This is a genomic window from Shewanella eurypsychrophilus (assembly GCF_007004545.3).
In the GTDB taxonomy this organism is placed as follows: domain Bacteria; phylum Pseudomonadota; class Gammaproteobacteria; order Enterobacterales; family Shewanellaceae; genus Shewanella; species Shewanella eurypsychrophilus.
The window spans coordinates 1,957,304-2,187,989 of record NZ_CP045503.2; the positions used below are offsets into that span (position 1 = coordinate 1,957,304).

Genomic DNA, 230,686 nt, shown 5'->3' on the forward strand with positions numbered 1-230,686 from the left:
TCATTTTTCCGAGTTGGTCATGTCTACAGAATCTGCAGCGCTAAGAAGTATTTTCTTTGCAACAACAGAGATGAAGAAAGAAACTGGTGCGGGCGATGTAAAGCCTCGAAAGGTCAGCAAGGCGATGATTCTTGGTGGCGGATTGATGGGAGGCGGTATAGCGTCGGTGACAACCACCAAAGCGAAGATCCCGGCTCGAGTCAAAGATATCAGTGAGCAAGGGCTGAGTAATGCACTCTCTTATGCTTACAAGTTACTGGATAAAGGCGTTAAACGCCGTCATATGACGCCAGCTGCTAGAGACAGTTTGATGTCACTTATGACAACAACGACAGAATATAAAGGCATTAAAGATGCCGATATAGTCGTTGAAGCCGTATTTGAAGACCTTAATTTGAAACACCAGATGGTCAAAGATGTTGAACGTGAATGTGGTGAACACACCATTTTTGCTTCTAATACCTCATCTTTACCTATCTCACAGATCGCTGAGGCAGCATCCCGTCCCGAGAACGTGATTGGCCTGCACTACTTTTCACCAGTAGAAAAGATGCCACTGGTTGAAGTTATCGCTCATGAGAAAACCTCTGCTGAGACCATTGCTACAACAGTTGCCTTTGCCCGTAAGCAAGGTAAAACCCCCATTGTTGTTCAAGATGGTGCGGGTTTCTATGTGAATCGAATACTTGCACTTTATATGAATGAAGCAGCACAGCTCTTGTTAGAAGGGCAAAGTGTGGAGCATTTAGATAAGTCACTGGTTAAGTTCGGTTTCCCTGTTGGCCCTATGACCTTGCTTGATGAAGTGGGCATCGATGTTGGTGCTAAGATCTCACCAATATTGGAAGCGGAGTTGGGCGATCGTTTTAAGGCGCCAGAAGCCTTTGATAAGTTGCTTAAGGATGATAGAAAAGGCCGTAAGAATGGCAAAGGTTTCTATCTTTATGGCGGTAAAGCTAACAAGAAAGCTAAGCAAGTCGATGAGAGTGTTTACAAGGTGCTTGGGTTAACGCCAGGTACTGATGGCGAACAATCTGAGGTTGCACAGCGCTGTGTCGTACAGATGTTGAATGAAGCGGTGCGTTGTTTAGAAGAGGGAATTATAGCTTCTCCAAGAGATGGCGATATCGGTGCTATCTTTGGTATTGGATTCCCACCTTTCCTTGGCGGACCATTCCATTATATCGATTCGTTAGGTGCGGGGGCTTTAGTTGAGAAACTCGAGAAGTATCAGTCACGTTTTGGTGATAGATTTGTGCCGTGCAGCAAGCTAAAAGAGATGGCTGAAAATAATCAGCGCTTCTTCGACTAATTGAGAGTTTGGGCTCAAGCCTATCTTAAGCTGTTTTAATTGGCTTTTGATTTAACAATGCGGCAACATAATGCCGCATTTTTATTGCCTGCAGGATAATCAATGCCTGATCTTTGTTCACTTCTAAAGGTGTCTTTTGTATAATGCGGTCGATTTTTGTTTCATTTTTATTTTTATCAGCTATCTATGCTGGTGGGATAATGAAAGTGAATAAACAATAACTCATGAGTTATCAAGTGATGTGATCAAGAGACGCAATGTGCATCTGATTTTTTGGTATGAAGTCGTTGATATGAGGTTGTAGGCAAGTGCAAGTATTTGATTCTTTGACCAGTATAGTATGTGTTATCTCTATTCTAATTATTTCTGGCGTGATAATGGGGCATATGGCGTTCACTGCTGGACTGGGTGTTAAGCGCTGGGCTTTTCTCGGCTTCTTGATTGGTCCTGTCGCATACCCTCTACTTAATACTCACAAGCGTTATGCTTGGCGTCGTAGTGTAGGGCAATCAATTTACACAATTAGATTTTAGATTTGGTTTTTAGCACAAATAAATTTCAAAACTGAAAAAGGAGCCATTGGCTCCTTTTCTGTTTATACGATCTCAACACTGGTTCGTCTAAAAAATCACAGTGAAATCGGAAGGGGGACTACTTCCACCAACCTTTCGCTGAAATAACTTCCAAGTGGTTCAGCCCTTCAGGTAACTTAACCTTGATACGCTCTGGCTTGTGAGTAAGGCCTAGTGCTTTCTTAATTGAATCAAACATAATAATTCTCCTTAGACCTTAAGCAATTTCTTGATTGATGAATTTAACGTGAGGGGCACCAGCAAGTTCAATCGGCTTGAATTTAACGTGAGGGGCACCAGCAAGTTCAATCGGCTTGAATTTAACGTGAGGGGCACCAGCAAGTTCAATCGGCTTGAATTTAACGTGAGGGGCACCAGCAAGTTCAATCGGCTTGAATTTAACGTGAGGGGCACCAGCAAGTTCAACCGGCTTGAATTTAACGTGAGGGGCACCAGCAAGTTCAATCGGCTTGAATTTAACGTGAGGGGCACCAGCAAGTTCAATCGGCTTGAATTTAACGTGAGGGGCACCAGCAAGTTCAATTGGCTTGAATTTAACGTGAGGGCACCAGCAAGTTCAATCGGCGAATTTAACGTGAGGGGCACCAGCAAGTTCAATCGGCTTGAATTTAACGTGAGGGGCACCAGCAAGTTCAACCGGCTTGAATTTAACGTGAGGGGCACCAGCAAGTTCAATTGGCTTGAATTTAACGTGAGGGGCACCAGCAAGTTCAATTGGCTTGAATTTAACGTGAGGGGCACCAGAAAGTAGGAGTTGATTAGAGTCTATTGCAGGAATTTCAAAGGCCATTGTTGAAGTTGATAGGGCAAGGGCGATAGTCGTTGCTAGTACTTTAATCATTATATTCTTCTCTCAAGTTTTGATACTTCAAAGGTTGAGGTATCTGGTCAGTAGGTATGTCATATTTGTTGACACTTGAGAGAATAGTTGCAGTTGTTATGCCATCTTTTTCCTTTGTTTAAATAAAAGCAGTTATTTTGTAGACTTTATATTGCTTTATTCTGTTTTTGAACTAAGCCAGGTTGGATAAAATCTTGGCGTAATAGCTCGGTGAACTGAGCTTCTGTTACTGCCTTACTGAATATAAATCCTTGGATTTCCTCGCAATTTAGCGCTTTTAATATGCTTAGCTGAGATGCATCTTCCACACCTTCACCGACAACGGATAGCCCCATGTTATGAGCTATAGTAATTATTGAGTCGACCATTTTAAGATCACGATCTGATTTATCTATGTCGTCAACAAACGCTTTATCAATTTTCAAGGTATGAATTGGGAAGCGCTTCAGATAAGAGAGTGATGAGTAACCTGTACCAAAATCATCTAAAGCCAGGCTGACGCCCATTTTTGCTAGCTGTTGCATCACCTTAATGGCCTTTTCTGGTTCTTTAATGACGGTGCCTTCGGTGATTTCGAGCTCCAAGTTAGCTGCTGGCAGCTGAGTTAGACGTAAAATTGACTCTATACGCTGCTGAAGATCGGGTAAAGCGAACTGGTATGAAGATAAATTGACGGCTACCCGTCCATCGAAAATTCCTTGACTGCGCCATTTTTGTGCCGCGAAGCAGGCTTTCTTCATCACTATGTCACCAATTTCGACGATCAGACCATTCTCTTCGGCTAATGGGATAAATTCACTGGGTGGAATGAGACCCTGTTCAGGGTGATTAAGCCTGACTAAGGCTTCCATTCCCGCCATTTTACCCGTCTTAAGCTCTATCTTAGGTTGATAGTAGACCTCAAACAGATCTTCTTTAATGCCTTGGCGAATAAGATTTTCTACCTCTAACTGTCTGATGGCATTTCGGTTTAGTGATTCTGAATAGAACTGGTAGCGATTGCCGCCTGCGGATTTAGCATGGTACATGGCAATATCGGCTTTGCGCAGCAGGGCTTGTTCATTTTGATCATCTTCAGGGTAAAGCACGATACCAATACTCATGCCTACGACTACTTTATCTGACGTTAATTCGAATGAGCTAGTAAAGGCTTCAATGACATTATTGGCAATCACTGCGCTAGAGCCTATATCTGGGTTGTTATCGACTAGAATGGCAAATTCATCACCGCCGAGGCGGTAGATACTGGTGTGATATGGGACTGCAGTTTCAATCCGTTTGGCGACTTTTATCAGTAATTCATCACCAACCTGATGGCCCAGTGAGTCATTAATTTTCTTGAAATTATCAAGATCTAATACCATTAATGTATGATGCGAGTCGCGCTTAACTAAGTTACCAAGAGTCACCATTAAGCTAGAGCGGTTGGGGAGATTAGTAAGCAGGTCGTTGTTGGTGAGCTTTCTGAGCTCTTCCTCTTGCTGCTTTCGACGTGAGATATCGGAGAAGACCCCGACATAGTGTGACAACTGACCTAGCTCATCATAAATCGCATCGACAGTTAGCTCCATTAAGAAACTAGACCCATCTCCTTTGGCTGATTCCACATCGTTACTCCAACGTCCTTGTTGGTTTAAAATTGAACGGATCTGCTCTGAATAACTATCTGGATAGAGATCGAAATTGAATTGTACACCGATGAATTTCTCTCGCGGATTTAAACACAGCTCACAACATGCTTCATTAACCTCCACAAAATGGAATTGGCTATCTAGAATGAACATGCCTTCGGATATATTAGCAATTGCCCGTTCGAATAATCTTAACTGCTCTTCGGCATGTTTAAAGTTATTGATGTTTTTAATGGTGCCAGTCATTCGAAGCGGATTATCTTTTTCATCCCGTTCGACAATTTTTGCTCTGTCTAGAATCCACACCCACTCGTCTGACTTGCCTTTTACTCGGTAGGCGGCTTCAAAGTGATCGGATCTTCCATAAAAGTGATTATTGAGAGCTGTACTGACACGCTCTTGATCCATAGGGTGGATATTACTCTCTTCTCCGCTTTCTCCCGATCTCTGGCCATCTCTTGGGAATTCTAGCGAGCCCCATATGTTCGAACGGTATATCTGGCCCGTTTCAATATCCCAATCCCACATCTCATCACCACTGCCCCAAAGTGATAATTTTAGGCGCTCTTCAGATTTAGCTATCTGGTTTTGAACTTCACGACGTCTGAGTACGGCTTTTACAATGACCGCAGAAATCATGAGGGCCAGCATAAAATAGATAAACTTGGCTTGCTTAGAGAGCCACCAAGGAGGTGTTATTATAACTTTCAGCTGTTTAATATCACCTTTTTTATTCAAAAAACTATCTACTGCATAGATATTAAAAGTGTAATCACCAGGTGAAAGGTTGGTATAAGTTGCTGAGTTTACACCTTTAGACTCAATCCAAGTATCGGATAGTCCTTCCATTTGGTATAGAAAATTTATTTCACCTAAATTATTGCTTGGGGACCAAAAGTTGAATGTGAAGGGGTAGTCTGAATATTTTAAGGTTATCTCATCAGATATTGAAATTGGTTTATCCAAAATACCGTGATTAGGTGTTTTAACGATGTTAAAAACAAGAAGCTCTTCAATTTTTACTTTAGGAAGTGTTACTTTTGAAATGTATGAATTAACATTCTGAGGGTTTAGTAGGCTTATACCATTTATTCCTCCCAATATAAATTCACCTTTCCAGTAAAGCGTTGATTGAGTATTATACTCTTCTTGGCTACCAGTCGTGCCATCTAATACATAGAGTGTTTCATTATCTATGTATATTACCTCTGCCATAGAAGTTGCAACTGTTTGGTTTTCTTCTGAAGATATAGAGTATATGGCGCGGTTGTTACTATACTTGATCGAATGTGTCTTTGATTCCTTGTTATAGACCATCAGTGATTTAGTCGTTCCAAAAAAAACAGATTTTGATGTGTTTTTAACACTGAATACAATATCATCAGTGTATATAGGTGTTGATTCATCTTGAGTTACTTCGAAAAGCCCACCTTGGCTAGATACAAAAATAGATTCACTAAATGAAGATATATCAAAAATAGGATTCCCATAGTCTATTGACAGTTCATTATTAACCATCTTTGTCAATGGGTCTATTGATAATAAAAGTCCATCAGTTGTTCCGGCAAGTATAGTGCCAGCGTGTTCATTGACTTTTAATACTGAGACGGGCAGGCTTGATATTGTTGTCCTTTTTTTTGTAACCAAGTGTATAGAGTACAATCCACTAGTACTACCGACATATAAGTTGTTTTTATAAGTTATTGCAGTTTTCGCACCAGTAATCTTGCTGTTGAATTGTTTTTCATTATTGTGAATGTCAAAGACAGAAATCATATTTGAATCAGCAACTATAGTTAACCTTATATCTTCCTCTTTGTTTATTGACCATATGTTACTAGTGTTCTTTGAGCTTCTCTTGATTATATTTGACTTTTCTCTTATTTGAATGAATCCCATGTTCTGAGTGGCCAAATAAAAACTACTTCTTTCAGGGAAAACTAAAGTTTTATCTAAAGAATAATTTAAGTTGTTTATTATCGCTGAAGGAATGTGACTAAAATCATGTTTTAATGTGTAAATTTTATTTCCTATCATTCCAACAAGCTTGTTTTTTAATATGAATATGGTGTCAAACTTCGTGCTACTAACTAATGTAATCTTATTGTTCTGAATGGTGGATAAACCAAGTGGTCCGTTAATAATAACTATCCCATTATATGGTATTATATTCTTTGAGTTTTTAGATATAACTTCATCATTAGTACTTTCGATTATGTCTCCATTATAGTTCCTAACTAAATAACTATTTCCATAATCTATTATTGTTTTTACTCCATCAAACGAATCATTCATAAAGGTTGATTTAAATAAAAGATTGTTTTTATTTAGCTTTATTACTGTATTGTTTGTTCCGACTAATATATCTTCTTTAGATATGTTTAGAGACCATATTGGAAGGCTACTTGTTTCTAAAGCTTTTACCAATGGAACAAATTTTTCAATTTTTTTATCTAATATAACCAAACCTTTATCTGTACCTACCAAAAGGTTTCCATTTGAATCAATCAATAAACTGCGAATAAAAGAGCTCGGAAGACCTGATAGGCTATCATCGGCAAAATAATGCTTAAACTCTTTCCCATCGAATCTGTTGAGTCCATTCAGGGTTCCAATCCATACATAGCCATCTTGATCTTCAACTAAGGATGTCACTGTGCTTTGTGATAACCCTTCCGGGACACTGTAAGTTTCGGCATTTAGCAGTATGGAAGCTTGCTGCCCAACAGCTTCTTCAGCTATTGCTTGGGGGAGATGATCAATAGTAATCGCTTGGGCTGTTTCTTCAGCAGCTTGCACTTGACCGAAAAGACAGAGGGTCAATAGGAGAGTGGTGATTGTTTTCATAATAGCGTTTGGCATCATTTTTAGTTTGATTATTAGCCAGTAATGCTTAGGCAACAGTTAGTTAACCTCACCTTTTCAGAAAGTGATGACTTTGTCAAAATTTGCAGTACATTTCTTTAGTGATAATCATTGTCATCCGATTTGTTTTGTGGCTTTTTATTCTGAATGCTGCTGAGTAGTAGTTCTTAAAACTGTCTTTGAGCCATTGTGTAGATATGTGAGCTAGGCTTGTTGGTTAGGAAGGTATATCCTCCATTATGCTAAATTTATATTGTAGCTCGATGCCAACAGAGTTATCTGGCATCAGGGCTTCAACCGAAGCCCTGAGGGGGAAGAGAGCTAATAGCTGAATTTTTTCGCTTGCTGCTTGAAGCTACGAAGATCTGTGATTAAATTGTCCGAAGTTAAACGCTCTTGCTGTCTATGGTTGTCACCTGTGGTGAATAGCACTAAACGGTCGCAAAGTTTATTGCGCATTCTTTGCATCATAAACTTGATCACATCAGATCGAGTTAACTTTTCTACTTCAGCCACAACTAGCTCTCTGTGATTAAAGTCATAATCTTTATTGCCTATACTCGACCAATAACGTTGTCCCCGCGTCTTTAAATTAGCATCGTGCTCCATGATTTGGTTAATGAGCCCTAGTTTAGTGCTTTCCCATTGCTGATTTGTTATCTGCATCACCGCGTAGTTAAAGTCGGCAATGAATTCATCGATTGCTTCTAGAAGCTGTAACGGAGAAGATGTTGGAGATTGGATGTAAAAGATTATCCCTGGGTATCTATTCAACGGCAGGTAGCCTGTGCCAACCATATAGCCTAGTTGTCTCTTGGTTCTGAGTTCGTGGAAGAATGTAGAAGACATTGTGTGGTTAAGTAAACTAAATAATGCCATCGTTTCGGGTGTGGAATGGGTTGATTGGTAGTAGACAATGATACTGCTGTCTTGATGTGATGTTGTAATTTCTCTGAGTAATGTCCCTTTTCCTTGCAAATTAACCAGTTCACGACCAGATTCTTCACTCGGCGAAGAAACTAAGGATAGAATATGGTCAAGTCGACCCCCTAAATTTTGTGCCTCTTCGACTAACCAGTCACCATAAACTAAGCCTTCAAGGTGGATCTTCTCGTAAAATTTACTCACATGCTCGTGAAGATCTTCCAGGGTTATCTCTTCTAGTTCTTCTGCCATTCTAGAGGGTTCATAACTACGTTTCTGTAGTGTAACCGTCAAGCTGGTGAAAATTTGTGATATTGGCTTAGCACGAGTTTGGTTATACCAGCTTCTTAAGATTTGCCGCTTAATAGAGTCAAAGCACTTTTGCGTAAAGTTTCGCTCGCGGGCTTTATCGATCAAGAGTGAAAGCAAGGCTTCCTGTTTGCCTGTAAAGCCAGTTAGATGAAGAGTGATGCCTCCCTGATGAGGATAAATATTATAACTTAGACCAGCAACTTCAGCTTGATAAGTATATTCAACCAGATAATCGAGCAACATCTCAACATAGAGCCTTGTCAGTGCGGCATTTCTTGGAGAAGAAGCGGCTCGCTCTGAATCTAATGATAAGTACATGTGTCCCTTAGGGACATTAAACTCGTCATCTTTACGATGCCAAATCCGGTATCCCTCTTCTTGAGAAACAATCACGGGTGTTTTATTTTGGCTCTTTTCTGCTCGAGGAATAGAATCAGAGATAATAAATGGGTTAGCGCTAGGGAGTTTGAGTTCAGGGCGAATATTGATGTGTGCCCAAGTGGCTAACCTTTCAGCTGCAATCGGTGTGATCTGATATGGAGTGTGGTACCAGTTAGCTTGTTTTTGGGTATCTAGCTCAGGAGCAATAATCTGAACTCGCATGTTTAATGGCGTCATTTTTTGCAATAAACTGAGGGTTTCTGCTACATCCAAACCATCCATTTTATAGTCACCATAAACCAAGTCTTCGACATCGTAGTGGTGCATGTTGATACTGAGATGGCTAGCTAAATCCAATGTTTTTATTTGTTCTTGATACTTAAAAGCCAAGTTAAGTAGGTTTGCTCTTTCTAGATATCGCCAATCTTCTAGCCCTTGCATTTTTATAAGCTCTATATATTCAAAAGTACACTGTATAACGCTATCTAGGTTAGTGAGTCCTTTCTCCGTTAACTGAATACTGACGTTGTAATCTTTAAAGTTGTATCCGTTCACCCCTCCGCCAGCGGATAAGTTAATGGCATAACCTTGCTCTTTTAGATAGGAAAGCAAGCTGCCATAGCCTTCATAACCGAGTAAATGGCTGATGAAGGTGAGTGGCTTATGTTTATACAAGGGATCTATTGCAGGCAAGTTAAACGTGATAGCCACTCGCTTTTGTTCTTTAAGCGGTATGATATGCAGTTGCGATTTTAGCTGTTCCTGTTCATAAATCGGTACATTAGGGTAGTGTTTAGTCAGCTGACGGTTGATGATTTTACTGAAATAATGCTCAGCCAATTTCTCTAGTTTTGTTAGCGACACGGGAGCAACTAGACATAATGTCATGATATTTGAGCTGTAATGAGTTTGATAAAAATCGAGTAACTCTTCCCTTAGTACAGACTCATCACCTGCTAAGGTTTTTAGATTTCCGACAGAAAACTTTGAGAAAGGATGCTTTGGGTTCACCGTTTCTTTTTGAACTTGATAAGTACGACGAATATCATCTTTGAGCTTTAAGCTAAATTCAGATTCAATAGCATGACGCTCACGATCGACAAGCTCTTCGTTAAATAAGGGGGCAAGAAAAAATTGACTGAATCTATCTAGTGATTCTTCATATACATCGGCATTGATACTGAAAAAGAAATTAGTATGTTCGGTTCCCGTCCAAGCATTATTGTTACCGCCATGCTGATTGATAAAAGCGTGGTACTCACCAGAATCAGGAAATTTCTCTGTGCCAAGGAACAGCATATGTTCAAGAAAATGTGCCATACCTGGTCTTGTTGCAGGATCATCAAAATGGCCCACATTAACTGCCATTGATGCAGCAGCTTGGCTAGCTTGATTATCTTCAACCAAAAGTACCGATAATCCGTTGTCGAGTGTTAAATACTGATAGCGACGGTGATCATTTGGGCTTTTGATGATTTGCAATGATTCAGGCAATGAAGTGACTCCGTCCGGTGGCAATGAATGCGCATTAGATGCTAACGATGACTAGGAATAAAGACCTAGTGTTTTAAACTAAAATACAGCGGTAAGTATTACATATTGGTCTGCTTATCTCTGTTTAGCAAGTCTCTATTAGGCTTGAATTTTATTCTAGGAAGATCTTGAGACTAAAAGTGATGCGGGTATAAAGTCTATTCGACTAAATAATGACTTAATTGGGGTTTGTGCCAATGGGTTTTGAGGCTACAATTGGCATATAACGAGAATAATGAGTAGCGAGAGTGGTATGCAGCTATTTTTAATGCGTCATGGTGAAGCCGGCTATCAGGCTCATTCGGATAGAGAGCGGACGTTAACAGATACGGGTCGTTACCACACTTCGGTGATGAGTAACTGGCTTGGCAAATCTGTGGTTGAATTTGATTTGGTTTTAGTTAGCCCTTATTTAAGAGCACAACAAAGCTGGCAGGAAGTGAGTAAACATTTTCCTGAACCTAGAAAATGGTTAACTCTTGATGAACTGGTTCCTTCTGGAGATCCGTCAACTGCAGCTGCTCTTACTGTGGCATACGCCGAGCAATTTAAAGCAGATAAAGTGTTAGTGATTGCCCACATGCCTTTGCTGGGTTACATGGTCAGTGAGCTTGTCGCAGGGATTGAACCACCTCTGTTTGCGACATCGGGTGTAACACTTATTGATAAACATTGTGAGCCAGCGAGTTTAATTTGGCAGCATGCTCCTCACTCGATTAGTTAACTATCAGATTCATTTAGTAAGAAAACAGTGGTTCTATTGACTGTTTTCTTTCTTTGAACTTATATTGCCTCGCACCTCGCACCTCGCACCTCGCACCTCGCACCTCGCACCTCGCACCTCGCACCTCGCACCTCGCACCTCGCACCTCGCACCTCGCACTGTTACCTTTACCTTCTATACGGAACATCACCAATATCAATGAGTACCAATAAAGCGGCATCGCCGCCCCATTCTTTAGGCGCTTTGTGAAAAGCCATTACATGCGGATGTTGAGCCAACCACATTGGAATGTTTTGTTTCAGTATGCCAGTTCCATGGCCGTGCATGACACAGCAGCAGTGGGATTGTTGCTTGATACAGGCTTGAATCAAAGCGGCTAATTCAAGTTTGGCCTCACTTTGTCGCATGCCGTGCAGATCGAGTAATAGGTCGGGCTGGTAGTCTCCACGACGCAAACGTTTGAGCTCAAAGCTATCAATATCATCACGTGACCAACGCATAGCCCCTTCGCTAGGAAGGTGTGGCTGATAAGTATCTGAAAAATAACTGTCAGCATGCAGTTGCTGGGTTTTTTCCTCGATCACCTTCTTATCTTTTTGTTCGGCTTTAAAAAAGCGCTTATTTTGTTTAAGCGGTTTAATGCCCTTTGTTAAAGATGAAAATAATTCTTGATCGTCGGAGTTCTGTTTATTCTTCATTTGTCCTACTTACTAACTTTAGAGCCGAAACGATACAGCAATTGCGGCCTAAAGTGGCAAAATCACTAAATCATGGAAATACAGAGTCTATTTTATTGAATCCGATGCCATATGAATAGACTTCAGTTACAATGAAGCGGAATAATCATGCTGGAGTGAGTTTTGGATAAGATTTTTGTAGATGAGGCGGTAACTGAACTGCGTACCATAGGTGATATGTTACGTTGGGGCGTGAGCCGTTTTAATGATGCCGATATCTATTATGGCCATGGAACCGATAATGCGTGGGATGAAGTCATTGCACTCGTCTTTCATGCTCTGCACCTCCCAGAAGAGATTGGTCAGCAAGTCATAAATTCCAACCTTACGAGTAGTGAAAAACACAAAATCGTTGAGTTAATTATCCGCCGTGTCAGAGAGCGCCTTCCTGTTCCATATTTGACTAATAAGGCCTTTTTTGCCGGACTCGAGTTCTTTGTCGATGAACGTGTGCTTGTTCCTCGCTCACCGATTGCAGAAATGATTGCAAATCGATTCAGCCCTTGGCTTTATAACAAGCCAGTTAACCGTATTCTTGATCTTTGCACTGGCAGTGCCTGTATCGCTATCGCTTGTGCTTATGAGTTCGAAGAAGCGGAAGTCGATGCGTTAGACATTAGCTCTGATGCATTAGATGTAGCCCAAATCAACATCGAGAATTTAGGGGTGATGAGTCGGGTCTTTCCTATTGAATCAGATATATTCTCTGCCATACCCAAAGGGCCACATTACGATTTAATCGTGTCAAATCCGCCGTATGTGGATGCTGAAGATATCGATGATATGCCTGATGAATATCAGCATGAGCCAGCAATTGGTTTGGCATCGGGTCGTGATGGTCTAGATCTCACCAAACGTATTTTAGCCAATGCTGCCGATTACCTGACTGAAGATGGTTTGCTTGTCGTTGAGGTAGGTAACTCTATGGTGCAGCTGACTGAGCAGTTCCCTGATGTACCATTTACTTGGGTTTCATTTGAAAATGGCGGCGACGGCGTATTTGTATTGACCCGTGATCAGCTGGTTGAAAACGAAACACTGTTTGTCATCTTTAAAGACAGTGAGTAATCGCTAGCGTTTGATCTTTCAATTACACACTGCTGATAAAAAAGGCTAACGAATAAGTTAGCCTTTTTTATGTCTGTCACTTGTCGTTCATTTGAGCTAATCTCAGCTTGTGTGCAAATTAAGAGTATTTTTAACACTAGTCAGAGGTTAATAGAACGGATGTCGGGAAATAGTATTGGACAAAATTTTGTCGTGACAACATTTGGCGAAAGCCATGGTGTCGCTTTAGGTTGTATTATCGATGGGGTCCCACCAGGACTTGAGCTTAATGAAGCCGATATGCAACAAGATCTAGACCGACGTCGTCCTGGGACTTCTCGTTATACCACCGCAAGGCGTGAGGCTGATGAAGTACGTATCTTATCGGGCGTGTTCGAAGGTAAAACGACTGGGACTTCGATCGGCTTAATGATTGAAAACACCGATCAACGTAGTAAAGATTACTCCAATATTAAGGACTTGTTCCGCCCGGGGCATGCCGATTATACCTATCAGCAAAAATACGGCTTGCGTGATTATCGCGGCGGTGGACGTTCATCGGCTCGCGAAACAGCCATGCGAGTGGCTGCTGGAGCAGTGGCTAAAAAATACCTGAAGCAAGTTCATGGTATCGAAATCAATGGTTACCTGTCTCAACTTGGCCCTATTAAAGCTGAGACAATCGACTTTGAACAGATTGAGCAAAACGCGTTCTTCTTCCCCGATGCTGATAAAATTGATGCACTCGATCAGTATATGCGTGACTTGATAAAGAGCGGTGACTCTATCGGCGCTAAAGTATCAGTGGTTGCAACGGGCGTTCCTGTTGGATTCGGTGAACCAGTATTTGACCGACTCGATGCCGAGATTGCCCATGCATTAATGGGGATCAATGCGGTTAAAGGTGTAGAGATTGGTGATGGTTTTGAAGTGGTTAATCAAAAAGGGTCTGAGCATAGAGACTTAATGTCTCCACAAGGCTTTGCTTCTAACCACGCCGGTGGCATTCTAGGTGGCATCTCTTCAGGTCAGCCTATCGTGGCCCATATCGCGATGAAGCCGACTTCAAGTATCAGCATTCCTGGTGAGAGCATGAATGCTCAAGGTGAGACGGCTGAAGTTGTCACTAAAGGCCGCCACGACCCTTGTGTGGGTATTCGTGCAGTACCTATCGCAGAAGCGATGCTTGCAATTGTATTGATGGATCATCTGCTTAGACACAGAGCACAAAATATGGATGTGCACAGCAGCACACCTCATATTGGTATGCGTTAACGATTTAGGTTTATTTATCGATTAGAATAAGAGGCGCTTTGCGCCTTTTTTGTTATTTATCATCATTCTTCCTACCATGAAAAAACTTTGCTTAAAATGGTCAAACTTCACTTACGGTTTAACTGACTTAAGCGTAAAATAGCGCCGTCTTTCCTATCTCGATTTGGTGTAATGAAACAAACTTCTGATGTCAGTATGCAGCTGCGCTGGATAAGTGCCTGTTATTTTTTCTTTTTTGCTATCTTAGGCGTGATGGTGCCATACCTTGGGGTATTTTTTGAAAATCGTGGTTTTAATCCTCAAGAGATAGGATTTCTGTTGGCTATTTTGATGGCAACACGGATCATAGCACCGAATATTTGGGCCATGGTAGCAGACCGTACAGGGATGCGATCTCAACTCATAAAATGGGGAGCTGCAGCTGCTGCAGTAAGCTATCTGACGTTTTTTTATGATGGCAGCTTTACCTATCTTGCACTTAGCCTATGTATCTATACCTTCTTCTGGAATGCAATTCTGGCCCAGCTAGAAGTGATAACGCTAGAAACGCTAGGGGAGAATACTTCCCGCTATGGTGCCATTCGCAGCTTTGGTAGCCTTGGGTATCTGGTGTTTGTAGTGGGTGTGGGCTTTGCCATTAGTATTTGGGGAACAGAAATACTGCCGTATGTTGGCATGTCGTTGTTCATTGGTCTGTTGTTAAGTGCCTTACCGCTACCGTCAGATCGTGTAGTGGTGAAGTCAAAAGCAGATAAACCCAAGTTAGTGTTAGATAAAGGGATTGTTTGGTTTTTAATTTCCGCAGTGCTGTTGCAGATGAGCGCTGGTCCCTTTTATGGATTCTTTGTCCTCTATCTGAAACAGGCTGGATATACTGAGGCGGTTGCCGGTATTTACGTCGCCGTAGGTGTACTCGCAGAAATTTTGATGTTTATGATAGCACCTCGTTTACTGGGCCGTTTTGGCGTTAAGCGACTGTTGGTAGCAAGCCTGGGCTTTACCGGGATCCGTTGGTTATTGATGGCTTATTGTGTCGATAGCTTTATTTGGCTCGGTGTCAGTCAATTACTGCACGCGTTTACCTTTGGCTTAGTGCATGCTGCATCGATTCAATTTGTTCACAGTCGCTTCGATATCTCTCACCGCAGCAAAGGTCAAGCCTTGTATGCCAGCTTAAGTTTTGGCGTCGGTGGTGCATTAGGCACTTGGATGTGTGGCATGATCTGGGGAGACGGCTCAGGGGCTTATTTAGCTTGGGTGGCTGCTGCTGTTTGTGCTTTCCTGTCTATGATAGCAATTTACTTTATTCCTAAACAGGTTAACAGCGCTCAAGAAGTCGCTTAAAATATGTCAGATACGAAAGTGTGTTTGGCGTACAGCATAAGCGGTATCAACCAGTAGAGATAAGGACAGTAAATGGCAGTTAAATTTCGTCTTGGTTTAATCATCAACCCCTTCGCCGGACTAGGAGGTAGTGTCGCGCTAAAAGGGAGTGATGGTGTCGCTGAGGAGGCATTGGCCCGCGGCGCTAAGCCTAAGGCTCATTTACGTATGCAGCAAGCCCTTGAGGTTATTCTTCCTTATCAGCAACAGATTGAAGTGATCACCGCTTCTGGTGATATGGGCGAGAGTCTCGCTAAGGAGATGGGCTTTGATGTTCGGGTGGTGCACAGTGTCGATGGTAAGAGTGATGCGAGCGATACTCAGGCTGTCGTCAAACATTTATTAGAGGAAGAACTCGATCTGCTGCTTTTTGCTGGTGGAGATGGTACTGCCAGAGATGTGTATAGTGTGGCCGATGACAATATGCCAGTGTTAGGGGTGCCAGCGGGAGTGAAAATCCACTCTGGTGTGTATGGCATCACTCCTCATGCATCAGGCATGGTGGTAAAAATGCTGCTCGATGGCGAATTAGTCTGCTTGATGAGCGCCGATGTGATGGATATTGATGAGGTGGCCTTCAGAGAAGGTACTGTCAGAGCGAAACGTTATGGTGACATGTTAGTGCCAGCCGAGCCTAGATTTATCCAGGCGGTTAAGATGGGTGGCATTGAAAGTGATGAATTAGTGCTGGTCGACATCGCCGCCGAAGTGATCGAGAACATGAATGAAGAGTGCTATATCATGGGTTCGGGCAGTACCGTTGCAGCAGTCATGGCTGAAATGGGACTCGAAAATACCTTGCTGGGTGTTGACTTAGTTCAAGACCAACAAGTCATTGGGACGGACCTGAGTGCAGAGCAATTACTGCAACTGACTCAAGAATCTTTTACTCAAGATCAGCCTATTAAATTAGTTATCACCCTTATCGGTGGGCAGGGGCATATCCTAGGCCGGGGTAATCAACAATTGTCCAGTGAATTGATAAAACGTGTCGGTAAAGACAATATAATCATTATAGCCACTAAAACTAAGCTAAAAGCACTTGAAGGACGCCCCTTAATTGTGGATAGTGGCGACCCACAATTAGACAGAGATCTGTGTGGCTATTATCAAGTCATCACAGGTTACCATGACTATGTCATGTATCAGGTCGCTAATCCCGATTTGAATTAACACATTTAAACAACTATAACCCTGAGCCATAGTCTACTGCCGGTCAGTAGTATGTATTGAGATAAGAGAGTGGAGTTCCCATGTTAGAGCAGTATGAAACAGCATTGTATGAGTGGATTGATGATATCGTTGCGAAAGGTGATGAAGATGCGCTTTTTTCGAGTGGATACCTTCAGGGACATTTTGCTGTTGCGCTCTCTCAACTAGAGAGTGAGTCTGAGCAAAATGTTGCAGCGCTTAATATTAAGATGGATGATTGCCTCGTTCTGGCTAAGCAAGAATTAGGGGATGTTGATTATGCATTAGTTGAGTCTGCATGGCAGCAGCTTAGTGGAAGACTCAGCGCGTGAGCGATACGCCTGCAAGCACAGCAAAGACAAGCTTGGTTATCATAGGGCTAGTTAACCCGAAAAGCCCGACCAATGTCGGCGGGGTGATGAGAGCCGCTGGCTGTTATCAGGCAGACGAAATTTTGTATACCGGAAAACGCTATGCACTCGCCGCTAAACATAGGGGCGCGCAGTACAATACCGATACAAAAAACTCAAAATTACATATTCCACTATCGGCCACCGATGACCTGTTATCGGCTCGGGCTGAGGGGGTAAAGCTTATCTGTGTTGATTTAGTTGAAGGAGCGACTCCTTTACCTGAATTTGTTCATCCTGATAAAGCTATTTATGTGTTTGGTCCTGAAGATGGCACTATCGAACAGTCGCTCATTGATGAAGCTGATGCAGTGGTTTATGTGCCGACCATTGGCTGTATGAACTTAGCCTCGTCAGTCAATGTCTTACTGTATGATCGTTTAGCCAAAAACAATATGCAGATCGCGGATGATGCACTCATCAGGAAAAGTCGAGACACTAATAATCGAGTCAGAGTAAAAGCAGAGTAAAATTGTCTAAAGTAGCCATAATCCTGATATACAATCCATTAACATTGAGTTAGTTTGTTTAGACCAAACATTAGCAATGGATTGTTTATGAAACGTTTAACTGGTTATATGGCTCTTCTATTATTGAATATGACAGCTTGCAGTTCTCAGCCACTGTCTCTGAGTACAAATAGTGCAGATATCAGAGATGATGGCTTGGTCAAGGTTGACAACTCACAGCTCGATATGTCTTTCATCAGGCCCAATGTCAATTGGTCTCAATACACAAAACTCTATTTTGAACCCGTCAAAGTAACCAATGATCACGCCTCAGATTATAAGCCTCCTAGAATTGATCGACATAGCGATGGTGTGAATGCTAGCTATGACTTGCGAGAGCAAGATCTGCAAAAAATGGCTGATGAGTTTCATTTGATGACTGAGAAAGTCTTTAATAAAGAGCAACCTTTTATCTTGGTAAGCGAAGCTGAAGAGGGGACTTTGGTTGTTGAGGTCGCCGTCACTGATATCAGAATGACAGCACCCCGTGAAGATAGTCGAAGGAGCTACAGCTCAATGGGGAAAACATTTAGCCAAAACTCAGGTTCTATGGTGCTACTGGCGAAGATTAAAGACGGTAAAACTGGCCAAGTATTAGCTAAGGCCGCCGATAGAGGCCAAGGATTTGATCAATGGAGACAGAATACTTCGGTGTTTAATTGGGGAGATGTCAGAACGGTATATCGAAGCTGGGCTAACTCACTTAAAAATGCACTTATTCAAGCTGGCGCAGAAACACAGAAATAATACCAATCAGTATAACTCAATGGCTTAACCTTTTAGTGAGAGCATGGCTCTGTAAACGATGTCTTAAGCCTAAGCCGCTGAGAATAAATGCGATAGAGATAATAACCCCCAGTGCCAGTGATGGCGCTGGGGGTTTTCTTTAATAGGCTAAAGTGCTTTGCCTTTTATTAGTTTACGCATCAACATCCGATTCGGGTTAAGCATGGCTAGGGTGGTCATATCCAGTGGCAGCACTTCTCCACAAAGTTGAGCGGCAAGGGCTTCAGCGGCAAGAGGCCCTGAGGTTATCCCTCTGGAGCCTAGGCCCCCCAAAATAAATAAACCTTCATGGACGGGAGCCGGGTTACCCTTCCAAAACGTTATACTTTCCTTAGTGTGCTGATGTTGTTGGTATTGCTCAAGTATCACATCGAGATCTGGCGCGCAGCCCATCATAGGTGCATGATCGCGGGTGACCATACGTACGCCGACTCTGGCACTGTGGCCACTGATGTCGATATCATCGACCCAAGACTTGCCTTCATAGCTGTGCTGCATCTTTTTAAGATTATCCAGCTGCTCGTTAGGGCAATAATCTAAATGTTTAGGGTCTTTGACATAACTGGCACCGGTACAATGAAGCTGATTATTGCTTGGTGTCAGATAACCATGTGAGCAAAGCACCGTGTTGAGCTTTGCGAGCTCATTACGAGCTGGAATATGGCTGACTTGGCCTCTGAACCCAGTTGCGGGTAGCAGTTTAGTTTGTTCAAACTGCGTCAACCCATGGCCATTGGCCAATACTAAGGTAGCAAAAGGACCATGCTCTATTTCATTTCCTCCCTCTTCAGATGGAGACTGGTAAAGATACCAAGCGTTTTCTCTTTGTTCAATTCGAACAATATTACAATTAAATAGCGCACTAACATCGGAGATTTGTGCCGCTTTATCGAAGGCGGCCTGAGTAAATTCTGGCGGACTGATCCAGCCACCTAAAGGGTAAAATACACCATCTTTGTCTATTTCTATGCCTGCCAGCTGGGACGCTTGATTTGCATTGACACTATGGGCAATGTCTTTTGGCCAAGCTTGAGCCGAGATTATTCTATCGAGCCTGCCACGGCTGCGTTCATCGTGACCTGTATGCAGCACACCGCACAACTGGTTAGCTATGTTATAGCCTTCATCAACCAGAGCGATTAATCGTCTACGACTAAACAGTAGCCCCTGCTGATAATACTGGCTAAGTGTGCCATTGTCTGGGGTGAGTAGAGGATAAATAGCGCCTTGCTTATTGCCAGAAGCTTGTTGAGAAAAGCCATTGTCTTGACAAAAAAGTCGCACCGTTTTGTGTCGCTCAGCCAGAGACAGTGCTAGATGAGTACTGGCTATTCCGCCACCTATAACGGCAATTTCACCACCTTTTGCCGGGAATTGAGGATAATGTAGAAATGTATCGGCTTGGGCTTGCCTTAAGGCTCGGCGCTCTTGTTCTGCTATCTCATTACCCACTTCATCTGAAGAGGAGAGGGTAGAGCAATGAGGTTCTGACAATGTAAAGCCTGTGAGTTGGGCCAGCCTAATCTGCTTGGCATTCATGTTTGAGCTAAATAGGGGGGCTAATCGACTGCTAAACTTGGCCATTTGCCATAAGAGTGACTCATCGAGTGAGTCTGATAAGTGTAGCCAGGCATCGATGAAAGCATCTTTCAACTTAGGTGCTAACGTATGGCTTAAATTTGTCTGTATATCACCAACATACAGATCGATGACACACTGGCCTCGATTTAAAATCAGTCTTTGGCAGCCTGGAATGCTAATAAGCTCAGTAGCGGAAAGTTGCTTGAGTGCTGCCAGCCTTTCTAAATCAGATTCTAAATTGGAACCCGTAGATTTGTCACATAAGTTGTTTAGTCTAGCCTTGAGGTCGAGATTAGTTTGTTCAATGACTGAAAAATCAGCTTCAAAAACTTTCACATAAAGTCGGGTATCTAGCATGGAGTTTTGTTGCAAAAGGATGATAGAAATCAACTTTTCAACATCAGCTAGTCCAATCATACCTATGGAGAAGTTTTTTTTCGTAGGATGATTTTTGACGATCTGCGCTATAAAAGAGTCAAAATGACTAGTTTTACGACTATTTACTGTTTTTTGTTCACGTTCTTCAGTCAATGAATTTACTCTGTGTCTTACTTTAGGCATTATTTTACCCATATTTATGGAAAGCTGACCACTTAATTGCTCGAAAAGCGATATTATTAGCTCAGCAAATTTAGTACTGAATGTACTAATGTACAGAATGGATAGGAAATTAATGAAAAGAGTCGTGATCACCGGACTTGGCGTAGTTTCAAGTATTGGTAACAACAAGCAAGAAGTCACCGAGTCACTAAAAGCCGGCCGCAGTGGTATTACTCACTCAGCTCAGTTTGAAGAGATGAAACTTCGCAGCCGTGTTTGGGGCGATATCAAGTTAGATCCTAAAGATCATATTGACCGTAAAGCACTGCGCTTTATGGGCAATGCTGCAGCTTATGCGTATATCGCGATGGCAGAGGCTATTGAAGATGCAGGCTTAACCGAAGAGCAGTATTCTGATCCTCGTGTGGGTATTATTGCTGGTTGTGGTGGTGCGTCTTCTGCTAACCAGGTTAGGGCTGCCGATATTCTTCGTGAGAAAGGTGTGAAGCGTGTTGGTCCGTATATCGTGCCACGTATCATGTCCAGTACCGCGAGTGCATGTTTAGCCACGCCATTTAAAATTAAAGGCATGAACTACTCAATAAGCTCTGCTTGTGCAACCAGTGCTCACTGTATCGGTCACGCCGTTGAACTTATCCAAATGGGTAAGCAAGATATGGTGTTTGCGGGTGGTTCTGAAGAAGTTGATTGGACCCTGACTATGGGCTTTGATGCTATGGGCGCACTGTCAACTAAGTACAATGACACACCAGAGAAAGCCTCTCGTACCTATGATGCAGACCGTGATGGTTTTGTTATCTCAGGTGGCGGCGGAATGGTCGTAGTTGAAGAGCTTGAGCATGCATTAGCACGTGGCGCAAAAATTTACGCTGAAGTTGTAGGTTATGGCGCATCATCAGATGGCTATGACATGGTTGCACCATCAGGTGAAGGCGCGGTTCGCTGTATGCAAATGGCCCTTGCTGATGTTAAGACGCCAGTTGATTACATCAACACCCACGGTACATCGACACCAGTGGGTGATACCCGTGAACTTGAAGCATTACGTGAAACTTTCGGTGACAACCTGCCGGCTATCGCTTCAACTAAGTCTTTGACTGGCCACGCACTCGGTGCTGCTGGTGCTCACGAAGCTATCTACAGCATCATCATGATGGAAAATAGCTTTATCGCTCCAAGTATCAATATTGATAACTTAGATGAGAAAGCGGAAGGTATGCCAGTAGTGACTGAATACCGTGAGGTTGAACTCAACACAGTGATGAGTAACAGTTTCGGCTTCGGTGGCACCAATGCCACTTTGGTGATGACCAAGTACAAGTAACTTTCCATCTGAACGTTATTTGTAACTGTTAGCCGCTAACGCGGTAAAGAAAGGGAGCTTAGGCTCCCTTTTTATGTCTGGAATTCTTGTAAACAAGAGATGTCAATTTACCAGGGATGGGAATAAATTTACTTGGTGTCTGGCATTCTCGTAAAAATGAGATGTCAATTTGGCTCTATTTTTTGGTAAAGAGTGCATCAACGATAGGGCAGTCGTTTATTGAGTCATGACTCGTCTTACATTGGTTGATCATCTCATCCAGTGCCGATTGAAGACGTTGTAAGTCATTAATTTTTTCCTGCACCAACTTGGCCTGTTGCATGGCTAATGCCCGCACTTCACCGCAGTAGTGGTTGGGTTCATCAATAAATTTAAGCAGATCTTTGACCTGTTCAATTTTAAAACCCAGATCACGGCTACGCCTGATAAAATTCAACCGCTTAACATGGGGTAACGCATACACCCTGTGCCCGCCACTGGTTCTTGGCGGCTTCGGCATCAGACCTATTTTCTCATAGTAATGAACCGTTTCAACTTTGCAGTTGGCTTCTTTGGCCAGCTGTCCAACTGAATATTCTTCAGCATTCATATCAAAGCCCTTGAACCTATAGTTACTATAGGTTCTATAATAACATAAACAGATTAGGGAACATGTATGTCGAATATTATTACAGGTTCAGAACTCAGATGTCCTGAGTGTGGGTACAAGGAGCTGATTGAAATGCCGATGGATTATTGTCAATGGTTTCATGAGTGTATTGCTTGTAAGCGGTTACTGAAGCCTCTGCAAGGGGATTGCTGTGTGTTTTGTTCTTATGGCTCAGTACCATGTCCACCAATCCAGGAGTCTGGTTCCTTGTCTGCTTGTATGGGGGGAGAATGCCAGAAATGACTCTATTAGAAAAACCATACCTAAAATGGGTTGCGCTGTTTGTCGCCAGCGGTACTTTGATCTGTTGTGCCTTGCCTATTTTATTGGTTTCTTTGGGTTTTGGTGCTGTCGTAGCAAGTTTGAATTATGAAATACCCGCACTGCTATTTCTTGCTGAGTATAAAATCTGGACCTTGCTCTTAGCTGCTTTAGTCTTGATTATTTTGGCTTGGGTGATCTGGCGTCCTAATCAAGCCTGTCCTTCCGATCCTTCTTTGGCTGCTCTGTGTCAAAAAACAAAACAATGGAATAAGAGGGTTTTCTGGTTCAGTTCAGCGATCTGGTTCATTGGTTTTTTCACAAGTTATCTTTTACTGCCATTTCGTCTATTTCTTGAGTCATAAAGGAGAACTATGTAATGAAGGAAAAATCATGAAACAGATTCTATTATTAGCATTGGTTGTTATTTTATCTTTGGCATTCCCTATTCATGCCAAGACAATTGAAGTCGATGTACACGGCATGACTTGTGCCTTATGTGTCGATACGTTAAATCGAAAATTTAACAAGATGCAAGGTGTGCTAGGAGTGAAGGTGAGTATGAAGGTTAAGAAAGTGCAACTAGAAGTCGACTCAAGTGCGCCGAGCCTAGAGGTGATTAAGCAGACAATTTTAGATGCTGGCTTTACGCCAACAAAAATCACAGTGCTTACCGATGAAGTATCTAAAATACAGGGTTAAAGCCATTGTCTACCTTACACTTTTATTATTATTTAATGTGCAAGGTGTTAACAGCATGGGGCTGCGATCCTTTGTAGCCTTACCGGTTGATAAGAGTGGCTATGTAGTACGGTTTTCATATGAAGGCTCAGTTGATGGCGGCAGAGATACTTTTATTACCAGTGCAGCCTATGGACTGAGTCGCAATAACGCCTTACTTATTGGCATTCCTTACACGCTATCTTCGACAGACGGATCGGGTGTCGGCGATCTATCGGCTATTTATCGCCTCACAGTGCTACAAGATGATTTCTATGCCGGTACTTCCAGATTGGCATTATTAGCTGGGGCCCTTGTGCCAGGAACGAATGCTCGAGATCCGGCTGTACAAGCTGGCTTTGTTTATACACATTTTAAAAACAGGCATGAATTTGATATTGATCTTCTTTATCAAGCGGGCGTAGCACAACGCCCCGATAGTGGACGGTATGATATCTCTTGGCAGTATCGACTCTCTCCTTCTGCGAGACCAGATTGGGGGATTGTGTCCGAGTTAAATCTTGTCACTGAACTTAATGGAAGGTGGAATGAAGTCGATAAATTGACCCATCAGCTCACTCTTGGGCTTCAATGGGTTAACCCAAGATGGGTGATAGAGGGTGGTTTTATTCAAAATATCAGTAATAACAACAACTCCACTATAATTTTAAGCACACGATTTCATTTTTAATCATTGTTACTTCTGATATTTGGGCTTGTATCGCTGTGTAGCAATTGCTAATAATTTTCGTAAACCATATTCATTAGCAAACGATACGGGTACCATCCCCCCATAAAATGCCTAACAACAAGTTGTAACCATGGATCCAAAGATTGAATTATTAGCCCCTGGCGGTGATGTTGATGCGATTAAAGCGGCAATTGTTGCCGGAGCCGATGCTGTTTATTGTGGCTTAGATACCTTCAATGCTCGCAACCGCGCCGCTAATATCTCCTTTGAGGAACTGGTTGGCATCATTCGTTTAGCACACCAGTATCAATGTAAGATTTTTCTGACACTGAATATCGTGATCTTAGAAAATGAGTTTAAGTCGCTGGCAAAGCTACTTAGCAAGTTGGTTAACACCACTTTAGATGGCGTGATAGTGCAAGATATTGGCATGTTCTATCTGCTCAAAAAGCATTTTCCAACTTTAGATATCCACGCATCGACTCAGCTAACGACCCATAACATTGGTCAAATTCCATTTTTAAAGAAGCTAGGCGCCTCACGGGTCAATTTATCGAGAGAGCTCAATCTACGCGAGATAACCGCAGTCACTGCGGCTGGACTTGAACACGATGTCACTACTGAAGTGTTTGTTCACGGCTCCCTTTGTATTGCGTTCTCAGGGTTATGCTATTCCACCTCAGCCAGTGTCGGTAACTCGGGTAACCGCGGTCGTTGTAGCCAAGCTTGCCGAGAAGAGTATGAAACCACCGAGTCAGGTCATAATTTTCCGCTCAATATTAAAGACAACTCGGCTTTTTTCGACCTGCCGGCATTAATCGAAGCTGGCGTACATTCGTTTAAAGTAGAAGGTCGCATTAAGGGCGCAAGTTACGTCCATACTGTGATAGACAGCTTTCGAAAACAGATTGATGGCTTTCTAGCAACTGGAGAGTTACTTGAAGATGGCGAGCGTCTCTATAAAGTCTTCAACCGCGATCTAACTAACTCCTTTTTAAAGGGTGACTTAAATCAGTCGATGTTTATCGATAACCCCCGTGATAACTCGAAAAATCACCTAAAAGATAAACTCACTGATAATGGCTCACGGTCAATTTCGGTGGTACAAATTCATGATGCGGAGCAAGCATTACAGGTAGAAAAGAGCCAAATTCAAGCGACGGTCAATGACAAAATTAAGCACTTAAGCATTGATAAACTGCCGCTGACATTGGCTTTCTCGGGTCAAGTTGGCGAGCCACTATCTATTAGTGTTAGCACCCACGATTTTATTATTGGTCAAACCCAGTTAGTCGATAAAACCTTTACCGTGCATTCTCGTAGTTTACTGACTCACAGTGACGAAGCTAGCATTGATAGCAGTGCAATTGAGAAACGCTTCAAGAGTTTACATAACGCTGAGTTCGACCTTCAGTCACTCATCACCGACGATTTAGCGGCAGGTTTGAGCATCCCCTTTAAAGAGCTCACCACCTTAAAGAAACAGGTATTATTGCAGCTTAACCATGGCACAGTCGTATTACCCGCCGTTGAACTGCCTAAGCTGGTTAAACATCAAAAAATACAAGATGAGACTCCTAAGTTGTCTATTTTAATCTGTGATGAGGCCGATATTGCCCTTGCTGATACCACAGATGCAGACATTTACTTTAAGTTGCCCGATGCTTATAAGCGCGGCTGCACCCAATATGTGGATTTTTTCAAACAGAACCCACGACTCATCCCTTGGTTTCCATCAGTGCTAATTGGTAAAGATTTTGATGCAGCGCTGAATATTCTAGAGCAGGTACAACCTGCACTGATTGTCACCAACAATACAGGTATCGCCAATCGCGCCTTTGAACTTGGTATTAAATGGATTGCGGGTCCGTTTTTAAACACCACTAACTCTTATGCATTACTCGCAATGCAAGAGCAGTTTGATTGCCACGGCGCCTTTATTTCTAACGAAATCAATCAGCAGCAAATTAAACATATTGCCCGCCCAGCTAACTTTAAGATGATGTATAGCATCTATCATCCGATTTTACTTATGGCGAGCAGACAGTGTTTTTTCCAGCAGAGTGTGGGCTGTGAAAAGCCGCGTATCGATAATGGCTGTATGCTCTCTTGCGATAAATCGACCAGTATCACCAACCTTAAGGGTGATGAGTTTGCTATTGATAAGCAAAAAGCGGGTTACCCCAGTATTTATAATCAAGACCAATTCTTAAACAGTGAGATCATAGACGATCTCGCTCATCTATTTGATGGTTTTATGATTGATTTAACCAATATTGGCGCCGGAGATAAGCCATCACCTGACAAGGTCCAGCTGATCAAGCAGTTTGAGCAACTCCTGAGTGGGCAAACTAGTGCGGCAAAAACGCTTGAGGATATGGTGCCACAATCGACGGTATTGCAATACCACAATGGGCTGTAACTTGTGAGATAACAAGTTCCTTAAATATCCTTTGAGTTGGGTTCATTAGGCGGGTTTAGTATTTATTGAGTCTGCTATGAACCATAGCTGCGTTGTTATCTAGGGTCTGTCCAGCGAGGAGTTTACTTGGCGAATAGCAAGTTTCAAATATCTTTCTTGAGTTGGTTTTCATTTCACTGTTTTGGTACTTGATTAGTTTGCTTAGTACCAAAGTTTCATTAGTGTTAATTGCCTGCAGCAAGCTGACATGAAGACACTTCAGTGGGTCGCTGCAAGTACAGTCTCTGTAAGCTCTACTAAAACATCCATGTTTTGGAAGCCCACTGCCGTATCTACATCAGGTTATTAATTTCTTTGATATAAGCTTACTGGTATTAGCTCGTTTCTGGACAAGAAAAACAAAGAAAAACATAGCCACCCATTTTATTTACCTTCGTTTATCGCTTGATGAGATTTTAGGCGGGAAGTGTCAAAACTGAGATGTCTGTAGGTAAATATGTCTAAGAGGTGAGTAATGTTACTGCAAATATACAAAAAATATAGTTATTCACCGAGATTCAGGCACTATCAAGTACCGAAATTTCTATTCGGTCTGATATTTATCTTAAGTTGTCCCGTTCATTAAGTCCTTATCGGTTTGTTAGCTGCTACTGAGCCATCTCTGGCAATTAGCTGCCCCTTGTCTACGTTTTCGCTCTAAGTGCTCGCAATAGACACCTAACTCTTGAACTGTACCGACAGGGCCTTTAAATAAGCGACTAAATTCGGTGGTGAGTTTCAGCCAATTTTCCTGAGGGATATTGAGTCTATTGAGTATTTTTTGTGAATCTGGGCTAATAGCGCCTCGTTTATCGGCTCTGATTATTCGTCCTGTTTCATCAACCAGCTGTAGGTAATCTTTAGCGCTGAACATGAGTCCTTTAACCATCTCTTTTTGCTCATTGCCTACAAAGGATAAAAGTGCTTGGGGTTGCTCTCCCTTTATTGCTGCTTTGATGCGTTTTTGAATACTGGTGAAACCTGAGGTTTCAGGGGCGTTAGCGACCTTAGCTCGAATCGGGTTGAGGTCGACATAAGCCATACAAGCCAGAACTGCTGCTTCATCCAATAAAGCTTGGGATTTGAAACGCCCCTCCCAAAACCTTCCAGTACATCCATCCTCTTTATTCGCTTTTCTGGCAATCGGTTCATTCAATGCACGCATAAACCAACTGATGTCACTAAGTCGACTTCGATATTGAGCAATCGAATGTTTTAGATCTGCAACCTCACAGCTTTCAATCACCTCTCCTTGAGCAAATTTCTGAGTAATATCAGACCCTTTAAACAGTTGATGCCAGTGCTCTACTACCTCTCTATCTGTCCATGAATTGGCTTCAAAAATGTCGACTCTCAATACCAAGTGCAGATGGTTAGACATCACAGCATATGCGGCGACATCTATCGCAAACACTTCGGCTAACTCAAGAATTCTTGATTCAACCCAGTCTCGGCGGTGCTCATATGACTTCCCGGTATATTTGTCGACTCCCGTAAGCCATGCGAAGCGAATACATTTCGACATGCAGTGGTAAAACGGAGTGTCTTCGATACTGACTAATGTGCTTCTGGGTCTAGCCATAACAACCTCAATGCAAGTGTGACTATTTAAGTTTAGTCGCAGCTCAATAAAGCGGCAGGAATTATGGGTGGCTATGTTAAAGGGGAGGCGCTAGATGACAAAGAAGATACGAGCTTCATCAATCTACGACATATATTCAACCTACCCAATACCAAAACAGCCAAATAAAACTCAGGCTACAACAAAGGCAAAAAAGTAACCGGCTTCATTCTCAAGTTGCTGCCATCTTGGTAGAATACGCCAACTACCGCATTCAGCTCACTTTTTGGAAACCAAAATGAAGATCCTTGCCGATGAAAACATGCCTTATGTCCAACAGCTATTTGGTGATTTAGGTACGATTGAAACTGTTAATGGTAGGGAGCTGACGCCAGAGCAGGCACAAGATGCCGATGTGCTCTTGGTTCGTTCAGTGACTCAGGTTAATGCGTCTTTGTTGTCACTTAATAAAAAGATTAAATTTGTCGGCAGTGCCACTATAGGCACAGATCATATTGATACTGATTACCTTGCGAGCCGTGATATTCCTTTTAGCAACGCACCGGGTTGTAATGCCACTGCGGTTGGGGAGTTTGTCTTTATCGCTATGCTGGAACTGGCGAATAGATTTGATGACAGCTTAAAAAGCAAAACCGTAGGTATCGTTGGGGCTGGTAACACTGGTTCTGCGGTGGCTAAGTGTCTTGCAGCCTATGGTGTGAATGTTTTACTGCATGATCCTGTCATTGCAGATAGCGATCCACGTGACTTTGTTAGTTTAGATGAATTGATACATCGCTGTGATGTGATTAGCCTGCATGTGCCTATTACAAAAACAGGTGAGCATAAAACCTGGTACCTGTTTGATGAAGCCAGACTCAACAGTTTAAAGCCTGATACCTGGTTGCTCAATTGCTGCCGCGGAGAAGTGATTGATAACCGCGCCTTGATAAAAGTGAAGCAACAGCGTTCAGATATAAAAGTGGTGCTCGATGTCTGGGAAGGCGAGCCCAACCCTATGCTTGAACTTGTTCCTTATGTTGAATTGGCAACACCTCATATCGCAGGCTACAGTTTGGAAGGAAAAGCGCGCGGAACCTACATGCTGTATATGAAACTGATGCAGGTGCTTGGACAGGAAGCCGACAAGTCGATGACTTCGTTATTGCCTTCACTGTGGAGCGAGCAATTGAGTATCGAAAGCGTCCCCAGTGAAAAATCCCTGTTACAATTGTCCCGCTTTATTTATGACCTGCGGGATGATGATGAACAATTTAGAGCCATGATTCTCATTAATTCATCAAAAAACAAGCGAGTTAATTGCGCTAATAACAATGGGTTTGACCTTATGAGAAAAAATCACAAGCATAGACGTGAATTTAGTGCCTTAAGGGTAGTAAGTACGGGGCAATCTGATGTAAATTGGTTGTCCAATTTAGGTTTTTCAGGAATCGGTCAGTAATTATGTCGCAAGAATTTAATGTTGTCGTATTAGGTGCGTCGGGTGCAGTGGGTCAAACAATGATAGAGATCCTCGAAGAGCGCAAATTCCCTATTGCAAATTTATACCCTCTAGCCAGTAGCCGTAGTGCGGGCGATACGGTCAGCTTTCACGGTAAACAGGTAGAAATTCTTGACGTAGATGACTTCGATTGGTCTCAAGCGCAGATAGGATTCTTCTCTGCCGGTGGTGATGTTTCTGAAAAGTGGGCGCCTATAGCTGCTGAAAATGGTTGTGTGGTTATTGATAACACTTCGCATTTTAGATATGACATCGATATCCCCCTTGTTATACCAGAAGTGAATCCGGAAGCCATTGCTGATTTCCGTAATCGTAATATCATTGCTAACCCTAACTGTTCAACGATTCAAATGTTGGTAGCACTCAAGCCTATTTATGATGCGTTTGGTATTTCACGTATTAACGTGGCGACGTACCAGTCAGTATCTGGTTCAGGTAAGCAAGCGATTGAAGAGCTTGCGGGTCAATGTTCAAAATTGCTCCAGGGTCTTCCTGTCGAGCCAAAAGCCTATTCAAAACAGATAGCCTTTAATGTGTTACCTCAAATCGATAAGTTTATGGATAACGGTTACACCAAAGAAGAGATGAAGATGGTCTGGGAAACTCAGAAAATCTTCGGTGATGACAATATCGTGGTTAATCCTACTGCAGTGCGTGTACCTGTGTTTCATGGTCACTCAGAAGCAATTCATCTGGAAACGATCCAGCCCGTAGAAGCTGAAGATGTTAAGGCTGTGTTGCGTGATGCGCCGGGTGTTGAACTTTTTGAATCAAATGAAGAGTTCCCTACAGTTGTTACTGACGCGGCGGGAACAGATCCTGTTTATGTGGGTCGTGTTCGTAAAGATATCTCACATTCTCATGGAATAAACCTATGGGTTGTCTCTGATAATATTAGAAAAGGTGCGGCCTTGAACAGCGTTCAAATCGCAGAAGTGCTGATAAGAGATTATTATTAATCTTAGTCTTTCAAAGCTGAAATAGAGCTAAATTGATGAAAAAGCCTGCAATATGCAGGCTTTTTTTGTTTTAGCAGTTGTTTTTGAATTGTGAACAGTAGCAGACCTTTGATTTCTGGTTTATAGTAATCTCAATAAATACAATTGCCTAAAGCTATGCTGTTTAAAGGCAGCACCACTGCGCTTGAAAGGGAATAATTGATGAACTTTCGCACTTCATATCTTGTCGGTCTGATGGCCTCAGCTCTACTCGTTTTTACTGTTAGTCCTTTTGAACAAACAGCTTTTGCCGCTGAGCCACTAAAAATCACTGGCCCTGATGGCGAGGTTAGACAGACAAATCGTCAATACGGTCCGACTCAATCGTCCGATACTTTTTGGAGCATAGCTCAAAAAGTACGCCCCGATAGCGGTGTTAGCATCTATCAGGTGATGGCGGCTATATATGACGCTAACCCTCATGCTTTCTCAAATGCTAACTTTAATAGCTTAGAGAAAGGCATGATATTGCTTATCCCTTCTAAGGAATTAATGCTAGCCATTCCTCAAAGCATGGCTAAAGCGCGTGCAGAGAGAGATGATAAAGGTTGGAAGAAAGCGACGCAGCCAAAGGTTGAGGCAAGGGTAGAAGCGACGACGCCAGTAAGGCCTGTTACCTTACCTATCACTGCTGCAGAGGCAGAAGTAGCAAAGCCTACTGTTCAAACCGATGGACTTGCTGAATTAACCGCTAAACTTGAAACCGCAGAGGCAAAAAATTTACAGCTGACTGATGAATTGGGCAGAGCGCAAGATCAGTTGGATGTAGGAAATTCAGATACAGACAGCCTCAAAGGCAAAATTGACGAGTTGAATGAGCAGGTCGCGCTGCTAGAAGAGCAGCTTCAAGCCAGTAAGCTGCAAGGTGCAGGGCTTAGCGAAGAAGTGAAGGCTTTGCAAGAACAGATAAATGCATTGCAGACAGTTGAGCCTGAACAGGAGCCAGATCTGTGGCGTAACTTCATGAGCAACCCAATGATGCTGGTTGCAGCTATTTCAATTCCAGCTTTATTAGTACTGGGTCTCTTGTGGCTATTCTTGAGACGACGTCGTGATGATGGATCTTCCGATCCCGCAGAGAAAGAAACAGAAGATACGCCGAGCAGTGCCCCCGCAGCAGCGGGCATAGATGCCACTGCAGAAGATACTGTGTCTGCTGAAGAAGTGGAAGCGATTCACCTCGATACTGAAGGGGAAGATTCCATCGACTCTCTCATGAGCATAGATACGGCAGATCTGCAGCCTGAAATCGATATGAGCAGTGATGAGCAAGTTGATTTAGAGTCAGAGATGTTTGTTGATCCGGGTGAAACTCCAAGTGAGGAGGAACCTGTCGAAGAGGAAGGCCAATCCCTTGATGACCTTTGGGCTGAGGCCATGGGTGAGCAAGATGATGAGGAACCTAAAACGGCGGATGAAGATGATTTAGATTCTCTGCTAGCAGGTTTTGATGAGCCAGCAGCAGATGAACCTGCAGTAGATGAAAATGTAGTTGAAGATGCTGTTGAGCTAAGCACGCCAGAAGATGTCAGTGAACTTGTTTCTGAAGATGACCTAGATTCATTATTGGCTGGATTCGATGAACCGGCTCAGGCGGAAAACACTGAAGAAAAAAGTGTAGAACCTGCTAGTGATATCGTATCGGAAGACGATTTAGATTCACTGCTTGCTGGATTTGATGAATCACCGCAGGCGGAAGGCAGTGAAGAAGACAGTGTAGAAGCTAGCGTAGAAGAAATTGCAGAACCTGTTAGTGATACCGTATCGGAAGACGATTTAGATTCACTGCTTGCTGGATTCGATGAGTCACCGCAGGCGGAAGATAGTGAAAAAGAAAGCGCCGAACCAAGTGAAGATGCCGCAGATGTGGATGCTTTACTTGCAGAGTTAGATATGGTTTCAGATGCTGAGCCAGCGACAGCACCAACTGTAGAAAGTGCTGATGATAGTGATTTAGCAGATGCTATCTCAGCAGAGCTAGAGAGTGAAATCGACAGCTCTGAAGTTGAATCTGAGGAGGATTTAGATGCATTACTTGCAAGTTTCGATGAAGACAAGAGTTCGACTGAAGAGGTTAATGAACAGCAAGCTGATCTAACTGATGCGATTTCGGCTGAACTCGAAGGCGAGGTTACTGAAAGTGAAGGCAGCGAAGATGAACTTGATTCTCTTCTAGCTGAATTTGATATTACAGATTCAGGTATTGCTGAAACGCTTGATAAACCAGCAGCAGATGACGTCGATGCCCTGCTTTCTATAGACACAGGTGCAGATGAGTCGGGCAGTAAAGATGAAGCCTTAGATTCACTACTTGCCGATTTAGAGTCTGTGGACCCTGCTCAGGCTAAAGATCCGGTTGCTGTTAAAGGCTCTGGTGGGATGTTTGCGGATCTTAAGGGTGGCAAGAAAACAGATGATAACAGTCTTGATTGGGACTCAAGTGCCGATATTCAAGAACCCGTTATTGCGCCATCGAGTAATGACGAACTGTTAGATCCTGTTTCTGAGCGAGCTTCAAAAGTCATGCAAGATAGCAGTGAGCTAAATTTAGCCCTCGAAGATGAAACCAAGCTGACCGTTGACGAAGCTATTGCTGCCTTAGATGTCGAAGAGTTGTCTAAGTCACCTGCAGTGGCCGTTAATGAACATGACCTCAGTACTTTCCAAAAAGATAACGGTTTTATCGATATCGATATGTTACTCAATGAGGCGGATGAAGACGAAGTTGAAGCCGATCAATATAAAGAGTTAGATGTTGATATGGGCGAACTCGACGATTTGATGGGCAATGCAGCCATGGTGGATGTCGATGACGAAGAAAACTCAGTCAATGCTAAACTCGACTTAGCAAGAGCCTATATTGAAATTGATGATCATGACAGTGCTAAAGCCTTGCTAAAAGAAGTACAAATTGATGGTAATAACAGACAGCAAGATGAGGCTGATGGCTTAATTAAAACCTTAGATTAAGTTTTGTCTTGTTTCGAAGAAAACGACGCTAACTGCGTCGTTTTTTTTATCTGAATTTAAAGTCTGTGGTAAACTCCGCGGCCAAATAGGTTTATCAGATTGAAGTTTTACGGCGACATAGACTTGTGAGTCGTTCAAAGAGGATATATGCGAGTAGCGTTAGGTATCGAATATGATGGCAGCAATTATTATGGGTGGCAGCGTCAGCTCGAAGTCGACACAGTTCAAGCCCAGTTAGAGCGCGCACTGTCAAAAGTGGCCAACCAACCCATTACAGTTCACTGTGCCGGTCGAACAGATGCAGGCGTGCACGGTACAGGCCAAGTGGTGCACTTCGAAACAACGGCTAACCGTAAAGAGAGTGCCTGGACCTTAGGGGTTAATGTTAATTTACCCGATGATATAGCAGTAAAGTGGGTCAAAATCGTTGATGAAGACTTTCATGCTCGTTTTTCTGCCACCGCCAGACGCTACCGTTATATGATCTATAACTATCACCTCAGGCCAGGGATTTTGCGTTCTGGCGTGAGCCATTATCGTAGTCAGCTCGATGAGTCCTTAATGCATGCAGCGGCGCAGCATTTTGTGGGTGAACATGATTTCACTAGTTTCAGAGCCTTGCATTGCCAGTCTAAAACCCCGTTTCGCCATGTTCATGAGGTGAATGTCACACGTCAAGGCATGTACATCTGTGTCGATATCAAGGCCAATGCATTTTTGCATCATATGGTGAGAAATGTTGTCGGTTCCTTGATTGAGATTGGCCTGGGTCACCAGCAAGGCGATTGGATTGTCGAGCTGTTGGCGTTAAAAGATCGAAGTAAAGCGGCCCCAACAGCTAAGCCTAATGGCTTATATATGGTCGATGTGACTTATCCTGAAAAATATGACTTGCCTAAATTGGCACTCGGTCCTCTATTCATGCTGGATTAATAGCGCTGCTGAACATCTCTATTGGCACCACGATGTGGTGGAACTTTTTAAATGAATTATGAGCAAAACAATCATGCCAATATCTCCCACAGAAGATGCCAGTTTAGAGACTTGGCTGGATTATTTACTCGCTATTCATCCTACTGAAATTGAGATGGGGTTAGGCCGAGTATCACAAGTGGCCGACCGTTTAGGGCTTAGAGACTTAGGCCAAGCTAAAGTTATCACCGTTGCGGGGACAAATGGTAAAGGGACCACCTGCGCCATGTTAGAGAAGGTATTACTACTCAGTGGTGAAACCGTTGGCGTTTATAGCTCACCGCATATGCTTAAGTACAATGAACGGGTGCGGATAAACAGCTGTGATGTCGATGATGCCTTGTTTATCGAGGCATTTAGCGCGATCAATCAGGCCCGTGGCGATATCTCTTTAAGCTATTTTGAGTTCGCGACCTTGGCTGGGCTATATATCTTCAAAGACGCTGAGCTTGATGTGGTGCTTTTAGAAGTCGGCTTAGGTGGCAGGCTCGACGCGATAAACATTATTGATGCCGATATTGCCGTTATCACTTCTATCGATCTCGACCACCAGGAATACTTAGGGGATACTCGTGAATCAGTGGGTATGGAGAAAGCGGGCATCTTTCGTGCAAATAAGCCGGCGATAATCGGTGAGCCAGATTTACCCGCATGTGTGGTCGAATATGCTAATGACTTAGGTGCAGTCATGTATCGCGTGGGTCATGAGTTTAGCTATCGCTGTGAAGCCAGTTCTTGGCAGTTCAGCGGCATGAAAACGATAAGTGATATTCCCATGCCTTCGTTGCCATTGCCTAATGCTGCCACGGTATTGGCGGTACTTGAACTTGGTTGGCCTCAACTAGATGCTGATATTATTCGAAAGGGCATACAAGCTGCGCGACTATCTGGCCGACTCGAAGTGGTTAGCAAGCAGCCTTTAATTCTTCTCGATGTTGCTCATAACCCTCATGCGGCTCGTTATCTGGCAAATCAGCTACAAGGTCATCAGCCTAAGCGTCTTTTGGCGCTTTGTGGCATGTTAAAAGATAAAGACTGCAGCGAAGTGATAAAAATCATGGCGCCACAGGTGGATGTGTGGGCGTTTACTCGCCTGCAAACTGACCGAAGTGCGTCGGCTAGCGACCTCAATCAATTATTGTCTGAACATGTTACCGACATTGAAGCGGTAAAATCTGATGACTTTGACTCATTAGATGTTGCTTGGCAGTCACTTAGTGCAGAAATATGCCAAGGAGATGTAGTAATTGTATTTGGCTCCTTTTACACTGTGGCAGAGTTTAAAAACATTGCACTGGACGGTCGTGAGTAATCATGGATACAAAAGATAAACAACAAGATTCAACACAGGATAAAAAGTTATCTGGTCATTTTCAGAATCGTCTGGTGGGTGTCATCGTTTTTGTTGCATTAGGTGTGATTTTCTTACCCGATGTGCTTGATGGTAAAAAGGTGCAGCAAGAGGAACAATTCGCTGAGATCCCATTGCGTCCAGAGGTCGCTGAATTGACTCTGCCGCTTGATGCTATTCAGGCGGTTGATCTTAGCGAGCAACAGCAAGCGCTCGCTGCCCAAGAAAGTACAGATGAAGCCTCTGAAGTGAAAACCACAGCTAGTGACAGCGAATGGAAAATCGTAGAAGAGACTGATAAGCCCGTCATACAGACTGCGAAGCAGAAATCTGCAGTAAAACCTGTCAGTAAGCCTGAGACTAAACCGACTAAAGAAACACCGACTCAAGTATCTTCCGCTTTTACCTTACAACTGGGCAGTTTTAATAATGCGGCCAATGTAAGAGGGTTAGTCAGTAAACTAAGAGCTGGAGGTTTCAACGCCTATACCTTGCCAGTGTCACCCGTTGACGGCAAGTTGACCAAGGTATTTGTGGGTCCAGAGATCTCCAAATCTAAATTAAAATCACTGCAACCAGGTGTGGAAAAGTTGACCAAACTAAAAGGTAGAATTGTCGCTTATAGCCCAACGGCTTCTTAAGCAAAAACAGTGGTTGGAGATCGAAACAATAAATTACCTCATTTGGGGGTGAGAATATGCTCGGTCTCTGTTAAAATCCCGCCGTCTTAACCCTATGCCGGATTATCATTAAATGGTTTGGATCGATTACGCCATTATCACTGTTATCGGAGTCTCGACTCTCATCAGTCTACTTCGAGGTTTCGCCAAAGAAGCCATGTCTTTAGTCGTCTGGTTTGCGGCTTTTTTTGTTGCGAGTCAGTTTTATCAAGACCTCGCCGTTTATCTCACCCAAATGCAAGACGAAATGCTCCGTAATGGCGTCGCTGTTGCTATTCTTTTTGTTGCAACACTCATCCTTGGGGCACTCATTAATTATCTTATTGGTCAACTGGTCGAAAAAACCGGTTTATCTGGCACAGACCGAGTGCTTGGTTTGTGTTTTGGCGCGCTAAGAGGCGCCTTAATCGTCAGTGCGTTACTGTTTTTCATGGATGCGTTTACGGGCGCACCCAATACGGATTGGTGGCAGAGTTCACAACTCGTGCCCGAATTCGGCGTTGTTATCCAGTGGTTTTTTGACTACATAGAAAACACGTCAAGCTTTGTACCCAAAATATAAAATGCATAAAGCATTAATAAGTTTAGCTTAAGTCGATTCTTACTTTTGCGACTAAAAAATTATAATTATCAGAACATCTTACAATGAGGAATCTCCCCCATGTGTGGTATCGTCGGAATAGTTGGCCGGTCATCGGTTAATCAGCCTATCTATGATGCATTAACTGTACTTCAGCATCGCGGACAAGATGCTGCTGGTATCGTGACTGTTGATGGTAATGCGTTTAGATTACGTAAAGCCAATGGTCTGGTAAAAGACGTATTTGAAGTTAAACATATGCAACGCCTGCAAGGGAACATTGGCATTGGCCATGTTCGTTACCCTACCGCAGGTAGTTCAAGTGCATCTGAAGCTCAACCTTTCTACGTTAACTCTCCATTTGGTATCTCATTAGCCCATAACGGCAATTTGACCAATACCGTAGAGTTACACGAGCGTTTGCTGAAGCAGCGTCGTCATGTGAACACAACCTCTGATTCTGAAGTGTTGTTAAACCTGCTGGCTGATGAGCTACAACAGTGTAAAAATCAAAACTTAAGTGCCGACGAAGTGTTCGATGCCGTGGCGAGTGTACACGCATTGACTCGTGGTGCGTACGCTGTGGTTGCCTTGATCATAGGTCAAGGTATGGTTGCTTTTCGCGACCCATTCGGAATTCGTCCTCTGGTTCTAGGTAAGCAAGAAACAGAGCAAGGCATCGAATATATGGTTGCTTCTGAGAGTGTTGCTCTTGATGCCGTCGGCTTCGAACTCATGCGTGATGTGGCTCCTGGTGAAGCGGTATTCATCACTTCAGACGGTGAGCTCTATACACGTCAGTGTGCTAAATCACCGAGCTATGCGCCGTGTCTGTTTGAGTTTGTTTACTTCGCACGTCCAGATTCGACCATAGATAAAGTGTCTGTGTACGGTAGCCGCGTTAACATGGGTGCTAAGCTAGGTGAGAAGATCAAGCGCGAGTGGGAAGATCATGATATTGATGTGATTATTCCAATCCCTGAAACCTCATGTGATACAGCACTTGAAATTGCCCGTCATCTTGAACTGCCATATCGCCAAGGATTCGTTAAGAACCGTTATATCGGTCGTACCTTTATCATGCCTGGCCAGCAGGAACGTAAGAAGTCTGTTCGCCGTAAGCTCAATGCGATAGGGGTTGAGTTTAAAGGTAAGAATGTACTGCTGGTTGATGATTCTGTGGTTCGTGGTACTACCTCTGAACAGATCATTGAGATGGCGCGTGAAGCCGGTGCTAACAAGGTGTATTTTGCCTCTGCAGCACCAGAAATACGCTTCCCTAACGTCTATGGTATCGATATGCCAACGGCGAGTGAGTTGATTGCTCATGGTCGTGATGTGGACGAGATCAGTAAGATGATTGGTGCCGATGGCATGATCTTCCAAGACCTTGAAGATCTGGTTGATGCGGTTCGTATGGAAAACCCAGAGATTAAGAGTTTCGAAACATCGGTTTTCGATGGTAACTACATCACTAATGATGTAGATCAGGATTATCTGGACCACATTACTCAGTTACGTAATGATGATGCTAAGGCCAACCGCAGCAAAGATATCGGCACAAACCTAGAGATGCATAACGTTTGTCATCCATAGACGTTAGTCTGCTAGGGGCTCTAAGGAGCTATTAAGTGTCATAAAAGCCGACGTCTCATTGTGAGTGTCGGCTTTTTTATTGTTCAAATTTAGGGGAATACAGATGGTTCAACAAAGCAGTTATTCAATTGGCTTAACTGGCCAAGCATGGGGCGAGTCTGAAAAAGCACAATGGCTGAAAGCACAAACGATCAAACGTTCTTATCAGCAAGAGGTAGCGGCTAAAATTGCGCCACTGGCTGAAGACTTTCAAGTCGTTCAATATGGCGCGTTGTCTTACAATCCAAACGAATATCCCTTATTTGTGGTTAAGTCAAAGCAATGGAGTGAAGATAAGCCCACAGTACTAGTCACTGGTGGCGTGCATGGTTATGAAACAAGTGGCGTGCAGGGTGCGATACGCTTCTTGCAAACCAAGGCTAAGGAGTATCTGGACCGATTTAATATTCTGGTTGCCCCGTGTGTGAGTCCTTGGGGATATGAAACTATCAATCGCTGGAATCCAAATGCCGTCGATCCAAATCGCTCATTTTATCCAGAAAGCCCAGCTGAAGAGTCAGCGGCTTTAATGACCTATATCGCAGATTTAGGCATTGAGATCACTGCGCATATCGATCTACACGAAACCACAGATACCGATAATTCCGAGTTCAGGCCTGCATTAGCCGCCAGAGACGCGGTTGAGCACAGCAATTGGAATATTCCTGATGGTTTTTATCTGGTCGGTAATACCGAATTGCCAGTCAATGATTTTCAAACTGCCATTATTAGCTCAGTGGAAAAAGTCACCCATATTGCGCCGGCGGATGACTCGGGTAAGTTAATTGGAGTGCAATTAGCGCAATTTGGCGTGATTAACTATGCGACTAAGGCGTTAGGCTTATGCATTGGATTCAGCGATAGCGTTTATGCGACAACCACAGAAGTGTATCCTGATAGCCCTAAAGTGGATGATGAAAACTGTATTTTAGCGCAAGTAGCTGCCATAACTGGTGGATTAGATTATATTCTGCCGCTTGCTTAATCCCTGACTCAAAGCAAAGGTTGAGCACGACAAGTCAGGATAGTTTTAGCTTGATGATGAGAAGTGCTTTTTGTGCATGCAGCTGTAATTGCTGATGGATTAGATTACATCTTGCCACAAGATTAATGCAACGGAATATATAGAAATAAAGAACGCGTTAATGCTATGCAAAGTTAACGCGCTTTCATTTATATCAAGGCCATCATGCTAAGTGAACGCACCAGACCAACATCCAGATGGCAAATAATAGACTCGCGGCGCGCTTACTTATGGTGTGCCCCATACTCAATCCGATCAATGTACTGATACAGGTTAATGCAATCTGCATTGTCACCAATAGCATCAACTCGAAGATCTTATTGTCGGTGATCAATGGGGTGATCAGTAACGCAACTGCCGTCACCATAAGGAAATGATAAAGCAATAATTTATCTAGGCTACTGCCGGTTGCCGTTGTAGTTGCTATCATTATCCACCTCTTTATCTGTAAACTAATTATTAAATGATACCTAATTGATAATCATTCTCAATTAAATTTACACAGAAAGGGCTTTTTACCTCGGCTATTTGCATCAAGTCATTGCAGCCAAATGCACTTTAGTCTAAAGTTACTGGTAATTTGTACAGTAGTTTAAGTCCACATCTATGATCCTCTATATTGCTGAAAAACCATCACTTGGCCGTGCGATTGCCGACGTCTTGCCTAAGCCTCATAAAAAGGGTGATGGTCATATTATGGCTGCCAACGGTGATTGTGTATCCTGGTGTATTGGTCATCTGTTAGAGCAAGCTGAGCCTGATAGCTATGATGCGGACTATAAGTCATGGAAATTTGAGCATCTGCCTATTATTCCTGAAAAATGGAAAATGAAACCTAAACCTAAGACCCGCAGTCAGCTGACTGTGCTGAGAGGCCTAGTTAAAAAGGCGTCTCGGTTGGTCAACGCAGGCGACCCCGATAGAGAAGGGCAATTACTGGTCGATGAGGTGATTGCACATTTGGGCGTGAAGGGTGAAAAGCTCAATAGCACTCAGCGTTTACTGATCAGCGATCTCAATCCCCAAGCCGTTAAACGGGCACTCGGTCAGATGAGGAGTAACCGAGAGTTTATTCCGCTCTCTACATCGGCACTGGCTCGCTCACGAGCCGACTGGCTCTATGGTATGAATATGACCCGAGCCTATACGCTGCAGGGGCGTAAGGTAGGTTATCAGGGAGTGTTATCGGTAGGACGAGTGCAAACGCCTTTATTAGGCTTGGTGGTGCGCCGTGATGAAGAGATTGCCAATTTTGTCTCTAAGCCCTTTTATGAAGTGTTGGCCAATCTTACTACGGATCAAAACGAAAGCTTTAAAGCGAAATGGCACCCCAGCGAAGCCTGTCAGCCTTATATGGATGAAGAGGGCAGAGTGCTGGCGAAAGGCTTGGCACAAAATGTGGTTGACCGTATCACCGAACAGCCGGCAGAAGTGACCCAAGTGCTTGCCAAAGACAAGCAACAAAATGCCCCCTTACCTTATAGTTTATCTTCGCTGCAGATTGATGCGGCTAAGCGGTATGGCTTGAGTGCTAAAGAGGTGCTTGATACCTGTCAGGCTTTGTATGAAAGGCATAAACTGATCACGTATCCACGATCGGACAGTCGCTATTTGCCTGTGGAGCAGTTTTCTCAAGCGCATCAGGTGATTAAAGCCGTGGTTTCTGGGGCTGCAGAGCTGATAGACAGGTGTGATAAGCCAGATCCAAAAATTAAATCTAAGGCGTGGAATGACAGTAAAGTCGATGCGCACCACGCGATTATTCCTACTGAGAAAACCGCAAATTTATCCAGTCTTAATCAGCGTGAAAAACAAATCTACCTGCAAGTCGCACGGCAATATCTTGGTCAGTTTTATCCTCCCTACCTGTACAGTGAAACAGAGGTACAGATATTAATCCAAGGTGGCTTGTTTAAGACCAAGGCCAAGCAGGAAAGAGCATTAGGTTGGAAACAGCTTCTTGGCCGAAGCAGTGAAAAGTCTGTTTCAAAAGCAGACTCAAGAGATAGCAATGAAGAGGACGAACTCGCCAAACAGAGCTTGCCTCTGCTCAAGAAAGGTCAAGGATTGCAGTCAGGACAAGGAGAGTTGATAGAGAAAAACACCCAGCCACCTAAACATTTCACCGATGCAACCTTGCTCGGCGCAATGACAGGTATCAATCGTTATGTCATAGATCCTGAGATCCGCAAAATCTTGAAAGATACAGATGGTCTTGGCACTGAGGCGACGCGTGCTGGGATTATCGAATTACTGTTTAAACGCACGTTTTTAGTCCGGCAGGGTAAGTCTATTTTGGCTACAGATGTAGGTTCTGGGCTAATCAATAGCCTGCCGATGAGCGCCACCACGCCTGATATGACCGCATTGTGGGAGAGAAATCTCGATGCGATCAGTCGTAAAGAGGCGAGATATGCCAATTTCATGAGCCCGCTAGAGGACTCGCTCAAGGGGTTGATAGCTCAAGCAGGGGCTCAACTGCCGACCTCTTTGCAAGGGGTTAAAGCACCGCAGTCTAGTTTTAAAAAACGGCGCTACACCAAGAAGAAAAGTACCAAAACGACAAGCAAAAGAGCCTAGAATCTATTTTGATTTTTACTATTTAAATCATCAAATAAGGCTTCACGGATTGTTTTGTATCTTGCTGCCAGCTGTCGATTGCGTTTATATACTAAAAATAACGGTTCGTTGACTATTTTACAGGGGCGATGAATAAACAGTTGCTCCTTATGAGCAAAGTTATCCAATGCACTCTTGGGTAACACGGTGAACCCAATTCCAACAGAGATAGGCAGCAATATCTGGCTTAGCTGGTTGACATAGGTGGCGGTTGGCAATTCATCGATATTAAGCTTTGATAATTCACTGTCGCCACAAAGATCAAAATACAGTGACAGATAATGCTTTGCATCCGGGTGCTTAACCACACCACATGCTTTGAGTGATTCTGCTGTGACTTGTTTATCTTGATATTCTCTAGGCAAAATTAGGCACAGAGGTTCATTACCAATATTTACTGAATGAAACTGACTGGATTTAGGTGCTTGGGTTACTATGCCTAAATCAGTGATCCCATTTTGTATATCATTGAGTATCTTGCCATTAGGCGCTGCTTCTAGATGAGTGATAAGCGCTTTATGTTGAGCCTGTAACTTGAGTAGTTTTGGGTAGATCTGTAAGGCTAAGGCACCGGAGCAAGACATTTTACATAAGCCAGAATAGGGATCATCGAAACGTAAACGTTCAAATAGCTCAGCTTCATTACTCGCTAGGCGCAAGGCAAAATCATATACTTGTCGTCCTTGCTCCGTGAGTTCAAAGCTTTTTTTGTCACGATTTATCAGAGAATGGCCGCAGGCTTGCTCAAGTTTCTTTATATGCTGACTGACACCTGGCTGGGTCATGTAAAGCCTATCGGCAGTTTGGGTAAAATGCCCAGTGTCGATCAATGTCTTAAAGGTGTGTAGCCAGCTAGGGTTCAACATAAATTAGCTCAAGTAGATCAATAACAAAAAGTTATTATAATAAGAAATATTGATAATTTCTAATTGTTAAAATTGAAAGCTAAATCTATTTCATATCTCGATATTGATTGCTCTTAGCATCATAGCTAAACCCGGCCTCATTGAGGGTTTTCTCTAGATGCTCACTGCAGATATCCAGATCGTAAAACAACGCCGCTTTATCTTTACAGTTGTGCCTTAAATGTTCGTTAGCTATGCCGAGTAAAACTTCGGCAGATAAGCCTTCTAAGTTAAGTGACATCATTTTACACCTCGTCAATTTTGACTATTTGGTAGTGGCATTGGTTAAGTATGTCACTCTTTGCTATTGGTACAAGATTCTAGATGTAAAAAGACTTGTAGCCCACATTGACGCACATTCGAGCCAGACTACACTTAGCACTATTAATAGCCCTGTTTAACTATTTTCTCAGCAGATCCCATTTGTGGTTAACGGCGAAATTATACCAATCTGGATAAGTCAGTGTTCATAACCTAGCTATCAGCGGTTTTAACAAGTAAGAGTGATCAAGTCTGTATGTAGATCGGTATTAGGAGTGGAGATGCTAAACAAGTTTATAGTCAGTCTTATGGCTGGTATCTGTTTACTCTCCTGTGAACGGCAACAAGATAGGCAGTACCAATTGCATTTTTCTGATACTTCAGTGGTTGAACAGGTCAGCTATATTTTTGGTATTCACCCTTTGCATAATCCCCAACGTCTGTTTGAGATATTCAATCCCTATATACAGTACCTGTCAGATAACATTGAGGGGGTCAGTTTTACGCTTGAAGCCTCACGTAACTACGCTGCATTCGATGAAAAACTCTACTCAGGTAAGTTTGATTTTGCACTGCCCAACCCCTTCCAAACGTTTAATGCCATGAGTAAAGGTTATCGAGTCTTTGCCAAGATGGGCGATGATGAAAATTTCAAAGGGATCATCTTAACGCGCAAGGACAGTGGCATCGACAAGGTTACTGATCTTAAAGGCAAGGCGGTAAGTTACCCTGCACCGACAGCATTAGCGGCGACGATGATGCCTCAATACTACTTACAAACTCATGGTGTTGACGTGATGTTAGATCTGGATAATCGCTATGTGGGATCGCAAGAGTCCTCAATCATGAATGTGTACCTAAAACAAACAGCGGCAGCTTCTACTTGGCCACTTCCGTGGATTGCGCTGTCTAAAGAGCGGCCAGAGTTAGCCCTGGAGTTAGAGGTGAAGTGGTCGACGCCACCTCTGATAAATAATGGCCTAGTCGTTAAAGATGAGATCCCTAACAAGATTGTTGAGCAGGTAGCTAACTTAACTGCTGAGCTTCACCTTCATCCTGAAGGAATGGTCATGCTTGAGGCGATGGCGTTAAGCCGCTTTGAACTGGCCTCCAATGAGGATTACCAGGTTGTTGATCAGTTTCTAATCAAATTTAGTGAGCAGGTAAGGCCAATAAATTGAGCAAGATATAAGCCCTTAATGGCGAACTTGATGGAGTAAAATCGGAACAAGATGCTTTTATCAATTAAACAGTTCTGGACCAAATCAATTACCAGGCAGCTGATTTTAGGCATGGCATTGACCCATGCCTGTTTGATGACGATTTTTGTGTTTGATTTAGTCCATCGCCAACAAACGTTTATGGTATCTCAGAGTCAAAAGCAGGCTATTGGCTTAAGTAACACTTTAGCAGCCAATGGTGTCTCCTGGGTGCTTGCTAATGATGTTGTGGGTATTGAGGAGATCATTGCATCTCAATCTGACTTTCCCGGACTCACTTACGCTATCTTGCTAGATATGAATAACCGGGTTATTGGGTTTACCAACAGAGAGAAAGTGGGTCAATACTTAGATGATCCTATCAGCTTATCGCTGCTAGATTCCCCATCAGTGAGTAAGATACTTGTTGATAATCATCAGTTTATCGATGTGGCTTCTCCCATTATTTTCAATGAGCAGCAGATAGGTTGGGCTAGAGTAGGCATCGACAGAAAAGAGATAACTAACAACCTAAAATTAGTGACTAGAAATGGACTGTTATACACGCTATTAGCGATATCGGTTGGGGTTATTTTTGCCTATCTAATGGGAAGAGGGTTAACACAAGCTATACGCACTTTAGTTGAGTCAACCAATCTAGTAGAGCGTGGTGAGAGTGATGTGGAGTTTACGCTTGAGAGATCAGATGAATTGGGCCAACTGAGTAAGTATCTAGATAAAACGGTAAAAACCTTAGCGATGAATGAGGTGAGTCTTAAGCAGAATCAGCGCATTCTCGAGTCTCAAGTTAGGGATCGTACGTTTAAATTAGAGCAAGCCAATATAGAACTAACGGCGTACAGCCAAAGGGTCAAAGATGAGAAAGATAAGTTAGATCAAGCTTACCATCAGCTGAAAGCGCTTCAGCAGCAGTTGATAGAATCTGAAAAGTTATCTGCATTAGGCTCATTGGTTGCAGGTATTGCCCATGAGGTGAATACTCCCTTAGGTGTTGGCTATACTGGCATATCAGTGCTGCAAGAACAGCTTGATATTTTACATAAGCATATAGTCGATGAGACGCTAACAGCGGAAGATATTACCGAGTTCCTCGAGCACTCTAATGAAATTGTAAGCCTTATCTCTAAAAATATGCAGCGAGCCACACAGCTAATTAAGAGCTTTAAGCAGATTGCTGTGGTACAGACTTCAGCAGCACATTATGAGTTTTCATTGAAGGAGATTGTTGATGATTGCGTGCTAAGTTTGAATAACAAGCTTAAGCAAAAATCGATTAAGATAGACATTGATATCGATGAACAACTACGCATTGACTCTGAACCTGGACCCTTTGCTCAGGTGATCAGCAACTTTGTGATGAACTCGGTGATACATGGCTTTGAGGGGCTCAACACTGGTGTGATCTTGATTCATGCCTCGCTGACTGAGACTGAGCTTACTATCGCCTACAGTGATGATGGTAAAGGGATGAGCAACGAAAATGTCAAGAAGGTCTATGAGCCCTTTTTCACCACAAAAATGGGTAGTGGCGGCAGTGGTCTCGGGATGCACGTGGTTTATAACATTATTACCCAAAGATTTAATGGGCAGATAAATTGCAAAAGTACCCTAGGTGAGGGAGTGTCGTATAACATTATCATTCCTATCTCTGCGCTTTAACACCAAGCTTAAAAACAGTCACTTCATTCATCACCATACCGTCTCTGGTATACAACGATATTTAATTTTTAACACGATATTTCGTGATATTGATTTGCGATATATCGTGTTTGACCGATCTATCTCCTAATTACTTGTTGAATTCACCTCTATTTACCCTATGGCATACAAGATGCTTTTTCCCACTTAGTTTTCAATGTTTAAAGGCGCTCAAATCAAATTTAGCGTCTATCAATATAATAAGTAAGGGAAAGATGTGATGAAAAAGAAGGTATTAGCGCTATTGGTCCCAGCCTTGCTAGCTGCTGGAACAGCTCAGGCTGCTGAAATTTATAAAGATGACACTAACAGTATTAACATGATGGGTTGGCTGGGCTTTGCGGCACTTAATGATGGCTCTGATACCGCCGTCGTTGATAACTTCTCACGAATTGGCTTTAGGTTTGACCGTCAGGAGAAAAATGGTTGGCGCAGCTTTGCTCATACTGAGTGGGGCATCAATATGGTCACCAGTGATGACAGCCTCACTTATGAAGGCGGCCAGTTAGGCGCAGAGAAGAGCTCAGATTTTCTATTTAACCGTTTAGGTTATGTTGGGCTTGCACACGACAAGTGGGGAAGTCTAACTTTTGGTAAGCAGTGGGGGGCCTATTATGATGTTGCCTATACCACTGATGTACTCAATGTGTTTACGGGTTACTCAGTGGGTGCCTACACCTTCGGTGATGGTGGGCTAACAGGTGCTGGCCGCGCAGATTCATCGTTTATCTACCGTAACTCCTTTGGAGGTTTAGATATTGCACTGCAGTATGCAGCCAAGCAAAATGGCGATGTGGCTCTGTTTGACAAAGAGGGTATGGCGCTAGATGATGGTTCGAACATCAGTTTCGATACAAGCTATGGTGCAAGTTTAACCTATCACTTTACTGACAAATTTAAGGTGTTAGCGGGCTTTAACCGTGGTGATTTTGAAGGCAGTCTAGCGGGTGTTGAAGTTGATGATACTAATGAGATCATTGGCGTAGGTGCTCAGTACGGATCATTTTATCAATATGCACCTAACCGTGAAGCCGATGGACTCTATGTCGGTGTTAACGCACATCAAAGTAAGCAAAATGAGCTAGTTGCAGGCCAGTTATATGACTCTACTGGTGCAGAGTTCCTTGTGGCTTATCAATATGAGAATGGATTCGTACCGAGCTTTTTACTCTCATACCAAGATCTCGATACTGATGAGAGCACGGCCATAAAAGGGCAGTGGACCCGCCAATTTGCAGTGCTAGGCCTACACTACCGATACAGTAATGACACTGTGATGTTTGCTGAAGCTAAGCTAGATTTCAGTGAGATGGATGATAAGAGCTTTGAAGCGCTTCAAGATAACAGTTATGCGATAGGTATTCGGTACTTCTTCTAAATACCAATCGGTAAAATCCCGAACGATACGACATAAAAAACACCTCATTTGAGGTGTTTTTTTATGGTTGAAACTTACGATGATGAGTGCCTTGGACTAATACCAACTGGAATAAAATCGATCGAATAAATTAATACTATCAACAGATCCCAAGCTTCTTCATCTTACTGCGCAGGGTATTGGGGTTGATATCTAATAGTTCTGCTGCGCCTCCGGTTCCGTAGAGTTTTCCGCCAGTTACGCGCATCGCATGTTCGATATATTTACTGATCATGATGTCCAGTGGTACCAGTTTATCTGAGGCATGGCTAGGGTCTATGACTATGGTCTCGCCTGAACTCGTTTCGACAGCTTCTTCACTTTTGCTAGCTGAGATAAAGTCAAAGTTCAGCGGGCCTTGGGGAGATTGAATAATGGCTCTTTCAAGTACATTCATTAATTCACGAACATTGCCAGGCCATTGATAACTATTGAGTGTATCTAGCTGCTCTGTGGAGACTCTAGGCAGCTTGCTTAGGTTAAATTTAGCGCTGAGTACTTCTAAAAAGTGTTGTACGAGTATGGGAATATCTGAACGTCGCTGTCTTAAAGAGGGGATTTCAATGGGAAATATAGCTAAGCGATACCAGAGGTCTTCTCGAAACTCACCACTGTGTACCATGGCTTGTAAATTTCTGTGGGTTGCGGCTATTACCCGAATATCGAGCTGCACACTGTTGTGACCGCCAACCCTCGTGATCGTACTGTTTTGTAATACTCGCAGTAAACGGACCTGAGCTGAAAGAGGCAACTCACCAATCTCATCAAGGAAAATAGTCCCGCCGTTAGCCTGTTCAAAATGACCTGCTTTACGCTTTTCAGCTCCTGTGAACGCGCCTTTCTCATAACCAAACAGCTCCGAGTCAATCAGAGTCTCTGGAATAGCGCCGCAATTGACCTTGATAAAGGGTCTGCTTGAACGGGAAGATTGCTCATGAACGGCATTGGCAATGACCTCTTTACCGCAGCCTGTTTCCCCTTGTAACAGGACGCTAGTATTAAGCTTTGCTATCGCCTCAACCTGATTCATCACTTTTTTCAGTCCTGCATTACCACCCACAACGCCATTGGGAGTAAAGATGACGCGCTTGAGTGAACGGTTCTGCTGAGTCAACGCTTGATTCAACATCAACAGGTTTCTGTCTTTAAGGTTAAACGCCGTGATCAAGGAGAAGGTCTGCATATGTGGCTCAATCATATCGGCATGCTTAGTCTTAAAGACCCCGACAGTTTTTGAATAAAAGCCAACTATACCTAAATGGGTGTTTCCCGAAACCATTCTCATTAAAATCAGAGATTTAATACCGGGTATGACCTTAGGGGCAACAAACTGAGTCACGCTATCTAATGAAATGTCATTGACGATTCTGATGACGGGACGGTCAGCTTGTTGTAATAACTGCTCCATCTCTTTTGAGATAGGCACTTGGTTCTCTAAAGGCGTCGCTAACTGATCATTTACATGGGCAAGAAACTGAATGTCACTGAACTCAGGTCGATAAATATTGAGGAAGATCCCATCGATAGGCAAAACTTGCTTGATTAGCTCAAAGTAACTTTGCAGTGATTCCTCTAGCTGCAAACTGCTACATAGACGTTGAGTTGCGTTGTAATAGAATTTTCTTTCCATTGATATTTCATATTAACCACGAAGTTTCGTGATTGTAGATCATTATATATCGTGATTCTGTGTCCCTCTTCAAACAATCATTTCTCTACACCTCTTTTTAGGTAGTTGGCATGCCTGCTGCACTTAGCACAAGTATCAGCAGAAAAGAAACCAGCTAAAAACTAATAAGATTAGTGAGTCTATTTTCTTTTCAAATTAATACGTTGAATGCAATTTCTAGTACTAGTTCAGAGTAAAGCAGAATAAGAAGAGGGACGATGAAACATGAGTGAAAAACAGAAGATGGATCACAGTCGGCGTCAGTTATTAAAGGGAGGAGCCGCTCTCACATTAGCTGGAATAGGTGGCGCAGCGACCTTACCTGTTATGGCAGGAACCCAAGGTAAAGTGCAGACTAAATTTGATGAAATTGTCGATATTATCGTTATCGGCAGTGGCTTTGCTGGTATGTCTGCAGCGCTTAAAGCTAGAGAGTCGGGTGATAGCGTGATGGTGATCGATAAGATGCCAGTATTTGGTGGTAACTCGACCATCAATGGTGGCGCTATGGCTGTTGCTGGTTCTCCACTGCAGAAAAAAGAGGGTATTGAAGACTCTGTCGATACTATGGTCGCCGACATGTTAGAAGCTGGCAGGGGGATGAATGATGTTGAGATGCTCAAACTTGTTTGTAATGGCACCGCTGAGTCCTGTGAATGGCTAACCGAGCATGGGGTTAAGTGGAAGCCTTTTGTACAGCATTTTGGTGGTCATTCACTGCCGCGTGTTTTGCAGACGGTTGAGAGCTCTGGTGCTGGCATTATTCGTCCTTTGATCAAGGCGGCGAAGAAGGCGGGTATCGATATGCGAAATCAGACCAAGCTCGAATCTTTCGTAAAAAATGATGAAGGACGTGTGATCGGCATTAAGGTTCGAGATGGCTTTTATTTTCCCAGAAATAAAACAGGTAAAGTACGCCTGTTTGGTGCAAGTAAGGGAGTGATAATGGCCACTGGAGGCTTTGGGCGAGATATCGAATATCGTCAGATGCAGCAGCCCAAATTAACCAAAGAGTTAGATTCAACAAACCATGCCGGTGCGACTTCAGAAGCCTTGAAACAGATGATGTTAATCGGGGCCAACCCTATTCATCTCGATCAAATTCAGCTTGGCCCGTGGGCATCTCCTGATGAGAAGGGCTTCGGCACTGCATCTCAGTTCAATACCATCGCTACTTACCCAAGCGGCATCGTCGTCGACTCTCGTACTGGTGAGCGCTTCTTTAATGAGTTAGCCGACAGAAAGGCCCGTGCTGACGCCATCATGACCCGCCGCGATGAGCAAGGCAATCCTGTATACCCGATAGGTTTTACCAATGCCGAAGGTGCTAAAAAAGCGCAAACATTAGCTTGGGGACTTAAGTATAAGGTGATTCAACAGGCGGAAACCTTAGATGAGTTAGCCCAGCTTTATGGCATTCCAGCAAAAGCGCTTAAAGAGCAGGTTTCACGCTGGAATAAAGCGGTATCGGCAGGTAAAGACAGAGAGTTTGGCCGTCCGATGCAAAAGGCGATGAAGTTAGATCAAGGCCCTTGGTATGGGGTGCGTATGTGGCCAAAAGTGCACTATTGCATGGGCGGCGTGCGGGTAAATACGCACTCTCAGGTACTGCATCTTATCACTGATAAACCTATCGAAGGTTTGTTCGCAGCTGGTGAGGCAACAGGTGGTATTCATGGGGCTAGTCGCCTCGGAGCCTGCGCCGTTGCCGAAGGTGTGGTAACCGGACGAAATGCTGGCCAGATGTGTACTCAGTCTAAGCGAGTCGAGCTAGCGCAAGCCTAGCGACTCCTTTGATAGCTAATAAATTTTAATCGTTTCAGATGAAACGTAATGGATAGACAGATGAACAATAACAAACAGATGATTTTGATTGCCGCTGCACTCAGCTTACTTTCTGGCAGTGCGTTGGCAATGGACAGTGTGATACTCGATGGTCAGCATTTGACCCAAGCTCAAGCGTGGGAGATTGCCGATGGCGCTGAGGTTAAAATTGCTAATCAGGCAAGAAAGCAACTGGGTAAGGCGCATTCACTATTGATGGATGCTGCTAGGCTCGGAAAGCCGGTGTATGGGCTTACTGTTGGGGTTGGGCTGAATAAAGATCATAAACTTTTCTCGGCCAATGGCGAGCTAAGTGAAGAGGTGATGAAGGCATCTAAATCCTTTAACTACAGCACGCTACGTGCTCACAGTGCAGGTATTGGTAAAGCGATGCCAGTACGTCTGACTCGCGTTGCTTTAGCGGTTAGGCTTAATACTATCTTGTCGGGTCATACTGGTGTACAGCCCTATGTGGCCGATCTCTATCAGGCTTACCTAAATGAAGGCATTACCCCTATTATTCCATCAAGAGGCACGGTGGGCGAAGCTGATATCTTACTTTCGTCTCATGTTGGTCTTGCCATGATAGGTGAGTGGGATGTGATGTATAAAGGTAAGCGCGTCAGCAGTGCTAGTGCAATGAAAGCGGAAGGCATCAAGCCATTGGACCCAGTGGGTAAAGATGCGCTCTCAATCCTCTCGAACAACTCAGTTGCTGTTAGTTATGCAATGAAAGGTTACCGAGACGCCGCCAAACTGATTGAAGTAACGCCAACTGTGTTTAGCTTAAGCCTTGAAGGACTTAACGGTAATATTGCGCCGTTCCTGCCACAAACTAACAATATTCGCCCCTTCCCATATATCAAGGAGGCCACATCAGAGATCTTAGCCGCGCTTGATGGCAGCTACCTGTGGGATGTTAATGATGAGCGCTCGCTGCAAGACCCATTAAGCTATCGTACTACGGCTTACACCTTGGCCAGCGCCAAAGATGCACTGTTTGATTTAGGCAATGTCATAGCCATTCAGATAAACCACTCAGATGATAACCCTGCCGTTGTGATGGGCAATACTGCTGATTATTCGCAGCACTCTCAAGTGAGTAAGTATTTGGTTGAAGGCAAAGGCGGCGTGTTCCCGACCACGAACTTTGAGCCCCTCCCAGTTGCGTTAGCCACGCAGCAGTTAAGCATCGCCTTGACTCATCTGTCTCATAACAGCGCCATGCGCACAATACACTTGTCAGATGACCACTTTACTCATCTGCCACGCTTCTTGAGTGCACCAGGTAATAATGGTCATGCCTTTGGTGCAATACAGAAAACATTTGTTGATATGCAAGTACGCAATAAGAGGTTGGCAAACCCTGTATCGTTCGACGGTATTGCCATTGCGGGTAATATCGAAGATACCTTCACTAACCTTAAGTTAGCCTCTGACAACCTTATTCAGATTGTTGATAACACCAATGTAATGTATGGACTCGAGTTACTGCACTCTACTCAGGCCATCGACTTGAGAAAGCTTGCAAACAGTCAGCTGAAGTTAGGTAAGGCGACTCAAGCTATGTACCAGGCTTATCGCAAAGAGGTGCCATTTGTCAGTGTGGACCGTCCGTTTACGCCAGACATTAGCGCTTCTCATACCTTTATCATCAACTATTAATCAACCGATTAGTCACTAAAGTTAATCAAGTGGGAGGTCACACTCCCACTTTGAGACTTTGTAGGATCCAAAATGTTTAAAAACTTATCAGTGCTCTCATTGAGCCTTACACTTGCCTTTTCCTTAGCGACGATATTTGCACCTTCAGCGAATGCGATGAAATTAAAAGATTATCATAAAGAGATAATGACAGATGAGAGTGGCCAAGTTGAATGCGCAGCCTGCCATGGAGATGTGAAACGTAAAACAATTCCCCAAGTCAGTGCATGCGAAAGTTGTCATGGCAGCGCAGAGGATGTGGCAGCACTCACTCAGCGCCCAGCAGATGCAGGACACACCGTTGAGCCAAATCCACATGACAGCATGCATTACGGTACAGACTTAGCCTGTACTTACTGTCATCAGGAGCATAAACAGAGCAAGGTATATTGTAATCAATGCCATGAGTTCGAATACCCAAGTATGAAGCGTTAAACCGTAACACTATTACATTCCCTCAGGGGGGAATTATGAGTTACTGCTAAGCTTTATCGTCTCGGTTCAAAGCTCACAACTCAAAGCTCAAATAGCAAAGGGCGGATAATGATTATCCGTCCTTTGTGCTTAAGATAGCTTCATCATCAATTTTGTTGAGTGAGTAAGCCGTTTGATTCACTATCACGTCTAAAACGCCAACTCTCAGAAAGTAAGAATAACGCTGGAGCGAAAACAAGAATCGTCGCGATGGAAAAAAGAGTACCGAAACTGAGGCTTATTACCATTGGAATAAGGTATTGGGCTTGAGTGGAGGTTTCAAATAACAAAGGTGCTAGTCCGAGCGTTGTCGTCATCGCAGTGATAACCACAGGTCTGAAACGGCCTAAGCTCGCATTTATGATGGCATTTTCAATATCAACACCGCGATGCAACTGCTGTTTTACCTCTAATAAGAGCACAAATGATCCATTTAACACTAAACCCGACAGAGCGATCATGCCAAATAAACTCATCACACTAAAGCTCTGATTTAATATGATATGACCGAGCATTGCGGCTGCCAAACACAGGGGGATCACGCTCAGTATTAACACGGCATCAAGGGTGCTTTTGAAATAAATCGCTAAAAATGAAAATACCATAAACAGGGCCAGCATGACGCCGGTCATCAGCTGCGAATTGACTTTTCGTTCGGTACGCGCACTGCCTCCCATTTCAGCCGTGACGTTGGGATATTTTTGCATTAAGGCGGGTAATATTGAATCTGATATTTGCGTGGTGATCAACGAAACATTGACCTTGCTCCGAATGAAGCTTGCACTGACTTCCACCTGCTCGATACCGTCAACTCTGTCTATTTGGCTCGCTGACCAAATAGGCTTAATATCGGCAACTTGCTTGAGTAACACTTGTTCTCCACTGGGAGACACGATCAATAGGTCGCCTAAGGTGTTGACTTTAAATTGTTCATTACGATGGCGCATGACGCGGATTTTTAGCTCTTCACTATTCTGAATTTGCCTTTTAACCTCGTCTCCATAAAAGCTATTGCGAACTAAAGCGCCTAAACTATCACTGTCAAAGCCCATCATGCTGCCACGCGCATTCACCATTAAGGTGTACTCGAGCTGGGCATCGATAAGCCCGCTGTCTATGTCGATCACGCCTTCAATAAGTTGCAGTTGTTGCATGAGTTCAAAGGTGGCTTGCTTTAATGACTCACTGTCATTGGCACCCAGCTCGATAGAGAGCTCTTTTCCGCCGCCAGGCCCCACTTCAAAATCGAAGAAGAGTGATTTAGTGCCTGCTAGCTCACCTATTTCCGTGCGCCATGTATCAACAAATTCCCTAGCGGTATAGTCGCGTTCAGTATCTTCTACAATTTGAAAGGTTGTTGAAGCGGAACTGCCATGAATGGAAACCATAATGTGCTTATAGCTATTGGGTTCGTTTAGACGAGCAAAAGCACGAACTCCAGCAGCTTCAATCAAGGCCATAGTCTGCTTCTTATCACTCAGGGCTGCACCTGCGGGGAACTCGACTTCAGCATCGATGCGTTGGGATTCCACTTTTGGCACAAAGCCTGAGTCAACACGGCCAGAGTTTACCCAGCTAAAAGTGATCAGAGTCATAGAGACAAAAAAAGCTAACACGCTCCAAGGCTGATTCAAGCTGGTTTTTAGCAGCTTTTTAAAATGACTATCGCGAAGTGTTTCAAATGCGTGAAAGCACTGCTGTTGAAAGAGGCCTAAGCGTCCAAGTTTTCTTGGTTTTCCTAGCTGCTTGAGGTGATAAGGCAATATGAACAGTGCCTCGACTAAGGATACCGTGAATATAGCGAAAATGAGCAAAGTCATCGGCTTATACATGACACCTAGCTCACCGGGTACAAACAATAATGGCACAAAGGCGATAATATTTGTCACGACAGAGAAGCAAACAGGGACGGCCATTTCGCTCGCACCTTGTTTGAGTGCTGTATCTATATCCGCACCATTTTGAATTTTTTGATAGATATTTTCTGCCACGATCACAGCGTCATCGACCAAGATCCCTAAGGTAATAATAAAGGCAAACAGGGTGATCATATTCAATGGAATATTGAGTAGGGGCATCAAAGACAGCGAGCCGATTATCGCTATGGGTATTCCCATGCAAACCCAAAAAGCCAAGCGCATATCGAGGAAAAGTGATAGGGCAATAATCACTAAAATCATGCCGATTAAGCCGTTATTCAATAACAAATCAGTTCGCGTTTGAAAGGATTGAGCTTGGTCATCGAGTACCGTTAACTCTGCGCCTGAAGGAAGAGATGCTTGGTATTGGGTGACAAATGTTTGTATATCACTGCTGAGCTTAATTGGTTTGGCTTTTTTACTCTGGTATATCACCAGCATGACGCCGGGTTGACCGTTAACTAAAAATGGCGCTTCTTGTTGAGAAAATCCAAAACTGATGTTGGCGATTTGCCCTAATGTGATCTGTGCACCGTCGGGTTGCGACAATATATTTATTTGGCTGAAATGGGATATTTCATCTTTTCGACCTAAGGTACGAATGAGAATGTCACCGGCATTAGTACTGATGCTGCCCGCTGAGATATCGGTGACTTCAGCGGCTATTTTTTGGGTTATTTGCGCTAATGTGAGTTGATATTGATAGAGCTTATCTTGAGTTATTTCTATGATGATCTCTGGCTCTCTGACGCCTTCGAGCTCAATTTTGGCAATATCAAACTGGTTCAGCAGCGCATTTTTAAGTCGTGTGGCTTCTTGCCTTAAGGATGTTTCGCTTAAGTCACCATAAAGCCCGAACTCAACTAATGAATCTAGCTCCTCAACTAAGGATATTTGTAGTGGCTCCATACTGGCTGGGAAGCTATTGATCCCATCAAGGTCATTTTTTACATCTGCAATCACACTGTCGGCATCAACACCATCATTTAAGGTGAGCGTTATTGTGGCTGTTCCTTCAATGGCAGTGGCTGAGATGCGGTCTATTTGAGTATTTTCAGTCAGGCTGTGCTCTATCGGCAGCACAATACTTTGCTCTATCTCCTTTGGCGAAGCACCGGGAAAGTCGGCACTGATCTCAATTTCATCGACTTTGAATGAGGGGGAGGTTTCTTGGACTATGTTGCCAAAGGCATAAAGACCCGATATGACAATAGCGACAGTCAGTAGGTTGACTGCAATGGGATTATCGATCATCCAACTAATGAGTCGGTTGAGTATAGAGTCAGCTTTTGTCTTGGACGCTGATTGGCAAGGCTCTGTTAATTTCTGCATTAGACTCCCCCTACCACTCGAACGTTCAAACCTGCTTGCGGTGAGTGCATTTTACTAATAATAAGCTGTTCATCATCGGCAATAACGTTATGTATCACAGCACTCGATTGATCTTGAGACAAGATGGTTATCGGTTTGCGTTTAAGTGTGTTGTTGGCACTGACCAACCAAATATTATGGTTATCAATGGCAGATAACGGCACATTCAGCGTGTTTTCTATTGGAGTAAACAAGAATCTTGCTTCTACAAAGTCACCGATAATAAGCGAGGTGGGATCTTTCAGATCGGCTTGATACTCAGCAAATACCTTTTGAAGTTGTATCTTGCTATCTAGCATTGGAAAAATATGGCTGACATAAGCCTTCACTGTGCGCTTGGTATCCGGTTGGTAGAGCGAGATAGCTTGGCCGGTTGTTACACGTGAAGCGACTTCTCTGGGTAGGTAGATGGGGACGCGCAGTTGATTGATTTCAATCAGCTTGGCGATTTCATCACCTTTGACTAAATAGTCTCCCTGGGAGACAGTTCTTGATTCAACGGCATAGTGTTTATCACTTGACCATTGGCTGCGCTTGAGATCTCTGGCGGCAATATTCATTGAGTTATGGGCAATGTTTAGTTGCGCCTTAGCTTGGCTTAATTGAGGCTTACGCAATAATAATTCCAGATTTAATGACCATTGGTTTTCATTAAAGTCATTTAACATCATCTGATAATCTTTCTCAGCGATCCTTTGCTCGCCTAACTCCAGCGCGAGCTGAGCGCTTGCTATCTCCACTTCAGCCTGTCGTTGTGATAATACCGCCTGTAAATCCGCTGGGTCTTGTTGAAAAGCGCTATCGCCAATATTGAGTATCCCACCTTCGATAAGATTGTTAGCAAGATAGCTGAGTTGACCATCAACTTGTGCGGTCAGTGTCAGCGTATTCTTGGCTATGACAGTGCCGTAGGCTGTATAGCTTGGAGTGAATGCTCCCTTATCGACCTGCATGACGTTAACGCTGATTGCTGTTTCGGTATCAGCCTTGATTGATGGAGAAGGCGCTGTGGCATGAATGATAAATGAAATAATCGCGGTGAAGGCGATAAAAAGCACTGGTATAGCTTTGGGCATAGCACGGCTGGCTATGAGTAAATTAGCGGAAGGTGTTTTGCAATTTATTGTCATTGATTTAATACCTGTACTGTACGTGAACACTTGCTCTGAGGAGAATTTATCAACAGCTAAAATCTGGCAAAGGGCTATCTATGATTGGACAGACTAACGCAGAGCTTGTGAAACAAATGTCTAACTGGGATATATAAGCTAGCTCTCACTCTTGTTTTTTTGTTGCACACGCAACAAAAGTGGGGTAGACTCTATTTTGTTGTATAAACAACAAAATGCAGAGTTTGGTTAGAGGATAGAAATTATTCACCAAGCTCAGTGATGAAATGAAGTGAATGATTAGGTTATAAACCATATGAAAGATAATATTTATAAATACATCAGTTATTTAGTCGTGACTGTCACTGTGTTTTTTTCGATATTTTTAATTGTCTCTGACAACATAGCGCCATTTACGACTCAAGCGAGTGTGCACAAAAATGTTGCCATTATTGCTGCTGAAGTGTCGGGCGTTGTGACTCATATAAATGTTGAGAACGGCAAAAGGGTTCATAAAGGGCAGGTCCTCTATAGCATCGACAAGACAGGTTATCGAATTGCTGTAAAGGAAGCCGAGGCTACACTACATCAAGCAGAAGAAGCTGATTCGGCTAAATGGCAAGAACTGGCAAAAGCCAAGCAGTCTCGACTTCAGCGCCAAGCCGAAAGAGATAACTGGCTGCATAAGTTAACACGCTACCAATCTTTGTTAATAAATGGACTGATCACCCAAGAGGAACTTGATGATGTCCAGCTTTCACATGCGGTTGCACAAAGTGCGATTATCGCAGCGGATGCAGAGGTATTGAGAATTTCCGCAGAGCTTGCACAAGAAAACGACAGCGCCGCGATTGAGCTTGCTAGAGCCCAATTAGAACAGAAAAAGCGTGACCTTGTTCATACTGATATCGTGGCGTTAGTGGATGGCTCTATCAGTAACTTGCAACTCGAAGTGGGCACTTACCTTAGTGCAGGCGATATTGGCTTGTTTATTGTCAATGAACGACATGCTTGGATCAACGCTGATTTTAACGAGAAAGGGGTGAATTACTTAAACACTGATGCTGAAGTTGTGCTGGTGTTTGATGCATTACCTGGCGAAACGTTTCGCGGCACAATCATCAATCAAGATCGCGCGATTTATGATGCATCAAGTGTGGGCAGTCAGTTGTCGGATGTCACCAACAGTGATCGTTGGATCCGTGAGCAACAAAAAATCCGCACACGCATTTCTGTAAATGAGCTAGATGCAAAATTGATTTCAGGTTCCAGAGCCACGGCCATGGTGTTAAACGGCAACAGTGTTGTTGATTTCTTTGCCATGAGTTGGATGAATGTCGTCAGCTATTTCCGTTACATCTATTAAGCAGGTTACCTATGTTTAAGACAATAGATCAACGAAATGAGGCTATCAGAGTCACCATTGGCATTACGCTATGTATGCTGATGGGACAGATCCTTAGTTTTGATTCCACCGTATACTTGGCGCTGTATCCTACGATAGCCATGACTAAGGTAAAGGATTACTCCTGGTCAGGGCTAAGTAAAACCTTTGGACCGACATTTATGGCTGCTTGTGTGGCATTGTGGATCTCCGAAGTTTTTCAGTCCCATCCTTTTATTATCTGGACGATTACGCTGCTGTTTATTGATTATATGCGTAAGCGAGCCGATACCCCCGCTAAAGTAGGTGGGTCTATCATGCCGATATTCAACTGGGTGTTGATTGTTATTTTCTCACAATTTAGTACCCAGAGTATGCCGGATCGAATTGGTGAAATTCTTCTGTCGATGTTGATCACCATGTGTGTGGCGAAAGGAGTTGTTGCGCTTTTTCCTGTAAAGAATAGTAATCCACCACCTGCTTTTAAAAGGGTCGAAGTGACCTATAAGCAACGCTTAGTCACTGTGGCTTTAATTGGTACCGGTGTTGCAGTATTGATGAACATAGATCTGCTTTCTGCCACATTTTGTATGGTTCCTGTGATTGCTGCGGCAACCCAAGTCAATCGTAAACGCTATTTTGAGGTCGTCTCACAACGATTTGTCACGCAAGTCGGTGGCTGTATGGTAGCCGTGCTTATTAGTATAGTGATAGCCGGTCACCAAACTATTTTAAGTTATTATGCCTTGATCTTGGGCGCGGCGATTTTTGCGATTGCCACGGCTATGGTTACCTCGTCGAAGATAGGCCGAGATGTTCATAGTGATGCGATGTTAGCCACAGTGTTACCGATACAATTGTATTTAGGGACATATGGCTTTGGATTCGAGAGGATCTTACTTAGAGCATGGGAACTTGCAGTGACTTTAGGTATATTGTTCCTAATATTTCAGTTAGCAAAAATTAGAGAGAATCATGTCCAAAGGGGCCAACTTAATACCAGAGTTCGACACTAGTGCTTCATTTATGATGGGATTAGCTTATAAGCAATTTAGAACCTTATCCAATCAAGCGTTATCAACCAAGCTTGATATAAGCATCGAAATGCTTGGCGCGCTGAGAGTGTTATCTCATCATGGTGAATTGGCACAACAGGGACTTGCTCAAGGTCTACAGCGTGAGCGTAGTGCCACCAAGCGGTTAGTGGATAACTGCATCAAACGGGGCTTGATTGAAGCGCACAAGAGTGAAACCAATAAAAAAGCCAAGTATTTAGTGATCACAGAGAAAGGGCTTAAGGTAAAAAATGAAGCCGGTGAGATAGTTACTGGCATTATCGAGCAATTCTTTACCCCTCTCACGCTGGAAGAACGCAGCACCTTATTGAGTTTATGTCGCAAATTAATTAAGGATGATGTCTATCTCGGCGGAGATTAACTGTTTAGTGTCTCTAGAGAGAAGTCTAGTGTTAAGGTGATGTACTTCGGAAAATCTTGCTTAATTTGCTGCTCGGCAGCGGGTAAATGGACACGACGGAGTAACTTACGAACACTTTTATTGAGATACTTACTCGATGACTTCTTGAGCAGTTTTATATTTCTAATCTCTCCCTCGCCAGTCAAGGTGAATGCCACCGTTATGCTGCCTTGATGCCGCCTTAATTTAGCCTGTTTTGGGTATCGCTTCTGTTTGAGGATCTCTAAGCGAACACTTTCTATGTATCTATTTATTCTGTTTTCGGCTGAATTACTATTATCCCGTTCTGTACCAGAGGCTGATGCATCCTCGGCTTGTGTGCTTGTGTGCACCGAGTTTGATGCCGTCTGTGAATCATTGTAGGGATCTGAGCTTTCCTTTTGACTCGATTGCAAATCGGCTGCTTGAACCGTTTCTTGTTCTAGGGTGTCTTCGTTAATGTGGGCATGTGAATCTACCTTGACTACGGCAGTTTCGGTGACCTTATCTGCTTTTGGCTTACTTTCTCTTGGTGAAGGACGTTTTTTGGGGACCTCTGTTGGCTGGGTCTTTGACGGCAGAGTGGTTGGCGGTGTCACTAGCGGAATATCTTCAGCTTGAGCTGTGTTGTCGAGGGGAGTGGCAAGGCTTTTTGTACTGCTTGGCGAGGCTATTTGGGAATGGCCAAGTTGCATAGATATTTTTGTCAGTTTGAATTGTGCAGAGTGTTCACCTGAGCCAACACTATTTGAGTGGCAACTCAACTGTACCAAGGCGAATACGTGGAGCCCAGTTGCTATTGCCACAGATATTAATGGATGTTTCATCTATTTTTCTTCTAAACGAGTGATTAATGACAGTTTGGTTATCTTGTTCTGTTTTAGCCGTGTGATCACATCGTTTAACTTGTCCATAGTGAGTGACGCATCAACCGCAATATATATAGCCTGTGCGGGTTTGAAGTGGTCTTTAAACTGAGCTAATGTCACGGTTTTCTCATGATAAATGCATTGACCTGATAAGGTCACATAGAGCCAATCATCACTGGGAATGTCGATTTCAACGTCTTGATGTCGGGTTTCGAGTAATTGTAAATCGCCATGATCATCCGCTGAGATATGACCGACAACCAAGAAAAAAATAAGCAGTAAAAAAACCACGTTAATCAGTGATAACATAGGCTCAATAGCAGGGCGATGACTTACCGAACTGTTAATTTTCATCTGGGATCACCCACTCTTCTATATTGTTATAACCGCACTCAAGGAGTTGCTCTTTTACCGAGACAAATACTTGTGCTGTCACGGTGGAGGTAATATTAATATTGAGCTTACTGATGGTATCGGCTGGCACCTCCTGACTGAATTCCTCAAGGGTGTACTCATGCTCTTGGTACCGTAAGTAGCCATTGGACAGTAAAGTAATTTGAACAGCTTTCTTGTCCTGCATTTGGCTGATACTACTTTCTACTTGAGAGAGGTAAAGATTAAGTGACTGATAGGTATCCATTTTCGTCACTAGCATAAAAAATATGAGTAAGATAAATACCACATCAATCAGTGGTGTCAGGCTGATGTGGGGTCTTCTTGCATTAGCGGTCTTCAACTTCACAGAAACTTAGCCTTGATCATTGGCAGAGAAAGATATTCTGTTAATAAGTGCTCTATCGAGGCATGTTGCCTGGTGGTGAGGCTATCTAAGTAATGCCAAGCTGCGGTGGTCGGGATGGCGACAATGAGTCCGGCTGCTGTCGTGATAAGGGCCTGTGATATACCGCCAGAAAGCATCGCAGGGTCGACCTTAGAGCCAGCTTGCTGCAGACTCTGAAATGAATCGATCATGCCTAACACTGTACCGAGTAATCCGATAAGTGGCGCAAGTGCAGAGATAACCTCAAGTATTCTCATACCGCTTTTTAGCTTGTCGATCTCCTGCTCTGCCTGGAAAGAGAGCTTGTTTTCTAACGCTTGCTTATCAAGACTAGACGCCAGAGATACAGCACAAAATTTCATCAAGCGTGTTGCCGGGTGTTGGGGGCTAATACGCTTATTTGTATAGTCTGTATGAGTCATGTTCTCTATTCTAGGGATAGCGTCTAACCAAAATTGATATTCGTTCTTTTTATAGAGTCTTAGACCAATAAAGCTAATGAACTTATAGATACATACACTAAAAGAGACAATAGATAGCGCGATAAGTAACCAGAGGCACCAGCCGCCTTGAATGAGCCAATCGGGTGAATTCACTGTACTTCCTTTCTTTGATTTAAATGTGTTCTGGCAGCCGAACCAATGACGTTAGTCATTGAATTGAATGCTAACGTGATAGCGAACATCGGTTTTATCTACAACAATTTGGCAGCCCAAGCTTTCTACTATTCGAGTGATGATTTCAGTGCCATAGCCAAATCTGCTACTCGTCACGCTATCGAGTTCGGCGATGTCATTATCGATTATCAGCTGGTTATTACTTAACGAGACCCGCACGAAACACGCGGAATAGGCGAGTGCATTACGTAATAAATTGTTGATTAGGATCCCGAGTAACCCAGCCTCAGATTGTATGATGCCGTCATTAAAAATGAGGACTTTAGGCTTGAGCGTTGGTTGTTTATTTGATGAATTGAGCTTTTCAAGTTCATTAAAAACAGCATCTCTTAGGCTTATCCGAATTTTGCTATTGGGCTCTTGTTCTCGGCCCAGTAGGAGAAAAGTTTCAATCAGACTATTCATATTGCTGGTGGCATGTTTGATTCTATTTAGGGCCGTTTCTTTAGCCTCATCGCTGGCACTCTCAAGCTTAAGTAAGCTCAGGCTATTACTGATGATAGCGACGGGTGTCCGCAGTTCATGACTCACATGCCGAGAGAACTGTTTTTCCCTGTTGAGAAAATGTCTCGAACGCTCAATCGATGAGGTGAAGTTTCGGCTTAGGGTGCCAATTTCATCAGTGCGACAGTGACCAATTAAGGGCAGTTGTGGTTCTTCTTTATCAACGTCTAGTGCCAGCTGTTTCAGAGGTTCAGCTATTTTTCGTCCGAGTAGGATAGAGACGATGAAACCTAGCAAACAAATGAGCAGAGCGACTGAGCTGAGTATCACAATGAGATCTGGCATGCTCTTGTCTAGGTTAGAGGCATTAGTTTCGTCATAAGTCAGGTAGAGGGGGATTTTCCTATTAGGAAGTGAAAATACTAATATGTGAGTATTATTAGGAATGTACTCATGAAGTCCTGGTGATAACATGATCAGATGGCTGGGAATATTGGCCTCTAGCAATGAGTGTATGCTGAGCTGAGGACGTTTCTGTTTGAAATTCTGAATCAATTTAGCGATCATTTCCATATCTGAAATTATAACTATTGCTTCATCTCCATCTGCCAGTGACTCTTTTGCTTTAAATTTTTCCTCTATTAATCTTGATTCTTCAATGACTTCAGATTGGACATTTTGTAGATAGATATGCGCCGCCTGATTTTCTATTTCATGCACTGCATGAAAGAGTAAATACGCATACAGAGCACATAACAGACTTGTGTAAATCAAAAAAGTAGCGGTTAGTACGTGGTTGAATTTATTAAACTTAAACAATTTGATAACCCTTCGCATACACGGTGCGGATGATTGTTTTGTCAAAAGCCATCTCGAGGGTGGCCCGCAGACGATAGATATGGGTACGCAGGGGATCACTTTCTGGCGGTGTCCCATCCCAGATAGCTTGCTCGAGGGTTTGTCTTGATACCACGTTAGGGTAGTGTTTAAGCAATATGGTTAAAATATTCATTTGCAAGCTAAGCAAACGAACTTGATTGCCATTACAGCACACCAATGATTGGTTATGGTCAATGGTTAACCCGGCAATATTTTGAATACCAACATCACGCCTTGGTCCACGTGATAACAAGGCTTGTAACCTTAGGTGTAATTCCTCAAGCGCAAAGGGTTTAACCAGGTAATCATCGGCTCCGGCTTGGAACCCGAGCTTTTTATCATCCAAGGTATCTCTGGCCGTTAGAAAGATCACTGGGATTGGGCTGAAGAGTTCATTTCGCAGTTTTCGGCACAAATCTAAGCCATTCATCTTAGGCATTGCGACATCAAAAATAGCCAAGTCGTATCGGTTTTTCTCTAGTAACTGTAGGCCTGCTGCACCGTTATAAGCGAAGTCCACGTCGTAGCCCAGAGCAATTAAGTAATCGGCAACGGATCCAGCTAATTCGTCATTATCTTCGACGAGTAATACCTGTGCTTTTTCAAACATAACTATGATTTCTGTTGATGGAGTTTAATGGGAATAGGATACGTTATTGATAATTCACAATTGAGCGATATCCAGAGCTAGAGGTAAGATAACCGCTAACATGTCAAACAAATGTCAACGCTAATGATATTTGTTTGCATTTGAGGGCCGCGGCTAACTTTTTATAGTTTACCGCGGGCTAAGCACTAGAACTGGTAGCTCAGTTTTAAGTTGATACTACGGCCTTCTTCATAATATTCATTAGCGGGCTTTTCACTGCCGTCACGTTCGAAGTCCATCTGATAGGCATAAGCCGTATCAAAGAGGTTGGTGATTGACAGACTAGTAACCAGTCCATCAATGCTAATGGGCTTGTAAGTCGCGTAAATGTCCATGGTGAACCAAGCATCAAAGCCTGCAGCAGGAATTTCTTCTATTACTCCGTTCTCACCAAGTTGTTGTGTGGGTACCTTGTCATGTTGTAACGCATAGGTGGCGCGAGTGCCGAGCTGTAGGGAGTCACTGATGTTATTGTTTATTGTCAGATTAAATTTGTCTGATGGTATATCGGCTAAGTACCAGCCTGTTGTCATATCGGTACCGCGGGTTTGACCGTAGGAAAAATTAACATCCCAATCGGCAAGGCGATAACTGGCAACAAACTCGAAGCCTTTTAATCGCACCTCACCGATGTTGACTTTGACGCCGTCTGGGTAGTTTTCATTGTCGGTATATGCGGTGCCAATGTAATCTTGTATATCGTTTTGGAATACGTTGATCCGAGTGGTTAAACTGTCATCGACGCTAAAAATATCTTGGCTATCCCAGACGATTCCTATTTCCTTGTTATCGGCTCGTTCTGACTTTAAGTATGGGTTGGGCTTAAAACCTCTGCCTGAGGTAAATAGTTCACCATTTTGTGGGGCATTAAGGGCTTCGGCATAAGAGGCAAATAGCGTGATGTCGTCCGTTAAGTAGTAGTTTATGTTAAGCGATTTAGATAAGCGGTCTTCCGTCCTCCCATCGCGCAGTAGTGGCTGACCATTCGCGTCAATAGCATTGGCAGATTCAATGTAGAATTCATCATAGCGTATACCCGGGATCAGCTCTAAAGACTCGGTGATCGGTAATTGGTAGTTTATCCAGCCTGCAAGTTTACGGCTCGTTGTCGTCGCTTCATCTGCTGCACTGCTATCTTCAATAATTTCTCCAGTATCAAAATCTTTTGAATAGACATGGCCATCATGATCGGTGAAGTGGCCTGACACGCCGTAATGTAGCAGAGTATTCATCGAGGCGATGGTAAAAATACTGTCGTTGCTAACATTGAATCCGATGCTGGTGTCTTTGATGTCTTGTACTTCTTCGGCAGAACGTCCTTGCTCTGCGCCATATGAATCCACATCATTGTAGTACAGCGAAGCACTTAGGTTGAGATACTGGTTGTCTGTAGCACTATCTTTCCAAACCAATGATGCACCTGTGTATTGCTCGTCTCGATAACCTATGTCATTTCTAACTTGGTGCCCATGAGAGTCATCGAGATTCAAGGTAAACTGAAGGCACTGATCTGCAGATATTTGATGGCCAAGTTTGAACAAACCACTTTTCTGGCGAGCCGCGGTTTTATCGTAAGTTCCTCCACCGCCGATTTCATAGGGGTCTTTATCAAGGTAGTAACCTGAGAGTAAGTAGTCAGTGGCACCACTTTTGCCAAAAACGGTTAACCCTGTATCTTGCTGGGCGTTATTACTGCGATAACCAAGATCGACTTTTGTACCGAAGCTTTCATCTGGTTTGAGCAGATCGAGTGCCGAAATGGTGCTGATGCTAATCTTACCTGCCGCAGCTCCAGAGCTTGGACCTGCAGTGACTTGAATATTACTCACTAGATTAGGATTAAGGTACCAGCTTCCCCGTTTAGAGGCGTAGTTACTTTGATATATACCATCGATGATCACGTACGCATGGGATTGAGGTAGGCCTCGAATGGTAATGTTTTGGTTGCCTGAAGAGGGTCCACCCTTTACGTCAACGTTGGGGATAATCTTGAGTGCATTGGGGATATTGGTTGTGCTCATGCTTTCAATCGTTGCTCTGTCGATGGCATTTACCGACTGGGTCATGGTTAAGGGATCTTGTTGATCTTCGGTTTGACTGGTAACGGTAATATTGTCGAGTCGATAAACAGTCTCTTCGTTTGTTTCCTGTTTTGCTTGGGCTGTATTACAAGCGATAGCCAGCGCAATACTGCTGGCAATATAAGTTAATCTAGATATTTTCATAATGGTCACGACCTCTCGTTAATGCGAATGATAATTGTTATCAGATTTTGAGTGGCGTGATTATAGTGTTGCAACTGTGAATAAAAGTTCACTTTATATATCTGCAATTGATTTTAAGGCAAAAGATTGTTGAGGACTTTTGTTCAGAGCTTTTGTTCAGAGCTTTTGTTCAGGGCTATTGTTGAGAACTTCTGTTGAGATTTAGCGATACCGCTGCTGCCATTATTGGGCGAGGATATGAATATAGGCTTAGCTGTGGCGCCACGGGAAGTTGACGCCACCTGTGAATATAGGGGAAAGCTATATCAGGAAAGGAAGATGATTAACTAGTTAACGACATCGAAGCTAAGAAACAGCTCAACAGACCTTTGGTCGGCTTCTTTGGTATTTTTCAATGTGACAGCATGTTCTACTGCCACGATATAGCGGCCGCTATCACTGGGGGTAAACTCTACTTGCCCATCTTTATCTGTCATGAGTTCAATTTGATCAAACTCAGGGTGATAAATACTGTTTAAGCTCTTAATCGCAAATTCAGCATTAGCGAGTGGTTTGCCTTCGAATAAAGCGGTAAAGCTAATCTTATCACCAGTAGTAAACATGTTTGGATGCTTTGAAGGTATGATAGTTATCCCTTGTTGCGCCTTGTTATACTGAGGGTCTGAAAAGCCGTTATAGCTAATGTAGGCTTCGGTGATCATCTGTTTTTCGACGGTACGTTCTATTTTTATATTGTCTGGCAGTTCATTGTAGCGACTCTTAGGCAGGCCAATTTTGTGTTTTTTACCCGCAGCGTCTCGATAAAATGTTAAGAAGACTTGGGTAGCAGGGCTTCTAAAGTGATAAGTGCCACTTTCAGAAAAGTTTTGTTCGAACACTTCCTTGTTTTTACCACTGAACACCGCATCCAGACGTTTTTTTTGTCCGCTTGGCGTGAGCACATTCAGGTAACTAACATGGTGATTGGCTTCAGCAATAAATGCCTCAGCAGATCGCGCAACATCGAGTGAGTAAGTGGTTTGTTCATCTGAATTAAGTTCAAAACTACCTGTGTTTATCCATACTTCATGTGCGTTTACGCTTGTGCTGAGTCCAGCGAGGAGCAGCGATGTGATAATGACATTTTTCATTTTGGTACCATAGAGTGGATTAAGCTCTCGATGTTATTCTCTATGGAGTGAACCAAATATCACTCAAGTATCGTGATCCCGTTTGTTTTGAACCTCGTTTTGTTTAAGTGTTATTGATAACTGACACAGAATGAGTCGATCTCTTGCTTACCTTGAACACAGTTTTTCTCGATAAGGTGGCTGTTAACATGCTCAGTGTTAGGGGCTATGCTGATGTTGAGCAGTTCTCTGTCGCCATTTTCTCTGACGACTTCAAGCCAATAACGGTACTTTTTACTTAGCGCATTGTGTGGCAGCTCGAATGTAAATTGGTGCGCACCCGATTTAACAGTTGCTGATGTGACCCCATCTAATTTTTCTCGCTGGTAACGTGCTATATATCGCCAGAACGACTTGAGATCACGTAGCCACTTGCTGTCAGCTCTCAGTACTAATAGCGGCGTATTGGTCTTATTTTCCTCGCTGTACCAAAGAGCAAGGTAGGGTTTTTCTGAAAAAGAGGTAAATTGGGTTAAGGCAATCTCTACTGATAGCCTTTTCTCCTTTTTAGTGGGTATGGGTTTTGCGGATACCACAGTGATAAAGCCGAAAATAAATAGCGTAATTAGGAGCCGTTGAGTTAATTTCATAGGGTTTATACCAAAGCGATGAGTGCAATGACACTGCTAGTAAGTAGGTAAAGGTAGAGCTTGCGCTGCCTTTTTTGTTTTAAGCTCAACCAGATCCCGCTGACACAAATGAGCATGATGATGCAGGCAACGGCATCTGAGATGAACAGCCATATCTCTGGAGCATGGCGGTTTTGATGAAGCTCATTGAGCATGGTGATAAAGCCATAGTCAGTGGTGAGCAGTTCAATCTGTTTAATAGACTCATCATAATAAAGATCGCTTCGTTTACCCGGTGAAGCTATTTCGAGTTCTCCCATTTCGATCAGTTGAGATATCTGTATTTTGGACAGTTCAATACCTTTTAATGCGAGCGAGGTTTGAATGCTTGCTGGTGTGGTATTAGTCAAAGGTATCAGGTGTTGCACTGACACCATTTCAGTTGCAAATAGTTTGGGGTGATTGAGTGTTATTGCAGTAAAACAAAAGAAGAATAGAAATGAAAAACAGATAAGTGACAGGTAGATATGTATTTTTCTAAGAAGTTTACTGGTCATATTTTTTGTTCATTTGGATTAGGCTGAATAACATGTTCGGTCGATTTTACACAGACAAGATCAAGCAATGATCAATCGAGTCTGTAGGTCGAGACTCAATCCGTCACAGTGACAAAAGATAGGTATGCGGCTATATCGATAATGTCTTGTTCAGTAAGGTTGGCAACAACGGCTGCCATTAATGAATTTTTACGTGTTCCAGCCTTAAACCCATAAAGCTGTCTGACGGTATATATTCCGAAGTTTCCTGCAATGGAAGGTCCTATAGGGCCACCAACTAATCGAGAACCGTGACAACTATGGCAGGCTGTAGTCTTACCAGAACCTGTTTCAACGAGTACCTTTCCACGTGCAACGCTACCTAACGGAGCATAGCTAATAAAACTCGCATAGGGGTCTCGAAGGGCAACTTTTCTATCATCTTTTGGGACTTCAATGATTCGATCCCCAATGGCTTGTTGTTTGCCATCGTGTTTGACTTGACGCATGCGAGTTTGGTCGAAATAAGTTTCGGGTACAGTTTGTGTTTCAACAACTTCAATGAAATTACGATATGGCAGCGAGGAAAAGTAATTGACCGCATCAAGGATATCTTGTTCGGAAAGAAGTGGCGCTATGCGATTCATATGCCCTGAGTAGTCAAGTCTATCCCCATTGCTAAAAGCGCGTATCTGGGCCGTCAAATAGGATGCAGAAAGCCCAGCCAAAGTTGAAGATTCTGGGTGACCTAAGCCTGAAGCAAGATGACACGAACTGCATGCCCATACTTTGGGGGATTTACCGAATTTTACTATGTCTGGCATGACTGCATGTTGACTGGGATACCAGTCTGGTGCATTAAACTTGTCATCAATCTGCAGCTGAGTATAAGTTTTATTACTGCCAGTTAATTGCTGTGGTGTTTTACTCGTTTCACTAACGCTGACAGAGCCTCTAACTGGAGTTGACCATGCAGGAGCGCCAGGGATTAGGGTGTCACTAAATGCTTGCCCGCAATAAAGCAAGCCTAGGAGTGTGAGAGTGGTTTTTACGAACATATACATTTTCCATACTTCTATCCTTATTGATAGGTGATGAACATTAACGCGACACTTGTAAAATAAATGTGAAGCTTATTTGGCTGTTGATTAAATCAGCGTGGAAGCGGTGACTTGAAAAGAATCTGATAAAAATCATAATCAGAATTTACTGGTGTGCAAAGACGAGTAACGGTTCGCTAGTCTCTGAGGTCGAGTCATGTGCTTCTAGCTACGGGCGTCTAGTCACTGGCTACGGCAGCCCGATATGGGATGCCAGTTTGAGTCGGATTGTTTATCGGCTAACTAACTGTCATTATTTGTGAATTGAATGTTTAGCTGATAGTCAAAGCAAACTTGCAAGAGGTCTGATGTTAGATAATATAAACCGCTTTTTCCCTATTTTGGCACTGCTTGGTGCGCTTACGGCTTACTTTATGCCGCAGTGGGTTAGCCACGGCTTTATCGATTCAATTTTTTAGCCCTGCATCAGCACTGCCTGCGGCAATATTCTCAATCTGGCATAATTTGTCTGGCGCCTTGCTGGCGGGTTATTGGTCTAAAGAGCAGCAGAAATTGGCTAAGCAAGATGTTGTAGCAAACAAATAAATGATTGAGTTATAAGTACTGAGAGAGTTTAGTTTAAGGAGCGAATCAATGGCACATGACCATAAACATAACCATGACGCAGCGGGGCACAGCCATGGCGGTGGTAATCAAAAGGCTGTCGGCATCGCAGCGATACTAACCGGTAGCTTTATGATTGCCGAAGTGGTGGGCGGTCTCATATCGGGGTCGCTCGCACTGATCGCCGATGCAGGTCATATGCTGACAGATTTTGTCGCCTTGAGCTTGGCCTGGTTTGCCTTTCATCTCGCTAAGCGCCCCGCGTCATGGCAAGCCACTTACGGTTTCGATCGTTTTTCTGTTCTGGCCGCTCTGGTCAATGGTTTGTCTCTGTTTCTGATCGCCGCCTGGATCTGTTTTGAAGCCATTAAGCGGCTTAACGAGCCTGTGGAAGTGCTGGGTGGCACCATGTTGTTGGTGGCCATAGGTGGCTTGATTGTGAATATTCTCGCCTTTTGGATCTTGACCCGAGGTGAGAAAGATAACCTCAATATTAAGGCGGCATTGTTACATGTCGCTGGAGATCTACTTGGATCGGTGGGCGCAATTATTGCCTCTATCGTCATTATCTACACGGGTTGGACACCTATCGATCCTATTTTGTCTGTGTTTGTTGCGATCATCATTTTACGTTCTGCGTGGCATGTCGTGAAAGAAAGTGGCCATATCTTGCTGGAGGGGGCGCCACGAGGATTCGATCGACGTCAGCTCATAGAAGCCTTGGAAACTGAAATCGCCGAAGTGATAAAGGTCAATCACGTCCACGCTTGGTCTATCACTCAGGAAAGGCCTATGGCCACCCTTGAAATTGATGTCCCTGAAGGTGCTGATATCACTCAGGTTAAAATAGCAGTTAAAACCTTGCTGAAAGAGCGCTTTGCAATAGAGCATTCAACGGTTGAGATAAACATGTACGGTCACCATAGTGATAAGCAAGGATCCGATAGACCACAAAATAGGCCCCTATAACACCTCATCTTCTATAGTTAGATGATACTCAAACGATAGGGCTGAAAGTCATGAGTTTAGCGGACATAGTACAAGCAGGTTGGGAAGCGGTTGGTGCTGGCGATTTTGACACCTTAGTGGCTGATTATACCGAAGATATGGTGTTCATCATGCCGGGGCAAGCGGATTTGTTAACAGGCCGTCAGGCATTTCGCGAAGCATTAAATGGCCTTGGAGACCTGCTGCCACCAGGTTTTGAAATAACCAGCTTGCGTCAAATAGAAGGGGAGAATGAAGTGGTTTCCATTCTTGAGTGGAAATCAACTAAGATTGCCGCCTCACAGCTGATGGTTTTGTTCAAGTTCGATGGCAGTAAAATTGTTGAAGAGCGCTGGTTTGTCGACACAGAACAATGGAAAAGCGCATTCTGTTTTAGAGTGGAATGACGCGATAGGCTGAAGCTACGACTATAAACTATTGATTTAAACTACAGCCTTAAATGATGAGCCCCATCTTTGCTCATCTGCCTTGATGGGACCCTTGTTCAAAGTAGCCTCTTATTCCAATTATGTCATGCCGCTCTAGTCAATGGCTGATTTGGCCTTGTCTTGGACTGAGCCTTGGGCTGAGCCATCAAATTTTGCTCTCACCTTTCGAACTGATTCGGCTTTGAGTATCGATTGAGGGACTGGGCGGGGCAATAGCAGATTAACCATTAGCGCAGTTAAGCCTCCAGCAATAGCAGGCGTGCCTAGCATCTTTTGCAGCATTGGCGGCAGCTGGGCAATGGCTTCAGGGACAAACGCTGCGCCCAGTGCTACCCCAATAGAGACCGCAATAATCATACTTTCTCGGCGATCAAGCTTAACTTGGGTGATAATACCAATGCCCGCGGCAGCTACTGTGCCAAATAAGATCAATGTTGCTCCGCCTAAAATAGGTTTAGGCAGTGAGGTGAAAATAATAGAGATCACCGGGAACAGACCGAAAATTACCAGTAGCGCGGCGACAAACAGACCGACCTTGCGACTGGCCACTCCCGTCATCTGAATAACTCCATTGTTCTGGCTAAATGCAGTAAGTGGAAATGCGTTGAAAACTGAGGCGATAGCGGAGATCACGCCATCAGCAAGTACCCCGCCTGAGATCCTTTCGTTGTACTCCTTGCCCACTATGGGTCTATCGCAAAGCATGCAGGTCGCGGTTAATGCGCCTACAGCCTCAATGATCACCACAAGATAGACAAAGCCGATGAGAAAGAACGCCTGCCAATCTATTTGAAACAGCCCGAATTTAAACGGCACAGGTAGGTTATACAGAGGCACATTATTGAACGCGCTAAAATCGGTTTTGCCCATATAGAGTGCCACCAGATAGCCAATGGTCATGCCCAAAATTATGGCGCTCATTCTGATATATTGGCTGCGACTACGAAAAAAAAGCAGAATACTTGCCAGAACAATAAAGCCTAACATCAAGTTTTCCATCGAGCCAAATGAGCCATCAAGCTTGCTGGCATAGCCGCCAGCAAAATCTGTCATTCCTACCTCAACTAAGGATATGCCGATCAGCATCACGGTGATCCCTGAGACCGTCGGCGATATGACCTTACGTAGCATGGGCAGTAATCGGCTAGCAAATATGGTGACGAACGAGCCGGCAAATAATACCCCAAAGATGGTACTGAGCATCTGATCTTGGCTCATGCCGGCAGCTAAAAATGAGGTGCCGATTGAGATAATTGTCGCAGGATAAGCAAAGCTGGTGGCTTGCACTGTTAGCAAGCCAGAGCCTATAAATCCGCCGAGACGCTTAACCTGTACAAAGGTGCCTATACCGGACATAAACAGCGACATACTCACCAAATAAGTGACATTTTCAGGGCTTAAGTTGAGTGCGCTGCCAATTAAAATCGGCGGTGTGGCCACGCCAACAATCATGGCGAGCATATGTTGTATAGCAGCAAATAGTGATGCAAAGAAGGGCGGTTTGCTATCAAGACCGTGGGTTAATTCGATACTGGTAGATTGGGTATTTTCCATTATTGACCTTAAATATCTGGCTGACTCTAGGCAGAGTCACATATAAAAATTAAGGTAGGAAAAGCAAGTAATGAGATGCTAATTGAGCATTAGCACAATTATAAGTACTGGATTTTCCTCCTCTATGTGACAGTTGCGATAGTGGCCCAATCAATTCATCCACCCGCCGAAAACTGGTTGGTTTCCCTTTAGAAACCGTTAATACATGATTACATTGTGTGCAGTAATCGATTTTATTACATTGATAAAGATCAACAACTTCTTCACTTCGTTTCATAAAGTGTTAGGGCTTCGAATGAAGCTTGATGACATTTTGACCTTAATTCATCTGCTTATGGGTCGTTATTTCTTGTCATGCCTTCATTGCATAGCAATGTTGTTTGTTTTTGTTATGACATTTTGTTCACTCTAGAAATGCTCAGATGATGATGGTTTTTTTCTGGAGTTAATTTATGAAATTGATATTTTCCTTTTTATTCGCAATCATTTTATCTGGTTGCAACGATAGTAACAATTTAGGAGACATACCTGATCAGCCTTATACTGATTTATTTACTGCTTTACCTGATGCAGCGACTTATCCGGTTAGTAATCAATTTTCAAAAGGTAAACAAGAGCTCGGTGAACTACTATTCTTTGATCCTATCTTGTCGGGTGGAGGAGATATAGCCTGCGCCACATGTCATCATCCAGATTTAGGTTGGGCGGATGGGCGAAATTTTTCTATAGGGGTAGGCGGTATCGGATTGGGGCCAGATAGAGAAGATAATGGGATGGGGAATATTACTCCTATTCACTCTCCAACGATTATGAATGTAGCGTTTACCGGCTTGGGTGTGGATGACAAGGTCATCCCAGCTAACTTTGTGTCTGGAGGTTACTTCTGGGACTTAAGAGCGGAAACATTAGAAAAGCAAGCGCTAGGTCCTATCGTCAATCCTGTTGAAATGCGGGGCGACTTACCTGAACATGCAGGACTGGATGATGATCAATACTTAGACTTTATTATCGACAAATTGCAAAATTCGCCTTATCAAGCATATTTTGATGAGGAGTTTGGTTTAGTTGATCCAGAAACACTACTTGAAGTTGAATCGGTCACAAAAGAAAACATTGCCGCAGTGTTAGCTACATTTCAGCGTCGAATTGTAACGGCGAATACGAGGTTTGATAAATTTCTAAAGGGAGACGAAACAGCGTTAACTTCACGTGAAATCACTGGCTTAAATAAATTTATTAATGCGGGGTGTGCACGCTGCCATGGCGGCATGATGTTATCAGATAACTTATTACATGAAGATGATAAAATTATCCCTAATCTGCCAGCAGTGAGAACGCCATCACTAAGGAATATTGCAAAAACAGCACCTTATATGCAGAACGGCTCTTCACCTACCTTACTTCATGCTGTAGCTGTTTATGAAGACCGTGAAGATCTTCAGGTTGAGTTAGGCGAGGACGATATTGATGATATTGAAGCCTTTTTGCATAGCTTAACCACTGAAGAGTTTTATAAAGAGGTGCCAGGGGGATTACCTACAGGTAATCAAGTCGGCGGTAATATTTAATCTTACATAGAGATTTAATGAAAGAGATTAAATGAGAGATAAACAGTGACACCTATAACTCTTTATAGTCTTTAACAGTGACTAAGCTGAGGTTGTCACTGTTAAATGGAGTCATCGTTCTTACTTAGAGGGCTTGCATCGCACCGAAGAAGTCTCTGTACATCACTTGCCGGCCAACCCTAGATAAATTTGAAGTAAGCTAATTCAGTAAGCCCCCAAGAACCAAACGCGGTCTCTAAAAATAGGAGCGGCACATCTTTAACTCAAGCGTAATTTCACCACGAAGAACACGGAGGTAAAGATTGAGCTCTGCAAAGACTTTAGTTGTTATCTTTCTCCGTGGTAAATGGCTTTTGTTCATAACTTTTACAAAACTACTCTTTTACATAGCCACCCATAATTTTAGGTGCTTTTTTTAGCTGCGACTAAGCTTTATTTAGTTACTATTGAATTGAGGTTGCTATGGCTAGACCAAGAAGCACATTAGTCAGTATCGAAGACACGCCGTTCTACCATTGCATGTCAAAATGTGTCCGTTTTGCCTGGCTTACGGGAGTCGACAAACATACAGGCAAATCCTATGCACATCGTCGTGACTGGGTAGAGTCAAGAATCCTTGAATTAGCCGGAGTGTTCGCGATAGATGTGGCCGCTTATGCAGTGATGTCTAATCATCTGCATTTGGTATTGAGGGTTGATATTTTCGAAGCGAATAATTGGACCGATAAAGAGGTGGTAGATCACTGGCATCACCTGTTCAAAGGCACTGAAATCACACGGAAGTTTACCAAGGGGGAAGTGATTGAAAGCTATGAGGTTGCAAGCCTAAAACATTCAATTGCGCAGTTCCGGAGTAGATTAAGCGATATATCTTGGTTTATGCGTGCGTTGAATGAAGCTATAGCAAGGAAGGCGAATAAGGAGGATGGCTGTACTGGCAGATTCTGGGAGGGAAGATTCAAATCCCAAGCACTTTTAGATGAAGCCGCAGTTCTTGCTTGTATGGCCTATGTTGACCTTAATCCCATACGAGCCAAGATGGCTAATACCCCAGAATCCTCAGATTTTACGAGTATTCAAAGGCGTATCAAATCAGCCATGAAGGGTGAGCAACCCAAAGCACTTCTACCGTTTACAGGAAATGAGCAAAAGCAGATGTCTAAAGGCTTGATGCTTAGCGCGAAAGATTATCTGCAACTGGTTGATGAAACGGGCCGAATCATTAGAGCGGATAAACATGGTGAGATCAGCTCTGAATCACAAGCAATATTAACTAGGCTCAATATCCCTCAAGAAAACTGGATTAAGCTCACCACCGACTTTAGCCGTTTATTTAAAGGCCCAGTCGGTACGATTCAAGAACTTGATATCTACTGCGAGCACTTAGAGCGAAAGCGCAGACAAGGGGCGGCTAATTGCCAGATATGGTTCAGCAGCACCTAATCAACAGTTAGTGAACTAGTAAATAGTACATCTTAAAATAAACGGTAGGCCGAATTTAAGTTCGGCGTTTTGGCTGCTTGAATCAGGAGGAGTTACTCTGTAGCTTAAATATTTTAATCCATTTAGCCTTTACCTAGGCAAACTTACCCATAAACACATACGTTTTGACACTTCTCCTGACAAATAACATGAAGCAATATACAACAGATAAGTAAAATGGGTGGCTATGTTTATCGTAGCTTAAATATTTTAATCCATTTTGCCTTTACCTAGACAAACTTACCCATAAACACATACGTTTTGACACTTCTCCTGACAAATAACATGAAGCAATATACAACAGATAAGTAAAATGGGTGGCTATGTTTATCCTCTGTAGCTTAAATATTTTAATCCATTTAGCCTTTACCTAGGCAAACTTACCCACAAACACATACGTTTTGACACTTCTCCTGACAAATAACATGAAGCAATATACAACAGATAAGTAAAATGGGTGGCTATGTTTAACACTATGTTTATCATTGAATTCGAAAATACTAAATAAGGAAGTACAGTGAAAATAAGAAATGGAATTTTAGGAGCTTACATTGTTAGTTTGTCCTGCTTAGCCCATGCTGATATCAGTTCTGTTGAAAAAAATAGTATATTGAATGCGCTTACAGCCAATATAAAGAAACAGTATGTTGAAATTAAAAAGATAGATGAAATCTCAATTTCTCTTACAAAATTAAAATCTAATCCCGCATATAGTAATAGCCAGTCACCAGAGCAATTTGCCTCTCTTCTAACCGCAGAATTACAAAATATAGATAAGCATTTTGCCGTACAATGGCGCAATCCAAATGAAATCCATGATCAGCAAGTAAAGTATGAAGATTGGTTCAGCAAATTAAGTCGAAAAAACTCAGGTTTTAATCGAGTTGAAATACTTGATGGCAATATAGGTTATGTAGACTTTTGGGGGTTTGATGCATTGTCAGATAATTCAAGAAAAGTCGCAGAAGGTGTTATGGGATTTGTGTCTAATGTAGATGCTCTGGTATTTGATCTTCGTAAAAATGGTGGTGGCAGTGCTGAAATGGTGCAGTTAATTAGTAGCTATTTTTTAAAACCCAATACCCATTTAAACAGTATTTATTGGCGAAGCACTGATACCACAAGTGAATTTCGTACATTTGATAACATTAATGGCTCAGTAAATTTAACGACTCCCATATACATACTCACCAGCCGTGAGACGTTTTCTGCGGCAGAAGAATTTGCTTATAACTTAAAACACCTTAACCGAGCCACGCTAGTGGGTGAAACAACTAAAGGTGGAGCAAATCCCTGGCAGTTTTATGAATTAGGCAATGGCTTTAGGGCTGGTATTCCTATTGCTAAGGCAATTAACCCGAAAACAAAAACAAATTGGGAGTCAGTTGGCGTTAAGCCCCATATTGAAGTGTCGCGCGAAAATGCCCTAGATGTGGCGTATGAAATGGCACTTAATGAAGTTAAAAAATCAGTAACTGATGCGTATCAAGTTAAAGACATTAATGACAAACTTATGGAATTGACGGGTAATAAGGCCTTAGACGGGACAAAACCGTGAAAGTGGCGTTATCGCACATAAGGATGCCGTATATTTTTTAATCTAAATGTCACCACGGAGCGCTCCGCTTACACGGGCAGCGCGAAGATAAAGAGCTGCAAAGGCTGTAGGCGTTGCCTGTCTTCGTGGAGAGTCAATTTTGTTAACGTTAAATTTAACGTATTCTTATATAAAAGATAATTCAATCATGGGGAAAAGGTTGAATATTATGCTATTTCAATTGTAAAAGTGATTTAGGCTTATATACCAGTCATTCTTACTCTGACACGATTAAATATGCTTTTTAGATTGTAGTCATTGAACTACATTTGATGCTTTAACCAAGCACTCGTGACGGCATCTAAAGGTTGGGCTTCTCGAGAGGCTTGATGATCAAGCGCTGAAATAATTTCATTTAAAAAGCGTAAAGTATCTAGCTGTTCCAATTGCGTCTGAGTAAATAGTTTAGAGCGATCTTGACGCAGCAGTAAGACAGCTCTATCAACGGTACCGAGTAAACCTTTTGGTTCCGATATTGTCCGAATTTGATAATTATGGTGTAAAAATTGTGGCTGCCATAACGGTATAATAATCCACTCTTTTTTATTAACTGCTGTTTCAAAAGCACTAAAACAGTCTTCTTCATTACCAGTATGAAAAGAGTAGCCTAGATTGTTAAGTCCATATTCTTCCATCATTTTTATAGAGAAACGCGTTATCCCTGCACCAGGGGTGATACCTTGAATATTTTTGTTCATTCGCGAAAAAACGTCAGGTTTGAGTAAATCACTAACTTGTGAAACGGCGTCTTCTGGTACGTAATCAGGCACTCCCCAAAGTGCATAAGGTTCGTAATGTAAACCAAGCTCGAGTAATGGCTCGACGGTTTCAACATCTGACTTATAAATACCATGGCTAGAGGGTAGCCAGGCTGACGATAACATATCGATTTCGCCAGATTTTAGTTTCGCAAAGTTGTCTTGGTGAGGAGAGTAAACCCGCTCAACATTAAAACCCATTTCAGACAACACGTTATATACCAGTGATGCAGCTACATGGTGAAAAGATAGGTCGGTAACGCCAATAGTAATTTTGTTCGACATAATATAATTCTCATAAAATTTTCTGGAAGTAATCGCGAGTTTAGACATCACTGTTATCTTTTTAAAGTTCTTATTATTTGAATCATTATCAAAATGTTTTTGGCAATGATAAGGGGGGAATTAATTAACATTACTTTATTCGAAATAACATAGGTTTAATCCAATTTTGTAATATAGCTGGAAAGAGTCATCGTTAAAGTTGTTATTGCTTAGTGAATTGGTACTGTATTGCTTAATTTGTTGGATGGTTAATTGCAGTTTAGTTAATGTAGTTAAATCAATATTAGGTGGTTTTTGATCGTTAAATGATGTTTTATTAATTATTGAATTTAATGTTGACATGAAACGTGTTGGGATACATATTGCTACATCTGTTAAGTTGTGGGTTTTCGTTAACTTTGATTTTTCGTAGGCTCCCCTTGGTAATTAATATGTTAGCTAAGTGATGGACGCATAGTTATTAAGTGGTTATAGGTTTAAGTTGATATATTGATTTGGCTCTTATGTGGGTTGTCTCTTAATCTATCCCGTCAAGTTTTAAATGGGCTCGTTTTATGACTTGGATTGGTTTTTATAGTATTAAAGGTGGCAACCCAGTTAAAACTGCTTTTTATATGGATGTTATATAGAGAGGCAGATATACATAATACATAGAATTTATCTTCATTTATTCCGTTTCTTCTTCAGAAAAATTTATCGAGGAAACGTTATAGTTAACGGCTTTAATATTAATATTCATGCGCAGTGTTATATCAACAGTGCTATGAGTGTTGGATTATTCAATATACCCGGCACGAGAAGTCAGGAGTGTTTGGGAACGTCATATTTATTGAAAGGGTGAAATGTCCTTTCTTAAGACTTTATAAGGTTACATTATGAAATTATTATTCCTTGCCACAGCTATTTCTGTTGCACTTTCCCCTAGTGTATTTGCTGATGATTTACAGGTTAGCATTGACAATAATTCGGCTGCAATCGCGGCTAACACTATAGCGGCTGGCGATAATAGTGCGGCCATAATTAACAATAAGGCGCGCACAGATGCTCTGTCATCAACCTTGGCATCAAGCTCTGCAAGCACTAATGCGTTAATTGCTAAAAATAAGTCAGATGCTGAGTCTTATATTTCTAATATCACTCAGTCAGTCGCCAAAGATTCAATGCGCATCGATAATTTAGTTGCAGGCAATACGAACGCGATTAATAAAATGATGCACATTTAGCATCACTCATTACAGATAGTTCGAATAAAATTGATAGCAATGTTACAGCCATAGGTAAAAATAAGGCTGATGCAGATTCGTTAATTTCTGGCAATACTCATAATATTGCCAAAGTTAAAACAGATATGGCTGCAACTGTGAATGGCATTAACTCAGCCATTTCACAGAATAAAGCCAGTGTTGATGCAGCTGTGAGTGGTAATACCAATGCGATTGCTAAAAATAAGGCAGATTCAGACACTTTGATTTCAGAAAACGCATTGGGTGTGGCTTCTAATACCGCATCGGCTAAAACGCTTGCTCAATCTGTAACATCTGTTGCTTCGTCTGTATCTGATAATGGATCAGGTATTGCTAATAACAAGGCTGCGATCAGTAAACTCAATAATGAAGAGGCGATAGTTACTGCCAGAACTGAGAAAAACTCATTACTGATTAAACAGAGGCAACATGCGGTTGATGTGACTAATGCCCACATTGGTGGGCTAGAGAAGTCTGAGGCTAGACACTTTACAAAAAATGAAAAAGTCATTGCTGCAAACAAGGTGGCCATTGATAGCAATGCAAAAAATGCAGCAACCGCAATGACCTATAGTACAATTTCCGTTAGTAAAGCGGGTGTAGCTTTATCTCATGCCGATCATTCAGTTAAGGTTGCTGATGAATCTTTGGCTCAATCTAAACTCGTTGCCAAGACGGCTGCTAGCGCTGATAGCCATGCGACTTCAGCTCTAAATGTTGCTAATCATGCTGAGGCGCGTTCGGTTGTTGCAGATAAGCATGCTACTGAGGCCGTCAGTGTTGCTAACCACTCTCTGGCGCAATCAACAGATAACGGAAATCGCATTCAAGAGGCAAGAAAAGATATTACTCAAAACGTTGAAGCCATCGCCACTAACCATAATAACATCAGTGATAATTCAAGAGGGGTCAGGCAAAATGCGCAAGATATCTATGCGGTAAACAAGCGCGTCGATAACAATTTTTTTGCGATTAAAAACCTTCAAGAAGAGATAGATAATTTAGATACCAAAATTGATGCCTCTTACGCTCAGTCAGGTGCAATGTCTGCACTAATGGAGCCTCATGGTGTTGGACATGCTTCGTTTTCTATGGGCACTGCACATCATGGGAATGCGAATGCGTTAGCGCTTGGGTTTGGTATGCGTTTAGATAACAATTTCTCAATTAAAGCGGGTGCGCATTTGATGATGTAACCAGTCAGCCGACTGTATTTTTTGGGGCCGGTGTAGAATGGTAAGTAAAACGAATGTTTGTATTGGGTGATTGTTGTCGTAATGGTTGCGATCGTCATGTTTAATCTAGTCACACCTGACAAACACTCTGAAGATAACAACGCTAGGCAAAGCGAGATAAAACAGCATTTCGATAAGCTGTTGAGTGAAGACTAAAAAAAGCCCCCCGGGGCTTTTTTGTTGGGTGTTGATGATTAATTAAATCTGTATCATGAATAAGTGGGGTTAGTGTGAACTTTGTTCTCCAACCTTAATCTGTGAGTCAGAAAGTCTCTCGTTTCCCCTAAACGTAGCTGTTGAAACCTGCGTTAGTCAGTATCAGGTTGCCATAGTTCCCCTAATGTAAACTGTCTCATTTAGAGCTTGAATTCCAACCCACTTCTGTCAAAAAACGTGCTCTATTCTCACCGATTTGTCCCAGAAAAATAAACTTAAATCGAAGAAGTGAACACTCAGGTGTAAACGTGGCTGTGACCTTCGACATCAAGGTCGAATATGTTCCATACATTTTTCGGCATTCCCCACATCCATGTGGGTCAGATTAAACCGCAGAGCGGCCAGGGATGACTCTTACGAAATCAAGATCCATCGTGTTACAGAAGAGTTTGCACTTAATGTCGCTTTTAGGCATCCATGCCTTTACGACATTCGTAAATCCATTTACAGCACCTGCCGCAAGCAATTAACGCCAATGACGCTATGGTACTTAGCAAGTTAATTAAATACTAATTCGGCCAAATGAACCCCACTAAAAGATATTTGAAACTTGTTATCTGACAAGTCTCACCGCACCCTTGGGTTAGGTACTCCTACCTCAAAGATGCCCCACGATTAAGCCCTATGAGCTTATCGAGAATATGCTCGCCATCCATGCGAATGCCGTTGTGCTCATACTCAGAGGTTAACCAGTATTTAAGCGCCCCTACCTGTTTAGTGGTTTCCAGGCTGTAATTCATCTCAACAAACATATCTTCGCTATAGATGGCTGCTGCGACTGGCACTTGGTTTTTGGCTAGTGTGTCCAAATCATATAGCTGTGACCAATCGGCTTTTTCGGCGAGTAAGTTGGCCGCATGCTTGAGGGGCTTGAGGTTAGTGAACTGCTCGAAAAACCAAGGGAAGACCATCTCTCCGGTAAACAGAAATGGCTTGCCTGGCTCATAGTTAAATTCATCATATTGGCCGCGAACGCGCTGGGCCGACCAATTTGATGCGCTGCTTGTTGAGGCTTCGCCTTTTGAAGAGTGGTTTTGACAGTAGATACTTTCATGAAGTAGGGCGAAAATAGGGTTGGTGTTAAAGTCGAGTAGCTGGCAGAACTGCGCCAAGAAAAGCGGGTTCACTTGTGTGCCTGAGCCGGTTTCAATCAGTGCTTGCTCCAGTAGGTAGTAGACAGATTCAGGGCCCTGCTCCATACCTATATTTATGCCAAGTAGCTGCAACATCTCGACGGTTAAGCGCTCGCCAGTGGCGATGCGGACGACATTATTACTGATATGTTCAGCGAGCTCAGTGATCAGTGTTTGCGCATCGCTGAAGCGTTTAAAGAAGTCTTGGTTTTTGGCTAAAACGCGTTTGTAGGTGGCTTGATATACTTCATCAGAGTGACGGGTGAGGGAAGGGATACCGCCGGTGATGTAAGCTTCGCTGAGGCCTTCTGGCGCATCGTTTAGGTATTTTAATACACAGAAGCCGCCGAAGCTTTGGCCTAAGATACTCCACTTTTTTTCTGGAGACAGTTGAGCGCGTATGGCTTCGGCATCCTTGATGATGTTGTCAGCGCGAAAGTGAGTCAGGTACTCGGCTTGTTGCTCTGAGTCCAGATGTTCTAAGCTGAGGTAGCTAACGGGTGTAGACAGGCCTGTGCCACGCTGATCTAATAGTAATACTCGGAACTCTCTCAGGGCGCGCTTTATCCAGCCACCGTTAGCCGCCGGACGAATCGCACCAAAACCTGGTCCACCTTGAAAAAATACGAGATATGGAAGCTGTTTGCCTTGGTTATCGGGCGACACTAACTCGCGAGCAAAAACCTTGATCTGCTTGCCAGCGGGATGGGCATAATCTAAAGGGAGGGAGAAGCTGTGTTTAATGGCTGTTAATCCTGCGAGGGTTAAGTCAGATTTCATGGTGGCCTTGTACAATAGAGTTAATATTTGATGCTTATTATGTCTGCCACTATAATAGTGAGCAGAGTGTCATTATTGGCAAATTGTATACAAAATCACAGCAGATACCTAGTTTAAACGTTTGGTCATGAACATATATTGCTGCATTAAAATTGATCCAGATCAGTTTATAGCTTTGCCCGAGAGAGAAAAGGGTGAAGTTAACGTAACCTTATTTTACTATTCAGTATCAATAGCTATCTATCTCTATACGTTCTATTCCGATAGAAAAGTCACCTTAGGCGGAACTTCATGAAATACCAGATTATTCCTGTTACCCCATTTCAACAAAATTGCAGTCTTATCTGGTGTGATGAAACGAAGAAAGCCGCAGTTATTGATCCCGGTGGTGATTTTGACCGTATCTTGGTTGAGGTGGATAAGCTAGGGCTTAAGCTAGAAAAAATCCTATTGACTCATGGTCATATCGATCACGTAGGTGCTGCAAAAGCGTTAGCCGAACAGGCTGGGATCCCAATTATTGGCCCACATGAAGCGGACAGTTTTTGGTTAGAAAGCTTGCCAGAGCAGAGTAAGCATTTTGGCTTTAAGCCCTGTGAGCCTTTTACGCCGACGCAATATTTGAATGCTGGTGACACAGTTCGCTTAGGCTCAAAGACTTTAGAGGTGTTACATTGTCCAGGGCACACGCCTGGTCACCTAGTGTTTTTTTCGCCGAGCAGCAAACTGGCATGGGTTGGTGATGTGTTATTTCACGGCTCTATTGGCCGCACTGATTTTCCGCAATCTAACCATTCAGATCTTATCGATTCTATTACTCAAACGCTTTGGCCGCTAGGGCGTGATGTAGAGTTTATTCCAGGACACGGGCCAGTTTCTACCTTTGGTCATGAGCGAGACCAAAATCCGTTTGTCGCCGACCAACTTTTTTATTAATGATATAGGCTAACCTGATATTGCAGCTTCAATCCCTCTTAAATGATAGGGGTTGCTGTTTCACCCCATGGGGTGGGCGATTGGTATTCTCAGCGGCGACGGCCTAGAAGAGACACTTAACTTGCGAACGTGAGTGCTAAAATCGTCGAGTCGTACTTTTCAATTCGTACTTTTCAATTTTCACCAAGGGATTTGAAAATAAAGATGCTAGCTTGTTTAGCTAGCATCGCTCGTTTTGTTGATCTTTTTACGACAAATTTTAATTTGAGCTGGCTCGCTAACTGCTATAAAAACAACATATGAGCCACATAAGTGTAATTAAGCAGCAGTTAATACTGAAATCATGCCCTAGATCCTATTTTTATTTTACAAAAGGGAGTAATTTAACCAACAAAATGGCCAATCAATAAATAGAATTGGCTTTCTTCCTATGTAATGAGGGGTCAATACATGGAAAATCGTTGGCAAGTCGCCATTTCGGCGGGTTTACTTGCGGCTATCTGGGCCGGTGTTGCTGATACGTTCAGCTTAGTCACTTGGATCGGTTTCTTAGCCTGCAGTACTTTTTTTGCTCAAACCAAATCAGGGTTTCAAGGCGTTGCCTTGAGTTGGGCGACTAATTTATCTGGTGTGTTTTGGGCCTGGATTGTCATCAGTGGCAGTGGTTATTTTGAGTCAGTTTTTGTGGGGTATCTACTCACAGGCATAGTCACCTCGGCTATGTGTCTTCAGGCGAGTTACCATAGATTATCTTTCATTCCTGGTGCCTTTATTGGTTGTTGTATTACTTTTGCCATGGCTGGCGATATTGCCAATATACTGCCAGCATTACTACTGGGCGCGTTATTGGGTTACTCGATGACTTTACTGACCACACAACTTGTTAATCTTACTAATAAGTGGAGAGAGTTCTCCGCAGCAACAAGCGCCAATAATGTCAATAATACCAATAAAATCACCGCTCAGACGACTAACGAATAACGCTGATGCGTTAGTTAGGTCGCTTCTATAAGAGTGAAAAGCAGAATTAGGACTAGGTAACGAATATGAAACAGATCGAATTTAGAAAGATAGATGCCTTGATGATTAAGCTCAGCCTGAATGGTAAGTTTTGGCTGGTGTGCACTATGGTGGCATTGATCACAGCCGGTATCGCGTTAATGAACTGGGAGCATGCAGCGGATCACGCGACCAAAAGCTCTCAAGCGAGAGCTCAGTCTATGGTCGATAGTTTTGCCGCTGTGGCCAAGTCTCAGGGGTTGAAAAAGAACGAACTTAATCAATACGCCAGAGAACATGGGCTTCAAGTAACAAGCCGCATGGATTCATCCAGGCAGGGCGATAATGTTGCTGTGACGGCATCGGTTGGCAATCAGCACTTACTGCTTAATGTGAATGTAAAAGCATGGGAGTCTGATGCCACAAGCGATGCTAACTTTATGCTTTGGATAGCACTTGCCGGTTTGCTGCCCCTGTTTCAACTGAGTTATTGGATCTCCACCTCACTAGGTGGTGGATTGTGGGATATGTATATTGCGATTAAGCGATTGGCTGATGGGGATTTGACCCAGCGACTTAACTTTTTCGGTACAGATGATTTTAGTATGATCGCTACCGAAATTGATCGCAGCGCCGATAATATGAGTGAAATGGTCACAGCGATTGGCAAAAATGCCGGCACGTTAGCCCAAGCTGCCGACGAATTTAATCAACAAGCTCAGCAAAGCGATCAGTTGATAGGTGCTCAGCATCAATTCTTAGATACCGTGGCAGTAGCTATGGATCAGATGACTGCCGCTATCGAAGAGGTGTCACACAATGCGGCTAATACCTCTGAGCAGACTAAAGCCAACTCTCATCAGGCTGAAGCAAGTAAACTGCGTATTTTGGATGCGGTTGAACGTATATCAGGTTTGGTAACCAAAATTAGTTCGGCATCAGATTCAGTCTCTCAGCTGTCTAAGCATGCTTCTGAGATAGGCGCTGTGGTGACGACGATTAACAGTATCTCTGAGCAGACAAATTTGTTGGCGCTGAATGCTGCTATTGAGGCGGCACGTGCGGGTGAGCAGGGACGAGGTTTTGCTGTCGTTGCCGATGAAGTCAGAACCCTTGCAGGGCGTACTCAACAGGCTACAGTAGAAATTCAATCTATGATTGAGGGGTTGCAATCAGGCTCTGCTAAATTGACTCGTGTGACCGAAGAAATTGTCGACCAAGCCGATCAGGGCCGTGGCGCGATTGTGTCTGTCGGTGAAGATGTCGATTCCATGGCCAGTTCAACCAATGATGTATTTGATATGAGCTCACAAATTGCAGCATCAGCTGAAGAGCAGAGTGTCTCTGCACGAGATATTGCCATGCAGCTTAATGATATCCGCGATCAATCTGAGACCATTAAACAGACCGCTCAGCGTTCGGCATCCCTAGCCGCTGAACTGCATCAATCCTCTAGCGAATTAGAAGGGATTTTAGGCCAATATCGAACCAGCTAATCACTAATCAGTTTCTCGTTTGAAAAGCAAAACCTTGGTTTTGCTTTTTTTTTGGCTATTATTTATCACATCTGTGTGGTGCTTTTACTAAAAACACTGTTTGTTAGCGATATGTGAAAGTTATTTACACTTTCTCCGTTCTTATACCAGCGAGAGAAACTTAAAAAACGCATATTTTAGTTTGGTCTTAGTGAACTTTTCTTTGCTGATAACAAATTAGGTAATAATGAGAGTTGAGGTTGATGTGATAAATCGTCGGGCAGTATTACTAGTTAGTGGACTTTTTTTAGGGCCGTTAATTGGCGGAAGCTTTCAAGTTCATGCCGAAACATTCCGTTTAGTCGATTCTACTGGCAAGGCCATGGAGAGCATGGTTGTCTATCTACAGCCTAAACAAGCTGACAACACTGAGGCCATGAGCGGAGATAATCAAAGTGCACCGCTGGAAATACATCAAGAAAACAAGCAATTCACTCCTTATATCACCGTTATTCAGAAAGGCTATGAGCTGCAGTTTGTTAATGATGATGATATTACCCATCACATCTACTCGGCGGTGGGGCCTAATCGTTTTTCATTTAAATTACGTAAGGGAAACGCGACGCAAAGCATGGTGTTTGATCAGACGGGTCATATCTCTATGGGGTGCAATATCCATGATTGGATGAGCGGTCACCTGCTCGTTGTTGATACCCCCTATTTTGGTACCACAGATGACGCAGGCTGGGTAAGCTTTGATAACGTACCGGATGCTGATTACCGCTTAGTTATCTGGCATCCTCAGTTGTCGGCTGACAAAAATAGCGTGTCACAAGGGGTGGTATTGCCACTAGCTGAGGCGTTGACTATCACAGTGTCAGCACCCATGGCTGAGATCCCTTCCCAGGAGAGCCTTGATGATTTTGAGTTTTTGGAAGGCTATTAATGTTCGGTATATTTAATCGAATACAGATGCGCATTTTTGCCTTCTTCGTGATCTTATTGATTGCGGTGCAGGCTATCTCTTTCTCAATCACTTTCTACGCGAACAAACGCTTAGAGCAAGAGCAACTTCGCAATCAACTCTCTGTGGCCGAACTGGTATTTAAATCTGAGTATAACGATCGTAATTATTATCTGTCTGCATTTGCTGAAACTGCGGCCAAAGACTTCGGGCTCAAAGATATCTTTATTGATGATGATAGCCGGAGCTTTTTAGTGGCGTTGAATAATCATCGAAAACGAATCAATGCGGATATTGCCATCGCGATCAACATTGAAGGAAATATCATTGGGGAGTTGATGCTTAGCCCCCGTGGAATGGATAAGGGCAAAGTGAAAGTCGGCCCAGAGCATGGAAAACAGTTTCGTTATCCATTAGATACAGAGTTTCAAGATGTTAATCCGCTATACCCCTTGGATGACAATATTTACCAGATTAAATTTGCGCCGCTGACCAGTGGTGCCAGTAACATCATTGGCTGGGTTGGGTTTGGCTATATTATTGGCGATGAATTAGCGCGTTCGCTGCAGATGAAAACCGGGCTCAACGCAGGTTTTATGGTATCTAACGGAGAGAATAATCAATTTATTAGTCTGTCAGCAGAGCGAGTCAATACTGATGATTATCAGGCAGTGTCTGAATTTATCCAAAATGGTCAGTCAAATGATGAGTATGTGCTGTGGCACGAGGCGCTTGGAGAGGTCAATAACAAACAGCTCCATGCATTTATGTATCTCACTCGCTATGACGTGCTTGAGTCATTTCAGAAACAATGGCTACTGCAACTGGGTTTGATTGTATTAATGCTCCCCATCTCACTGTTATTAGCATTCATTATCTCAAGCGATGTGACCAGACCCATTAAGGTATTGATTGAACAAGCCAGATTTATCGCCAAAGGTAACTATAACTCTAAGGTGCAAGTGGGTAATAGCATAGAGATGAAACAGTTAGCCGAAGAGTTTACTGTGATGCAGGAGGCGATTGTCAGTCGTGAGAGTAAGATAGCATTTCAGGCTTATCATGATCCGCTGACTAACTTGCCGAATAAAAATGAGTTAGAGCGAGTCACTCAGCCCTGGTTTGAGGACAAATCAGCCGTTGCAATCTGTTTAATCAACATCAAGCGTATGACTGAGGTCAACGGTACCTTGGGTCATGTGGTTGGGGATGAGGTGATCAAAGAGGTCAGTAAGCGTTTGTGCTCGGTAGATAATATCGATCTGGTGTGTCGAATGAGTGGCGATGAATTTGTCTTGGTTGTAAAACAGACCTCTCCCAAAGCACTTAGAGAGTTAATGGCCCAAGTACAACAAACCATAGAGGCTGAATATTGTTACCAAGATATTTCTCTGCATCTACAGCTCACCGTCGGGATAAGCTTTGTCCACTACCCGAGTGACTTAGAAACCTTGTTACGTCAAGCCGATACGTCACTGCAGTATGCTAAGAAGAACAAGTTAGATCAGCAAATCTACAACCAAAAGATTGATGTAAATACCTTAGAGCGGTTACAACTTATCAATGAGCTAAAATCAGCGATTGAACAGGGTGAGTTAGTCTTGTTTTATCAGCCTAAGCTAGATCTGAAACTCAATAAGGTGACCCATGTTGAGGCACTTGTGCGCTGGCAACATCCTGATCGTGGCATGATCCCCCCAGATACCTTTATCCCGATTGCCGAGCAGATGGGACAGATGAATGCCTTAACCCGTTGGGTGATGAATGAGTCTATTGCGCAATATTTGAGGTGGAAATCTCAAGGCATCGACCTGGGGATCGCGATTAACATCTCGGCAGAGAACCTCAAAGACCCCTATTTTTGTCAATATGTATTAGATGTCATCTCAGACAGCAATGTGCCTATTGAGGCGCTAACGTTAGAGATCACCGAGGATGCTGTGGTCTCTGATCCAGAGAATGCGATTAAGCAGTTGAAGATATTGAAAAAATATGGTCTTAAATTGTCTATTGATGATTATGGCACGGGTTACTCTTCGCTGGCACAATTGAAGCAACTTCCGGTAGATGAATTGAAAATTGATAAATCATTCGTGCAAAATTTAATGGTGAGTCAAGACGATCAGATCATCGTTAATTCCACCTTACAGCTAGCCCATAGCTTAGGTTTACGTGTTGTAGCTGAAGGGATTGAGGATGAAGCCGCTCTGGCATGGTTAACCGAGCGAGGCTGTGAAATGGGGCAGGGGTATTATCTCTCTAGGCCTACCGATGCCGATAATTTAGTGCAATGGTTAACAAGCTCGCGCTATGCATAATCGGCGCTAGGTGCTCGCAGATTAAGAAAAGTAGAGATCAGAATAGGAGCAAGGATGAAATATTGGGTATGGATACTTGGTTTATACTCGCCATTGATATTGGCTGCAGAGCATAAGCTTGCAGGTATTATCGATGTTAGGGCCAGTTACACAAATGGAATTACCTCTTATGTCGATGGTGGACTGGGTAAGTTTAGATTCAACCCTGATGGACAAGTTTCTCTAGCACAAGCTGGTGTGAGTTACACTGTGGATTGGGATAATCCTTTGTCGGCGCATGTGGTCGCCAATGCGTACTGGGATGGTGTAGAGGATAATATCGGCATTACTGAGGCCTACCTCAAATACAAGGGGCTTCCTTGGGACAATGGTTTACGACTGGGTGGAAAGTTAGGGATCATATATCCTGAAATCTCCATGGAAAATATTGCTACCGCCTGGTCCTCTCCTTATACGTTAACTTACTCAGGAATTAACAGTTGGCTAGGTGAAGAGGTTCGCCATATTGGTGCACAAATCAGTGTGGATTACTTGGGTAAGTTTCATGACTCTCGCCATGACTTCACACTCTCTGGCGAGTTCTTTAAAAATAATGATACGACAGGGGCCATGTTAGCCTGGCACGGCTGGACCAGCAGCTCACGTCAAACACTGTGGCAAGAGACACTGCCCTTAAGTGACCTTCCTAGTCTAGACGGTGGTGAGCTCGGCAGTCAGGCCAAAGAGTCTGACCCTTTCTTAGAGCTAGATGATCGCATCGGCTATCATGTTAAAACCCAGTGGCGTATGCAAGGGCTGGGTCGTCTTGAAGTGGGATACTATGATAATGACGCCGATACCCGAGTTGTTATTGAGGGGCAATATGCCTGGTTGACTCAGTTTGTGCACATTGGCACTAAATGGCGCCTTCCCTATAATATTGAACTGATCGCTCAATATATGAAGGGGGATACCTTGATGAAATCGCCAGACGGCAGGAACATCGTCGATAATGGCTATGACTCAGCTTTTATCCTATTAAGTCACCGATGGCAGAAACATCGACTTTCCGCGCGATTCGAAGACTTTAGTGTGACTGACAATGACCTAACATTTGATGATGATAACAGTGAAGAGGGACAGGCAATGACAGTCTCTTACAGTTATCAATTGAAAAAAGGCTGGTTTGTGCAAGCTGAATATAATCGTATCGACTCACTACGCCCTGCACGGGCTGAACAAGGCTTTCCTGAAGACTTAGTCGAGCAACAGTGGCAATTGGCGAGTCGTTATTATTTTTAGAGAAGGTGCTAGTTCCTAGGAACTAGGCCCTAGGATCTAGTTTCTTCAAATTATAACGCTGCAGCGACCTCAGTACCTTGCTTAATGGCTCGTTTCGCATCCAGCTCTGAGGCGATATCGGCGCCGCCGATCAGCGTCACCTTAACCTGGTTGGCTTCTAACTTATTTTGCAGCGCTCTATGTGAATCTTGTCCAGCACAGATGATAATGTTATCCACTTCCAGCAGTTGCTGTTGACCCTCGATGGATATATGCAGACCTTCATTGTCAATCTTGGTGTACTGCACACCTTTAAGCATCTTCACGCCTTTATTTTTCAGTACCGTACGGTGGATCCAGCCGGTACTTTTTCCAAGGCCTGCACCCACTTTCGAGGTTTTACGCTGTAACAGGAAGATCTCTCGCGGTGATGGCTCTGGGTTCGGTTCTATTAGGCCACCAGGGGTTGAGCCGCTAAGGTCCACTCCCCACTCTTTCATATAAGCATCTTTATCTAAGCTGGTGGAAGGGCCTTGATGAGATAGGTATTCACCTACATCGAAACCTATTCCGCCTGCGCCGATGATAGCGACACGTTTTCCAACAGGTTTTTTATCCCGTAACACATCTAAGTAGTTAAGCACCTTGCTGTGCTCTATACCTGGAATGTCTAACTGGCGAGGCACAATGCCGGTTGCGAGTAATACTTCATTGAAGCCAATCAAATCTGCTTCGCTGGCTCTGGTGTTGAGTTTTACATTGACGCCAGTTAGTTCGAGCTGTTTCTTGAAGTACCTTAATGTCTCGCTAAACTCCTCTTTACCCGGCACCTGTTTGGCAATATTAAACTGTCCACCAATTTGATTATCAGCCTCAAATAAGGTCACATTATGGCCGCGTCTAGCGGCGGTTGTTGCGGCGGCAAGCCCAGCTGGGCCTGCACCGACCACAGCTATCTCTTTTGGCTCTGTCGTTGGCTCAATCAGCAATTTAGTTTCGTGACAAGCTTGTGGGTTAACCAAGCAGCTCACGAGTTTCATCTGAAATATATGATCTAAACAGGCTTGATTACAGCCGATACAGGTGTTGATTTCATCAGATTTACCCGCCTTGGCTTTGAGCATAAAATCCGGGTCTGCAAGCATAGGCCGCGCCATGGAGATGATATCGGCATTGCCTGTAGCAAGAATATCTTCGGCCACTTCAGGGGTATTGATGCGGTTAGTGGTACAAAGTGGAATATTGACCTCTTGCTTCATGCGCTTAGTGATTTCGACAAATGCGCCCCTAGGTACGCTGGTAGCAATGGTGGGGACGCGTGCTTCATGCCAACCGATACCTGTGTTGATAATTGTCGCGCCGACGTTTTCTACCCCTTTTGCCAGTTCGACAACTTCTTGCCAAGTACTGCCACCTTCGACCAAGTCCAACATTGAGAGTCTGAAGATGATGATAAATTCTTTACCCACGGCTTCTCGGGTACGACGAACGATCTCAAGAGCCAGTCGAGTACGGTTCTCATAACTGCCACCCCAGCGATCGGTTCTGTGGTTGGTGCGTTTACAGATAAACTGGTTGATGAAGTAGCCTTCTGAGCCCATGATCTCGACACCATCGTAACCAGCTTTCTGTGAGTTGAGGGCACAGTTGACGAAATCCTGGATCTGTTTTTCAATGCCAGCTTCATCTAACTCTTTTGGCACAAATTGATTGATGGGGGCTTGAAGTGGCGAGCAGCTCACTAATTTAGGATGATAGGCATAACGGCCTGTATGTAAGATCTGTAAGCAGATCACGCCATCTTCTTTATGTACGGCTTGAGTAATGAGCTTATGTTTCTGGATATCTTCATCTGTGGCGATCATGGTGGCGTTAGGCATGCCACCACCTTCTATATTTGGGGCAAAACCGCCGGTGACTATCATGCCAATGCCGCCAGCAGCACGTGCGGCATAGTAGGCTGCCATTCGCTCGAAGCCGCCTGGCGCTTCTTCTAAGTTAGTGTGCATCGAGCCCATCAAGCTACGATTTTTTAGTGTACGAAAGCCCAAGTCTAACGGCGCCATCAGGTGTGGATATGCATTGCTCATAATCTCTTCCTAGTTATATTAGTATTATTTTTATTGGTTAAAGATAGAGCGAATGTTAGGATTGGCCAATGACTAAAGGTTACAAATTGATGACTGTATTTAGCTTGTTTGAATATTTATCTCTATAACCATGGTGGAATAACATGAAACTTGGTGATATCTCTGTCTCTTATATAGAGATAATGAGTAAGGCAATGGTACAACTTGATGAGGATATTACCCCTCTTCTCGATAAATACTCCATAAACTCTGCCTCTTTATCCTCTCCCGATGCTCGGGTGAGTATTCCAAAGTTTATGCGTCTGGGCTATGACTGCATCAAGCAAAGCGATTGCCCATGGCTGGGCTTGATGATGGGGGAGGTTACCTGTCCAACTAACCTTGGTATCGCCGGTTTACTTGCGCTTTCAGCGCAAAACATTAAGCAAGCCTGCGAACAAATCGCGACCTATGAGCGATTGAATAAATATAACTCCAGAGGGCAGTCGCGTTTTTTTGTCAATCGAGCCTTTGGTATGGAGCAAGACAAATACCTTGAATTGAGTCGAGAGTATGGAATCGAACAAGATCAAGCGGTACTGATGTTTTACTCCATCAATCCCTATAATGACTATAACTTATTCGTGGTGGACTCTGTCTTATCGGGTTGGCAAAAGGTCATAGAATCACTGAGTGGACGGACGGATGTGATAGAGAAGGTCTGCTTCGAATTTCCAGCCCCCGATTATAGTGATAAATACCATGAACTTTTTCATTGCCCAGTCCTGTTTGAACAAACGAGTAACTATTTGGTGATCAAAGCCGAAGCATTAGCTTGGCCTTGTATTAATCGTAGTGCGTCGACGTTTGTGCACCTTAGAAGAGGCGCCGATCAAGAGCTGGAAAAAGTGCGATTGGGACTGAGTTTTCATGAAAAAGTCAGCCGAGTGATTGGTCCCTTGCTCGATGGCAGTACGCCAACACTGGAGCAAGTCTCAGAGCAGTTGAATATGGCGCCCTGGACGGTCAGGCGTAAATTAGTCGAGGAGGGCGGCAGTTTCCAACAAACCCTCAACGACACTCGAAGAACCCTGTCTATCAGCTATGTACGCGACACGGCGTTAACCTTAGGTGAAATTGCTTACTTGTTAGGTTTTGGCTCACCTACTGCATTTCAGCGAGCCTTTAAACGTTGGACCGGAGAAGCGCCGGGGCGCTTCAGAACATCAAGATCACAGAAGAGAGCCAATGAGGAAGGACATTAGGCGATTTTTTGTTCCCCAGTGCTATCTTCCTTAAGTTTACGGCGTAAAATTTTACCGACTGGAGACATAGGCAGTTCTTTACGAAATTCAAACTGGCGTGGAATTTTATAATTAGTCAGCTTGTCTTTGCAAAATGCCCTGATCTCCTCAGCAGTCAGGGTGATATTGTTATGAGTGACGATATAGAGTTTCACCGCTTCACCGGTTTTGCTATCGGGTATGCCAATTGCTGCGCAGTTGGTGATATCCGGATGCTCAGACACCACAGCTTCAATCTCGTTAGGAAAGACATTAAAGCCAGAGACGATAATCATATCTTTGACTCTATCAACAATGCTGACATAGCCATCTTCGTCAATAATGGCCACATCTCCCGTGAGTAACCAGTCACCGTCTTGAGTGAAAGATTCTCGGGTGGCTTTGGGACGATTCCAATAGCCTTTCATGACTTGTGGGCCTTTTACGCACAGCTCGCCGCGCTGACCCACAGGGACTTCATCACCGAGCGCATCGATGCACTTAAGGGCGGTATGCTGAAGAGCTTGCCCCACAGTGCCGACTCGCTCTAACCCATTAATTGGGTTCATACAGACGGCGGGTGAACACTCTGTAAGACCATAGGCTTCAGATATCCCCACCCCTGTGATCGCTTTCCAGCGGTTAGCTGTGTCATCCATCAAGGCCGTGCCACCTGAGAGGGTAAATTTCATCTCACTAAAGTCGAGTTGTTTGAAGTTGTCACTCTCCATCAGTGATACAAACAATGTGTTAAGCCCCATAAGGCCAGTGATCTTAAAGGGCTTCATCGCCTTGATAAAGGTCTCAGTATCCCTTGGATTCGCAATCAGCACGCTGTGCTCACCGAGTCTGAAAAAGGCCATCAAGTGAACAGTAAACGAATAGATATGATAAAGAGGCAGCGGCGCGACCATGATAGATTGCTTGCCTTTCATCATAGGCTCGCCATGTTCATCGTGCTGACGCACTACGGAGCCTGCCTGTAACATGTTAGCGATGATATTGGCGTTGGTGAGCTCTGCACTTTTAGCGACGCCAGTAGTCCCTCCAGTGTATTGCAAGACAATGGTATCTTCAGGTTGGCTCAGATGTGCTGGTTTAAAGCCTTTACCGAAACTCTGCTTGAGTAGCTTTCGAAATGACTCAGCTTGGGGCAGATGGTATTTAGGCACCATCTTCTTAATATGTTTAACGGTAGAGTTGATGATCAGACGCTTTACACCAGGGACCATATCGGCAAGCGAGGTGGTGATGATCAGCTCTAGATTGGTATCACCTTGTATATTTTCAACCGATTTGGCGAAAATATCCATGCACAAGAGAGCTTTTGCACCAGAGTCATTAAACTGATGGATCATCTCACGTTCGGTGTACAAAGGATTGGTATTGACGATACGTAATCCGGCTCGCATGGCTCCGAAAACAGCAATAGGGTACTGCAGGGTATTGAGCATCTGAATGGCAATGGCATCACCTGGAACGAGTGCGGTGTGATTTTGCAAATAGTGAGCAAAGGCCGCGCTATATTGATCTATCTCTTTATAACTCAGGGTGTGACCGAGACTGGTAAATGCTGGTCTGTCAGGGTATTTGATAAAAGCTTCTTCTATCGCTTCTACTGCGGAGCTGTATGCTGTTAAATCGATAGAATCAGAGATCCCCGGGGCGCGTTTACCATTCCAAAACGATGCTTCCATACTTGCCTCAATGCTTGTTCGCGTTCCTGCCTATTAGTGATACTAGTCAACAGTCCGCGTATTTTTAGTTTTATTAGCGTTTATAAATTGCTCTATTGACTATTACCTACTTTTTAAAAAATGGTAAGTTAAGCCTAATGACTAAAGATGACAAATTAGTATCCTTACAAGACAAGGTTGGCCAGTTGAAGAGTAAAAGCTCTATATTGCTGAAGGTGCTAGGTGCTAGGTGCTAGGTGCTAGGTGCTAGTAAAGAAAGAGGGAGCATAAAAAGCCCACTGTAGCGGTGAGCTGCAATGGGCCAGTATCAAAATAAGTTAACTTGTTCAGTGTTATCTGGATCCGTTATTTAAACGAGCTCCAGATAGGTGCATGATCAGATGGCTTTTCAATAGCGCGAAGCTCGTAGTCCACATCTGACTCTACCAAGCGTTCGTTGAGTGACTTTGTAGCCAAGACCACATCGATGCGTAGGCCGCGATTATCCACAAAACCTTTACTGCGATAATCGAACCAAGAGTACCGCTCTGTTCGCTCTGGGTGCAGCTCACGGAAGGTATCCACTAATCCCCAATCCATCAGAGTTTTTAGCCATTCCCGTTCTTCGGGCTGGAAACTACACTTACCGGTTTTTAGCCAACGTTTAGCGTTCGGCGCGCCGATGCCGATGTCGAGATCCACCGGTGAGATATTAATATCACCGATCACAGCTAAATCTTCATCTGGGCTGTGGTTCTCATTGAGATAGGTCATCAGATCTTTATAGAACTTACGCTTTGCTGGGTACTTAGTCTCATGGGAAATATTATCGCCTTGAGGGAAGTAACCATTCAGTACCGTTAACGGACGGCCATTTTCCTGCTCAAAAGTCCCCATAATCATGCGGCGTTGGGCATCATCTTCGTCAGTGGGAAAGCCTTTTTGTACTTTCACTGGCTCAAGTTTAGACATCATAGCAACCCCATAGTGGGCCTTACCACCATGGTAATACACCTTGTAACCCATGGCTTCAACATCGGCAACCGGGAACACTTCATCGTGAGCCTTGGTTTCCTGTAGGCCGATCACATCAGGTTGGTGAGTGTCGATCAGTGCTTGCAGTTGATGCAGTCTGGCGCGAATACCATTGATATTAAAAGAAACTATTTTCATCTAATGTTACTCACTCTCATTATGGCAGTACGCGCTTAAATGGCTTAACGATCACTTTTTCATACACGCCAGCAGCAATGTAAGGGTCTACATCGGCCCAAGCTTGAGCATCTTCTAGCGATGGGAAATCAGCAACGACCAGTGAGCCTGTAAAGCCTGCCTCGCCTGGATTTTCATTATCGATAGCTGGGTGAGGACCTGCCACTAGCAGACGGCCATTCTCGGCTAACTGCTGCAGGCGTGCCAAGTGCTCTGGACGGGCTGCAAGGCGCTTATCTAAACTGTTCTCAACATCTTGAGAGGAGATCATATACCACATCGTTAGCATTCCTTTTTATCAGTATTTATCCACTGATTGAAGATTTATCTACTTTTTAGTGAGCTCATTTTTTTGTTCTTCCGGCATGTGTTTAAACAAGTAAATCACAGTGACAACCGTATTGAGCAGGGTCAGGGCGGTTAAGCCGAATACTTTAAAATTGACCCAAGTTTCTTGAGACAAGCTAAAAGCCACATAGATATTAACCAGAGCACAGGCAATAAAGAAGGTCACCCAGTACCAAGTGACATGGGCCCAGATCCGGTCTTCAACCACGAGCTCTTTACCTAACATGCTCTTGAGAATTGGCTTGTTGATAAATTGACTCACAGCCAGTGCGATGGCGAATAAGGCATAAACAACGGTCACCTTCCATTTGATGAAAGCATCATCATGAAACACTAAGGTTAATGTGCCAAAAAATGTCACCATAACAAAAGTCACAAGGTGCATTTTCTCAATCTTTTTATAGAGCGCATAGGTGACGATTAACTGCAAGGCTGTTGCGGCAATAAGCGCACCACTGGCGACATAAATATCGAAGAGTTTATAGACGGCAAAAAAGATAACTAAAGGCAGAAAATCGAGCAGTTGTTTCATAGGAATATGTTCTAAATTGGAGTTCAAAAAAGTGTGCCCGAGTGTAACACGGGCGTCGGCTTTAACAAATGGCAATAGCAGTAGCGCCACTGCAGTTGTTAAGCATAATTACTGACTATGAAATAAGTCTGAATTAACGATGACTTTCTGCTGGGGGGAGTGATTAATTACTTCTTGCCGTAAGCGGGTCTCGCCAAGATGTTGGTAGTGGCTTTACCCACGAGTCGAGCTGACACCTGCTGTTTATTGTTTGTTTAAACGTTTTGGCCTCAGCTAACGTCAAGTTCGGCGAGGTGATAAAAATGCTGTTTGTATGGTGACGTATGACCAATTTATAGTCACCGCAAGAGAATCGTTCTAAATTTTTAGGCTGATTTTGACCTGCATACACCTGCACGACATACCACTTCTGTAGAGGTTTATCTGCTTGAGGGGGGATATTCACCACTTGGATCAGATCTAAGGTATCAGCTATTTTTACGGGGAAATTGGCTTGCTTAGTGTCTAATGACTCTGAGGGAGTCGTTAGCAGTAAGTTATTTACCAATAACTTAGCTTCAACTGCTTGGCTTGGCTCTGGAAGCGCAATTGAACTATCTGAATGGTCACTTTGAACCAGTCTATTATTGCTGGGCTCTCTTATTCGCTCACTATTTATCTTTTCTATGGGAGCGTGAATTGGCGGTTTTCTGGTACTTTTTGTTTCTCCATTTTCTACACTTCTCAGATTTTTCTGAGGAGTGATCATCATAAAGAGGGCAAAAGCGAATAAAGAAACGAGCGAAATTGAAGCCACAACAAGGTAGAGATTGCTGTATTTAACTTGTCTGGTTTCAATCCCTAGTGCGTCTTTTATAGCAAGATGAGCAATCTTAGCATCAATCTGTCTACTAGACTGGCCATAGCCTATCATCAGTGCACGCCCACATATTTGATTCACTTTCCCTGGGTTTCCACCGCTGTATTGATAGATAAGCTTTATTGCGGTTTTGTTGAAAAGTGGTTCATGGTGGCCAGAAGCCCTGAGTCTGTTTTCTATAAGCTCACGCGTGTCAGTTAAATTAAGAGGCGCAAGTTTAAATCTCATTGTGATGCGTTGAGCAATCTGTCTAAGGGCATTTTGATTGAGGTGTTGTTGCAACTCAGGACGTCCGATCAAGATAATTTGCAGTAATTTGGTGGTGTCTGTTTCTAAGTTGGTGAGTAATCTTAGCTGTTCGAGTACTTTTTCACTCAAATGCTGTGCGTCGTCTATGACCACTAAGGTATGACGTTCTTTTTGGTGATTAACTAATAGGTACTCACTTAATCGATCGATTAAATGTTTTAAACTTTTTTCAGCATAAGATACGGATAACTCATCACATAGGTTAGCCAGTAGTTCTGTCTCACTGACTGCAGGGTTTCGAATAACGGCAACATCGGTATTTTCAGGTAGCTGCTTTAAAAAGGTAGTTAACACAGAAGTTTTACCACTGCCTTCTGCACCTGTGAGTAATAAAAAGCCACCAGTTTGTTCAATACCATAGCTCAGGTGTGCAAGCGCCTCCCTATGACTCTCACCTAAGTAAAGCCACTTGTGGGCAATCTCTGCTGTAAAAGGGTGTTCATCTAACTGATAAAACGCATTAAACATAAGTACAATCAACCCCTTTAAGTGAGATTAAAGCATAAGAGTCGATATCAGATTAAGCAAGTAGGACATAAGGTATAGAGTATTCATTAACTCATTTGTAAGCGGTTAAAGTTACTTGTTGTGTTTAAGTTCGACTTATCAGTGCCTATGATGTGGGGTAACTGAGTATTTTAGTGTGTTAAGGTGTTTTTCTTGTTCTTGTGGCTATTTTTTACGGTTAACTATGTTTTATTTGCTGAATGCATTACAGTTTACTTAAAACCTTTAAGCTGGGTGGTTTGTTGTTTCGTATTGATATTTACTGCTTTTTATAATGGGTATCATATATTTTATATAAGTGGATATAACGCTATTACTTGCAGGTTAATAGCGTTATTTTGTATGAAGTAGTCTATTATTTATTTTGCACTATATTTTACTTTTACTCCTTTCTGGTTTTTTGCCTTCGATGTTGTCTTGTGTTCTGTATTTGCATTTAATATTGGTCTTCTATGTATAAGCCAATAAGCAAGGCCTACAAATGCTCCTCCACCAATAATATTACCTATGGTGACTGGAATTAGGTTATTAAAAATAAAGTTATATATATTTAGATCTGCAAATTCATTTGCTGTATGACCCGTCATCTCCCAGAATTCAGCAGTGGCAAAGTTTTGAATCACAATGCCAGTTGGGATCATAAACATATTAGCGATGCTGTGTTCAAAGCCGCAAGCAACAAACATCGAGACAGGTAAGAGCATTACCATCACTTTGTCCGTGTTACTGCGACAGGAGAAGGTCATCCATACTGCGAGACAGACGAGAAGGTTACACAAAAGACCTAATATAACAGCTTGCAGGAAGGTGTGATGGATCTTGTGCTGGGCAACTTTCATCGCATTGATGCCCCACTCACCGCTGTTACCCATATAGAGTCCAGCCAAGTAGATGATACCGACAAAGAACATTGCGCCCGCGAAGTTGCCAATATAGACCGTGGTCCAGTTTCTTGCCATCTGTATATTGGTAATACGATTACTGGCTCTGGCTACAACTGTCAGTACTGTTGAGGTAAATAACTCTCCGCCACATACGACGACCAGTATTAACCCTAAGCTAAATGCGATACCACCGAGAAACTTTGTCATTCCCCAGGGTGCATCTCCAGCCCCCGTGGTTACTGTGATGTAGAAGACAAATGCGATAGAGATAAACACCCCGGCAGACATGGCCAAGAAGAAGGCCTGTATCGGGCTTTTAGTCGCTTTACCGACACCCACATCTTCGGCTTTTTTGGTCATGTCGCCCGGCAGTAACGCATCGAACGGATTGTTGTTATCCATATTGCACCCTCCTTTAGGTTGCTTTTATGGTTTGATTATTTACCTATTTGAACTTCAGGTTTCGTGGTCTTTGTTTCCCAATGACTCACCAATCAGCATCAAAGTTGCCAACTATACTAAGCAAGTACTCGGGTTTTATCTTTCATACAGACTCTAGATAGCAATACCGATGCCAGTCTCGTTGTGTTTGTGTTAACTGTTGTTAAATAAGGGTATTTAAGTTTTGTTTTTGATGGGGTAAATTTAATCGCTAACGATGTCGACACTTATGTCGACTTCATTTCGTCGCTGATGACATCCAACTATTCTTACTAACCATTGAGGTATTTTGTCGGCATAAGCTTGCTGAAATCTTGCAGGGGGCTTATACCTATTGGTATTAGTCAATGGGGGGGGAGATGGTTCAAATATAAAAAAGCGACTAATGAATAGTCGCCAGTCGAAGGGTAAGACACACGTTAAAGTGGCCTGCTTACTGGTGTTAGACCGATTGGTATTATAACCGGTTAATCAATTAACCCTATCTGCTTGGCAACATCCTCAACCGGTTGATAGTCACTATTCTCGGCTTCAATAAAACTAGATCGTGGAAAGCTTGCCAGCAGTTCAGGATCATCCATATTGAGCAGAGCCTGTTTCACTTTTTTGATAAAACCTTCTCCAAATTGATCTTCGACACCAGCACGAATAGTCCACTGGTAGTCGGGATATGAGGGGCTTTCCCATATCACTCTGACCTTAGTTTGATCTATTTTTCCTGCAGCCAATGTGCTATCCCAAACCTTATAGTTTACTGCGCCGACTTGGTATGCACCTGCTTGAACCTGAGCTATGGTTCTACTGTGGTCACCTGAAAAACCAACCCGTTTAAACGCCTCTTGAGGTTTTTTATTTAGATGCTGCTCAATAAAGTATTGTGGCATTAATCGCCCAGAGGTTGAGCCTTTTGAGCCAAAAGTGAATGTGAGATCATCGATATCAGGAAACTGCTCAGCACTTTGTAAGCCTGTACTCGTGTGAGCAATGATATAGCTCTTAAAAAATTGATCCTCATACCCTTGAGCGATTGCTTGTGATCCAGGGATTAAGCGTCTTGCTTGGACACCTGATAAACCGCCAAACCAGGCTAATTGAACCTGGTTATTCCTAAAAGCTGTTATTGCGGCGGAGTATGACTTTACTGGCACATAGTTAACATCGACACCTAACTCCTGTTCAAGATATAGAGCAACCTTTTCAAATCGAGTTCTAAGCTGACTTTCATCTTCGTCTGGAATCGCGGTAAATGTAAAACTTGTCGCCATCAATGATTGTGAGAATAGTAATAATCCAATAGCAGGAACAAATGATTTCTTCATAGCATATCCAATGACTCATTATTATGTGGTAAATAATTTAGTGTTGTTTTATGTAAAATGAAATGACATTGCTCACATTACTTGCGATTGTAATATATCTATTAACAACGTCGATGATTTATTGTGTGGCTATCATTTTAATGTGTTTTTAGAATGGTTGTTATATATTGAGATCTAGTTCAAACTTTTATTTCGTTAATTGGATATACTTATTTCGTATTCAGGAAGTAGATGAGGTCTGGTGGCCTTCTCGGTCTTCAAAACCGATGTGAGTCTAATAGACTTTGGCAGGTTCGATTCCTGCCTCTTCCGCCAAATTCTAGTTAAATAGTGATTGTGGCAGTTTGAGCATGAATTTGCAGTTATTTTGCTGTTTATACATGTTTACTGTTTTTTGACTGTGCATGAACTTCGAAATCGTTTTAAGGAGTGCATGTGAACGCTAATCAAAAAGTGAGTCAAAAATCTAATCCTAAAGCTCATCCAGAAGCTAACTATCGCCTTCCTCAAGTTGAGCAATTGCTTCAACAAGATTTTTTATCCCCTTTTATCAAAAGTCTGAGTCGTCCGGTTGTCACTATGGTGATCCGCGATTACTTTACACAAATTCGTCAATCTGAGTCTTTTAAGCATGCGGGAGTAGATGGGCTCGATATCACCCAAGCGTTAAGCTCAAGATTACATGGCGTCTTACTTCAGCGCCAAACCGCTGTGATCAATGCGACTGGTACCATTATTCATACAAACTTAGGACGATCCCCCATAGACCCTGCGCTATGGGATGCCGTAAAAGCAGTCAATACAGGCTATAACAATCTTGAGTTGAAACTTGAGGATGGCAAACGTGGTCAAAGAAAGGGCTTACTTGATACGCTACTTTGTGCATTAACAGGCGCTGAGGCTGGGCTACTTGTTAATAACAATGCTTGCTCCATCTACCTATTGCTACATGCACTTGCTAAAGGCAAGGAGGTTATTGTCTCTCGCGGGGAGCAGATACAGATTGGTGGTGGGTTTCGTATTCCCGATATTTTAGCGCTCTCTGGTGCAAAGTTGGTTGAGGTGGGGACGACCAATATTACCACCGCAGATGATTATATTGAGGCGATCACTGACAACACCGCGATGGTGTTGATTGTGCATCAGTCTAACTTTGTCATTCGTGGTTTTACTGAGTCTGCGGATATTAAGGAGCTTAGCCGTCGCTTGCCTAAAGAGGTGATCTTAGCTGTTGATCAAGGCTCTGGCGTTACCAATGAGCCCCATTTCCCTGAAGAGAAGTCCGTGATTAAGTATATCGCTTCTGGCGCCGATCTCGTCTGTTTCTCCGGCGATAAAATTTTAGGCGGACCACAAGCTGGCATCATCTGCGGGGATGCATCTCTGGTTCAGCGTTTAGAAAAAAATCCTATGATGCGAGCATTTAGACCCGGTAGGGTCGTACTGTCACTTATCGAAGAGTTACTTGTTCGTAAGCTCAATGAGCAGGAGAGCGGCAGGGGGATCTCTGAGCGGCAGGTTGCGCAACTATCAAGCACATTAAACAAGGCCGACAGGTTAACTCAACTGTTTCCAAATCACATTGAGATCTGCCCACTAAAGGCGGTGGTGGGGGGAGGTACCTTGCCAGATATAGATTATGACTGTTGGGGCGTTATTTTAGCGGGTGATCCGCTCAAGTTAAGTCGTGAATTGAGACTGGCAAGCACACCAATTATTGGCGTGATTCAGAGGGACAAATTTATCTTAAACCTTGCCAGCGTGACAGATAGCGATTTTGAGTTACTTATCCTGCAATTAGAGGACTACCTCTATTTAAAAGAGGGCTTTATTGATGGCCATTGCAGAGGTGAACAAGTGAGGACAGTTGTTTGAAGGAGTGTCAATGATGCGTTCATCTAAAATCGACGCGATCGAGCTATCACCTCAGTTGCCTGAGCAGTTTGTGATCGCCATGGCTGGGCATGTCGATCATGGCAAAACAGCTTTGATACATGCCTTAACTGGGATCATGACTGCACGTAGTTTTGAACAAGACTGTGGCATGACACAAAACCTAGGCTTCGCACACTTTACCGGTAGCCAAGGTCAGCAGATAGGTGTTATCGATGTACCGGGCCATGAACGCTATATTCGCAATATGGTCGCAGGACTTTGGAGCATAGAGCTTGTCGTATTGGTGGTTGCCGCTAACGAGGGGTGGATGCCGATGACCCAGGCACATCTTGAAGTGGCGAAAGCGATGGGTGAACGTTCGATCATTATCTGTATCACAAAGAAAGATCTGGTTAATGATGAGCAGTTACTTGCTTTAGAGGAGGAGTTACTTGAGCGGGTAATGGACTGCTGCGATGAGGTGGCTGAAGTTATCTGTGTATCATCTGTGACTGGTGAAAACATCGAGCAGCTCAAACAGTTGATTAGCCAGCAACTTAGCCTAATAACACATTCAAAGGCGTTAAGTGTTAATCCAGATTGTCAGCGGGCTAAGGCGCTGAGTTATCAAGACAGAAAAGCACACCTCTATGTAGATAGAAGTTTTAGCGTGACAGGCATTGGTACCGTAGTCACAGGCTCACTCGTGGGTGGTAGTTTGGCTGTCGGTAGTCATTTAACCTTGATGCCTAAAGGGCTAAAGGTGAAGGTACGTAGCCTGCAGGTTTATCACCAGAGCGTTGATAAAGTGGCGGCAGTTTCCAGAGTTGCTGTGGGGATAAAGGGCGTAAATTATAAGGCGCTTTCCCGAGGAGATTGCCTCGTGGTGGAACCACAGATGCACAGTGGGACCAGTGAGATTGTGGTGCGCTTAAATACGCTACCGCCTAAGTTGAAAAACTGTCAGGTTGAGGTGGCTATTGGGAGTTGGCATGGTGTAGGGCAATTGATAAAAATCTCACATACCCAGTTGGTACGAGTCAAGCTAAACAGCCAGGTCTGTTGTCATTTCGCTCAACCTATCGCTTTCATTCAACATGGCGGCAGTAAGCTTATCGCCAGTGGACGATGTGTCTGGTTAAGTGAGATTGAACGGTGGCAAAGACGCAACCTCTACACTTTACTCAATGCACTGCCCGAATCGATAGAAGATCCCCATCAAGTTCAGATCCAGCTGGAACTTGAAGGTTATATCGTTCGTCATGATGAACTAGACTTGCCCCCGCAATTTGAGTATATCAACTTAGGTGAGTTTGTTGTTTTACGCTCTTGGTATCAGCAGATTGAAATGTCGATACTCTCGCTGCTTAATCAACCATCAGCAGCCCTATCGAGTGCTGAACTGGCAAGCCAACTTCGAGTCAATGTGACGGTATTAGCTGAGGTGATCCAGCAACTCAAACAGCAAGATAAGATCCATCTCAGTTACAACTGCTGGCTTGCCGGCAGTGGTAGTAGTGAAGATGATCTCTGCCAAGAGAGCCAATCTTTGCTTAGTCAGATCCGCGCTTCTGAGCGTGATGGGTATATTCTGGAGAAGCAGGCCAAAGCTGATGTTAAGAAACGACTGAAGAATCTCGCACGACTTAAGTATGTGACTCAGTTAGAGGACAATATCTATTATGATTTAGCGCTATATTCCCGCTTAGTTGAAGATATTTTAATCGGCCACAAAAAGAACGATAGGCTCAGTATGTCTGATATTAAGCTTAGATCAAAATTAAGCCGCAAATATGCGATTCCATTAGCCAATAAGATGGAGAGAGATGGCTGGGTAAGAAGGGATGAAAATGACAGGATCGTATTAAAAAGTTTGCCTTCATAGCCCATTTCTTTAATCGCAGTTATGAATGAATAGTTTATATTCGCAGTTTGTTTTTATTCAAACACTGACCCGTGTAGTCACTTTAATAACGTTGATTTTTCTATATTGGTTTTACTCCTGCTAGTTTAATTACCCACTTCCTATAATCAGTAAAGCTCGGTGAGCTGATGCTCCTTTATCTATCACTCTCAGGGTTTTATCTAAGTTATTGATTTTAACCTTTTAAGTGTGTTTGTTTTGTTTGAGGGTATTCTGTTTTACATTTTGAGTTATCGGTCACATTTCTATTTTAAAATAGCTGCTAACGACTTTTGTCTTTATATCTAGAGGAGCTTGTGTCATTAGTTTTTATTTGTGTCGACATAAGTGTCGACACGCATTTTAGATATTCGCTTATGCCTTGTAGTGTATTAGCACTAGATAAACAACCTGCCTTCAAATACTAATAATTACAACTAGTTAGTTATTAAATTCTATTTATATTTATAAAAATAAAACTTGGTGTGAAAATTGTAATAACCCTAGTTAAGTACTGCAATATAACTAAGGCTAACTATGAATAGTTTTCTTATTGCAGATCCTAAGCTGTGTATTGGATGCGGAACATGTATGGCGGCATGTTCTACGGTGCATAAGTCTAAGGGACTGCAAATAAAACCAAGATTGACGGTAATGCGGCATCTGAGCGCTACGGCGCCTGTAATGTGCCGACATTGCGAAGACGCCCCCTGTGCCACTGTTTGCCCTGTAAAGGCCATTACCCAGGAGGAGGGTAAGGTACTGCTTAATGAGACCATTTGTGTTGGTTGTACCTTGTGTGCAATCGCCTGTCCGTTCGGGGCTATCTCTCTTGATGGCAGTAGGCCGATTGCGATGGCTAATTCCTACGATGTTTACATTCCATCTGATATCCATTCCAGTAACCCATCGACGTCGACACCAAGCTGCTTTGGTAAAGATATTTTGGCTTGGGAACCTGGTGTTAAGAGCATCGCCATTAAGTGCGATCTTTGTCATAACCAGCCAGATGGACCTGCGTGTGTTGCTGCATGTCCGACTCAGGCTATTTTCCTTGCGAAAGAGAGTTCACTTGAAAACGTTTCGCAGCAGAAACGTCAGCAAGCCGCAACGAGCGCCGCTCAAGTTAACCTCTCTTCAACTGGCATGGGGGGGCAGGAATTATGATGTCACTCGATTTTCTACTCTTAGCTATCTTGCTTTATGTTGCAGCGGCAGTCTCTTCGCTGCTCTGCTATAAGCAGGAGTCTTTAGCGATAAAACTCTCAGGTGGATTAGGTGCGCTGGCAGGTCTTGCAGGCCTTGCATCTGCACTGCCTATTTTGCTTTCAGGCGAGGTGATTGTTAAACAGATCTATAGCCCATTTAATTTCTCAGACTTTATTATTCGCTTGGATGGTCTGTCTGCATTTATGCTACTGGTGATCTCACTGCTTGTCGTTGCTACCGCTATTTACTCCCTCTCCTATATGAAGGAGTACCTGGGTAAAGGCGCTTGGGCGATGGGCTTCTTTATGAATACCTTTATCGCATCAATGGTAGCTCTTGTTGTGTGTGATAACGCTTTCTACTTCATCGTTTTCTTCGAGATGATGTCACTGGCGTCCTACTTTCTGGTTATCTCAGAGCAAAATGAGAAAGCCGTTAAAGCGGGTCTGCAGTACTTTCTGATTGCCCACGCAGGCTCAGTGCTCATCATGATAGCGTTTTACATCCTCTATCGTGAAACCGGCAGCCTTAACTTTGCCGACTTTGCCAATGCTGAGTTAACAAGCTACCAAGCCTCGACCGTGTTCCTGTTAGCCTTCTTCGGTTTTGGTGCTAAAGCGGGTGTGATCACGCTTCATGGTTGGTTACCTCAGGCTCACCCTGCAGCGCCATCACATGCATCGGCATTGATGTCTGGTGTGATGGTCAAGATTGGTGTCTTCGGTATCATCAAGGTCAGTATCGATTTCCTCGGCGCTGAAATAGCCTGGTGGGGATATCTGGTACTCGCCTTTGGTTGTGTCTCATCGGTACTGGGCGTGCTTTATGCCTTAGCTGAGCATGATATTAAGCGTTTGCTGGCTTACCACACAGTAGAAAATGTCGGCATTATCTTAATCGGTGTAGGCATCGCCATGATAGGTATGGCTAATGAGATGCCCGTACTGGCTACTTTAGGCATGCTAGGCGCGCTTTATCATCTACTTAACCACGCCGTTTTCAAAGGCTTACTCTTCCTAGGAGCGGGCTCAGTTATCTACCGTATCCATACTAAAGATATGGAGAAGATGGGTGGACTGGCAAAACTGATGCCTCTGACGGCTATCGCTTTCCTTATCGGCACTATGGCTATCTCGGCGTTACCGCCACTCAACGGCTTTGTGAGTGAGTGGTTCATCTATCAGTCACTGCTGGCGATGAGCAAAGAGGGCGGCATGGCGATGCAAGTTGCGGCGCCGATTGCTGTGGTGATGTTGGCGATAACGGGTGCGCTTGCCTGTATGTGTTTCGTGAAGGTATTCGGGATCTGCTTTACCGGTGCGGCGCGAAGTGAGCAAGCTACCAAGGCAACTGAAGTGCCTATGACCATGATTTTTGGCACTGCAAGCCTTGCCATTCTTTGTATTGTGTTAGGTATCGGTGCGCCTTGGGTTGCGCCTATCATCTCTGGCATTGCATCGGCTTTAGTCGATGCACAACCAGTTACCGTCACCCAGGGAATAGCACTTATTCCGAGTGAGCCGACGCAAGCTATTCTCTCCACGCCAGTCATCGCGTTCACACTGCTTGCACTCTTGATTGTGCCAGTGGCGATTTTGGCACTCTTCAAAGGTCCCAAAATGCCATCACGTAATGGGGGCGACCCGTGGGCATGTGGTTATGGCTACGAGGAGAAGATGTCTGTTTCTGCAGGCGGCTTTACTCAGCCTCTTCGCTCAATGTTCGCACCGCTCTACACCATGAGAAAACGACTAGACCCAGCACCACTGCTGGCAAAGTCTTTAGCGGCAACGGCCAATGGGGCAGCTTGGTTGGAACCTCAGCTTGATAACAAGGTGATCTTACCGATTGTGCGTTTTGTTAAGTGGATAGGTAAATCTATTCAGTGGTTTCAGTACGGTGATTTTAGAGCCTACTGTCTTTACATAGTTGTAGCGCTACTGGTGCTGCTGTTTATCCCCATTAATTTAGGAGTAAGCTGATGCAAGGGCTTGAAATGCCAAGTCCTGAATGGATCGCTTTAGCTGTCGTTCAGGCATTAATAATGGTTTGTCTCGCTCCCTTGGCCACAGGTTTTACACGAGTGTTGCGTGCAAAAATGCACTCTCGTAAAGGTCCAGGGGTGCTGCAGGATTACCGCGATATTCGCAAACTATTGCGTCGCCAGGAGGTTGCGCCTAACCCATCGGGGATCATCTTTAAGGTGATGCCGATGATCTTAATGTCCAGCATCTTACTTGTTGCTATGGCATTACCAACAGTAACGAACTACTCACCTTTCCCCATCGCGGGCGATGTGATCACTGATATCTATCTGTTTGCTATTTTCCGCTTCTTCTTTGCCCTGTCAGGCTTAGATTCCGGCAGCGTTTATGCCGGTGTAGGTTCGGGTCGAGAGTTGACCTTAGGTGTGTTAGTTGAGCCTATCTTGATGCTCTCTATCTTCACCATGGCACTCATGGCGGGCACCTTCGACTTAGGCTATATCAGTACCTATATGGCCACCGAAACTTGGGCCGTTCCTGGCGCCGTACTGTTAGCAGGTGCAGCGTGTGCTTTTGCGGTATTTATCGAAATGGGCAAACTTCCCTTCGATAGCGCAGAAGCGGAGCAGGAGCTACAAGAAGGTCCTATCACTGAGTATTCAGGTGCTGGACTTGCCATGGTGAAATTAGCATTAGGACTCAAGCAGCTAGTCGTAGCTCAGTTGTTCCTCGCTATCTTCGTGCCGTTCGGTAAAGCCGCTGAGTTGACGCTCGCTGCACTATCTGTTGCCGCCGTGATCCTGTTTATCAAGCTGTTTGTGGTCTTCTTGATCGCAGGTGTGATTGAAAACAGTGTTGCTCGTACGCGTTTCTTAAAGACGCATCATCTCACTTGGGTAGGATTCGGCATCGCTGTGCTTGGCTTTGTCTTCTACTTGATTGGTCTATAAGGAGCGAAAATAGCTATGTTAGAAACTATTGCTCTACTCACGATTATCTCTCCCTTTATCGGGGCGATAATCACACTGCTTGTACCTAAAGAGGCGGCTAAATGGGTGTGTCAGCTATTTGCTGGTATCGCATCATTTGGCGCTATCGCACTGGCAGTTGCTTTTTTTAACGGTACTGAACCGACTGTCACTTACTCACTATTGTCGATTGGTCAGATTGAGATATTTGGTCTTACCGTAGATAAAGTCAGTACGCTGATCACGGTTGCTGTTGTTGTGCTTGGTTTCCTCGTGAGTATGTACTCACTTGGGTATATGACAGATGGTAACCGAGAGCACCCTCATACGGGCCAACCTAGGTACTATGCCTTCTTGCTGATCTTTATCGGTGCGATGGCAGGTTTGGTACTTTCATCGACTATTTTAGGTCAGCTGTTCTTCTTCGAAGTCACAGGCGCCTGTTCATGGTCGTTAATTGGCTACTACCAATCGCCTAAATCACTTAAATCTGCGCTTAAAGCACTGCTAGTGACGCATGTTGCCTCTATCGGCTTGTTTATCGCAGCGGCTTATCTTTTCAAAGAGACGGGGACTTTTGCGGTAACAGCTATCGCCGGGCTCGATGATAATACTAAGACCATAGTGTTCTTAGGGGTGCTGTTTGCTGCTTGGGGTAAGTCGGCGCAACTGCCATTGCATGTTTGGCTGCCCGATGCGATGAGCGCACCGACACCGGTCAGCGCCTATTTACATGCGGCTTCAATGGTCAAAGTGGGAGTCTATATCTTCGCCAGAGCCATCATGTCTGGTGGTGACATACCTGAGATTATAGGTGTGATTGGTGTCGTTGGCGCCACAATCACCTTGATCTATGGCTTCGTTATGTATCTGCCTCAAAAAGATTTGAAGCGACTACTTGCCTACTCAACCATCACTCAATTGTCCTATATCTTCTTGGCGTTGTCCTTGTCGATATTTGGCTCTCAAATGGCACTCGATGGCGGTATTGCCTACATCTTTAACCATGCATTTGCTAAGAGTTTGTTCTTCTTAGTGGCTGGTGCGCTGAGTTATAGCGTCGGTACCCGCATGCTGCCACAACTAAAGGGGATCGTAAAAACATCACCATTATTGGCTGTGGGTTTCTGTGTCGCGGCATTGGCTATTACCGGTGTCCCCCCTTTCAACGGTTTCTTCAGTAAGTTCCCGATATTTGCTGCAGGTTTTGAGCTGACCTCGACACATAGTTGGTTAATGCCGGTCATGATTTTGGCATTGATTGAGTCTGTGGCGAGCTTCGGTTGGATCTTGTACTGGTTCGGTAAGTCTGTGGTTGGTGAGCCTTCTGATGTGGTTGCTAAGGCTAAACCTATCCCTGCATCTATGAAGATAGTCTTGGTAATTTTAATCATCATGTCGCTCTGCTCAAGCTTTATCGCAGCTAACTGGCTCGTTTAATGGGTGAATTAAGGGAGTATTTATGAATTCAGATATTTTAATAAACAACTTAGCGGGGCTACTGATCATCACCTCTGTGATGGTGATTGGCACCCGTAAAGCCAAATCGGCGGCATTGCTCTACTCGTTGCAATCCTTTGTGCTGGTGTTGACCTTTGTTGCGATAGCAAAATCGGTTGATGCAACCGAGCTTTACCATTGGTCAATCACAGCGTTCATCACCAAGGTGATAGCGCTTCCGGCACTGCTCTATTACGCCTTTAGTAAGATGAGCGATCCTCAAGCGGATCGTCCGGTAGTTCACTTTGGCTGGCTTATCCCCATTGCTGGCGTGATCACAGTGGCCAGTTTTCTTGCCGTTGAGAGTGTGCAGTTGCCATTGGTGGAGCATTTAAAGCCGGCATTGGCTGTTTCGCTGAGTCACTTCTTCTTAGGACTGTTATGCATTGTTAGCCAGCGCAATATTCTTAAGCAGTTGTTTGGTTACTGCTTAATGGAGAACGGCTCATCACTGACCTTGGCATTGCTGGCAAATAAAGCGCCTGGTCTTGTAGAAATAGGGATCACAACCGATGCCGTATTCGCCGTGCTGTTTATGGTGATTTTGGCTCGTCAAATCTACTTTAAGTTGAACACACTCGATGTGAATCAACTGACTTCATTAAAGGGGTGATAACAGATGTCTCCTACTGAAATTTTGCTGCTACTTATGGTGGTACCATTTGTTGCAGCGATAGTCTCATTCTTGGCAATACGAGGTGGCGAGGGGGTTAGGAAGCTCGCCATAGGTTGTCATGCACTCTCAATGCTGTTGATTGTCATTCTAGCAATCACCGTAGCTGGGTCGGTATTTGTCGATGGACCGATACATGCCTTCAATAACTGGATCTATCTTGATGGACTCTCAGCGCTGTTTCTTGCTGTATTAGGTGTAGTCTCATTTCTAACTGGGATGTACTCCATTGGCTACATTGGCCATGAGTACGAACATGGTGAGTTATCAGGGACTAAAGTCGCTTTGTACTACGGTTTATTCAACCTGTTTATCGCGACAATGATTTTGGCTGTCACCGCTAATAACGTGATCATGATGTGGGTAGCCATTGAAGCGACAACCATATGTTCGGTGTTTTTAGTCGGACTCTACGGTCAGCGCTCATCACTTGAAGCGGCCTGGAAGTACATTATCATCTGTACAGTGGGTCTAGCATTTGGTCTGTTTGGTTCTATCTTGACATACTCTAATGCGGCCGCTGTTTTTGCCGACCCTGCTAACGCAATATTCTGGACGGATATTCATCAAAATGCTAAGGCGCTCGATCCCACTTTAGTGCACATCTCCTTCATCTTCATCTTGATTGGTTTTGGCACCAAGGTCGGTTTGTTTCCAATGCATGCTTGGCTGCCAGATGCTCACTCTGAGGCACCAAGTCCTGTTAGTGCACTGCTTTCGGCAGGCCTATTGAACTGTGCGCTGCTGGTGATACTGCGTTATTACATGATCACAGTGAAATCGATAGGTCCTGACTTTCCTCAAACCTTGATGTTGGTATTTGGCTTCATGTCGGTCGCTGTCTCGGCGTTCTTCATCATCACTCAGCATGATATTAAACGTAAATTGGCCTACCACAGCGTTGAAAATATGGGGCTTATCACCCTTGCTATCGCATTGGGTCCGCTTGGGGTTATTGCTGGGCTTATGCATGTGATCAACCACAGCTTGGCTAAGACACTGATGTTCTGTGGTGCGGGTAATATCTTACTTAAGTATGGAACTCGCGATATTACGGTGGTGAAAGGGATCTTAAAAGTGGCACCTATGACAGGTATTTTGGTCGCCATCGGTGCGCTTGCGTTGGGCGGTGTACCGCCATTTAGCATGTTTGTGAGTGAGTTCTTAATGGTCACTGCGGCAATTGGTGAAGATATGCCTTTCTTTACTGTGGCGTTGTTATCTCTACTTGCGGTTGTTCTCGGTGGCTTAGCACATATGGTTGCATGTTGTGTGATGGGTGATAAGCCCGCAGAAGTTGAGAAGGGGGAACTTGGTTTCATGACGATTGCCCCTATGGTCGTACTCGTCGGGCTTATTGTCATTATGGGCACATTGATCCCAACCCAGGTCCTGCACGGCATCGACCGCGCCGCATTAGTGTTACTCGATAGTGATGAGCCGACAGTGCTCAATTTGCTCAACTTACCAGCAGTCTCTCAGTCCACCGAAGTGTTGGTTCCTAACCCAACTCTAGCGCAGAAATAAGCGAGGAATCTTGTGGAAATGAATACATTAAATCTAAAGAACGCTCAGCAACATAGTCGGCAACAGGCGAAAGCGCAACCAGGCCAAAAGGGCTTAGGTTATGTCGCCGGTGTTCGTCAACTCTTCCCGTCAGCCATTATTGATGAGGAGTGGCAGACAGATAACCAGGTGACCATTACCGTTAAGCCTACCGCGCTTATCGATGTGATGAAGTGGCTCTATTACGATCAAGGGGGCTGGCTTGCTGTCACATTTGGTAATGATGAACGCTCACTCCATGGACACTTTGCGGTATATCACTCACTGTCTATGGAGGGCGAGGTTAAGAGCTGGGTAACCGTTAAGGTGTTAGTTGATGCTAACAGCCAAGAGTTTCCCTCTATTACACCATTTATTCCTGCAGCCGTATGGGGAGAGCGTGAAGTTCGAGATATGTATGGCCTTCGCCCCGTCGGACTGCCTGATGATCGCCGCTTAGTACTGCCCGATGATTGGCCAGAAGATCTGCATCCACTGCGTAAAGATTCGATGGATTATCGTCAGCGCCCTATGCCAACGACTGAGAAAGAGAACTACCCGTTTGATAATCAGTTAGGTGATGACTCTAATCGTATTATTCCGGTAGGTCCGCTGCATATCACCTCAGATGAGCCGGGACATTTTCGTTTGTTTGTCGATGGTGAAGACATTGTCGATGCCGATTACCGCATGTTTTATGTGCATCGCGGCATGGAGAAGCTAGCTGAAACCCGTATGGGTTATAACGAAGTGGCTTTTTTAACAGACCGTGTCTGTGGGATCTGTGGCTTTACCCATAGCGTAGGTTACTCAAACAGTGTCGAAAACTCTCTCGGTATTCAGGTGCCAGAGCGGGCACAGATGATCCGTACCGTGTTACTTGAAGTTGAACGCTTGCACAGTCATATGCTCAACATCGGCCTGTCTAGTCACTTCGTGGGTTTCGATACCGGCTTTATGCAGTTCTTCCGCGTGCGTGAAAAGACCATGGCGTTGGCTGAGCTATTGACCGGTGCCCGTAAGACTTACGGTCTGAACCTTATTGGTGGTGTCAGACGCGATATCCTCGGCCCACATCGCTCCCAAGGAATTAAGCTGGTGCGTGAAGTGCGCCAAGAGTTTGCCGAGCTGGTGGATTTTCTACTGGCGACGCCAAATATTGAAAGTCGAATTTCAGGCGTGGGAATCCTAGCGAAAGATATCGCCAGAGATTTCAGTGCAGTGGGACCTCTTATTCGTGGTAGTGGTTTTAAGCGTGATGCACGAATTATCCATGGTCAGTCTCTTGAAGCCTACTCAAAGATGCCGATGGAGCTACAAACCGTTGACTCTGGAGATGTCCAAGCTCGTGTTTTAGTCCGTATACGTGAGGTGTTTGACTCATTGAATATGGTTGAGTGGGGGCTAGATAACCTCGCGGGCGGCAAGCTGCTCGTCGAAGGGTTTGACTATCAACCTAACAAGTTTGCGCTTGGCTTCACCGAGGCGCCTCGTGGTGAGAACGTTCACTGGAGTATGACAGGGGATAACCAAAAACTCTTCCGCTGGCGTTGCCGCGCGGCGACATATGCGAACTGGCCCGTACTGCGCTACATGCTTAGGGGCAACACAGTGTCAGATGCACCATTAATCATCGGTAGCCTTGACCCATGTTACTCCTGTACTGACCGCGTGACCGTTGTCGATAGACGTAAGAACAAGAGTAAGACCTTTACGTATAAAGAGTTCGAACGTTATGGCATTGAGCGTAAAAACTCACCACTGAAGTAGGGGAATAGCATGTTTAAATTGTTAAAGACGATTGCTAAGGCGGGGGAGTCTACCACTAAGTACCCGTTCGCCCCGCTAGAGGTGCCTGAAGATTTTAGAGGTAAGCCGGAGTATCAGCCTGAGCAGTGTATTGCTTGTGCGGCATGTACTCGGGCATGTCCTGCGAATGCCTTGATTATGGAGACCAATGAGCAAACTGGCGTAAGACGCTGGCAGCTCTCTTTAGCGCGCTGCATCTATTGCGGCCGCTGTGAAGAGGTCTGTCCAACGGGGGCGATAAAGCTCTCACCCGAGTTTGAGCTTGCGGTCACGAATAAAGCCGATCTTTATCAGCAGGCTGAGTTTTCACTGTGTCTTTGTCAGGCTTGCGATCAAGCTTTTGCACCTAAAAAAGCGGTGCAATATGCACTCGACCTGCTCATTCAAGATGGTTTAGATGAGAGTCAGGTTGAGCTCAGAGCGAAGCAGCTCAATACATGTCCAGAATGTCGCCGCAAGCAGAATATGCTTGAGGGGGACGGCATACTTCAAGGTCACTCATTAACTCAGGAGTCTACTGATGAGAGGAATTAAGCCACTAATCGGCAATGATCATACTCAAGCCATCCCTTTGGTCGTTGATGAGCATATCGCCAAGTTAAAGGGCACCTTGCTGCAGGACATTAAGCGTTCAGCCTATGTGTATCGCGTCGATTGCGGTGGCTGTAACGCCTGTGAGATTGAGATCTTTGCCGCCATTACCCCGGTATTTGATGCCGAACGCTTTGGGATCAAGGTGGTGGCATCTCCTCGCCATGCCGATATTTTACTCTATACCGGTGCGGTGACTCGTTCAATGAGAATGCCAGCGCTCAGGGCATTCGATGCCGCGCCAGATCCTAAAATTGTCATCTCTTATGGTGCCTGTGGCAACGATGGGGGAATCTTCCATGATCTGTATTGTGTCTGGGGGGGGACGGACAAAATCTTACCTGTTGATGTGTATATTCCTGGTTGTCCACCGACACCTGCAGCCACCATCTATGGCTTTGCTGTTGCGTTAGGTCTACTCGATCAAAAGCTAAAAGCTAAGCATCACATCGAAGGCGAGAAAGAGGTTGCCACACTCAAGCACACCGGCATTCCACTGGAACTGAGGATTTTGATAGAGCGTGAAGCCCGTCGCTTTGCCGGATATCGTCATGGGCAGATGATCGCCGATGAGTTTATGGCCATCTTGGTCGATGCCAAGCCTGACAATGTCGATGCCAAGATAAAAGCTTATCTCGATAAGCGCGGCGATCCTCGCTTGAATGAGATTATCACCAACTTAAATGCCGCAGTGCTTGAGCGTTTAGACCAGGATCAGCCTGACAAGCTTGCTGTTAATCAGGAATGCGCTGAGTTGGAGGGGTAATTATGTCTATGAAATCAGTGTCAGTTGAATCAATGTCAACTAAGTCAGTGCCGGACAAGCCAAAGATACCAGATATGGCAACGATGTCTGACAAAGTGATGTTTTATTCGCTCAATAGAAAATTTGTTGATGAGAAAGATGATGTTCCCGAGGAGGCCAAAGAGATCATTTATTACGGCTTAGCCATTGGGCATCACCTTGGAATTGTCGACTGTCTCAAAGTGGTTGTCAGCTGTAGTCGTCAAGCTTATCAAGAGTGGCTCGAGTATCTTCCTGAGGGGAGCGTTGCAAGACAGAAGATGGAGGGCTTCTTTACCTTTGGGGAGATCACTATATTTCCTGAGCATATCCATATGTTAGCAAATGCCTTTCAGGCTGTTATTGCTGAGCAAACACCTGAGTTTAAAACCCTTAGTGAGTCCTTTATTACCGCGCTTGGCGCTCTGCATAGAGAGCCAGATGTTTACATCATGGTGAGGGGCCGCTAATGAAGGTTCAACAAATAATTTCAAACAATTTAAAGAGAGGAGAGTAGTCATGGCGACTAACGTACTTTTAGCGGTAGGCAATAGCATGATGGGCGATGATGGTGCTGGCCCTCTTCTCGCTGAGATGATGTCAAAACACCCGATTGATGACTGGGAGGTTGTTGATGGTGGCAGTGCCCCAGAGAACTGCGTTCATCAGATCCGTCAGCTACAACCAGAGCGGGTGATCGTTTTTGATGCAGCAGAGATAGGTGAGAAGGCGGGAGAGATCAGGGTCATTGATCCAGATTCGATAGCTGACATGTTTATCATGTCGACCCACAGTTTGCCGCTCAATTTTCTAATAGATGACTTAAAGACCTTTATACCGGAAGTGCTGTTTGTTGGCGTACAACCTGCGATTGTCGCATTTTCATTCCCTATGACTGAGATGGTAGAGGAAGCGGTATCACATCTCTATAAGCAGTTACCTAATTGGCAAGGTAATGGCGGCTTTGCTGTGATCTAGCTGTTTTGTTAACTGGATATCTGGTTGATGATGCTGTTAGCTTTCTAAATCAGCATTTGTCAATTAAGCCTGGCAAGGTTATGGAGTTTTGCCGTGATCTAGCTGTTCAGTTAACTGAAGTTGGTGATGACGAACATGAATATCCCCCGTCGTCACTTTTGCTGTCATTGATGTCGACATCGACATCAATGATATAAGTAACAGATGAGGCTATTGAGTTTGTTAGTTGTAACTAATTGATAATAGTCGACTAAAAAACAAAGTTTGCGTGGCGTAACAACTGGTACAGATAATGCTTTAACTAGATGTCAGCGATGTTGTCGTTAAGCCTACTTAAGTTCATTAGGCTCGAATTCGAAAATGATCGATTGAAGAGGACTAAGTTATGAATCGGTTTGTATTTGCAGACCCCAATCTGTGTATCGGATGTAGGACATGCGAAGTGGCCTGTGTGCTGTCCCATCAGGATGATAGCCGCATAGCTGCATTCGATCCCACACGCTTCTACCCACGATTGACTCTGGTAAGAAACGGACAGGTGACGACGCCAATTATGTGCCGGCAGTGTGAGGACGCTCCTTGTGAGCAGGTTTGTCCTAACAATGCTATCTATCGTGAAGGTGGTCAGGTGCATGTGATCCAAGAGCGATGCATAGGGTGTAAGACCTGTGCAGTAGCTTGCCCATATGGGGCGATGAATGTGGTTGCGTTTCCGGTTGAACAGAAACCATCATCTGCACTTTTTGCAATGAATAAGATAAAAGCTCAGGCACTAAAGTGTGATCTTTGCGATCATCGAGCGCAGGGCCCTGCATGTGTAGAGGTCTGTCCAACGAACGCTTTGAGAGTCATAGAGCCAGAGGATATGACTAAGCTCAATCAACAGAAACGTCAAGAGGCTGCAGTTGCTGCATTAGCCGGCGTTCCTATGTAAATATTTTCTTTAACAGTGAGAGTGTAGCGATGAAGAAAACAATAACAGTATGTCCGTACTGCGGTACCGGATGTAAGCTAAATTTAATTACCGAAAATGGTAAATTAGTCGGTGCAGAGCCTGCCGATGGCCGTACTAATCAGGGCGATCTTTGTCTCAAGGGTTACTATGGTTGGGATTTTTTAAACGACACAAACCTGCTGACGCCACGGCTTAAGCATCCGATGATCAGACGGACTAAAGAGTCACAATTAGAAATCGTCTCATGGGATGAAGCCATAAAGTTTGCGGCAGACAAGTTATCCAGTATTAAAAAACGTTTCGGTCCAGATACCATTATGACAACGGGTTCAGCCCGAGGACCAGGAAATGAAGCCAACTATGTGATGCAGAAGTTTGCCCGTGCCGTTATCGGCACAAACAATGTCGACCACTGTGCTAGGGTGTGACACGCCCCTTCAGTTGCCGGTCTGGTAACAACAGTTGGAAACGGTGCAATGAGTAATTCCATCACCGAGATACAAGATACAAAATGTTTATTTGTGTTTGGCTACAACGCAGCGGACTCACATCCCATCGTAGCGAAACATATTCTTAAGGCGAAAGCCAATGGCGCTAAAGTGATTGTGTGTGATCCACGCATGGTTGAAACTGCCAGAATTGCCGATCAGTGGTTACCACTGAAAAATGGATCCAATATGGCTCTGATTAATGCATTTGCCAATGTGTTGATTGAAGAGGGGCTGTATGACTCTGAATTTGTAGCACTGCATGCTGACAACTTCGAAGAGTATTGCGAGACCATTAAGAAGTATACCCCAGAGTATGTAGAAACCATTACAGGCTTAAAAGCCGAAGAAATTCGTTTGGCGATCCGTACCTATGCTAATGCATCTGAGTCGATGATCTTATGGGGTATGGGTGTTACGCAATATGGTCAAGCAGTCGATGTGGTTAAAGGCCTTGCAAGTCTAGCTGTTATGACGGGGAACTTTGGTCGCCGTGGCGTGGGCGTAGGCCCAGTGCGGGGGCAGAATAATGTTCAGGGTACCTGTGATATGGGCATGTTGCCTAATGTCTATCCTGGCTACCAAAATGTAGATGATGATGAGGTTAGAGCCAAGTTTGAACAAGCGTGGGGAGTGCCGTTATCGTCCAAACCTGGTTATACTTTAACGACGCTTGGTCACAGGGTAAAAGATGGCACTTGTAAGGCCTACTATATCTTTGGTGAAGATCCTGCGCAGACTGAGGCCGATCTGGCTCATTTGCGTAAGACCATCAAGGGGATGGAGCTGGTTATTGTGCAAGATATCTTTATGACACAGACCGCCGAGATGGCCGATGTGATATTCCCTGCAACCAGTTGGGGTGAACATGAGTGTGTCTATTCGAGTGCCGACCGTGGATTCCAGCGCAGTTACCCGGCGATAAATCCTCCAGAAAATGTTAAGCATGATTGGGAGATTTTCTGCTTAATGGCGACGGCAATGGGCTACCCTATGTCTTATCAAAATACTGAAGAGATTTGGGATGAAGTGAGAAGTATTGCGCCGTTATTTGCGGGTGCAACATACGAGAAAATGGAGGGACTGAAAACGGTGCAGTGGCCTTGTCCAACGGTGGATCACCCTGGTACCTCTTTCTTGTTCGAGGGGGCAAAGTTTACTACGCCAAATGGAAGAGCCCAGTTATTTGCAAGTGAGTGGCGACCCCCATTAGAGCAACCGGATGAAGAGTATCCGCTGGTTTTGTCGACTGTGCGAGAAGTTGGGCATTACTCTTGTCGTTCCATGACAGGTAACTGTTCTGCCCTACAGACTTTGGCTGATGAGCCTGGCTATGTGCAGATACACCCAGATGATGCCAGAGCACTAGGGATCCGTGATCAGCAGCTAGTGTGGATATCGTCCCGTCGTGGCAAAGTCATAACCCGGGCTGCGGTCAATGAACGAGTCAATATGGGCGCCGTCTATATGACTTATCAGTGGTGGATTGGTGCTTGTAATGAGCTCACAATCGAGCACTTAGATCCGATATCATTTACGCCTGAATATAAGTATTGTGCGGTTAAGATAGAACTTATTCAGGACCAAAAATGGGCTGAGAATTATGTTCAAACTGAATATAGTGCGCTTAAAGCTAAGTTAAGAAAAACAGCAACAGGAACAGCCTAGTTTAAGATAGATCTCTCGGTATGGTTAGTTATGTGAAGCTATGCCGAGAGTATTTATTCTAAACTTTATATATTGAAAATGTAATAATTGTGAAAAAGTGTAATAGTTTGACTGGCATCACTGTATTCCATTGACGAGTGGGGAGATTACGATCTCTATCACTGTGAAAATAAACTGATTTTATATACTTTATTTAAGCAGTTAACACCAGAATGGGGAAGCGATGTTAAGAATACAGTCTGTACCTTTGATGGAGGAAATTACTGCTGAATGGGATCCAATTTTTTTGGATGTAGCCCAAGAGCTATTATCAGTAAAAAATATTTCATCATTTATTACTCAGTTGAATCATTATGATTTTGAGTTCATACAACTAAAAAATATAAATATTTTAATAAATGATTATCATGATGATAAAAATGTTCTTTTTTATATAGAGCCTGAGTTTCAACGCTGTGAAAAAATATTAATAGGACCCTTTAAGCAAGGGAGAGAGCAGATTGATATATTAGACCGAGAATCATTTTTTTGTGAGTACCCTCGTCTAGAAAATAATAAAATGTACATGAGGTTAGCTTCATACTGTCGCCAACCTCTAATATCAGATAATGGCTTGATTGGTGCTGTTGAGTATCTCAGTGAACGGGTTAATGAATTTGATGATGAGCGGCTAAAAAAACTCAAACAGCTGACAATAATTATCGCCATCTCATTAGAAAATGTGCTTGAGAAGGAGCAATCTCATAGCAAAGTGCTACAACTTCGATGTGAGCGCGAGAGTTCTAAGGTATTAGTCGACATTACCAATGCTGTGATCAGCCAAAGATCGCTTAAAGATCTTTCAAAGACTCTGCATCTACATCTTAAAAAGTATTTCAATATTGAACATCTCAGTTTGATGTCTATTGATGCAAGTTCAGAACAGCTTTTATGTCATGATGTATCAGCAGTTAATAATGTTGATAATATTTATCAAGAAAGAAAAATAAGTTTAATCGATACGCCGGCACAAATGGTGATAAAAAACAGGTCGCCATTATTAATTGGTTTCAATGATCTTATTCGTTATAAAAATAAATATAAGTACTGTGAAGAGATAATAGAGAAAGGATTAAGTTCAGCATGTGTGTTACCCCTTATTTTTCGTGGGCACATGTTAGGCGCGATAAAGTTTTGCCACAGCGATCGAGATTATTTCAATAACTGTGATTTAGAACTGTTAATACAAGTGGCTGCACGCGCGGCAATGGGACTTAATAATTTTCATCTTAATCAGGAAATTTCAGCAGTAACCGAAGCCAGTGAGACCTTAGAGATCGACAGCGATATTAAGGCCAATCAAGCTTTTAGCGAAATCATTTATAAAAGCAGTGCGATGAGTGAAGTGCTTAAAAAGGTTCAGATGGTGGCGCAGAGTGATTGCACCGTATTAATTCTAGGAGAAACGGGCACAGGAAAGGAGCTCATTGCCAAAGCGGTTCATGAATTGAGCCAGCGAAAAAACAATGAGATGGTAAAAATGAATTGTGCCTCGGTGCCAGCAGGCTTGTTTGAGAGCGATCTTTTTGGCCATGAGAAGGGCGCATTTACCGGTGCATTAAGCCAGCGTATTGGCCGTTTTGAGAAAGCAGATAAAGGGAGCTTTTTTCTTGATGAAGTGGGTGATATGCCACTCGAGTTACAACCTAAATTACTTCGAGTATTGCAAGAGAGTGAGTTTGAACGGGTAGGTAAACACCAATTGATCCCTGTTGATGTGAGGCTAATTGCAGCCACCAATTGTGATCTATTCGAGATGGTTAATAATAAGGAGTTTAGGGGAGATCTCTATTACAGGCTAAATGTTTTCCCGATAGTTTTACCGCCATTACGTGAACGAAGAGAAGATATTGCGCTCTTAGCAAAACACTTTGTTAAAGAGATCTCAGCCAAGATGAATAAAAATATCACTAATATCTCCTCGGAAACTCTGAGGCTATTATCGCTCTTGCCTTGGCTGGGCAATATCAGAGAGCTAAGAAATGTGATTGAGCGGGCAGTGATCTTAACCAGTGGCAAGGTGCTTAATTTGCCAGCTAATGAATTAAAAGCCTTGTTGCCGGTTGAAAACTGCAGCAGCTTTAATCCGTTAGAGGAGGAGACTCATTTAGTTTCACCTCAGGAAGTACAAACCGAAGTTGATATTGAAAGAGAACATATCATTCAGATTTTAAAAGAGACTAATGGCATAGTTGCAGGTCCTAAAGGGGCGGCAGTCCGCTTAGGGCTAAAAAGAACGACTTTATTGTCGAGAATGCAACGCTTGGGGATCTCATCGAGAAGTTACGCTAACGTCAGTTAACGCTATCGCCTCTTAATATCTGAACGGTTCATCAATATCGATTTGAACATTTTCACTTATTAAGGGGCTGGATAAGCTATGTTAGCGACGAATGACTCAGAGCAGCAGACTGGAGTGATCAACCCCAACTGCGTACATCAATACCGTAAACATGCAAACTATAAATTAGAGACTGATTTGCTGGTTGTCGAGACACCGATAGCACTCATTTATAACGGCATCTCCCATGTTGTTCTGATGTGCACTAGCGATGATCTGGAGGAGCTCGCTGTGGGGTTCTCATTGACCGAAGGGATTATTGAGCACTATCACGATATTCACGATATTGAGGTGGTTCGTAGCTGTAATGGCATTGAGCTTCATATTGAACTTGCTAATCGTTGTCTGAGCAAGCTTAAAAATCATAGGCGCAATCTGGTAGGCAGAACCGGCTGTGGGATCTGTGGAACTGAGAGCTTGGAACGCTTCGAAAAACCACTGAGCAAGCTAGCGTTTACTCTTAGCTTTCATGTCGAGCATATTGATATTGCCCTAGAGCAACTTAATCAACATCAACAGCTCAATGCATTAACGGGTGCGACTCACGCGGCGGCATATGTCAGTACTTCTGGTGAGTTGTTAGCGATCAGAGAGGATGTGGGGCGTCATATTGCGCTTGATAAGTTAATCGGTTATATCGCCAGCAATAAACTGACTGGCGGCGTCATTTTAGTGACCAGCCGTGCTAGTTATGAGATGGTGCAAAAAACGATCACCGCAGGGGTTGAGGTACTGCTTGCCATCTCCGCCGCAACAGAAATGGCGGTGACACTTGCCAAGGAAAATAATCTAACTCTTATCGGTTTTTGTCGACCAGGTAGAGCCAATATTTACAGTCACATTGGCCGTATCGAACATCCTGTTGCTTCACTTGAGCTGGTGACGTAAATCAAACTGTAAAACGGTATTTTAAAACTGGCGCGATAGGGGAGTCGCGCTACTGCTATCCTTAAATAGTGGTTTAGGCATGATTAACCACTATTTTCTGCATACAAATTAAGTGCACGCAGACTGATGGGTAAGCTTTGAACGCAGCTCTGCGCTCAGTTTCAGTCCTCAGAATGCTGAGGCACCACGAGTACATTGCTGCGGATCCGCGATAAAATAGACTCAGAGGTATTACCGATAACGTGACCCATTATGCCTTGTCTCTGGCGAGCTCCCATGACTAAATATTGCGCCTTTAATCGGCAACTTAATTCAAAGAGGCACATGTCTGCGTCTCCAGCGACAATATGTACACTGTCTTTGTCTAAGCCTAACTGATTAAGCTCCTGACTATGTCTTTTATAGGCTTCTTTAATCAAGGTTCGGCTATTCACCAGATCCATATCCCGCAATATTTTAGGCAAGCGGATCACAAAGCCAAGGTGCAGTTCATAACCTGTAGCGGCAGCCAGCTTATTGGCTTGCGTGATGACGGCTTTATTCAGTGCTTGCTTCGCTGCGTTATTACTGCCTAAATCCACTGCCATTAAAATTGTTTTTGCACGATTAAGGGGGTTATTGCTCAGTAACATTAACGGGACTTTTGTATGGCGAATAAGCTGCCAATCCATGGGGAGAAAGTGCGCCGATTCATGAATCGACTTTACTATCATGGCGTATTCATCAGGCTGAGCATATCCGCAGGCATGTTCAAATAAGCTTTTGCACCACATGCTGTTAAAGGGAACATGATTTGCAGCTAAATCACTCAGTTGCTGCTGAATATAGGCAGTATCATCGGCTAATACTTGTGCCCGTACAGCAGCGGCAATGCGGGGATTATAGTATGCATCTCCACTGAATGACTCATAGCTGTAGGCGGCAATTTCGGGGAGTAAATCTAGCTGGTTAGCTAACAGAACGCCTGCTTTTATTGCATCTGTTTGCTGCTGATCCTTCTGTGAAATGATAAATAGTTTTTTCATGGTCATCTCCCTAAATGTGCATAAAATGAACCTAAATTTACCATATCAAATAGCTAAATTTACTCCTTGATCTTCATCATAAAAGCGCTCAATATTCAATCAGCGCTAGCAGTTGTTACGAGGCGAATATGGCGGTAGACCTGTTTATTATCTCGTTATGCTTAATCCTTTTTTGTGGCAAAGTTTTCGGCATTTTATTCGAACGATTAGCAATGCCTGCCGTGGTCGGTGAGATCCTTGCCGGCCTCCTGTTAGGCCCAACCTTGCTTAATCTTGTTGCTCCTCACCCGACCTTAGCGGTTATGGCCGAATTAGGGGTGATCTTACTGCTGTTTTCCATTGGTTGCGAAACATCCATTAAGCGACTCTATCAAGCTGGTGGCCGCGCCGTGAGCGTTGCTGTGTTAGGCATAGTTGTCCCAGCTATTGTGATGGGTTTAACTAGTGCTTACTATCTTACTGATTCGGTATTTACCGCTGTCTATCTAGGTTGTGCATTAACCGCCACTAGCATAGGGATTTCATTACGTGTGCTGGTTCAAGCCAAACAAGGACAAACCACAGTAGGTAACATTATCTTGGGCGCGGCGGTTATCGATGATGTGGTAGGGGTGATATTGCTCAGTGTGCTGTTTAACTTTGCCAGTCATGGTGCACTTGATGTTACCAGCACCTTGTTACTGATAGCTAAAGTGCTGCTGTTTTTGATATTTACCCCCCCATTTGCCCGTGCGCTACTCTACCTAGCTAGAGCACTTAAGCCTGTGAATGACAGCTCTGGCTATGAAGTCATCATCGCGATGATTTTAATCTGTTTTTTTGCTTGGCTGGCCCACCTGTTTGGCGCGCCTGCACTACTGGGCGGTTTCGCCGTTGGTTTAGCGCTTAGCCGGCAATTTATCTCACCCTTTAACCGTTATTTAGTTAACCCCTTCGCCTTTACCCACAAAATGGAGCGGTCGACAAAAGCTTTGGTGGATGTGTTTGCACCAATATTTTTTGTCTATGTCGGTATTAGCTTAGATTTAAGCCAGCTAGATTTCAGTGCTAGTGGGATCTTGATATTGCTGTGGTTATCTCTGTTGGCCATTATCAGTAAACTGGTAGCGGGCTGGCTTGCGGGGGGAAACTGGCAAACCAAACTGGTGGTTGGCAGTGCCATGGTGCCCCGCGGCGAAGTGGGCTTAGTGTTTGCCGAATTAGGCCGCAGAATGGAGATTATCGACAGTAAATTGTTTACCGAGCTTGTGGTTATCATCGCCATCACCACCTTAATCGGTCCACTGCTGTTGAAGTGGAGCTTGAATAAGCATGTTAAGAGTCAGTGAGTGTGAGGCATTTGATGAAGATGAAATTAGGTTTTTTGGATAATCACACTTAGTTTAGTGAGAGCACTGTGCCCTTGCATTGAGACACAGGGTTTTATCGATGATAGGTATCTATCATCGATTATTTACCGTTGGGAACAAACTATAAATCACTTACTAAATCAGTTCCTCAGCACTATTGACGGGTTCATCTTCATCTTTAACAGCAACCTTCTCATTCTCATCCTTAGGGCCAACTTCCAGCTGCATCAGATACATATCCTCACCATCGAGTACCTTAGTATTGTTGCCCCTGCAATCGGGGCAGAGGATGTTGTACTCGGTGATTTCCTGTTGTATATCACAGTCACGGCAATGCAGCACCAGCGGTTGGACATGCATCTCAAGCTCGGCCTCTTTACAAATCCCATCAAGCTTGAAGGTATCAAAAGCACTCTTTAATAGCTCGGGCTCAACTCCGCTCAACACGCCAACCTTAATAGAGACGCGCTTGACGCTATTAGCCTGATGCTCAGCCGCGTGTTTTTCACATTGCTCTATAAGGGCTAATACAATCGAGTATTCATGCATCAGTAGTTCCTTTATTTAAAATAGTTAAATCAAGAGGATGACTATATCGCCATGCCTTCAGCAGATCCTTTATTGGTCATTGGCTCGACCTATGGCGGAGGAGCCTGTTCCAGTCACTTGCATAAAGGTAATGACCTTTGACTTAACAGATCCTAGGTAACAGCTCACCCTGCGGCAGATCGAGGTAACGACTGCTGCCCCATGGCGTCTTGAGAATGACCTTACCCGCGCGTTCAGTGCCTACAGTGCCGATAATCGCTGCCTGCTCTCCTATAAAGCCGCTATCGGCACTTTCACTTCCGCTGTGGGCACCTTGATGCAGCTTGATAATCTCAACAGCCTTATTGGCATATTCTTGGGGTAGGGCGATGACAAAGGTGCCTTCGTTAGCAAGATCGAGGGGCTCAAAACCATAGAGTTCACACAGGCCTTTTACCTCGTCTGCAACGGGAAGATCGACTTCATTAATGCTGATCTCAACATTTGAGCCGACAGCCCACTCATTAAGCACCGCAGAAATTCCACCACGAGTCGCATCACGCATGGCATGCAGTGGTATTTGAGCGCTAATAAGTGCATCAACGATAGGCCAAAGTGTGGCGCAATCACTGGTGAGATCAGACTCAAGCGTTAGCCCCTCACGTGCCATCAAGATAGCGGCGCCGTGGCGGCCAATATCCCGAGAGACGATGATCGCATCGCCTGCTTGAATGTTCTTGATTGAGATACCGTCTTGTAAGATCTCACCGATACCTGAAGTATTGATAAAGATGCCATCGGCGCAGCCCTTAGGGACAACTTTAGTATCGCCGCAGACTATTTTAGCGCCGCTCTTTTTCATCTCGCTGGCCATTGAATTTACAATGGTTTTAAGCTTGTCTAGCTCGAAACCCTCTTCGATGATAAAGCTGCAGCTTAGGTACTCAGGCCGCGCTGCCATCATGGCCAAGTCGTTGACTGTGCCAGCAATGGCGAGCTTGCCGATATCACCGCCGGCGAAGAACAGCGGCGCAACAGTGAAGGAGTCGGTGGTAAAGGCTGTAGGCCCTTTAAGCACAAGACGTGCAGCATCCTCCTCGTTTGTAAGGATGGGGTTATCGAAGGCTTTGAAGAACAGCTCTTTAATCAGCTTGTTCATCTCTTTGCCACCACCGCCATGGCTAAGCTGGATCTGCTTTTTGCGTTTGCTTTCTGTCATGTTAGTACTCATATCTAATTTTTTGACTGGTCACATTTTGGCTTGCGTTTATAGCTCGTCATTGATGCCGTTATAGCGATAATAAGCGTTACAAGCGCCTTCAGAGCTGACCATACAACTGCCCATGGGAGATTCAGGGGTACAACCGCGGCCAAAGACTTTACAATCTTTGGGTTTGCAAAGTCCGCGAAGAATATCACCACACTGACAGGCTTTATGATCTTCTATCTCCTCAGTGGGCAGTATCGAAGCGAAATGTAGCTCTGCATCTCGGTGAGAAAATTCTTCCCTTAGCATGAGTGCGGAGTTGGGGATTGGACCTAGACCGCGCCAGCGAAATTCGGGGCGTATACAGAGATATTTGTCGATGACAGCTTTGGCTGCCAGATTACCTTCAGGCGTCACAGAGCGGCTGTACTGATTATCGAGTTTGGCAATATTTTGTGCTTTTTGGGTGGTGATCCGCAGGATTGATTCCATCACATCGACGGGTTCAAAGCCTGAAACCACAACGGGAGTGCCATAGTTATCAACAGCTGGACGGTATATCTCGCTGCCCTGGATCACACTCACATGCGCAGGACCGATAAAGGCGTTGACCTTCACATTAGGGTCGGCCATTACTGCATCGATTGCTGGGGGCACCAGCACATGGTTGATATGGAAATAGAGGTTGCTGATGGCTAACTTTTCAGCTTGCTCTATCAAGACCGCAGTCATTGGCGTTGATGTTTCAAAGCCGATAGCAAAAAATACCACTGTTTTATCTGGGTTTTCGGTGGCGATTTTGATGGTATCTAATGGGTCATAGATGGGGCGGATATCACGGCCATTAGCTCTGCACTGAGCCAGCGTGCCTTTTGAGCCCGGAACGCGGATCATATCGCCCAGGGTCACTAAGATCACATTGTCCTGGTTGGCCATGGCAATTGCATGGTCAATACGCTCTTTGGGCATAATACAGACAGGGCAACCTGGGCCATGAATAAAATCGATATTGCCAGGTAGCAGTTGATTGAGCCCGTACTTCATGATGGTGTGTGTATGACCACCGCATACTTCCATAATACGAATGTCACCATCGACTTTGGCCGCTTGCTGCGCTATCTGTTTTGCAAGGTTGGCGATGGTTTCTGGGTCCCTGAAACCTTGGTATAACTGTTTTAGTTCAAGCATCACTTTACTCCTAGATCTCTGATTCCATCTTTTGGGCGATCTCTTTATAGAGTTCGAGAGTTTCTAGTGCATCGGCTTTATCTATCTTGTTCATGGCAAAGCCAATATGTATGAGTACATAGTCATCAAGTGCCAGTGGCTCAACAATAAGGTGACAACTGACCTTACGTTTAACCCCCATGGTATCGACGGTGATGCTTGTCTCTTCTGGGTGTAGTTCAACAATTTTTGAGGGAATAGACAGGCACATTAGTTCACCTCACTTGTTTGTGTGACTGGTATTTGATTCTCTTTCAGCCAGTGTGATACAGCTTGCAGTGATTCAGGTGATTTGGTTGAGACTTCGATAATAGCGGCATCAGGGTTAAGCCTTAAGATATGCTTTTTTGCATCACTAATATCAAAATCAAAGTGAGGGAGAAGGTCGCACTTACTGATTATCACTAAATCTGCACGGCGGAACATCACCGGGTATTTTTCTACCTTGTCATCGCCTTCAGGGATAGAGACCAGCACGATATTTTTATGAGCGCCGACATCGTAACTCGCAGGGCAGACTAAGTTACCGACATTTTCTATAAAGCAGATGTCCAGTGGCTTTAGGTCGACATTGTGCAGTGCGCCGTGCACCATAAAGGCGTCGAGGTGACAGGCCGAGCCGGTTTGGATCTGAAAAGCGTCAATGCCTTTTGCTTTGAGGCGATCAGCATCTCGTGATGTCTCAAGATCGCCCTCGATAACAGCATAATTGAGTGAGGTGTGCTCATGTAAGTGCTCTAGCAGAGCAGTCTTACCACTACCTGGGCTACTCATTAGGTTAAAGGCGGTAACTCCACTTTGTTCAAAGTGGTCGCGGTTGTGCTGCGCCTCTATATCATTCTTATCTAAGATCTTATGAATAACCGAAAGCGTTTTGGCATCATTTAGCTGAGGGTTACTGTGGATAGCATCATGGTGGTGACCATCCCCTGAGCGAGTTAGTGAACAGCCGCAATCTTTACACATGTTATTACTCCATTATTATTATCTATTTTTTCACCTAATGACTGAGTGTTAACTAAAACCAAAATCGGGTTTTTGATATGTGTCTAGTTTGTACAGGATTAGTCATTAAATTATGTGATATCAAGGTGTTTTGTGAACTTGTTCTCGTAATTTATTGGCCACCGCGACAAATTGCATACCAGAGTTGTCCCAGTGCGATCCCACCATCATTAATGGGAACGAGACCTGGTGATAACACCTGGTGATTTCGTTGTTGTAGCTGGGATTGGCAATACTCATTTAGATAGCGGTTTTGAAAAACGCCGCCGCAGAGTACAATCGGTAAGTCCGGATATTTATCGGCTAATTGAGTGATGGCAGTGGCTAGGGCCTGTAGGAATCCTGCTGAAATTTGGCTTATCCTCTGCTCCGTTAATGGCTGGCTGATAATAGCCTTAACAATCTGCGCCATCAGCTCGCCACTTTGCCACTGTTTGTCGACTAACGTGAGAGTGAACAGCTCGGGCGTTGAGGTTAAGCGATTAGCCGCCGTCTCAATCAGCATGCCAGCTTGCCCCTCAAATTGGGTCGTTTCTATTAAGCCTAATGCCGCTGCGACCCCATCGAACAGCCTCCCCGCTGAGCTGGTTTTAAGACCGTGATTCGGGCTTTGCCATAATTTAGTTAAATTAGTGAGTTGCACAGTAGAGAGCTTTTCCAAGGCGGGAAGCTGCATCGCTGTTATCTGCTCAAGATCATACTGCATCAGCAGTAGGGCCAGCAGTACGCGTCTGGGATCTTTTATCGCCTGCTCACCACCAATTAACTTAAAGGGCGCCAACTGGGCCAATGGTTCATAGCCCTTAGGACTGGCAATCATCGCCTCACTGCCCCATAAGTTGCCATCATCACCCAGCCCGGTGCCGTCGAAGCTGAAGCCTAGAACTGGCTTGGTGTAACGGTTTGCCGCCATCACACTCAGTACGTGGGCGAAGTGGTGCTGGATGTCGATCCGCTTGGTGTTTGGATGGCGCACTTGATAGCGATGGCACCACCTACTGGCTGCATAGTCCGGGTGCATATCGTGCACTAAGGTTTGTGGCGCTAGCTGATACAGAGCCTTAAAGGTGTCTATGGTGGACTCAAAGTAGCTTTCGGCTTCTAGGCTAAAGAGATCGCCAATATGGGGACTGATAAATAGGCTGCGGTTAAAACCAAATGCGATGGTGTTTTTTTGTTGAGCCCCTACGGCTAATACTGTTTCGGGCAGAGTTTGCTTCAGAGGCAAGCTCATTGGAGCATAGCCTCTTGCTAGACGCAGCACTTGCGTCTCTTTACCTATGACCTGTACGACACTGTCATCACAGGCGTTTATTATCTCTCGGTTGTGATCCAATATAGCATCGACGACACCATTGAGCTGAGACTGTATCTCTTTGGCGCAGGTGATGATGGGCTCACCACTGCGGTTGGCACTGGTGGCAACGATGGGCCGGTTTAATCTGCTAAGCAGTAGCTGATGCAGTGGGGTATAGGGGAGAAATAGCCCAAGTTTGTCGATATCTGGCGCAACACGTTCACAGATGAGAGTGTTATTATCCAGGCGTTTATTCATCAAGGTGATAGGACGCTCTTGGGACTGCAGCAACTGCCACTCCTCCTCACACCCTGTGACCAGCATTTTTGCCATCTCAATAGAGGGGACCATCACGGCAAAAGGTTTTGCAGGCCGATTTTTACGCACTCGTAATTTTGCCACTGCATCAGTATTTGCAGCATCGCAGACCAGATGAAACCCACCTAAGCCTTTAATGGCCAGTATTTCACCAGACTCTAATCGTTCGATACATTCAGTTAGCGCTTGCTCTTTATGGGCTAGTGCTTGGCCATCTTGCAAGGTGAGAACCAACTGAGGTCCACACTCTGGACAGCTTACGGGTTGAGCATGATACCTTCTATCTAGGGGATCTTTATAGCTAACACCACAGGTTTTGCACATGGTGAAACTTCCCATTGAGGTCTGCTTTCTATCATAGGGCAGCGCCTTGATTAAGGTGTATCTTGGGCCACAATTGGTGCAGTTAGTAAACGGGTATTGATAGTGGCGATTACTCGGATCTAGCACCTCATTATTACACTCCGAGCAGCTACTTTTATCCGTAGGAACGATAACAATGGCTTGAGATTGCTGCTGACTTTCAATGATCTTAAACTCGCTGCAATTGGGATTGACAGGAATATATAGTTCTTCAAAGAGGTCAATTCGTGCTAATGGCGGAGGTGAGTTCTTCAGTTGGCTAATAAATGATGTTAGCTGATTTTCCAGACCTTGAAGCTCAATCGTCACCCCTTGGCTATCATTAAGCACAGTGCCAGTTAGCTTATTTTGCAGGGCATATCGATAGACAAAAGGCCTAAAACCAACACCTTGTACTATGCCGTTAATGAATAGTCTGACTCTTTGAATATCAGAGTTTTGTGTATTTACGCTTTGTTTTTGATCATTAACCATAAGTAGCAACCCAAAGCCTTATACATATATAGAGGTATTATTTATTATCCTGACAGCTGCAAGTTATAAATTCTTAGGGCTAGGTCAAGCTGTTGTGAAGCGTTTAACTGAATTTTGATTTATGGGAGCTCCATCGTATTTTTGAATGCTCCCATTGGGCTGATATTGTTTAATGTCGCTATCTATGCCTAGAACAGGTATCGGTATTGCATCTGGAATGTGCGCGGTGCGCCTAAGGTTTCGATAGGATATTCGGCGCGGTGTCCATGCTTAAAGATACTTTGGGTTATCTCACTATCAAAAAGGTTATCTATGGTGAGCGATAACTGCTGATCCTGTGCGCCAGTTAACCAGTATTGTGCACCAGCACTGGCCAGTACATAGTCGCCCGCGGTTAAACCGTAATCGAGAAATTCGCCAACATATTTGCCACTGAACCAGAAATTGAGTGCATCACTGCTTTGATAGTTAAGCTTACTAAAACCGGTAAACTCGGGGACACGGTTGATCTGCTCACCAGTATCTTCCCTTGTGGCATTGGCATAACCGGCACTGAACTCAAATTCTAGCGCCTGGGTGAAGTTAGTGACGAGATGGACGTCTGCCCCGTAGCTAAGTACGTTGCCTGATACATTGTTATATTGCCAAACGGCGTTTCCTAGGTCAGTTGCTTCAATCAAGTTGTCGACATTGCGCCAAAATGCATCCAGTGTGATGTGAGTATCTCCTTGGAAAGTAAGACCTAAGTTGATGTTTTGGCTGGTTTCTGACTCAAGTTCTGGATTGCCTAAGGTGCCCACTTGAGATTGCAGCTCATAAACCGTTGCTTGTCGATAACCATTACCTATAGAGCCTCTGACTTGCCATTGATTATCAATTTCATGGGTCATGCCCAAAGATCCAACCCATTGCTGATCGCTATCTGAAAGCCGATTAAATCTAACGCCAACTGACAGGCCTGTATTGGGGAGGGCGTCGAAGTGAGGTTGGTACTGGACGTAGGCCGCGTAGTTATCATCTTTTTCAGCCACAAACTCCATCACCTCATCAGCACCCTCATATTGCTGAAATTCAGCCCCTGCGATCCATTGAGAACCCGATGTTGTCTGGTAGTTTGCCGAAATAGTCGCACCGATATCTTTAAAGCCCCAGTAGGCATCCCAGTAGGGGACATCGATATTTCCCTGCTCATCCTTTGTGATCTCACTGTAGTGTGAATCCCACTCTTGATAGTGGATCTTGGTTTGCAAGAGCAGTTGGTCATTGGCTTGATATTGCCAATCTAGGTGAGAAAGTATCTGCTCTCTATCGTTTTCACTTAAGATTGCGTTATAGGCGAGGGGACGTTCTAAGTTGCCCATATTAACTTGAGTAAAAAGGGTCAGGCTATGTTGATCATTTGCCTGCCAGTTGAGCTTGCCACTGAAGTTATTCATCTGATAGCCTCTCGTCTTATCGAGTGCCGCAGTCGGGGAATACTCCTCATTAGGCCATATTTGATAGCCCTCTGATTGGCTTGTGCTGGCACTTAAAGTGTATTGAAAGTTGTCAACTTCAGCGCTGACAAAAGCACCAGCATCATAGCTTGGAAGCGAGTCTACTGACATTGACACTTCGCCTTGGTCGTGACCTTGATATTGCTTAGTAATAATATTGATCACACCAGCAATCGCATCTGAGCCATAGATGACACCTTGGCCACCTTTTATTACTTCAATCCGCTCAATCATCATCGGGTTTATGGTATCGGTATAAGTTGAGCCATAGAGTCGATTATTGAGTCTGTTGCCATCGACTAGCCATAAAATATCTTGAGGACGACTCCCTTGAAGTGAGTAGTCGGTATCGGTATGACGCCCAGCGCGCCCATTAGCGAAAAGCCCAGGTACAAATTGAGTTAATATTTTATTGATATCGATACTGCCAGCTTGCACAATCATGTCACTGCTAATCACAGTCATATCACTGCCTAAAGTGACGTTTTTATTAGTACCATCATTTTCAAATTGAATACCATGAACCGATATTCGCTCTATATCATCGGCGGATGATACATTAACCATGCATAATAAACTTACCGCTAATCCCATTTGCTTAAGTGACATTTATTATTCCTTTTTACGTTCTCTGTTTTTATTTTGTAAAGGTAATGATGTTTTTTAGGGATTATAGGGTTGTAATTTAATAATGATGAGATCTTGATCATTGTTTTTTAATTCAGTATTACCTTTTTAATAAAAGTATTACTGAACGGTTTTACGTGTTTAGTTCAATAGGGAGAGGGGCCCTGTTTATAATAGTGGGGCTATATTGAGTTGTAGTACTTTATTTTTAACAGGGTTTTAATTACATCTGATTTATACTATTCCTGCTCTACTTAAGCGTGCGACCTTGACACCTTTGAGTGAGGATATCTTATTGGCTATCTCATTAACGGCGGATGCTTGACCTTTAATGATGATAGTTTCTAGGCAGTTGTGGTGATCGACATGTACATGAGTACTACAAAGGACATGAATAAAATCATTATGTTGTATCTCAATTAACTTCTCGGCAAGCCCTTTTTGGTGATGATCAAATACTAAGGTCAATACGCCAACAACATCATCTTTACTGTTGTTCCATTGCTTATCGACAATTCTGTCTCTAAACAGATCTCTAATATATTCAGAGCGTGACTGATAGCCTCGATCTTTTTGATCTAACTCAATTTCTTTAAAGAGTGACTCTGGTAGGGAGACAGTAAATCTTATGGTTTCGTCTGACATGATAACTCGCTAAATAAGCAGCTGGTAATAAAGGTTGTTGTACATGTTATCCCAACAGGTTTTTTAGATAGTGATCTTTATCATACAAGTCTAAAAATCATGACTGTTTTAGTACTTTCCTTGTTTATGTTGCTTGTAGTATTACGAATCGAAAAGTAGTATTACTGACCATACTTACAATTTGGCACCTCGGTTTATGAAAGCGATAATTGTTGTTTTTTGTATGTTTTACTTATCATTAATGAGTCACTCATCGATTGCACAGCCGAACTCTTTAACGATTGCACTCGGTAAAGAGCCTGATAGTGGTTTCGATCCTATATATGGATGGGGTAAATATAATAATCCGCTGTTTCAATCCTCTTTAATAAAACGAAATAGTGAATTAGATATCACTGCCGACCTTGCCAGTGACTGGGAATTGTCAAAAGATAAAGTAACGTGGACGGTAAAGCTTAAAAGTGGCCTCTTATTTAGCGACGGAGAAGCGTTAACCAGCGATGATATTAAATTTACATTTGATAAAGCTAAAGCGTCAGCATCCATCCATGATCTGACCAATTTAGATAAGGTGATTGTTCAGTCGTCGACAGCTTTAACATTTATATTAAAGCATCCCGATATTAACTTTATTGATAACTTTATCAATATTGCCATCGTACCTAAACATATTTACGCGAAAGGTTATGGTCAACATCCTATCGGCTCTGGTCCCTATCAATTTGTCCGTTGGGATAGAGGCCAGCAACTACTGTTAGCACTCAACCCCCATTATTACGGTGATAAACCAGCATTTGAGCAGTTGACCATTGTCTTTAGCGATGAGGAGAGCCGATACTCCCGCCTCATGGCAGGTCAACTTCAATTAGCTGCCGTTGCCCCTCGTTATGCAAATCTACTTCCTGCTGGTTTTAAATTATGGAGTATCGACAGTGTCGATAACCGTGGTATTGCTTGGCCTATGGTTAAAGCGAAAGGGGATATTGGCAATGATGTCACCTCCGAGCTGGTAATAAGAACGGCTGTCGACATGGCAATCGATCGCGATATTTTGGTCAACCAACTGCTTGATGGTCATGCTACGCCTGCTTTTTCCATCTCCGATGGCCTACCGTGGGGCGTTAACCTCTCACTTGATAATCCTGTACTTGAGAATCCTGTACTTGATAAAGCAGCACTTAATAAACCAGTGTTTGATAAAAAGGTAGCCTCAAGTGAAAAGCTCTCTCGAGCTAAACAGTTACTCGATAATGCTGGCTGGAAGCTGACGGATGACGTTCGTCAAAAACAGGGGCTAAAGGCTGAGTTTTCACTCTACTACCTCGCTGGAGACAGCATTCGAGAGCAACTGGCACTGACCGTCGCCCAGATGGTGAAGCCATTAGGTATTCATATCACCCCAAGAGGCGAAAGCTGGGAAAACATATACAAACATATGCATAGTCAACCGGTACTGTTTGGCTTTGGTAGCCATAGCGCATCTGAGGTGAGGTACGTACACCACAGCCAGTATCGTGGTGTTGAGTACTTTAACGCGGGTTATTACAGTAACCTTAGTGTCGACAAAGCCCTCGATGATGCCCAGCACGCCCTGACGTGGGAAAGCTCACTCCCCTATTGGCAAGAAGCGCAGCGGTTAATCAGTAAAGATCGTCCCTGGAGCTGGCTGGTGAATTTAAAGCATTTATATGCAGCCTCTCCCTGTTTAGATCTTGGTGAACCAGGCATTGAGCCTCATGGACATGGCTGGCCTTTAGCCAATAACATCAGCCAATGGCGATGGATATGTCATTGATGACAAAGTGGCTATCTTCAAGTTTCGCTTCGGCGACAGTAAGATTAATGTTGCAACTTGTGCTGGTTATCTTATTGGCTTACTTGTTGCTCTCTTGGTCTCCACTTGACCCCATCAATGCTTATCTGGGGGGGAATCTATATTCAGTTTCAGCCCAGCAAAAGGCAGAATTAACCGTGCAGCTTGGGCTTGACCAGAGTGTCGCGCAGCAGTTTTTGCATTGGTTTAATGAGCTGATCAGCGGTAATTTAGGCTACTCCAACCTCTATCAACAGAGTGTCTCTGAAATTATTAAAGATAAGCTGCCTCTGTCTCTGCTATTGATTGGTCTTAGTTGGCTTGCTTCACTATTTATGGGTTACCTCTTAGGCTTATTAGCCGGGCTGTTTCAGGGGCGATTTGTAGATAGAGTGATTAACCAATCAGCTTGGCTACTAGCGTGTATCCCCTCATTTTGGTTAGGCATGCTGCTTATTAGTCTGTTTTCTGTTGCTCTTAGTCTTACCCCTGTCTGCTGCGCCGCGCCCATTGGAATGCGCTTTGAAGAACAATCATTTTGGAGTATGAGCCAGCATCTGTTGCTGCCGGTGATGACACTCGCGCTAGTGCATATGGCGCCGATTATTTTGCATACCCGTGAGAAGGTGATTGACGTGCTCAATAGTGATTATGTGGTTTATTCACATTTGCATGGGGACAGTAAACGCCAGGTGGTGAGCTTTCATGTGCTTAAAAACAGCGTACTGCCGGCAATTGTGCTGCACTTTGCCAGTTTTGCTGAGCTATTTGGTGGCTCTATTTTAGCTGAAACAGTGTTTAACTTTCCAGGTCTTGGTGCCAGCATCGTCAAGGCAGGCCTTGCCAATGACACGGCGCTTTTAATGGGGTGTACCTTGATCTCGGCTTTGTTGGTTTTTTGCGGTAATTTAATCGCTAACGGCTTATCAAAATACCTGCTTGCTGGAGAGTCAAAGTGAATGATTGCCACCTAGCCAAAGTAAATACCTGGCGGAGCTCATCAGTGGAGCGATTTTTGTCACAAAAGGGTGCTGTAGCGATTGGCTGTTCTCTTTTATTACTGCTGCTCAGTGCCTTTTTCTGGCCTTCATCGGGAACCGAGATAAACCTGCTCAATAAGAATATGGCGCCGAGTCTTACTTATCTGTTTGGCACCGACTGGCTGGGTCGCGATCTCTTTAGTCGCAGTTTAAAAGCTTTGGTCAGTAGTTTTTATATTGGCGGCATGGCGGTGATATTAAGCTGCACCATAGCATTGATGATGGCGATGCTAGCGTTAGTGAATAGGTACTTTCGTTGGAGCGTAGACCTGCTGGTGGATCTGTTTATGTCACTGCCTCATCTTCTACTGCTTATCCTACTCGCCTTGGTGTTTGGTGGCGACCAACAGGGGTTAGTGATGGCGATAGCATTGAGCCATTGGCCCAGATTAACGCGTCTACTTAGATTTGAGATGCAGGCGATAGCGAACACCCCATACTTTCAGTTAGCCAAGCAGTTTGGTCACTCTCCATTGGTCATTATAAAGCGACATATGTTGCCCCACGTATTGCCTCAGTGGTTTGTCGGAGCCTTGCTACTATTTCCCCATGCGTTGACGCATATGGCGGCATTGACCTTTTTAGGCTTTGGCTTAGACCCATCGACCCCCTCTATGGGGGCATTGCTCTCTCAAGCGAGTCAGTACTTATTAACGGGGATGTGGTGGTTAGCGCTATGTCCGGGGGGATTATTGCTCATTAGCTTGTTGATGCTCTCCTATCTGGCCAATTGTGTGCTTAAAATTGTCCGTGAGGGCCCGCAAACAGCAACGACAAGCACTAATCGTAAAGTAAAACCTGATCTGCAGCCCTGTATCAAAGTAGCAGTAAAGCCCGTAATAGCAGCCGGAGTAAAAGGTGCTTAATGTAGATAAGTTATCAATACAATCAGATGAGGTGAATTTACTCTCTCCTATTAGCTTTGCGCTTAATCTGGGTAAACATAGTGTGCTTAATATTGTCCGTGAAGGCCCGCAAACAGCAACGACAAGCACTAATAGTAAAGTGAAATCTGATGTGCAGCCCTGTATCAAAGTCGCAGCAAGTCCCGTAATAACAGCCGGAGTAAAAGATGCTTAGTGTAGAGAAGTTATCGATACAATCAGATGAGGTGAATTTACTCTCTCCTATTAGCTTTGAGCTTAATCTGGGCAAAATAGTGGGCGTGATTGGTGCCAGTGGCAGCGGTAAAAGCTTACTCGCTTCGGCCATTCTTGGTGATATCCCTAAGGGATTCACTCGTGGCGGTAATGTGACTTTTTGCTCAGACAACTCAGGTGACTCAGACGGTTTAGCAGCTTCAGTTGCATTAGCGGCGCAGTCGGCGACGGTGCTAGACCCACTCCGTACTGTGATGACTCAGCTTCTTCGTCGAGCCAAACTGACGACACAGCGGAAAGCTAAATCGACTAAAACGATGATCCAGAATCAAAACACTCAGTTGATCAATAAACAGATTGGCCGTTGTTATCCTCATCAACTGTCGGGGGGTATGGCTAAAAAAGCACTATTGGCTCAGGCTAGCTGGCAGCAGACCGATTACATTTTAGCCGATGAACCTTGCTGTGGCCTAGATTATCAGAGTGCTCAGGCGCTTTATGCTCATCTTGGCTATCTTGCAAAGCAAGAGGGCAGAGGGGTGTTGGTGATCAGCCATAATTTAAAACAACTTCTCTCAGTGGCTGATGAAATTTTAGTTTTACAAGAGGGGCAGCTTGTCGATAGAACCACGCCAGATAAGATTATATCTGGTATGAGTCACCCCTATACACTGGCACTTTGGCAGGCAATTCCCGCCAATTGGCACAAGGAGAGGGTTGAGTATGCTGAGGTTGCCTAGCTTCTATGTGTGCTTTGATATTAGTAAGCGACATCGTTACTTTTCATGTGGCATCGATAGGAGAGCGGTATGTTGAAGTTAAGTAACGGTTATCTCTCCTATGGCTCTGGTGAACCGGCGGGGATTCAATTCCCTGATCTTGCACTTTTACCTGGGCAAAGTATTGGATTATTTGGCCCTAGTGGCCTTGGAAAATCATCACTTGCCAAGGTGTTAGCTGGCATTGAGCCGTTAACAGGTGGTGAACTAGTACTTCCAGCCAAGCAATCTGGCGTAGCCAATCCAGTTCAATGGATTTTTCAGCAGCCTGAATTTGCGTTTAATCCAAGACTGACACTCCGTGAGTCACTCGAAGAGAGTTGGAGAGGGCAAGGGTATCAACCGCTGTTAGCACAATTTGCCATAGAGCCAAGCTGGTTAGATAGACGACCTTCTCAGGTGTCGGGAGGCCAGCTACAAAGGATCAATATTCTGCGGGCACTTATTGAGAGTACCCAATATCTGATTTGTGATGAGATAACTGCGCACCTCGATATGTTAACGCAGCAGCAGATTTGGCAATCACTGGGTCAGTATGCAAAAGAGAGAAATCTGGCGCTGCTGATTATCTCTCATGATGAGGATCTGTTATCACAGGTTTGCGATAACATTATCTACTGGGAATAAGCTAGCGATAATAGAGAGTATTGATTCTCTCTACTCAAACAGAAAGCGTTTAAGCGCGTTAATTTTTATCTCTCTAGTGATAGACAGTACCAGTGCCACAAGCCCTAAAGTAATATTTGCAAGACCTGCAGATAAACGATGAAGTGTTTCAACATCAACTTTCATTGATAGCCAAACACCAGTCGCTATGAGCCAAAATGATAAAAGATACATGATAAATTGACCATCTTTAACCGTTATCTCTTGCTTAGCAATATCCCGTTTAAAAGATATTTTCCCGAGAAGTAAAGAGAGCCGAAAAGAGATCGATTGAATCGCTTGTTGATTGTCATATTTTATCGTGTATTGAGTATGCTCTAAACCATTCTTCTGTTTGTACTCTTGCAGTTTCAGTAAAATATTATTCATGATTCCCTTCACGTCATTTTAGGCCCTTAAGTCGATAAACTATCAGAAAAAATAATATGGGTAAATGATGAGCGTTCTTGCAAAGTGATGACAGAAATATCTATAAAAGTGAGTATTTATGACCCGTTTTAAGGCTCTATTCATAGTGAACGCTTATAAGGTTAATTCTTCTCGGGATTTGTTTCCGTTTTATTACCGATGAATCTATAATGCTGCGCTCATGATTGGCGAGAACAACAAGATAACAATAACAAGAGAATTAACAAATTGGAGTTAACACACAATATGAAGAGACAGTTGAATGCTGTTAAACATGCAGTGACCTTGTCGCTGGGCCTGTTTAGCTTTACTGCTACAGCAAGCAATAACCTCACTGCTGAAGAGGTGATAGGCCTACAGCAAGTCGCCCAAGCACAAGTGAGCCCATCAGGTGACAATGTTGCCTTTACCCGTTACGTCCCTCGTGAAATCTACAAAGAGGAGAACGGACTCCATTGGGCTGAGCTTTACCTTGTTGATGATAAAGGAGTCGAGCGTCCCTATATTACCGGTCAAGTGACGATTAATAATATTCAATGGTCTGTTGATGGTAGCTTAATCTACTTCCTCGCTAAGATGGGCGAAGATAAGCATACTGCACTGTACCAGATCCCATTTGATGGTGGTCAGGCGCAAAAGACCCTTGAGCTAAAAGAGACTGATGTTGCCAATTACGCCCTTAGCAAGGATGGTAAGCAGATAGCGTTAATAGCAAAACCTGCTAAAGATAAAAGTGTAAAAGAGCTTAAGAAACTTGGCTTTATGGCCGAAGTTTATGAAGAGAACCTGACTAATAAGCAGCTTTTTGTTGTTGATCTAGCGGTGAGTGATAAGCCTCTGTCCCCAGTTGCTTGGAACATCGAAGATTATGTCTCAGATGTACAGTGGTCAGCTAATGGTGAGCAACTGCTGGTTAAGACGCAGCCTACAGCACTGATCGATGATAAGTACATGAAGTCTCAGTGGCATGTCGTTACTGCTGCCACACAGAAGATACTTACCTCATTTATCACTGAAGGAAAGCTAGGTGATGCTGAGCTGTCTCATGATGGCAAATATGTGGCCATTTTAGGGGCTGAAGATAAGCATGACCCTGCTGCTGGTCGTCTGTATCTTGCAGAAACTAAAACAGGTAAGGTGAGTGAGTGGTTGCCAAATCACTTAGGTCACGTGAGTGATTTTGAGTGGAAAAATGATAAGAATGAGCTCTACTTTATCACCAATATCGATACCGACTCCGTCGTTGGCTTAATCAAGCCTGGAAACACTGACTATAAGACTGTTGTTAAGCCTGGTAAGTTTATCGCTTCACAGCTCAGTATCTCAGATTCTGACAAGACCATTGCAGTGCGCGCTAACACTGCCAAGCATCCAAATGAAGTGTATATGCTTCGTGGCAGCAAGCATAAAGCAACGCGCTTGAGTAACTCGAACACTTGGCTCGATGACAAGCGTTTTGCTAAGCAGGAATCTATCTCCTTTAAAGCCAAAGATGGTGTTGAGATTGGTGGCGTACTTATCTACCCACTCGACTATAAAGAGGGTCAACGTTACCCACTTATCATGTCTGTCCATGGTGGACCTGAGAGTCACGATAAAGATGGTTGGTTGACTAACTACTCACGTCCTGGTCAGCTAGGTGCAACGCAAGGTTATGCGGTGTTCTACCCTAACTACCGTGGTAGTACAGGTAAGGGTGTGGATTACTCAAAGCTGGGTCAGAATGATTATGCTGGCAAAGAGTTTGATGATTTAGTCGAGTTTAAAGATCACCTTGTTGATATGGGCCTTGTTGATACCAAAAAAGTGGGTATTACTGGTGGTTCATACGGCGGCTATGCATCGGCTTGGGCGGCAACTAAACTGACTAAGCATTTTGCGGCCAGCGTGATGTTTGTCGGTGTGACTAACCAGCTTTCGAAATTTGGTACCACAGATATCTCTAATGAGATGCACCTAGTTCACGCTCGCTCTTACCCTTGGGATAAGTGGCAGTGGTATCTTGAGCGCAGTCCTATCTACTGGGCGGGTCAATCTGAAACACCACTACTGATTATGCATGGTAAAGACGATCCCCGTGTTCACCCAGCACAATCTATGGAGCTTTACCGCTACATGAAGGTGCAGGGCAAAGTGGTACGTCTAGTCTACTACCCAGGTGAAGGTCATGGTAACCGTAAAGCGGCGGCTCAATATGACTATCATCTTCGTCTAATGCGCTGGATGGATCACTACCTGAAAAATGATGGTAAAGAGATGCCAGCCAACGAGCTAGAGCATAAAGCCAATCTTGAGGCTATCAAGAAGGACGCTTAACTCTCGTTGAGTGAGCAGATATTGATATCTATATCGATTGGTAATTTGCATTAGCTAATAAAAAACGCCTGAGCATGCTCAGGCGTTTCTATTTGTCACTTAACATTTATGTGAAGAGTAATAAACTAACGTTTAATCAGATAACGAATATGAGGGCCATTCTGTTCGATGAGGAGCATGGTATAACCATGATTCTGTGCATCTGGTGGAATATTATTGATAGATTGCCCGCAATCGGTCACCACCTCTAATATCTCCCCCTTGTTAAGTGTTGCCATCGCTTCAAGCGTGGCCACCGCAGGGTAGGGGCAAGATTCACCAAATATCTCTAAGTTATAGTCCGGGGTGATAGCCTCAAGGCTAACATCTTTTATTTCATGATTTGTCATACACTCTCCTTAGACAGAATGGCGGAAGTATTATTTGTTTCAGCTGAACTATTGATGGCTTGCGCGCGTTTAGTGAAGAAGCGTCTTTCCCAAAAAAGCATAAAGGCGAAACTGAGAGCCAACATTAGATAGGTCAGTAGTAGTCCGCCAATATCGCCAAACTCAGTAAGCAGATTGACTTTATCCCAACTGGTTGCCAAAGGTGTGGCGATATCATCCCATAAATACGCCAGCACAGTTGCACCAATAATATTACCGGCACCTACCCACCAAAAGTGAACTTGTCCCTCGACAGCGCGGTACATCCAGCCAGTTTCACAGCCGCCGGCGATCACTATGCCAAACCCAAATAGCAGACCACCGATAACGGCATTAGGGCCAGCCCATAAAATTTTGGGTGACATGCCCAATTGCAGGTAGCTAAAGATACCAATCGCACTGATGGCCATGCCAAGAATTATCGCTTTAGCCATATGGGTGCGGCCAGTGATCCACATATCGCGAAAAGCTGAGGTGAAACAGATTTGAGCTCGCTCGATAAGCAAGCCAAAGGCAATACCAAATAGCAGAGCAAAACCAAGACGAGGAGAGTCAAACATCAGGAACAAGGCGCAGACGAGGGCGCCGAAGAAGATAAGCATGCCTAAGATGAAGCGACTTCGAGTACGGCTGCTATTTTGATCAAGTTGGGTCGATTTAGTGACTTTTGTTAGCTTGATTGGCGATTTGAAAAATGGTAATAAACACACTTTAGCACCAAAATAGGAACCTACAGCGGTGGCGATCAGAAAGAACCAAGCATGGAGTGAGAACTGTGGGATACCGGTAAACAGAGCACCTAAGTTGCACCCCATAGCAAGGCGCGCACCAAAGCCTGCGATTATGCCGCCAATCAGGGCTTGCATTATCCTTATTCGGTTCTGTGGCATGCGTAGTTTTACATTATTAGCCCAAAGAGCTGCGGCAAAGCAGCCGGAGAACATCCCCATTATCATCACGCCACCGACGCGGTCCAGCGGTGTACCTTGAAGCTTGATAAGTTGAAAATACTGCCACTTCTCTGGCTCGAAGCCGAGCAGCTGTAATAGATGACCGCCCCAACGGGTAAACTCACCTGTCACCGCCCAAGTTGAGCCTGTTAAACCGAAAAAGTAAACAGATAACACTCCCATGGCAATCACTGCCGGGGTTGGAGACCAAAATTTTATTAGGTATTGCTGTTTAAATGCTTGCCACATAGTTGACCTCAAATTTGTTAGATCTATAAAAATAGATATAGCGAAAATTACCAAGCGCGATTGTCAAAGTTTGGAATAGCTCTCCTATTTTTTCTCTGTCTGACAAAAGGCCTGTATGAGATCGTTTCCCGGAAACAGCCTTTATAGCCGCTGTCATTGGGTGATTGATACCAATCGGTATTAATACTATTGGTATAATGAGAAATATCTTGAATGATCGAGGGGATCTAGGCTGAGATTTTCTTATTATTTTAAATTGATGTCACTGGGATGCAAATGAATCGCAGTCAGTTTACTTGCATCAGATTATATGCTGTAAACAAACTCAAGATGTGTGACCCACCTCACGCATAAGTCAGGAAGTCCCAGTGCAGCAAGTCAACCGTGATGGGTCTAACGTTTCAACGCCAGCTGTGGGACAAAATAACTAATACTCATCGGAATAAGATTTAAAAATGACAAAACAGGTATAGATACAAGAGGGAATAAAAAACGTCAGCCTTTTATGGCTGACGTTATTGTTTTATACCAGTTGGTATTAGGCTTTTTGTAAGTCGCTAACTGACTTGGCTAGGTCGCCGCTTTCATATTGCGAGTAAATTCGCCAAGTTTAGCAAGTAGCGTGACTTCATCATCTTTGTGGGCTGCGATGATCTTAACCACCGCCGAGCCGGAGATAACCCCTGCTGCCCCGGCTTGGATGGCGGCTTTCACTTGGCTTGGCTCGGCGATGCCGAAGCCTAGCAGTGGTGGCGCACCGTTAAATTCTTTCAATCGAGATAAAATCTCACCGATAGGCATACCCGCTTTAGACTCGGTACCAGTCACCCCTGCGCGCGATAGTAAGTAAGTATAACCTTCACCTTTCTCACTCACTTGTTGCAATGTTTCTCTATCTGCATTTGGTGGTGCGATAAAGATAGGACAAACATTGTGGGCCTTAGCCGATACGATAAAAGGCTCTGCTTCCTCAACGGGTACATCGGCGATCAGTACCGAATCGACGCCAGCAGCTTGAGCGCTAGCATAGAAGGTATCGATACTCTTGGTATAAACCAAGTTAGCATAGAGTAAGAGTCCGATAGGAAGATCTGAGTATTTAGCACGAATGCTGGTTAGCATTTCGAAACACTGAGTCGGCGTGGTACCCGCTTCCAGTGAACGCAGATTGGCACCTTGAATGACTGGGCCATCAGCCAGTGGGTCTGAGAAGGGAAAACCTAACTCTAAGGCATCGGCACCATTGTCGACTAAACAGTCGATGATTTTCAGTGACAGTTCAGGGCTGGGATCGCCTAGGGTCACGAATGGCACAAATGCGCCCTGATTTTTTGCCTTCAGTGCGGCAAATGCTGCCTGGTAACGGCCTGCTTGTTTAGATTCAGTCATTGCCACTCTCCTCTGTTTGCTGGCTCGTTTGTGATTTCTCACGCTCTTCAAGAATATCTGCAACGGTGAAGATATCTTTATCGCCACGACCAGATAAATTGATCACTAAAAGCGTCTCTTTAGTGGCTTTTTCGGCAAGCTTAAGGGCATAAGCGATTGCATGGGCCGACTCTAGCGCCGGAATGATACCTTCACTGCGGGCAAGCAGCTGGAAGGCTTCTAATGCCTCATCATCGGTAGCTGATTCGTAGGTTGCCCGGCCAGTTGCGGCAAGGTGTGCGTGCTGCGGCCCCACGGATGGGAAGTCGAGGCCTGCCGATACTGAGTAAGACTCTTCAATTTGTCCCTCTTTATCTTGCATGAGCGGCGCCTTCATACCGAAGAAGATACCCGTTTTTCCGTGTTTAAGCGGTGCGCCATGCATGGGCGTATCGAGACCAAGTCCAGCAGGTTCTACACCGATAAGCTGTACACTTTCTTCATCGATAAAATCGGCAAACATACCGATGGCATTTGAGCCACCGCCGACGCAGGCAATAACAGCATCGGGAAGGCGACCTTCACGCTCTAGGATCTGTCTCTTCGTCTCCTCACCGATCATGCGCTGGAACTCACGTACTATGGTTGGGAATGGATGTGGCCCTGCAGCCGTACCGAGCAAGTAATGGGCTTTTTCATAGCTGCCAGACCAGTCACGCATGGCTTCGTTACAGGCATCTTTTAGTGTCGCAGAGCCTGAAGTCACCTCTATCACTTCAGCACCCATTAACTTCATTCTGAAGAGATTGGGCGACTGACGAGCGGCATCTTTAGCGCCCATGTAGACCTTACATTTAAGATCTAGCAGTGCACAGGCTAGGGCGGTGGCTACGCCATGCTGACCTGCTCCCGTTTCGGCGATGATCTCTTTCTTACCCATACGTTTAGCAAGCAGGGCCTGGCCCAATACCTGATTGGTCTTGTGAGCACCGCCATGAAGCAAGTCTTCACGTTTTAGGTAGATCTTTACCAGCGGATTAGGACTCAAGTTACGAGTGAGGGTTAACGCTGTTGGCCGACCCGCATAATTTTTCAGGAGATCGCTAAACTCAGCCTGAAATTCAGGGTCGTCCTGGGCTTCAATAAAGGCGGTTTCGAGCTGTTTAAGCGCTGGTACCAAGATCTGCGGTACGTACATACCGCCGTATTCACCAAAGTAGGGATCAAGCTTCATTATATGTCCTTAAAATAGATCTGCTGCGCATCTCTATTGATACCGCTTCGCGGCGTGAGAATAAAAATATTATATGTGTACAGGTCTATCACCAGTGACTTGCAAAGAAGCGTGGATAGACCTAACCATAAATTGTTAGTACTGTCGAAGAGCTGCAAAGGTTGATTGGATCAGTTGGTGATCTTTAACCCCAGGTTCACTCTCCAAGCCTGAATTGAAATCTAAGCCGTAAAAGCCTTGTCTGGCTGCATCCTTGGCATTATCGGTATCTAAACCGCCTGCAAGCATGGCGTTAGCACGACTCGGTAGTGTTTGCTGCCAGTTAAAGGTTTGCCCTGTACCGCCAAACTGCCCACCGGCTTTGCTGCTTTTGCTATCGAACAAGATACGGTCTGCATTGGTCGGAATGGGTAATTGACTATTAGTAGCATCAAGATGAAGGTCGACATCAATGGCTACCGCCTTCCAAATTTGTGCGTTGCAGCCGACAGACTCGAGAGCACTGCGAACTTGAGTTATTTCGAACTCAGTTTCACTACCATGAAGTTGCACAGCAAACAGTCCAAGCGTGCTGGCGATGTCGGCAACAAATTCAGCGGTTTCGTTGACAAATACACCCACGAAATGGAGCTGTTTACCTGTGTCACGTTGAGTGTGCACTAGGTTCAAAGCACGCTCAGGGCTGATATAACGAGGTGACTTTTTAGCAAAAATAAGCCCGCCATAGATGGCGCCTGCATCGGCTACAGCCGTAACATCTTCAATGGACGTTAGACCACAAACTTTGTTGTGACCCAAAGTGAGGGTACGGCATGCCAAGTCTAGGTCTTCTGCTGCCATCAAAGAGCTGCCAACTAGGAAGCCATCCACTAACGGGCTGAGTCGGCGAACTTGTGCCTGATTATAAATTCCTGACTCACTGATAACGATACGATCGCTTGGAATGTGGGGAGCGAGCTCCTCTGTGGTCGCCAAATCGGTAGACAAGTCACGCAGGTTACGGTTATTGATGCCAATAATGTTAGCACCCAGAGAAATGGCACGTTCAAGCTCTTCTAAGTTGCTCACCTCGGTGAGCATATCGAGTTGGTACTTGTTAGCCTCTGATGCTAAAGCACGATATTGCTCATCATCGAGCACTGACAGCATGAGTAAAATCGCATCGGCTCCTTGGTGGGCGGCAAGTTTTACTTGATAACTATCGACAAAGAAGTCTTTGCATAAAATCGGCTGTTTCACACGAGCTCGGACTTTAGGAATATAGTCCATATCACCTTGGAAAAACTGCTCATCGGTGAGTACCGAGATACCTGCGGCGTAATGATTATAGACATCAGCAATCGCTTCGACGTCAAACTCCGCTCGAATCAATCCTTTCGATGGACTGGCCTTCTTGCACTCGAAGATGAAACCGGCATTGGGAGCGCGTAATGCTTCGAACAAGCTGCGATCTGAGATTTTAGGCTTGAGGTCCGCTTCAGGAAAACGCAGCTTGAGTGATGCGATATGCGCGACTTTGGTATCGACAATTTTTGTCAGTACATTACTGGTTTTAGCTAATGGCTCTGTCTGATTGTTATTTCTTAAATCTTCTGAACTATTTTTTCGACTATTCACTCTACTGCTCCGGCTCTATTTGGCTGCTGTGCTGGCGCTAGCAAGCTGCTCGAGTAATTGGTATGCCTTGCCACTTTCTAAAGTGGTTAGGGCTAGGGCGGTGCCAGATTTTACTGAGTCACACACACCAGAAATATATAAAGCACACCCCGCATTAGCGGCAACGGCATCACGATGCGCCGCTTGGCCACGACCCTGAAGAATTGCGCGGGTGAACTCTGCATTTTCTTGTGGCGTTCCGCCCTCTAAATCTTTGAGATTGGCCTGGGTAATACCTAAGTCATCGGGGGTGAGTTGGTACTGATTTATCTCACTATCTACCAGCTCACAAACAAGGGTATCACCGTGAATCGCCACCTCGTCGAGTCCGCTGCCATGAACCACCATCGCGCGCTTCATTCCTAAGGCTTTTAACACTTGAGCGATAGGTTCAACTAACTCACTGCTATAGACGCCGAGCACAATAAAGTCAGGGTGAGATGGATTAATCAGTGGACCAAGAACATTAAACAGAGTGCGTGTTTTTAATGCCTGTCTAACAGGCACTGCATGACGGACTCCACCATGGTAATGCGGGGCAAACAGGAAGCAAAGACCTAACTCATCTAAGCAATCACGAGCCGTGTCTGGAGACATGGTTAAGTCGATACCAAATTGAGCCAATAAATCAGATGAGCCAGATTTACTCGACACACTGCGGTTACCATGTTTAGCAACCTTTGCTCCAGATGCCGCTGCTACAAAGGCGGCTGTGGTGGAGATATTGATGGTGTTATGACCATCGCCTCCGGTACCGACGATATCGACGATGCCTTGAGCTTGAGTGGCATAACTTGGGGATGGAAATGGTTTCGCCGCCGCACGAAGTGCATCTGCAGCACCTGAAATCTCATCGATGGTTTCGCCGCGCATTTTCATGGCGATGAGCATTCCAGCCATCGCCACCTCGCTCATCTCACCTTGAATGATGCTGCTAACTAAAGTGTTAGCCTCTGTGCGTGTCACGCTTTGTCCCGCATACAGTTTATCTAGTAGAGGTTGAAGCTGGCTCATTTTGCATCTCCAGTTATGGTTGAGACATCAGTACCGGTTAAATAGCTGAGAGTTTGCGTCAGCAGTTGGCTGCCGAGTGTCGTCAAAATAGATTCAGGGTGAAATTGGAAACCAACGGCCTTGTGATGCTTATGAGAGATAGCCATTGGCATCTCCTCGGTGGTGGCGATCACGTTAAGGCATTCAGGTACCTGAGTTGCCACTAAACTGTGATAACGCGCAACAGGCAGAGGTGAAGGCAGGCCAGCAAACAGCTCGATGCCTTCATGGAAGGTTGGGCTAGCTTTACCATGAACGACATGGGGGGCACGCTCTACTTTACCGCCATAGTGCTCTACTAAGGCTTGATGGCCAAGGCAGATCCCTAACATAGGTACCTTACCGGCTAGTTTTGCAATCAGTGCCATTAAGCAGCCTGCTTCATGAGGAGCGCCAGGCCCTGGTGACAAGACCAAGGCAACTTTTTCATTCTCATTGAGTAGCTTAGCTGCAATAAATTCAGCATCTAGGTCATTACGATAGATCACGACCTCAAAGCCTAGGCTTCTGAATTGATCGACTAGGTTGTAGGTGAAAGAATCGAAATTGTCTAAAAGATAGAGTTTCATAGCCCGCCTCCAATTTTAATGGCTGTGATCACAGCTTGTGCTTTTTGACGGGTTTCATCGGCTTCGGCTTGTGGGTCTGAGTCATAGACAACACCAGCACCCGCTTGAATATGGGCAATACCGTTTTTAACAAACGCAGAGCGGATCACGATACAAGTGTCCATATCGCCAAGGCCATTTAAGTAGCCAGCCGCGCCGCCGTAACTGCCACGCCTTGTTTGTTCAACGGCGCGGATCAGCTGTGAAGCACTGACTTTTGGGGCACCAGTTAGTGTCCCCATATTCATACAAGCTTGATAAGCGTGCAGCGCATCTAAGTCATTACGAAGTTGGCCGGTAACTCGGCTGACTAAATGCATTACATGGGAGTATCTATCTACTTTTAATAACTCTGGAATTTTACGGGTACCACTTTGACTGATACGCGCGACGTCATTACGGGCCAAATCAACCAGCATCAGATGTTCAGAAAGCTCTTTCTTATCTAAACGAAGCTCTAGCTCTATACGGCTATCGAGGTCGGCATCAATTTGACCATCAGGGGTTTTTCCACGCTGACGAGTCCCAGCGATAGGATATATTTCGACTTGATTGGTGCTGGTCTCATATTTCAAGGCACTTTCTGGGGAGGCACCAAACACGGTGAAATCATCGCCTCTGACATAAAACATATAGGGACTTGGATTGGTTAGACGTAACGCGCGATATGCGCCTAGCGTATTAGGGCAGGGAAGACTGAAGCTACGTGACGGCACGACCTGGAAAATATCACCAGCGATAATATGCGTTTTAAGATCCCTCACCGTCGCTTTAAAGGCGTCATCTGAGACATTGACAGTGACATCTGCATTAACAGGGACGAGAGCTGAAGCCGCTTTGACCTGTGATATCTGTGCATTAACGGAATCAATGCGAGCGGTTAAGATTGCAGCGTAAGCATTTTTATCTGTGGTGTCTGTAATGAAGTTATGGGTGATAATATCAGCCGTTTCTTGCTGACGGTCGACCGTTATTAAGGTTTCTGCAAGATAAAACAGGTAATCAGGACAGGTATTGTCACCGTTGTTAACTTGAGGTAGAGGCTCGACAGTATCGATTAAGTCATACGCTAGCACACCACCTAAAAATAGATCTTCAAAAGCTGGCTTGTCACCGCAATCTATCTCTTGTATTAATGCTCGAAGGCCATCGAGCGGCGAGGTTGCTTTGAGTCTGGCATCTTCATCTAGCTGCTCGGTTTCCTTGACCAAAGTGAGCTTTAGTACATTGGTTTCTAGATTAGAGCTAGCGTGTTTAAAATATGTTTGTATCGGTAACAGTAGCGATTGGCCATTGTCTGTGAGCGCGGTAAAGGTCAATTGGTAACCTTCGCAGCGGATCATCAAGGCGGCATGGGAGAGAATAATGCTCTTGATGTTGTCCTTACTCTCAATTTCAGCAGATTCGAGCAACATGGTGTGTGGCGCATCTTGGGTGAGGTGCTGATATAAACTTAAAGGATCATCCGGGTAGGAGATCCGCTCCTTACTCGTGCTGACTTGAGCTAGTTTCATCTATTGTCTCGCTTCTCTAATCCGTTTTTAAATAAGTTGATATTAATACTCTTTACGATGAGCTTAGATACCTGTCTTGACTTGTTGCTGTATTAAAATTGGGTACAAAAAAGCCCGCATCTTGTGCGGGCTTCTTGTTTAATCTTGTCTCTTTTACATGAGCACAGAATTTCACACCACCCGCTAAGTTGGGAAGTGCCACCACCAATTGATGTTTTGTGCTGGAAATAACGTTTTCATCGTGAAGTTGAGTCCGTTTTAAAAGAAAGAACATGTAAAAGATAAAATACTAATTATGCATTAAGTTCGTTTATAAAATGCATTCAGTGGCTATATCAAAACATTAGCGGCTTGATCATGTCAATTGAATATTTTTATATTTGAGCATATCTGACCAGAAGAGCGTGAGTTTTGGATACTTCTCTACCTTATAAGTAGCATTTTACAAATAATTGTTAGGCCATTTAACTCTTTTCCCCTTTTGCTAACAAACTCAAGTAGAATAAGCCCATGACAGATGAAACTTTATTAATCGATCTCCATAGCCACTCAAGCGCTTCCGACGGTCAACTCACCCCTTCCGAACTCATTGAACGCGCCATTGATAATGGTGTGCAGATATTTGCTATCACAGATCACGATACGACTGGGGGCTTAGCAGAAGCACATGCCTATAATCAGGCACATGAATCTCCATTAACCTTGCTTAATGGTGTCGAAATTTCGACGCGCTGGCATAATCACGATATTCATATTGTGGGTCTTAATGTCAGCTTAGATAATGAATCGTTCGAAGCTTTTTTGGCAAACCAAAGAGAGTTAAGAGAACTAAGAGCGAAAGAGATCGGGATCAGATTGGCAAAGGCTGGAATTGAAGGCGCCTATGAGGGCGCAAAAGCCTTAGCAGGAGAGGCGGCTTTGAGTCGTGGTCATTATGCGCGCTGGTTGGCGACGAATGAGTATGCAACAAGTACTGCAAATGTGTTTAAGAAGTACCTCGCCCGTGGAAAAACAGGTTATGTGCCCAATAATTGGTCTGATATGGCTACTGCAATCGAGAAAATACACCAAGCTGGTGGCATTGCAATATTGGCACACCCAAGCGGTTACAAGCTTTCCTCTAAATGGGTCAAGCGTTTAGTGAGAGAGTTTAAAGAGGCGGGTGGAGATGCTATGGAAGTCATTGTCAGTCGCCAGACCATAGAAGATCGAAATAATTTAATCGCACTGAGTTTACAGAATGAGCTTGCTGCCTCCCTGGGCAGTGATTTTCATTTTCCCGGTAGCTTTATTGAACTTGGTAAGAGTATGTACCAACCCAAAGGTGTGAACTGGGTATGGCAGATGGATAATTGGAAAATGGGCCAAGCCGCTTAACGACCTTTATGTTGAGATTGGATAATCTTAGCGAGCAGAAGGCTTGAAGCACCATATTGATAAGAATTGGATGAAAAGATCATGAGTCAGTTTTTTTATGTACACGAAGAAAACCCGCAACCACGGCTGATTAATCAAGCGGTAAATGCACTTAAAAGTGGTGGTGTGATCGTATACCCAACAGATTCAGGTTATGCCCTGGGATGTCTGCTTGGCGATAAAGATGCGATGAGCCGTATAGTGCGCATACGCCAGATTGAAAATGACCATAATTTTTCATTGATGTGTCGCGACCAGTCTGAGTTATCAGCCTATGCGAAAGTGGATAATCAGGCTTATCGAGTGTTGAAGCACAATACGCCAGGTCCTTATACGTTTATCTTTAAGGCCAGTAAAGAGGTGCCAAAGCGTCTACAGAGCCCTAAAAAGAAAACTATAGGCATTCGAGTTCCGGATAATGTGATTGCACTTGCACTACTCGAAGCGCTAGACGAGCCTTTGATGTCGACCAGTCTCATTTTGCCCGGTGAAGAGTTTACCGAGTCAGATCCTGAACATATCCGTGACATTTTGGAACATCAGGTCGATGCCATTATTCATGGTGGTTATTTGGGTGAGAAACCGACGACTGTGATTGATATGTCTGAAGGTGATATCGAAATTATCCGTGAGGGTGTTGGTGATATTTCACCTTTTGTTTAAACTGTGCAACCGATATGTATCAAGGTATAATCGCGCGCCATTGTTTATGAGCAAGAGGCTGAGTCAGCTTGGACATATTCAATTTTTAACCTACTAAACTGAGGACAATGGATGCAGGGGACTCAAAAAAGGTTGCCCTTGGCCATAGTCAAAGGTGAGCCGGTTAAACAGCTACCGGTAGATCTGTTTATTCCACCTGAAGCGCTCGAAGTGTTTCTTGAATCCTTTGAAGGGCCACTGGATCTACTGCTGTATCTGATCCGTAAGCAGAAACTCGATGTTGTGGAATTGCCTATCTGGCCTGTCACTAAGCAGTACCTTGAGTATATAGAGCTGCTTCAAGGTGCACGTGTTGAGCTTGCTGCTGATTACTTAGTGATGGCGGCCACGCTTGCAGAGATAAAATCTCGATTATTATTGCCAAGACCTGTGATCGAGAATGAAGAAGAAGAGGATCCTCGTGCTCAGTTGATCCGCCAACTGAAAGCTTATGAAGTCATTAAAGAAGCGCAGCAGCAGCTAGATGAGTTACCTCGTCTAGAGCGAGATGTGTTTCAAGCAAAAGCAACACCAGCACCGGATATTAAGCCTGTGTTACTGCCGCCTGAGGTTTCGCTTTTTGAGATAGCCAGAGCATTTGGCGCTGTGATGAAACGAATAGCAGCCACAGAGCATCATCATGTAAAACGCGAGGTGTTGTCTACTCGAGAGCGTATGGCACAGATTCTATCTCTGCTCGATGGTGAGGACTATCTACCTTTTGAAGCTTTGTTTGATGTTGCCGAAGGTCGCAGTGGCGTTGTGGTGAGCTTTTTAGCTTTGATGGAGCTGGTTAAAGAGCTTCTTGTGGAGCTGGTACAAACTGAACCGTTTTCAACCATACACGTTAAGGCATATTGATTGTCAGCATTAAATCAAAAAAAGCAAAAGCAAACACACATAAATCCGGATCAGCTAAAGCAGTTGATTGAGGCAAGTCTATTTGTGTTAGCAAAGTCGGTCACGATAAAGACGCTAAAAGAGACCGTGTTGGTGAATTTTAGCGTCACACACGTTAAAATTAAGACTGCTTTAGAAGAGTTACAACAAGATTATCAGGGGCGGGGCATTGAGTTAGTCAGCGTCGCCGGTGGCTATCGATTCCAGACTATCGAAGCACTAAGCCCTTATCTTCAGCCATTATGGCAGGAAAAGGCACCAAAATATTCACGTGCTACGTTAGAGACGTTAGCCGTCATAGCCTACAAACAACCTGTCACTCGAGGTGATATAGAGTTTGTCAGAGGCGTAGCTGTTAGCAGCCATACCATTAAAACGTTGACAGACAGACAGTGGATTAAGTCGGTAGGGCATAAAGAAGTGCCAGGCAGACCGGCTCTTTATGTCACAACCACCGAATTTTTAGCCTACTTTGGCTTAGATGCATTAAAGGATCTACCGCCGCTAACCGATACTGAGTCTTTAGAGGCGCTATTTTCTAATGCGGGCTCGGAAACCAGTCCAGAGGTCACTAGTGATGTCGAACTGGTTGATAAATAATTGTTTGCGTCCTTGGTGCAGGTGCGTTTGGAATTAATGGCCATGGCTGAAAAGGTCTTCATGTCATTTGAGATAGGTTCTTCATTAACCTGTTTTGCGTATAGGCTATTTTCCCTGTAAACTAATGCGTTAAAGAGGCATTTTTAGCTATGTGTACATAACTGGGTACATAATTAAAATCCTACCGAATTATCATTAATCTAAGTTATTGTTACTTAGATTAAAAGTCTTAAAGAGTTAACTAATGAGTGAAAAATTGCAGAAAGTCTTGGCCCGTGCAGGCCATGGCTCCCGTCGTGAGATGGAGGCATGGATTGCTGCAGGTCGAATTAGTATAGATGGTGAGATAGCTAACCTGGGTGATCGTATCGAAGCCGATGTGAAGATCCGTATCGATGGTCGCGCCATTTCAATTAAGTCTGAAGAAGATCTTGTTTGTCGTGTGATTGCCTATCATAAGCCTGAAGGCGAGATATGTAGCCGCAAAGATCCTGAAGGTCGTCCAACCGTATTCGATCGTCTGCCTAAGACCCGCGACTCACGTTGGGTTGCTGTGGGCCGTCTGGATATCAATACCTCAGGTCTTTTATTGTTCACCTCTGATGGTGAGCTTGCCAACCGCTTGATGCATCCATCAAATGAAGTTGAGCGTGAATACGCTGTACGTACTTTCGGTGAAGTCAATGATGCCTGTATTCAACGTCTTCGTACGGGTGTGACCCTTGAAGATGGTCCTGCTAGCTTTGATAAAGTTAAAGCGGCTGGCGGTGAAGGCATGAACAAGTGGTGGCATGTGTCACTGGCTGAGGGTCGTAACCGTGAGGTTCGCCGTTTATGGGAGTCTCAAGAGGTTCAGGTGAGCCGTTTGATCCGTATCAGTTATGGCGCAATTGAACTGCCTAAATCTCTACCACGTGGTGGTTGGGTTGAGCTGACACTCGAGCAAGTTAACTACTTGAGAAAAACTGCTGGAATGGATCAAGAGACACGCTCTATCATGGGAACCGATAAGCACAGTGTGGCTCGCTCGAAAGTGAAGGGTGCAAAAATCCGCCGTGCAGTACGTAAGCACAAATCGGTAGCTGCCAAACCTAAGCCTACTCGTAAGAGAGTCTAGTTAAACAAGTGACGAGTTCCTAGATTTTAGTACCTAGGAACTAGGAACTAGGAACGTTAAGAAAAGGCTGCATTTGCAGCCTTTTTTACGTCTGGAACGTTTATGCAATATTTACAGGGATAGTAAAAATATTGCTTTACGTCTGGACTTCTCGTAACAAGAGTTATGCAATATTTACAGGGGGCTGTGATGTTCCCGACATCAGTTAGACATTGCCTACTTCTGAGTTGAATGAGTTCAAAAGGGATCACCATTCCCTCATTAATTCGTCTTGAATTATACCGCCAAAAATAACTCTGAACTGACCACTTTCTTATACCGAGTGGTATGAATCCCAGATTAAATCTCACTGTCTCACTTAAAGCTCTCTCACTTCCTCATTTGAAGCTCTATATTGACTGTCTTTGCATTAACTCATTAAATTATATACTTTCTATGTATCATCAAAATATTGTGAGGAGCGACATAATGGAATTGATATCGGCTAATAAAATTTGGGATAAAGCCCCTCATAATGCTTTTACCGATCTAGCTCGGTTTAACGGTGAACTTTACTTAGTGTTTCGTGAGGGATGCGAGCATGTATCAGCTGAAGGTCATTTACGATTATTGCGCTCCAATAATGAAGGTAAGAGCTGGCACTCAGCAGGTCTTTTTAAGTTAGCAGGTAGAGATCTACGGGATGGAAAGCTAGCTGTATTTAACGGTTAATTATTGATATTTGGTGCCGGACCGATAAGAGAACCGGAGCCCCAAGCACTTAGATCTTATGTTTGGCGTAGCGCTGATGGGACACAATGGGCTGATCCAGTGAAGATAGTAAAGGACAGTGAATGGCTATGGCGTATCACACCGTTTAAAAACAGTCTTTACGGAATTGCCTACTTCCCTCATGAGTTGGATGGCTATGTGGCGCCCTATCAAAGTTTAAATGGCATAGGTTATCAAGCTCTTGTCCCAAAATTAAATCAGGCTGGCTATGTTAATGAGTCGGGTTTGATTTTCGATAAACTTGGTCATTCTCATTGCTTACTCAGGCGGGATCCTGTTTTCGGGCCAGAACAAAATGCGTTGCTTGGTACTGCTCAGCCACCTTATATAGATTGGTGTTGGCAGGAGTTAGATAAGCGTATCGGTGGGCCGGTTAGCTTTTTTTATCAAGGAAGACATCTTGCCGTGGTGCGCTTATATGATGAGAAAGTAAGAACCTCTCTGGTTGAAATACATGAAGAGACTGGCGAGATCCAAGAATTACTCACATTACCTTCGGGAGGAGATACGAGTTATGCGGGGGTGATACTGGATGGTGACCTTTTGAAAGTGAGTTATTACTCCTCTCATGAGGGGAAGAGTGCTATCTACTTTGCAGTGATTAGCTTGTCAGCAGTAGCAGTATAAGGATGAGTTCCTAGTGTTGAAATTCTAGGAACTCATTTAAGCACTAAATTTAAGTCTATATTTTAAGCACTATATTTAAGCTCTATATTTAAGGACTATGTACAGAATTACTGAGCGCTAAGTTGCTGGCCATTTACACTGGCCGAATCATCACCCATCAGGTAAAGGTAAGTAGGCATAAGGTCTTCAGGCTCTTTAAGCGTACTAGGGTTCTCAGCAGGGTAAGCATTGGCACGCATAGCGGTACGAGTTGCACCTGGATTGATGCTGTTTACTCTCACATTGGACCCTTCATATTCATCGGCAATTGATTGCATCATGCCTTCTGTGGCGAACTTAGAAATTGCATATTCTCCCCAAAATGCACGGCCTTGGCGCCCAACGCCACTGGATGTGAAAACAAGGGAGGCAAGTGGTGCCTTTTTCATCACAGGTAGCAGGGCTTTAGTCATCATAATCTCAGCGATAACATTGATCTGCATGACCTCCTTTACCGAATCCATTGAGATGTGCTCAAACGGCCCTAATACACCGAGTTTACCTGCATTGTGGAGTAGACCGTCAAGGTGACCAAACTGCTCTTCGATAGTTTCAGCCATATCGATATAGTTTTGCTCAGTTGCACCCTGCAGATCTAACGGCACGATGGCAGGCTTTGGCGAACCCGCTTGCACAATGTGGTCGTATACAGCTTCCAGTTTTTTAACGGTTTTGCCTAGTAAGATAACCGTAGCGCCGTGTTTGGCGAAATGTATTGCAGCAGTGCGACCTATGCCGTCTCCCGCACCTGTTACTAAGATTGTTTTGTTAATAAGTAGATCTTTTGCAGCTTGATATTCCAACATGAGTCAATATTTCCTGTCGGCGGAAAACCCCGCCACCTCTAGAGTCACTGATGCGATAAACACTTGTTTTAAACAAATGATTAAGTATTGTTCGTATGATCACTGGCCTTGTGTGACAAAAATGTAGCTAAGTATATATTTTTACGTTAACTTGAGCTTAGGTAAGGGCTTAAAAAAGTCCTATTTGGTCACACGGTATTGCCTATTGTGACCAAATTTTTTGGGGAAAACAAAAATTATTACAACAAGATTTGGGGAACAAAGATGAAAAGACTCTTTTTGGGTGTTGCGATTGCCTCTGCGCTAGGACTTACAGCCTGTAGTGAAGATAGTGTTGATGAGCTAAAAGATAAGGTTGAGCCTCTGATCCCTGAGTCTCATATGGTGTTCGATCCAGCCAATGGTGCAGTTCCTTTGCCCAATGATTTGCTATTTAGTGGCACTCTGGATGGTACTATTCACATCCCAGGCGAAGCGCTAGATGGAAGCAGTGATTATAGCGATCCTTCTATGGCACTTGGTGCTCTCGATGGTTGGTCTACAACTGCGCCAATCTCTATTACTGTTGACCCAGCGACTGATCATGACGGCACAGTATTGAGTTTAGATGTTGCATCTGTTTATCAACCCGGCGCTGTCAGAGTTTTTGAAGCGACTGTCGGTGGTCCTCTATCTTCCGATCCAGAATGCGGTGCAAATCCATCGGCTTCTGCGTGTAAAGTGGGTGATGAACTGACTTTTGGTGTCGATTTTGTTTCCAAAGGTTCTGGCAATACCATCGCCATTGTCCCTTTGAAGCCGCTTAAAGCTGGCCAGTCATATATTTATACAACCACTAATTTAATTATGGACTCAGAGGGGCGACCCATCGCGCCTTCTAGCACCTATGGTCTTCTTAAGCTAGATATTGACACTCACCCACTTGAGACCCCTGATCAATTGATGTTGCAGACCTTAGTGAATAGCTACGAAAAAGGCATAGCAGCAGAACACGGAGTCGATACTGAGACCATTAGTTATGCGGGTCTGTTTACGACTCAATCAGTGGCAGATGTTTATGAAACAACCAAGCTATTGATGGTTGAGCCGGGTTCTCCCTATGCGCCTACTTTCTCTGTGGCGCCGACCCCATTAGGCTATACCGTCGCAATGGCAGCTGGACTGACTCCCGCCGATGGAATCGCTTATGCGCTAGCTGATATGGCAAACGTTTATGGCGCTGAGCTTACACTTCCAGTATTTGGTGATTGTTCGTCATCTGCTTGTTTAGATGAAAACATGCAGCCGACAATCAATGGCAGCTGGAAAGCATATGGTGATAGCCCTGTATCAGTGTTGTTAGCACTGCAAACTGGCACCATGAGTCAGGAAAACTATGGTATGCAAGCCATGGCATACGAAATTGATCCAGCAGCTGGTATTGCTAACCCTGCGCTTTTAGCCGGTAAAGCCTGGTTACTCGATGATGGCACAGCGGCCGATAAAGCTAAGCACTTGACCAAATTTAACCCTATTCCAGCAATTAAGGGCTATGAGAAGGTCCCCGTCTTTATTACATTGCCCGATGCTGCAAAACTGGCTGCCTTTAATGCTCAACAAGGCTTGCCATTTACTCCTCCGACAGCAGGTTGGCCAACCAATATTGCCTTACATGGTCTAGGCGGCGGTAAAGAAGCTGCTATGACATTTGCAGGAACTTATGCTGCTATGGGTATAGCAACGGTTGCAATTGATCATCCTCTGCATGGTGCACGCTCTTTCGATGCAAATGGTGATGGTGTCTATGAAATATCGGCATCAGCACCTGAGTTTGGTTATGCTGTTGGCACGCCAGAGGCATTCGTTAATGGTAATCCTTTAGCCTTTATAAACATCGCAAGTACGCTATCAACCCGTGATAACTTCCGCCAGAGCGTGGTCGATCACTTAGGTGTTCGTCTAGCACTGACAGGCTTATCAATGCAGTTAGCTCAGATGGAGCTTCCTCAGATTTTTGATATAGGCAAGATAAGCTCACAAGGGATCAGTCTTGGCGGGATTGTTAATACTAACTTTTCAGCTTATGCGAGCACAGGCTTAACGCATCCTGCAACAGGAACAGCATTGCCGAATGTCTATGCGCTAAATGCTTCATCGTTAGTCGCACCAGCTGGTGGTTTAGCTGGGGCTTTCGTTGGCTCGCCAACGTTCGCGCCTATGCTTGAAGAAAGCATTTTAGCCAGTGATTCATTCCAAGCGCTTGTCGATGAGGCTAATACCGCAGGATATGAGCCAGGCTCTGATGAGTATGCCGCTTTAGTTGCTGCAGTTTATGCTGAGTTTATTCCAACGTTTGCGTTTGCCGTACAAACTGCGATTGATAGTGCAGATCCTGTTAACCATGGCGCTATGCTAAAAGCGACGGGTCTTCCAGTGCACTTGATTGAAGTTGTTGGTGATGGAACAGATGAAAACAAGCCCGATCAGGTACTGCCTAACAGTGTTGAAGGCTTCCCTACATCAGGTACAGAACCGCTCATTGCAGCTTTAGGATTAGAGTGTATTGAGACAACAACGGCAAGTTCTGGTGCGGTTAGATTTACAGAAGGGCATCATAGCTCACTGACTGATCCAGCAGGAACGGCATCAACGGTAGAGATGCAGCAGCAAGTTGCAGCATTCGCGCTTACTGCAGGAAAAGGTTCGGCGACTATCTTGGTTGAGAATACCGATATTATTCAGCCTTGTGCCGTTCCAGCAGGCTAACACTTAATTAAAGATTAACTCTTGAAACCCAGCATTTGCTGGGTTTTTTATTGGCTTATTTGTTATTAGGTCAATGACTGATAGAATAACGCCAATTTGCATTAAAGATAAAATTAAGCCGGAGTAGACTTTGGAATTTTTGTACGAGTATGGACTATTTTTTGCTAAAGCAATTACCATAGTGTTGTCGATTATCGCTGTTGTTATTCTAGTACTTGCCTCTGCTGTAAAGCAAAAAGGTGAGAAAGGTGAGTTGAGGTTAACTAACTTATCTGAAGAGCTTCAAAACCTAAAGCATGATCTCAAAGAAGAGCTACTCAGTAAGAAACAGTTCAAAGCTTATGAAAAACAGTTGAAAGCTGATGAGAAAGCAAAAGAGAAAGCTGAAAAAGAGCAGACGGAAGATATCCTAGAGCCTAAGGTATTTGTGGTCGACTTTAAAGGCAGTATCGATGCAGCTGAGGTGGCGTCACTTCGTGAAGAGATCAGCGCGATTATTGCTATTGCTGAAAAGGGTGATGAAGTCATCGTCAACGTTGAGAGTGGTGGCGGTATGGTCCATGGTTATGGACTCGCTTCAAGTCAGCTCGATAGGCTACGTCAGGCTGATATCCCACTGACTATTTGTGTTGATAAAGTGGCTGCCAGTGGGGGGTATATGATGGCCTGTGTGGCGAACAAAGTTTATGCCGCACCGTTTGCAATTGTGGGATCTATAGGTGTTGTAGCCCAAATTCCTAATTTTCATAAATTGCTTAAAAAGCACGATATCGATTATGAGCAGCATACGGCAGGTGACTTTAAACGTACGTTAACCTTGTTTGGTGAAAACACCGATGAAGGTCGTGAGAAGTTTCAAAAAGAGCTTGAAGAAACCCATGTGTTGTTCAAAGAGTTTATTGCTAAATATCGTCCAGAGTTAGATCTTGAGAAGGTGGCTACTGGTGAACATTGGTATGGACAGCAAGCGATCGAGTTAGGTTTAGTCGATGAAATTTCGACCAGCGATGATGTGATTATGAAGCTAGCGAAAGAGAAAACTGTCATTAAAGTGCGTTATCAGCTCAAGAAAAAGTTTGCTGATAAAATTGCGCATGCAGCTTCGCTGTCATTCAATGGTATCTTCAATAAGCTTGCAGAGAAGAATCAACCGCTAGGCTGATTTTGTGCACAATGAACTGCAAACATTAAAAAAGCCTGCTAAATGCAGGCTTTTTATTGACTGTAGAAAATATGACTAGTGGGTTAATCTCAGTTCATGCCTATGTTCGTGAGCATAACTTTCGGCACATAGGGCGCATCTCTGTTCCACAGGATCTAAAATTAAACGCTCTGGTTCAATTTCGCTTTCGCAATCCGAGCAAAGCCCATAAAGACCAATATCGAGTTGACAAAATGCGGCATCAAGTTTGGTTAGTTGACTAAAAAGAGGATGGTCACTTAGGGCGGCATTAGTGAGCAGAGCAATGAGCTCACAAAGATTAGTGCCTTGCGAGTCAATGCCGATCTGCTTACGTTCCGCAAGCTGACCAATCTCTATCCTTAGATTAGTTTCTATTTTTGACAATTCATGTCTAATTTGCGGGTGACTCACGAGAAAAGACCTCTTTATTAATTTAGCTATTTAGTCTAAACCGATGCAGAGATACCGCTATGACTAAGATCAAAAACTGAGTCATATTTAATGTTTAAATCAGCAGGATGTCACTGGGATCAGGAAGTTTTGTCTATTTTTTAATGGAGGTACGACCAGCAAGGTGATTCTTGCTGATTTCAGCATACTTTAGATTCATGTTAGTGGATTAAACTTGAGCTTTGAGCAAGGTGAGGATATCTGGCGTTTTCTTTAATACCCTGACTTGAACAAAAAGTTCATCAGCTTGACTGTATTGCTTGGCAATAAATTTGAGCCATTGCTTAATTCGAGCTGGATAATATTTCTCTTTTTCACTGACTATTTCATATTCAGAATATTGTAAAAGTAGCTGTAACACTTTGGCCCATGGCATTTTAGCTTGATCGCCTTTGATCACATGGGCTAAGTTGGGAACGGCTAAGGCACCACGACCTATCATCACATCATCACATTGACTGACTTGTTGACATTTAAGGTAATCTTCTCGGCTCCACACCTCACCATTTGCGATCACAGGCATTGCAACTGACGATTTTATCTTTTGGATATACAGCCAATGTGCAGGGGGCTTATAGCCTTCTTCCTTGGTTCTTGCATGCACGGTCAACTCAGTCGCACCTGCGGCTTCAATAGCCTGAGCAATCTCAACACAGCGACTCTTATCATCCCATCCTAAACGGATTTTTGCCGATACGGGGAATTTTTCATCTACAGCTTCGCGCACAGCTTTCACCACTTTGTAAATGGTTTCAGGCTGTTTGAGCATTGCCGCACCCCCATTACTACGATTTACCATAGGTGCCGGACAGCCAAAGTTTAAATCAACGCCAAGGGAGCCAAGTTCAATCGCTCTTATCGCATTTTCAGCCATCCATTGAGGATGCTGACCTAAAAGTTGTAATCGTACCGGAGTGCCAGACAGCGTTTTACTCTCATTCGCTAGCTCAGCACATAGACGATAAAATACTTTTTCAGGCAAGAGCTGATCAACCACACGAATAAATTCACTGATCACCAGATCGTAGCCGCCAACACCGGTTAATAGTGCTCGCATCGGCGCATCGGCGACGCCTTCCATAGGGGCAAGTATTACACGCATATTTTCGCTCTTGTCAGTGTTAAAAGTGTAGTTAGCTATTTTGAGTCTAATCTAGTAGGGCTAAGAGCTTTAAATCAAAGTGATTGTTTAGCCGACGTCTGCTTCAAACCAAAATTCAGTTCTGAGTCTGTACAGGAATAGGGTTGTTGGAACACCATTCAGTACTTAAATTACCCGCTACCTCTAGGCGGGCAGCATTTTAACTCATGATGAGGACTAATTCAAAACTAGTATATGACAATCATTCAAACCTAGTTTCAGAGCCTTTATATTTGAATTTTATCTTTTATTTCAAATGAGATTAGTTGCGATTTGTCACTTTATGGGTCATAAATGTGATGTTGGTAAAAAAAATGAAATAAGTTTGCGCTAGGTCAGGTCTACTTATGCAAGCCAGCTGATATGCAGTTTGGTTGGTAACCTAAACTACTTTATTGATTTGAAAGGAATACATTATGAATTTAGTTAAAAAGACTGCTTTAGCTGCTGCGTTAGGTACTGTTGTTATCGGTTCTGCTTTTGCTGCTGAAGTGCAAGCGAATCCATTTGGCTTTAGCCAGATGGAAGCTGGTTATCAACTTGTCGACGGAGAAGGCAAGTGTGGTGGCGATATGAAGAAGGGCAAAGAAGGTAAATGTGGCGAAGGTAAGTGTGGCGGCGACATGAAGAAAGCCTCAGAAGGCAAATGTGGCGGTGACATGAAGAAGGGTAAAGAGGGCAAATGCGGTGAAGGTAAGTGTGGCGGCGACATGAAGAAAGCCTCAGAAGGCAAGTGTGGCGGTGACATGAAGAAAGGTAAAGAGGGCAAGTGTGGTGAAGGCAAATGTGGCGGCGACATGAAGAAGGCCAAAGAGGGTAAATGTGGCGGCGACATGAAGAAGGCTAAAGAGGGTAAATGTGGCGGCGACATGAAGAAAGGCAAAGAAGGTAAGTGTGGCGGCGACATGTAATAGCTGACATTATTATTTAGGCTGAGCCTAACAATGATGATTAATTAAGGCCGGTATATACTGGCCTTAATTGTATTTATACAGGTAATAGGTATTTTTATCTTGGCGGTGAACAATCTGCAATGGCCGAGTGAAGTAGAAAAGATTGGGGAGTGGATATGACACATCAAGCCAGAGTTGGCTTAGGGCTAAGGCGTGAAATGTTGGATGAGTTTTGCACTTCAGTCCCGGATGCTATCGATTTCTTTGAGGTTGCGCCGGAAAATTGGATGACCTTAGGGGGAAAGTATGGACGACAGTTTAGTCAACTTACTGAGCAGAGGCCTTTTTTTTGCCATGGGTTATCTTTGTCCATTGGTGGGCCTTCGCCATTAGACGTTGAGTTTGTCAAAAATGTGAAAACCTTTCTGGATGAGCACAATATTGAGCTTTATTCCGAGCATTTAAGCTATTGTTCTGGATCGGGTCACATGTATGACCTGATGCCCATTCCATTTACTCAAGAAGCGGTTAAGCATGTTGCTCAGCGAATTAAACTAGTCGAAGATATTATTGAGCGACCACTGATCCTCGAGAACGTTTCATTTTATGCCGCTCCAGGTGCTGAGATGACTGAGTTGGAGTTTGTTAATGCGGTGCTCAGTGAAGCGGACTGTAAGCTGTTACTCGATGTTAATAACATCTATGTCAATTCAATAAATCATCAATATGATGCTAATGCATTTTTAAGAGCTATGCCTACGGAACGAGTCGCTTATCTTCATATTGCGGGGCATTATGAAGAAGCTGAAGATATTATTGTCGATACTCATGGTGCGGATATTGTCTCACCCGTGTGGGATTTACTAAAGACGTGTTATGAGGTGCACGGTGTGCATTCGACCTTGTTAGAAAGAGATTTTAATATTCCCGAAACTCAGGTTCTGCTTCAAGAAATTGACAAAATTCATCAATACCAACATCTCAATCAGACTCGATTATCCAGGAGTGCATAATGAATTTTGATGTGATTCAACAATCGTTTATTGATTATATTAAACAGCCGTCTCGGCCTCTTCCACAGGGAACAGAAGCGCGGCGGATGAAAATATATCGGGATCTATTTTTTAATAATATTAATGGTTTTGTGACCAGTGCATTCCCGGTGCTAAAAAGCCTTTATGCTGAAGATGACTGGCTAGCCTTAGTGCAAAACTTTTTTTTGAACCATGACTGTGAAACACCGATATTTATTGAAATCGCACAAGAGTTTGTTGTTTTCCTGCAAACAGAGTACGAATTTAAGCAAGGTGAGCCCAAGTTTATTATTGAACTTGCTCATTATGAATATATGGAATTAGTGGTCGCTGTCGCCAAAGACAATTTCGACCATCAGCCTTTAGGGCTTGATATAAAACAAGCGGGACTCTGTTTATCCGATACGGCTAGAGTCTTGCAGTACAGTTATGATGTACAAAGAATATCGGAAGAGTATCAACCTGATGAACCCGCTCAAAGCCCACAACTCTTTTGCTTATATCGCGATACAGAAGATGAAGTGATTTTTTTACAGTTAAATCCCTTAACTGCCCAAGTATTAGGTTTTATCTCACAGCATGAAAGTGTCTATTTTGATGAGCTATTTAACTGGCTTAAACAGACTTACCCTCAGATGGATGAAAATGATTTGATTCAAGGCTGTTGCCAAATGTTAGCTGAATTAGGGGCTAAAGGAGTGATAAAACACTATAAACCTCTTTGATTAGCCTTTGTCTCATGTTTGGTCATTACAGCCAAAAGTAAATTTATGGTAAATAGTCGCTTCCTAAATAGAGAACATCTCTCTATAATGTCGCCAAAAATTGATCTAGATCAATAAAATTGAGTGAGGAAGTTATGAGTCAGCCGTTTAAAGATCCGTTTAATATCATCTATTTCATTGGTTTCATCCTAGTCTTGATGATCCCAACGCTGCCAGCAACCTTATCTTGGTTGAAAATTGCTGGGCTTATTTAATCGGTCGTTCTTGTATCAAAGGAAGCTAGATACCTGTGATTTGATTGGGTAGACTAACCACTCTCTATGAGTGGTTTTTTGTGTCTGGAACACTTATGCAATATTTCTTAAAGAGGCCACGGGTCCATGATGTTCCTGACATCAGTTGGACATTCCCTACGTCCATGTAGGTCAAGGGAAGAATATTGCTTTGTGTCTATTTCTATTTAATTGGTTCAGTAAGGGTGTTATGGCACTAAAACGTGGTTTTTATTTAGTCTGTGGTCTATGCAGTTTGGCATTAGGTTTATTGGGGATCCCGCTTCCTATACTACCTACAGTTCCTTTTATCTTGCTTGCTGCATTTTGCTTTGCCCGTTCTAGTGACCGGTTGCATCATTGGTTGATGACGCACCCTTGGTTTTCTGAAGCCTTGAATGATTGGGATAAAAATAGAGGGATCCGTAAAGGGTTAAAGAAAAAAGCTTATGTTGTCAGTGGGTTAAGCTTTGGCGTGAGCATTGCTGTCGTACCGCTTTTATGGGTTAAAGTCATGTTAGTCTGCTGTGCCATTGGCTTAGGGTTTTACTTATGGCGTATTCCAGAACTTGAAGATTGACACGCCTCATTCAAACATAATTTAAATATTCCTTTTAACATCGAACTCAATGTCTTTGATATACAAAAAATGGTTGAAATGTGACTCGATCCCCCATTTCTTGTTGTATAGATCGCTCTGATTGTTGCAACTGAGGGGAAAGAGACATAAGCTTTAGCCGAAAATTTTTAGGCTGGTGATTCAATTCCAGCGAAACCAAAAGATGATTGCCCATGAATAACGACAGCTTAGCCTTGATAAAACAGAGCATAAAAACCATTCCAGATTACCCTAAAGCAGGGATACTCTTCAGAGACGTGACAAGCTTGCTTGAAACCCCTGTAGCTTATAAAGCCACTATCGACTTATTGGTTGAAGAGTACAAAGCACAAGGGTTCACCAAAATTGTTGGTACTGAAGCCCGTGGCTTTCTGTTCGGAGCGCCGTTAGCATTAGAATTGGGCGTCGGCTTTGTGCCTGTACGTAAGCCGGGCAAGTTACCACGCGCAACGATTTCAGAAAGTTATGATCTTGAGTATGGACAAGATGTACTTGAGATCCACACCGATGCCATTACAGCTGATGATAAAGTGCTAGTGGTTGATGACCTGCTTGCAACTGGTGGCACGATTGAAGCGACCGTAAAGCTTATTCGTCGTCTCGGCGGCGCAGTAAACCATGCAGCGTTTGTTATTTCACTACCAGATCTCGGTGGCGAGAAGAAATTGGAAGCAATGGATCTTGAATTGGTTAAACTTTGTGTGTTTGAAGGCGAATAAGGTCAACGGGTAAATTTGCTACTCACTGAGTAAACCATCGAGTAAACCATGCAGCGTTTGTCATTTCGCAACTAGATCTTTAGTGGCGAGAAGAAATTGGAAGCAATGGATCTTGAATTGGTTAAACTTTGTGTGTTTGAAGGCGAATAATCAGCCGTAAAAATGCTCCTCTGTAGCACCTTTTAACATGACATGTTATTGTGCAGATTACTGAGGAGCGTGCTCCCGAAATTTTAAATGACACTTTGGGGAGTTCCATGTCATATCAGGTGTTGGCCAGAAAATGGCGCCCTGCCACCTTTGAGCAAATGGTTGGTCAGTCTCATGTTTTACATGCTTTAACCAACGCGCTTTCTCAACAAAGATTACATCATGCCTATCTTTTTTCTGGGACCCGAGGTGTCGGAAAAACAAGTTTAGCTCGACTTTTTGCCAAGGGGTTAAATTGTGAACAAGGCGTGACTGCGTCACCCTGTGGTCAATGCTCAAGTTGTGTCGAAATTGCCGAAGGCCGATTTATCGATCTTATTGAAGTCGATGCTGCATCTAGAACAAAAGTCGATGATACCCGAGAGTTACTCGATAATGTGCAGTATCGTCCAAGTCGTGGCCGTTATAAGGTATACCTCATTGATGAAGTGCATATGCTGTCTCGCAGCAGTTTTAATGCCTTATTAAAGACGCTAGAAGAACCGCCTGAGCATGTGAAGTTTTTACTTGCGACTACCGACCCACAGCGTTTGCCTGTTACGGTATTGTCACGTTGTCTGCAATTTAATCTTAAAAGTCTGACGCAAGATGAAATCACTGCACAGCTGTCTCATATACTGACTCAAGAAAAACTCAGCTTTGAAAACGCAGCCTTAACGCTATTAGCTAAAGCAGCCAATGGCAGCATGCGTGACGGCTTGAGCTTAACTGACCAAGCCATTGCATATGGTGCTGGTCAGGTTTTATTACAGCAAGTTCAAACCATGCTAGGCAGTATTGATGATCAACATGTTATCCGTCTATTCAATACCTTAGTCCAAGGTGAAATTGAAAGCTTGATGCATGTGATAGAACAAATTTTGTCTTTTGGCGCCGATCCTGAAGAAGTGCTGAGAAGTCTGCTTGAGCTCTTACATCAAATTACTCTAAGTCAGTTTGCACCAGCCGCAGCGCAGCTTTCAATATACAGCGAGCAGATTAAAGCCTTTGCCGAGCAATTGAGCCCGGAGCAAGTGCAGCTTTATTATCAACTGTTATTGGCGGGCAGGAAAGATCTGCCTCATGCACCAGATCCTAAATCGGGTCTCGAAATGGCACTATTAAGAGCCGTTTCATTTGTCCCTGAAGTGCCTGTGACGCGTTGGGTGGTTGATAAGCCTGCCAAAGTGTCATTGCCTGAAATCGTTGCCGCTCCACAGAGCCAAGACCATCCAGCCAAGGTTCAGCAAGCTAAGGTTCAGCAAGCTAAGGTTCAGCAAGCTAAAGTTCAGCAAACTAAGGCGCTGCCCCAGCTGTCAGAACAAGTTCAAGCAGATGAAGCAGATGAAGCAGATGAAGCAGATGATGGCAGCGATGATTTGTTGGCGCTTAATAGCGAACAAGCTCTCATTGTAAGTCAAGCTTCGAGCCAAGGCATGGAGCAAAGTTTGGTGAGTGAGTCACACTCGCCAGACTCAGGAACACTGCTAACTCCTGAACGAGAGTTACCAGACAATCAAGAATTACCGGTTCAAGCAGAAGCTAAGACTGAGCAGGTTAGTACTGAAAGCATCGATTGTGAACAATTGGCTCAGGATGCTGCTTATGATGCTCAATATGGTTCTGCGCAAGATGAAGACCCAGTCGTTGACGACTATTTGCCCTTTGATAGTTTACCCGCCTCTGAAGCGCCTGTGATTAATGCGCTTGAGGCTGAAGCTCCAATGATTTCAGGGGCTGAAATGCAGGTTCAAGTAAGCGAGTCAGTAAGTGGGGCAGCAAGCTTACCTGTTGAAGATGATATTTTAGATGCGGTACTTGCAGCTCGTGATTCACTCTTAACTGACTTGGCTAATCAGCCTGAGGAGAGTGCTGGAAAAAAGCCTGAAGCGGGGCGTAAGGAGTTTGTCGCTCCTAAACGAACGCCTATGACGCAAGGTGATGACGGCCTTTCCACTGATGCTGCAGGTATGTCAGCAGACGCTGTTGAAACGAATATTGCTGCAGGGAACAGTCAACAAAGAGGCCGTGACAATAGTCGTACAGACAGCAACGAGATAGAGGATAGGCCTCCTTGGGAAGAGCCTGTTGAGAGCCTAGTATCTGAGCAGAGCACTCTTGATTCCGAGCATGTTTCTGAGCATGTTTCCGAACATGCATCCAAGCAGAGCACTGTGACTGATGAGCCTACTCAAATGAGTGACTCATCAGCAATTATGCAAGTGCCACAAGTTATTCCACCAAGTGACATGCAAGTTGAGCCGTACGAGGTGTTGCCTCCTCTTGGGGAAGGCGAGGTGACGGGCAATGAGGTCGATCTCAAATGGTATCGATTGATGTCGGCCATCGATGTCGGTGGCCGAGTGCGTCAGTTAGCGGTTAATTCTGTCTGTCATGAATTTACTGATCCTCTGAATTTATTGCTGAAACCTAACCAGAAGCATTTAGCTGCTGAAGTGGCAATTGTACAGTTAGAAGAAGCACTTTCCCGCGCACTGGAGAGTGACAATAAGGTTAATATTACGGTGGGTGTAGATAAACAGAGAGAAACACCTCTTGAAATTCGTCAACGTTTTCACCGTGAGATACAAGCGCAGGCTCATCAAGGGTTAATATCGGATAGCAATATCCAATGGTTGATGAACCAAATGGGCGCAGAGTTAGCAGCCGATAGCTTAAGTTATGCTCCTGAGCTGTTGAGTTTAAAAGGAAATACCATTGAGCTCATTGATAAGACGAACTTTAAGTCGTTATCTTAGTCATAACTTTGTACGGCTTTGATTGATTATCAGCGTTTTTTAAGTAAGATGAGCCAACTTTATTCGACCCTTAATTGAAGAGAAATAGATATGTTTGGAAAAGGCGGTATGGGTAACCTGATGAAGCAGGCCCAGCAGATGCAAGATAAAATGGCCAAGGCGCAAGAAGAGATCGCGCGTATGGAAGTCACCGGTGAATCTGGTGCTGGTCTTGTAAAAGTAACCATGACAGGTTCTCACAGTGTGCGTAAAGTGGATATCGATCCAAGCCTGTTAGAAGATGAGAAAGAGATGCTAGAAGATCTAATCGCTGCAGCATGTAATGATGCCGCACGCCGAGTTGAAGAGACCCAAAAAGAGAGAATGGCTGAAGTGACTGGCGGTATGCAGTTACCACCAGGCATGAAGATGCCGTTCTAATTTAGAGTATTACTAGATAATGAAATTTAGTCCCCTGGTTGATGAGTTGATCCAAGCGCTGAAGTGTTTACCTGGCGTCGGCCCTAAATCCGCTCAGCGTATGGCGTTTCAGTTATTAGAGCGAGATAGAAAAGCGGGCCAGTCGCTGGGGCAAGCTCTGTCTAAGGCCATGAGCGATGTGGGACATTGTCATTCATGTCGTACATTCACCGAAGAGGTCCATTGCCCGATTTGTGCAAGCAATAAGCGTGGGCAGTCTCAGGTTATCTGTGTCGTAGAGACACCAGCCGATGTACTGGCTATTGAAGCTGGAGGTCATTTCTTTGGACGTTATTTCGTTCTTCTAGGCCATTTATCTCCTCTTGATGGTGTCGGACCGGAGGAGCTAGGTTTAGCATTATTGGAAGAGCATTTGGCTTCGGGCGAAGTCTCTGAGTTAATCTTAGCGACTAACCCGACGGTAGAAGGGGATGCAACGGCCCATTTTATTGCTGATATGGCTAAAACTCATGAGGTTGTGGTGAGTCGAATCGCACACGGTGTGCCTGTCGGTGGTGAGCTTGAGTATGTCGATAGCACGACATTAGCCTTGTCATTTAACGGACGCCTGCCATTGTAAATGTGATTTTGCTTATTTGGGTTTTACTTATTTAAAGCCTGAATGTTAACGCCTGAATGAAAAGTCGAATTGAAAATCCAGTCATTGCTCGCGCAAGACTGGATTTTTTTTAGCCATTTAAATCATAGATGGCTTTTGTCCCTTGAAATGACAAATTCCAACCCCATCTCTTATTGCATAAAGCATTTTAGCTTCGCAACACAGCTTATCTTCATAAAGAATGTAAACTTTGTGAAATACCAAAAGGAACAATCCATGTCACAACAAGAAACTCACGGCTTTCAAACGGAAGTCAAACAGCTCCTCAATTTGATGATCCACTCTCTATATTCTAATAAAGAGATTTTCTTGCGTGAACTGGTTTCTAATGCCGCGGATGCAGCAGATAAATTACGCTATCAAGCACTTACTAATGATGCCCTCTACGAAGGTGATGGTGAGCTGAATGTGCGTATCAGTGCCGATAAAGAGCTAGGTACTATCACTATTAGCGATAATGGTATTGGTATGACCCGCGACGGTGTGATTGAGCATTTAGGCACAATCGCTAAATCGGGTACAGCAGACTTCTTTAAGAACCTTTCCGGTGATGAATCAAAGGATACGCAACTTATCGGTCAGTTTGGTGTGGGTTTCTATTCATCTTTCATCGTTGCCGATAAGGTCACGGTACGCACTCGTGCTGCAGGCCATGCTGTCGATGAAGCTGTGTTGTGGGAGTCGGCGGGTGAAGGTGACTTTACCGTAGAAACGATAACTAAAGAGACTCGTGGTACAGAAATCGTATTGCACCTTCGTGAAGAAGAGAAAGAGTTTGCCGATGACTATCGTCTGCGCTCGATTATCACTAAGTACTCAGATCATATTTCAGTTCCAGTTGAGATGTTCGAAGAGGGAACGCCTGCGATAGAGGCGTCTGATGATCAAGAAGCCGTTGCGGCAGTCGAAGGCTCTTGGAAGCCTATGAATAAGGCAACCGCTCTTTGGACTCGCAATAAGAGCGATATATCTAAAGAAGAGTATGAAGAGTTCTATAAGCATATTTCTCATGACTTTACCGATCCGCTACTTTGGAGCCACAACCGCGTTGAAGGTAAGCAAGAATACACAAGCTTACTGTATATCCCAGCTAAAGCACCTTGGGATATGTGGAACCGCGATCGTAAGCATGGCTTAAAGTTATTTGTTCAACGTGTTTTCGTTATGGATGATGCTGAGCAGTTTATGCCTAGCTACCTGCGTTTTGCTCAAGGCTTGATTGATTCAAATGATCTGCCATTGAACGTGTCTCGTGAAATTCTACAAGACAATAAAGTGACCACAGCACTGAGAACGGCTGTGACCAAGCGTGTACTTGGCATGCTTGAGAAGCTTGCTAAAAATGATGCAGAGAAGTACCAGACATTCTGGGCAGAGTTCGGTCAGGTGCTAAAGGAAGGCCCTGCAGAAGATATGGTCAATAAAGAACGTATTGCTGGTCTGTTACGTTTTGCATCTACACATAATACCGATGCTGCACCGACAGTGTCTCTTGCTGATTACATTGGTCGTATGCAGGAAGGCCAAAGTAAGATTTATTACATTGTTGCTGATAGCCATGAAGCGGCGGCAAATAGCCCGCATCTTGAGCTGCTACGCAAGAAAGGCATCGAAGTATTATTGATGTCTGAGCGTATCGATGAGTGGTTGATCAACCATCTTACTGATTTCGATGGCAAGCAACTGCACTCTGTGACTCGTGGCGATTTAGAGCTAGGCGATCTAGAAGATACTGCTGAGAAAGAAGCGCAAGAGAAGTTGCAAACTGAGTCTGAAGGCCTAGTTAAGCGAGTAAAGGATTCATTGGGCGATAAAGTGTCTGCAGTGAAAGTGACGACTCGTCTAACCGATACACCTGCTTGTGTTGTGGCGGGTGAAGGTGAAATGTCGACTCAGATGATCAAGTTAATGGAGGCTGCTGGTCAGGCTGTACCAGAAAGTAAGCCTACATTTGAGATTAACCCTGAGCATCCTTTGGTTGCACGTCTGAACGATGAGCAAGATGAGGAAGTGTTTGCTCAGTGGACCGAGTTATTGCTGCAACAGGCTCAGTTATCAGAGAAAGGCAGTCTTGCAGATCCTTCTGCCTTCATCAAACTGATGAATCAGATGTTGTTGGCTAAACTTAAGTAATAAGTAACTGTAATATAAGAAGGCAGGGCATCTAGTAGCACATAGTGACATTAGGGCTCTGCCTTTTTTATATCAACAGTTTTAGTTTGCTTCTCTCAATATGAATACCAAAGGTATCATTGAGAAGTAACACCAGTTTGTAAAATAGTGGGTTTGTTATGGAAACTGTTCTAGAGCTGACAAAAGAAAATATTCAGCAAGTTGTCGATGCATCGGCTGAGAAAATCGTTGTACTTTGCTTCTGGTCAAGTCAGAACCCTGAGAGTGTTGCTTTAAGTCAAACCTTGACCGCTATGGCGCAAAAACAGATGGGTCGTTTTGTGTTGGCGAAGATAGATTGTGATCATGAAATGGAAATTGCCAATTATTTCCAAATTCAGAGTTTGCCAACAACATTACTATTGAGCGAGGGCAAGCCGATAGACGGCTTTTCCGGTGTTCAGGAAGAGATTCAGATCAGTGAAATGCTGGATAAACACCTCCCTGCCCAGTGGCAACTCAAGCTTAATCAGGCAAAAGCACTGCTTATTGATGAGGATTTTCAATCGGCATTGGTCTTATTAAAAGACGCCTATGGTGATTCACCAAATGCTGAGATTGCCTTGGTATATGCCGATGCAGAATTGATGGCGGGTGAGCTTAATTTAGCTGCAGAGCTACTCGCGACGGTAGGGCTTGCTGATCAAACGAGTTATTTTCAAAGTTTAAAGGCCAAGCTTGCTTTAGCACTTGATGCTGCCGATACCCCAGAGCTTCGCCTGCTGCAACAGGCCAGTGACAATGAGCCGAATAATATCTCATTACTGTTAGATTTGGTAAAAGCTCTGCACCAAGCGAAGAGAAATGAAGAGGCATTGGAGCTGTTATTTAAGCCACTATCGACTGATATTTCAATTGCAGACGGTGAAGTGAAACAAGTTTTCTTAGAAATTCTGACTGCATTAGGTCAGGGCAATCAGCTGGCAAATCAATACCGTCGTAAGTTATACAGTTTATTATATTAACATCGATATTGAATTTGGTTGAAAAGTTAAACACGGCCAAAGAAGAAATCGTTTAATGGTTAATCACCTGTGTCTATCAGGCTAAAGTCGAACTAAAACTAACTGAAAACCCCTTCTAATGGGCGGCCAATTGTGCGAAAATCGCCGCCCAATGATAAAACTATGTGAAATAAGAGGACTCTCGAGATGCGCATCATGTTATTAGGTGCCCCAGGTGCCGGTAAAGGTACACAGGCCCAGTTCATCATGGAAAAGTACGGTATTCCACAAATTTCAACTGGCGATATGCTGCGTGCAGCAGTTAAAGCTGGAACGCCTCTTGGCATAGAAGCTAAGAAAGTGATGGATGCTGGTCAGTTGGTCTCAGATGAGCTCATCATTGGCTTAGTTAAAGAGCGTATAGCACAAGATGATTGCGCTAAAGGTTTCTTGCTAGATGGTTTCCCACGTACAATCCCACAAGCTGACGCTATGACTGAAAGTGGCGTTAATATTGATCATGTTGTCGAGATTGACGTGCCTGATGAAGATATCGTTAAGCGCATGGCTGGTCGTCGTGTTCACCCAGGTTCTGGGCGTGTTTATCATATCGTTTTCAATCAGCCTAAAGTTGAAGGTAAAGATGATGTGACTGGTGATGATTTAACTATTCGTCCAGATGATGAAGAAGCGACGGTTCGAAAGCGTCTAGAAATCTACCATGAGCAGACTAAGCCGCTAGTTGAGTATTACGGTAAAGTTGCTGCATCAGGTCAAGCGAGTTACAACAAGTTTGATGGCACACAGAGTGTTGCCGCCGTTAGCGAAGAAATTGTTGCAGCGTTAAGCTAAAGTCTGAAACCCTTCAGTATATGAGCTAGTTCTCATATTTTTAAAAGCTCACCTAGGTGGGCTTTTTTTATGGGTTTTTGAATGTTAGCCTTTGTGAAGCATTTAGATATTATAAGAGAGTGGTTTTGAGCAAAACAACCCCAGCATTTGGTGTGCTTCTGGTTAATTTAGGGACGCCAGATACAGCAACGAAAAAAGATGTACGTTCATTTCTAAAACAGTTCCTTAGTGATCCTAGAGTGGTCGATCTTAACCCTCTGATCTGGAAGCCTGTATTAAATGGTGTGATTTTAAATTTTCGTCCGGCCAAGGTCGCTGAGCTGTATGAATCAATTTGGTGGGATGACGGTTCACCTTTAATGGTAGTGAGTCAACGCCAAAGGGTTAAGCTGTCACAGATGCTGCAAAAACAGCTAGGGCAAGCTATTCCCGTTGAACTTGGAATGACTTATGGCAACCCTTCACTAGGTGCAGGTCTTGAAAGACTCAAGTCTCAAGGCGTTGAGAAAGTGATTGTTCTGCCTCTTTATCCACAATATTCTTGTTCAACGGTTGCGGCTGTAACAGATGCCATCGCAGCTGAGTACAAAAGTTGGCGAGAAGTCCCAGAAACTCGCATTAATAAAGAATACTACAATCACCCTCAGTATATCTCTTCGCTAGCCAGTTCAGTCAGAGCACATTGGGACAAATTTGGCCAGGCAGATAAACTTTTGATGTCATTTCATGGGATCCCACTTAGATACGTGACAGAAGGTGATCCTTACCAAGATCATTGTGAGCAGACCTCGCAGTTACTTGCTCAAGCACTTGGGCTTAACGAAACACAATGGCAATTATGCTATCAATCCATTTTCGGTAAAGAGGAGTGGCTGACACCGCAAACAGATAAAGTGCTAAAGGCCTTACCGGTCGATGGCGTTAAGTCTGTGGATATTATCAGTCCGGCTTTTGCTGCAGATTGTCTAGAAACTCTTGAAGAGCTGTCTATTGGTGGCAAAGAGATGTTTTTAGAAGCCGGGGGGGAGCGTTATGAGTTTATTCCATGCCTGAACGATAATGATGATCATGTCGAGCTTTTAGTTCAGCTGGTGAAACAGCAAAGTCTAGGCTGGCAGTAGATTTATACAGCCAGTGCTTAAATTTTATCTGCTTGACAATGAAGAGCAATTAAAACGAGCAAAAATGGCTTTATCTGCTGTTGAATACCACTGCATGTGGTAGTATCTGCCGCCATTTATATTGGCTCTAGTCTTTTAGGGCCAATAAATTTGAACTATATTCCCACTATAGCTGATGATATCGAGTCAGCCCGTTAAGTTGCCAATTGTTGAGAGCACGCCATGAAGTTTCCAGGTCAACGTAAGTCCAAACACTATTTTCCCGTCCAAAACCGTGACCCGTTATTGGCACAGCTAACGCAGCAGCCGCTTCGCTTTCCGACTTACATTACTGGTATCGACCAGACTCTCGTGGATATTGAGGCTAAAGTTGCTGATGAGTTGCTTGAGCGCTTCAAGCTTCCGAAAGGTAACTCGACCCTGATCGATGATGAGAGTGCTCACGCCCTGTACAATGAGCTGAAAAATGAAAAAATGATCAGTGACGAATTTGCCGGTGGAACTATAGGCAATACGGTTCATAACTACTCTATTTTAGCGGATGATCGTTCGGTGCTGTTCGGTGTTATGAGTAACAACATTGAAGTTGGCAGCTATGCTTACCGGTATTTGTGTGACACGTCTTCGAAAGTAGATCTTAATTATTTACAACCAGTAGAAGGCGCTATTGGCCGTTGTTTTACACTTATCTCTGAATGCGGTGAACGAACTTTTGCTATCAGTAAAGGCTCTATGGATAAGTTAACCCCTGAGTATATTGATAAAGATTTAGTCCAAGGCGCATCGGCGTTAGTACTGACCGCTTACCTGATGAGAGCCAGTGGTGGCGATCAGATGACTGAAGCAGCCTTAAAGGCCATTGAATATGCTAAAGAGGTCGGTGTCCCCGTCGTACTGACTCTTGGAACACGATTTTTGATCGAAGAAGATCCAGAGTGGTGGAAGAACTTCATCAATGAAAATGTGACGATTTTAGCGATGAATGAAGATGAAGGTGAAGCCCTTACTGGTTTTAAAGACCCGCTTGCCGCAAGTGATGCTGCGTTAGAACTTTGTGACATGGTGCTAACCACAGCTGGTTCATTAGGCCTTTATACTGCGGGTTATACTGAAGATTCAGAGAAGCGAGAAACCAGTAATACTTTCCTCCCAGGCGCAATTCCTGAGTTTAATCGCTATGAGTTTTCTCGTCCTAAACTTAAGAGTGCCTGCGATTCTCCGATAAAAGTGTTTGCACATATCTCACCCTATATGGGCGGACCAGAGAAGATCCGCAATACTAATGGTGCGGGAGATGGTGCCCTATCTGCGCTACTCCATGATCTGGCGTCCAATACTTTCCATAAGGCGAATGTGCCTGGTTCGAGTAAACATAAGCGTGATGGTTTGTGTTATTCATCGTTCTCGCAGATATGTAAATATGCTAACCGTGTAGCCTATGAAGTGTTAGCTCAGCACAGCCCACGCCTATCTCGTGGTTTACCAGAACGTGAAGATAGTTTAGAAGAGTCATACTGGGAAAGATAAATCTCGTCATAACCAGACATAAAAAAAAGCGTCCATTTGGACGCTTTTTTGTGTCTGGAACATTTCGTAGGGTTTATAACCGATGCGCCTAAGCGCATCGATATATGAAACCTTAAGCTTCCTGTCCTTTTACCTGTGCAGTGAAACTACCGGCTGTTTTACCTGCCTGAGTATCGTTGAAGGTTTCTATATCGAACGCCCCTTCAGATTTTGCAATAATGACAGTCGCGACCGAATCACCAGTGACATTGACCGCTGTGCGGACCATATCTAGCAGTCTATCTACGCCGATGATCAACGCAATACCTTCAACAGGCAGACCCACTTGATTAAGTACCATGGCTAACATAATAAGCCCGACACCAGGGACACCAGCAGTTCCTATCGATGCAAGTGTGGCAGTAATGACGACCATGGCATAATCGGTGATGGTTAAATCAACACCATAAACTTGAGCAATAAATACCGTGGCGACACCTTGCATTATCGCCGTGCCATCCATATTAATGGTCGCGCCCAGAGGTAAAGTAAACGAGGCAACTTTGTTATCAACACCTAATCGATGCTCTGCAGCTTCAATTGTCACTGGAAGTGTCGCATTTGAGCTTGCTGTGCTGAAAGCAAATAGCTGAACATCACGCATTTTTCTAATGAAGATAAACGGGTTTAGACCAGAGAAGAGTTTCAATAACGTTGGGTAAACGACAAAGCCATGAAGCAGTAAAACGCCTAACACGACAAAGAAGTATTGAACCACGCTACCAAACGTTTCAAGTCCCAAAGTTAATGCCAGTTTTGCCATTAAAGCAAACACACCATAGGGTGCAAGCTGCATGATGAGTGTCACTACACGCATGATCACTTCGTTAAGGTCGTTAAACAGCGCTGCAACACGTTTTCCGCGTTCGCCAATATGTGAGATAGCAAAACCAAAAATAACCGCAAACAGGATGATTTGGAGCATGTTGCCCTCACTCATCGCTTGCAGTGGGTTGGTCGGCACGATATTGATGATCACCTCAGCCAAACTCGGCGCTTCGGTTGCGTTGAAACTTAAGCCTTCGCTCACTAGTGATGCGTTGCCTGGATGGATCATAATCGCGACTAAGATTGCTGTAGATAATGCAATGGCCGTGGTAAATAGATAGAAGGCGATGGTTTTACCGCCGAGTCGACCTAGCTTAGATGGATCGCTGAGTGAACATGTGCCGCAGACCAGTGAAATAAACACTAAAGGTACGACCAACATTTTAAGTCCGGAAACGAATATGGTTCCGATTACGTGTAAAAATCCTTCAGTGATATATTCGTCGATGAATGTGCTTTCGGGAAAAAGGTTCCGTAGCAGTAATCCAAAAATAATACCGGTACCCATACCGATTAGGATTTTACTCGTGAGTCCGAGCTTTTTTGCTTGAGTTAAAGCCATAGTGCTTCCTGTATAATTATTATGCTTTTCAATTTGCGATGTAAGCCTATCAAGAAACGTAGACCGATGAAACGGGCTAATAGTTAAACTTTTAGCGTGTTTTCGCAAAATAAATCAAGATAGTTATGGAAAAGTAGCAGGAAAATTATGTAATGTTGGCCTATAAGTAATAAGCGCCTCGCTAAAAATTACATATTGAGTAACAGGGAGTCTGGCATGAAGTCAGTTTACAAGTTTTTTATCGTATTTTTATGGTCGTTTTTCATGGTTGCCTGTAGTGGTGGAGGAGATATTGCGGATCCACTCGATCCCGATCCTACTCCAGATGAGATCACAGTTAGCTTAAGCATCAATAATACTCAAATATCGGCTGCAGAGCCGGGAACTATCACAGCAACAGTTAAGAATTCCTCAGGGAATGCAGTCAGCACTCTCGTTACTTTTACATTAAATAATGAATCTTATGGTACTTTCGCTCCAGGTACTGGTGAGGTTGCCACTGTCAATGGTATTGCGGAAATACAAATCAATACCGCTGAAATCAATACTGGTGCAACGGTAACTGCAAATATCTCGACCGGCGAGACAGCTTCAATACAGGTCACTATGGTTGGCGATGGCGGCCAAGCTGGAGGTGGCGCTCAAGTTTCCTTGGCATTAACCGATGCTGCGGGCATACCCATTCAATCGATCAGTACCTTATCTCCTGGTAAGTTAACCGCGACGGTAACGGGAATTAATAAATCCGTGATTGTAACTTTCGCTAGCCCAATTGGTGATCTACCCATTAAAAGTGCGGTAACTGATGCAGAAGGTAAAGCTACTGTTGATATCTATGCGGGTAGTTCATTAGGTGCCGCTGAAGTTACTGCGACCTTATCGACTAATGAAGTTGGCACAACAATCATAGTTGTTGGTGCCACTAACGTTGTGATGGGCAGTGGTACTCCCTTGGTCGAAGGTGTTGCAGATGTGAGCACCGAAAACTTATCAGCAGGCGGTACAGCAACGATTTCTGTACTCATTCAAGATGACCAAGGTAATCCGTTTACTCAGCCTGTGGATGTGAATTTCTCATCAACCTGTGCAACTAAAGACCCAGCTCAGGCGCAAATCAGTTCACCAGTCTCATCTAGTAATGGTATTGCAACCTCAACGTATCTCGCTCAAGGCTGCGTGGGTGAAGACCAAATCAATGTGACCGCCGATGCAGGTGGTATCAGTCTTTCTGCTGTGGGTATTATCAATGTATTACAGGCCGATGTAGGCAGTATTGTATTTGTTTCTGCTGAGCCAGAAAATATTGGTATCTTAGGTACCGGTGGCATTGAATCATCGATAGTTAAATTCAAGGTACTCGATAAGAATAGTAACCCAGTGAGTAATCAAAACGTGTTGTTTGAACTCAATACTGGCATTGGCGGAGTGGCAATTAGTCCAGTAGAAGCGACTACCAATAATGAAGGTATAGTACAAACTGTGGTGACCACAGGTACAGTGGCGACTTCTGTAAGAGTCACTGCTACCGTTGATGATGATTCAACGCCGGCTATATCGAGTCAGTCTAAGCAGTTAATAATCTCGACGGGTATTCCGGATCAAGACAGCTTCTCATTATCTGCAGAAGTGCTAAATGCAGAAGGTTGGAACCGTGATGGCACCGAGGTAATGGTAACGGCTCGAATGGCTGATTCGTTTAATAACCCTGTTCCAGATGGCACTACGGTTTCATTTACCACCGAAGGTGGTGCGATTGAAGATGCCTGTCAAACCGTCAATGGCGCATGTTCTGTTAAATGGACCAGTCAGCTAGCAAGGCCTGTGGGTGAGCAGTTAATAGATGAAACTGGAATTCAAATTCGTAACCCGAGAGCTGACTTAGAATGTAATGTACTTAAAGTAAATAATACTGATTCAGGTGTTTGTGTTACTAACGATGATACACAAACTCGCATTTACGGTAACTTTTACGGGCAACAATATGGTGGCCGCGCTACGATTACTGCCACTGCAATTGGTGAAGAATCATTTCCTGACCTAAACGGTAACGGTCGGTTTGATGCAAGTGAAATGTCTGAGTTTTTAACCGGCAGAGATGTGACTGGTGAATCATTCGATCTTAATGATGCTTTTAATGATTACAACGAAGATACAGTATTTAATCCACAACCTGATGGGCAGTTAATCGGTCACGTAGGGGGAGCATTAGAGGAACTTGTCGACTTCAATTCAAACGGGGTATTTGATCTTAAAGATGGTTTATACAATGGTGTCTTGTGTTCAACACCTGCGCACGCTGGTTGTGCTGACGGTATTGCAGACTCAAAATCATTATATGTTCGCAGAAGTTTGACTATGGTGATGTCTGGCAGCAAAGCTTTTGGAACTATGTATTCAGCTATATTAATAGATGATATAGATGAATGGCATTTTGCTGGAACGCCTAGGACTGATCCGGTGGTGGATAAAGGCGATATAATTATTGTAGGCAAGGGCTCAGCATCAGTAATATTTACTCTCTCAGATATCCATAATCAGCAGATGCCAGCGGGAAGTAAAGTCACATTTACCGCAACAGCAGGCTCAGTGGTTAGTGGAACTGAATGGATCTGGCCAAGTAGTAACTATAATGGTGGCGAACAGATTTCAGTTACTTTTAAGGGGGAGGATGAACCCAATTCTGGTACTTTCCTCGTTCATGTTGAAACTCCAAATGGTGTTATTACAGAAGTTGTTTCATTAAGCATACAGATTAAGTAACAGAGTTTTATTTAGATTAAAGTGAGCAACAAAAAACCCAAGATAAAAATCTTGGGTTTTTTTATTCATTGCGTTCATGAACTTAAATTAGTTACTTCTGAAACTGATACACACTTCCCAGCTGCATCAACTGCGTCAGCTCATCAAGAGCAGTACGCGATTCTATCAATACCTGTGGATCGGCTAAATCATCAACGCTCAAGCGATCGCGATAGTGCTTGTCTACCCAGTTATTTAGCTCACTGAATAAAACATCATTCATCAAGGTGTGTTGATTCACCGCTGCCACTTCAGTGTCGTTCATGGCGACACGCAGTCTTAAACAAGCTGGGCCGCCACCATTTTGCATGCTTTGCTTCACATCGAAGTAATGCACTTGCTTGATGGGAGTTCCCAAGGTCACCACTTCCTGCAGGTAAGCGTGCACCGCTTCATTTTCCTGGCAGTTAGTTGGTGCGATAATCGCCATCTCTCCAGAAGGGAGAGTAATTATCTGAGTATTAAACAGATAGCTCTTAACCGCATCTTGAATGCCTACTTTGTCTGTAGGCACTTCGATGAAATGAAGTTCAGAGCTACCAAACTTACGTTTTATCTCATCCAGTTTATGTTGAGTATTGAGAAATGCCTGCTGGTGATAGAAAAGCACATTTTGATTGCCGACGGCAATGACATCGTTATGGAACACGCCTTGGTCAATCACATCTGGGTTTTGTGAAATATAAACTGTGTTGTCATCATCGAGCTTGTGCAGACGAGCGATAGCTTGTGATGCTTCTAGTGTCTGCCTTGCCGGGTACTTTGACGGCTTAGGTGCCGCTGGATTTGTCGCTTCCTGGCCATAGACAAAGAGCTCTAAGCCTTTATTACCGTACTCATTACATAACCTAGTGTGGTTGGCCGCACCTTCATCGCCGAAACTCGCATGTTCTGGTAAGTGTTGATGGTGACTGAAATGTTTTTCGTTATTAAACGTTGCCGCCAGAATATTCCCCGTGGTCACAGGCTCTATGCTGCGGTGTAACTTATCGACAAGGTTTGCTGGCGTAAAATGAAGTTTACCGTCTGCGCAATCGGCGCTCGGAGAGACAGTTGCCGCATTGGCAGTCCACATACTTGAAGCACTGCAGCAGGCACGTAACAACGCAGGAGCTTGCTTAGCGGCTTTATTTAATACTTCGGCGTCAGAGCCTGTAAAACCGATTCTTCGTAGTGTATGAAGGTCTGGGCGCTCCTGAGGAGCAAGCATACCTTGTACCATTCCCATATCTGCTAGTGCTTTGGCTTTTTGTAGCCCTTGCTTGGCAGCGGCCTTTGGGTTTGATACTGCAGCGGCGTTACTGAGTGAAGCCACATTACCAAAGGAGAGCCCAGCATAATTGTGGGTAGGGCCGACTAGACCATCGAAATTCGCTTCAAAATGCTTCATTTAGTTTTCCTTATGCAGGGTAGCGATACCTATATTTATTGTTATGTGATCAATTTTATTGCTTGCTTGACGGGGTTACTCGCCGAACCATGGTTGCCAGATTTCTTAGATACACTAAAATCAATCTGGAGATAGTGAATTTAAGATTAGCGTTAAACAGGTTTATAAGTGCTCGTTAGCAAGATAATGAGTCGAGTAATAATTCTGTTTGAAAATGCTATTAAGCTATAACAATTGTTGAAATTGAGCTCAGTATACTGAAGCTTTGATGGTTAACAAGGGAGGGTAAAATGACTAAGTTTGTGATTTTTGCATCGAAATGCACATTAATTCCTTGCTAGATGACTAATAATGGAATATTAGTTTTTAATTAAGCATTTATTTTTTTCTTACTTTTTTTATAAAATGTCCAAAATGGTTAAAAAGTGGCTCACCAGTATAAATAAAACAGGGATTTGCTTGAAAATATCGAGACAACCCTCTATATATGGAGCCAATTACAGCATTTTGAGACTTTTGGCGCAGATCATTCTATGGGTAAATCGCTAGTTATTGTCGAATCACCGGCCAAAGCCAAGACTATTAATAAATATCTCGGCAAAGATTATATTGTTAAATCGAGTGTGGGTCACGTACGTGACTTGCCAACATCTTCTAGTCCTGACGCAAAAGTGGCAACCAAAACGCCCGCTGAAGTTCGGAAGATGCCTCCTGAAGAAAAAGCCATATATAAGAGCAAAAAAGCGAAACAAGCGCTTGTTGCTCGTATGGGTGTGGATCCTGAAAACGGCTGGAAGGCTAAGTATCAAGTACTCCCAGGCAAAGAGAAAGTGGTTAAAGAGCTGCAAGCTTTAGCCGAGAAAGCCGACAAAATCTATCTCGCAACCGATTTGGATAGAGAGGGAGAGGCTATTGCTTGGCATTTACAGGAACTCATTGGTGGAGATGAATCACGCTATCAGCGTGTCGTTTTCAATGAGATCACTAAAACAGCCATTCAAGACGCTTTTAGTAAACCAGCGCATTTAGATACCAATATGGTGAATGCTCAACAGGCTCGTCGTTTTCTCGATCGTGTCGTTGGCTTTATGGTGTCTCCGTTGCTTTGGAAGAAAGTGGCTCGTGGTCTCTCTGCTGGTCGAGTGCAATCAGTTGCCACACGCTTAGTGGTAGAGAAAGAGGGTGAGATTAAGGCATTTGTGCCTGAAGAGTTCTGGGATATCCATGCCGACTTAACGACACAAGCCAGCGATGCATTGAAAATGCAGGTGGTGAAGTTTCAAGGTAAGGCCTTTAATCCGGTTAATCAAACTCAAGCTGATACAGCGGTCGCTGCATTGGCTCAGTCTGCTTATGTTGTGGCCGCACGTGATGACAGAGCCACTCAAAGTAAACCTTCTGCACCTTATATCACCTCGACGCTACAACAAGCAGCGAGTACTCGTCTTGGTTACGGTGTTAAAAAGACCATGATGATGGCGCAGCGCCTCTACGAAGCGGGTCATATTACTTATATGCGTACCGATTCGACCAACTTGAGCCAGGAAGCGGTGGATAATGTCCGTGAGATGATTGGTAAAGAGTTTGGTGATAAGTACTTGCCTGAGAATCCGATTCGCTATGGTAGCAAAGAGGGCGCACAAGAAGCTCACGAAGCTATTCGCCCGTCGGATGTAAAACTTCAGGCAGCATTCATGAACGACATGGAGAGAGACGCACAGCGCTTATATGAGCTGATTTGGCGTCAATTTGTCTCTTGTCAGATGACCCCAGCCAAATACGATGCAACTCGATTGACTGTACAATCGGGCGAATACGAGTTAAAAGCGACTGGTCGTACACTTAGATTTGATGGTTGGACACGTGTCCAAACAACGATTAAGAAGAAAAATGAGGAAGAGAGTACACTCCCTCATGTTGATCAGGGCGACAAGCTTACTCTAAAAGAATTAGATCCTAAGCAGCACTTCACTAAGCCACCGGCGCGATACAGTGAAGCTTCTTTGGTTAAAGAACTTGAAAAGCGTGGTATCGGTCGTCCATCTACCTATGCAACGATTATTTCTACCATTCAGGATCGTGGATATGTACGGGTTGAAAACCGTCGTTTCTATGCTGAAAAAATGGGTGAAATAGTTAGCGAAAGTTTGGTCGGTAGCTTTAAAGAACTGATGAGCTATGACTTTACAGCAAGCATGGAGCAGACACTCGATGATGTTGCCAAGGGCGATTTAGAGTGGAAAAAAGTACTCGATGGTTTCTATAAAGATTTGACTAAGCAGTTAGATCAAGCAGATCTTCCTCCTGAAGAGGGAGGCATGCGTCCTAACGAGATGGTGCTGACTGACAACATCAAGTGTCCAACTTGTGAGCGTCCTATGGGGATCCGTACAGGAACGACCGGGGTATTCTTAGGTTGTTCTGGTTATGCTTTACCGCCTAAAGAGCGTTGTAAGACCACCATGAACCTGACGCCTGGTGAAGAAGCGATTAGTGAAAATAGTGAAGATGCTGAAACAGATGCACTAAGAGCGAAGCATCGATGTGGTGTTTGTGGTACTGCCATGGACAGTTACCTTATTGATGAGACGCGTAAACTACATGTTTGTGGTAATAACCCAATCTGTGATGGCCATGAAGTTGAGCTCGGTCAGTTTAAGATAAAAGGCTACGAAGGCCCCATTATCGAATGTGACCGTTGTAGCAATGATATGGAGCTTAAGAACGGTCGATTTGGTAAGTACTTCGGGTGTACCAACAGTGAGTGTAAAAATACACGTAAGTTGTTGAAAAGCGGTGAAGCAGCGCCTCCTAAAGAAGACCCTATTCACTTACCTGAGGTTAAATGTACCAAATCAGATGGTTATTTTGTTCTCAGAGATGGGGCCGCCGGGATCTTTATGGCAGCGAGTACTTTCCCTAAATCACGTGAAACTCGTGCACCATTAGTGGAAGAGCTCGTTACATACCGTGAGTTATTATGGCCTAAGTATGCATACCTCGCCGATGCTCCAGTGGCCGATGATGATGGCAATAAGGCAACGGTACGTTTTAGCCGTAAGACAAAAGAGCAGTACGTGGCTACCGATTCTGATGGTAAAGCTACGGGCTGGACCTCTAAGTTTATCGACGGTAAGTGGGTAACAGAAGCCAAGAAGAAAGCCAAGCCAAAAGCGAAAGCGGCAACGGCCACTAAAGCTAAGGCCAAGGCTAAGCCAAAAGCTGCAGCAAAGGATAAAGAATAACGCATAGCGTTTGATCTATTGTTATTTTTCCAATAAAAAGCCTCGATGATTCGGGGCTTTTTTTATGTCTGTGTTATGGGAAATAATTCTTACGAGACACGAGACACGAGACACGAGACACGAGACACGAGACACGAGACACGAGGAGTCGTAAGCGGTGAAGTTTTAGTGATAGGTGTGATAAGTAAGAGCTGAGTTTTTAGTATTTGCAGTCATCCTGAACTTGTTTCAGGATCCAGCTTGAATACTGCTAATAAAAAGCCCCCACATGATATGCAGAGGCCATAGTTGGGCACAAACTTTACCTAGTACCTAGTACCTAGTACCTAGTACCTAGTACCTAGTACCTAACACCTATTGCTTATTACCACTTCTTTTTAGGCTGGAATAGGATATCAATATCTTCCTCTTCTTTCTTGTTTGCTACCGTAGGTGAAGCGATCTTCTGTGCGCCCATGATCTCTTCTAACATAGCTTTAGCTTCATCGACTTTTTTAGTGATGAAGGGATCATTGGGTGTTTGTGCTTTGATTGCGTGTAGAGTCGATAGCGCTTTGGTAACCATCTGCTTAGAGGAACCATATTGCTTCATAAAGCAGGCTGCTCGTGCACGAGACAACATGGAGTCAACATTGATCCTGAGTTGTAGGCTATCGATACGTCCTTCTTCTTCGGTAAATATACCAGGTTCAACTTTTCCCTTGTTATGTTCAGCGCGTAAGATGGCTTTCAATTTTTTGAGTACTTGCACTAACGTTAAAATCTGTTTGTCATTATCAGGTAGGCGAAAGCTTTCAATGGATGGTGCTTGCTTAGGTGCGGCCTTTAGAGTTTGAATTTGACCATTGATATCAGTTTGTCTTCTTTGGTAATCACCTGCTTGAGCGGCGGCATGGGTGACAGCGAGTCCCAGTGCGTCTTCGACACGCTTATAAAGGACTATAATTATTTGAGTGGAGCAGGGGAACATGCCTGTGTGTGACAACACCTCTTCGGTTTCGTCAATAATGGCTCTTTGTCTTGCAAGTTCAGTTCTACGTTCAGCTTCTGCACGTTCTTTTTGCTGCTGAATGATATTAATTCCGATTACGAGTAATAAGAGCGCACCGATACTGATCAGAACTAAAGTAAATATCATAGGGCTACCGTTAATTATGCAATTCTACTAATGCTACTATAAATCAACACTCTAGCATAGTTATCTTAGACTAGGTTTTGACTAATGTCGTGTGAATAGTGTGAACTCTATGTTATATTCCAGATTGATTTAATTTTCACGTTGTACTATAACTATTTCTTATACTTAATCTCCCATTCCAGACCCACTAAAAGTATTCAATAGAGGTCGAATTGAAGGATAAAAGATGAAGCTGCAGCAACTCAGATATATTGCAGAGGTGGTCAATCACAACCTCAACGTTTCGGCTACCGCGGAAAATCTTTACACCTCCCAACCTGGGATCAGTAAACAAGTCCGCATGTTGGAAGACGAACTTGGTATTCAGATTTTCGGTCGAAGTGGCAAACATTTAACTCATGTAACTCCCGCTGGTGAGCAGGTTATAAGTATAGCCAATAATATTTTAGGTAAAGTCGAAAGTATTAAAAAAGTTGCTGAAGAATATACCAAGCCTGATCAGGGTGAGCTAAACATAGCGACTACAGATACCCAAGCTAGGTACGCATTACCTAATATCATTCGTGGATTTATTGAACGCTATCCTAAAGTCAACTTGCATATGCATCAAGGTACGCCATCGCAAATTAGCGAGCTTGCTGCTAGAGGAGATGCTGATTTTGCAATTGCGACTGAAGGGATGCATCTCTACTCTGACCTAATTATGCTGCCTTGTTACCACTGGAACCGTTCAATTGTCGTCAACCGTGATCATCCATTAGCGAATCGCAGTAATATTACGATTGAAGATCTTGGCCGTTTCCCTTTAGTCACTTATGTGTTTGGTTTTGACCGAGAGTCTGAGATTGAGAAATCTTTTAATCGTGCAGGGCTCGAGCCTAGAGTGGTATTTAGTGCTACCAGTGCCGATGTATTAAAGACCTATGTCAGACTGGGTCTAGGTGTCGGGGTGATTGCATCAATGGCCATCGATCCTCATATGGATAAAGATCTAGTCGCTATCGATGCCAGTCACCTTTTTGGGCATAGCACAACTAAAATTGGCTTTAGAAAAGGCAACTTCTTAAGAACTTACATGTATGAGTTTATTGAGCACTTTGCACCGCACCTCACTAAAGAAGTGGTAGAAAAAGCGGTTGCGTTAAGAGATCCACAACTCATTGAAAATATGTTTGCCGATATCCAATTGCCTGTTCGCTAGTTTCAAGTCGCGAAGTGGGAAAATAAAAAACTCGCCTAAGCGAGTTTTTTATTATTCAGAATCAGCAAATAAAACCGTTAACACTCAACGATATTAACCGCTAAGCCACCCTTTGCCGTCTCTTTATACTTACTGCGCATGTCTTTACCTGTATCCATCATGGTTTTGATCACTTTATCAAGTGAAACCTTGTGGTTACCGTCACCGCGAAGGGCCATTCTTGAGGCATTGATTGCCTTTACGGCGCCCATGGCATTACGCTCAATACAAGGTACCTGAACGAGTCCACCGACTGGGTCGCAAGTTAGTCCAAGATTATGCTCCATGCCGATCTCTGCAGCATTCTCGACATGTTCGACCGTGCCACCCATAATTTCGGTTAATGCTGCTGCGGCCATAGAGCATGCGACACCGACTTCGCCCTGACATCCTACTTCTGCGCCTGAAATAGACGCATTTTTCTTATATAGAATACCGATGGCTGCTGCGGTTAACAGGTAGCGGCAACAGATGTCGTTATCCACTTCTTGTACAAACTTGTCGTAATAGCATAAGACAGCTGGAATAATCCCTGCAGCACCATTAGTCGGAGCGGTGACGACTCTATCACCTGCTGCATTTTGTTCATTAACCGACAAGGCAAATAGATCGACCCAATCCAAAGCCATTAGGGGATCGACACTGTTTTTTCCTTCAGCCTTGAGTCTACGAAACATGGCTGGAGCGCGGCGTCTCAGTTTCAGGCCGCCTGGCAGCAGTCCCTCTTTATGGTAACCACGTTCGACACAAGTCTTCATTGTCTCCCAGATATGCCAGAGTTGCTTTCTGATATCTGCTTCTTCGGCAATACTGAGCTCATTTTCCATCATCAAGGCAGAAATACTGAAGCCATTGCTATTACAAGATTCGAGTAGTTGAGCCGCGCTGTCAAAATCAAAAGGTGCAGATTTGATTGGTGCTGCTGGGGAGGCATCTTGGGCCTTTATTTCATCTTGATCTAAGATAAAGCCGCCACCTACAGAGTAGTAAGTTCTCTCATAGATGCATTTACCTTTAGCAAACGCATATAAAGTCATGGCATTGGCATGTGCCGGTAAGCTTTTTCGTCGGTGATAAATAACGCCGGACTCACGACTGAAAATGACGCGTTTTCCGTTGGCCATTAGAAGCTCTTGAGAATCACTGACATCTTTAAGAATGCTATCAATTGAATCTGTATCTACAGTATCGGGGGCTTCACCCATCAAGCCGAGTATGACAGCTTTACCAGTGCCGTGTCCTTTACCTGTCTGCCCAAGAGAGCCAAATAATTCTGAGCGTAGCTCATCTGTACAATCAAGTAGACCTTCTTTACTGAGGTCATTGATAAAGATGTTGCCTGCTTTCATTGGACCCACGGTATGTGAGCTCGATGGACCAATGCCAATTTTGAACATGTCGAATACACTTATCATGTTTAAAAACCTGTTTGTTATTGTTCTTTTACTATGTAATCTACGAATATTAATGAGCTTTAATCCAATTGACTTATCAAAGTTCACAGGATTAAAGCATTGATATGTTATTCTTATCCGCTTGTGTGGATCTTTGATCTGAAAGTATCCCATACTTTCCTGCATGACTTATCATGAGTTTTTTTAATAAGAACTTTCAGATTAGCTAAACTAAGGCAATAAACTTAGCTTAGTACAAATAGACGTATTCATTCACACTGTTTTTAACTATTTATTATCTGCTGAAATCGTACATTTTAGTGATTAGATTTCTTAAGGAGAAAGTGTGAGTTATTTAATGTTAGATCTGTCGTCTACCCAAGCGACCGAGGCCGAATTAACACAGTTGAAGCATCCTATGGTGGGGGGGTTGATCTTGTTTTCGCGCAACTTTATAGATAGAGCTCAATTAGTGTCTCTTATAAAGTCAATTAGAGCTGTCAGATCAGATTTGATTATTGCCGTTGACCATGAGGGCGGACGCGTACAAAGGTTTCGTGAAGGCTTTACACGTATTCCTGCTATGGGCGATATATTGGCTCATGCTAATGGTGACATAGCAAAAGCGCAAAATTGCGCTGTAGAGCTAGGATACCTGATGGCAATTGAATTACTGGCTTGTGATATCGATTTAAGCTTTGCACCTGTTCTTGATCTTAATAGGGTGAGCCGCGTTATCGGCACTAGGGCATTTGGCTCTGATCCTGAAATCGTGATCCCTTTAGCCGATAGTTTTATTCAGGGTATGAATCAGGCTGGAATGGCTGCAGTGGGCAAGCACTTTCCGGGCCATGGTAGCGTCGAGACTGACTCCCATTTGGCACAAGCTATCGATGATAGAAATGAAAGTGAGATCCGTGAATTAGATATGGTGCCTTTTAAAGCGCTCATTGAGCAGGGGAAGCTTCAAGGTGTGATGCCCGCACATGTTATCTACCCTAAAGTCGATCCCAATCCTGCAGGCTTCTCTTCTTATTGGCTCAAACAGGTACTGCGCAGTGAACTTAACTTCCAAGGGGTGATCTTTTCTGATGATCTAGGCATGGAAGGTGCGGGGGTTGTTGGTGGATACAAACAAAGAGCGAAAGCAGCTCTAGATGCAGGCTGTGACATGATCTTAGTCTGCAATGACCCACAAGGTGCAACAGAAGTCCTTAACGAGCTTGAGTGGCCTGATGAAGCTCCAGATAAATCAGCCAAGCTACTTAAAGCAGATCCTGATGCCGTCGCCAAGGCTTTACAATTGGAGCAACGCTGGCAGAAGGCTAAAGAATTAGCTGAGTCTTTTCCAAGTAAATTTTAGCCAATTATTAGATAAGTTTGACTTAGCTCAACTAACTTAAGAGGTAAGTTAGCTAAAGTGAATATTCTAGAAAAGCAAAGGAAGCACAATGATCCTCTATTTACATGGTTTCGATGCAACAAGCCCTGGTAATCATGAAAAAATGCGCCAACTGCAGTTTGTTGATAAAGATGTACGTTTGGTGAGTTACAGCACTTTGCATCCCAAACATGATATGCAGCATTTACTCAATGAAGTCAGCCGACAAATACAGCAGTCAGATGATCCTTCGCCTCTGATCATAGGTGTTGGCTTAGGGGCTTTTTGGGCTGAAAGGATCGGATTTCTTAACGGTTTAAGAAGCGTTTTAATCAACCCTAATCTACATCCTGAGATCAGTATGCTTGGTAAAATTGATCGGCCTGAAGAGTACAGTGATATTGCCGGTAAGTGTGTCACGAATTTTCGAGAGAAAAATGAAAAAAAGGCACTAGTCATTGTGTCTAGGCAAGACTCTGAAAACGACAATATTCAAGTAGAGAAAGCCTTGAACCATTATTACCAAGTGATCTGGGATGAGGAGCAGCCGCACAAATTCCCCTCTTTAGCGAGCCATCTATCAAACATTGCCAGCTATAAGGCTTCATAATTTAGTATTATATGCATTAACAGATCAACAATTTAAGCCGCACTCGTGCGGTTTTTTTGTGTTTAAAATCTAGCCATCTTTTATTACAGTTACTTAATTTAGATTATCTCTAAGTGGTACTCCAGTATAAGATACTGATTTTTCCGCTATAGCAGGTGATCAAGATCACATTGGGTATTAAAGTTAGATGAAAAAGCTGGTTTTTGTTTGAATGTTATCGTCTCCAGTGTAAAGTAGCGCTCATGGTAATAATTGCTACAAATTGATACATTTATCGTCTTAGTCTTTTTAGACTCACCAATTTGCGTATGTCGCCCGATGCAGCTAGCCCTTTTTGTTAGCTGTTTTTTTTGCCTGTTTTTTGCCTAGTTGACTTGCATGCGTTATCTTCAAATGAAGTGAGTTGGGGAGAACATGATGAAAAGAGTCAAGATTAATGTCCAAGGCAAGGTGCAAGGCGTGTGTTATAGACGTTTTACCTTAGCTAAAGCAAAAGAGTTAGGCTTAACGGGTTATGTCTCAAACTGTGATGATGGCAGTGTAAGCATCTTAGTTCAGGGGGCTTTTCCTGCCGTCGATAATCTCATTGATTGGTGCCATGATGGCCCACCACACTGCAGAGTTTCAAACGTTTTCATTGAAGAGGATGATGCAGATGAGATCTATCTGGATTTCTCCATTGTGCAATCTTAGTGCAGCGAGTAGTAAAAAGCCTGACATATCTAATATGCCAGGCTTTTTAATCGTTTAACTTATCTATTTTGGCCGATTTATAGAGGCTCTGTCGCTGGAACTTTTTCTCTATCTATAGGCTGCTGCATTTTCCTGATCTGTAGGACCATCCCCATTTTAGGGTGATCAAAATAGTGGATCTCATCACTGCGCACCCGTCTATTTTGTTTCATAGGAATGGCATATAGGAAGGGGGTCGATAGATCCGCCTCACTATATTTAAATGGGTTGTGACCTCTCATGACCGCTAATTTTTTAGTGCCTTCTTCTCGTAAATTAAGTGCAGTCTCTACATACAAGTAATGATCTAAGTAAATATTAAGTGAGCCATCTAATTTCCACACAGGCTTACTTTCCTCTGTACTGAAGCTACTTAGAAAGTCAAATTGAGGAATATCGGTTTCAGGTTTTTGGCTTGATACAGATTGGCCATTAAGTTTAAAGCGTGATGAATAATCTTGGCCTGAAAAGAGTCTAACAGCCTTTGCTCTGTGTCTTGGTAACATAGACTGTTGCCACGTCATATGCAGAAGACTTTTATTGCCTTTTTCTCGAGACAATTTGTTGATCAGATCAGTGAATTGATTTTGGTTAGTGCCTAATAGGACTGCGGGTCCATAAGGCACACCATACTGCTCGCTTGCTGCTGCAATATTAACAGGAATATGTGAAGGGTGATCCATCTGGGCTGATTTGAGTTGCTCGTTACACATATCCGCATTGGTTACCCAATCATGGGATGAACAGCCCTCTAAACTAAGGCTTGCTCCTGTGATGTTAGTACTGAAAATGGGTGAAATTAGGTCAACCAACTTCTTTGGCTGTTTGATAGAAACATGCTCAGGTACAGCTTCTTGAGACTGACTGTTGTTTCGTTCGAACAGGTAAACTTCTACCTCAAACCAACGCTCATCTTGTGCGTACGCTTGAGAAGCAGACACTAAGCCTGCAATCACTAAAAGAGTTTGTCTTAACACATTATTCTCCAAGACGATGTTGTGATAATTGCCCCAGGAGCAATTTTACCAATGCCAGTCTGTCCGTATGTGACTCGGCTGGGATCAGGAATTTTAACTTACTCGGGCCATCCATTCGATAGTTTTGTGGCTGACTTTGAAGTAAACCAATGATAAACCCTGGATCGACGCAATGATCATCATTAAATTCTAAACTGCCGCCTTTAGCATGCATCTCGAGCTTTTTGATCCCTAATACCGTCGCTTGATGTTTATATAAGGTGAGCTCCATCAGGTTCTTTGTTGCACTAGGCAGCATGCCGAAACGATCGATAAGTTCAACTTTAAGTTCATCCAGTGCTTGCTCTGAGTCACAATTTGCAATGCGCTTATACAGAGAAAGACGAATGTTAACATCATGGACAAAGTCATCAGGTAACAGCGCAGGAATACGTAAATCGATTTCACACTGATGCCTCAGCATCTGACCTAAAGATGGCTCCTTACCTTCTTTCAAAGATTTAACGGCATCTTCAAGCATCTCCATGTAAAGGGTAAAACCTATTTTGGAGATATGTCCTGACTGTTCGTCGCCTAAGAGCTCACCGGCGCCACGAATTTCAAGATCTTGTGTTGCAAGCATAAAGCCAGCGCCTAAATCTTCCAAGGCGCCAATGGCTTCTAATCGTTTACGCGCATCGGCCGTCATACGTTTAGGATGCGGTGTCATCATATAGGCATAAGCCTGATGATGAGAGCGACCGACTCGTCCCCTGAGTTGGTGAAGCTGAGCAAGACCAAAATGATCGGCTCGCTCTATGACGATCGTGTTGGCTGATGGTACGTCGATACCAGTTTCGATGATCGTAGTACACACAAGTACGTTGAACTTTTGATGATAGAAGTCAGACATGACTTTTTCTAACTCACGTTCTCGCATTTGACCATGGGCGGTTACGACACGAGCTTCAGGAAGAAGCTCACTGATCTCATTGGCGCGTTTTTCAATTGTTTCTACTGAGTTATGCAGGAAGTATACCTGGCCACCACGGAGAATTTCACGCAGAAGTGCTTCTCTGATCGTACTGAGATCATATTCTCTGATAAAGGTTTTAACAGCAAGTCGCTTTGCTGGCGGCGTGGCGATAATTGACAAGTCACGCATGCCTGACATCGCCATATTCAAGGTTCTTGGGATCGGTGTTGCTGTTAAGGTCAAGATATCTACGTTAGCCCGTAAAGTCTTAATTTTTTCCTTCTGTCGAACCCCGAATCTATGCTCCTCATCGATGATCAACAAGCCTAAGTTATCAAACTCACCTTCTGAATGGAGTAGTTTATGGGTGCCAATGATGATATCGACTTTACCGTCACTGAGTTCACCCATGACGATTTTTTGCTCTTTAGCCGTTTTGAAGCGAGAGACCACCTCTACTTTCACTGGCCAATCGGCGAATCTGTCCTTGAAGTTTTCATAGTGTTGCTGAGCAAGCAATGTTGTAGGCACTAAAATAGCGACTTGCTTGCCATCGTTAACGGCGACAAATGCCGCTCGCATGGCGACCTCTGTCTTACCAAAACCAACATCACCGCAGACGAGTCTATCCATAGCTATGGGTGAGCACATGTCAGTGATGACTGCATTGATAGACGTTTCTTGGTCGACGGTTTCTTCAAACGGAAAGCTATTGGAAAATTGTGCATATTCCTGTTCATCGATCTTACAGGCCTCACCGGGGCGAGCTTGCCTTCGAGCGTAAACATCGAGTAGCTCGACAGCCACATCACGGATTTTTTCAACGGCTTTTTTCTTTGCTTTTGCCCAGGTTTCATTACCGAGTTTATTTAGATTTGCTTCTTCGTCGGGACCCACACTGTAGCGGCTAATAAGGTGCAGTGATGATACGGGTACATAAAGCTTATCACCTCCGGAATACTCTAACTTGAGATACTCGGCGATAAGACCGCCAGTATCCAGCGTCTCTAAGCCCTGATATTTAGCGACACCGTGGTCTAGATGAACGATAGGTTGGCCAACTTTCAATTCAGCCAAGTTCTTCACTAAAGCATCACTGCTGATCTGTTTTTGTTTGTCACGTCGACGCTTCTGAGAGATGCGGTGACCGAAAAGTTCTGTTTCACAAACCAGGCTAAACTTCCCGCCGCGGGCTTTGTCTATGATACAACCGTTGGATAACGGCGAGACAATAAGACCAAAGCGGGCTTTTGATGCGATATAATCATCTAGTGAGTCAAACCGCTTCGGTTTGATATCGACCTTGCTTAGCAGCTCTAATAATGCCTCTCGTCGGCCTTCAGACTCGGCACTGAATAGAATGCTTACGTCACCTTGGGCATAATCCGCTAGTAAGCTCAGAGGCTGTTTCAGTTTGTGGTTGGCGGTTAATTCTGGCAATTTTTCTATTTTGGCTTGATGACCACTCTCTTCACCAGTTCCTACCTTAAGTAAGTACCTTGGCAGGGTCTTAAACTGAGAAAAAAGCTGCTCGGTGAGTAGATATAACTCTTTTGGTTCAAGCAAAGGGCGTAAAGGGTCGACGCGCCTGTCTTCGAATCTGAGGCCAACTTCAGCTAAGTGAGCGTTAGAGGCAGCTTCTAAATCGCCAATATTGACCAGCTGAGTATTTTCAGGCAGATAATCGAACAGCGTTGCTGTTTCATCGAAGAAGAGCGGTAGGTAGCTTTCTATCCCTGCTGGCAGGATTTTACGGCTAACCATTTGGTAAACAGATTCAGGTTCTTTAACTAATACTTCGAAGCGACGACGGTATCTCTGCCTAAATCCTTCAATGGCGGCATCATCTGTTGGAAACTCTTTTGCTGGCAGTAATCTTATTGAATCTATTTCACCACTTGAGCGTTGAGTTTCAGGATCGAAATGCCGAATGGATTCGACTTCATCATCGAAAAGCTCAATTCGAAATGGTTGGTTAGAGCCCATGGGAAACAGGTCGATGATTGAACCTCTGACTGCAAACTCACCATGCTCATAGACCTGCTCAACCAGATGATAACCAGTGCTGACCAGTTGCTGCTTTACATCTTGTAGGCAGTAATTATCCCCCTTCGCCAGTATGAGTACGTTACCGGTTAAGAATGACTTCGGCGACAAACGTACCATCAAGGTGCTTAAGGGAACGATAACAAGCCCCTGCTTAGCACTGGGTAGACGAGATAACGTTTCGAGTCGCTGTGAGACTAAATCTTGATGCGGCGAGAAGTTATCATAGGGCAGTGTCTCACGGTCTGGGAATAGCCAGACAGGGAAGGATTTTCCTGCTAACAGGTAATGTAACTCAGATTCGAGTAAAAGCGCCGTAGGCGTATCATGGGTTACAGCAACAGTGATCCCTTCATGCCTTTGGACTAAATTCGCCAAGGTGATGGCTTGTGATGCACCGCCTAAGGTATAAAGCGATTGAGATTTTGATGCACTTTTAACTGGTGGTGGCGTCAGTATTGAGAAAGCTTTCATTCAGATATAGTAAAGAGTCGCGTCAAAGATGCCTGATATTGTAGAGGCTTACAGGCACCAGTGCTAGAGAAAAATCAGCGAGGCGCTTTTGCCTGTTTACGTAACTTTAATTGTTTCTGCTGCACGCTCAAACTGGCTTTAACTAGCTGTTCTACATCCGTATCAAGGATTTGAGTAAACTCAAGCACATGGTTGAATTGGGTATGTGAAGGATGAAGCTCCGAAGTTATCGATTCAGAAGCTGTGACTGTAGCAAAACATATTAGCGCGACTAATTCTTCTTTGATGTGCAGAGAAACTTTAAATTGTGCTCCAATATTGAGGGCGCTATCGCTAATGATGCTAATACCACTGCCACCAAAGTGCGTACCGGAAAAACGTTCACCTTCATGTTCTTCTTGTTCTAAAACATGCTGCAGTACTATGTCTATTTTACGTGACTGTAGTTTGAGGTAATCGACTACACTTTTAGCGTCATCATCTAAATGTCTGAGCTGAATCAAGCAGTCTGCTTCCAGACTTTTTACTTGACTGATCAGCAATAAACCAGCGGGTAACATGGCGCGTAGTTCATCTTCTGTGGGTAATGGTTCATCTTTTGGCCAAGAAGAAAGATAGGCACTAAAGCCATGCTTAATACTAAAATAGGGAGTTGATTCAGTGAACAAGGGATTTCCTCTTGTTTTTATATAGCTAATACCCCTATTATCGTGCGCATCTTAATGATTTAGCAAGGCTGATTAATTATTGGGCCTGTAGGAAACTATGAATCTGGCGTTATCTTCACATATTGGCTTTCGTTATTGGCGTGCAAGAAAGGCTAATGGCTTTGCCTCTTTTATTACCTTTTTTGCCGTTTCGGGGATCTTACTTGGCGTTGCAGCATTAATTATAGTGAGCTCTGTGATGAATGGCCTAGAAGGTCAATTAAAGCAGAGGATTTTAGGTGCGATCCCTCAGTTAACTGTTCATTCTGCCACTCCTCTTGATGATTGGCAGTCAGAAGTCGAGGCATTAAAAACCTTAAAAGGCGTGCAGGGAGCAACCCCCAGCATTTCAACTCAGGCTATGGTTCAATCTCATTCCAATATCAGTGCTATTGAGCTATACGGGATTTATCCTAGTTATGAGCATGCACTGCTTAAAACCATGCAGCGAAGTTTTAATGGCAGTTTCGAACAGCTTGAATCGGGTAAGTACCGAGTGGTCTTAGGCTCTGAGCTGGCTAGAAGGTTAGATGTCTCTGTAGGCGAACGTGTGCGTTTACTCAGTGGAGAAGGCGTGGTGTATTCGCCATTAGGGCCGGTACCGAGTCAACGAAAATTTGTCGTGGCTGGTGTGTTTGAGATGGGCTCCCAAGTTGATGCAAATCTGGCTTACATACATTTCGAAGACGCACAAAGATTGATGAGACAAACTCCAGGTGAGATAAAGCAGCTGCGTTTATATCTGCAAGACCCTTTTAATGCTGCCAAATTACGACCCGATGTTGTTTTGTTGTTTAAGGCTAAACAAATAGATGTGACAACGACGGATTGGCGTGAGTCCTATGGTCATCTTTTTGGTGCCGTGAAAATGGAAAAAAACATGATGTCATTGATGCTGAGTCTTATTATTGCAGTGGCAGCATTTAACATAGTATCGGCGCTTGTCATGATGGTCGTTGATAAAACTGCCGATGTTGCTGTGTTAAAAACACAAGGGCTTAGCACATTCGATGTGATGGGGATCTTCATGATCCAAGGCTCCTTAAACGCCATCATTGGACTCATTTGTGGTTTAGCTATTGGGATTGGGCTGACATTAAACCTTAATAGCATTCTTAACAGCTTAGGGGTTTCTATTTTGGGTGCAGGTCAGTCTTTACCTGTCGAGTTGGTGTGGGGACAGATGGGATGGATTGTTATTGGTACATTGGCTATTTCTTTTATGGCTACTGTATATCCCGCACTAAGGGCCGCAGCGGTTCAACCTGCAACGGCGTTGAGATACGAATAACTCACTTAAGTGGCAGTTTATTAAGGCAGCATCCTATTAAGATAATATTGCCTTTAGTCATGATTAAACGTCTAACTCGGTTTAATTCTCGGCTTAGGGATTTGAAAAGATAAACTCGTTCATATGATTTTATCGAGATAAATCATATCGAATAAATAAAGAGTGACAGAATATGCAAGAGCGATTGCTAACAGTAAAAAATGTCAGTAAAAGGTATACCGAAGGAAGCGTCGATACCCAAGTATTGAACGCAGTAAATCTAGATGTTTTTAAGGGAGAACAACTGGCTATTGTTGGAACATCTGGATCAGGAAAGAGTACCTTACTGCACATCATGGGAACCTTAGATAGGCCTAGTAGTGGTCAAGTGACATTACTAGGTGAAGATCTTTATGAACTGACAAGTAAACGCCAGTCACAGATCCGCAATCAAGATTTAGGCTTTATTTATCAATTTCATCATCTATTGCCTGAGTTTACAGCCCTGGAAAATGTCGCTATGCCGGCGTTAATTCAAGGTGTTAATCGTGAACTCGCTCATCAAGAGGCTAGAACCTTGCTCGAACGTGTCGGACTTGGACATAGGTTGTCACATGCCCCTTCAGAGATGTCTGGTGGTGAGCGGCAGCGAACAGCGATTGCTAGAGCACTGATCAATAAACCCAAGTTAGTACTCGCTGACGAGCCAACCGGTAATCTTGATGCCAGCAGTGGTGAGGCAGTTTATGAGCTCATTCAAGAGCTCGCGACTCAATTTGGAACCGCATTTGTTGTGGTGACCCATGATACAAAGCTCGCAGCCAGAATGGATAGACAACTGCAAATGAAAGATGGTTTCTTACTGAGTCCTGATGAAGACAAGTTTAAGAGTGAGGCTTCATGAGTCAGTTGCTGTCTATTTGGGTCGGTTGGCGTTTCTATTTAGCAAGGCAATCCAATAGTTTTATTAGTTTTATCTCCTTTGCTTCCACAGCGGGTATCGCTCTGGGTGTTGCGGTCTTAATTGTGGTGCTGTCGGCCATGAATGGCTTTGAACGTGAATTAGAAGAGCGCTTACTTGGGGTTGTCGCTCATGCAGAACTCAGTGGTGTTAACGCCCCAGTGCAGAACTGGCAAGGCATAGCTGATGATGCAGCAAAAATTCCAGGGATCATCGCTGCAGCGCCGTTTATACGACTCCAAGGTTTAGTGCAAAAGCCGGGTGGTTTTCAAGGCTTGTCAGTTTTGGGTATCGATACAGAGCAAGAGCAAAAAGTATCGATTATTTCAAAATTTATGTCCAGCTCGGCCTGGACGAAATTGTCAGAGAGTAATCAAAATAATATTGTTCTCGGGAAAGGGCTTGCTGAAGCATTAGGCATCGATGTCGGCGACTCCTTGAGCTTATACATGCCCGATATACAAGCTGCAAATAGCAACACTTCACGCATAGGAACAGCGAAAAGCTATCGATTTGTCGTGGCGGGTGTATTCGAGCTCGGTGGGGAATTGGACCTGTCGACGGCATACGTGCCTATGGAGTACGCTGCGTCTATTCTGAAAATGGAAGAGGGCGTGTCGGGTGTTAGAGTTAAAGTTGATAAAGTCTTTGAAGCACCAAGATTAATCAGAGAATTAGGTTATAGCCAACAGCAGTATTTATACTTGAGTGATTGGACACGTACTCAAGGGAACCTTTATCAGGATATACAGCTGGTCAGGGTTGTGATGTATTTAGTTTTAGCGCTAGTGATTGCTGTTGCCTGTTTCAATATCGTATCAACGTTAGTGATGGCTGTTCGTGATAAACAGTCTGAAATAGCAATCTTACTCACCATGGGGATGAAACGAGCCTCCATTATGATGATTTTTATCGTGCAAGGCGCACTCAATGGATTATTGGGTTGCCTGCTTGGTGGGGTTTTTGGCGTGTTAGTGGCCGAGAATTTGAGTAAAATCGCCTCGTCAATTGAGAGTTTACTCGGCATTAAATTTCTATCCGCGGATGTTTATTTTATCGATTTTCTCCCTTCACAGCTCAATATGGCAGATGTTTTTACTGTACTGATATTAGCCTTTGTAATGAGTCTGCTTTCGACCATCTATCCCGCCTGGAAGGCGAGTAAGACTCAACCTGCGATGGCGCTTGCCGGAAGGTAATTGTTACGCGAGAGAACGGCTATAGTCATATTAGGCGCGCCAATTTATTCGTAGCTAAGCCGTTTTCTATGATTGAGGAGTAACGGGCTGGTTAATCGAGGCACCGACCACATATGGTCGGTTTTGCTTGAGCCGCTAATATTGACCCTTGTCACTAATGCTGGTTACGACTCTTCCATTTAAACAAAATTGAATACTTCCACAGTGCCTTTATCAACAGATAACCACAAACAGCAAAAATAGTCCCCAATACTAAACAACCCAATAAAAAGGGTGGGCCTATGGTGAATACAGAAGCTTCAACCCATTGCCAAGTGGCTTCGAAGGCGAACTCTTGTGGTGGGTGACTGAGAATTTTTGCCCCTAGCATATAAGCTGCGTAAAACATAAATGGCATAGTGATGGGATTGGTTATCCACACTAATGCTACCGCCAGAGGCAGATTACAGTTAAACACAATGGCTAAGGCGGCGGCTAAGACCATTTGAAATGGCATTGGCATCCAAGCAACAAAGAGTCCAACGGCGAATGCCGCAGGGGCTGAGCGACGATTCAAGGTCCATAAATTCGCTTTATGAAGTAACTTCCCAAACATCTGTAAATGTTTATGGTTTCGTAGTGTTTCAGGTTTAGGCATAAACCTTTCAATGATTTTTTTTGGCATAGATTGCAATTACTGTCTTAACTTATTCAGTATGAATCGATTTATGATTGGTTTCAGCGTTACCATTATATCCACTCTGCTGTGGCCATTGTTACCAACAGCATCACTTTATATCACCTCAGTAGTGGTCGGCTTACTAGTGCTAAAACGCGCTCCAATTATAGCTGGAACGCTACTCGCTGTTGGGTGGGTATCTATTTTTGTCCAACTCTTATTGTTTGTTGAACCACCGAACAGAGCACAAAATATAATCGTGAGGGGCGAAATCATATCACTAGTTCGCTCAAACAGCGACTGGGTTAGTATGGATATTCGCCTGTTGAAATTAAAAAATGTTAATTTGTTGCCAAAAGCACTCAGGGTGACGTGGCAGCATGCACCTAAGGTAACGGTAGGTGAACAGTGGGAATGGGTTATTCAGCCCAAACCCATTACGAGTGTATTAAACCAAGGTGGTTATAACCAGCAACGCAGTTTACTCAGCAAGCATATCGTCATGAAAGGCCGAGTCATATCTGGTTCTTTGATAGGCCATGTTGATACACCTAGAAGCCAAATTATTACTCGCTTAACGCCTTTAATGATGCAGTTGGATCATGGTGACTTGATCTTAGCGGTTTTAGTTGGCGATAAAAGCTTGATCAATGAGCTGAGGTGGGCTGCATTACGGGTGACGGGAACGGGTCATTTGATTGCAATATCTGGCCTGCATTTGACCGTTGTTGCAAGTTGGGTATTTATTTTATCTCAAGTTATTCTCAGTCGTTACCTTGTCTGTGTCAGCCGAAGAAACTTATTGATAGCAGGTTTTTTATCGGCACTATCTGCCGGTGCTTATGCATATCTTGCGGGCTTTGCACTACCGACTCAACGTGCACTAATCATGTTATTGCTACTGCTTTTACTTGCTGCAGTTAAGCGTTACTCATCACCCTGGGAGCGCTTGCTTTATGCACTGTTTCTCATTCTCTTATTGGACCCTCTTAGCAGTTTAAGCGCGAGTTTTTGGCTGTCATTTTCAGCGTTAGGGATCATCCTACTGACTATCAGTCAACAGAATAAGCAGACATCAGAACTCAGAGAACTCGGGATCATTAACAGACGTCACACCCATAAAATGGCACTTTTTTGGTCGATACAATGGCGTTTAAGCCTTGGGCTTGGCATTTTACAGGCAATACTGTTTGGTGGGATTTCTGCCTATGGCTTACTGTTTAACCTTATTTTGGTTCCTTGGTTTAGCTTAATTGTGATCCCCTTGGCTATGGTGAGCTTTGGGCTATGGATGCTCGCAGGGCTGATTAGCGTCGATATTCATCCTATTTTTTACCTTGTTGATATGAGTCTATTGCCTATGAGTCTTGGGTTTGAACTGGTTGACACGCTACCGAGTGCTTGGATACGAGTATCAAGTCATATGATAGCGTGTTTAGGATTCTTCTTGCTCGGAGTATGGTTAGCACTCAAAGGGACGCTTGTTAGGTGGAGACTGGTATCCTTGACCCTATCGTTACCATTAATTATTACCCTAATAAATGAGCAGCTGAGTCTATCCGCTAGCGAATGGAGACTGCATTTGTTGGATGTCGGTCAGGGGTTAAGCGTCGTCATAGAAAAATCGGGTCATGGTTTGATTTATGATACGGGAGCGGCCTATGGCAGCGACTTTACCTATGCCGAGCGGGTTATTTTGCCTTTTCTTCACAGTAAGGGAATAAACCGCATTGATTATCTGGTGATCAGTCACAGTGATAACGATCATGCTGGTGGGGCTAAAGTGATTCTTCAACATTTTGAGCAGACGACCCTGATTAGTGACTTACCCTATGTGTTTAAATCTAGGGAAGAGATACATCAGTCTGGAACATTTGGGCTGAATAAGCACTCTGAGGATATTTATCGTCACTCACTACTTAATTGCCGTCCTAAGCGGTTAGATTGGCAAGGACTAACGCTTGAAATATTAGCACCTCTGCAAGCGAGCAAAGGAAACAATGGCTCTTGCGTGTTGAAAGTGTCTGATGGAGAGCATCAAGTGCTATTAACTGGGGATATAGAACATAAAGCTGAATATTTATTGTTACAGCAATCAATAAACCTCTCTAGTGATGTGTTAATTGCACCTCATCACGGCAGCCGTACGTCATCAACTCAAGCCTTTATAAATACAGTATCGCCTAGCTTAGTACTTATACCCGCTGGCTTTAATAATCGATATGGTTTGCCTAAACACGATGTTGTTGAACGCTACATTGCTAGCGGGGCTGAAGTGATAACCACAGGAAAGGAGGGGCAGGTTAGTATAGTTTTTCGGCACGATAAACGTCTTATTACAACTTACCGCTCCGATTTAGCGCCTTTTTGGTACAACAGCTTGTTTAGGTTTGGTGAGTTGAAAAATACAGAGTAGAATGCATTTTTTGAATTATGAATAGACCCGTTAATGTCAAACTCTTCAAATCAAGAATCAAAGAATGAAGTCTGGAGCGTTTTTAAACGCCTGATGGGTTATATAAAGCCATTGAAAGTAGTGTTTGCTTTTGCTGTTTTGGGCCTAGTGATGTACGCCGCAGTTGATGCAACATTTATTGCTGTGATTAAACCCTTTATCGATGGTGGTTTTGGTGGCCAGGCCGGTGAAGTGACTTCAGCTGTGGGTGTCGGTGGTGTCGATCTAGGGACCAGTGAAGGTTTTGGTGCATCCAGTGATGTGCTCATGCTAGCACCTATTGTTGTTATTGTATTATTTAGCCTTAGAGGCTTAGCCAACTTCTTATCGACCTATTGTATCTCATACATGAGTGCGCGTTTGATCATGGATATGCGCCAAGAGGTATTCGAACATTATCTGACACTTCCTGTCAGCTATATCGACAGAGAAAACTCAGGTAACCTTATTTCCCGTGTGACCTATGACACTGAACAGATTGCCAGAGCAACCGGTAGTGCACTGATCAGCATAGTCAGAGACAGTATTACTGTGGTCGGCATGTTGGCTATCATGTTCTTTTACTCCTGGAAGCTATCTCTTTGTATTTTGGTCATAGGTCCCATCATAGGTTTGATCATCTCTATCGTCAGCAAGCGATTTCGCAAGGTCTCTAAGCGAATTCAAACCGCAATGGGTGGAGTGACTGCTGCAACAGAGCAGATGATTAAAGGGCACAAGAATGTTTTGGCTTTCGGCGGGCAAGAAACCGAATCTCACCGTTTTGCTGTAGTGAATGAACAAAATCGTTACCAGAATATGAAGTTGGCAATGGCACAATCAATAAGCCAACCGCTTGTAATGGTGATTGGTTCCTTTGCATTGGCTTTCGTTCTTTATGCTGCAAGTTTTGAGGGAATGCAAGAGGAGCTGACTGCAGGTACGTTTGCGACAATTCTTGGCGCTATGCTCGCAATGTTGCAGCCGATTAAAAATTTGACCAGAGTGAACGCTGAGTTTCAACGCGGTATTGCTGCCTGTACCACCATTTTTGAGCTATTAGATACTCAGCCCGAAGTTGATACTGGCCAGTATACGGTGGATAGAGTGAAAGGTAATTTGAGCTTTAATCAGGTGAACTTCCGCTACCCTGATCAAGAGAGGCTTGCCTTAGAGCAGATTGACTTTACCGTTAAACAAGGCCAGACCATCGCTTTAGTAGGGCGTTCAGGTTCAGGTAAATCTACGATAGCAAGTCTTGTGACGCGTTTTTACACTGGGCTTGAAGAGGGCTCAATTGAGCTTGATGGTGTCAATATCGATGATTATGACTTGAAGTGCCTGAGAAATCAGGTGGCATTAGTCTCTCAACAAGTGACATTATTTAATGACTCTATTGCCAACAATATCTCATATGCTTATCCCGGTGAGGTGACAAGGGAGCAGATTATAGAAGCTGCAACTCTTGCCCATGCTATGGAGTTTGTTGAGTTATTACCAGAAGGGTTAGATACCCAAGTCGGTGAAAATGGTGTTTTACTTTCTGGTGGACAGAGACAAAGAATAGCCATTGCGCGGGCTATTTTACGTAACTCACCTGTATTAATCCTCGATGAAGCCACATCAGCATTAGATACAGAGTCTGAGAAGGCCATTCAGTTAGGCTTAGATAACTTACGTCACAATAGAACTTCGATAGTGATTGCTCACCGACTTTCAACCATAGAATCTGCGGATCAAATACTCGTCATTGATCAAGGTAGAGTCGTTGAGCGAGGCGACCATCAGTCTCTTATCGCTAAAAAGGGTATCTATTCTAATCTGTATAACATGCAGTTTAGCAATTAATTTATGCAAGAGTTTGTCAATAAAGTTTGGTATCCGAACAAAAATACGCCTCTTGCATATAAAGTGTTTAAGCGCCTTTTGTTACCATTATCTCTACTTTTCTGGTTAGTCAGTGGTGTTAGGCGCGTCTTGTTTAAATGTGGGATAAAGCAAACTTTCGCATTGCCTGTGCCGGTTATTATCGTCGGCAATATTACGGTTGGCGGCAGTGGTAAAACACCCATGGTTATTTTTCTTATTGAATTAATGAGAAAACATGGCTTGAAACCTGGGGTGATCAGTCGAGGCTATGGTGTTGAATTTGAGGGTGTGAAAAGCGTTGAGCGCCATATGTCGGCTGCTGAAGTGGGTGATGAGCCTGCTATGATTGTTGCAAGAACGGCTGTACCTATGGTGATTGGCGCTGACAGAGTTAAGGCCGCGAAAGCCTTGATTCATTCTGGGCAGGTTGATGTCATCATTAGTGACGATGGTTTGCAGCATTATCGTCTTGAGCGAGATATTGAACTCTTGATCCTTGATGGAGAACGACGTTTTGGCAATGAAATGTTATTGCCTTCCGGTCCGCTAAGAGAAGGGGTGTGGCGCGCTAAGCATGTTGATTTCACCATAGTAAATGGAAAGGCTCATGATGGAGAATTTCAGATGAGTCTGCAGCCTCAAGCTATTCAGCCAGTTTCCGCTTCAGGCAATGGCACTTTTGTACCATGCCCTGTGGTCGCTGTTGCTGGGATAGGCAATCCTCAACGCTTTTTTAATACATTGCATGAGCAGGGGCATACTTTAACTAAATGTCATGAGTTTGAAGACCATCAAAAGTTTACGCTTGAATTACTCACTCAAGTGGCAGGCGAACAAACCATTTTAATGACAGAAAAAGATGCGGTTAAGTGTCGCGATTTTGCAAAAGATAACTGGTGGTATTTAGCTGTTGATGCCAAGCTACCGACAAAATTTGAAGTGAACCTCATGGATAAACTCCATCGAGTTATTGTTGAAAAAGAAGGAAAATCAGATGGCGTTTGATAAAAAACTATTAGAAATTGTTGCTTGCCCGGTCTGTAAAGGCAAACTGGATTACGATAAAGCCAAACAACAATTGATCTGTAAAGCTGACCGATTGGCCTATGCCATCAACGATGGGATCCCAGTTTTATTGGAAAATATGGCTGAACCATGGAAAGATGAAGCGTAAGCTGTAGCTTAATGAATAAACGCTCCTGTAGGGAGCGTTTTTCATAGTAGTAGTGTTTATATCTGCTTGGCCTACTCATTTTTACTTCCTCTTGCTTAAAGCTGACTTCAGCTTCATTTTTATTTTGATTCGCTTATTGTCCTCACTTAAAAGCCCATTTACACTGCAACTCCTCTATAACTAAAATTATAAAAATCAATAAGGGATATATTGTGAAAAGAGCTATTTTTACATCATTTTGTTGTTATCTTTTTTTGTCAGCCCAACCTGTCATATCGGCACAACACGTCTTCGACTTTGATATAAAACAGTATAAAGAAGATACAAAAATACTCGCCAGTGATGAGTTTGGCGGAAGGGCGCCTTTATCTGCTGGAGAAAGGTTAACGCTAGATTATCTGGTTAACTCTTTTAAAGATATCGGTCTAGAGCCTGGCTATAAAGGTGACTATTTACAAGCTGTCCCACTGGCAGAAATTAATGCCGATCAAGATATGACTCTTGCTATCGATGGAATGACATTTATCTCAGGTGATCAGTTTACAGCCAGAACCCAGAGGATCATTGATCACGTTGAACTCAAAGACAGCGATTTGGTATTTGTGGGCTATGGTATTAATGCACCTGAGTATGGCTGGAATGATTACAGTGGGATTAACGTAAAAGGAAAAACGGTCATTGTTTTAGTCAATGATCCAGGCTTTGCCACTCAAGATGATAACGTGTTTAAAGGCAACGCTATGACTTATTACGGTCGCTGGACATACAAGTATGAAGAGGCAGCCAGACAAGGCGCTGCAGCTGTTTTCATCGTTCATGAAACAGCACCAGCAGCCTATGGTTGGGGTGTGGTGCAAAACTCGAATACGGGTAGCAAATATACGTTAATCGACGATAATAATAACCTGAGTCAAGTCGGGGTTATGGGCTGGGTGCAGCATGACGTAGCCAAACTAATTTTTACTAAGGCTGATCTCAATTATGAAACCTTGAAGCTCGCGGCCCGTAAGCCTGATTTCAAGGCCGTGGATCTAAAGATGAAAGCAAATTTGGTATTGAAAAATACCATAGTGAAAGCTGAGTCTTACAATGTCGTTGCCAAACTACCTGGTAGCAATAAGAGTGATGAGACGCTTGTGATGCATGCCCACTGGGATCATCTGGGCACTAAGCTAGATGCAGAAGGAAATAAGCAGATATTTAATGGTGCAGTCGATAATGCCTCAGGTGTTGCTGGCGTACTTGCCTTAGCTAAAGCGTTTAAGGCGAAGGCTGACCAAACCCCTTTTAAGCGAGATATATTATTTACTAACTTTACCGCCGAAGAAACAGGCCTTATCGGTGCCCAACACTTCGCTCTTAATCCACCAGTACCCACTAAAGACATGGTTGCTTTTCTCAATATCGATGGCATGAATGTTAATGATGGTGTGGATTACATCTTAGGTTATGGCCAAGGAGTATCTGAACTAGAAGGTTACCTAAAAGATGCCAGCTCTGAGTTGAAACGCCATGTTAAAGCGGATCCTCGTCCGCAAAATGGTTTGATGTATCGCTCAGACCACTTTGCATTAGCCCAGCAGGGAGTGCCAGGTTTGCTATTTATGAGTTTAGGCGATACCGATCCTGATTACATTGCACACAAATATCATAAAGGGCAGGATGACTATGATGAAACTTGGTCTCTTGGCGGAGTAAAACAAGATCTAGCGCTTATAGGCAGTATTTTAGCTGAGCTTGCTAACAATGAAGATTGGCCAAGATGGCTCGAGGACTCTGATTTTAAGGCGAGACGTGCAGAGGATAATCGTTAAGCCGTTTCGATGACCTTGATTGCTATTGATTTCATGAGGGAGCACTGAGCGTCGTGCTTCCTCTTAATACCAATTGGTATGAGTATCTTGATAAGTTACTCTTTTAACCCTTCATAGAGCGTATTAATCCACTTTTCTTCTGTGATAAAAGCCCAGCTCCAGTCAATTTTACCTTTAGGTATTCCTTCAAGCTGAATTTGTTCCAGATCCATGCCAGACGAGAGTTTACTCTCCATCCAGTTGATGGATTTATCGAGCATATGTTTAAAGCGGATCAGGTCGTTTCTGGTCGCGAGCGAACCGTGTCCTGGGATCACTTTAGTGTCGGTATTTATTTTTCGGATCATGGCTGCAACATTGTCACGGTATCCCTTCACTGAGCCACCCGCCTTGAGGTCGATATAGGGAAACCTATCTTTAAAGAAAAGATCGCCCATATGGATAACGCTCTTATCTTCCCATAACACCACACTATCTCCATCCGTATGGCCTGGTCCCATATGGATTAAATGCAGTGTCTCCTCATTAAAATGAATACTGGTTCCCTCATGATAAGTCACTGAAGGAAGACCAGCAGCTTTATAGCTGTTATCACCAGATAATCGTTTCAATACATTATGATGGGCGAAAATAACGCTATTCATGCCGAAGAGGTTGTTCCCACCAGTGTGATCGCCATGATAGTGAGTATTAACAACATATCTAGGTAAGCCTGGTTGAATTGTCGATAATGCTGCAACAATTTTTCCCGATAGGGGAGCAAATTGATTATCTATAATTAAGATCCCATCTTTACCCGCTGAAACCCCAATATTGCCACCAGAGCCAGTTAACATATAGCTGGTTTCAGAGAGCTTTTGTTTGCTAATTTCTACATCAGCGAATCTATCGGCGAATGAAACTTGAGACAGTAAGAGACCCAGCATAAGAGTGCTAATTTTGAGTAGCCTGCATGATCGCATTGCCTGTTACCTCTGTTGTTATTATTGTTGTTAAGGTTATCCGATAGTTACATTTTACTGTGTCCCTGTAAAGGAAAGGGCTGCAATAGCAGCCCTCATTTAATTACTCGTCACTCATATATTTATACCAATTCCATTAAACATATGATCAATTCAGAGCTTTCTCAGGGCTTTAAATTCAAGGCGCATTGTTGACGAAATGGTTATTCCCTTTCGAGGCAATGCAACGCAGAAGTAGAAGCCCTGAGAAGCTCACGAAGTGCGGCTGATGTTTAAAGCTAAGGGAAAAACACTTTAAGCTGCGAAAGTGGCTTTCGATATACGACTGCATGGATGCAGAAGGTAGGGCGAAGCAGGATGCCAGAGCCGAGAATAACTATTAGCTTCAATCCCCTTATCTTGCCTACAGCGTTTTTAACTCCCGCTGAATGGTCACTTGTTTAATGGAAATGGTATTAGATCTATGATCAATATGCCCAAGGCATAAGCCTTCTAGAAAGACTATTTGCACGTCCTAGTCGTACCGCTGAGTTATATCGCATTCTATAAAGCGCCTGATAACAAAGTGGCACTAGATATAAGCTAGTGACGGTTGAGAAAGTTAAACCACCGATAATGGCAATAGCCATGGGGGAATATGATGGACCTCCGCCGCCGAGTTGGGTATCTCCCATTGCCAGTGGAAGCAATCCTAATACCGTTGTGCCAACAGTCATTAATACAGGTCGTAAACGTGAAATACATACCTGACTGATAGCATTTGATAATTTGTCTAACTCAGGCTGCTTCTGGTTAATCTGATCCACCAAAACAATGCCGTTGTTAACGACAATTCCCATCAGGATCAAGATACCAATCATCACCATGACACCCATCGGAGTCCCACTAATCAGTAGCCCCCAGAAGACGCCAGTGATAGAAAACAAGATCGAGGTGATGATAGCTGTCGGTAGCAGTAAAGACTCGAACAGTGCCGCCATCACTATGTAGATCATGGCTAATGCCAGCAACATGTTAGTCGCCATTACCGCCTGGTCTTCATCTTGTTTCTCAAAGCCTCCTCTGAGTGAATAACCATAACCTGCAGGGAAATTGACATTTTCCATGACTTCGGTAATTTTTTCTTGTGCTTCTTCGGTGGTTAAGTCATCAAGATTGGCGCCAATAGATAGTGCTGTTTGTCTATCGTAATGGCGTATGGTGTCAAACCTTGGCGATATTTGAATATTGGCTAAGCTATCTAAGGTATATACACGGTTATCTATTCGAATAATCGGTAATTGCTTCAAGCGTTCGAGGGACAAACGCCACTCTTGTTCAAAAGACATCTCGATACGTAACTCTCCATTTGGATCATGGCGGAACGAACGAAGTTGAGTGCCTCTTAGCGCCATAGAGATACTCGATGCAATTTCATTGAGTTTAAGATCGAGTCTAGCAGCCATTTGACGATCAATCTGGATAACCACTTCCTGTTGCGCACCACTGAGTTCAGATCTTACATCAGTCAAACCTTCAATCTTAGATAATAAAGGGATCACGTTGTTACTGATCTCAATGAGTTCACTGGTAGAGCGACCTGTCAAGGTGACTCTCAAGCCATTGTTACCACCGCCCCAACCGAATTGAGGCTTTGCAATTGAAAACTTTGGAAAACCTTCACGTATGGATTTTTTCAATACCTTCATGTCAACTTCGGTGTCTTCTTTTAAAATTAATGTTGACTGACCACGATCTGGTGAATAGTAGCTATAGACAGAATCGATATGGAATTCATCTTTATTAGCATAAAGGTACTTTTCCATCTTAGTGATCATCGCTTCAGTCACATCCAGATTATGACGACCTTCAACTTGGTAGTTGATGTAGAGCTTATTGTTACCTTCTCCGTCAGATTGATCTTGCTTAACCATGGTCAATGGCAAAGCGGTTGAGGCTAAGATGATGATTGAAATAACGCCAGACGTGCGCGAGTGAGCCAGTATCCAATCTAAGCTTTTATGATAAAAATATTTCAGCTTACTCTCTTTTACCTCTGCCTCAACTTCAATGTTCATTCTACTGAGCATTAATGGCAGTAGTGTCTTAGCCACAAGCAATGAGGCTGCTAGTGAGATACAGATAGCAATAGCGACGTGTTCTAAGAAAATGGTGAGTTCAACTTTTACGCCAAATATATTAGGCAGGAATACTATTGCAGTCGTTAGCGTTCCGGCTAACACGGCGAGTGCTACTTTATTCACACCACTAAGCACGGCGCTGTTGTTGGCCTCTTTATCCATGTTATTGCTAGCCGATGGATCTGCAGCAACTTGTTTCTCCTGCAGTACACTTTCGGTGACCACAACGGCATTATCAATAAGCATACCGACAGCGAGCAATAAGCCCATCATCGAAAGGATATTAAGGCTGTAGCCGAGAAGATACATTGCGGCCAGCGTCATACAGATTGAGATAGGCACAGAGGTGACTACCACCAGTGTCATCTTTAAATTTCTCAAAAATAGATATAACACGCCAAAAGAGAGTAGGGCACCAATGAGCCCCGCGGTGAGCAAATCATTGAGTGATGATGTCACCCCATAAGCCTGATCTTCCATGACAAAGAGTTTAATGCCATCAAATTGTTGATCTTGCTTGGCACTCTCGATGACCTTCATCACCCGCTCAGACACTTCAACTAAGTTGGCCCCAGACTCTTTAAACACATCTAAGCCCACGGCATAGTTTTGATCTAAATGACGCCCATCTAAACGCTCTGGCAGTGAAAATGAGATGTTGGCAATATCACCTAATGTCACACCAGGTTTCAAGACGACGGCATGAATGTCATCCAAGTTTCTAAATTCGCCTTTTGGAGAGACTTGATAGACTCTTGCATTAGCTCTTAAAATTCCAGCACTGACAATAAAGTTTTCTTGTTGCAGTCTTTGGTTCAGATATTGGAGAGAGACGCCACTGGAAGACAATTTGTCTGCATTGATGCGAATCTCTATCTGTTTTTGCTCAACACCATATAAGGTGACTTGAGACACACCTTCAACTCTTTCTAACGGGCGCTTTAATTGTTTATCGAGTAAGTCGAACGCACCTGATAGTTCACGGTCACTTGAAATTCTCAAGTTAAGCACAGGCATATCAGCGGTACTGAACTGTCTGATAAAGACCCGTTCAACATCTTTAGGGAGTAGATGCCTGACAGCATCTATTTTCTCACGCGCCTCAAGACTCTTGGTCGCGACATTTTCTCCCCACTTCATTCTGAGTTCTATCTCTGCGCCATTTTGTGAAGAGCTAGATCTTAGCTCTTCAATACCGCCCATGGTTGCCAGTGATTCTTCTAAAATACTGGTAATATCACGCTCAACTTCAGCTGGTGTCGAGCCTTTATATGGCACCTCAATGTTGACCTGAGGCATATCTATGCCTGGAAACATCTCCAGTGGCAGTAAGCGACTCGACGCTAAACCAAACAGCAGAATAGCCACGAAGAACATGCTGGTGGTCACAGGCCTAGATATTGCTAAACGGGTGAGATTCATGCCTGACCTCCTTCACTTGTAAGCAATGCTTCTTGTGTATCTTTGGTCTCTGGTGAGGCATATTCCTTACGATCGAACAGGGCGTACAGCACAGGGATCACCACTAATGTCAGTAGTGTCGATAGTAGCAAGCCAAATATTACCGTAATGGCCATAGGGGCACGAACTTCTGAGCCATCACCCAAACCAAATGCCATCGGAGAAAGACCTAAAGCGGTCGTCAGTGTCGTCATTATAATCGGACGTAAACGAGACTTTGCTGCTTCAGAGATGGCTTGCATCTTCTCAACGCCATCGGCTCTTATCTGATTAATACGGTCGACCAGCACGATGGCATTATTGACCACGATACCTGCTAGCATGATGAGTCCAATAAATACCACCACACTCAGATGAGTATTGGTGATATAGAGTCCTAAAATACTGCCGCCAACAGCCATTGGCACGGCAATTAAGATAAGCAGTGGGTGTAGCAGTGACTCAAACTGACTGGCCATCACTAAGTAGACTAAAAATACAGCCAGCACTAAGGCTATCTGTAGCGACTGGAATGAATGCTCCATCTCTTCATTTTGACCACCAAATCGCGCCTGTATAGAAGTCGGCAGTGTTTGATTAGCTAGAATTTCTCTGGCTTCGAGCACTGCTTCATTTAAGTCACCATAGGCTAAGTTTGCCGAGACGATAGCGACTCTTTGCTGGCTGATTCGGTTAATGGCTGAAGGGCCTAGCTTTAACGTCACATCGGCAACAGCGCTGAGTGCAATAGGGCGATTGCTATCTGGATTGATGATCATGGCACCGATATCACTGATCTGATCACGCTCTTCGATTTCACTTCTGACTAGAATATCAACTTTACGATCTCTGACTGTGTATTGACTTGCGACAGTGCCGCCAATGCGTTGCGCAATTCTGTTGGCTACAGTAGGCGCATCCATGCCTAGTGATGCGAGTCTTTCATGGTCGAAGCGAATACTTAACTCAGGTTGTCCGTCTCTGAGGCTGGTATTGAGATCTGCAAAGCGGTCTGAATCTGAAAGGGCATCAATTAAGTTGTTTGATGTTTGCTTGAGTTGGGCTAAGTCATAACCTATAAGCTCAATTTCGAGTGGTGTTTTAAAGCTAAAGAGCTCAGGATGTTGAATTTTGGCTTCAAGCTCAGGGATCCGCATCGCAGTGGTTCGCAGCACAGAAGCTACGGCCTCAAATGCGTTATGGTCGGCTAGGACGACCTGTAATCGGCCCCAGTTTTCACCCCCACGTGAAGTATCTGATGTCATCAATCCGCCACTACCTGCTTGGCTATATGCATGTTTAACATCTTCTCTGTCCTTGATTGACAATGCCAAGGTACGAAGTACCTTGTCAGTTTCTGACACCTCAGTGCCTGGTGTCAGTAGGATCTCGACATAGAATTCACCTTGATTCATTGGAGGAATAAGCTCCATTCCCAGTTTAGGCACGAGTAAACCAGTTCCCGCAGTCACTAAAATGGCAATAGATAAGGTTAACACCTTAAATTTAAGCGCTAACGCGAGTAGACGATGATACACATGTTCAAGCTGGCGGTAACACCAATTAAATCCTTGGCTCAGTGGGCGCATAAACAACCCGGTGAACCAAGACAGCAGGCGGCCAAACATAAGCGCTAAGGTTAACAGGGCACTGGGTAAGTAACTGAATAAGACGATGAAGGGAAAAGAGAAAACCGTGGCACTGTAGTGTGTTAACTTGCCCATTTTAGTCTCAGGTGTTGGCTTCTTCTCTTTAGCGAGTAGAGGCGGCAGAGACTTTATCCCTTCTCGAGATGCCAACATAGGGATGGTTGTGAGCGCGACGAGTAGCGAAGCGAGCAGTGCAAAGGTAACTGTAAGGGCCTGATCTGAGAAGAGGGCACCGGCAACCCCGTCGACAAAGACTAATGGCACAAATACAGCTAGTGTTGTTAATGTTGACGCAAATATGGCTCCAGAGACTTCTTTAGTACCAGTTACTGCAGCTTCGAGTTTACTCATACCCTGCGAGCGGCAGCGATCAATATTTTCCAGTACAACAATGGCATTATCTACTAATAAGCCCACCGCCAGGGCTATTCCACCCAGAGACATGATGTTTAAGCTGATATTGGCAAAATACATCATGTTAAATGTGGCTATTACCGAAAAGGGAATAGAGATAGAGATGATCAGCGTTGGAATGATGTCTCGTAAAAATAGATAGATGATCAGCATAGAGAGTAAACTCCCTATTAACGCAGCCGAGGTGACCTCACTGACCGCACTTTCAATGAACTCAGATTGATCGTAGATAACCGTCAATTCAGATTTAACGTTATTACTATTTAGTGCATCCAATGCAGCTGTGACTTTTCTTGCCACTGCAACGGTATTTGCATCGCCTTCCTTGTAGATGGCCAGCTCGATAGATTCTTGATCGCCTATCCGAGTAATATCATTACGTTCCTTATGAGCATCAACAATTTCGGCCACTTCGAACAAACGCACTAAGGTCTGAGCATCACGATAAACAATGATCTGGCCCAGCTCTTCGAGTGAGTTGAATTGATTAAGGGTTCTAACAAGGTACTCTTTATCCCCTTGTATGACTTTACCTGCTGAAAGGTTAATATTTTCTTCAGCAATACGGTTACGAATTTTATCGGCATTTAAATTCAGTTGTGTCAGCTTCTGCTGGTTAAGCTGAATATGAACTTCTTGCTGTAAACCACCTGAAAGCCTGACTGCGGCGACGCCAGTTAAAGACTCAAGTTGGCGCTTGAGCTCTTCGTCTGCATAAGTCCTCATCTGTTTCAGCTCAGTATCACTGGCTTCAGGTACCGACAGTGCAAGGCGAACGATAGGATCAAGGTTTGGATTAAACCTGAGTAATAGTGGCTTTTTGACATCCAAAGGTAGAATGATGGTATCTAGCTTCTCTCGTACATCAAGGCTAGCCATATCCATGTCGGTGCCCCATTCAAACTCAAGGACGACATCTGACATGCCAGATCGTGAAATGGAGCTGATTTTTCTTAGGCCTTTGACTATGCCAGCGGCTTCTTCAATGGGTTTTGAGACTAGCTGCTCGACTTCGACCGGTGCAGCTCCTACATACTGAGTACGTATGGTGATGGTGGGATAACTCAAATCGGGTAGTAATTTGACTGCCAGACGTGAGAACCCAACCATACCAAAAAGGATAACTGCTAGCATGAACATCCACACTGTGACAGGTCGTTTTACCGATGTTTTTATAATAGACATAATTCGGTTTCCTTTACTTCGCGGCAGAGGCTAAATCTAATGTACTGATAACTTCTACAAGCGACTGATCTTTTAGGTTTTGCTGACCGCGGATCACAATTTGTTCTCCAGGCTCTATCCCAGCAATAATTTCGACTGTATCAGCCTCACGGTAACCAAGAGAGACTTGTCTACGATTCACGTTGTTGCCATCAATGACGTAAAGGGCGAATTCATTGTCTTGGTTGACCACAGCGTTATAAGGAACTGTGATGACATTGTTGTGGGTGTCATATCTAAGCTCTACACGGGTGAACATGCCAGATTTTAATTTTGCATTTTGATTCGGTACTGAAAGAGTGACCTTAAACGTACCGCTTTGCGCATCGACAATCGGGCTTATTCGCAGCACTTTGGCGTGAACAGTCTCTTCGGAGTGTTTGTTCGCAAAGATTTGAGCATCTTGGCCTAAACGTAAACTTTGCAACTGCTGCTCTGGCAAATGTACGATCCCATATAGTTCGTCTTGATTGACGACATAGAAAAGCTCTTCAAACTCTTTAGCCATATTGCCTGTTTTGACGAATCGGGTCGCTATAACCCCATCGATAGGTGAGCGGATAATGCTTTCTTCAACATGCAAACCTGCAAGATCACGTTTGGCAATGGCCGCTTGTAAATTGTATTCAAGCTTGGCCATGGAATCTGCACTGATAAATTCTTTGTTGCCCATTTTTTTCAGACGATTGAGTTCTTGTTCGATGATCTCCACTTCTGCTTGAGAGCGGGCAAGATCATATCTCTGTCTTTTGGCATCTATGATTGCGAGAAGCTGGCCTTTAGTGACTCTATCTCCCTCTTCGACTCTGATCTCTTCGATTAAACCAGCGATTCGGGTGACAACGTTTGCTTCTTGTGGCGCTTCAAGGGTTGCGGTCGTGCTATAAAATGAAGAAACATCGCCTTGAATAACGGTTGTCGTTTCAACAGGAACGGCATATTTCTCCTCTTCTTTAGGCGGCTCTTCACCGCTACAAGCCGAGAGCACTGACACCAGAAGGAGAGGAAGTGCAAACTTGAAACTATTGAGCGGGCGAGTTTTAACACCAGCTTTATGAGTGTGTGTAACTTGAATGTTAGCGAGTGTATTTAAAGAGTCCATGTAAAAATACCTAAGTTATTTGTTCTAATTGTCACTAACTAAGCACAAGCCATGCCACAAATTAAATCGATTTGAATACAATGGCTTATACTTCGCGATGTCTGTGAAGTTAAATTTGTTAAACATAATGTAGCGAAAAGGTTTAAAACTTGATGCTTTTGACTAAGAGAGATTTAACGATTAATTGTGTAACAATTCAAACTCGATTTGATACAAGATGTATCAGGGGTGATTAATTCAGTTCATTGGGTTCATTTGTTTGGTTAATAACCTTAATGCATCAAGTGGCGTTCATTTACTGGGATTGGAGGGAGATAATGAGTGGATAACTTTTATGGAAGACGCTCTTATGACACTTAGTTTTATGAAATTCACTCTTATTAAAAATCTAGTCGCTATGGCCTTGATGTCAGTGTTCCTATTCTCACCAAACCTACATGCACAAAACTTGTTGAAAGACGCAGTACGCATGAATCGAGATCTTAAAGACAACAAATATAAGTACAAGCATGAGTACAATAAGACAAAGAATAAGGTCAGTAGAGCTAAAGATAATGCCAGGGATTTGGCAGATGGCAGCTATGTCGACAAGAAATTGGATAAAATGGAGCACAATGCTACAAGGAAGCTGCGCAGAGCAAAAGATAAAATGGATCCCCGCGATGAGATTGCCGAAGAGATGCGCCGGGATATTAAGCAAGGTAAGCGTGGAGCTGTCGACAAATGGTTAGCGGATTAGTACCAATCCTACTCAATTTGCGATCTTTCTGCGAGAATTCAAAGCCCTGTCGTCTTGATGTGAGCTCAGTCTCTTTGTGGTAATTTGTTATGGTAAAGTATCTTGTTTATGTGTCTTTAGTTCAGTAGCATGCCAGTTTTAAATAGCTAAAGTAATGAATAGTATGAAGTTTGTACAAGTGTTTTCAATTATCTGTCTTTTTAGTTTACAAGCATGTAGTAATATCCCCAATGAGGCTGGTTCCACTGAGGATATGGCTGAATCGTCCAATGAGCATAGTGTGGGGATCAATGCCAGTATCGATGCTAAAGGTCTTGCTACCCCAAGGAAAATGAATGGCTTGATTGTTGGGTACGATATCACGCCAAGCTTCCCTATTGCACCTACATTGGGTACCGGTTTTGGTTTCACTTATAACGCTTCCATTGCGGTTAATATGATCAAAAAGGATACATCATCAGCAAAGATACTTGTTGATGTACCAAGAAAAGTACCGGTAACCATTACCGTCAAACACCCTGAAATCACATCAACAGATGGGACAGTGACGACCGAGTCGAGCTGGAAAGACATACTCTATTTTGGCAGACCTAACTATGTGATTTGGAATTTTGAATCAGAATCAGAGTTGGTTTCAGGTAAGTGGACGGTATCAGTACTCGAAAAGGGCACTGAGATAGTCAGTCAAAGTTTCCTGGTGATGAACACCCCCACAAAACCTGCCCAAATCACTCAAGTGTGCGTAATTGATGAAGCTAAATACCCTAGACACTTGATTAGTCAGTATCAGGATTGCTGCATGAAAGATGACGCATCAGCTTGTTATCAATTCGCATGGAAAGGGGTGGAACGTTTCAAGGATACCGTCGGCGCTATACTCTATTATGGACGTGCGTGTGATTTAGGTGATATCTCAGGATGTCGTAGGGCTGGCCAGATGTCTGAAGGTGACAGTGAAGCCAAATGGTACAACAAGGGATGTGATTTGAGAGACTTCGACAGCTGTATTGAAGTGGGTAGAAGCTTACCAAATTAAGAGTATAAAAAAGGCACTCGATGAGTGCCTTTTTCAGTTGCTGATCCTTAGGTTCTAGAACCTAGGTTATAGCAGCTTTAAGATTCACGCTTGCCTTGTGAGACAAATGTGCGCTCAGGTGCGCCGGTATATAATTGACGTGGACGACTGATCTTATGACCAGGCTGATCCAACATCTCTTTCCAATGAGCAATCCAACCAACTGTACGCGCAAGCGCAAACAGTACTGTGAACATGCTAGTTGGAATACCGATAGCCTTCATGATGATGCCTGAATAGAAATCAACATTAGGATACAGCTTCTTAGAGACAAAATACTCATCTTCAAGTGCGATACGCTCAAGTTCCATTGCCACATCAAGTAGTGGGTCATTCACTTTAAGCTCACTAAGGACTTCGTGACACGTTTCACGCATAACTTTTGCGCGAGGATCGAAGTTCTTATAAACACGATGACCAAAGCCCATTAGACGGAAAGGATCTTCTTTATCCTTAGCACGTGCAATAAACTCAGGAATACGATCAACACTACCAATCTCTTCAAGCATGTTTAGACACGCTTCATTAGCCCCGCCATGTGCTGGTCCCCAAAGTGACGCAATACCCGCTGCAATACATGCAAATGGGTTAGCACCTGAAGAACCGGCCAGACGAACCGTTGATGTTGACGCATTTTGTTCGTGATCGGCATGCAAAATAAAGATGCGATCCATGGCACGTTCTACGATAGGGTTAACCTTGTATTCTTCACATGGTACAGCAAACATCATGCTAAGGAAGTTACCTGCGTAGCTTAGATCATTACGTGGATACACGAATGGCTGGCCAATTGAGTACTTGTAACACATGGCTGCAATCGTCGGCATTTTAGACACTAGGCGAAAAGCGGCGATTTCGCGGTGACGCTCATCGTTTACGTCTAATGAATCTTGGTAAAATGCAGAAAGTGCACCTGTTACACCACAAAGCATAGCCATTGGGTGAGCGTCACGTCTGAAACCTCGGAAGAAGGCTACAAGCTGCTCGTTGACCATGGTGTGGTTTTTAACTGTATGAACAAATTTATCATACTGAGTCTTAGTTGGAAGCTCTCCGTACAAAAGCAAATAGCAAAGATCTAAATAATCTGAATCTATGGCGAGTTCACCAATCGGGTATCCGCGGTGAAGCAAGATCCCTTGTGCGCCGTCGATATAAGTAATTGCTGATTCACAGGAAGCTGTCGCGAGAAATCCTGGATCGAAAGTAAAGTGACCCTTACTTCCTAATTTGCTGATGTCGATAACATCAAAGCCTGCCGTTCCTTTTTTTATTGGCAGATCGATTGAGTCATTTCCTGGCAGTTCCAACTTGGCTATATTTTCAGCCATACCCGTTCTCCTTACTTCATTCTTATGTGAGTGCGGCTTATCAAACGCCAACACTTTACAGTGAATCTAGATCACATTTCAATTTAAATAACCGTTTTAATTTGTTAGACCATGGTCTTATTTTGCTCAAACCCCATAATAGAACAGGAACTTGGCAGATTTTTTTACCAAAAAAACAAAATTTGCATAATGTGATGTTTGTATTTGACATTTGCCGCGCGTATACTTGCTTCGGCTCAGATGAGCTGCAGACATTACTGATTAGTTAGCACTTTTTTCACTAGGTTAATGAGTTCTATCTAGAATGTTAATAGTCTGTTTAAACTTTCTTTTGTGATGACCTTGAACTGTGATCAACCTCACGGATCAAAATTTGAGCGAGAGCGGATCGTATAACAAAAATATAGCTCAATAGAGCAGAGTGAGCAGAACGTGAAAAAGCAAAGACCTGTCCATCTAGATCTGCAGACCATACGCTTTCCTGCAACAGCGATTGCGTCCATTCTTCATCGTGTATCCGGTGTCATCATGCTATTTGCAGTTGGCATTCTCATTTGGTTGCTAAATGAATCTTTAGCATCCCCTGAAAGTTTCGCCGGCGTACAATCTCTTTTTGATAATTTGTTCGTTAAGTTTGTCATCTGGGGAATTCTAACCGCACTGGGTTATCACCTTATCGTTGGTATACGCCATCTGATAATGGATACCGGTCGCTGGGAAGAGTTACCAGCTGGTATTGCTTCGGCAAAAGCCGCTTTTGCATTGTCAATTGCGTTTTCAATCATTGTGGGGATGTGGGTATGGTAACTAATGCAGCAAGTCTTGGACGCAGTGGTGTTCATGACTTTATTTTAATACGTGCAAGTGCAATTATTTTAGCTATTTACACCATTTTCTTGATTGGATTTGTTGCATGTAGCTCTCCACTCACCTACGACATATGGCATAGTCTATTTAGCGCTCTGCCTATGAAAGTATTTACACTACTTGCCCTCGTTGCCATCCTTGTTCATGCATGGATTGGTATTTGGCAAGTGCTTACAGACTATGTAAAGCCATTAATGCTTCGTGGTGCACTTCAGTTTGTTGTTGTCGTCGCAGCCTTTTCTTATCTGGCCGCTGGTATTTTGATAGTGTGGGGTGTTTAAGTGAGTATTCCAGTTCGCGAGTTTGATGCAGTCGTTATTGGTGCCGGTGGTGCGGGTATGCGAGCAGCACTACAGATTTCTAAAGAAGGTAAGAGCTGCGCGCTTTTATCTAAAGTTTTTCCTACTCGTTCTCATACTGTGTCTGCACAGGGTGGTATTACTGTAGCACTAGGTAATGCCCATGAAGATCATTGGGAACAGCACATGTACGATACCGTGAAAGGTTCCGATTTTATCGGTGACCAAGAAGCGATTGAGTTCATGTGTAAAACAGGTCCAGAAGCGGTTATTGAGCTAGAGCAAATGGGACTTCCATTCTCTCGTTTCGAAAACGGCACTATCTACCAACGTCCGTTTGGTGGTCAATCAAGAAATTTTGGTGGCGAGCAAGCGGCTCGTACTGCAGCAGCAGCTGACCGTACGGGTCATGCTCTGCTTCATTGTTTGTACCAGCAAAATGTTAAGCATAAAACCGAAGTTTTTTCTGAGTGGTATGCACTCGATTTAGTGAAAAACGAAGACGGCGTCATTGTTGGTTGTACGGCTATCGATATCGAAAGCGGTGAAATCGTTTATTTCAAAGCGAAAGCAACCATTCTTGCAACCGGTGGTGCGGGACGTATTTTCGCCTCGACGACCAATGCACATATCAATACTGGCGATGGTGTTGGCATGGCAATGCGCGCTGGCGTGCAGATGCAAGATATGGAAATGTGGCAGTTCCACCCAACCGGTATTGCTGGTGCGGGTGTACTGGTTACAGAAGGTTGTCGTGGTGAAGGTGGATATCTTCTCAATAAAGATGGCGAACGCTTCATGGAGCGTTATGCACCGAATGCGAAAGATTTAGCCTCACGTGACGTGGTAGCACGTTCGATGATGACTGAAATTCGTGAAGGTCGCGGTCTTGATGGTCCTTTAGGTCCGCACTTGCTACTCAAGCTGGATCATTTAGGTAAAGAGACACTAGAAGCGCGTCTTCCTGGTGTTTGTGAACTGTCTCGTACATTCGCTCATATCGATCCGGCCGATGGTCCAATCCCTGTATTACCGACATGTCATTACATGATGGGTGGTTTGCCGGCTAAAGTTAGCGGACAAGTGATCCGTCAAAATAGCGATGGCACTGAGCAAGATATTGTTGGCCTATTCGCTGTTGGTGAGATTGCCTGTGTATCGGTACATGGAGCAAACCGCTTAGGTGGTAATTCACTGCTTGATTTAGTGGTATTTGGACGCGCAGCCGGTCAACATTTAGGAAAAGCGCTTGATGAAACTGCCGATCCTAAAGATGCAACGGATGCTGACATTGCCAAATCACTCGACCGTCTGAATCGTTGGGAAAGCAACAAAGACGGCGAAGACCCTACACAAATCCGTAAAGATTTGCAGCTTTGTATGCAGCTTAACTTCTCAGTATTCCGTAGTGGAGACGCTATGGCTGAAGGTCTTGCAGAGCTTAAGGCCATTCGCAAGCGTCTAGCCAATGCTAAATTGTCTGACAATTCGACAGAATTTAACACTCAGCGTATTGAGTGTTTAGAGCTAGATAACTTGATGGCTACGGCGATTGCAACGGCTTACGCGGCAAACTACCGCACAGAAAGCCGCGGTGCGCACTCTCGTGAAGACTTTTTAGACCGCGATGATGAGAACTGGTTATGTCACAGTGTCTTCGACCCAGTTACTGAAGAGATGAATAAGCGTGATGTGAATATGAAGCCTAAGCTTCGTGCCGCCTTCCCACCGATTAAGCGTACTTACTAAGGAGATTGAGATGAATTTGAATATCGCAATTTATCGCTACAACCCTGATGTAGACGCTAAGCCGTATATGAAGGATTACACATTAGAAGTAGCTGAAGGTACCGATATGATGGTCCTGGATGCACTAATTCTTCTAAAAGAGCAAGATCCTACCTTGGCATTTCGTCGTTCATGTCGTGAAGGTGTTTGTGGTTCAGATGGCCTGAACATGAATGGTAAGAATGGTTTGGCCTGTATCACGCCAGTGTCTACATTCAAAGGTAAGAAAATAGAGATCAGACCACTGCCTGGCATGCCTGTTGTCCGTGATCTTATTGTGGACTTATCTCAGTTCTACAAGCAGTATGAGAAGATCAAGCCATACTTGATAAACGATGAAAAAACGCCTGCGCGTGAACATCTGCAATCACCGGAAGAGCGAGCACATTTAGATGGTCTTTATGAATGTATCATGTGTGCCTGTTGTTCGACCGCTTGTCCATCTTTCTGGTGGAATCCTGATAAGTTTATCGGTCCAAGTGGCTTGTTACATGCCTATCGCTTCCTAATTGATAGCCGTGACACAGCGACTGAAGAGCGTTTATCAGAACTTGATGATGCATACAGCGTATTCCGCTGCCATGGCATCATGAACTGTGTGGATGTATGTCCTAAGGGACTAAACCCAACTAAGGCAATTGGACACATTAAGTCCATGTTGCTAAAGAGAGCAGTGTAAATGCAAGACAAAGAGCTGACAGTAATAATTATATAGCTCGAATTGAGTCACTTCTCTTATGGGAAGTGGCTCTTTTGTGTAATGGAACTACAATATGCCGTGAAATCTGGATTTCTAGGGGCGGCAAATGATATGTGTCTCTTGTCTATTTATTGCTGATGACGAGAGTGCATATATAAAACTTTGGCTAAACACGTGTATAAAGTTTGAAAGGAATAGAAATGCACCAAGGCATCATGAAAGCCTGGCTCGAATCATCACACCTTAGTGGTGCCAATTCGACCTATGTAGAAGAGATGTATGAAGCCTATCAAGAAGACCCTCAGTCTGTTGCAGAAGACTGGCAAGTGGTTTTTGATAACCTCCCTCATGCCAACGGCGCATCGGCTGATGTACCCGAAGCAGCCCACTCTAAAGTACGTGACTATTTTCGTAGCTTAGCTCTTGAAGGTCGTCAGAAGGGCCTAGCCCGTGCGACTGATCCTGAAGTTGATGCTAAGCAAGTTAAAGTCCTGCAGATGATTAATGCTCACCGTTTTCGTGGCCACCAGAATGCCAATCTTGACCCTCTGGAGCTTTGGAAACGTGACACA

Annotated in this window: 185 protein-coding genes, 1 tRNA gene, 2 pseudogenes and 1 other annotated feature (2 of these 189 cut by a window edge); of the genes and pseudogenes, 119 read left to right on the forward strand and 69 right to left on the reverse strand. The window is 43.9% G+C overall.

Features of this window, described 5'->3' with window-relative positions; genetic code table 11:
• Nucleotides 1-1,312, forward strand: the 3' portion of a protein-coding gene (gene fadJ / locus FM038_RS08220; RefSeq protein ID WP_142872791.1) for a fatty acid oxidation complex subunit alpha FadJ. Its footprint begins 815 nt before the window's first position; only the last 1,312 of its 2,127 coding nucleotides appear in the window; the start codon falls outside the window, past its left edge; it ends in the stop codon at nucleotides 1,310-1,312.
• 308 nt (nucleotides 1,313-1,620) lie between these two features.
• Nucleotides 1,621-1,845, forward strand: coding sequence for a hypothetical protein (locus FM038_RS08225; protein ID WP_142872792.1), 225 nt, complete (start codon nucleotides 1,621-1,623; stop codon nucleotides 1,843-1,845).
• A 616-nt stretch (nucleotides 1,846-2,461) separates the two neighbouring features.
• Here FM038_RS08225 and FM038_RS25375 read toward each other — a convergent pair.
• From FM038_RS25375 to FM038_RS08240, 3 genes are all read right to left on the reverse strand, one after another.
• Nucleotides 2,462-2,746, reverse strand: coding sequence for a hypothetical protein (locus FM038_RS25375; RefSeq protein ID WP_336512795.1), 285 nt, complete (start codon nucleotides 2,744-2,746; stop codon nucleotides 2,462-2,464).
• Between the two features lie 146 nt (nucleotides 2,747-2,892).
• A complete protein-coding gene (locus tag FM038_RS08235; protein ID WP_223293022.1) occupies nucleotides 2,893-7,224 on the reverse strand; it encodes an EAL domain-containing protein in 4,332 nt (1,443 codons plus the stop codon).
• A 339-nt stretch (nucleotides 7,225-7,563) separates the two neighbouring features.
• The gene (locus FM038_RS08240; protein WP_142872796.1) at nucleotides 7,564-10,353 is read right to left on the reverse strand and encodes an insulinase family protein; all 2,790 of its coding nucleotides are present in this window, start codon (nucleotides 10,351-10,353) and stop codon (nucleotides 7,564-7,566) included.
• A gap of 292 nt (nucleotides 10,354-10,645) precedes the next feature.
• Here FM038_RS08240 and sixA point away from each other — a divergent pair, with 292 nt between their 5' ends.
• Nucleotides 10,646-11,116, forward strand: a complete 471-nt coding sequence (gene sixA / locus FM038_RS08245; protein WP_142872982.1) for a phosphohistidine phosphatase SixA — start codon at nucleotides 10,646-10,648, stop codon at nucleotides 11,114-11,116.
• 167 nt (nucleotides 11,117-11,283) lie between these two features.
• Here the strand turns inward: sixA and smrB are convergent, their stop codons facing one another.
• Nucleotides 11,284-11,814, reverse strand: a complete 531-nt coding sequence (smrB, locus tag FM038_RS08250) for an endonuclease SmrB (protein WP_142872797.1) — start codon at nucleotides 11,812-11,814, stop codon at nucleotides 11,284-11,286.
• A 162-nt stretch (nucleotides 11,815-11,976) separates the two neighbouring features.
• Here smrB and prmB point away from each other — a divergent pair, with 162 nt between their 5' ends.
• The 7 genes from prmB (at nucleotide 11,977) to FM038_RS08285 (ending at nucleotide 18,415) form a co-directional block, all read left to right on the forward strand.
• On the forward strand, nucleotides 11,977-12,921 hold the full coding sequence (gene prmB / locus FM038_RS08255) for a 50S ribosomal protein L3 N(5)-glutamine methyltransferase (RefSeq protein ID WP_142872798.1): 945 nt from the start codon (nucleotides 11,977-11,979) through the stop codon (nucleotides 12,919-12,921).
• 159 nt (nucleotides 12,922-13,080) lie between these two features.
• Nucleotides 13,081-14,175, forward strand: a complete 1,095-nt coding sequence (gene aroC, locus FM038_RS08260) for a chorismate synthase (protein WP_142872799.1) — start codon at nucleotides 13,081-13,083, stop codon at nucleotides 14,173-14,175.
• Nucleotides 14,176-14,346: 171 nt separating this feature from the next.
• Entirely contained in the window at nucleotides 14,347-15,519 is a 1,173-nt protein-coding gene (locus tag FM038_RS08265; RefSeq protein ID WP_142872800.1) for an MFS transporter, read from the forward strand.
• A 72-nt stretch (nucleotides 15,520-15,591) separates the two neighbouring features.
• Nucleotides 15,592-16,731, forward strand: a complete 1,140-nt coding sequence (locus FM038_RS08270; RefSeq protein WP_142872801.1) for an ATP-NAD kinase family protein — start codon at nucleotides 15,592-15,594, stop codon at nucleotides 16,729-16,731.
• Nucleotides 16,732-16,811: 80 nt separating this feature from the next.
• Nucleotides 16,812-17,081, forward strand: coding sequence for a YfcL family protein (locus FM038_RS08275; protein ID WP_142872802.1), 270 nt, complete (start codon nucleotides 16,812-16,814; stop codon nucleotides 17,079-17,081).
• Entirely contained in the window at nucleotides 17,078-17,629 is a 552-nt protein-coding gene (locus FM038_RS08280) for an RNA methyltransferase (RefSeq protein WP_142872803.1), read from the forward strand. The genes FM038_RS08275 and FM038_RS08280 overlap by 4 nt, the downstream gene beginning before the upstream one ends.
• Before the next feature lie 87 nt (nucleotides 17,630-17,716).
• Nucleotides 17,717-18,415 (forward strand): DUF3313 family protein, encoded by a 699-nt coding sequence (locus FM038_RS08285; protein WP_223293023.1) that lies wholly within the window; start codon nucleotides 17,717-17,719, stop codon nucleotides 18,413-18,415.
• A 147-nt stretch (nucleotides 18,416-18,562) separates the two neighbouring features.
• Here the strand turns inward: FM038_RS08285 and mnmC1 are convergent, their stop codons facing one another.
• Nucleotides 18,563-20,596, reverse strand: coding sequence for an FAD-dependent 5-carboxymethylaminomethyl-2-thiouridine(34) oxidoreductase MnmC1 (mnmC1, locus tag FM038_RS08290; protein ID WP_142872804.1), 2,034 nt, complete (start codon nucleotides 20,594-20,596; stop codon nucleotides 18,563-18,565).
• Nucleotides 20,597-20,708: 112 nt separating this feature from the next.
• Between mnmC1 and fabB the strand changes: the two genes are divergently transcribed.
• On the forward strand, nucleotides 20,709-21,920 hold the full coding sequence (gene fabB / locus FM038_RS08295; RefSeq protein WP_185965779.1) for a beta-ketoacyl-ACP synthase I: 1,212 nt from the start codon (nucleotides 20,709-20,711) through the stop codon (nucleotides 21,918-21,920).
• 175 nt (nucleotides 21,921-22,095) lie between these two features.
• Here the strand turns inward: fabB and FM038_RS08300 are convergent, their stop codons facing one another.
• Nucleotides 22,096-22,509: a MerR family transcriptional regulator gene (locus tag FM038_RS08300; protein WP_142872806.1), complete on the reverse strand. Its 414-nt coding sequence runs from the start codon at nucleotides 22,507-22,509 to the stop codon at nucleotides 22,096-22,098.
• A gap of 66 nt (nucleotides 22,510-22,575) precedes the next feature.
• Here FM038_RS08300 and FM038_RS08305 point away from each other — a divergent pair, with 66 nt between their 5' ends.
• From FM038_RS08305 to FM038_RS08325, 5 genes are all read left to right on the forward strand, one after another.
• Nucleotides 22,576-22,812: a GDCCVxC domain-containing (seleno)protein gene (locus FM038_RS08305; protein ID WP_142872807.1), complete on the forward strand. Its 237-nt coding sequence runs from the start codon at nucleotides 22,576-22,578 to the stop codon at nucleotides 22,810-22,812.
• Nucleotides 22,800-23,195: a hypothetical protein gene (locus FM038_RS08310; RefSeq protein WP_142872808.1), complete on the forward strand. Its 396-nt coding sequence runs from the start codon at nucleotides 22,800-22,802 to the stop codon at nucleotides 23,193-23,195. The genes FM038_RS08305 and FM038_RS08310 overlap by 13 nt, the downstream gene beginning before the upstream one ends.
• A gap of 28 nt (nucleotides 23,196-23,223) precedes the next feature.
• Nucleotides 23,224-23,532, forward strand: coding sequence for a heavy-metal-associated domain-containing protein (locus FM038_RS08315; protein WP_142872809.1), 309 nt, complete (start codon nucleotides 23,224-23,226; stop codon nucleotides 23,530-23,532).
• 55 nt (nucleotides 23,533-23,587) lie between these two features.
• The gene (locus FM038_RS08320; protein ID WP_223293024.1) at nucleotides 23,588-24,241 is read left to right on the forward strand and encodes a hypothetical protein; all 654 of its coding nucleotides are present in this window, start codon (nucleotides 23,588-23,590) and stop codon (nucleotides 24,239-24,241) included.
• A 130-nt stretch (nucleotides 24,242-24,371) separates the two neighbouring features.
• Complete coding sequence (locus FM038_RS08325; protein WP_142872811.1) at nucleotides 24,372-26,663, forward strand: peptidase U32 family protein; 2,292 nt, start codon at nucleotides 24,372-24,374, stop codon at nucleotides 26,661-26,663.
• Nucleotides 26,664-27,303: 640 nt separating this feature from the next.
• Here FM038_RS08325 and FM038_RS08330 read toward each other — a convergent pair.
• A complete protein-coding gene (locus tag FM038_RS08330; protein ID WP_142872812.1) occupies nucleotides 27,304-28,284 on the reverse strand; it encodes a transposase in 981 nt (326 codons plus the stop codon).
• 277 nt (nucleotides 28,285-28,561) lie between these two features.
• Here FM038_RS08330 and FM038_RS08335 point away from each other — a divergent pair, with 277 nt between their 5' ends.
• The 9 genes from FM038_RS08335 (at nucleotide 28,562) to FM038_RS08375 (ending at nucleotide 39,956) form a co-directional block, all read left to right on the forward strand.
• Nucleotides 28,562-29,725, forward strand: a complete 1,164-nt coding sequence (locus FM038_RS08335) for a 4-phosphoerythronate dehydrogenase (protein ID WP_142872813.1) — start codon at nucleotides 28,562-28,564, stop codon at nucleotides 29,723-29,725.
• Nucleotides 29,726-29,727: 2 nt separating this feature from the next.
• Nucleotides 29,728-30,744, forward strand: a complete 1,017-nt coding sequence (locus FM038_RS08340) for an aspartate-semialdehyde dehydrogenase (RefSeq protein WP_142872814.1) — start codon at nucleotides 29,728-29,730, stop codon at nucleotides 30,742-30,744.
• A gap of 201 nt (nucleotides 30,745-30,945) precedes the next feature.
• A complete protein-coding gene (locus FM038_RS08345) occupies nucleotides 30,946-33,753 on the forward strand; it encodes a FimV/HubP family polar landmark protein (protein WP_142872815.1) in 2,808 nt (935 codons plus the stop codon).
• 147 nt (nucleotides 33,754-33,900) lie between these two features.
• Nucleotides 33,901-34,686, forward strand: coding sequence for a tRNA pseudouridine(38-40) synthase TruA (gene truA, locus FM038_RS08350; protein ID WP_142872816.1), 786 nt, complete (start codon nucleotides 33,901-33,903; stop codon nucleotides 34,684-34,686).
• 73 nt (nucleotides 34,687-34,759) lie between these two features.
• A complete protein-coding gene (gene folC / locus FM038_RS08355; RefSeq protein ID WP_142872984.1) occupies nucleotides 34,760-36,037 on the forward strand; it encodes a bifunctional tetrahydrofolate synthase/dihydrofolate synthase in 1,278 nt (425 codons plus the stop codon).
• A 2-nt stretch (nucleotides 36,038-36,039) separates the two neighbouring features.
• Entirely contained in the window at nucleotides 36,040-36,717 is a 678-nt protein-coding gene (gene dedD / locus FM038_RS08360; RefSeq protein ID WP_142872817.1) for a cell division protein DedD, read from the forward strand.
• A gap of 112 nt (nucleotides 36,718-36,829) precedes the next feature.
• Nucleotides 36,830-37,318 carry a CvpA family protein gene (locus FM038_RS08365; RefSeq protein ID WP_142872818.1) on the forward strand — a complete coding sequence of 163 codons (489 nt, stop codon included), beginning with the start codon at nucleotides 36,830-36,832 and terminating at the stop codon, nucleotides 37,316-37,318.
• A 99-nt stretch (nucleotides 37,319-37,417) separates the two neighbouring features.
• A complete protein-coding gene (purF, locus tag FM038_RS08370; RefSeq protein WP_142872819.1) occupies nucleotides 37,418-38,932 on the forward strand; it encodes an amidophosphoribosyltransferase in 1,515 nt (504 codons plus the stop codon).
• Between the two features lie 103 nt (nucleotides 38,933-39,035).
• Nucleotides 39,036-39,956: a M14 family metallopeptidase gene (locus FM038_RS08375; protein WP_142872820.1), complete on the forward strand. Its 921-nt coding sequence runs from the start codon at nucleotides 39,036-39,038 to the stop codon at nucleotides 39,954-39,956.
• Between the two features lie 202 nt (nucleotides 39,957-40,158).
• Here FM038_RS08375 and FM038_RS08380 read toward each other — a convergent pair whose 3' ends face one another.
• Nucleotides 40,159-40,425 carry a hypothetical protein gene (locus FM038_RS08380; RefSeq protein ID WP_142872821.1) on the reverse strand — a complete coding sequence of 89 codons (267 nt, stop codon included), beginning with the start codon at nucleotides 40,423-40,425 and terminating at the stop codon, nucleotides 40,159-40,161.
• A 176-nt stretch (nucleotides 40,426-40,601) separates the two neighbouring features.
• Between FM038_RS08380 and FM038_RS08385 the strand changes: the two genes are divergently transcribed.
• Nucleotides 40,602-42,575, forward strand: coding sequence for a DNA topoisomerase III (locus FM038_RS08385; RefSeq protein ID WP_142872822.1), 1,974 nt, complete (start codon nucleotides 40,602-40,604; stop codon nucleotides 42,573-42,575).
• Here FM038_RS08385 and FM038_RS08390 read toward each other — a convergent pair.
• Together FM038_RS08390 and FM038_RS08395 are read right to left on the reverse strand one after the other, a co-directional pair.
• Nucleotides 42,572-43,480, reverse strand: a complete 909-nt coding sequence (locus tag FM038_RS08390; RefSeq protein ID WP_142872823.1) for a LysR family transcriptional regulator — start codon at nucleotides 43,478-43,480, stop codon at nucleotides 42,572-42,574. The genes FM038_RS08385 and FM038_RS08390 overlap by 4 nt on opposite strands.
• Before the next feature lie 85 nt (nucleotides 43,481-43,565).
• Entirely contained in the window at nucleotides 43,566-43,760 is a 195-nt protein-coding gene (locus FM038_RS08395; protein WP_336512796.1) for a DUF4250 domain-containing protein, read from the reverse strand.
• 301 nt (nucleotides 43,761-44,061) lie between these two features.
• Between FM038_RS08395 and FM038_RS08400 the strand changes: the two genes are divergently transcribed.
• From FM038_RS08400 to FM038_RS08410, 3 genes are all read left to right on the forward strand, one after another.
• The gene (locus tag FM038_RS08400) at nucleotides 44,062-44,961 is read left to right on the forward strand and encodes a phosphate/phosphite/phosphonate ABC transporter substrate-binding protein (protein ID WP_142872825.1); all 900 of its coding nucleotides are present in this window, start codon (nucleotides 44,062-44,064) and stop codon (nucleotides 44,959-44,961) included.
• 51 nt (nucleotides 44,962-45,012) lie between these two features.
• On the forward strand, nucleotides 45,013-46,659 hold the full coding sequence (locus FM038_RS08405; protein WP_142872826.1) for an ATP-binding protein: 1,647 nt from the start codon (nucleotides 45,013-45,015) through the stop codon (nucleotides 46,657-46,659).
• A 259-nt stretch (nucleotides 46,660-46,918) separates the two neighbouring features.
• Nucleotides 46,919-48,076 (forward strand): porin, encoded by a 1,158-nt coding sequence (locus FM038_RS08410; RefSeq protein ID WP_142872827.1) that lies wholly within the window; start codon nucleotides 46,919-46,921, stop codon nucleotides 48,074-48,076.
• A 139-nt stretch (nucleotides 48,077-48,215) separates the two neighbouring features.
• Here FM038_RS08410 and FM038_RS08415 read toward each other — a convergent pair whose 3' ends face one another.
• The gene (locus tag FM038_RS08415; RefSeq protein ID WP_142872828.1) at nucleotides 48,216-49,745 is read right to left on the reverse strand and encodes a sigma-54 interaction domain-containing protein; all 1,530 of its coding nucleotides are present in this window, start codon (nucleotides 49,743-49,745) and stop codon (nucleotides 48,216-48,218) included.
• Between the two features lie 264 nt (nucleotides 49,746-50,009).
• Between FM038_RS08415 and FM038_RS08420 the strand changes: the two genes are divergently transcribed.
• The 3 genes from FM038_RS08420 to FM038_RS08430 all read left to right on the forward strand — a co-directional run bounded on the left by FM038_RS08420 (nucleotide 50,010) and on the right by FM038_RS08430 (nucleotide 53,747).
• Complete coding sequence (locus tag FM038_RS08420) at nucleotides 50,010-51,569, forward strand: flavocytochrome c (protein WP_142872829.1); 1,560 nt, start codon at nucleotides 50,010-50,012, stop codon at nucleotides 51,567-51,569.
• Between the two features lie 60 nt (nucleotides 51,570-51,629).
• The gene (locus tag FM038_RS08425; protein ID WP_142872830.1) at nucleotides 51,630-53,273 is read left to right on the forward strand and encodes an HAL/PAL/TAL family ammonia-lyase; all 1,644 of its coding nucleotides are present in this window, start codon (nucleotides 51,630-51,632) and stop codon (nucleotides 53,271-53,273) included.
• A 72-nt stretch (nucleotides 53,274-53,345) separates the two neighbouring features.
• A complete protein-coding gene (locus FM038_RS08430) occupies nucleotides 53,346-53,747 on the forward strand; it encodes a cytochrome c3 family protein (protein WP_142872831.1) in 402 nt (133 codons plus the stop codon).
• A 146-nt stretch (nucleotides 53,748-53,893) separates the two neighbouring features.
• Here FM038_RS08430 and FM038_RS08435 read toward each other — a convergent pair whose 3' ends face one another.
• Together FM038_RS08435 and FM038_RS08440 are read right to left on the reverse strand one after the other, a co-directional pair.
• The gene (locus FM038_RS08435) at nucleotides 53,894-57,037 is read right to left on the reverse strand and encodes an efflux RND transporter permease subunit (protein ID WP_142872832.1); all 3,144 of its coding nucleotides are present in this window, start codon (nucleotides 57,035-57,037) and stop codon (nucleotides 53,894-53,896) included.
• Nucleotides 57,037-58,206: an efflux RND transporter periplasmic adaptor subunit gene (locus FM038_RS08440; RefSeq protein ID WP_142872833.1), complete on the reverse strand. Its 1,170-nt coding sequence runs from the start codon at nucleotides 58,204-58,206 to the stop codon at nucleotides 57,037-57,039. The genes FM038_RS08435 and FM038_RS08440 overlap by 1 nt, the downstream gene beginning before the upstream one ends.
• 295 nt (nucleotides 58,207-58,501) lie before the next feature.
• Here FM038_RS08440 and FM038_RS08445 point away from each other — a divergent pair, with 295 nt between their 5' ends.
• From FM038_RS08445 to FM038_RS08455, 3 genes are read left to right on the forward strand one after another with little or no spacing between them, the layout of a single operon-like run.
• The gene (locus FM038_RS08445) at nucleotides 58,502-59,551 is read left to right on the forward strand and encodes an HlyD family secretion protein (protein WP_142872834.1); all 1,050 of its coding nucleotides are present in this window, start codon (nucleotides 58,502-58,504) and stop codon (nucleotides 59,549-59,551) included.
• A gap of 11 nt (nucleotides 59,552-59,562) precedes the next feature.
• Nucleotides 59,563-60,585: a DUF2955 domain-containing protein gene (locus FM038_RS08450; protein WP_142872835.1), complete on the forward strand. Its 1,023-nt coding sequence runs from the start codon at nucleotides 59,563-59,565 to the stop codon at nucleotides 60,583-60,585.
• The gene (locus FM038_RS08455) at nucleotides 60,545-61,006 is read left to right on the forward strand and encodes a MarR family winged helix-turn-helix transcriptional regulator (protein WP_185965780.1); all 462 of its coding nucleotides are present in this window, start codon (nucleotides 60,545-60,547) and stop codon (nucleotides 61,004-61,006) included. The genes FM038_RS08450 and FM038_RS08455 overlap by 41 nt, the downstream gene beginning before the upstream one ends.
• Here FM038_RS08455 and FM038_RS08460 read toward each other — a convergent pair.
• The 11 genes from FM038_RS08460 to FM038_RS08510 form a co-directional block, all read right to left on the reverse strand.
• The gene (locus FM038_RS08460; RefSeq protein WP_142872836.1) at nucleotides 61,003-61,851 is read right to left on the reverse strand and encodes an energy transducer TonB; all 849 of its coding nucleotides are present in this window, start codon (nucleotides 61,849-61,851) and stop codon (nucleotides 61,003-61,005) included. The genes FM038_RS08455 and FM038_RS08460 overlap by 4 nt on opposite strands.
• Nucleotides 61,852-62,247 (reverse strand): ExbD/TolR family protein, encoded by a 396-nt coding sequence (locus FM038_RS08465; RefSeq protein ID WP_142872837.1) that lies wholly within the window; start codon nucleotides 62,245-62,247, stop codon nucleotides 61,852-61,854.
• Nucleotides 62,237-62,635, reverse strand: coding sequence for an ExbD/TolR family protein (locus FM038_RS08470; protein WP_142872838.1), 399 nt, complete (start codon nucleotides 62,633-62,635; stop codon nucleotides 62,237-62,239). The genes FM038_RS08465 and FM038_RS08470 overlap by 11 nt, the downstream gene beginning before the upstream one ends.
• A complete protein-coding gene (locus FM038_RS08475; RefSeq protein WP_199242734.1) occupies nucleotides 62,632-63,270 on the reverse strand; it encodes a MotA/TolQ/ExbB proton channel family protein in 639 nt (212 codons plus the stop codon). The genes FM038_RS08470 and FM038_RS08475 overlap by 4 nt, the downstream gene beginning before the upstream one ends.
• Nucleotides 63,271-63,321: 51 nt before the next feature.
• A complete protein-coding gene (locus FM038_RS08480) occupies nucleotides 63,322-64,614 on the reverse strand; it encodes a histidine kinase dimerization/phospho-acceptor domain-containing protein (RefSeq protein ID WP_185965781.1) in 1,293 nt (430 codons plus the stop codon).
• Nucleotides 64,607-65,284 (reverse strand): response regulator transcription factor, encoded by a 678-nt coding sequence (locus tag FM038_RS08485; protein WP_142872840.1) that lies wholly within the window; start codon nucleotides 65,282-65,284, stop codon nucleotides 64,607-64,609. Before FM038_RS08485 ends, FM038_RS08480 begins: the two co-directional genes overlap by 8 nt.
• 185 nt (nucleotides 65,285-65,469) lie before the next feature.
• The gene (locus tag FM038_RS08490) at nucleotides 65,470-67,548 is read right to left on the reverse strand and encodes a TonB-dependent receptor domain-containing protein (protein ID WP_142872841.1); all 2,079 of its coding nucleotides are present in this window, start codon (nucleotides 67,546-67,548) and stop codon (nucleotides 65,470-65,472) included.
• Between the two features lie 326 nt (nucleotides 67,549-67,874).
• Complete coding sequence (locus FM038_RS08495) at nucleotides 67,875-68,678, reverse strand: DUF4198 domain-containing protein (RefSeq protein WP_142872842.1); 804 nt, start codon at nucleotides 68,676-68,678, stop codon at nucleotides 67,875-67,877.
• Nucleotides 68,679-68,788: 110 nt separating this feature from the next.
• On the reverse strand, nucleotides 68,789-69,307 hold the full coding sequence (locus tag FM038_RS08500; RefSeq protein ID WP_142872843.1) for a DUF2271 domain-containing protein: 519 nt from the start codon (nucleotides 69,305-69,307) through the stop codon (nucleotides 68,789-68,791).
• A 5-nt stretch (nucleotides 69,308-69,312) separates the two neighbouring features.
• Entirely contained in the window at nucleotides 69,313-69,843 is a 531-nt protein-coding gene (locus FM038_RS08505) for a PepSY-associated TM helix domain-containing protein (RefSeq protein ID WP_142872844.1), read from the reverse strand.
• Nucleotides 69,844-69,938: 95 nt separating this feature from the next.
• Nucleotides 69,939-70,880, reverse strand: coding sequence for a c-type cytochrome (locus FM038_RS08510; protein ID WP_142872845.1), 942 nt, complete (start codon nucleotides 70,878-70,880; stop codon nucleotides 69,939-69,941).
• A gap of 414 nt (nucleotides 70,881-71,294) precedes the next feature.
• Here FM038_RS08510 and FM038_RS08515 point away from each other — a divergent pair.
• The 3 genes and pseudogenes from FM038_RS08515 to FM038_RS08525 form a co-directional block, all read left to right on the forward strand.
• Nucleotides 71,295-71,468, forward strand: a pseudogene (locus tag FM038_RS08515) (bile acid:sodium symporter); the annotation flags it as partial.
• Nucleotides 71,469-71,516: 48 nt separating this feature from the next.
• Nucleotides 71,517-72,455 (forward strand): cation diffusion facilitator family transporter, encoded by a 939-nt coding sequence (locus FM038_RS08520; RefSeq protein ID WP_142872846.1) that lies wholly within the window; start codon nucleotides 71,517-71,519, stop codon nucleotides 72,453-72,455.
• Between the two features lie 50 nt (nucleotides 72,456-72,505).
• Nucleotides 72,506-72,880 (forward strand): nuclear transport factor 2 family protein, encoded by a 375-nt coding sequence (locus FM038_RS08525; protein WP_142872847.1) that lies wholly within the window; start codon nucleotides 72,506-72,508, stop codon nucleotides 72,878-72,880.
• A gap of 135 nt (nucleotides 72,881-73,015) precedes the next feature.
• On the opposite strand, the gene FM038_RS08530 is transcribed toward FM038_RS08525, so the two are convergent.
• Complete coding sequence (locus FM038_RS08530; protein ID WP_142872848.1) at nucleotides 73,016-74,476, reverse strand: nucleobase:cation symporter-2 family protein; 1,461 nt, start codon at nucleotides 74,474-74,476, stop codon at nucleotides 73,016-73,018.
• A gap of 452 nt (nucleotides 74,477-74,928) precedes the next feature.
• Between FM038_RS08530 and FM038_RS08535 the strand changes: the two genes are divergently transcribed.
• From FM038_RS08535 to FM038_RS08545, 3 genes are all read left to right on the forward strand, one after another.
• Nucleotides 74,929-76,044, forward strand: a complete 1,116-nt coding sequence (locus FM038_RS08535) for a cytochrome-c peroxidase (protein WP_142872849.1) — start codon at nucleotides 74,929-74,931, stop codon at nucleotides 76,042-76,044.
• Between the two features lie 462 nt (nucleotides 76,045-76,506).
• Entirely contained in the window at nucleotides 76,507-77,487 is a 981-nt protein-coding gene (locus FM038_RS08540; protein WP_142872850.1) for a transposase, read from the forward strand.
• Between the two features lie 556 nt (nucleotides 77,488-78,043).
• Nucleotides 78,044-79,084 (forward strand): S41 family peptidase, encoded by a 1,041-nt coding sequence (locus tag FM038_RS08545; protein WP_223293025.1) that lies wholly within the window; start codon nucleotides 78,044-78,046, stop codon nucleotides 79,082-79,084.
• A gap of 302 nt (nucleotides 79,085-79,386) precedes the next feature.
• Here the strand turns inward: FM038_RS08545 and FM038_RS08550 are convergent, their stop codons facing one another.
• Entirely contained in the window at nucleotides 79,387-80,214 is an 828-nt protein-coding gene (locus FM038_RS08550) for a glycine betaine ABC transporter substrate-binding protein (protein WP_223293026.1), read from the reverse strand.
• Nucleotides 80,215-81,041: 827 nt separating this feature from the next.
• On the opposite strand from FM038_RS08550, the gene FM038_RS08555 reads away from it, so the two are divergent.
• Both FM038_RS08555 and FM038_RS08560 read left to right on the forward strand, forming a co-directional pair.
• Nucleotides 81,042-81,389 (forward strand): hypothetical protein, encoded by a 348-nt coding sequence (locus FM038_RS08555; protein ID WP_142872851.1) that lies wholly within the window; start codon nucleotides 81,042-81,044, stop codon nucleotides 81,387-81,389.
• A 125-nt stretch (nucleotides 81,390-81,514) separates the two neighbouring features.
• Entirely contained in the window at nucleotides 81,515-82,606 is a 1,092-nt protein-coding gene (locus tag FM038_RS08560; protein ID WP_142872852.1) for a YadA-like family protein, read from the forward strand.
• Nucleotides 82,607-83,454: 848 nt separating this feature from the next.
• Here the strand turns inward: FM038_RS08560 and FM038_RS08565 are convergent.
• Nucleotides 83,455-84,774 carry an alpha/beta fold hydrolase gene (locus FM038_RS08565; RefSeq protein WP_142872853.1) on the reverse strand — a complete coding sequence of 440 codons (1,320 nt, stop codon included), beginning with the start codon at nucleotides 84,772-84,774 and terminating at the stop codon, nucleotides 83,455-83,457.
• Between the two features lie 291 nt (nucleotides 84,775-85,065).
• Here FM038_RS08565 and FM038_RS08570 point away from each other — a divergent pair, with 291 nt between their 5' ends.
• The 6 genes from FM038_RS08570 to FM038_RS08595 all read left to right on the forward strand — a co-directional run bounded on the left by FM038_RS08570 (nucleotide 85,066) and on the right by FM038_RS08595 (nucleotide 92,747).
• Nucleotides 85,066-85,710 carry an MBL fold metallo-hydrolase gene (locus FM038_RS08570; RefSeq protein ID WP_142872854.1) on the forward strand — a complete coding sequence of 215 codons (645 nt, stop codon included), beginning with the start codon at nucleotides 85,066-85,068 and terminating at the stop codon, nucleotides 85,708-85,710.
• A gap of 450 nt (nucleotides 85,711-86,160) precedes the next feature.
• Entirely contained in the window at nucleotides 86,161-86,691 is a 531-nt protein-coding gene (locus FM038_RS08575) for a DUF1097 domain-containing protein (RefSeq protein ID WP_142872855.1), read from the forward strand.
• Nucleotides 86,692-86,756: 65 nt separating this feature from the next.
• Nucleotides 86,757-88,205 carry a methyl-accepting chemotaxis protein gene (locus tag FM038_RS08580; RefSeq protein ID WP_142872856.1) on the forward strand — a complete coding sequence of 483 codons (1,449 nt, stop codon included), beginning with the start codon at nucleotides 86,757-86,759 and terminating at the stop codon, nucleotides 88,203-88,205.
• 244 nt (nucleotides 88,206-88,449) lie between these two features.
• Complete coding sequence (locus tag FM038_RS08585; RefSeq protein ID WP_142872857.1) at nucleotides 88,450-89,130, forward strand: cupredoxin domain-containing protein; 681 nt, start codon at nucleotides 88,450-88,452, stop codon at nucleotides 89,128-89,130.
• Complete coding sequence (locus FM038_RS08590) at nucleotides 89,130-91,466, forward strand: bifunctional diguanylate cyclase/phosphodiesterase (protein ID WP_142872858.1); 2,337 nt, start codon at nucleotides 89,130-89,132, stop codon at nucleotides 91,464-91,466. The genes FM038_RS08585 and FM038_RS08590 overlap by 1 nt, the downstream gene beginning before the upstream one ends.
• Before the next feature lie 54 nt (nucleotides 91,467-91,520).
• Nucleotides 91,521-92,747 carry a hypothetical protein gene (locus tag FM038_RS08595; RefSeq protein ID WP_195873227.1) on the forward strand — a complete coding sequence of 409 codons (1,227 nt, stop codon included), beginning with the start codon at nucleotides 91,521-91,523 and terminating at the stop codon, nucleotides 92,745-92,747.
• A gap of 50 nt (nucleotides 92,748-92,797) precedes the next feature.
• On the opposite strand, the gene FM038_RS08600 is transcribed toward FM038_RS08595, so the two are convergent.
• The gene (locus tag FM038_RS08600) at nucleotides 92,798-94,816 is read right to left on the reverse strand and encodes an NADPH-dependent 2,4-dienoyl-CoA reductase (protein ID WP_142872859.1); all 2,019 of its coding nucleotides are present in this window, start codon (nucleotides 94,814-94,816) and stop codon (nucleotides 92,798-92,800) included.
• Between the two features lie 143 nt (nucleotides 94,817-94,959).
• Here FM038_RS08600 and FM038_RS08605 point away from each other — a divergent pair, with 143 nt between their 5' ends.
• Entirely contained in the window at nucleotides 94,960-96,060 is a 1,101-nt protein-coding gene (locus FM038_RS08605; protein ID WP_142872860.1) for an AraC family transcriptional regulator, read from the forward strand.
• Here the strand turns inward: FM038_RS08605 and FM038_RS08610 are convergent.
• The 7 genes from FM038_RS08610 to FM038_RS08640 form a co-directional block, all read right to left on the reverse strand.
• Nucleotides 96,057-97,775, reverse strand: a complete 1,719-nt coding sequence (locus FM038_RS08610) for an AMP-binding protein (protein WP_142872861.1) — start codon at nucleotides 97,773-97,775, stop codon at nucleotides 96,057-96,059. The genes FM038_RS08605 and FM038_RS08610 overlap by 4 nt on opposite strands.
• A gap of 345 nt (nucleotides 97,776-98,120) precedes the next feature.
• Nucleotides 98,121-98,927, reverse strand: coding sequence for an exodeoxyribonuclease III (gene xthA, locus FM038_RS08615; protein WP_142872862.1), 807 nt, complete (start codon nucleotides 98,925-98,927; stop codon nucleotides 98,121-98,123).
• 19 nt (nucleotides 98,928-98,946) lie between these two features.
• Nucleotides 98,947-99,246 (reverse strand): YciI family protein, encoded by a 300-nt coding sequence (locus FM038_RS08620; protein WP_142872863.1) that lies wholly within the window; start codon nucleotides 99,244-99,246, stop codon nucleotides 98,947-98,949.
• Nucleotides 99,247-99,294: 48 nt separating this feature from the next.
• The gene (locus FM038_RS08625) at nucleotides 99,295-99,846 is read right to left on the reverse strand and encodes a septation protein A (RefSeq protein ID WP_142872864.1); all 552 of its coding nucleotides are present in this window, start codon (nucleotides 99,844-99,846) and stop codon (nucleotides 99,295-99,297) included.
• Between the two features lie 163 nt (nucleotides 99,847-100,009).
• Nucleotides 100,010-101,482 carry an ExeA family protein gene (locus tag FM038_RS08630; RefSeq protein WP_195873228.1) on the reverse strand — a complete coding sequence of 491 codons (1,473 nt, stop codon included), beginning with the start codon at nucleotides 101,480-101,482 and terminating at the stop codon, nucleotides 100,010-100,012.
• Between the two features lie 398 nt (nucleotides 101,483-101,880).
• The gene (gene focA / locus FM038_RS08635; RefSeq protein ID WP_142872866.1) at nucleotides 101,881-102,807 is read right to left on the reverse strand and encodes a formate transporter FocA; all 927 of its coding nucleotides are present in this window, start codon (nucleotides 102,805-102,807) and stop codon (nucleotides 101,881-101,883) included.
• A gap of 506 nt (nucleotides 102,808-103,313) precedes the next feature.
• Nucleotides 103,314-104,165, reverse strand: coding sequence for a putative selenate ABC transporter substrate-binding protein (locus tag FM038_RS08640; RefSeq protein ID WP_142872867.1), 852 nt, complete (start codon nucleotides 104,163-104,165; stop codon nucleotides 103,314-103,316).
• A 223-nt stretch (nucleotides 104,166-104,388) separates the two neighbouring features.
• On the opposite strand from FM038_RS08640, the gene FM038_RS08645 reads away from it, so the two are divergent.
• From FM038_RS08645 to fdhD, 18 genes are all read left to right on the forward strand, one after another.
• A tRNA-Sec gene (locus FM038_RS08645) sits at nucleotides 104,389-104,480 on the forward strand.
• Between the two features lie 120 nt (nucleotides 104,481-104,600).
• On the forward strand, nucleotides 104,601-106,040 hold the full coding sequence (gene selA, locus FM038_RS08650; RefSeq protein WP_223293027.1) for an L-seryl-tRNA(Sec) selenium transferase: 1,440 nt from the start codon (nucleotides 104,601-104,603) through the stop codon (nucleotides 106,038-106,040).
• Between the two features lie 10 nt (nucleotides 106,041-106,050).
• The gene (selB, locus tag FM038_RS08655; protein WP_142872869.1) at nucleotides 106,051-107,925 is read left to right on the forward strand and encodes a selenocysteine-specific translation elongation factor; all 1,875 of its coding nucleotides are present in this window, start codon (nucleotides 106,051-106,053) and stop codon (nucleotides 107,923-107,925) included.
• Between the two features lie 555 nt (nucleotides 107,926-108,480).
• The gene (locus tag FM038_RS08660; RefSeq protein ID WP_142872870.1) at nucleotides 108,481-109,110 is read left to right on the forward strand and encodes a 4Fe-4S dicluster domain-containing protein; all 630 of its coding nucleotides are present in this window, start codon (nucleotides 108,481-108,483) and stop codon (nucleotides 109,108-109,110) included.
• Nucleotides 109,110-111,134, forward strand: coding sequence for a hydrogenase 4 subunit B (gene hyfB, locus FM038_RS08665; protein ID WP_223293028.1), 2,025 nt, complete (start codon nucleotides 109,110-109,112; stop codon nucleotides 111,132-111,134). The genes FM038_RS08660 and hyfB overlap by 1 nt, the downstream gene beginning before the upstream one ends.
• Nucleotides 111,134-112,087, forward strand: a complete 954-nt coding sequence (locus tag FM038_RS08670; protein WP_142872872.1) for a respiratory chain complex I subunit 1 family protein — start codon at nucleotides 111,134-111,136, stop codon at nucleotides 112,085-112,087. Before hyfB ends, FM038_RS08670 begins: the two co-directional genes overlap by 1 nt.
• 15 nt (nucleotides 112,088-112,102) lie before the next feature.
• Nucleotides 112,103-113,545, forward strand: a complete 1,443-nt coding sequence (locus tag FM038_RS08675) for a hydrogenase 4 subunit D (protein WP_142872873.1) — start codon at nucleotides 112,103-112,105, stop codon at nucleotides 113,543-113,545.
• Nucleotides 113,546-113,567: 22 nt separating this feature from the next.
• Complete coding sequence (hyfE, locus tag FM038_RS08680; protein WP_142872874.1) at nucleotides 113,568-114,218, forward strand: hydrogenase 4 membrane subunit; 651 nt, start codon at nucleotides 113,568-113,570, stop codon at nucleotides 114,216-114,218.
• A gap of 6 nt (nucleotides 114,219-114,224) precedes the next feature.
• Nucleotides 114,225-115,805, forward strand: a complete 1,581-nt coding sequence (locus FM038_RS08685) for a hydrogenase 4 subunit F (protein WP_142872875.1) — start codon at nucleotides 114,225-114,227, stop codon at nucleotides 115,803-115,805.
• Nucleotides 115,806-115,823: 18 nt separating this feature from the next.
• The gene (locus FM038_RS08690; protein ID WP_142872876.1) at nucleotides 115,824-117,593 is read left to right on the forward strand and encodes a hydrogenase large subunit; all 1,770 of its coding nucleotides are present in this window, start codon (nucleotides 115,824-115,826) and stop codon (nucleotides 117,591-117,593) included.
• A gap of 9 nt (nucleotides 117,594-117,602) precedes the next feature.
• Nucleotides 117,603-118,166, forward strand: coding sequence for a hydrogenase 4 subunit H (gene hyfH, locus FM038_RS08695; protein ID WP_142872877.1), 564 nt, complete (start codon nucleotides 117,603-117,605; stop codon nucleotides 118,164-118,166).
• On the forward strand, nucleotides 118,153-118,989 hold the full coding sequence (locus FM038_RS08700) for an NADH-quinone oxidoreductase subunit B family protein (RefSeq protein ID WP_142872878.1): 837 nt from the start codon (nucleotides 118,153-118,155) through the stop codon (nucleotides 118,987-118,989). Before hyfH ends, FM038_RS08700 begins: the two co-directional genes overlap by 14 nt.
• A 2-nt stretch (nucleotides 118,990-118,991) precedes the next feature.
• Nucleotides 118,992-119,477 carry a formate hydrogenlyase maturation HycH family protein gene (locus FM038_RS08705; protein ID WP_199242735.1) on the forward strand — a complete coding sequence of 162 codons (486 nt, stop codon included), beginning with the start codon at nucleotides 118,992-118,994 and terminating at the stop codon, nucleotides 119,475-119,477.
• Between the two features lie 49 nt (nucleotides 119,478-119,526).
• Nucleotides 119,527-119,985 (forward strand): hydrogenase maturation peptidase HycI, encoded by a 459-nt coding sequence (hycI, locus tag FM038_RS08710; RefSeq protein ID WP_142872879.1) that lies wholly within the window; start codon nucleotides 119,527-119,529, stop codon nucleotides 119,983-119,985.
• A gap of 385 nt (nucleotides 119,986-120,370) precedes the next feature.
• On the forward strand, nucleotides 120,371-120,919 hold the full coding sequence (locus FM038_RS08715) for a 4Fe-4S binding protein (RefSeq protein WP_142872880.1): 549 nt from the start codon (nucleotides 120,371-120,373) through the stop codon (nucleotides 120,917-120,919).
• A gap of 29 nt (nucleotides 120,920-120,948) precedes the next feature.
• Nucleotides 120,949-123,096 (forward strand): formate dehydrogenase subunit alpha, encoded by a 2,148-nt coding sequence (gene fdhF / locus FM038_RS08720; RefSeq protein WP_142872881.1) that lies wholly within the window; start codon nucleotides 120,949-120,951, stop codon nucleotides 123,094-123,096.
• A gap of 223 nt (nucleotides 123,097-123,319) precedes the next feature.
• Nucleotides 123,320-125,437 (forward strand): sigma 54-interacting transcriptional regulator, encoded by a 2,118-nt coding sequence (locus tag FM038_RS08725; protein WP_142872882.1) that lies wholly within the window; start codon nucleotides 123,320-123,322, stop codon nucleotides 125,435-125,437.
• 78 nt (nucleotides 125,438-125,515) lie between these two features.
• Nucleotides 125,516-126,364 carry a formate dehydrogenase accessory sulfurtransferase FdhD gene (gene fdhD / locus FM038_RS08730; protein ID WP_195873229.1) on the forward strand — a complete coding sequence of 283 codons (849 nt, stop codon included), beginning with the start codon at nucleotides 125,516-125,518 and terminating at the stop codon, nucleotides 126,362-126,364.
• Nucleotides 126,365-126,525: 161 nt separating this feature from the next.
• Here the strand turns inward: fdhD and FM038_RS08735 are convergent, their stop codons facing one another.
• On the reverse strand, nucleotides 126,526-127,389 hold the full coding sequence (locus FM038_RS08735) for a universal stress protein (protein WP_142870330.1): 864 nt from the start codon (nucleotides 127,387-127,389) through the stop codon (nucleotides 126,526-126,528).
• Nucleotides 127,390-127,517: 128 nt separating this feature from the next.
• Here FM038_RS08735 and FM038_RS08740 point away from each other — a divergent pair, with 128 nt between their 5' ends.
• Entirely contained in the window at nucleotides 127,518-128,717 is a 1,200-nt protein-coding gene (locus FM038_RS08740; RefSeq protein ID WP_142870332.1) for a cation:proton antiporter, read from the forward strand.
• 219 nt (nucleotides 128,718-128,936) lie between these two features.
• Here FM038_RS08740 and hypA read toward each other — a convergent pair.
• The 8 genes and pseudogenes from hypA to nikR all read right to left on the reverse strand — a co-directional run.
• Nucleotides 128,937-129,287, reverse strand: a pseudogene (gene hypA / locus FM038_RS08745) (hydrogenase/urease nickel incorporation protein HypA); the annotation flags it as partial.
• A 142-nt stretch (nucleotides 129,288-129,429) separates the two neighbouring features.
• Nucleotides 129,430-130,485, reverse strand: a complete 1,056-nt coding sequence (hypE, locus tag FM038_RS08750) for a hydrogenase expression/formation protein HypE (RefSeq protein WP_142870336.1) — start codon at nucleotides 130,483-130,485, stop codon at nucleotides 129,430-129,432.
• A gap of 48 nt (nucleotides 130,486-130,533) precedes the next feature.
• Nucleotides 130,534-131,661: a hydrogenase formation protein HypD gene (gene hypD / locus FM038_RS08755; protein ID WP_142870338.1), complete on the reverse strand. Its 1,128-nt coding sequence runs from the start codon at nucleotides 131,659-131,661 to the stop codon at nucleotides 130,534-130,536.
• A 10-nt stretch (nucleotides 131,662-131,671) separates the two neighbouring features.
• Nucleotides 131,672-131,911, reverse strand: a complete 240-nt coding sequence (locus tag FM038_RS08760) for a HypC/HybG/HupF family hydrogenase formation chaperone (RefSeq protein ID WP_142870341.1) — start codon at nucleotides 131,909-131,911, stop codon at nucleotides 131,672-131,674.
• Nucleotides 131,911-132,666, reverse strand: a complete 756-nt coding sequence (gene hypB, locus FM038_RS08765) for a hydrogenase nickel incorporation protein HypB (protein ID WP_142870343.1) — start codon at nucleotides 132,664-132,666, stop codon at nucleotides 131,911-131,913. The genes FM038_RS08760 and hypB overlap by 1 nt, the downstream gene beginning before the upstream one ends.
• Before the next feature lie 151 nt (nucleotides 132,667-132,817).
• The gene (hypF, locus tag FM038_RS08770) at nucleotides 132,818-135,157 is read right to left on the reverse strand and encodes a carbamoyltransferase HypF (protein WP_195873230.1); all 2,340 of its coding nucleotides are present in this window, start codon (nucleotides 135,155-135,157) and stop codon (nucleotides 132,818-132,820) included.
• A gap of 188 nt (nucleotides 135,158-135,345) precedes the next feature.
• Nucleotides 135,346-137,262 carry a TonB-dependent receptor plug domain-containing protein gene (locus tag FM038_RS08775; RefSeq protein WP_142870344.1) on the reverse strand — a complete coding sequence of 639 codons (1,917 nt, stop codon included), beginning with the start codon at nucleotides 137,260-137,262 and terminating at the stop codon, nucleotides 135,346-135,348.
• Nucleotides 137,263-137,514: 252 nt separating this feature from the next.
• Nucleotides 137,515-137,925, reverse strand: coding sequence for a nickel-responsive transcriptional regulator NikR (gene nikR / locus FM038_RS08780; protein WP_142870346.1), 411 nt, complete (start codon nucleotides 137,923-137,925; stop codon nucleotides 137,515-137,517).
• Between the two features lie 196 nt (nucleotides 137,926-138,121).
• On the opposite strand from nikR, the gene FM038_RS08785 reads away from it, so the two are divergent.
• The 6 genes from FM038_RS08785 to FM038_RS08810 all read left to right on the forward strand — a co-directional run bounded on the left by FM038_RS08785 (nucleotide 138,122) and on the right by FM038_RS08810 (nucleotide 143,284).
• Nucleotides 138,122-139,720, forward strand: a complete 1,599-nt coding sequence (locus tag FM038_RS08785; RefSeq protein ID WP_142870348.1) for an ABC transporter substrate-binding protein — start codon at nucleotides 138,122-138,124, stop codon at nucleotides 139,718-139,720.
• Nucleotides 139,711-140,697 (forward strand): ABC transporter permease, encoded by a 987-nt coding sequence (locus tag FM038_RS08790; RefSeq protein WP_223293029.1) that lies wholly within the window; start codon nucleotides 139,711-139,713, stop codon nucleotides 140,695-140,697. The genes FM038_RS08785 and FM038_RS08790 overlap by 10 nt, the downstream gene beginning before the upstream one ends.
• A 56-nt stretch (nucleotides 140,698-140,753) precedes the next feature.
• Nucleotides 140,754-141,644 carry an ABC transporter permease gene (locus tag FM038_RS08795; protein ID WP_223293030.1) on the forward strand — a complete coding sequence of 297 codons (891 nt, stop codon included), beginning with the start codon at nucleotides 140,754-140,756 and terminating at the stop codon, nucleotides 141,642-141,644.
• On the forward strand, nucleotides 141,637-141,858 hold the full coding sequence (locus FM038_RS08800) for a hypothetical protein (protein ID WP_142870350.1): 222 nt from the start codon (nucleotides 141,637-141,639) through the stop codon (nucleotides 141,856-141,858). The genes FM038_RS08795 and FM038_RS08800 overlap by 8 nt, the downstream gene beginning before the upstream one ends.
• On the forward strand, nucleotides 141,851-142,618 hold the full coding sequence (locus FM038_RS08805; protein WP_195873231.1) for an ATP-binding cassette domain-containing protein: 768 nt from the start codon (nucleotides 141,851-141,853) through the stop codon (nucleotides 142,616-142,618). The genes FM038_RS08800 and FM038_RS08805 overlap by 8 nt, the downstream gene beginning before the upstream one ends.
• Nucleotides 142,619-142,687: 69 nt before the next feature.
• A complete protein-coding gene (locus tag FM038_RS08810) occupies nucleotides 142,688-143,284 on the forward strand; it encodes an ATP-binding cassette domain-containing protein (protein ID WP_142870351.1) in 597 nt (198 codons plus the stop codon).
• A gap of 30 nt (nucleotides 143,285-143,314) precedes the next feature.
• Here FM038_RS08810 and FM038_RS08815 read toward each other — a convergent pair whose 3' ends face one another.
• Nucleotides 143,315-143,692 (reverse strand): hypothetical protein, encoded by a 378-nt coding sequence (locus FM038_RS08815; protein ID WP_142870353.1) that lies wholly within the window; start codon nucleotides 143,690-143,692, stop codon nucleotides 143,315-143,317.
• A gap of 285 nt (nucleotides 143,693-143,977) precedes the next feature.
• Here FM038_RS08815 and FM038_RS08820 point away from each other — a divergent pair, with 285 nt between their 5' ends.
• Nucleotides 143,978-146,047 (forward strand): S9 family peptidase, encoded by a 2,070-nt coding sequence (locus tag FM038_RS08820; RefSeq protein WP_142870355.1) that lies wholly within the window; start codon nucleotides 143,978-143,980, stop codon nucleotides 146,045-146,047.
• A gap of 125 nt (nucleotides 146,048-146,172) precedes the next feature.
• Here the strand turns inward: FM038_RS08820 and yedF are convergent, their stop codons facing one another.
• The 8 genes from yedF to FM038_RS08860 form a co-directional block, all read right to left on the reverse strand.
• Complete coding sequence (gene yedF, locus FM038_RS08825; protein ID WP_142870357.1) at nucleotides 146,173-146,436, reverse strand: sulfurtransferase-like selenium metabolism protein YedF; 264 nt, start codon at nucleotides 146,434-146,436, stop codon at nucleotides 146,173-146,175.
• Complete coding sequence (gene yedE, locus FM038_RS08830; RefSeq protein ID WP_142870359.1) at nucleotides 146,433-147,674, reverse strand: selenium metabolism membrane protein YedE/FdhT; 1,242 nt, start codon at nucleotides 147,672-147,674, stop codon at nucleotides 146,433-146,435. The genes yedF and yedE overlap by 4 nt, the downstream gene beginning before the upstream one ends.
• 570 nt (nucleotides 147,675-148,244) lie before the next feature.
• Nucleotides 148,245-149,063, reverse strand: coding sequence for a tryptophan synthase subunit alpha (trpA, locus tag FM038_RS08835; protein ID WP_142870361.1), 819 nt, complete (start codon nucleotides 149,061-149,063; stop codon nucleotides 148,245-148,247).
• On the reverse strand, nucleotides 149,056-150,276 hold the full coding sequence (gene trpB / locus FM038_RS08840) for a tryptophan synthase subunit beta (RefSeq protein WP_142870362.1): 1,221 nt from the start codon (nucleotides 150,274-150,276) through the stop codon (nucleotides 149,056-149,058). The genes trpA and trpB overlap by 8 nt, the downstream gene beginning before the upstream one ends.
• A gap of 135 nt (nucleotides 150,277-150,411) precedes the next feature.
• Nucleotides 150,412-151,893 (reverse strand): bifunctional indole-3-glycerol-phosphate synthase TrpC/phosphoribosylanthranilate isomerase TrpF, encoded by a 1,482-nt coding sequence (gene trpCF / locus FM038_RS08845; RefSeq protein ID WP_142870364.1) that lies wholly within the window; start codon nucleotides 151,891-151,893, stop codon nucleotides 150,412-150,414.
• Between the two features lie 15 nt (nucleotides 151,894-151,908).
• The gene (gene trpD, locus FM038_RS08850) at nucleotides 151,909-152,946 is read right to left on the reverse strand and encodes an anthranilate phosphoribosyltransferase (RefSeq protein ID WP_142870366.1); all 1,038 of its coding nucleotides are present in this window, start codon (nucleotides 152,944-152,946) and stop codon (nucleotides 151,909-151,911) included.
• Entirely contained in the window at nucleotides 152,943-153,554 is a 612-nt protein-coding gene (locus tag FM038_RS08855; RefSeq protein WP_142870367.1) for an aminodeoxychorismate/anthranilate synthase component II, read from the reverse strand. Before FM038_RS08855 ends, trpD begins: the two co-directional genes overlap by 4 nt.
• Nucleotides 153,551-155,107 (reverse strand): anthranilate synthase component 1, encoded by a 1,557-nt coding sequence (locus FM038_RS08860; protein ID WP_142870369.1) that lies wholly within the window; start codon nucleotides 155,105-155,107, stop codon nucleotides 153,551-153,553. Before FM038_RS08860 ends, FM038_RS08855 begins: the two co-directional genes overlap by 4 nt.
• Nucleotides 155,108-155,211: 104 nt before the next feature.
• Nucleotides 155,212-155,320: a sequence feature (Trp leader region), on the reverse strand.
• 297 nt (nucleotides 155,321-155,617) lie between these two features.
• Between FM038_RS08860 and rnm the strand changes: the two genes are divergently transcribed.
• The 7 genes from rnm (at nucleotide 155,618) to FM038_RS08895 (ending at nucleotide 161,240) form a co-directional block, all read left to right on the forward strand.
• Entirely contained in the window at nucleotides 155,618-156,484 is an 867-nt protein-coding gene (rnm, locus tag FM038_RS08865) for an RNase RNM (RefSeq protein WP_142870371.1), read from the forward strand.
• An 81-nt stretch (nucleotides 156,485-156,565) separates the two neighbouring features.
• Nucleotides 156,566-157,186 (forward strand): L-threonylcarbamoyladenylate synthase, encoded by a 621-nt coding sequence (locus tag FM038_RS08870; RefSeq protein ID WP_142870372.1) that lies wholly within the window; start codon nucleotides 156,566-156,568, stop codon nucleotides 157,184-157,186.
• A 111-nt stretch (nucleotides 157,187-157,297) separates the two neighbouring features.
• The gene (locus FM038_RS08875) at nucleotides 157,298-158,086 is read left to right on the forward strand and encodes a segregation and condensation protein A (RefSeq protein ID WP_142870373.1); all 789 of its coding nucleotides are present in this window, start codon (nucleotides 157,298-157,300) and stop codon (nucleotides 158,084-158,086) included.
• A complete protein-coding gene (gene scpB, locus FM038_RS08880) occupies nucleotides 158,087-158,725 on the forward strand; it encodes an SMC-Scp complex subunit ScpB (RefSeq protein WP_142870374.1) in 639 nt (212 codons plus the stop codon).
• 244 nt (nucleotides 158,726-158,969) lie between these two features.
• Nucleotides 158,970-159,842, forward strand: a complete 873-nt coding sequence (gene rluB / locus FM038_RS08885) for a 23S rRNA pseudouridine(2605) synthase RluB (RefSeq protein ID WP_142870375.1) — start codon at nucleotides 158,970-158,972, stop codon at nucleotides 159,840-159,842.
• Nucleotides 159,843-160,310: 468 nt separating this feature from the next.
• Nucleotides 160,311-160,553: a hypothetical protein gene (locus tag FM038_RS08890; protein ID WP_223293031.1), complete on the forward strand. Its 243-nt coding sequence runs from the start codon at nucleotides 160,311-160,313 to the stop codon at nucleotides 160,551-160,553.
• 99 nt (nucleotides 160,554-160,652) lie between these two features.
• The gene (locus FM038_RS08895) at nucleotides 160,653-161,240 is read left to right on the forward strand and encodes a hypothetical protein (protein ID WP_223293032.1); all 588 of its coding nucleotides are present in this window, start codon (nucleotides 160,653-160,655) and stop codon (nucleotides 161,238-161,240) included.
• Nucleotides 161,241-161,347: 107 nt separating this feature from the next.
• Here FM038_RS08895 and FM038_RS08900 read toward each other — a convergent pair whose 3' ends face one another.
• On the reverse strand, nucleotides 161,348-162,085 hold the full coding sequence (locus tag FM038_RS08900) for a YciK family oxidoreductase (RefSeq protein WP_142870376.1): 738 nt from the start codon (nucleotides 162,083-162,085) through the stop codon (nucleotides 161,348-161,350).
• Nucleotides 162,086-162,349: 264 nt separating this feature from the next.
• On the opposite strand from FM038_RS08900, the gene FM038_RS08905 reads away from it, so the two are divergent.
• Complete coding sequence (locus FM038_RS08905; RefSeq protein ID WP_142870377.1) at nucleotides 162,350-164,830, forward strand: VolA/Pla-1 family phospholipase; 2,481 nt, start codon at nucleotides 162,350-162,352, stop codon at nucleotides 164,828-164,830.
• A gap of 130 nt (nucleotides 164,831-164,960) precedes the next feature.
• On the forward strand, nucleotides 164,961-165,992 hold the full coding sequence (gene sohB / locus FM038_RS08910) for a protease SohB (protein ID WP_195873232.1): 1,032 nt from the start codon (nucleotides 164,961-164,963) through the stop codon (nucleotides 165,990-165,992).
• 75 nt (nucleotides 165,993-166,067) lie between these two features.
• On the opposite strand, the gene FM038_RS08915 is transcribed toward sohB, so the two are convergent.
• On the reverse strand, nucleotides 166,068-166,424 hold the full coding sequence (locus FM038_RS08915) for a TraR/DksA C4-type zinc finger protein (RefSeq protein WP_142870378.1): 357 nt from the start codon (nucleotides 166,422-166,424) through the stop codon (nucleotides 166,068-166,070).
• 208 nt (nucleotides 166,425-166,632) lie between these two features.
• Nucleotides 166,633-167,565 carry a tRNA dihydrouridine(16) synthase DusC gene (dusC, locus tag FM038_RS08920; RefSeq protein WP_142870379.1) on the reverse strand — a complete coding sequence of 311 codons (933 nt, stop codon included), beginning with the start codon at nucleotides 167,563-167,565 and terminating at the stop codon, nucleotides 166,633-166,635.
• Between the two features lie 455 nt (nucleotides 167,566-168,020).
• On the opposite strand from dusC, the gene FM038_RS08925 reads away from it, so the two are divergent.
• The 13 genes from FM038_RS08925 (at nucleotide 168,021) to FM038_RS08990 (ending at nucleotide 182,508) form a co-directional block, all read left to right on the forward strand.
• On the forward strand, nucleotides 168,021-168,515 hold the full coding sequence (locus tag FM038_RS08925) for an HvfA family oxazolone/thioamide-modified RiPP metallophore (RefSeq protein ID WP_142870380.1): 495 nt from the start codon (nucleotides 168,021-168,023) through the stop codon (nucleotides 168,513-168,515).
• A gap of 158 nt (nucleotides 168,516-168,673) precedes the next feature.
• Entirely contained in the window at nucleotides 168,674-169,510 is an 837-nt protein-coding gene (locus FM038_RS08930) for an HvfB family MNIO-type RiPP peptide maturase (RefSeq protein WP_142870381.1), read from the forward strand.
• Entirely contained in the window at nucleotides 169,510-170,256 is a 747-nt protein-coding gene (locus FM038_RS08935; protein ID WP_142870382.1) for an HvfC family RiPP maturation protein, read from the forward strand. Before FM038_RS08930 ends, FM038_RS08935 begins: the two co-directional genes overlap by 1 nt.
• A gap of 483 nt (nucleotides 170,257-170,739) precedes the next feature.
• Nucleotides 170,740-171,108 carry a YbaN family protein gene (locus FM038_RS08940; RefSeq protein ID WP_142870384.1) on the forward strand — a complete coding sequence of 123 codons (369 nt, stop codon included), beginning with the start codon at nucleotides 170,740-170,742 and terminating at the stop codon, nucleotides 171,106-171,108.
• A gap of 206 nt (nucleotides 171,109-171,314) precedes the next feature.
• The gene (apt, locus tag FM038_RS08945; RefSeq protein WP_142870385.1) at nucleotides 171,315-171,866 is read left to right on the forward strand and encodes an adenine phosphoribosyltransferase; all 552 of its coding nucleotides are present in this window, start codon (nucleotides 171,315-171,317) and stop codon (nucleotides 171,864-171,866) included.
• 257 nt (nucleotides 171,867-172,123) lie between these two features.
• Nucleotides 172,124-174,814, forward strand: a complete 2,691-nt coding sequence (dnaX, locus tag FM038_RS08955) for a DNA polymerase III subunit gamma/tau (protein WP_142870386.1) — start codon at nucleotides 172,124-172,126, stop codon at nucleotides 174,812-174,814.
• Between the two features lie 90 nt (nucleotides 174,815-174,904).
• Entirely contained in the window at nucleotides 174,905-175,234 is a 330-nt protein-coding gene (locus FM038_RS08960; protein ID WP_142870387.1) for a YbaB/EbfC family nucleoid-associated protein, read from the forward strand.
• Nucleotides 175,235-175,253: 19 nt separating this feature from the next.
• Complete coding sequence (recR, locus tag FM038_RS08965) at nucleotides 175,254-175,853, forward strand: recombination mediator RecR (protein ID WP_142870388.1); 600 nt, start codon at nucleotides 175,254-175,256, stop codon at nucleotides 175,851-175,853.
• A 255-nt stretch (nucleotides 175,854-176,108) separates the two neighbouring features.
• The gene (gene htpG, locus FM038_RS08970; RefSeq protein WP_142870389.1) at nucleotides 176,109-178,025 is read left to right on the forward strand and encodes a molecular chaperone HtpG; all 1,917 of its coding nucleotides are present in this window, start codon (nucleotides 176,109-176,111) and stop codon (nucleotides 178,023-178,025) included.
• A 158-nt stretch (nucleotides 178,026-178,183) separates the two neighbouring features.
• The gene (locus FM038_RS08975; RefSeq protein ID WP_142870390.1) at nucleotides 178,184-179,029 is read left to right on the forward strand and encodes a co-chaperone YbbN; all 846 of its coding nucleotides are present in this window, start codon (nucleotides 178,184-178,186) and stop codon (nucleotides 179,027-179,029) included.
• Between the two features lie 186 nt (nucleotides 179,030-179,215).
• Nucleotides 179,216-179,860, forward strand: a complete 645-nt coding sequence (adk, locus tag FM038_RS08980; RefSeq protein ID WP_142870391.1) for an adenylate kinase — start codon at nucleotides 179,216-179,218, stop codon at nucleotides 179,858-179,860.
• Between the two features lie 125 nt (nucleotides 179,861-179,985).
• Nucleotides 179,986-180,981 carry a ferrochelatase gene (gene hemH / locus FM038_RS08985; RefSeq protein WP_195873233.1) on the forward strand — a complete coding sequence of 332 codons (996 nt, stop codon included), beginning with the start codon at nucleotides 179,986-179,988 and terminating at the stop codon, nucleotides 180,979-180,981.
• Nucleotides 180,982-181,203: 222 nt separating this feature from the next.
• Nucleotides 181,204-182,508, forward strand: coding sequence for an inosine/guanosine kinase (locus FM038_RS08990; RefSeq protein WP_142870392.1), 1,305 nt, complete (start codon nucleotides 181,204-181,206; stop codon nucleotides 182,506-182,508).
• Between the two features lie 112 nt (nucleotides 182,509-182,620).
• Here FM038_RS08990 and FM038_RS08995 read toward each other — a convergent pair whose 3' ends face one another.
• Nucleotides 182,621-183,937, reverse strand: a complete 1,317-nt coding sequence (locus tag FM038_RS08995) for a dicarboxylate/amino acid:cation symporter (RefSeq protein WP_142870393.1) — start codon at nucleotides 183,935-183,937, stop codon at nucleotides 182,621-182,623.
• Between the two features lie 216 nt (nucleotides 183,938-184,153).
• Here FM038_RS08995 and FM038_RS09000 point away from each other — a divergent pair, with 216 nt between their 5' ends.
• Nucleotides 184,154-186,697, forward strand: coding sequence for an Ig-like domain-containing protein (locus tag FM038_RS09000; RefSeq protein ID WP_142870394.1), 2,544 nt, complete (start codon nucleotides 184,154-184,156; stop codon nucleotides 186,695-186,697).
• Between the two features lie 91 nt (nucleotides 186,698-186,788).
• Here FM038_RS09000 and astB read toward each other — a convergent pair whose 3' ends face one another.
• Nucleotides 186,789-188,126: an N-succinylarginine dihydrolase gene (gene astB, locus FM038_RS09005; protein ID WP_142870395.1), complete on the reverse strand. Its 1,338-nt coding sequence runs from the start codon at nucleotides 188,124-188,126 to the stop codon at nucleotides 186,789-186,791.
• A 533-nt stretch (nucleotides 188,127-188,659) separates the two neighbouring features.
• Between astB and topA the strand changes: the two genes are divergently transcribed.
• Nucleotides 188,660-191,371, forward strand: coding sequence for a type I DNA topoisomerase (topA, locus tag FM038_RS09010; protein ID WP_142870396.1), 2,712 nt, complete (start codon nucleotides 188,660-188,662; stop codon nucleotides 191,369-191,371).
• Between the two features lie 364 nt (nucleotides 191,372-191,735).
• On the opposite strand, the gene FM038_RS09015 is transcribed toward topA, so the two are convergent.
• A complete protein-coding gene (locus FM038_RS09015; RefSeq protein WP_142870397.1) occupies nucleotides 191,736-192,509 on the reverse strand; it encodes a hypothetical protein in 774 nt (257 codons plus the stop codon).
• Nucleotides 192,510-192,735: 226 nt separating this feature from the next.
• Between FM038_RS09015 and cysB the strand changes: the two genes are divergently transcribed.
• A complete protein-coding gene (cysB, locus tag FM038_RS09020; protein WP_142870398.1) occupies nucleotides 192,736-193,710 on the forward strand; it encodes an HTH-type transcriptional regulator CysB in 975 nt (324 codons plus the stop codon).
• A 77-nt stretch (nucleotides 193,711-193,787) separates the two neighbouring features.
• On the opposite strand, the gene FM038_RS09025 is transcribed toward cysB, so the two are convergent.
• Entirely contained in the window at nucleotides 193,788-195,164 is a 1,377-nt protein-coding gene (locus FM038_RS09025; RefSeq protein ID WP_142870399.1) for an L-serine ammonia-lyase, read from the reverse strand.
• 325 nt (nucleotides 195,165-195,489) lie between these two features.
• Here FM038_RS09025 and nagZ point away from each other — a divergent pair, with 325 nt between their 5' ends.
• From nagZ to FM038_RS09040, 3 genes are all read left to right on the forward strand, one after another.
• Nucleotides 195,490-196,506 (forward strand): beta-N-acetylhexosaminidase, encoded by a 1,017-nt coding sequence (nagZ, locus tag FM038_RS09030; RefSeq protein WP_185965652.1) that lies wholly within the window; start codon nucleotides 195,490-195,492, stop codon nucleotides 196,504-196,506.
• A gap of 88 nt (nucleotides 196,507-196,594) precedes the next feature.
• Nucleotides 196,595-197,134 (forward strand): alpha/beta hydrolase YcfP, encoded by a 540-nt coding sequence (gene ycfP / locus FM038_RS09035; protein ID WP_142870400.1) that lies wholly within the window; start codon nucleotides 196,595-196,597, stop codon nucleotides 197,132-197,134.
• A 417-nt stretch (nucleotides 197,135-197,551) separates the two neighbouring features.
• Nucleotides 197,552-197,827 (forward strand): acylphosphatase, encoded by a 276-nt coding sequence (locus FM038_RS09040; protein WP_142870614.1) that lies wholly within the window; start codon nucleotides 197,552-197,554, stop codon nucleotides 197,825-197,827.
• Nucleotides 197,828-197,904: 77 nt separating this feature from the next.
• Here the strand turns inward: FM038_RS09040 and FM038_RS09045 are convergent, their stop codons facing one another.
• The 3 genes from FM038_RS09045 to FM038_RS09055 all read right to left on the reverse strand — a co-directional run bounded on the left by FM038_RS09045 (nucleotide 197,905) and on the right by FM038_RS09055 (nucleotide 202,986).
• Nucleotides 197,905-198,843: a peptidoglycan binding protein CsiV gene (locus FM038_RS09045; RefSeq protein ID WP_142870401.1), complete on the reverse strand. Its 939-nt coding sequence runs from the start codon at nucleotides 198,841-198,843 to the stop codon at nucleotides 197,905-197,907.
• A 1-nt stretch (nucleotide 198,844) separates the two neighbouring features.
• Nucleotides 198,845-202,318, reverse strand: a complete 3,474-nt coding sequence (mfd, locus tag FM038_RS09050; protein WP_142870402.1) for a transcription-repair coupling factor — start codon at nucleotides 202,316-202,318, stop codon at nucleotides 198,845-198,847.
• A gap of 74 nt (nucleotides 202,319-202,392) precedes the next feature.
• Nucleotides 202,393-202,986: a hypothetical protein gene (locus FM038_RS09055; protein ID WP_142870403.1), complete on the reverse strand. Its 594-nt coding sequence runs from the start codon at nucleotides 202,984-202,986 to the stop codon at nucleotides 202,393-202,395.
• A gap of 97 nt (nucleotides 202,987-203,083) precedes the next feature.
• Between FM038_RS09055 and FM038_RS09060 the strand changes: the two genes are divergently transcribed.
• From FM038_RS09060 to lolE, 3 genes are all read left to right on the forward strand, one after another.
• Nucleotides 203,084-204,316 (forward strand): lipoprotein-releasing ABC transporter permease subunit, encoded by a 1,233-nt coding sequence (locus FM038_RS09060; RefSeq protein ID WP_142870404.1) that lies wholly within the window; start codon nucleotides 203,084-203,086, stop codon nucleotides 204,314-204,316.
• A 172-nt stretch (nucleotides 204,317-204,488) separates the two neighbouring features.
• The gene (gene lolD, locus FM038_RS09065; RefSeq protein WP_142870405.1) at nucleotides 204,489-205,199 is read left to right on the forward strand and encodes a lipoprotein-releasing ABC transporter ATP-binding protein LolD; all 711 of its coding nucleotides are present in this window, start codon (nucleotides 204,489-204,491) and stop codon (nucleotides 205,197-205,199) included.
• On the forward strand, nucleotides 205,196-206,455 hold the full coding sequence (lolE, locus tag FM038_RS09070) for a lipoprotein-releasing ABC transporter permease subunit LolE (protein WP_142870406.1): 1,260 nt from the start codon (nucleotides 205,196-205,198) through the stop codon (nucleotides 206,453-206,455). The genes lolD and lolE overlap by 4 nt, the downstream gene beginning before the upstream one ends.
• A 154-nt stretch (nucleotides 206,456-206,609) precedes the next feature.
• Here the strand turns inward: lolE and FM038_RS09075 are convergent, their stop codons facing one another.
• The gene (locus tag FM038_RS09075; protein WP_142870407.1) at nucleotides 206,610-207,119 is read right to left on the reverse strand and encodes a DUF2062 domain-containing protein; all 510 of its coding nucleotides are present in this window, start codon (nucleotides 207,117-207,119) and stop codon (nucleotides 206,610-206,612) included.
• A 31-nt stretch (nucleotides 207,120-207,150) separates the two neighbouring features.
• On the opposite strand from FM038_RS09075, the gene FM038_RS09080 reads away from it, so the two are divergent.
• The 5 genes from FM038_RS09080 (at nucleotide 207,151) to FM038_RS09100 (ending at nucleotide 214,404) form a co-directional block, all read left to right on the forward strand.
• A complete protein-coding gene (locus FM038_RS09080) occupies nucleotides 207,151-209,529 on the forward strand; it encodes a DNA internalization-related competence protein ComEC/Rec2 (protein ID WP_142870408.1) in 2,379 nt (792 codons plus the stop codon).
• A gap of 33 nt (nucleotides 209,530-209,562) precedes the next feature.
• Entirely contained in the window at nucleotides 209,563-211,395 is a 1,833-nt protein-coding gene (msbA, locus tag FM038_RS09085; protein WP_142870409.1) for a lipid A export permease/ATP-binding protein MsbA, read from the forward strand.
• Between the two features lie 3 nt (nucleotides 211,396-211,398).
• Nucleotides 211,399-212,421, forward strand: coding sequence for a tetraacyldisaccharide 4'-kinase (lpxK, locus tag FM038_RS09090; RefSeq protein ID WP_142870410.1), 1,023 nt, complete (start codon nucleotides 211,399-211,401; stop codon nucleotides 212,419-212,421).
• Nucleotides 212,411-212,590: a Trm112 family protein gene (locus tag FM038_RS09095; protein ID WP_142870411.1), complete on the forward strand. Its 180-nt coding sequence runs from the start codon at nucleotides 212,411-212,413 to the stop codon at nucleotides 212,588-212,590. Before lpxK ends, FM038_RS09095 begins: the two co-directional genes overlap by 11 nt.
• Nucleotides 212,591-212,844: 254 nt before the next feature.
• On the forward strand, nucleotides 212,845-214,404 hold the full coding sequence (locus FM038_RS09100; protein ID WP_223293087.1) for a M28 family metallopeptidase: 1,560 nt from the start codon (nucleotides 212,845-212,847) through the stop codon (nucleotides 214,402-214,404).
• A 95-nt stretch (nucleotides 214,405-214,499) separates the two neighbouring features.
• Here FM038_RS09100 and FM038_RS09105 read toward each other — a convergent pair whose 3' ends face one another.
• From FM038_RS09105 to FM038_RS09120, 4 genes are all read right to left on the reverse strand, one after another.
• Complete coding sequence (locus tag FM038_RS09105; protein WP_142870412.1) at nucleotides 214,500-215,330, reverse strand: MBL fold metallo-hydrolase; 831 nt, start codon at nucleotides 215,328-215,330, stop codon at nucleotides 214,500-214,502.
• Between the two features lie 503 nt (nucleotides 215,331-215,833).
• Nucleotides 215,834-218,908, reverse strand: coding sequence for an efflux RND transporter permease subunit (locus FM038_RS09110; RefSeq protein WP_142870413.1), 3,075 nt, complete (start codon nucleotides 218,906-218,908; stop codon nucleotides 215,834-215,836).
• The gene (locus FM038_RS09115; RefSeq protein ID WP_142870414.1) at nucleotides 218,905-222,174 is read right to left on the reverse strand and encodes an efflux RND transporter permease subunit; all 3,270 of its coding nucleotides are present in this window, start codon (nucleotides 222,172-222,174) and stop codon (nucleotides 218,905-218,907) included. Before FM038_RS09115 ends, FM038_RS09110 begins: the two co-directional genes overlap by 4 nt.
• A 13-nt stretch (nucleotides 222,175-222,187) precedes the next feature.
• Nucleotides 222,188-223,315, reverse strand: coding sequence for an efflux RND transporter periplasmic adaptor subunit (locus FM038_RS09120; protein WP_142870415.1), 1,128 nt, complete (start codon nucleotides 223,313-223,315; stop codon nucleotides 222,188-222,190).
• A 334-nt stretch (nucleotides 223,316-223,649) separates the two neighbouring features.
• Here FM038_RS09120 and FM038_RS09125 point away from each other — a divergent pair, with 334 nt between their 5' ends.
• Both FM038_RS09125 and FM038_RS09130 read left to right on the forward strand, forming a co-directional pair.
• Nucleotides 223,650-224,054: a hypothetical protein gene (locus tag FM038_RS09125; RefSeq protein WP_223293033.1), complete on the forward strand. Its 405-nt coding sequence runs from the start codon at nucleotides 223,650-223,652 to the stop codon at nucleotides 224,052-224,054.
• A 163-nt stretch (nucleotides 224,055-224,217) separates the two neighbouring features.
• Entirely contained in the window at nucleotides 224,218-225,090 is an 873-nt protein-coding gene (locus FM038_RS09130; protein WP_185965653.1) for a DUF3859 domain-containing protein, read from the forward strand.
• A gap of 77 nt (nucleotides 225,091-225,167) precedes the next feature.
• Here the strand turns inward: FM038_RS09130 and FM038_RS09135 are convergent, their stop codons facing one another.
• Complete coding sequence (locus tag FM038_RS09135; RefSeq protein ID WP_142870417.1) at nucleotides 225,168-226,460, reverse strand: citrate synthase; 1,293 nt, start codon at nucleotides 226,458-226,460, stop codon at nucleotides 225,168-225,170.
• Between the two features lie 411 nt (nucleotides 226,461-226,871).
• Between FM038_RS09135 and sdhC the strand changes: the two genes are divergently transcribed.
• The 5 genes from sdhC to sucA all read left to right on the forward strand — a co-directional run.
• Nucleotides 226,872-227,267 (forward strand): succinate dehydrogenase cytochrome b556 subunit, encoded by a 396-nt coding sequence (sdhC, locus tag FM038_RS09140; protein WP_142870418.1) that lies wholly within the window; start codon nucleotides 226,872-226,874, stop codon nucleotides 227,265-227,267.
• Nucleotides 227,261-227,608 (forward strand): succinate dehydrogenase, hydrophobic membrane anchor protein, encoded by a 348-nt coding sequence (gene sdhD, locus FM038_RS09145; protein ID WP_142870419.1) that lies wholly within the window; start codon nucleotides 227,261-227,263, stop codon nucleotides 227,606-227,608. Before sdhC ends, sdhD begins: the two co-directional genes overlap by 7 nt.
• Nucleotides 227,609-229,375, forward strand: a complete 1,767-nt coding sequence (sdhA, locus tag FM038_RS09150; RefSeq protein ID WP_142870420.1) for a succinate dehydrogenase flavoprotein subunit — start codon at nucleotides 227,609-227,611, stop codon at nucleotides 229,373-229,375. It abuts the gene before it with no gap.
• Between the two features lie 10 nt (nucleotides 229,376-229,385).
• Nucleotides 229,386-230,093 (forward strand): succinate dehydrogenase iron-sulfur subunit, encoded by a 708-nt coding sequence (locus FM038_RS09155; RefSeq protein WP_142870421.1) that lies wholly within the window; start codon nucleotides 229,386-229,388, stop codon nucleotides 230,091-230,093.
• A 221-nt stretch (nucleotides 230,094-230,314) separates the two neighbouring features.
• Nucleotides 230,315-230,686, forward strand: partial view of a 2-oxoglutarate dehydrogenase E1 component gene (gene sucA / locus FM038_RS09160; RefSeq protein ID WP_142870422.1) — the beginning only. Its footprint extends 2,451 nt past the window's final position; 372 of the gene's 2,823 nt are visible here — the first part of the coding sequence; the start codon lies at nucleotides 230,315-230,317; its stop codon lies off the right edge, out of view.

Excerpts from the sequence above, each read along its gene's own strand:
- FM038_RS25375 (WP_336512795.1), bottom strand. The coding sequence starts at position 2,746 with ATGATTAAAGTACTAGCAACGACTATCGCCCTTGCCCTATCAACTTCA.
- FM038_RS08235 (WP_223293022.1), bottom strand. The coding sequence starts at position 7,224 with ATGAAAACAATCACCACTCTCCTATTGACCCTCTGTCTTTTCGGTCAA.
- sixA (WP_142872982.1), top strand. The coding sequence starts at position 10,646 with ATGCAGCTATTTTTAATGCGTCATGGTGAAGCCGGCTATCAGGCTCAT.
- smrB (WP_142872797.1), bottom strand. The coding sequence starts at position 11,814 with ATGAAGAATAAACAGAACTCCGACGATCAAGAATTATTTTCATCTTTA.
- aroC (WP_142872799.1), top strand. The coding sequence starts at position 13,081 with ATGTCGGGAAATAGTATTGGACAAAATTTTGTCGTGACAACATTTGGC.
- FM038_RS08265 (WP_142872800.1), top strand. The coding sequence starts at position 14,347 with ATGAAACAAACTTCTGATGTCAGTATGCAGCTGCGCTGGATAAGTGCC.
- FM038_RS08270 (WP_142872801.1), top strand. The coding sequence starts at position 15,592 with ATGGCAGTTAAATTTCGTCTTGGTTTAATCATCAACCCCTTCGCCGGA.
- FM038_RS08275 (WP_142872802.1), top strand. The coding sequence starts at position 16,812 with ATGTTAGAGCAGTATGAAACAGCATTGTATGAGTGGATTGATGATATC.
- FM038_RS08285 (WP_223293023.1), top strand. The coding sequence starts at position 17,717 with ATGAAACGTTTAACTGGTTATATGGCTCTTCTATTATTGAATATGACA.
- mnmC1 (WP_142872804.1), bottom strand. The coding sequence starts at position 20,596 with ATGCCTAAAGTAAGACACAGAGTAAATTCATTGACTGAAGAACGTGAA.
- fabB (WP_185965779.1), top strand. The coding sequence starts at position 20,709 with ATGAAAAGAGTCGTGATCACCGGACTTGGCGTAGTTTCAAGTATTGGT.
- FM038_RS08300 (WP_142872806.1), bottom strand. The coding sequence starts at position 22,509 with ATGAATGCTGAAGAATATTCAGTTGGACAGCTGGCCAAAGAAGCCAAC.
- FM038_RS08305 (WP_142872807.1), top strand. The coding sequence starts at position 22,576 with ATGTCGAATATTATTACAGGTTCAGAACTCAGATGTCCTGAGTGTGGG.
- FM038_RS08310 (WP_142872808.1), top strand. The coding sequence starts at position 22,800 with ATGCCAGAAATGACTCTATTAGAAAAACCATACCTAAAATGGGTTGCG.
- FM038_RS08315 (WP_142872809.1), top strand. The coding sequence starts at position 23,224 with ATGAAACAGATTCTATTATTAGCATTGGTTGTTATTTTATCTTTGGCA.
- FM038_RS08320 (WP_223293024.1), top strand. The coding sequence starts at position 23,588 with ATGGGGCTGCGATCCTTTGTAGCCTTACCGGTTGATAAGAGTGGCTAT.
- FM038_RS08325 (WP_142872811.1), top strand. The coding sequence starts at position 24,372 with ATGGATCCAAAGATTGAATTATTAGCCCCTGGCGGTGATGTTGATGCG.
- FM038_RS08330 (WP_142872812.1), bottom strand. The coding sequence starts at position 28,284 with ATGGCTAGACCCAGAAGCACATTAGTCAGTATCGAAGACACTCCGTTT.
- FM038_RS08335 (WP_142872813.1), top strand. The coding sequence starts at position 28,562 with ATGAAGATCCTTGCCGATGAAAACATGCCTTATGTCCAACAGCTATTT.
- FM038_RS08340 (WP_142872814.1), top strand. The coding sequence starts at position 29,728 with ATGTCGCAAGAATTTAATGTTGTCGTATTAGGTGCGTCGGGTGCAGTG.
- FM038_RS08345 (WP_142872815.1), top strand. The coding sequence starts at position 30,946 with ATGAACTTTCGCACTTCATATCTTGTCGGTCTGATGGCCTCAGCTCTA.
- truA (WP_142872816.1), top strand. The coding sequence starts at position 33,901 with ATGCGAGTAGCGTTAGGTATCGAATATGATGGCAGCAATTATTATGGG.
- folC (WP_142872984.1), top strand. The coding sequence starts at position 34,760 with ATGCCAATATCTCCCACAGAAGATGCCAGTTTAGAGACTTGGCTGGAT.
- dedD (WP_142872817.1), top strand. The coding sequence starts at position 36,040 with ATGGATACAAAAGATAAACAACAAGATTCAACACAGGATAAAAAGTTA.
- FM038_RS08365 (WP_142872818.1), top strand. The coding sequence starts at position 36,830 with ATGGTTTGGATCGATTACGCCATTATCACTGTTATCGGAGTCTCGACT.
- purF (WP_142872819.1), top strand. The coding sequence starts at position 37,418 with ATGTGTGGTATCGTCGGAATAGTTGGCCGGTCATCGGTTAATCAGCCT.
- FM038_RS08375 (WP_142872820.1), top strand. The coding sequence starts at position 39,036 with ATGGTTCAACAAAGCAGTTATTCAATTGGCTTAACTGGCCAAGCATGG.
- FM038_RS08380 (WP_142872821.1), bottom strand. The coding sequence starts at position 40,425 with ATGATAGCAACTACAACGGCAACCGGCAGTAGCCTAGATAAATTATTG.
- FM038_RS08385 (WP_142872822.1), top strand. The coding sequence starts at position 40,602 with ATGATCCTCTATATTGCTGAAAAACCATCACTTGGCCGTGCGATTGCC.
- FM038_RS08390 (WP_142872823.1), bottom strand. The coding sequence starts at position 43,480 with ATGTTGAACCCTAGCTGGCTACACACCTTTAAGACATTGATCGACACT.
- FM038_RS08395 (WP_336512796.1), bottom strand. The coding sequence starts at position 43,760 with ATGTCACTTAACTTAGAAGGCTTATCTGCCGAAGTTTTACTCGGCATA.
- FM038_RS08400 (WP_142872825.1), top strand. The coding sequence starts at position 44,062 with ATGCTAAACAAGTTTATAGTCAGTCTTATGGCTGGTATCTGTTTACTC.
- FM038_RS08405 (WP_142872826.1), top strand. The coding sequence starts at position 45,013 with ATGCTTTTATCAATTAAACAGTTCTGGACCAAATCAATTACCAGGCAG.
- FM038_RS08410 (WP_142872827.1), top strand. The coding sequence starts at position 46,919 with ATGAAAAAGAAGGTATTAGCGCTATTGGTCCCAGCCTTGCTAGCTGCT.
- FM038_RS08415 (WP_142872828.1), bottom strand. The coding sequence starts at position 49,745 with ATGGAAAGAAAATTCTATTACAACGCAACTCAACGTCTATGTAGCAGT.
- FM038_RS08420 (WP_142872829.1), top strand. The coding sequence starts at position 50,010 with ATGAGTGAAAAACAGAAGATGGATCACAGTCGGCGTCAGTTATTAAAG.
- FM038_RS08425 (WP_142872830.1), top strand. The coding sequence starts at position 51,630 with ATGAACAATAACAAACAGATGATTTTGATTGCCGCTGCACTCAGCTTA.
- FM038_RS08430 (WP_142872831.1), top strand. The coding sequence starts at position 53,346 with ATGTTTAAAAACTTATCAGTGCTCTCATTGAGCCTTACACTTGCCTTT.
- FM038_RS08435 (WP_142872832.1), bottom strand. The coding sequence starts at position 57,037 with ATGCAGAAATTAACAGAGCCTTGCCAATCAGCGTCCAAGACAAAAGCT.
- FM038_RS08440 (WP_142872833.1), bottom strand. The coding sequence starts at position 58,206 with ATGACAATAAATTGCAAAACACCTTCCGCTAATTTACTCATAGCCAGC.
- FM038_RS08445 (WP_142872834.1), top strand. The coding sequence starts at position 58,502 with ATGAAAGATAATATTTATAAATACATCAGTTATTTAGTCGTGACTGTC.
- FM038_RS08450 (WP_142872835.1), top strand. The coding sequence starts at position 59,563 with ATGTTTAAGACAATAGATCAACGAAATGAGGCTATCAGAGTCACCATT.
- FM038_RS08455 (WP_185965780.1), top strand. The coding sequence starts at position 60,545 with ATGTCCAAAGGGGCCAACTTAATACCAGAGTTCGACACTAGTGCTTCA.
- FM038_RS08460 (WP_142872836.1), bottom strand. The coding sequence starts at position 61,851 with ATGAAACATCCATTAATATCTGTGGCAATAGCAACTGGGCTCCACGTA.
- FM038_RS08465 (WP_142872837.1), bottom strand. The coding sequence starts at position 62,247 with ATGAAAATTAACAGTTCGGTAAGTCATCGCCCTGCTATTGAGCCTATG.
- FM038_RS08485 (WP_142872840.1), bottom strand. The coding sequence starts at position 65,284 with ATGTTTGAAAAAGCACAGGTATTACTCGTCGAAGATAATGACGAATTA.
- FM038_RS08490 (WP_142872841.1), bottom strand. The coding sequence starts at position 67,548 with ATGAAAATATCTAGATTAACTTATATTGCCAGCAGTATTGCGCTGGCT.
- FM038_RS08495 (WP_142872842.1), bottom strand. The coding sequence starts at position 68,678 with ATGAAAAATGTCATTATCACATCGCTGCTCCTCGCTGGACTCAGCACA.
- FM038_RS08500 (WP_142872843.1), bottom strand. The coding sequence starts at position 69,307 with ATGAAATTAACTCAACGGCTCCTAATTACGCTATTTATTTTCGGCTTT.
- FM038_RS08505 (WP_142872844.1), bottom strand. The coding sequence starts at position 69,843 with ATGACCAGTAAACTTCTTAGAAAAATACATATCTACCTGTCACTTATC.
- FM038_RS08510 (WP_142872845.1), bottom strand. The coding sequence starts at position 70,880 with ATGTTCGTAAAAACCACTCTCACACTCCTAGGCTTGCTTTATTGCGGG.
- FM038_RS08520 (WP_142872846.1), top strand. The coding sequence starts at position 71,517 with ATGGCACATGACCATAAACATAACCATGACGCAGCGGGGCACAGCCAT.
- FM038_RS08525 (WP_142872847.1), top strand. The coding sequence starts at position 72,506 with ATGAGTTTAGCGGACATAGTACAAGCAGGTTGGGAAGCGGTTGGTGCT.
- FM038_RS08530 (WP_142872848.1), bottom strand. The coding sequence starts at position 74,476 with ATGGAAAATACCCAATCTACCAGTATCGAATTAACCCACGGTCTTGAT.
- FM038_RS08535 (WP_142872849.1), top strand. The coding sequence starts at position 74,929 with ATGAAATTGATATTTTCCTTTTTATTCGCAATCATTTTATCTGGTTGC.
- FM038_RS08540 (WP_142872850.1), top strand. The coding sequence starts at position 76,507 with ATGGCTAGACCAAGAAGCACATTAGTCAGTATCGAAGACACGCCGTTC.
- FM038_RS08550 (WP_223293026.1), bottom strand. The coding sequence starts at position 80,214 with ATGTCTAAACTCGCGATTACTTCCAGAAAATTTTATGAGAATTATATT.
- FM038_RS08555 (WP_142872851.1), top strand. The coding sequence starts at position 81,042 with ATGAAATTATTATTCCTTGCCACAGCTATTTCTGTTGCACTTTCCCCT.
- FM038_RS08560 (WP_142872852.1), top strand. The coding sequence starts at position 81,515 with ATGGCTGCAACTGTGAATGGCATTAACTCAGCCATTTCACAGAATAAA.
- FM038_RS08565 (WP_142872853.1), bottom strand. The coding sequence starts at position 84,774 with ATGAAATCTGACTTAACCCTCGCAGGATTAACAGCCATTAAACACAGC.
- FM038_RS08570 (WP_142872854.1), top strand. The coding sequence starts at position 85,066 with ATGAAATACCAGATTATTCCTGTTACCCCATTTCAACAAAATTGCAGT.
- FM038_RS08575 (WP_142872855.1), top strand. The coding sequence starts at position 86,161 with ATGGAAAATCGTTGGCAAGTCGCCATTTCGGCGGGTTTACTTGCGGCT.
- FM038_RS08580 (WP_142872856.1), top strand. The coding sequence starts at position 86,757 with ATGAAACAGATCGAATTTAGAAAGATAGATGCCTTGATGATTAAGCTC.
- FM038_RS08590 (WP_142872858.1), top strand. The coding sequence starts at position 89,130 with ATGTTCGGTATATTTAATCGAATACAGATGCGCATTTTTGCCTTCTTC.
- FM038_RS08595 (WP_195873227.1), top strand. The coding sequence starts at position 91,521 with ATGAAATATTGGGTATGGATACTTGGTTTATACTCGCCATTGATATTG.
- FM038_RS08600 (WP_142872859.1), bottom strand. The coding sequence starts at position 94,816 with ATGAGCAATGCATATCCACACCTGATGGCGCCGTTAGACTTGGGCTTT.
- FM038_RS08605 (WP_142872860.1), top strand. The coding sequence starts at position 94,960 with ATGAAACTTGGTGATATCTCTGTCTCTTATATAGAGATAATGAGTAAG.
- FM038_RS08610 (WP_142872861.1), bottom strand. The coding sequence starts at position 97,775 with ATGGAAGCATCGTTTTGGAATGGTAAACGCGCCCCGGGGATCTCTGAT.
- xthA (WP_142872862.1), bottom strand. The coding sequence starts at position 98,927 with ATGAAAATAGTTTCTTTTAATATCAATGGTATTCGCGCCAGACTGCAT.
- FM038_RS08620 (WP_142872863.1), bottom strand. The coding sequence starts at position 99,246 with ATGTGGTATATGATCTCCTCTCAAGATGTTGAGAACAGTTTAGATAAG.
- FM038_RS08625 (WP_142872864.1), bottom strand. The coding sequence starts at position 99,846 with ATGAAACAACTGCTCGATTTTCTGCCTTTAGTTATCTTTTTTGCCGTC.
- FM038_RS08630 (WP_195873228.1), bottom strand. The coding sequence starts at position 101,482 with ATGTTTAATGCGTTTTATCAGTTAGATGAACACCCTTTTACAGCAGAG.
- focA (WP_142872866.1), bottom strand. The coding sequence starts at position 102,807 with ATGGATAACAACAATCCGTTCGATGCGTTACTGCCGGGCGACATGACC.
- FM038_RS08640 (WP_142872867.1), bottom strand. The coding sequence starts at position 104,165 with ATGAAGAAATCATTTGTTCCTGCTATTGGATTATTACTATTCTCACAA.
- selB (WP_142872869.1), top strand. The coding sequence starts at position 106,051 with ATGATGCGTTCATCTAAAATCGACGCGATCGAGCTATCACCTCAGTTG.
- FM038_RS08660 (WP_142872870.1), top strand. The coding sequence starts at position 108,481 with ATGAATAGTTTTCTTATTGCAGATCCTAAGCTGTGTATTGGATGCGGA.
- hyfB (WP_223293028.1), top strand. The coding sequence starts at position 109,110 with ATGTCACTCGATTTTCTACTCTTAGCTATCTTGCTTTATGTTGCAGCG.
- FM038_RS08670 (WP_142872872.1), top strand. The coding sequence starts at position 111,134 with ATGCAAGGGCTTGAAATGCCAAGTCCTGAATGGATCGCTTTAGCTGTC.
- FM038_RS08675 (WP_142872873.1), top strand. The coding sequence starts at position 112,103 with ATGTTAGAAACTATTGCTCTACTCACGATTATCTCTCCCTTTATCGGG.
- hyfE (WP_142872874.1), top strand. The coding sequence starts at position 113,568 with ATGAATTCAGATATTTTAATAAACAACTTAGCGGGGCTACTGATCATC.
- FM038_RS08685 (WP_142872875.1), top strand. The coding sequence starts at position 114,225 with ATGTCTCCTACTGAAATTTTGCTGCTACTTATGGTGGTACCATTTGTT.
- FM038_RS08690 (WP_142872876.1), top strand. The coding sequence starts at position 115,824 with ATGAATACATTAAATCTAAAGAACGCTCAGCAACATAGTCGGCAACAG.
- hyfH (WP_142872877.1), top strand. The coding sequence starts at position 117,603 with ATGTTTAAATTGTTAAAGACGATTGCTAAGGCGGGGGAGTCTACCACT.
- FM038_RS08700 (WP_142872878.1), top strand. The coding sequence starts at position 118,153 with ATGAGAGGAATTAAGCCACTAATCGGCAATGATCATACTCAAGCCATC.
- FM038_RS08705 (WP_199242735.1), top strand. The coding sequence starts at position 118,992 with ATGTCTATGAAATCAGTGTCAGTTGAATCAATGTCAACTAAGTCAGTG.
- hycI (WP_142872879.1), top strand. The coding sequence starts at position 119,527 with ATGGCGACTAACGTACTTTTAGCGGTAGGCAATAGCATGATGGGCGAT.
- FM038_RS08715 (WP_142872880.1), top strand. The coding sequence starts at position 120,371 with ATGAATCGGTTTGTATTTGCAGACCCCAATCTGTGTATCGGATGTAGG.
- FM038_RS08725 (WP_142872882.1), top strand. The coding sequence starts at position 123,320 with ATGTTAAGAATACAGTCTGTACCTTTGATGGAGGAAATTACTGCTGAA.
- fdhD (WP_195873229.1), top strand. The coding sequence starts at position 125,516 with ATGTTAGCGACGAATGACTCAGAGCAGCAGACTGGAGTGATCAACCCC.
- FM038_RS08735 (WP_142870330.1), bottom strand. The coding sequence starts at position 127,389 with ATGAAAAAACTATTTATCATTTCACAGAAGGATCAGCAGCAAACAGAT.
- FM038_RS08740 (WP_142870332.1), top strand. The coding sequence starts at position 127,518 with ATGGCGGTAGACCTGTTTATTATCTCGTTATGCTTAATCCTTTTTTGT.
- hypE (WP_142870336.1), bottom strand. The coding sequence starts at position 130,485 with ATGACAGAAAGCAAACGCAAAAAGCAGATCCAGCTTAGCCATGGCGGT.
- hypD (WP_142870338.1), bottom strand. The coding sequence starts at position 131,661 with ATGCTTGAACTAAAACAGTTATACCAAGGTTTCAGGGACCCAGAAACC.
- FM038_RS08760 (WP_142870341.1), bottom strand. The coding sequence starts at position 131,911 with ATGTGCCTGTCTATTCCCTCAAAAATTGTTGAACTACACCCAGAAGAG.
- hypB (WP_142870343.1), bottom strand. The coding sequence starts at position 132,666 with ATGTGTAAAGATTGCGGCTGTTCACTAACTCGCTCAGGGGATGGTCAC.
- hypF (WP_195873230.1), bottom strand. The coding sequence starts at position 135,157 with ATGGTTAATGATCAAAAACAAAGCGTAAATACACAAAACTCTGATATT.
- FM038_RS08775 (WP_142870344.1), bottom strand. The coding sequence starts at position 137,262 with ATGTCACTTAAGCAAATGGGATTAGCGGTAAGTTTATTATGCATGGTT.
- nikR (WP_142870346.1), bottom strand. The coding sequence starts at position 137,925 with ATGTCAGACGAAACCATAAGATTTACTGTCTCCCTACCAGAGTCACTC.
- FM038_RS08785 (WP_142870348.1), top strand. The coding sequence starts at position 138,122 with ATGAAAGCGATAATTGTTGTTTTTTGTATGTTTTACTTATCATTAATG.
- FM038_RS08790 (WP_223293029.1), top strand. The coding sequence starts at position 139,711 with ATGTCATTGATGACAAAGTGGCTATCTTCAAGTTTCGCTTCGGCGACA.
- FM038_RS08805 (WP_195873231.1), top strand. The coding sequence starts at position 141,851 with ATGCTTAGTGTAGAGAAGTTATCGATACAATCAGATGAGGTGAATTTA.
- FM038_RS08810 (WP_142870351.1), top strand. The coding sequence starts at position 142,688 with ATGTTGAAGTTAAGTAACGGTTATCTCTCCTATGGCTCTGGTGAACCG.
- FM038_RS08815 (WP_142870353.1), bottom strand. The coding sequence starts at position 143,692 with ATGAATAATATTTTACTGAAACTGCAAGAGTACAAACAGAAGAATGGT.
- FM038_RS08820 (WP_142870355.1), top strand. The coding sequence starts at position 143,978 with ATGAAGAGACAGTTGAATGCTGTTAAACATGCAGTGACCTTGTCGCTG.
- yedF (WP_142870357.1), bottom strand. The coding sequence starts at position 146,436 with ATGACAAATCATGAAATAAAAGATGTTAGCCTTGAGGCTATCACCCCG.
- yedE (WP_142870359.1), bottom strand. The coding sequence starts at position 147,674 with ATGTGGCAAGCATTTAAACAGCAATACCTAATAAAATTTTGGTCTCCA.
- trpA (WP_142870361.1), bottom strand. The coding sequence starts at position 149,063 with ATGACTGAATCTAAACAAGCAGGCCGTTACCAGGCAGCATTTGCCGCA.
- trpB (WP_142870362.1), bottom strand. The coding sequence starts at position 150,276 with ATGAAGCTTGATCCCTACTTTGGTGAATACGGCGGTATGTACGTACCG.
- trpD (WP_142870366.1), bottom strand. The coding sequence starts at position 152,946 with ATGAGCCAGCTTCAACCTCTACTAGATAAACTGTATGCGGGACAAAGC.
- FM038_RS08855 (WP_142870367.1), bottom strand. The coding sequence starts at position 153,554 with ATGAAACTCTATCTTTTAGACAATTTCGATTCTTTCACCTACAACCTA.
- FM038_RS08860 (WP_142870369.1), bottom strand. The coding sequence starts at position 155,107 with ATGAAACTAGCTCAAGTCAGCACGAGTAAGGAGCGGATCTCCTACCCG.
- rnm (WP_142870371.1), top strand. The coding sequence starts at position 155,618 with ATGACAGATGAAACTTTATTAATCGATCTCCATAGCCACTCAAGCGCT.
- FM038_RS08870 (WP_142870372.1), top strand. The coding sequence starts at position 156,566 with ATGAGTCAGTTTTTTTATGTACACGAAGAAAACCCGCAACCACGGCTG.
- FM038_RS08875 (WP_142870373.1), top strand. The coding sequence starts at position 157,298 with ATGCAGGGGACTCAAAAAAGGTTGCCCTTGGCCATAGTCAAAGGTGAG.
- rluB (WP_142870375.1), top strand. The coding sequence starts at position 158,970 with ATGAGTGAAAAATTGCAGAAAGTCTTGGCCCGTGCAGGCCATGGCTCC.
- FM038_RS08890 (WP_223293031.1), top strand. The coding sequence starts at position 160,311 with ATGGAATTGATATCGGCTAATAAAATTTGGGATAAAGCCCCTCATAAT.
- FM038_RS08900 (WP_142870376.1), bottom strand. The coding sequence starts at position 162,085 with ATGTTGGAATATCAAGCTGCAAAAGATCTACTTATTAACAAAACAATC.
- FM038_RS08905 (WP_142870377.1), top strand. The coding sequence starts at position 162,350 with ATGAAAAGACTCTTTTTGGGTGTTGCGATTGCCTCTGCGCTAGGACTT.
- dusC (WP_142870379.1), bottom strand. The coding sequence starts at position 167,565 with ATGCGTGTAATACTTGCCCCTATGGAAGGCGTCGCCGATGCGCCGATG.
- FM038_RS08925 (WP_142870380.1), top strand. The coding sequence starts at position 168,021 with ATGAATTTAGTTAAAAAGACTGCTTTAGCTGCTGCGTTAGGTACTGTT.
- FM038_RS08930 (WP_142870381.1), top strand. The coding sequence starts at position 168,674 with ATGACACATCAAGCCAGAGTTGGCTTAGGGCTAAGGCGTGAAATGTTG.
- FM038_RS08935 (WP_142870382.1), top strand. The coding sequence starts at position 169,510 with ATGAATTTTGATGTGATTCAACAATCGTTTATTGATTATATTAAACAG.
- FM038_RS08940 (WP_142870384.1), top strand. The coding sequence starts at position 170,740 with ATGGCACTAAAACGTGGTTTTTATTTAGTCTGTGGTCTATGCAGTTTG.
- dnaX (WP_142870386.1), top strand. The coding sequence starts at position 172,124 with ATGTCATATCAGGTGTTGGCCAGAAAATGGCGCCCTGCCACCTTTGAG.
- FM038_RS08960 (WP_142870387.1), top strand. The coding sequence starts at position 174,905 with ATGTTTGGAAAAGGCGGTATGGGTAACCTGATGAAGCAGGCCCAGCAG.
- recR (WP_142870388.1), top strand. The coding sequence starts at position 175,254 with ATGAAATTTAGTCCCCTGGTTGATGAGTTGATCCAAGCGCTGAAGTGT.
- htpG (WP_142870389.1), top strand. The coding sequence starts at position 176,109 with ATGTCACAACAAGAAACTCACGGCTTTCAAACGGAAGTCAAACAGCTC.
- FM038_RS08975 (WP_142870390.1), top strand. The coding sequence starts at position 178,184 with ATGGAAACTGTTCTAGAGCTGACAAAAGAAAATATTCAGCAAGTTGTC.
- adk (WP_142870391.1), top strand. The coding sequence starts at position 179,216 with ATGCGCATCATGTTATTAGGTGCCCCAGGTGCCGGTAAAGGTACACAG.
- FM038_RS08990 (WP_142870392.1), top strand. The coding sequence starts at position 181,204 with ATGAAGTTTCCAGGTCAACGTAAGTCCAAACACTATTTTCCCGTCCAA.
- FM038_RS08995 (WP_142870393.1), bottom strand. The coding sequence starts at position 183,937 with ATGGCTTTAACTCAAGCAAAAAAGCTCGGACTCACGAGTAAAATCCTA.
- FM038_RS09000 (WP_142870394.1), top strand. The coding sequence starts at position 184,154 with ATGAAGTCAGTTTACAAGTTTTTTATCGTATTTTTATGGTCGTTTTTC.
- astB (WP_142870395.1), bottom strand. The coding sequence starts at position 188,126 with ATGAAGCATTTTGAAGCGAATTTCGATGGTCTAGTCGGCCCTACCCAC.
- topA (WP_142870396.1), top strand. The coding sequence starts at position 188,660 with ATGGGTAAATCGCTAGTTATTGTCGAATCACCGGCCAAAGCCAAGACT.
- FM038_RS09015 (WP_142870397.1), bottom strand. The coding sequence starts at position 192,509 with ATGATATTTACTTTAGTTCTGATCAGTATCGGTGCGCTCTTATTACTC.
- cysB (WP_142870398.1), top strand. The coding sequence starts at position 192,736 with ATGAAGCTGCAGCAACTCAGATATATTGCAGAGGTGGTCAATCACAAC.
- FM038_RS09025 (WP_142870399.1), bottom strand. The coding sequence starts at position 195,164 with ATGATAAGTGTATTCGACATGTTCAAAATTGGCATTGGTCCATCGAGC.
- ycfP (WP_142870400.1), top strand. The coding sequence starts at position 196,595 with ATGATCCTCTATTTACATGGTTTCGATGCAACAAGCCCTGGTAATCAT.
- FM038_RS09040 (WP_142870614.1), top strand. The coding sequence starts at position 197,552 with ATGAAAAGAGTCAAGATTAATGTCCAAGGCAAGGTGCAAGGCGTGTGT.
- mfd (WP_142870402.1), bottom strand. The coding sequence starts at position 202,318 with ATGAAAGCTTTCTCAATACTGACGCCACCACCAGTTAAAAGTGCATCA.
- FM038_RS09060 (WP_142870404.1), top strand. The coding sequence starts at position 203,084 with ATGAATCTGGCGTTATCTTCACATATTGGCTTTCGTTATTGGCGTGCA.
- lolD (WP_142870405.1), top strand. The coding sequence starts at position 204,489 with ATGCAAGAGCGATTGCTAACAGTAAAAAATGTCAGTAAAAGGTATACC.
- lolE (WP_142870406.1), top strand. The coding sequence starts at position 205,196 with ATGAGTCAGTTGCTGTCTATTTGGGTCGGTTGGCGTTTCTATTTAGCA.
- FM038_RS09075 (WP_142870407.1), bottom strand. The coding sequence starts at position 207,119 with ATGCCAAAAAAAATCATTGAAAGGTTTATGCCTAAACCTGAAACACTA.
- FM038_RS09080 (WP_142870408.1), top strand. The coding sequence starts at position 207,151 with ATGAATCGATTTATGATTGGTTTCAGCGTTACCATTATATCCACTCTG.
- msbA (WP_142870409.1), top strand. The coding sequence starts at position 209,563 with ATGTCAAACTCTTCAAATCAAGAATCAAAGAATGAAGTCTGGAGCGTT.
- lpxK (WP_142870410.1), top strand. The coding sequence starts at position 211,399 with ATGCAAGAGTTTGTCAATAAAGTTTGGTATCCGAACAAAAATACGCCT.
- FM038_RS09095 (WP_142870411.1), top strand. The coding sequence starts at position 212,411 with ATGGCGTTTGATAAAAAACTATTAGAAATTGTTGCTTGCCCGGTCTGT.
- FM038_RS09105 (WP_142870412.1), bottom strand. The coding sequence starts at position 215,330 with ATGCTGGGTCTCTTACTGTCTCAAGTTTCATTCGCCGATAGATTCGCT.
- FM038_RS09110 (WP_142870413.1), bottom strand. The coding sequence starts at position 218,908 with ATGAATCTCACCCGTTTAGCAATATCTAGGCCTGTGACCACCAGCATG.
- FM038_RS09115 (WP_142870414.1), bottom strand. The coding sequence starts at position 222,174 with ATGTCTATTATAAAAACATCGGTAAAACGACCTGTCACAGTGTGGATG.
- FM038_RS09120 (WP_142870415.1), bottom strand. The coding sequence starts at position 223,315 with ATGGACTCTTTAAATACACTCGCTAACATTCAAGTTACACACACTCAT.
- FM038_RS09125 (WP_223293033.1), top strand. The coding sequence starts at position 223,650 with ATGGAAGACGCTCTTATGACACTTAGTTTTATGAAATTCACTCTTATT.
- FM038_RS09130 (WP_185965653.1), top strand. The coding sequence starts at position 224,218 with ATGAAGTTTGTACAAGTGTTTTCAATTATCTGTCTTTTTAGTTTACAA.
- FM038_RS09135 (WP_142870417.1), bottom strand. The coding sequence starts at position 226,460 with ATGGCTGAAAATATAGCCAAGTTGGAACTGCCAGGAAATGACTCAATC.
- sdhD (WP_142870419.1), top strand. The coding sequence starts at position 227,261 with ATGGTAACTAATGCAGCAAGTCTTGGACGCAGTGGTGTTCATGACTTT.
- FM038_RS09155 (WP_142870421.1), top strand. The coding sequence starts at position 229,386 with ATGAATTTGAATATCGCAATTTATCGCTACAACCCTGATGTAGACGCT.